The sequence below is a fragment of the Candidatus Deferrimicrobiaceae bacterium genome, from assembly GCA_036504035.1.
In the GTDB taxonomy this organism is placed as follows: Bacteria; Desulfobacterota; Deferrimicrobia; order Deferrimicrobiales; family Deferrimicrobiaceae; genus JANXPS01.
Genome location: DASXVV010000013.1, coordinates 1 through 230,686 on the forward strand (window position 1 = coordinate 1; position 230,686 = coordinate 230,686).

General features: G+C 59.7%; 233 protein-coding genes, 4 tRNA genes and 1 pseudogene (1 of these 238 cut by a window edge). 109 read left to right on the plus strand and 129 right to left on the minus strand.

Annotation, left to right across the window (positions count from 1 at the left end):
• The 93 genes and pseudogenes from tuf to VGK27_11465 all read left to right on the plus strand — a co-directional run.
• Positions 1 to 241, plus strand: a 241-nt coding sequence (tuf, locus tag VGK27_11005; protein ID HEY3490632.1) for an elongation factor Tu, incomplete at its 5' end; no start/stop codon positions are given.
• A gap of 30 nt (positions 242 to 271) precedes the next feature.
• The gene (gene rpsJ, locus VGK27_11010) at positions 272 to 580 is read left to right on the plus strand and encodes a 30S ribosomal protein S10 (protein ID HEY3490633.1); all 309 of its coding nucleotides are present in this window, start codon (positions 272 to 274) and stop codon (positions 578 to 580) included.
• 55 nt (positions 581 to 635) lie between these two features.
• Positions 636 to 1,268, plus strand: coding sequence for a 50S ribosomal protein L3 (gene rplC, locus VGK27_11015; protein HEY3490634.1), 633 nt, complete (start codon positions 636 to 638; stop codon positions 1,266 to 1,268).
• Between the two features lie 7 nt (positions 1,269 to 1,275).
• Positions 1,276 to 1,899, plus strand: a complete 624-nt coding sequence (rplD, locus tag VGK27_11020; protein HEY3490635.1) for a 50S ribosomal protein L4 — start codon at positions 1,276 to 1,278, stop codon at positions 1,897 to 1,899.
• Positions 1,899 to 2,186 carry a 50S ribosomal protein L23 gene (locus tag VGK27_11025; GenBank protein HEY3490636.1) on the plus strand — a complete coding sequence of 96 codons (288 nt, stop codon included), beginning with the start codon at positions 1,899 to 1,901 and terminating at the stop codon, positions 2,184 to 2,186. Before rplD ends, VGK27_11025 begins: the two co-directional genes overlap by 1 nt.
• Before the next feature lie 26 nt (positions 2,187 to 2,212).
• The gene (rplB, locus tag VGK27_11030) at positions 2,213 to 3,037 is read left to right on the plus strand and encodes a 50S ribosomal protein L2 (protein HEY3490637.1); all 825 of its coding nucleotides are present in this window, start codon (positions 2,213 to 2,215) and stop codon (positions 3,035 to 3,037) included.
• Positions 3,038 to 3,056: 19 nt separating this feature from the next.
• Positions 3,057 to 3,338, plus strand: coding sequence for a 30S ribosomal protein S19 (gene rpsS / locus VGK27_11035; protein HEY3490638.1), 282 nt, complete (start codon positions 3,057 to 3,059; stop codon positions 3,336 to 3,338).
• A 36-nt stretch (positions 3,339 to 3,374) separates the two neighbouring features.
• Positions 3,375 to 3,707 (plus strand): 50S ribosomal protein L22, encoded by a 333-nt coding sequence (gene rplV / locus VGK27_11040; GenBank protein ID HEY3490639.1) that lies wholly within the window; start codon positions 3,375 to 3,377, stop codon positions 3,705 to 3,707.
• Between the two features lie 30 nt (positions 3,708 to 3,737).
• Positions 3,738 to 4,397, plus strand: coding sequence for a 30S ribosomal protein S3 (rpsC, locus tag VGK27_11045; protein HEY3490640.1), 660 nt, complete (start codon positions 3,738 to 3,740; stop codon positions 4,395 to 4,397).
• Between the two features lie 10 nt (positions 4,398 to 4,407).
• A complete protein-coding gene (gene rplP / locus VGK27_11050; GenBank protein ID HEY3490641.1) occupies positions 4,408 to 4,818 on the plus strand; it encodes a 50S ribosomal protein L16 in 411 nt (136 codons plus the stop codon).
• 6 nt (positions 4,819 to 4,824) lie between these two features.
• Positions 4,825 to 5,025 carry a 50S ribosomal protein L29 gene (gene rpmC / locus VGK27_11055; GenBank protein ID HEY3490642.1) on the plus strand — a complete coding sequence of 67 codons (201 nt, stop codon included), beginning with the start codon at positions 4,825 to 4,827 and terminating at the stop codon, positions 5,023 to 5,025.
• 19 nt (positions 5,026 to 5,044) lie between these two features.
• Complete coding sequence (gene rpsQ / locus VGK27_11060; protein ID HEY3490643.1) at positions 5,045 to 5,308, plus strand: 30S ribosomal protein S17; 264 nt, start codon at positions 5,045 to 5,047, stop codon at positions 5,306 to 5,308.
• A gap of 28 nt (positions 5,309 to 5,336) precedes the next feature.
• Positions 5,337 to 5,705, plus strand: a complete 369-nt coding sequence (gene rplN / locus VGK27_11065) for a 50S ribosomal protein L14 (protein ID HEY3490644.1) — start codon at positions 5,337 to 5,339, stop codon at positions 5,703 to 5,705.
• Positions 5,706 to 5,728: 23 nt separating this feature from the next.
• Positions 5,729 to 6,070, plus strand: coding sequence for a 50S ribosomal protein L24 (gene rplX, locus VGK27_11070; protein HEY3490645.1), 342 nt, complete (start codon positions 5,729 to 5,731; stop codon positions 6,068 to 6,070).
• A 34-nt stretch (positions 6,071 to 6,104) separates the two neighbouring features.
• On the plus strand, positions 6,105 to 6,644 hold the full coding sequence (rplE, locus tag VGK27_11075; GenBank protein HEY3490646.1) for a 50S ribosomal protein L5: 540 nt from the start codon (positions 6,105 to 6,107) through the stop codon (positions 6,642 to 6,644).
• A 24-nt stretch (positions 6,645 to 6,668) separates the two neighbouring features.
• Entirely contained in the window at positions 6,669 to 6,854 is a 186-nt protein-coding gene (locus VGK27_11080) for a type Z 30S ribosomal protein S14 (GenBank protein ID HEY3490647.1), read from the plus strand.
• A gap of 9 nt (positions 6,855 to 6,863) precedes the next feature.
• Positions 6,864 to 7,262 (plus strand): 30S ribosomal protein S8, encoded by a 399-nt coding sequence (gene rpsH / locus VGK27_11085; protein ID HEY3490648.1) that lies wholly within the window; start codon positions 6,864 to 6,866, stop codon positions 7,260 to 7,262.
• 33 nt (positions 7,263 to 7,295) lie between these two features.
• Positions 7,296 to 7,829, plus strand: a complete 534-nt coding sequence (gene rplF / locus VGK27_11090) for a 50S ribosomal protein L6 (GenBank protein HEY3490649.1) — start codon at positions 7,296 to 7,298, stop codon at positions 7,827 to 7,829.
• A 45-nt stretch (positions 7,830 to 7,874) separates the two neighbouring features.
• Positions 7,875 to 8,243: a 50S ribosomal protein L18 gene (gene rplR / locus VGK27_11095; GenBank protein ID HEY3490650.1), complete on the plus strand. Its 369-nt coding sequence runs from the start codon at positions 7,875 to 7,877 to the stop codon at positions 8,241 to 8,243.
• A gap of 42 nt (positions 8,244 to 8,285) precedes the next feature.
• Positions 8,286 to 8,786, plus strand: a complete 501-nt coding sequence (gene rpsE / locus VGK27_11100; protein ID HEY3490651.1) for a 30S ribosomal protein S5 — start codon at positions 8,286 to 8,288, stop codon at positions 8,784 to 8,786.
• Entirely contained in the window at positions 8,783 to 8,977 is a 195-nt protein-coding gene (rpmD, locus tag VGK27_11105) for a 50S ribosomal protein L30 (GenBank protein HEY3490652.1), read from the plus strand. The genes rpsE and rpmD overlap by 4 nt, the downstream gene beginning before the upstream one ends.
• Positions 8,974 to 9,423 carry a 50S ribosomal protein L15 gene (gene rplO, locus VGK27_11110; protein HEY3490653.1) on the plus strand — a complete coding sequence of 150 codons (450 nt, stop codon included), beginning with the start codon at positions 8,974 to 8,976 and terminating at the stop codon, positions 9,421 to 9,423. The genes rpmD and rplO overlap by 4 nt, the downstream gene beginning before the upstream one ends.
• On the plus strand, positions 9,417 to 10,724 hold the full coding sequence (gene secY / locus VGK27_11115; GenBank protein ID HEY3490654.1) for a preprotein translocase subunit SecY: 1,308 nt from the start codon (positions 9,417 to 9,419) through the stop codon (positions 10,722 to 10,724). Before rplO ends, secY begins: the two co-directional genes overlap by 7 nt.
• A 7-nt stretch (positions 10,725 to 10,731) precedes the next feature.
• Positions 10,732 to 11,382: an adenylate kinase gene (locus tag VGK27_11120; GenBank protein ID HEY3490655.1), complete on the plus strand. Its 651-nt coding sequence runs from the start codon at positions 10,732 to 10,734 to the stop codon at positions 11,380 to 11,382.
• The gene (gene map / locus VGK27_11125; protein HEY3490656.1) at positions 11,379 to 12,128 is read left to right on the plus strand and encodes a type I methionyl aminopeptidase; all 750 of its coding nucleotides are present in this window, start codon (positions 11,379 to 11,381) and stop codon (positions 12,126 to 12,128) included. Before VGK27_11120 ends, map begins: the two co-directional genes overlap by 4 nt.
• Before the next feature lie 31 nt (positions 12,129 to 12,159).
• Positions 12,160 to 12,378, plus strand: a complete 219-nt coding sequence (gene infA / locus VGK27_11130; GenBank protein HEY3490657.1) for a translation initiation factor IF-1 — start codon at positions 12,160 to 12,162, stop codon at positions 12,376 to 12,378.
• 12 nt (positions 12,379 to 12,390) lie between these two features.
• Positions 12,391 to 12,504 (plus strand): 50S ribosomal protein L36, encoded by a 114-nt coding sequence (rpmJ, locus tag VGK27_11135; protein ID HEY3490658.1) that lies wholly within the window; start codon positions 12,391 to 12,393, stop codon positions 12,502 to 12,504.
• Between the two features lie 36 nt (positions 12,505 to 12,540).
• Positions 12,541 to 12,924: a 30S ribosomal protein S13 gene (gene rpsM / locus VGK27_11140; protein HEY3490659.1), complete on the plus strand. Its 384-nt coding sequence runs from the start codon at positions 12,541 to 12,543 to the stop codon at positions 12,922 to 12,924.
• Positions 12,925 to 12,969: 45 nt separating this feature from the next.
• Positions 12,970 to 13,359 carry a 30S ribosomal protein S11 gene (gene rpsK / locus VGK27_11145; GenBank protein HEY3490660.1) on the plus strand — a complete coding sequence of 130 codons (390 nt, stop codon included), beginning with the start codon at positions 12,970 to 12,972 and terminating at the stop codon, positions 13,357 to 13,359.
• Positions 13,360 to 13,394: 35 nt separating this feature from the next.
• Positions 13,395 to 14,021, plus strand: coding sequence for a 30S ribosomal protein S4 (gene rpsD / locus VGK27_11150; GenBank protein ID HEY3490661.1), 627 nt, complete (start codon positions 13,395 to 13,397; stop codon positions 14,019 to 14,021).
• Positions 14,022 to 14,048: 27 nt separating this feature from the next.
• The gene (locus VGK27_11155) at positions 14,049 to 15,056 is read left to right on the plus strand and encodes a DNA-directed RNA polymerase subunit alpha (protein HEY3490662.1); all 1,008 of its coding nucleotides are present in this window, start codon (positions 14,049 to 14,051) and stop codon (positions 15,054 to 15,056) included.
• A 28-nt stretch (positions 15,057 to 15,084) separates the two neighbouring features.
• Positions 15,085 to 15,432: pseudogene (gene rplQ / locus VGK27_11160) on the plus strand (50S ribosomal protein L17).
• A gap of 353 nt (positions 15,433 to 15,785) precedes the next feature.
• Entirely contained in the window at positions 15,786 to 16,238 is a 453-nt protein-coding gene (locus VGK27_11165; GenBank protein HEY3490663.1) for a transcriptional repressor, read from the plus strand.
• Positions 16,235 to 18,208, plus strand: a complete 1,974-nt coding sequence (gene feoB, locus VGK27_11170) for a ferrous iron transport protein B (protein ID HEY3490664.1) — start codon at positions 16,235 to 16,237, stop codon at positions 18,206 to 18,208. The genes VGK27_11165 and feoB overlap by 4 nt, the downstream gene beginning before the upstream one ends.
• 198 nt (positions 18,209 to 18,406) lie before the next feature.
• Positions 18,407 to 19,054 (plus strand): metal-dependent transcriptional regulator, encoded by a 648-nt coding sequence (locus VGK27_11175; GenBank protein HEY3490665.1) that lies wholly within the window; start codon positions 18,407 to 18,409, stop codon positions 19,052 to 19,054.
• Positions 19,029 to 20,279, plus strand: a complete 1,251-nt coding sequence (locus tag VGK27_11180; protein ID HEY3490666.1) for a PEGA domain-containing protein — start codon at positions 19,029 to 19,031, stop codon at positions 20,277 to 20,279. Before VGK27_11175 ends, VGK27_11180 begins: the two co-directional genes overlap by 26 nt.
• Before the next feature lie 29 nt (positions 20,280 to 20,308).
• A complete protein-coding gene (locus VGK27_11185) occupies positions 20,309 to 21,667 on the plus strand; it encodes a hypothetical protein (GenBank protein ID HEY3490667.1) in 1,359 nt (452 codons plus the stop codon).
• 33 nt (positions 21,668 to 21,700) lie between these two features.
• On the plus strand, positions 21,701 to 22,369 hold the full coding sequence (locus tag VGK27_11190) for a MotA/TolQ/ExbB proton channel family protein (protein ID HEY3490668.1): 669 nt from the start codon (positions 21,701 to 21,703) through the stop codon (positions 22,367 to 22,369).
• Complete coding sequence (locus VGK27_11195; protein ID HEY3490669.1) at positions 22,359 to 22,772, plus strand: biopolymer transporter ExbD; 414 nt, start codon at positions 22,359 to 22,361, stop codon at positions 22,770 to 22,772. The genes VGK27_11190 and VGK27_11195 overlap by 11 nt, the downstream gene beginning before the upstream one ends.
• A gap of 4 nt (positions 22,773 to 22,776) precedes the next feature.
• Positions 22,777 to 23,724 carry a hypothetical protein gene (locus VGK27_11200; protein ID HEY3490670.1) on the plus strand — a complete coding sequence of 316 codons (948 nt, stop codon included), beginning with the start codon at positions 22,777 to 22,779 and terminating at the stop codon, positions 23,722 to 23,724.
• A gap of 4 nt (positions 23,725 to 23,728) precedes the next feature.
• Positions 23,729 to 24,478 (plus strand): hypothetical protein, encoded by a 750-nt coding sequence (locus tag VGK27_11205; GenBank protein HEY3490671.1) that lies wholly within the window; start codon positions 23,729 to 23,731, stop codon positions 24,476 to 24,478.
• Positions 24,475 to 25,401 carry a tetratricopeptide repeat protein gene (locus tag VGK27_11210; protein ID HEY3490672.1) on the plus strand — a complete coding sequence of 309 codons (927 nt, stop codon included), beginning with the start codon at positions 24,475 to 24,477 and terminating at the stop codon, positions 25,399 to 25,401. The genes VGK27_11205 and VGK27_11210 overlap by 4 nt, the downstream gene beginning before the upstream one ends.
• Positions 25,398 to 25,931, plus strand: coding sequence for a hypothetical protein (locus tag VGK27_11215; protein HEY3490673.1), 534 nt, complete (start codon positions 25,398 to 25,400; stop codon positions 25,929 to 25,931). The genes VGK27_11210 and VGK27_11215 overlap by 4 nt, the downstream gene beginning before the upstream one ends.
• The gene (locus VGK27_11220; protein HEY3490674.1) at positions 25,919 to 26,821 is read left to right on the plus strand and encodes an NHL repeat-containing protein; all 903 of its coding nucleotides are present in this window, start codon (positions 25,919 to 25,921) and stop codon (positions 26,819 to 26,821) included. Before VGK27_11215 ends, VGK27_11220 begins: the two co-directional genes overlap by 13 nt.
• A gap of 24 nt (positions 26,822 to 26,845) precedes the next feature.
• On the plus strand, positions 26,846 to 27,052 hold the full coding sequence (locus VGK27_11225; protein ID HEY3490675.1) for a hypothetical protein: 207 nt from the start codon (positions 26,846 to 26,848) through the stop codon (positions 27,050 to 27,052).
• A 9-nt stretch (positions 27,053 to 27,061) separates the two neighbouring features.
• Positions 27,062 to 29,881: a cytochrome c3 family protein gene (locus VGK27_11230; protein HEY3490676.1), complete on the plus strand. Its 2,820-nt coding sequence runs from the start codon at positions 27,062 to 27,064 to the stop codon at positions 29,879 to 29,881.
• A gap of 43 nt (positions 29,882 to 29,924) precedes the next feature.
• Positions 29,925 to 30,248: a septum formation initiator family protein gene (locus VGK27_11235; GenBank protein ID HEY3490677.1), complete on the plus strand. Its 324-nt coding sequence runs from the start codon at positions 29,925 to 29,927 to the stop codon at positions 30,246 to 30,248.
• Positions 30,199 to 32,379, plus strand: a complete 2,181-nt coding sequence (locus VGK27_11240) for a GGDEF domain-containing protein (protein HEY3490678.1) — start codon at positions 30,199 to 30,201, stop codon at positions 32,377 to 32,379. Before VGK27_11235 ends, VGK27_11240 begins: the two co-directional genes overlap by 50 nt.
• A 41-nt stretch (positions 32,380 to 32,420) precedes the next feature.
• Positions 32,421 to 34,085, plus strand: coding sequence for an arginine--tRNA ligase (gene argS / locus VGK27_11245; protein ID HEY3490679.1), 1,665 nt, complete (start codon positions 32,421 to 32,423; stop codon positions 34,083 to 34,085).
• On the plus strand, positions 34,082 to 34,768 hold the full coding sequence (locus tag VGK27_11250; GenBank protein ID HEY3490680.1) for an SPOR domain-containing protein: 687 nt from the start codon (positions 34,082 to 34,084) through the stop codon (positions 34,766 to 34,768). The genes argS and VGK27_11250 overlap by 4 nt, the downstream gene beginning before the upstream one ends.
• Positions 34,749 to 36,269: an anthranilate synthase component I gene (trpE, locus tag VGK27_11255; protein ID HEY3490681.1), complete on the plus strand. Its 1,521-nt coding sequence runs from the start codon at positions 34,749 to 34,751 to the stop codon at positions 36,267 to 36,269. The genes VGK27_11250 and trpE overlap by 20 nt, the downstream gene beginning before the upstream one ends.
• Positions 36,266 to 37,888 (plus strand): bifunctional anthranilate synthase component II/anthranilate phosphoribosyltransferase, encoded by a 1,623-nt coding sequence (locus tag VGK27_11260; protein ID HEY3490682.1) that lies wholly within the window; start codon positions 36,266 to 36,268, stop codon positions 37,886 to 37,888. The genes trpE and VGK27_11260 overlap by 4 nt, the downstream gene beginning before the upstream one ends.
• A gap of 2 nt (positions 37,889 to 37,890) precedes the next feature.
• Positions 37,891 to 38,679 carry an indole-3-glycerol phosphate synthase TrpC gene (gene trpC / locus VGK27_11265; GenBank protein HEY3490683.1) on the plus strand — a complete coding sequence of 263 codons (789 nt, stop codon included), beginning with the start codon at positions 37,891 to 37,893 and terminating at the stop codon, positions 38,677 to 38,679.
• 41 nt (positions 38,680 to 38,720) lie between these two features.
• Positions 38,721 to 40,076 (plus strand): TrpB-like pyridoxal phosphate-dependent enzyme, encoded by a 1,356-nt coding sequence (locus VGK27_11270; protein ID HEY3490684.1) that lies wholly within the window; start codon positions 38,721 to 38,723, stop codon positions 40,074 to 40,076.
• 29 nt (positions 40,077 to 40,105) lie between these two features.
• The gene (locus VGK27_11275; GenBank protein HEY3490685.1) at positions 40,106 to 40,762 is read left to right on the plus strand and encodes a phosphoribosylanthranilate isomerase; all 657 of its coding nucleotides are present in this window, start codon (positions 40,106 to 40,108) and stop codon (positions 40,760 to 40,762) included.
• Positions 40,763 to 40,784: 22 nt separating this feature from the next.
• Positions 40,785 to 41,960 carry a tryptophan synthase subunit beta gene (gene trpB, locus VGK27_11280; protein ID HEY3490686.1) on the plus strand — a complete coding sequence of 392 codons (1,176 nt, stop codon included), beginning with the start codon at positions 40,785 to 40,787 and terminating at the stop codon, positions 41,958 to 41,960.
• The gene (gene trpA / locus VGK27_11285) at positions 41,957 to 42,754 is read left to right on the plus strand and encodes a tryptophan synthase subunit alpha (GenBank protein ID HEY3490687.1); all 798 of its coding nucleotides are present in this window, start codon (positions 41,957 to 41,959) and stop codon (positions 42,752 to 42,754) included. The genes trpB and trpA overlap by 4 nt, the downstream gene beginning before the upstream one ends.
• Before the next feature lie 5 nt (positions 42,755 to 42,759).
• Positions 42,760 to 43,626: an acetyl-CoA carboxylase, carboxyltransferase subunit beta gene (gene accD, locus VGK27_11290; protein HEY3490688.1), complete on the plus strand. Its 867-nt coding sequence runs from the start codon at positions 42,760 to 42,762 to the stop codon at positions 43,624 to 43,626.
• Complete coding sequence (locus tag VGK27_11295) at positions 43,626 to 44,924, plus strand: folylpolyglutamate synthase/dihydrofolate synthase family protein (GenBank protein HEY3490689.1); 1,299 nt, start codon at positions 43,626 to 43,628, stop codon at positions 44,922 to 44,924. The genes accD and VGK27_11295 overlap by 1 nt, the downstream gene beginning before the upstream one ends.
• Positions 44,924 to 47,113 carry an LPS assembly protein LptD gene (lptD, locus tag VGK27_11300; GenBank protein ID HEY3490690.1) on the plus strand — a complete coding sequence of 730 codons (2,190 nt, stop codon included), beginning with the start codon at positions 44,924 to 44,926 and terminating at the stop codon, positions 47,111 to 47,113. The genes VGK27_11295 and lptD overlap by 1 nt, the downstream gene beginning before the upstream one ends.
• Positions 47,110 to 47,970: a dTDP-4-dehydrorhamnose reductase gene (gene rfbD / locus VGK27_11305; GenBank protein ID HEY3490691.1), complete on the plus strand. Its 861-nt coding sequence runs from the start codon at positions 47,110 to 47,112 to the stop codon at positions 47,968 to 47,970. The genes lptD and rfbD overlap by 4 nt, the downstream gene beginning before the upstream one ends.
• Positions 47,971 to 47,996: 26 nt before the next feature.
• Complete coding sequence (locus VGK27_11310; GenBank protein ID HEY3490692.1) at positions 47,997 to 48,935, plus strand: NAD-dependent epimerase/dehydratase family protein; 939 nt, start codon at positions 47,997 to 47,999, stop codon at positions 48,933 to 48,935.
• Positions 48,936 to 48,937: 2 nt separating this feature from the next.
• Entirely contained in the window at positions 48,938 to 50,737 is a 1,800-nt protein-coding gene (gene lepA / locus VGK27_11315; GenBank protein HEY3490693.1) for a translation elongation factor 4, read from the plus strand.
• A gap of 7 nt (positions 50,738 to 50,744) precedes the next feature.
• A complete protein-coding gene (gene lepB, locus VGK27_11320) occupies positions 50,745 to 51,434 on the plus strand; it encodes a signal peptidase I (GenBank protein HEY3490694.1) in 690 nt (229 codons plus the stop codon).
• Positions 51,435 to 51,643: 209 nt separating this feature from the next.
• Positions 51,644 to 52,192, plus strand: a complete 549-nt coding sequence (pyrR, locus tag VGK27_11325; GenBank protein ID HEY3490695.1) for a bifunctional pyr operon transcriptional regulator/uracil phosphoribosyltransferase PyrR — start codon at positions 51,644 to 51,646, stop codon at positions 52,190 to 52,192.
• A 5-nt stretch (positions 52,193 to 52,197) separates the two neighbouring features.
• Entirely contained in the window at positions 52,198 to 53,130 is a 933-nt protein-coding gene (locus VGK27_11330) for an aspartate carbamoyltransferase catalytic subunit (GenBank protein ID HEY3490696.1), read from the plus strand.
• Positions 53,117 to 54,421: a dihydroorotase gene (locus tag VGK27_11335; protein ID HEY3490697.1), complete on the plus strand. Its 1,305-nt coding sequence runs from the start codon at positions 53,117 to 53,119 to the stop codon at positions 54,419 to 54,421. The genes VGK27_11330 and VGK27_11335 overlap by 14 nt, the downstream gene beginning before the upstream one ends.
• On the plus strand, positions 54,414 to 55,562 hold the full coding sequence (gene carA / locus VGK27_11340) for a glutamine-hydrolyzing carbamoyl-phosphate synthase small subunit (protein ID HEY3490698.1): 1,149 nt from the start codon (positions 54,414 to 54,416) through the stop codon (positions 55,560 to 55,562). Before VGK27_11335 ends, carA begins: the two co-directional genes overlap by 8 nt.
• A 16-nt stretch (positions 55,563 to 55,578) precedes the next feature.
• The gene (locus tag VGK27_11345; GenBank protein HEY3490699.1) at positions 55,579 to 56,469 is read left to right on the plus strand and encodes a radical SAM protein; all 891 of its coding nucleotides are present in this window, start codon (positions 55,579 to 55,581) and stop codon (positions 56,467 to 56,469) included.
• Complete coding sequence (gene carB, locus VGK27_11350) at positions 56,470 to 59,721, plus strand: carbamoyl-phosphate synthase large subunit (GenBank protein HEY3490700.1); 3,252 nt, start codon at positions 56,470 to 56,472, stop codon at positions 59,719 to 59,721.
• Between the two features lie 8 nt (positions 59,722 to 59,729).
• Entirely contained in the window at positions 59,730 to 61,814 is a 2,085-nt protein-coding gene (gene recG, locus VGK27_11355; protein HEY3490701.1) for an ATP-dependent DNA helicase RecG, read from the plus strand.
• 93 nt (positions 61,815 to 61,907) lie between these two features.
• On the plus strand, positions 61,908 to 63,251 hold the full coding sequence (locus tag VGK27_11360) for a homoserine dehydrogenase (GenBank protein HEY3490702.1): 1,344 nt from the start codon (positions 61,908 to 61,910) through the stop codon (positions 63,249 to 63,251).
• Positions 63,252 to 63,272: 21 nt separating this feature from the next.
• A complete protein-coding gene (thrC, locus tag VGK27_11365; GenBank protein HEY3490703.1) occupies positions 63,273 to 64,328 on the plus strand; it encodes a threonine synthase in 1,056 nt (351 codons plus the stop codon).
• Positions 64,329 to 64,346: 18 nt separating this feature from the next.
• Complete coding sequence (locus tag VGK27_11370) at positions 64,347 to 65,555, plus strand: cofactor-independent phosphoglycerate mutase (protein HEY3490704.1); 1,209 nt, start codon at positions 64,347 to 64,349, stop codon at positions 65,553 to 65,555.
• Positions 65,556 to 65,568: 13 nt separating this feature from the next.
• Complete coding sequence (locus tag VGK27_11375) at positions 65,569 to 66,018, plus strand: thioesterase family protein (protein HEY3490705.1); 450 nt, start codon at positions 65,569 to 65,571, stop codon at positions 66,016 to 66,018.
• Entirely contained in the window at positions 65,996 to 66,952 is a 957-nt protein-coding gene (glpX, locus tag VGK27_11380; GenBank protein HEY3490706.1) for a class II fructose-bisphosphatase, read from the plus strand. Before VGK27_11375 ends, glpX begins: the two co-directional genes overlap by 23 nt.
• A gap of 219 nt (positions 66,953 to 67,171) precedes the next feature.
• The gene (locus VGK27_11385; protein ID HEY3490707.1) at positions 67,172 to 68,251 is read left to right on the plus strand and encodes a 3-methyl-2-oxobutanoate dehydrogenase subunit VorB; all 1,080 of its coding nucleotides are present in this window, start codon (positions 67,172 to 67,174) and stop codon (positions 68,249 to 68,251) included.
• Positions 68,248 to 69,027, plus strand: a complete 780-nt coding sequence (locus tag VGK27_11390; GenBank protein ID HEY3490708.1) for a thiamine pyrophosphate-dependent enzyme — start codon at positions 68,248 to 68,250, stop codon at positions 69,025 to 69,027. The genes VGK27_11385 and VGK27_11390 overlap by 4 nt, the downstream gene beginning before the upstream one ends.
• A complete protein-coding gene (locus VGK27_11395) occupies positions 69,024 to 69,563 on the plus strand; it encodes a 2-oxoacid:acceptor oxidoreductase family protein (GenBank protein ID HEY3490709.1) in 540 nt (179 codons plus the stop codon). The genes VGK27_11390 and VGK27_11395 overlap by 4 nt, the downstream gene beginning before the upstream one ends.
• Entirely contained in the window at positions 69,556 to 70,212 is a 657-nt protein-coding gene (locus VGK27_11400; GenBank protein HEY3490710.1) for an XRE family transcriptional regulator, read from the plus strand. The genes VGK27_11395 and VGK27_11400 overlap by 8 nt, the downstream gene beginning before the upstream one ends.
• Positions 70,213 to 70,219: 7 nt before the next feature.
• Positions 70,220 to 70,759, plus strand: a complete 540-nt coding sequence (gene cobO / locus VGK27_11405) for a cob(I)yrinic acid a,c-diamide adenosyltransferase (protein HEY3490711.1) — start codon at positions 70,220 to 70,222, stop codon at positions 70,757 to 70,759.
• Positions 70,760 to 70,776: 17 nt separating this feature from the next.
• A complete protein-coding gene (locus VGK27_11410) occupies positions 70,777 to 71,226 on the plus strand; it encodes a cobalamin B12-binding domain-containing protein (GenBank protein ID HEY3490712.1) in 450 nt (149 codons plus the stop codon).
• Positions 71,219 to 72,202, plus strand: coding sequence for a methylmalonyl Co-A mutase-associated GTPase MeaB (meaB, locus tag VGK27_11415; protein ID HEY3490713.1), 984 nt, complete (start codon positions 71,219 to 71,221; stop codon positions 72,200 to 72,202). Before VGK27_11410 ends, meaB begins: the two co-directional genes overlap by 8 nt.
• A gap of 18 nt (positions 72,203 to 72,220) precedes the next feature.
• Positions 72,221 to 73,537 carry a tRNA (N6-isopentenyl adenosine(37)-C2)-methylthiotransferase MiaB gene (miaB, locus tag VGK27_11420; GenBank protein ID HEY3490714.1) on the plus strand — a complete coding sequence of 439 codons (1,317 nt, stop codon included), beginning with the start codon at positions 72,221 to 72,223 and terminating at the stop codon, positions 73,535 to 73,537.
• A gap of 7 nt (positions 73,538 to 73,544) precedes the next feature.
• On the plus strand, positions 73,545 to 75,374 hold the full coding sequence (locus tag VGK27_11425) for a diguanylate cyclase (protein ID HEY3490715.1): 1,830 nt from the start codon (positions 73,545 to 73,547) through the stop codon (positions 75,372 to 75,374).
• 2 nt (positions 75,375 to 75,376) lie between these two features.
• Positions 75,377 to 76,930, plus strand: a complete 1,554-nt coding sequence (locus VGK27_11430; protein HEY3490716.1) for a DUF4388 domain-containing protein — start codon at positions 75,377 to 75,379, stop codon at positions 76,928 to 76,930.
• The gene (locus VGK27_11435) at positions 76,927 to 77,589 is read left to right on the plus strand and encodes a histidinol phosphate phosphatase domain-containing protein (GenBank protein HEY3490717.1); all 663 of its coding nucleotides are present in this window, start codon (positions 76,927 to 76,929) and stop codon (positions 77,587 to 77,589) included. The genes VGK27_11430 and VGK27_11435 overlap by 4 nt, the downstream gene beginning before the upstream one ends.
• A gap of 11 nt (positions 77,590 to 77,600) precedes the next feature.
• Positions 77,601 to 78,299, plus strand: coding sequence for a tetratricopeptide repeat protein (locus VGK27_11440; GenBank protein ID HEY3490718.1), 699 nt, complete (start codon positions 77,601 to 77,603; stop codon positions 78,297 to 78,299).
• Between the two features lie 27 nt (positions 78,300 to 78,326).
• Entirely contained in the window at positions 78,327 to 80,579 is a 2,253-nt protein-coding gene (locus tag VGK27_11445; GenBank protein ID HEY3490719.1) for a glycoside hydrolase family 57 protein, read from the plus strand.
• A gap of 334 nt (positions 80,580 to 80,913) precedes the next feature.
• Entirely contained in the window at positions 80,914 to 81,516 is a 603-nt protein-coding gene (locus VGK27_11450) for a hypothetical protein (GenBank protein HEY3490720.1), read from the plus strand.
• Entirely contained in the window at positions 81,513 to 83,066 is a 1,554-nt protein-coding gene (locus tag VGK27_11455) for a multiheme c-type cytochrome (protein ID HEY3490721.1), read from the plus strand. The genes VGK27_11450 and VGK27_11455 overlap by 4 nt, the downstream gene beginning before the upstream one ends.
• An 8-nt stretch (positions 83,067 to 83,074) precedes the next feature.
• Positions 83,075 to 83,602, plus strand: a complete 528-nt coding sequence (locus VGK27_11460; protein ID HEY3490722.1) for a TlpA disulfide reductase family protein — start codon at positions 83,075 to 83,077, stop codon at positions 83,600 to 83,602.
• Between the two features lie 3 nt (positions 83,603 to 83,605).
• Positions 83,606 to 84,196, plus strand: a complete 591-nt coding sequence (locus VGK27_11465; GenBank protein HEY3490723.1) for a TlpA disulfide reductase family protein — start codon at positions 83,606 to 83,608, stop codon at positions 84,194 to 84,196.
• Here the strand turns inward: VGK27_11465 and VGK27_11470 are convergent.
• Complete coding sequence (locus VGK27_11470) at positions 84,164 to 84,832, minus strand: hypothetical protein (GenBank protein HEY3490724.1); 669 nt, start codon at positions 84,830 to 84,832, stop codon at positions 84,164 to 84,166. The two genes, VGK27_11465 and VGK27_11470, sit on opposite strands and share 33 nt — an antisense overlap.
• Before the next feature lie 77 nt (positions 84,833 to 84,909).
• Here VGK27_11470 and VGK27_11475 point away from each other — a divergent pair, with 77 nt between their 5' ends.
• The gene (locus VGK27_11475; GenBank protein HEY3490725.1) at positions 84,910 to 85,122 is read left to right on the plus strand and encodes a helix-turn-helix domain-containing protein; all 213 of its coding nucleotides are present in this window, start codon (positions 84,910 to 84,912) and stop codon (positions 85,120 to 85,122) included.
• A 361-nt stretch (positions 85,123 to 85,483) separates the two neighbouring features.
• Here VGK27_11475 and VGK27_11480 read toward each other — a convergent pair whose 3' ends face one another.
• The 46 genes from VGK27_11480 to VGK27_11705 all read right to left on the minus strand — a co-directional run bounded on the left by VGK27_11480 (position 85,484) and on the right by VGK27_11705 (position 130,842).
• Positions 85,484 to 85,798 carry a hypothetical protein gene (locus VGK27_11480; GenBank protein HEY3490726.1) on the minus strand — a complete coding sequence of 105 codons (315 nt, stop codon included), beginning with the start codon at positions 85,796 to 85,798 and terminating at the stop codon, positions 85,484 to 85,486.
• A gap of 12 nt (positions 85,799 to 85,810) precedes the next feature.
• Positions 85,811 to 86,188 (minus strand): hypothetical protein, encoded by a 378-nt coding sequence (locus tag VGK27_11485; GenBank protein HEY3490727.1) that lies wholly within the window; start codon positions 86,186 to 86,188, stop codon positions 85,811 to 85,813.
• Between the two features lie 507 nt (positions 86,189 to 86,695).
• Positions 86,696 to 86,771, minus strand: a tRNA-Arg gene (locus VGK27_11490).
• Between the two features lie 10 nt (positions 86,772 to 86,781).
• Positions 86,782 to 87,306, minus strand: a complete 525-nt coding sequence (locus tag VGK27_11495; protein HEY3490728.1) for an adenine phosphoribosyltransferase — start codon at positions 87,304 to 87,306, stop codon at positions 86,782 to 86,784.
• A 75-nt stretch (positions 87,307 to 87,381) separates the two neighbouring features.
• On the minus strand, positions 87,382 to 88,149 hold the full coding sequence (gene surE / locus VGK27_11500) for a 5'/3'-nucleotidase SurE (GenBank protein ID HEY3490729.1): 768 nt from the start codon (positions 88,147 to 88,149) through the stop codon (positions 87,382 to 87,384).
• 102 nt (positions 88,150 to 88,251) lie between these two features.
• Positions 88,252 to 88,328: transfer RNA gene (locus VGK27_11505), tRNA-Pro, on the minus strand.
• 51 nt (positions 88,329 to 88,379) lie between these two features.
• Complete coding sequence (locus VGK27_11510) at positions 88,380 to 88,772, minus strand: phosphomannose isomerase type II C-terminal cupin domain (GenBank protein HEY3490730.1); 393 nt, start codon at positions 88,770 to 88,772, stop codon at positions 88,380 to 88,382.
• An 8-nt stretch (positions 88,773 to 88,780) separates the two neighbouring features.
• On the minus strand, positions 88,781 to 89,164 hold the full coding sequence (locus VGK27_11515) for a MerR family transcriptional regulator (protein HEY3490731.1): 384 nt from the start codon (positions 89,162 to 89,164) through the stop codon (positions 88,781 to 88,783).
• The gene (locus VGK27_11520; GenBank protein ID HEY3490732.1) at positions 89,161 to 89,448 is read right to left on the minus strand and encodes an integration host factor subunit alpha; all 288 of its coding nucleotides are present in this window, start codon (positions 89,446 to 89,448) and stop codon (positions 89,161 to 89,163) included. The genes VGK27_11515 and VGK27_11520 overlap by 4 nt, the downstream gene beginning before the upstream one ends.
• A 28-nt stretch (positions 89,449 to 89,476) precedes the next feature.
• The gene (gene pheT / locus VGK27_11525) at positions 89,477 to 91,888 is read right to left on the minus strand and encodes a phenylalanine--tRNA ligase subunit beta (protein ID HEY3490733.1); all 2,412 of its coding nucleotides are present in this window, start codon (positions 91,886 to 91,888) and stop codon (positions 89,477 to 89,479) included.
• A 31-nt stretch (positions 91,889 to 91,919) separates the two neighbouring features.
• Entirely contained in the window at positions 91,920 to 92,933 is a 1,014-nt protein-coding gene (gene pheS, locus VGK27_11530; protein HEY3490734.1) for a phenylalanine--tRNA ligase subunit alpha, read from the minus strand.
• Positions 92,934 to 92,966: 33 nt separating this feature from the next.
• Positions 92,967 to 93,326, minus strand: coding sequence for a 50S ribosomal protein L20 (gene rplT / locus VGK27_11535; protein HEY3490735.1), 360 nt, complete (start codon positions 93,324 to 93,326; stop codon positions 92,967 to 92,969).
• Positions 93,327 to 93,462: 136 nt separating this feature from the next.
• The gene (gene rpmI / locus VGK27_11540; GenBank protein ID HEY3490736.1) at positions 93,463 to 93,660 is read right to left on the minus strand and encodes a 50S ribosomal protein L35; all 198 of its coding nucleotides are present in this window, start codon (positions 93,658 to 93,660) and stop codon (positions 93,463 to 93,465) included.
• 5 nt (positions 93,661 to 93,665) lie between these two features.
• Positions 93,666 to 94,298, minus strand: a complete 633-nt coding sequence (gene infC / locus VGK27_11545; protein ID HEY3490737.1) for a translation initiation factor IF-3 — start codon at positions 94,296 to 94,298, stop codon at positions 93,666 to 93,668.
• Between the two features lie 11 nt (positions 94,299 to 94,309).
• On the minus strand, positions 94,310 to 96,163 hold the full coding sequence (gene thrS, locus VGK27_11550) for a threonine--tRNA ligase (GenBank protein HEY3490738.1): 1,854 nt from the start codon (positions 96,161 to 96,163) through the stop codon (positions 94,310 to 94,312).
• Positions 96,164 to 96,255: 92 nt separating this feature from the next.
• A tRNA-Val gene (locus tag VGK27_11555) sits at positions 96,256 to 96,332 on the minus strand.
• 67 nt (positions 96,333 to 96,399) lie between these two features.
• Positions 96,400 to 97,716: a DUF512 domain-containing protein gene (locus tag VGK27_11560; GenBank protein ID HEY3490739.1), complete on the minus strand. Its 1,317-nt coding sequence runs from the start codon at positions 97,714 to 97,716 to the stop codon at positions 96,400 to 96,402.
• Positions 97,709 to 98,299: a CDP-alcohol phosphatidyltransferase family protein gene (locus VGK27_11565; GenBank protein HEY3490740.1), complete on the minus strand. Its 591-nt coding sequence runs from the start codon at positions 98,297 to 98,299 to the stop codon at positions 97,709 to 97,711. Before VGK27_11565 ends, VGK27_11560 begins: the two co-directional genes overlap by 8 nt.
• Positions 98,289 to 99,392 (minus strand): GTPase HflX, encoded by a 1,104-nt coding sequence (gene hflX, locus VGK27_11570; protein HEY3490741.1) that lies wholly within the window; start codon positions 99,390 to 99,392, stop codon positions 98,289 to 98,291. Before hflX ends, VGK27_11565 begins: the two co-directional genes overlap by 11 nt.
• Positions 99,392 to 102,877, minus strand: coding sequence for a DNA polymerase III subunit alpha (gene dnaE / locus VGK27_11575; protein ID HEY3490742.1), 3,486 nt, complete (start codon positions 102,875 to 102,877; stop codon positions 99,392 to 99,394). Before dnaE ends, hflX begins: the two co-directional genes overlap by 1 nt.
• 5 nt (positions 102,878 to 102,882) lie before the next feature.
• Complete coding sequence (guaA, locus tag VGK27_11580; GenBank protein HEY3490743.1) at positions 102,883 to 104,436, minus strand: glutamine-hydrolyzing GMP synthase; 1,554 nt, start codon at positions 104,434 to 104,436, stop codon at positions 102,883 to 102,885.
• 4 nt (positions 104,437 to 104,440) lie between these two features.
• Positions 104,441 to 105,922: an IMP dehydrogenase gene (gene guaB, locus VGK27_11585; GenBank protein HEY3490744.1), complete on the minus strand. Its 1,482-nt coding sequence runs from the start codon at positions 105,920 to 105,922 to the stop codon at positions 104,441 to 104,443.
• A 14-nt stretch (positions 105,923 to 105,936) separates the two neighbouring features.
• A complete protein-coding gene (locus VGK27_11590; protein HEY3490745.1) occupies positions 105,937 to 106,848 on the minus strand; it encodes a Ppx/GppA phosphatase family protein in 912 nt (303 codons plus the stop codon).
• Positions 106,849 to 106,857: 9 nt separating this feature from the next.
• On the minus strand, positions 106,858 to 107,688 hold the full coding sequence (locus VGK27_11595) for a YihY/virulence factor BrkB family protein (GenBank protein ID HEY3490746.1): 831 nt from the start codon (positions 107,686 to 107,688) through the stop codon (positions 106,858 to 106,860).
• Positions 107,685 to 109,004, minus strand: coding sequence for a ribosome biogenesis GTPase Der (gene der / locus VGK27_11600; protein HEY3490747.1), 1,320 nt, complete (start codon positions 109,002 to 109,004; stop codon positions 107,685 to 107,687). The genes VGK27_11595 and der overlap by 4 nt, the downstream gene beginning before the upstream one ends.
• Positions 108,997 to 109,893, minus strand: a complete 897-nt coding sequence (gene era, locus VGK27_11605; GenBank protein HEY3490748.1) for a GTPase Era — start codon at positions 109,891 to 109,893, stop codon at positions 108,997 to 108,999. The genes der and era overlap by 8 nt, the downstream gene beginning before the upstream one ends.
• A 3-nt stretch (positions 109,894 to 109,896) precedes the next feature.
• The gene (gene rnc, locus VGK27_11610; GenBank protein HEY3490749.1) at positions 109,897 to 110,577 is read right to left on the minus strand and encodes a ribonuclease III; all 681 of its coding nucleotides are present in this window, start codon (positions 110,575 to 110,577) and stop codon (positions 109,897 to 109,899) included.
• Positions 110,570 to 111,859 carry a MiaB/RimO family radical SAM methylthiotransferase gene (locus VGK27_11615; GenBank protein ID HEY3490750.1) on the minus strand — a complete coding sequence of 430 codons (1,290 nt, stop codon included), beginning with the start codon at positions 111,857 to 111,859 and terminating at the stop codon, positions 110,570 to 110,572. Before VGK27_11615 ends, rnc begins: the two co-directional genes overlap by 8 nt.
• Complete coding sequence (mnmA, locus tag VGK27_11620; protein HEY3490751.1) at positions 111,844 to 112,920, minus strand: tRNA 2-thiouridine(34) synthase MnmA; 1,077 nt, start codon at positions 112,918 to 112,920, stop codon at positions 111,844 to 111,846. The genes VGK27_11615 and mnmA overlap by 16 nt, the downstream gene beginning before the upstream one ends.
• Entirely contained in the window at positions 112,917 to 114,089 is a 1,173-nt protein-coding gene (locus tag VGK27_11625; GenBank protein ID HEY3490752.1) for a cysteine desulfurase family protein, read from the minus strand. Before VGK27_11625 ends, mnmA begins: the two co-directional genes overlap by 4 nt.
• Entirely contained in the window at positions 114,086 to 114,520 is a 435-nt protein-coding gene (locus tag VGK27_11630; GenBank protein HEY3490753.1) for an Rrf2 family transcriptional regulator, read from the minus strand. Before VGK27_11630 ends, VGK27_11625 begins: the two co-directional genes overlap by 4 nt.
• Positions 114,517 to 115,173: a serine O-acetyltransferase gene (gene cysE, locus VGK27_11635; GenBank protein HEY3490754.1), complete on the minus strand. Its 657-nt coding sequence runs from the start codon at positions 115,171 to 115,173 to the stop codon at positions 114,517 to 114,519. The genes VGK27_11630 and cysE overlap by 4 nt, the downstream gene beginning before the upstream one ends.
• A gap of 46 nt (positions 115,174 to 115,219) precedes the next feature.
• The gene (locus tag VGK27_11640; GenBank protein HEY3490755.1) at positions 115,220 to 115,453 is read right to left on the minus strand and encodes a helix-hairpin-helix domain-containing protein; all 234 of its coding nucleotides are present in this window, start codon (positions 115,451 to 115,453) and stop codon (positions 115,220 to 115,222) included.
• A 190-nt stretch (positions 115,454 to 115,643) separates the two neighbouring features.
• On the minus strand, positions 115,644 to 117,245 hold the full coding sequence (cimA, locus tag VGK27_11645) for a citramalate synthase (protein HEY3490756.1): 1,602 nt from the start codon (positions 117,243 to 117,245) through the stop codon (positions 115,644 to 115,646).
• A gap of 37 nt (positions 117,246 to 117,282) precedes the next feature.
• Positions 117,283 to 118,506: an aspartate kinase gene (locus tag VGK27_11650; GenBank protein ID HEY3490757.1), complete on the minus strand. Its 1,224-nt coding sequence runs from the start codon at positions 118,504 to 118,506 to the stop codon at positions 117,283 to 117,285.
• A gap of 7 nt (positions 118,507 to 118,513) precedes the next feature.
• A complete protein-coding gene (tsaE, locus tag VGK27_11655; protein ID HEY3490758.1) occupies positions 118,514 to 118,993 on the minus strand; it encodes a tRNA (adenosine(37)-N6)-threonylcarbamoyltransferase complex ATPase subunit type 1 TsaE in 480 nt (159 codons plus the stop codon).
• Positions 118,990 to 120,570, minus strand: a complete 1,581-nt coding sequence (locus VGK27_11660) for an NAD(P)H-hydrate dehydratase (GenBank protein HEY3490759.1) — start codon at positions 120,568 to 120,570, stop codon at positions 118,990 to 118,992. Before VGK27_11660 ends, tsaE begins: the two co-directional genes overlap by 4 nt.
• Positions 120,567 to 120,959: a holo-ACP synthase gene (locus VGK27_11665; protein HEY3490760.1), complete on the minus strand. Its 393-nt coding sequence runs from the start codon at positions 120,957 to 120,959 to the stop codon at positions 120,567 to 120,569. The genes VGK27_11660 and VGK27_11665 overlap by 4 nt, the downstream gene beginning before the upstream one ends.
• Positions 120,960 to 120,973: 14 nt before the next feature.
• A complete protein-coding gene (locus VGK27_11670; protein HEY3490761.1) occupies positions 120,974 to 121,720 on the minus strand; it encodes a pyridoxine 5'-phosphate synthase in 747 nt (248 codons plus the stop codon).
• Complete coding sequence (gene glmM, locus VGK27_11675) at positions 121,717 to 123,069, minus strand: phosphoglucosamine mutase (protein HEY3490762.1); 1,353 nt, start codon at positions 123,067 to 123,069, stop codon at positions 121,717 to 121,719. The genes VGK27_11670 and glmM overlap by 4 nt, the downstream gene beginning before the upstream one ends.
• Positions 123,070 to 123,078: 9 nt before the next feature.
• Positions 123,079 to 123,738: a CdaR family protein gene (locus tag VGK27_11680; GenBank protein ID HEY3490763.1), complete on the minus strand. Its 660-nt coding sequence runs from the start codon at positions 123,736 to 123,738 to the stop codon at positions 123,079 to 123,081.
• Complete coding sequence (gene cdaA, locus VGK27_11685; protein ID HEY3490764.1) at positions 123,738 to 124,505, minus strand: diadenylate cyclase CdaA; 768 nt, start codon at positions 124,503 to 124,505, stop codon at positions 123,738 to 123,740. Before cdaA ends, VGK27_11680 begins: the two co-directional genes overlap by 1 nt.
• Positions 124,499 to 125,287 (minus strand): dihydropteroate synthase, encoded by a 789-nt coding sequence (gene folP / locus VGK27_11690; GenBank protein HEY3490765.1) that lies wholly within the window; start codon positions 125,285 to 125,287, stop codon positions 124,499 to 124,501. The genes cdaA and folP overlap by 7 nt, the downstream gene beginning before the upstream one ends.
• Before the next feature lie 103 nt (positions 125,288 to 125,390).
• A complete protein-coding gene (gene ftsH, locus VGK27_11695) occupies positions 125,391 to 127,250 on the minus strand; it encodes an ATP-dependent zinc metalloprotease FtsH (GenBank protein HEY3490766.1) in 1,860 nt (619 codons plus the stop codon).
• Positions 127,251 to 127,295: 45 nt separating this feature from the next.
• Entirely contained in the window at positions 127,296 to 128,696 is a 1,401-nt protein-coding gene (tilS, locus tag VGK27_11700) for a tRNA lysidine(34) synthetase TilS (protein HEY3490767.1), read from the minus strand.
• A gap of 7 nt (positions 128,697 to 128,703) precedes the next feature.
• On the minus strand, positions 128,704 to 130,842 hold the full coding sequence (locus tag VGK27_11705) for a tetratricopeptide repeat protein (GenBank protein HEY3490768.1): 2,139 nt from the start codon (positions 130,840 to 130,842) through the stop codon (positions 128,704 to 128,706).
• 321 nt (positions 130,843 to 131,163) lie between these two features.
• On the opposite strand from VGK27_11705, the gene VGK27_11710 reads away from it, so the two are divergent.
• Positions 131,164 to 133,335 carry a diguanylate cyclase gene (locus tag VGK27_11710; GenBank protein ID HEY3490769.1) on the plus strand — a complete coding sequence of 724 codons (2,172 nt, stop codon included), beginning with the start codon at positions 131,164 to 131,166 and terminating at the stop codon, positions 133,333 to 133,335.
• A gap of 1 nt (position 133,336) precedes the next feature.
• Here the strand turns inward: VGK27_11710 and VGK27_11715 are convergent, their stop codons facing one another.
• From VGK27_11715 to VGK27_11740, 6 genes are all read right to left on the minus strand, one after another.
• Positions 133,337 to 134,710 (minus strand): sigma-54 dependent transcriptional regulator, encoded by a 1,374-nt coding sequence (locus VGK27_11715; protein HEY3490770.1) that lies wholly within the window; start codon positions 134,708 to 134,710, stop codon positions 133,337 to 133,339.
• Entirely contained in the window at positions 134,703 to 135,809 is a 1,107-nt protein-coding gene (locus VGK27_11720) for an ATP-binding protein (protein HEY3490771.1), read from the minus strand. Before VGK27_11720 ends, VGK27_11715 begins: the two co-directional genes overlap by 8 nt.
• Positions 135,809 to 136,216, minus strand: a complete 408-nt coding sequence (locus tag VGK27_11725) for a hypothetical protein (GenBank protein HEY3490772.1) — start codon at positions 136,214 to 136,216, stop codon at positions 135,809 to 135,811. Before VGK27_11725 ends, VGK27_11720 begins: the two co-directional genes overlap by 1 nt.
• A gap of 1 nt (position 136,217) precedes the next feature.
• Positions 136,218 to 137,408, minus strand: coding sequence for a hypothetical protein (locus VGK27_11730; protein ID HEY3490773.1), 1,191 nt, complete (start codon positions 137,406 to 137,408; stop codon positions 136,218 to 136,220).
• 29 nt (positions 137,409 to 137,437) lie between these two features.
• The gene (locus tag VGK27_11735; GenBank protein ID HEY3490774.1) at positions 137,438 to 138,565 is read right to left on the minus strand and encodes a hybrid sensor histidine kinase/response regulator; all 1,128 of its coding nucleotides are present in this window, start codon (positions 138,563 to 138,565) and stop codon (positions 137,438 to 137,440) included.
• Positions 138,566 to 138,803: 238 nt separating this feature from the next.
• A complete protein-coding gene (locus tag VGK27_11740; GenBank protein ID HEY3490775.1) occupies positions 138,804 to 139,973 on the minus strand; it encodes an ATP-binding protein in 1,170 nt (389 codons plus the stop codon).
• Positions 139,974 to 140,150: 177 nt separating this feature from the next.
• Between VGK27_11740 and VGK27_11745 the strand changes: the two genes are divergently transcribed.
• Together VGK27_11745 and VGK27_11750 are read left to right on the plus strand one after the other, a co-directional pair.
• A complete protein-coding gene (locus VGK27_11745; GenBank protein ID HEY3490776.1) occupies positions 140,151 to 140,411 on the plus strand; it encodes a hypothetical protein in 261 nt (86 codons plus the stop codon).
• Positions 140,408 to 140,791: a PIN domain-containing protein gene (locus VGK27_11750; protein ID HEY3490777.1), complete on the plus strand. Its 384-nt coding sequence runs from the start codon at positions 140,408 to 140,410 to the stop codon at positions 140,789 to 140,791. The genes VGK27_11745 and VGK27_11750 overlap by 4 nt, the downstream gene beginning before the upstream one ends.
• A gap of 38 nt (positions 140,792 to 140,829) precedes the next feature.
• On the opposite strand, the gene rfbA is transcribed toward VGK27_11750, so the two are convergent.
• The 3 genes from rfbA to VGK27_11765 all read right to left on the minus strand — a co-directional run bounded on the left by rfbA (position 140,830) and on the right by VGK27_11765 (position 143,300).
• A complete protein-coding gene (gene rfbA, locus VGK27_11755) occupies positions 140,830 to 141,741 on the minus strand; it encodes a glucose-1-phosphate thymidylyltransferase RfbA (GenBank protein HEY3490778.1) in 912 nt (303 codons plus the stop codon).
• A gap of 38 nt (positions 141,742 to 141,779) precedes the next feature.
• Positions 141,780 to 142,643 carry a caspase family protein gene (locus VGK27_11760; protein ID HEY3490779.1) on the minus strand — a complete coding sequence of 288 codons (864 nt, stop codon included), beginning with the start codon at positions 142,641 to 142,643 and terminating at the stop codon, positions 141,780 to 141,782.
• A 120-nt stretch (positions 142,644 to 142,763) separates the two neighbouring features.
• Entirely contained in the window at positions 142,764 to 143,300 is a 537-nt protein-coding gene (locus tag VGK27_11765; protein ID HEY3490780.1) for a PEP-CTERM sorting domain-containing protein, read from the minus strand.
• A 1,097-nt stretch (positions 143,301 to 144,397) separates the two neighbouring features.
• Here VGK27_11765 and VGK27_11770 point away from each other — a divergent pair.
• The gene (locus VGK27_11770; protein HEY3490781.1) at positions 144,398 to 145,012 is read left to right on the plus strand and encodes a PEP-CTERM sorting domain-containing protein; all 615 of its coding nucleotides are present in this window, start codon (positions 144,398 to 144,400) and stop codon (positions 145,010 to 145,012) included.
• Between the two features lie 115 nt (positions 145,013 to 145,127).
• On the opposite strand, the gene prsR is transcribed toward VGK27_11770, so the two are convergent.
• The 37 genes from prsR to VGK27_11955 form a co-directional block, all read right to left on the minus strand.
• Positions 145,128 to 146,492 (minus strand): PEP-CTERM-box response regulator transcription factor, encoded by a 1,365-nt coding sequence (prsR, locus tag VGK27_11775; protein HEY3490782.1) that lies wholly within the window; start codon positions 146,490 to 146,492, stop codon positions 145,128 to 145,130.
• Positions 146,493 to 146,495: 3 nt separating this feature from the next.
• Complete coding sequence (gene prsK, locus VGK27_11780) at positions 146,496 to 148,481, minus strand: XrtA/PEP-CTERM system histidine kinase PrsK (protein HEY3490783.1); 1,986 nt, start codon at positions 148,479 to 148,481, stop codon at positions 146,496 to 146,498.
• A gap of 40 nt (positions 148,482 to 148,521) precedes the next feature.
• A complete protein-coding gene (locus tag VGK27_11785; protein HEY3490784.1) occupies positions 148,522 to 148,794 on the minus strand; it encodes an archaeosortase/exosortase family protein in 273 nt (90 codons plus the stop codon).
• Positions 148,795 to 148,905: 111 nt separating this feature from the next.
• On the minus strand, positions 148,906 to 149,895 hold the full coding sequence (nadE, locus tag VGK27_11790; GenBank protein HEY3490785.1) for an NAD(+) synthase: 990 nt from the start codon (positions 149,893 to 149,895) through the stop codon (positions 148,906 to 148,908).
• 322 nt (positions 149,896 to 150,217) lie between these two features.
• On the minus strand, positions 150,218 to 150,508 hold the full coding sequence (locus tag VGK27_11795) for a transposase (protein ID HEY3490786.1): 291 nt from the start codon (positions 150,506 to 150,508) through the stop codon (positions 150,218 to 150,220).
• Between the two features lie 7 nt (positions 150,509 to 150,515).
• The gene (locus VGK27_11800) at positions 150,516 to 150,767 is read right to left on the minus strand and encodes a transposase (protein ID HEY3490787.1); all 252 of its coding nucleotides are present in this window, start codon (positions 150,765 to 150,767) and stop codon (positions 150,516 to 150,518) included.
• Positions 150,768 to 150,769: 2 nt separating this feature from the next.
• Positions 150,770 to 151,114, minus strand: coding sequence for a DUF4372 domain-containing protein (locus VGK27_11805; GenBank protein ID HEY3490788.1), 345 nt, complete (start codon positions 151,112 to 151,114; stop codon positions 150,770 to 150,772).
• Between the two features lie 266 nt (positions 151,115 to 151,380).
• On the minus strand, positions 151,381 to 152,949 hold the full coding sequence (locus VGK27_11810; protein HEY3490789.1) for an AMP-binding protein: 1,569 nt from the start codon (positions 152,947 to 152,949) through the stop codon (positions 151,381 to 151,383).
• Between the two features lie 294 nt (positions 152,950 to 153,243).
• Positions 153,244 to 153,498, minus strand: coding sequence for an acyl carrier protein (locus tag VGK27_11815; GenBank protein HEY3490790.1), 255 nt, complete (start codon positions 153,496 to 153,498; stop codon positions 153,244 to 153,246).
• Positions 153,488 to 154,210: a CatB-related O-acetyltransferase gene (locus tag VGK27_11820; GenBank protein ID HEY3490791.1), complete on the minus strand. Its 723-nt coding sequence runs from the start codon at positions 154,208 to 154,210 to the stop codon at positions 153,488 to 153,490. Before VGK27_11820 ends, VGK27_11815 begins: the two co-directional genes overlap by 11 nt.
• Positions 154,197 to 156,194 carry an asparagine synthase (glutamine-hydrolyzing) gene (asnB, locus tag VGK27_11825; GenBank protein ID HEY3490792.1) on the minus strand — a complete coding sequence of 666 codons (1,998 nt, stop codon included), beginning with the start codon at positions 156,192 to 156,194 and terminating at the stop codon, positions 154,197 to 154,199. The genes VGK27_11820 and asnB overlap by 14 nt, the downstream gene beginning before the upstream one ends.
• 4 nt (positions 156,195 to 156,198) lie before the next feature.
• On the minus strand, positions 156,199 to 156,849 hold the full coding sequence (locus VGK27_11830; protein HEY3490793.1) for a CatB-related O-acetyltransferase: 651 nt from the start codon (positions 156,847 to 156,849) through the stop codon (positions 156,199 to 156,201).
• A complete protein-coding gene (locus tag VGK27_11835) occupies positions 156,836 to 158,908 on the minus strand; it encodes a hypothetical protein (GenBank protein HEY3490794.1) in 2,073 nt (690 codons plus the stop codon). The genes VGK27_11830 and VGK27_11835 overlap by 14 nt, the downstream gene beginning before the upstream one ends.
• A 2-nt stretch (positions 158,909 to 158,910) precedes the next feature.
• Positions 158,911 to 160,221 (minus strand): hypothetical protein, encoded by a 1,311-nt coding sequence (locus VGK27_11840; protein ID HEY3490795.1) that lies wholly within the window; start codon positions 160,219 to 160,221, stop codon positions 158,911 to 158,913.
• Between the two features lie 109 nt (positions 160,222 to 160,330).
• Positions 160,331 to 161,725, minus strand: coding sequence for a hypothetical protein (locus VGK27_11845; protein HEY3490796.1), 1,395 nt, complete (start codon positions 161,723 to 161,725; stop codon positions 160,331 to 160,333).
• 167 nt (positions 161,726 to 161,892) lie between these two features.
• Complete coding sequence (locus VGK27_11850; GenBank protein HEY3490797.1) at positions 161,893 to 163,086, minus strand: glycosyltransferase family 4 protein; 1,194 nt, start codon at positions 163,084 to 163,086, stop codon at positions 161,893 to 161,895.
• On the minus strand, positions 163,083 to 163,988 hold the full coding sequence (locus VGK27_11855) for a glycosyltransferase (GenBank protein HEY3490798.1): 906 nt from the start codon (positions 163,986 to 163,988) through the stop codon (positions 163,083 to 163,085). The genes VGK27_11850 and VGK27_11855 overlap by 4 nt, the downstream gene beginning before the upstream one ends.
• Positions 163,985 to 164,539, minus strand: a complete 555-nt coding sequence (locus VGK27_11860; protein ID HEY3490799.1) for a hypothetical protein — start codon at positions 164,537 to 164,539, stop codon at positions 163,985 to 163,987. Before VGK27_11860 ends, VGK27_11855 begins: the two co-directional genes overlap by 4 nt.
• A gap of 116 nt (positions 164,540 to 164,655) precedes the next feature.
• The gene (locus VGK27_11865) at positions 164,656 to 165,621 is read right to left on the minus strand and encodes a glycosyltransferase family 2 protein (protein ID HEY3490800.1); all 966 of its coding nucleotides are present in this window, start codon (positions 165,619 to 165,621) and stop codon (positions 164,656 to 164,658) included.
• Positions 165,618 to 166,778 carry a GNAT family N-acetyltransferase gene (locus VGK27_11870; protein ID HEY3490801.1) on the minus strand — a complete coding sequence of 387 codons (1,161 nt, stop codon included), beginning with the start codon at positions 166,776 to 166,778 and terminating at the stop codon, positions 165,618 to 165,620. The genes VGK27_11865 and VGK27_11870 overlap by 4 nt, the downstream gene beginning before the upstream one ends.
• Positions 166,721 to 167,530, minus strand: a complete 810-nt coding sequence (locus VGK27_11875) for a polysaccharide deacetylase family protein (protein ID HEY3490802.1) — start codon at positions 167,528 to 167,530, stop codon at positions 166,721 to 166,723. Before VGK27_11875 ends, VGK27_11870 begins: the two co-directional genes overlap by 58 nt.
• 9 nt (positions 167,531 to 167,539) lie before the next feature.
• A complete protein-coding gene (locus tag VGK27_11880) occupies positions 167,540 to 168,502 on the minus strand; it encodes a Coenzyme F420 hydrogenase/dehydrogenase, beta subunit C-terminal domain (GenBank protein HEY3490803.1) in 963 nt (320 codons plus the stop codon).
• A gap of 280 nt (positions 168,503 to 168,782) precedes the next feature.
• Positions 168,783 to 170,120 (minus strand): polysaccharide pyruvyl transferase family protein, encoded by a 1,338-nt coding sequence (locus VGK27_11885; protein HEY3490804.1) that lies wholly within the window; start codon positions 170,118 to 170,120, stop codon positions 168,783 to 168,785.
• Positions 170,121 to 171,578 (minus strand): oligosaccharide flippase family protein, encoded by a 1,458-nt coding sequence (locus VGK27_11890; protein ID HEY3490805.1) that lies wholly within the window; start codon positions 171,576 to 171,578, stop codon positions 170,121 to 170,123.
• Complete coding sequence (xrt, locus tag VGK27_11895; GenBank protein ID HEY3490806.1) at positions 171,575 to 173,065, minus strand: exosortase; 1,491 nt, start codon at positions 173,063 to 173,065, stop codon at positions 171,575 to 171,577. The genes VGK27_11890 and xrt overlap by 4 nt, the downstream gene beginning before the upstream one ends.
• A gap of 7 nt (positions 173,066 to 173,072) precedes the next feature.
• Positions 173,073 to 174,194, minus strand: coding sequence for a DegT/DnrJ/EryC1/StrS family aminotransferase (locus VGK27_11900; GenBank protein HEY3490807.1), 1,122 nt, complete (start codon positions 174,192 to 174,194; stop codon positions 173,073 to 173,075).
• The gene (locus VGK27_11905) at positions 174,194 to 174,694 is read right to left on the minus strand and encodes an acyltransferase (GenBank protein HEY3490808.1); all 501 of its coding nucleotides are present in this window, start codon (positions 174,692 to 174,694) and stop codon (positions 174,194 to 174,196) included. Before VGK27_11905 ends, VGK27_11900 begins: the two co-directional genes overlap by 1 nt.
• Positions 174,695 to 174,725: 31 nt before the next feature.
• Positions 174,726 to 175,778: a Gfo/Idh/MocA family oxidoreductase gene (locus VGK27_11910; GenBank protein ID HEY3490809.1), complete on the minus strand. Its 1,053-nt coding sequence runs from the start codon at positions 175,776 to 175,778 to the stop codon at positions 174,726 to 174,728.
• 94 nt (positions 175,779 to 175,872) lie between these two features.
• A complete protein-coding gene (locus VGK27_11915; protein ID HEY3490810.1) occupies positions 175,873 to 177,066 on the minus strand; it encodes a sugar transferase in 1,194 nt (397 codons plus the stop codon).
• A 218-nt stretch (positions 177,067 to 177,284) separates the two neighbouring features.
• Positions 177,285 to 178,034 (minus strand): CpsD/CapB family tyrosine-protein kinase, encoded by a 750-nt coding sequence (locus VGK27_11920; GenBank protein ID HEY3490811.1) that lies wholly within the window; start codon positions 178,032 to 178,034, stop codon positions 177,285 to 177,287.
• Positions 178,034 to 179,758 (minus strand): hypothetical protein, encoded by a 1,725-nt coding sequence (locus VGK27_11925; protein HEY3490812.1) that lies wholly within the window; start codon positions 179,756 to 179,758, stop codon positions 178,034 to 178,036. The genes VGK27_11920 and VGK27_11925 overlap by 1 nt, the downstream gene beginning before the upstream one ends.
• 29 nt (positions 179,759 to 179,787) lie before the next feature.
• On the minus strand, positions 179,788 to 180,417 hold the full coding sequence (locus VGK27_11930; GenBank protein ID HEY3490813.1) for a polysaccharide biosynthesis/export family protein: 630 nt from the start codon (positions 180,415 to 180,417) through the stop codon (positions 179,788 to 179,790).
• A gap of 104 nt (positions 180,418 to 180,521) precedes the next feature.
• Positions 180,522 to 182,021 carry a sigma-54 dependent transcriptional regulator gene (locus VGK27_11935; protein ID HEY3490814.1) on the minus strand — a complete coding sequence of 500 codons (1,500 nt, stop codon included), beginning with the start codon at positions 182,019 to 182,021 and terminating at the stop codon, positions 180,522 to 180,524.
• Positions 182,022 to 182,172: 151 nt separating this feature from the next.
• Positions 182,173 to 182,249 (minus strand) — tRNA-Met (locus VGK27_11940).
• Positions 182,250 to 182,300: 51 nt separating this feature from the next.
• Complete coding sequence (locus tag VGK27_11945) at positions 182,301 to 183,818, minus strand: FG-GAP-like repeat-containing protein (GenBank protein HEY3490815.1); 1,518 nt, start codon at positions 183,816 to 183,818, stop codon at positions 182,301 to 182,303.
• Positions 183,815 to 184,375 (minus strand): isochorismatase family protein, encoded by a 561-nt coding sequence (locus VGK27_11950; GenBank protein ID HEY3490816.1) that lies wholly within the window; start codon positions 184,373 to 184,375, stop codon positions 183,815 to 183,817. The genes VGK27_11945 and VGK27_11950 overlap by 4 nt, the downstream gene beginning before the upstream one ends.
• Before the next feature lie 147 nt (positions 184,376 to 184,522).
• Positions 184,523 to 184,741: a hypothetical protein gene (locus VGK27_11955; GenBank protein HEY3490817.1), complete on the minus strand. Its 219-nt coding sequence runs from the start codon at positions 184,739 to 184,741 to the stop codon at positions 184,523 to 184,525.
• A gap of 126 nt (positions 184,742 to 184,867) precedes the next feature.
• Between VGK27_11955 and VGK27_11960 the strand changes: the two genes are divergently transcribed.
• Positions 184,868 to 185,383, plus strand: coding sequence for a DUF4124 domain-containing protein (locus VGK27_11960; GenBank protein HEY3490818.1), 516 nt, complete (start codon positions 184,868 to 184,870; stop codon positions 185,381 to 185,383).
• Here VGK27_11960 and VGK27_11965 read toward each other — a convergent pair.
• Positions 185,368 to 186,192 carry an RluA family pseudouridine synthase gene (locus tag VGK27_11965; protein HEY3490819.1) on the minus strand — a complete coding sequence of 275 codons (825 nt, stop codon included), beginning with the start codon at positions 186,190 to 186,192 and terminating at the stop codon, positions 185,368 to 185,370. The two genes, VGK27_11960 and VGK27_11965, sit on opposite strands and share 16 nt — an antisense overlap.
• A 179-nt stretch (positions 186,193 to 186,371) precedes the next feature.
• Between VGK27_11965 and VGK27_11970 the strand changes: the two genes are divergently transcribed.
• Positions 186,372 to 186,812, plus strand: coding sequence for a universal stress protein (locus tag VGK27_11970; GenBank protein ID HEY3490820.1), 441 nt, complete (start codon positions 186,372 to 186,374; stop codon positions 186,810 to 186,812).
• 34 nt (positions 186,813 to 186,846) lie between these two features.
• On the opposite strand, the gene VGK27_11975 is transcribed toward VGK27_11970, so the two are convergent.
• Positions 186,847 to 187,440, minus strand: a complete 594-nt coding sequence (locus VGK27_11975; protein ID HEY3490821.1) for a peptidylprolyl isomerase — start codon at positions 187,438 to 187,440, stop codon at positions 186,847 to 186,849.
• 181 nt (positions 187,441 to 187,621) lie between these two features.
• Between VGK27_11975 and VGK27_11980 the strand changes: the two genes are divergently transcribed.
• From VGK27_11980 to VGK27_11995, 4 genes are read left to right on the plus strand one after another with little or no spacing between them, the layout of a single operon-like run.
• The gene (locus VGK27_11980) at positions 187,622 to 189,106 is read left to right on the plus strand and encodes a TolC family protein (GenBank protein ID HEY3490822.1); all 1,485 of its coding nucleotides are present in this window, start codon (positions 187,622 to 187,624) and stop codon (positions 189,104 to 189,106) included.
• The gene (locus tag VGK27_11985) at positions 189,103 to 190,314 is read left to right on the plus strand and encodes an efflux RND transporter periplasmic adaptor subunit (protein ID HEY3490823.1); all 1,212 of its coding nucleotides are present in this window, start codon (positions 189,103 to 189,105) and stop codon (positions 190,312 to 190,314) included. The genes VGK27_11980 and VGK27_11985 overlap by 4 nt, the downstream gene beginning before the upstream one ends.
• Positions 190,315 to 190,326: 12 nt before the next feature.
• Positions 190,327 to 191,055 carry an ABC transporter ATP-binding protein gene (locus tag VGK27_11990; GenBank protein HEY3490824.1) on the plus strand — a complete coding sequence of 243 codons (729 nt, stop codon included), beginning with the start codon at positions 190,327 to 190,329 and terminating at the stop codon, positions 191,053 to 191,055.
• Positions 191,052 to 192,275: an ABC transporter permease gene (locus VGK27_11995; protein HEY3490825.1), complete on the plus strand. Its 1,224-nt coding sequence runs from the start codon at positions 191,052 to 191,054 to the stop codon at positions 192,273 to 192,275. The genes VGK27_11990 and VGK27_11995 overlap by 4 nt, the downstream gene beginning before the upstream one ends.
• Positions 192,276 to 192,299: 24 nt before the next feature.
• Here the strand turns inward: VGK27_11995 and VGK27_12000 are convergent, their stop codons facing one another.
• Positions 192,300 to 193,760, minus strand: a complete 1,461-nt coding sequence (locus VGK27_12000; GenBank protein ID HEY3490826.1) for a cytochrome c3 family protein — start codon at positions 193,758 to 193,760, stop codon at positions 192,300 to 192,302.
• Positions 193,761 to 193,875: 115 nt separating this feature from the next.
• Here VGK27_12000 and VGK27_12005 point away from each other — a divergent pair, with 115 nt between their 5' ends.
• A complete protein-coding gene (locus VGK27_12005) occupies positions 193,876 to 194,919 on the plus strand; it encodes a tetratricopeptide repeat protein (protein ID HEY3490827.1) in 1,044 nt (347 codons plus the stop codon).
• Positions 194,920 to 194,928: 9 nt separating this feature from the next.
• On the opposite strand, the gene VGK27_12010 is transcribed toward VGK27_12005, so the two are convergent.
• Complete coding sequence (locus VGK27_12010) at positions 194,929 to 195,630, minus strand: DUF3047 domain-containing protein (GenBank protein HEY3490828.1); 702 nt, start codon at positions 195,628 to 195,630, stop codon at positions 194,929 to 194,931.
• A complete protein-coding gene (locus VGK27_12015; GenBank protein ID HEY3490829.1) occupies positions 195,627 to 196,379 on the minus strand; it encodes a molybdopterin-binding protein in 753 nt (250 codons plus the stop codon). The genes VGK27_12010 and VGK27_12015 overlap by 4 nt, the downstream gene beginning before the upstream one ends.
• A gap of 138 nt (positions 196,380 to 196,517) precedes the next feature.
• Here VGK27_12015 and purM point away from each other — a divergent pair, with 138 nt between their 5' ends.
• Positions 196,518 to 197,573 (plus strand): phosphoribosylformylglycinamidine cyclo-ligase, encoded by a 1,056-nt coding sequence (gene purM / locus VGK27_12020; protein HEY3490830.1) that lies wholly within the window; start codon positions 196,518 to 196,520, stop codon positions 197,571 to 197,573.
• Entirely contained in the window at positions 197,570 to 198,226 is a 657-nt protein-coding gene (purN, locus tag VGK27_12025) for a phosphoribosylglycinamide formyltransferase (protein HEY3490831.1), read from the plus strand. The genes purM and purN overlap by 4 nt, the downstream gene beginning before the upstream one ends.
• A gap of 13 nt (positions 198,227 to 198,239) precedes the next feature.
• On the opposite strand, the gene VGK27_12030 is transcribed toward purN, so the two are convergent.
• On the minus strand, positions 198,240 to 198,788 hold the full coding sequence (locus VGK27_12030) for a YdcF family protein (protein ID HEY3490832.1): 549 nt from the start codon (positions 198,786 to 198,788) through the stop codon (positions 198,240 to 198,242).
• A gap of 103 nt (positions 198,789 to 198,891) precedes the next feature.
• Here VGK27_12030 and rpmB point away from each other — a divergent pair, with 103 nt between their 5' ends.
• Positions 198,892 to 199,083 (plus strand): 50S ribosomal protein L28, encoded by a 192-nt coding sequence (gene rpmB / locus VGK27_12035; GenBank protein ID HEY3490833.1) that lies wholly within the window; start codon positions 198,892 to 198,894, stop codon positions 199,081 to 199,083.
• Here rpmB and VGK27_12040 read toward each other — a convergent pair.
• The 30 genes from VGK27_12040 to VGK27_12185 are packed head-to-tail and all read right to left on the minus strand — an operon-like array spanning position 199,076 to position 229,968.
• Positions 199,076 to 199,462 carry a RidA family protein gene (locus tag VGK27_12040; GenBank protein ID HEY3490834.1) on the minus strand — a complete coding sequence of 129 codons (387 nt, stop codon included), beginning with the start codon at positions 199,460 to 199,462 and terminating at the stop codon, positions 199,076 to 199,078. The genes rpmB and VGK27_12040 overlap by 8 nt on opposite strands.
• Positions 199,463 to 199,465: 3 nt before the next feature.
• On the minus strand, positions 199,466 to 201,610 hold the full coding sequence (locus VGK27_12045) for a bifunctional (p)ppGpp synthetase/guanosine-3',5'-bis(diphosphate) 3'-pyrophosphohydrolase (protein ID HEY3490835.1): 2,145 nt from the start codon (positions 201,608 to 201,610) through the stop codon (positions 199,466 to 199,468).
• Positions 201,611 to 201,628: 18 nt separating this feature from the next.
• Entirely contained in the window at positions 201,629 to 201,823 is a 195-nt protein-coding gene (gene rpoZ / locus VGK27_12050) for a DNA-directed RNA polymerase subunit omega (GenBank protein ID HEY3490836.1), read from the minus strand.
• Positions 201,811 to 202,443 (minus strand): guanylate kinase, encoded by a 633-nt coding sequence (gene gmk / locus VGK27_12055; GenBank protein ID HEY3490837.1) that lies wholly within the window; start codon positions 202,441 to 202,443, stop codon positions 201,811 to 201,813. Before gmk ends, rpoZ begins: the two co-directional genes overlap by 13 nt.
• Positions 202,444 to 202,447: 4 nt before the next feature.
• On the minus strand, positions 202,448 to 203,335 hold the full coding sequence (locus tag VGK27_12060; protein HEY3490838.1) for a YicC/YloC family endoribonuclease: 888 nt from the start codon (positions 203,333 to 203,335) through the stop codon (positions 202,448 to 202,450).
• Positions 203,336 to 203,340: 5 nt separating this feature from the next.
• Positions 203,341 to 204,399 carry a D-glycero-beta-D-manno-heptose-7-phosphate kinase gene (rfaE1, locus tag VGK27_12065; GenBank protein ID HEY3490839.1) on the minus strand — a complete coding sequence of 353 codons (1,059 nt, stop codon included), beginning with the start codon at positions 204,397 to 204,399 and terminating at the stop codon, positions 203,341 to 203,343.
• A complete protein-coding gene (locus VGK27_12070) occupies positions 204,392 to 204,562 on the minus strand; it encodes a Trm112 family protein (protein ID HEY3490840.1) in 171 nt (56 codons plus the stop codon). Before VGK27_12070 ends, rfaE1 begins: the two co-directional genes overlap by 8 nt.
• A complete protein-coding gene (locus tag VGK27_12075; GenBank protein ID HEY3490841.1) occupies positions 204,559 to 205,416 on the minus strand; it encodes a DUF3108 domain-containing protein in 858 nt (285 codons plus the stop codon). Before VGK27_12075 ends, VGK27_12070 begins: the two co-directional genes overlap by 4 nt.
• Positions 205,413 to 205,991, minus strand: a complete 579-nt coding sequence (locus VGK27_12080; GenBank protein HEY3490842.1) for an HAD family hydrolase — start codon at positions 205,989 to 205,991, stop codon at positions 205,413 to 205,415. The genes VGK27_12075 and VGK27_12080 overlap by 4 nt, the downstream gene beginning before the upstream one ends.
• Positions 205,991 to 206,911, minus strand: coding sequence for a lysophospholipid acyltransferase family protein (locus VGK27_12085; GenBank protein ID HEY3490843.1), 921 nt, complete (start codon positions 206,909 to 206,911; stop codon positions 205,991 to 205,993). The genes VGK27_12080 and VGK27_12085 overlap by 1 nt, the downstream gene beginning before the upstream one ends.
• The gene (gene lpxK / locus VGK27_12090; protein ID HEY3490844.1) at positions 206,908 to 207,891 is read right to left on the minus strand and encodes a tetraacyldisaccharide 4'-kinase; all 984 of its coding nucleotides are present in this window, start codon (positions 207,889 to 207,891) and stop codon (positions 206,908 to 206,910) included. The genes VGK27_12085 and lpxK overlap by 4 nt, the downstream gene beginning before the upstream one ends.
• Complete coding sequence (locus tag VGK27_12095) at positions 207,888 to 209,213, minus strand: 3-deoxy-D-manno-octulosonic acid transferase (GenBank protein ID HEY3490845.1); 1,326 nt, start codon at positions 209,211 to 209,213, stop codon at positions 207,888 to 207,890. The genes lpxK and VGK27_12095 overlap by 4 nt, the downstream gene beginning before the upstream one ends.
• Positions 209,206 to 210,984, minus strand: coding sequence for a lipid A export permease/ATP-binding protein MsbA (msbA, locus tag VGK27_12100; protein ID HEY3490846.1), 1,779 nt, complete (start codon positions 210,982 to 210,984; stop codon positions 209,206 to 209,208). Before msbA ends, VGK27_12095 begins: the two co-directional genes overlap by 8 nt.
• A complete protein-coding gene (gene lpxB, locus VGK27_12105) occupies positions 210,975 to 212,129 on the minus strand; it encodes a lipid-A-disaccharide synthase (protein ID HEY3490847.1) in 1,155 nt (384 codons plus the stop codon). Before lpxB ends, msbA begins: the two co-directional genes overlap by 10 nt.
• A complete protein-coding gene (locus tag VGK27_12110) occupies positions 212,126 to 213,061 on the minus strand; it encodes a Gfo/Idh/MocA family oxidoreductase (protein HEY3490848.1) in 936 nt (311 codons plus the stop codon). Before VGK27_12110 ends, lpxB begins: the two co-directional genes overlap by 4 nt.
• A 4-nt stretch (positions 213,062 to 213,065) precedes the next feature.
• Positions 213,066 to 213,848 carry an acyl-ACP--UDP-N-acetylglucosamine O-acyltransferase gene (gene lpxA, locus VGK27_12115; GenBank protein ID HEY3490849.1) on the minus strand — a complete coding sequence of 261 codons (783 nt, stop codon included), beginning with the start codon at positions 213,846 to 213,848 and terminating at the stop codon, positions 213,066 to 213,068.
• Entirely contained in the window at positions 213,845 to 214,309 is a 465-nt protein-coding gene (gene fabZ, locus VGK27_12120; protein ID HEY3490850.1) for a 3-hydroxyacyl-ACP dehydratase FabZ, read from the minus strand. Before fabZ ends, lpxA begins: the two co-directional genes overlap by 4 nt.
• A gap of 1 nt (position 214,310) precedes the next feature.
• Entirely contained in the window at positions 214,311 to 215,345 is a 1,035-nt protein-coding gene (lpxD, locus tag VGK27_12125; GenBank protein ID HEY3490851.1) for a UDP-3-O-(3-hydroxymyristoyl)glucosamine N-acyltransferase, read from the minus strand.
• The gene (locus VGK27_12130) at positions 215,335 to 215,907 is read right to left on the minus strand and encodes an OmpH family outer membrane protein (protein HEY3490852.1); all 573 of its coding nucleotides are present in this window, start codon (positions 215,905 to 215,907) and stop codon (positions 215,335 to 215,337) included. The genes lpxD and VGK27_12130 overlap by 11 nt, the downstream gene beginning before the upstream one ends.
• 20 nt (positions 215,908 to 215,927) lie before the next feature.
• Positions 215,928 to 218,198 carry an outer membrane protein assembly factor BamA gene (gene bamA, locus VGK27_12135; protein ID HEY3490853.1) on the minus strand — a complete coding sequence of 757 codons (2,271 nt, stop codon included), beginning with the start codon at positions 218,196 to 218,198 and terminating at the stop codon, positions 215,928 to 215,930.
• The gene (locus VGK27_12140; protein HEY3490854.1) at positions 218,198 to 218,875 is read right to left on the minus strand and encodes an ABC transporter ATP-binding protein; all 678 of its coding nucleotides are present in this window, start codon (positions 218,873 to 218,875) and stop codon (positions 218,198 to 218,200) included. The genes bamA and VGK27_12140 overlap by 1 nt, the downstream gene beginning before the upstream one ends.
• Positions 218,868 to 220,103, minus strand: a complete 1,236-nt coding sequence (locus VGK27_12145; GenBank protein HEY3490855.1) for a lipoprotein-releasing ABC transporter permease subunit — start codon at positions 220,101 to 220,103, stop codon at positions 218,868 to 218,870. Before VGK27_12145 ends, VGK27_12140 begins: the two co-directional genes overlap by 8 nt.
• A gap of 7 nt (positions 220,104 to 220,110) precedes the next feature.
• Positions 220,111 to 221,598 (minus strand): lysine--tRNA ligase, encoded by a 1,488-nt coding sequence (lysS, locus tag VGK27_12150; protein HEY3490856.1) that lies wholly within the window; start codon positions 221,596 to 221,598, stop codon positions 220,111 to 220,113.
• On the minus strand, positions 221,591 to 222,685 hold the full coding sequence (prfB, locus tag VGK27_12155) for a peptide chain release factor 2 (GenBank protein HEY3490857.1): 1,095 nt from the start codon (positions 222,683 to 222,685) through the stop codon (positions 221,591 to 221,593). Before prfB ends, lysS begins: the two co-directional genes overlap by 8 nt.
• A gap of 17 nt (positions 222,686 to 222,702) precedes the next feature.
• On the minus strand, positions 222,703 to 224,244 hold the full coding sequence (gene lnt, locus VGK27_12160; GenBank protein ID HEY3490858.1) for an apolipoprotein N-acyltransferase: 1,542 nt from the start codon (positions 224,242 to 224,244) through the stop codon (positions 222,703 to 222,705).
• Complete coding sequence (gene ybeY, locus VGK27_12165) at positions 224,244 to 224,708, minus strand: rRNA maturation RNase YbeY (GenBank protein HEY3490859.1); 465 nt, start codon at positions 224,706 to 224,708, stop codon at positions 224,244 to 224,246. The genes lnt and ybeY overlap by 1 nt, the downstream gene beginning before the upstream one ends.
• On the minus strand, positions 224,705 to 226,135 hold the full coding sequence (locus VGK27_12170) for an HDIG domain-containing protein (protein HEY3490860.1): 1,431 nt from the start codon (positions 226,133 to 226,135) through the stop codon (positions 224,705 to 224,707). The genes ybeY and VGK27_12170 overlap by 4 nt, the downstream gene beginning before the upstream one ends.
• Positions 226,136 to 226,181: 46 nt before the next feature.
• Positions 226,182 to 227,156, minus strand: a complete 975-nt coding sequence (locus tag VGK27_12175) for a PhoH family protein (protein HEY3490861.1) — start codon at positions 227,154 to 227,156, stop codon at positions 226,182 to 226,184.
• A 25-nt stretch (positions 227,157 to 227,181) separates the two neighbouring features.
• Positions 227,182 to 228,069: a DUF4388 domain-containing protein gene (locus tag VGK27_12180; protein HEY3490862.1), complete on the minus strand. Its 888-nt coding sequence runs from the start codon at positions 228,067 to 228,069 to the stop codon at positions 227,182 to 227,184.
• 3 nt (positions 228,070 to 228,072) lie between these two features.
• Positions 228,073 to 229,968 carry a tetratricopeptide repeat protein gene (locus tag VGK27_12185; protein HEY3490863.1) on the minus strand — a complete coding sequence of 632 codons (1,896 nt, stop codon included), beginning with the start codon at positions 229,966 to 229,968 and terminating at the stop codon, positions 228,073 to 228,075.
• A gap of 37 nt (positions 229,969 to 230,005) precedes the next feature.
• On the opposite strand from VGK27_12185, the gene mazG reads away from it, so the two are divergent.
• Positions 230,006 to 230,686, plus strand: partial view of a nucleoside triphosphate pyrophosphohydrolase gene (gene mazG, locus VGK27_12190; protein HEY3490864.1) — the 5' portion only. Its footprint extends 93 nt past the window's final position; the window shows 681 of its 774 coding nt (coding positions 1-681); it begins with the start codon at positions 230,006 to 230,008; its stop codon lies off the right edge, out of view.

Sequence of the window (230,686 nt, forward strand, 5' to 3'; positions counted from 1 at the left end):
GGAGGGCGGTCGTCACACGCCTTTCTTCAACGGTTACCGTCCGCAGTTCTACTTCCGGACGACTGACGTGACGGGTGTTGCGTCGCTTCAGGACGGCGTCGAGATGGTGATGCCGGGCGACAACGTCCAGATGAGCGTCGAACTGATCGCGCCTGTCGCCATGGAAAAGGAACTTCGTTTCGCGATCCGCGAAGGCGGCCGCACCGTGGGCGCGGGCGTCGTCGCTGAAATCCTGGAATAGCGGAAACGACAAGGGGGAGATTCAGTGTCCATCGATCACCAGAAGATTCGGATCCGGCTCAAGGCCTTTGATTACAAGCTTCTCGACAAGGCCACCGGGGAAATAGTTGAAAAGGCAAAGCAGACAGGCGCGAAGGTAGCGGGGCCCATCCCGCTGCCGACCCAGATCGAGCGGTTTACGGTCAACCGTTCACCGCACGTTGACAAGAAAAGCCGCGAGCAGTTCGAGATTCGGACGCACAAGCGTCTCCTGGATATTCATGAGCCGCCGGCCGCGACGATCGATGCGCTGATGAAACTCGACCTGCCTGCCGGGGTCGAAGTCGAAATCAAGCTTTAACGATCGACAGGAATAACGTAAACAAACGAACGAACGAATCCATAAGGTGCTAACAATGACGACCGGTATTTTGGGTAAAAAACTGGGCATGACGCAGGTATTCGACACCGAGGGGAAGATGATTCCCGTCACAGTGATCGAAGCCGGACCTTGCACGGTCATCCAGAAGAAAACCGTCCAGAACGACGGGTATGAAGCCATTCAGATCGGTTTCCAGTCGAAGAAGGCCCAGAAGGTCAACAAGGCCGACCTGGGGCACTTCCGCACGGCGGGAAAGGGTGCTTTCGCCATTCTGCAGGAAGTAGAGATTCCTGATCCCTCCATTGAAGTTGGAGCCGAGATCAAGGTCGACATTTTCAAGGAAGGCGATTTCGTAGATGTTTCCGGGCAGAGCAAGGGGCGCGGTTTCACGGGCGTCATGAAGCGGTGGAATTTTCGCGGTGGTCGTGCGACGCACGGCTCGATGTTCCATCGCGCGCCTGGGTCGATCGGCGCCTCTGCCTATCCGTCGAGAGTCATCAAGAATATGAAGATGGCGGGGCATTACGGAAACGAAAAGACCACCACCCTCAACCTCAAAGTCGTCGCCGTCCAGCCTGAGAAGAACCTGCTGCTCGTTCGGGGCGCTGTTCCCGGCTCCAAGAACGGCATGGTTTTCGTCCGGCACGCAGTGAAGAAGGCAAACTAAGGAGCGCATGATGGCATCCCTGGAAATGGTCGATAAGGACCGGCAGGTGAAGGAGTCGGTAGAATTGCCGGAGGCGATCTTCGGAACCGAGGTAAAAAACCACCTTCTTCATCACGTCGTGATAGCCCAGCTGGCTGCACGCCGTGCCGGCACAGCTTCAACGAAGACCCGGAAAGATATCACAGGCGGCGGCAAGAAGCCGTTTCGACAGAAGGGAACCGGCCGCGCGCGTCAAGGCACGTCGCGGTCTCCCATTATGCGGGGAGGCGGTACCGTTTTCGGTCCTCACCCGCGCAGCTACGAGATCAAGGTCAACAAGAAAGAAATGAAGGCGGCACTGCGTTGCGCCCTGACCGACAAGCTTCGGGAAAACAAACTCTTCCTGGTCGACTCGCTCGAGATCGAGACGCCTCGCACCAAGGATTTCCTCAAGGTTGCGGCAGCGCTCGGTCTCAACGATGCGCTTCTAGTCACCGAGGGCTTTCCTGAAAACCTTTATCTCGGAGTTCGGAATCTTCATGATTACAAGGTACTTCCGGTAGATGGTCTCAACGTTTACGATATCCTTTCCTACGACCAGCTGGTCCTGACCAAGCCGGCGTACGATCAAATCATCGAGGTGTTGGGGTAATGAATCATACCGATGTCATCAAGCGGCCCCTGATCACCGAGAAGGCCACGTTCATGAAAGAAGTCGGCAACGCGGTTGCATTCGAAGTCGATCGCCGGGCCAACAAAAACGTGATCCAGGAAGCAGTCGAAAAGCTTTTCAATGTGAAAGTGGTTGAAGTCCGGACCATGGTTGTCCCCGGAAAGACGAAGCGTCGCGGCCGCGTCGAAGGCCGCCGCCCGAGCTGGAAGAAGGCTGTCGTGACCCTCAAAGAGGGCGACACGATCGAATTTTTCGAAGGCGTATGACGGAATAGAAGGCAAGGAGAGCGATCATGGGTATCCGCAAATATAAACCGACTTCCCCGGGCGTGCGCCAGAAGTCCGTCCTGACCAACGAAGAACTGACCAAGAAGGCGCCCGAAAAGGCGTTGACCGTCAGCCTCAACCAGACGGGTGGTCGCAACAACCACGGTCACACCACGTCCTGGCTGCAGGGCGGGGGGCACAAGCGCAAGTACCGGATCATCGATTTCAAGCGTACCAAAGCCGACGTCCCTGCCAAGGTGGCGGCGATCGAATACGATCCCAACCGCTCCGCGCGTATTGCCCTGCTGCATTACGCCGACGGGGAGAAACGGTACATCCTTTGGCCGGTCGGACTTGCGGTCGGAGACACGGTGGTGGCCGGAAGCACGGCAGACATCAAGCCTGGCAATGCGCTTCCGATCCGAAATATCCCTGTCGGCACCCTGGTTCACAACGTTGAGCTGAAAGTCGGAAAGGGCGGTCAGATCGCCCGGTCCGCCGGCTCCGTCGTCCAGATCCTGGCGAAGGAAGGTCAGTACGCGCACCTTCGCCTCGCTTCCGGTGAAGTTCGCCTCGTCTTCATCGACTGCATGGCGACCATTGGACAGGTCGGCAATCTCGATCACGAAAAGGTATCCCTCGGCAAGGCGGGCCGCAATCGCTGGCTGGGTGTCCGTCCCTCTGTTCGCGGCGTAGCGATGAACCCTGTCGATCATCCCTTGGGCGGCGGTGAGGGACGTTCTTCGGGTGGCCGTCACCCCTGCACACCCTGGGGAAAACCGACCAAGGGTCACAAGACCCGCAAGAACCCGTCCACCGACCGCTACATCGTCAAGCGTCGCAGCAAGTAACGGACTAAGGAGTATACAAGTGGGACGTTCGATTAAGAAGGGACCGTACATCGAAGAAGGCCTTCAGCGGAAGGTGACCAAGGCGATTGCGACGGGCGACAAAAAGGTGATCAAGACTTGGTCGCGTCGCTCCACCATCACGCCTGAAATGGTCGGTTACACTTTCGCCGTCCACAACGGCCGCAAGTTCATGCCGGTGTTCGTGACCGAGAACATGGTCGGTCACAAGATGGGCGAATTCTCCCCGACCAGGACCTTCCATGGCCACTCGGGCGATCGCAAAGCCAAGGTCAAGAAGTAAGGGTCTTACGCCCCGACATAAGGGAGACACATCGATATGGAAGCCAAGGCAACACTTAAATTCACGCGGATCGCGCCCAGGAAGGCACGCCTGGTCGTCGATCTGATTCGCGGCAAGAAGCTTTCCGAGGCGCAGGCCATCTTGAAACTCGCCAAGAAGGCGTCCGCCGTGACCATCAAAAAGGTTCTCGACTCGGCTGTGGCCAACGCCGGCCAGACTGGGGTCATCGACGTCGACACCCTGTTCATCAAGCAGGCTTTCGTCGACGGAGGCGCCTCCTTGAAGCGATTCCGTCCCGCACCCATGGGGCGGGCGCACAAGTACAAGCGGCGTACGAGTCACATCACCATCGTCGTGGACGAAGCCTGATATAAAGGCATACGTTAAGGGAGGCGGCTTTTGGGACAGAAGACACATCCGTTCGGCTTTCGTCTTGGGGTTATCAAGACGTGGCGTTCCCGCTGGTACTCCGAAAAGGAGTACGCGCAGTACCTGCATGAGGACCTTCGGATCCGGAAGTTCGTGAAGGATCGTCTCATCCATGCAGGCGTTTCTTCCGTAGAGATCGAACGGAAGGCGAGCCGGGTCCACGTCATCATCTATACCGCCCGTCCCGGGATCGTGATCGGGAAGAAGGGCGCAGAGATCGAAAATCTCAAGAAGGACCTGAAGAAGTATTCGTCCAAAGAGGTTTCGGTCACGATTCAAGAGATTCGCCGGCCGGAAACCGACGCCCAACTGACCGCTGAAAACGTGGCCATGCAGCTCGAGCGGCGAATCGCTTTCCGCAGGGCAATGAAGAAGACGGTGCTCTCCTCCATGAAGCTCGGGGCGAAAGGGATCAAGATCCAGGTCTCCGGCCGACTCGGCGGCGCCGAGATGTCCAGGACCGAATGGTATCGCGAGGGACGTGTTCCTCTTCATACGCTGCGGGCCGATATCGACTACGGCTTTGCCCAGGCGAAGACCACATACGGCATCATCGGTGTGAAGGTCTGGATCTACAAGGGTGAAGTGCTGCCGATGGCGGCCTCCGTCTCCGCCTCGAAATCCGAATAGGAGCAGATAGATGCTTTCGCCAAAGAGAGTCAAATATCGGAAGATGATGAAGGGGCGGCGGGCCGGCAACGCCAACTCAGGGAATGCGTTGAATTTCGGCGATTTCGGGGTCAAGGCGCTTGAAGCCGGCTGGCTGACTGCGCGTCAGATCGAGGCGGCCCGAATCGCGATGACGCGCTTCATCAAGCGTGGCGGAAAGATCTGGATCCGGGTGTTCCCCGACAAACCGATCACGCGGAAAGCTGCCGAAACCCGTATGGGCAAAGGCAAGGGCAACCCCGAAGAATGGGTCTGCGTCATCAAGCCCGGGCGCGTTCTTTACGAGATCGAAGGGGTTGATGAAGCCACGGCGCGCGAGGCACTTCGTCTGGCGTCCCACAAGCTCCCGATCCAGACGAAGTTCCTGTCGAGGGAGGAGTAGATAGACATGAAAGCGAAAGAACTTCGCGAGTTGGCGGTTGAAGAACTTCGCCAGAAAGAACAGCAGCTTAGAGATGAAATCTTCCGCTTGAAGATGAAGCGTTCGGCGAACGCCCTCGATAACCGGATGCTTATCCGGAACCGTCGGCGTGACCTGGCCAGGGTTGCCACATTCCTGGGTCAGAAGGCCGAAAAGAAGGCGGAATAATATGGGAACGGAGAACGCAATGGAACCGCGCGGGATCAGAAAATCGAAAGTCGGCCTGGTGGTGAGCGACAAGATGGACAAGACCGTCGTGGTCCGCGTCGAACGCCTGGTTCCCCACCCGGTTTACAAGAAGTATGTCAAGAAACGCACGACTTACAAGGCACACGACGAAAAGAACGAATACAGCATCGGCGATCGGGTCGAGATCATCGAGACCCGCCCGATCAGCAAAGGTAAACGCTGGCGGGTGGCGCGATTGATCGAACGTCCCGCCGTCCGGTAGTAAAAATCAACAGCGGAGCAATTTTGCCATGATTCAAATGCAGACAATGCTCGATGCGGCTGACAATTCAGGGGCCAAGCGCCTCTGTTGCATCAAGGTTCTGGGCGGCAGCAAGCGCCGTTATGCCTCGGTCGGAGATATCATCGTGGTCAGCGTCAAGGAGGCCATCCCCCACGGCAAGGTCAAGAAGGGGGATGTTTACAAGGCCGTCGTTGTGCGCACCACCAAGGAGACCGGCCGGAACGACGGAAGCTATCTTCGGTTCGACCAGAATTCCGCCGTGCTGATCAACCCTCAGGGAGAGCCTGTCGGGACCCGTATCTTCGGACCGGTTGCGCGCGAACTTCGCGGCAAGAAGTTCATGAAGATCATCTCGCTTGCCCCTGAAGTGCTGTAGCCCGGAAAAGGAAAGGGATACCGATGTCCGAAATGACGACGACACAGATCCACAAGAACGATATCGTGAAGATCACGGCCGGCAAGGAAAAAGGCAAGGTTGGCCGCGTTCTCAAGGTCGATCGCGAGAAGATGAAGGTCTTCATCGAGAAGATCAACATGGTCAAGCGCCACACGAAGGCAGGGAAGACCAATCCCCAGGGCGGGATCATCGAAAAGGAAGCTCCGCTAGCTTATTCGAACGTGCTGATCATGTGCGACAAGTGCAACAAGCCCACCCGGATCAAGATGGTGGTCGAACCGAACGGGGACAAGCACCGGGCCTGCAAGCGGTGCGGTGATCCGCTCGAGACGAAGAAAAAATAAATATCCGCTCGGTTGCGGATAGGGGTGACAGGAAATGCCGAGACTGCAAGATTATTACAAGTCCGATGTCGTGCCCAAGCTCAAGGACAAATTCGGCTACAAGAACCCGATGGAGGTTCCCAAAGTCGAGAAGGTCATCGTCAACATGGGGCTGGGCGAGGCGCTCGAGAACGTCAAGATCATCGATTCGGCTGTCCAGGAGATCGGCATCATTACCGGGCAGAAGCCGATCGTTACGAAGGCGCGCAAGGCCATCTCCAACTTCAAACTTCGTGAGGGCGTGCCCATCGGTGTCAAGGTAACGCTTCGGCGCGACCGGATGTTCTTCTTCCTCGACAAGCTGATGGGGATCGCACTTCCTCGTGTCCGGGACTTCAAGGGCGTTTCTCCCAACGGGTTCGATGGGCGCGGCAACTACACCCTCGGCGTCAAGGAACAGATCATCTTTCCCGAGATCGATTACGACAAGATCGACAAGATCAAGGGCATGAACATAACGATCGTTACCTCTGCTCGCACCGATGAAGAGGGCCTGGAACTTCTCCGGCTCCTCGGCATGCCTTTCAGGGCCTAGAAGGAACAAGGAGGAGGACAGGAGTTGGCTAAGAAATCTTTGATCGCCAAGTGCAATCGGACGCCCAAGTTTTCAGTCCGGAAATATAACCGCTGCGTGCGCTGCGGGAGGCCCCGGGCCTTTTACCGCAAGTTTCAGCTGTGCCGCATCTGTCTCAGGCAGTTGGCGCTGAATGGGGAACTTCCCGGCGTCATCAAGGCCAGCTGGTAGGAGGAATCGATGCCCATTAATGACCATATTTCGAATCTGATCGCGCGAGTACGCAACGCACAGGTTGCGCGCTTCGACCAACTTGAGCTTCCTTCGACCAAGGTCCTCGAGAATATCGCCCAGATCCTCAAAGAGGAAGGTTTTATCAAGAATTATCGGGTCGCCTCCGACGGGAAGCAGCCGGTGCTCCGGATCTTCCTGAAGATCGTCCCCGATAACGGGTACGCCATCAAGGGGTTCAAGCGGACGAGCAAGCTCAGCCGCCGGGTTTATGTCGGCAAGGACCACATCCCGGTCGTCAAGAGCGGCTTCGGCATCTCGATCATCACGACGTCTCGCGGAGTCATGACGGGCGAGAAGGCACGGAAGATGGCCATCGGCGGCGAGTTGCTCTGCGAAGTCTGGTAGGCCGGTCGTCAGGTTCATAACTGGAGGAAGAAGATGTCTAGAATCGGTAAGATGCCGATCGCGATCCCTGCCGGGGTCAAAGTGTCGGTCGCAGACGGAATCGTGACTGTCACCGGGAAGAACGAGACGCTTTCCTGCGCCGTCCCCGAGCAGATCCAGATCACGATCGCCGAAGGCAGCGCCGTCGTATCCATAGCCACTCCCGAAGCCGGCAACCTTTACGGCATGTTCCGTACGATTCTCGCGAACATGGTCAAAGGCGTGACCGAAGGGTTCACGAAAGTCCTCGAGATTGTCGGCGTCGGATACAAAGCCGAAGCCAAGCCGGGAGCGCTTCACCTTGCATTGGGGTACTCCCACCCCGTGGTGTTTCCGCTCCCCACCGGGATCAAGGCCGAAGTCGAGGCGAACACGGTCATCAAGGTCAGCGGCGTCAACAAGGAACTTGTCGGCGAAACTGCCGCCAGGATTCGCCGCCTCCGGGCGCCCGATGTTTACAAGAACAAGGGGATCCGTTACCGGGGCGAACGCCTCATCAAGAAGGTCGGCAAGGCGGGCGGGAAATAACAACCGGTCACACCCGTAATTCCAAACGACGGAGTTTTTCGAGCCATGAGCCAGAACAATAAGCGTGAAGAATCAAGACTCAAGAGGAAAGTCCGGATCCGAAAGAACATCTTCGGGACTGAGGAGCGTCCGCGCCTCTCCATCTTCCGGAGCGCCAAGCACATCTATGCCCAACTGGTCATCGACGCAACCGGATCGACTGTCGCGGCTGCTTCGACACTGAGCCCGGAGCTCAAGGATTCGATCGCCGACGTCGAGAAGAGCGAGGCGGCCAAGAAGGTCGGCGAGCTGATCGGCAAGAAGGCGCTCGCAGCGAACATCAAGAAAGTCGTATTCGACCGGAACGGCTTCCTTTACCACGGCCGCGTGAAAGCGCTCGCTGAAGGCGCGCGCGAATCCGGACTCGAATTTTAAAAGATCTCAATCCGCATTAGGAATCGGGACAGGGAGGACGGTTTGAAGATAGTCAATCCTGAAGGTCTGGATCTCAAGGACCGGGTAGTTCACATCAGTCGCGTTGCCAAGGTCGTCAAGGGCGGCAGGCGTTTTTCGTTCAGTGCGGTCGTCGTCATCGGCGACGGTCTCGGTCACGTGGGTACCGGGCTCGGGAAAGCCAATGAAGTTCCCGACGCCATCCGCAAGGCCGTCCAGAACGCACGTCGCGTCCTCATCAAGGTTCCCCTCGTCAACGGAACGCTTCCCTACGAGGTGATCGGAGAATTCGGGGCAAGCCGGGTGATCATGCGGCCCGCCTCGCCCGGTACCGGCGTCATCGCGGGGGGGGGTGTCCGTGCGGTCATCGAATCGGCGGGAATCTCCAACATCCTGACCAAGTCGTTGGGCAGCAACAATCCCCACAACCTGGTCAAGGCTGCGATCAACGGGCTTTCGCAACTTCAGACGCCCGAACAAGTTCTTGCGATCCGCGGACCTCGTGAAGAGGAGGCGACCGCATGAGCGAGTTTCTCAAGATCACGCTCGTTCGTGGGCTGAGCGGTCACACCGAGCATCAACGAAAGGTGGTCAAAGGCCTTGGGTTGACCAAAGTCAACCGTGCCGTTGTTCGCCAAAATACCCCTGAAATTCGGGGGATGGTCGAAAAAGTGAAATTCCTGCTTCACGTAGAGGAAACGGGAGACGCAAAATGAAACTTTCCGATCTGCGCCCCGCGGATGGGGCCAAGACTGCAAAGAAGCGCGTCGGGCGCGGCAAGGGGTCCGGGCTCGGGAAGACCGCGGGTAAAGGACACAAGGGCTTGAAGGCTCGGAGCGGCGGCGGAGTCAAGCCGGGCTACGAAGGCGGCCAGATGCCGATGCAGCGCCGGTTGCCCAAACGCGGCTTCACAAACATCTTCCGCAAGGAATACGCGATCATCCAGGTCAAGGACCTCAACGTTTTCGAGGCCGGCACCGTGGTCGATGCCGAGTTGATCTGCGCCTGTGGTCTCGTCAAGGACTTCAAGAACGGCATCAAGCTGCTTGCGAACGGCGAGTTGACCCGCCCGTTGACCGTCAAGGTCGATAAAGCCAGCAAGGCTGCCTCCGATAAGGTGACTGCCGCCGGCGGAACCCTGGAGGTCGTCACCCCTTGTTGAACGGTTTCCAGAACATTACCCGGGTGCCGGAGCTCAAGCGTCGGCTTATCGTCACCGGGCTTCTGCTGATCGTTTATCGGATCGGTATCCACGTGCCGACTCCAGGCATCGACACCGCTGCGCTTGCCTCCGTGTTCGCCAATCAGGCCGGCACGTTGTTCGGCATGATAGACATGTTCTCGGGCGGCGCTTTGAGCCGTTTTTCGATTTTCACGCTCGGGATCATGCCTTACATCAGCTCCTCGATCATCCTGCAGTTGCTGACCGTCGTCATCCCGCAACTTGAGAAGCTTTCCAAGGAAGGGGATCTCGGCCGCAAGAAGATCACGCAATATACCCGTTACGGCACCGTCGTTCTTTCGATCATCCAGGGATTCGGCATCGCCGTGGGACTCGAAAGCGTCGCCGCCGGGGCAGGATCGGTGGTTTTCAACCCTGGTTGGAGCTTTCGGATCATGACGGTTCTGACATTAACATCCGGGACGGCCTTCCTGATGTGGCTGGGCGAGCAGATTACCGAGCGGGGCATCGGCAACGGCATTTCGCTGATCATCTTCGCCGGTATCGTGGCGCGATTCCCGAGCGGCCTGATCCGGACAGTCACGCTGGTTCGCACGGGCGAGATGAACCTGTTCGCCGGCTTGTTCCTGCTGGCGCTGATGATCGTCGTCGTTGGCGCGATCATCTATTTCGAGCGGGCGCATCGCCGTATTCCCGTCCAGTACGCACGACGGATCGTCGGGCGGAAGGTTTACGGCGGTCAGAGCACCCATCTTCCCCTCAAGGTCAATACTGCCGGCGTCATCCCCCCGATCTTCGCATCCTCCATCCTGTTGTTTCCCGCGACGATCGCCAATTTCGCGAAGAACCCGGTGACCCAGAAGATCTCCCAACTGATGACGCCGGGGAATTTCGTCTACGAATTGCTATACGTCGCCTTCATCATCTTTTTCTGCTACTTCTACACGGCAGTCTCGTTCAACCCTGTTGACGTCGCTGACAACATGAAAAAGTACGGCGGATTCGTACCCGGAATTCGCCCGGGGAAGAAGACGGCCGAGTACATCGATCGCATCCTGACCCGGATAACCTTGGGCGGCGCCATCTACCTTTGCGTGATCTGCGTGCTCCCGAGCATCCTGATCGCCCGCTTCAACGTCCCGTTCTATTTCGGTGGAACCGGTTTGCTGATCGTCGTAGGCGTTGCGATGGACACGATACAGCAGATCGAATCGCACCTGATCACTCGGCATTATGAGGGCTTCCTGAAAAAGGGGCAAATGAAGGGACGAAGGGGGTAGTTTCCCGATGAAGGGAGTCATACTCTTAGGGCCTCCCGGTGCAGGGAAGGGGACCCAAGCCAAACGGATCTCGTCCGATTTCAGGATCCCGCAGGTTTCCACGGGGGACATGCTTCGCGAGGCCGTGAAAGTCGGGACTCCGATGGGACTGATGGCCAAGGGGTTCATGGACACCGGCGGACTGGTCCCCGATGAGGTCGTCGTCGGGATCGTCAAGGATCGCCTCTCGGCGGAGGATTGCCGGGAAGGGTTCATCCTGGACGGATTTCCCCGGACGATTCCGCAAGCCGAAGCGCTCCAGGCCGCCACGGCCGAACTCGGGAAATCGATCGACCTGGTTCTCTCGCTCGAGGTCGACGAAAACGATTTGATGACTCGTCTTTGCGGCAGAAGGACTTGCAATAAATGTGGATCGATGTATCATGTCACGTTTAACCCTTCACGGATCGAAGGTAAATGCGACCAGTGCGGCGGCGACCTGATCCAGCGCGATGACGATCGCGAGGAGACCATCAAGTCGCGGCTGGTCAATTACAAGCGGTCGACCCAACCGCTGATCAATTTTTATCAAGCCGGCGGTAAGCTTCGGAATGTCAAGGCCACGGGCGATATCGACGCGATCTATGCGGAAATTGCCGGATTGATCCGGTCTTTATGATTATTCTAAAGTCGCCACGAGAAATCGAGGCGCTTCGTCGTGCAGGCGGATTTGTTGGCAGGTTCTTTGAGGAAGTAAAGCCATTGATTCGGGCCGGAAGCACAACCATGGACCTTGAGGAGTGCGCTGCGGCCTATCTAGAGCGCCAAGGGGTCAAGGGAGCATTCAAGGGATACATGGGCTATCCTGCAAACTTGTGCACCTCCGTAAACGAGCGGGTCGTTCACGGTATTCCCTCCCGAAAGCAGGTATTGCATGAGGGAGACCTCATCAGTATCGATTTCGGCGTCATGGCCAATGGATTCTGCGGCGACTCCGCGAAGACCTTTCCGGTCGGAAAGATCGCGGAAGTCCATGCCCGGCTGATATCCGTCACCGAGGCCTCTCTCCACAAGGGGATCGAGGCATGCCGGGTCGGAAACAGGCTGGGGGACATGTCGCACGCGATCCAGGAATTCGTCGAGGCCGCCGGTTTTTCCGTGGTCAGGGACTTTGTAGGGCACGGAATCGGGCGGAAGATGCACGAGGAGCCGCAGGTCCCCAATTTCGGCACTCCCGGCACAGGGCCAAAGTTCGTCGCCGGCATGGTGTTGGCCATAGAGCCGATGGTCAATGAGGGAAGCTGGGGCGTCGAGGTCCTCGCGGACGGATGGACCGTCATGACCCGCGACCGGAAACGGTCGGCCCATTTCGAGCATGTGGTCGCCATCACACCGGAAGGCCCCGAAATACTGACCCTCCCCTGAAGGGGCGGCGGCAAGGGAGAGAGCTGGAAGAATGGCGAAGGAAGAAGCCATTGAGCTGGAAGGCACCGTCATCGAGCCCCTTCCCAACGCGATGTTTCGCGTTGAACTGGAAAACAAGATGAAGGTGCTTGCCCATATCTCCGGCAAGATGCGGATGCACTTTATCAAGATTCTTCCCGGGGACCGCGTTACGGTTCAGTTGACACCGTACGATTTGTCCAGGGGCCGGATCGTTTACAGATCGAAATAAAGGGGACTAGAGATGAAGGTCAGGCCATCGGTTCGCAAGGTCTGCGCGAAGTGCAAGGTCATCCGCAGAAAAGGTGTCGTTCGGGTTATTTGCGAAAATCCAAAACACAAGCAGCGCCAGGGATAGCCTGAAAAGGCGCCTTGGGAAAGCAAGGAGGCACGTTTGGCACGTATAGCCGGAGTCGACATACCGAAGGTGAAGAAAATATCGGTCGCGCTGACCTATATTTACGGGATCGGACCGACCTCAGCCACGAAGATTCTTGAGGAAGCGCGTGTCCCCGCCGATACCAGGACCAGCGCTCTGACCGAAGATCAGGTTGCTCGCATCCGCGATGTCATCGACGGCAACTACAGGGTCGAGGGTGACCTTCGCAAAGAAATCTCGATGAACATCAAGCGCCTGATGGACCTGGGCTCTTATCGCGGTCTTCGTCACCGCAAAGGCCTTCCCGCCCGGGGCCAGCGCACCCACACGAACGCACGCACGCGTAAGGGCCCCCGCAAGGGCGCCGTTGCCGGCAAGAAGAAGGAAACCAAGAAGTAACCCGATGATATTCGCCCTGCCGACCGGCGGGCACACGGAGGAGTAATGGCAACGCCGAAGAAGAAAGGCAAGAAAAAGATCAAAAAGCACGTCCCCGTGGGGGTCGCGCACATCCGGGCGACGTTCAACAACACGCTGATCACGATCACCGATCCCGACGGCAACACGCTGGCGTGGTGCAGCTCCGGCTCCAAGGGGTTCAAGGGGTCGCGAAAAAGCACCCCGTTTGCAGCCACCGTGGCCGCGGAGGAAGTTGCCAAGAAGGCGATGGAATGTGGCGTCAGCCAGGTGACGGTTCATATAAAAGGCCCCGGCTCCGGCCGGGAGGCTGCCCTGCGGACGCTTCAGGCCGCGGGTCTGAAAATCAATTACATCAGGGACGTGACACCGATTCCGCACAATGGCTGCCGCCCTCCCAAGCGGCGCCGGGTGTGAGAATAACGTCACCAAAGTAAACAGGAGGATAGTCTTTGGCCAGGTACATAGGACCGGTATGCAGACTCTGCCGCCGCGAAGGAATAGAACTGTTCCTCAAGGGCGATCGTTGTTTCACCGACAAGTGCGCCGTCAAACGACGTGGTTACCCGCCGGGGCAGCACGGACAGCGTCGTCCCAAACACAGCGATTACGGCACCCAGCTTCGCGAGAAACAGAAGGCAAAGCGTCTTTACGGGTTGCTTGAACGGCAGTTCCGAAACTATTTCGAGAAGGCCGAAAAGATGAAGGGGAAGACCGGCGAAAACCTGCTGATCCTCCTCGAGCGTCGGCTGGACAGCGTCGTTTACAAGCTCGGCTTCGCGCAAACCCGCAGGGAAAGCCGTCAGATGGTGCGTCACGGCCATTTCCTTGTTGCCGGGAAGAAGGTGAACATCCCGTCTTTCCTCGTCAAGCCCGGGGATGTGATCGAGCTGAAGGAGAAGAGCCGCAAAGTAGTGGGTATCAACGAAGCGCTCGATGCCGTGGTCCGCAAGGGGATTCCGGCCTGGGTCGAACTCGATCGAACGAATTTTCGGGGTGTCATCAAGACGTTCCCGACGCGCGTCGATGTCCGTGAGCCGATCCAGGAACAGCTGATCGTCGAACTCTACTCCAAGTAATTCTCCGGATCTAAAGAAGGGAGCAGCATGTTCCAGCGAAATTGGAAGCAACTTATCAAGCCCCGGCGCATCGAGATCCAGGCCGGCAGCGCAACCGCGGATTACGGCAAGTTCGTTGCCGAACCGCTTGAACGCGGGTTCGGCACGACTCTCGGTAATGCGCTTCGTCGGATCCTCCTTTCCTCGCTGCAGGGCGCCGCGATCACTTCGGTCCGCATCGAGGGCGTGCAGCATGAGTTTTCCGCAATCACCGGCGTCGTCGAAGACGTGACCGACATCGTCCTCAACCTCAAGGAAGTGCGCCTTCGCATGCATTCCCCGGAGCAGCGGACGATCGTCATCGAGGAAAAAGGCCCCAAAAAAATAAAGGCGTCCGACATCAAGATGGATGCCATGGTCGAAGTGCTCAACCGGGATCACTACATTGCCGAACTTTCCGACAACGCCAATCTCCGAATGGAGATGACCGTCCGGATGGGCAAGGGATACGTCTCCGCCGAACGCAACCTCGACGAAGGCGCCCCCATCGGGACGATTCCGATCGACGCGATCTTCTCTCCCATCAAGAAGGTCAATTTCACCGTCACCAACGCCCGCGTCGGGCAGCAGACCGACTACGACAAGCTGACGCTGGAAGTCTGGACCGACGGATCGATGCTGCCGGCCGATGCTGTTGCCTACGCCGCCAAGATCCTTAAGGAACAGCTTACCGTCTTCATCAATTTCGACGAAGAAGCCGACATGCCCGACGAGCCCGCCATCGCCGCAGAGGCGGACGGCAACGAAAATCTCTACAAGCCCGTCGAGGAACTCGAGCTGTCCGTCCGTGCCTACAATTGCCTTAAGAATGCCGAGATCAAGTATATCGGCGAGCTCGTCCAGCGTTCCGAATCCGAGATGCTCAAGACCAAGAATTTCGGGAAGAAGAGCCTGAACGAGATCAAGGACGTGCTGGTCAGCATGGGATTGTCGCTCGGCATGAAAGTCGACGGCTTCTCCCCCGACAAGTACAGCCCGCCGCACGAAGAAGAATAAACACACAAAAGACAAAGAGGATAGCATTATGCGTCATGCTGTCGACCACCGGAAACTAGGCCGTAACCCGTCCCATCGAAAGGCGCTTCTGAAGAATCTCATGAACGCGCTGGTCTTGTCCGAACGGATCGAGACCACCGTTCCGAAAGCCAAGGAACTGCGTCGCCTCGCCGATCGCTTGATCACGCTCGGCAAGAAGGACACTCTCCACGCCCGACGCATGGTCTTCACGCTCCTGAGCGACAAGACCACGACCGACAAGTTGTTTTCCGGTCTTGCCGGGCGCTTCGCTGAACGGGCAGGCGGTTATACCCGTATCATCCGGACCGGTTACCGGGTCGGGGACGGCGCCGAGATGGCCATCATCGAATATCTGCCTTCCGAAGAGAAGGAAGCCGCACCTGCGAAGGGCAAGAAGGCGCCCTCGAAGGGCGCCGCGAAGCCGGCAGTGAAGTCGGCAAAGGCCGCAACCAGGAAGCCGGCTTCCAAAGGGGCCGGCACCGCCAAGGAACCAGGCGCCCAGAAGGTCGCCCGCAAGAAGACCGTCTCTGCGCCCATCAAACGCGGGAGCTGAACCGGGATTCGCGAAAGCACAAGAAACTCTCATCAAAGGCGGCCCTTCGGGGTCGCCTTTTTTTATGCCCTGACGGCGGAAATCGCTTGACCGGAAGCGCTTCTCGTCCATATAATGAAAATGAAATTCATGATCATGTCAGGCGGTGAAGCCCATTGCAAAAGCTCCTGGAAAAGGTAGAAGAGCGGATACTTGCTTCCGGAGGAAAGCGGAGCAGAAGCCGCTCCGCGGTCATCGAGAGATTTTTTCGCTGCGGGAGGCACGTGTCGGCAGAGGAGTTGACGCGTCTCGTGAAGGATAGTTTTCCCGCCATAGGGTCCGTGACCGTCTACCGGACACTCAAGCTTCTCCTGAAGCTCGGATACGCCAACGAGGTCGGCTTCGGGGAAGGGGTCACGCGATACGAGAGCAACCTGTCTTCGCATCATGACCACTTGGTCTGCCGGGCCTGCGGTGTCGTGACCGAGTTTATCGATCCGAGGATCGAGGAATTGCAGACCGAGGTTGCGAAGGCGCATCGATTCAAGCCGACCATGCACCGGCTGGACATCTACGGATATTGCCGAAAATGCGAGCGCAAGCAGCGGACGGCCGGACCGGTGCTATGAGCAATACAAGCCTCGCACAGGCCCCCATCGCCGAGAAGGTCATCCTGGTCGGCAATCCGAACGTGGGGAAGAGCGTCGTTTTCGGTCGTTTGACCGGCAGATATGTGAATGTTTCGAACTATCCTGGTACCACAGTCGAGATTACAAGAGGAGAGATACGCGATCGGGGACGAGTCATCGAGATCATCGATACCCCCGGGGTCTACTCCCTCCACCCGATGTCCGAGGATGAACGCGTCACACGCGACATTCTCATGAATGAACCCGGGGCGAAGATCCTCCAGGTTTGCGATGCCAAAAATCTGAGACGTTCCCTCATGATCACGGCCCAACTCTCCGAGATGCGCGTGCCCATGGCGGTCGTGGTCAACATGGTCGACGAAGCGCGGGAGCGGGGTGTCATGCCGCGGATCGACAGCCTGGGAGAGGACGTCGGCGTCCCAGTGCTCGGGATCGTCGCCGTTAGAGGGAAAGGCACCGACCGGCTGACGGGACTCATAGCGGGGGCCAGCGTCTCACGGGTCCGGATCGATTACGGGGAAATCATCGAGGCCGCCATTTCGGAGATGGAGCCGTTGATCCCAGAAGATGCGCCGATCGGGCGGCGCGCCCTTTCCCTGATGCTGCTTTCGGGGGACGATTCGCTTGCGGCATGGCTTCGGGCTTCTGTCACCGAAGACCGGGTCCGCGCGATGAACGAGATCCGGAACCGGCTCGTCGCGCGGGTCGGGGACGACGTGGGCTACATCGTCAACCAGAGGCGCGCCCAATGGACGGATCGCCTGGTGGAGCGGCTGGGGATCGAGCCGTCCGAACGACCGGCTCACGGTTATGCCCAGCGGCTCGGCCAATGGGCCATGGATCCCGTCTACGGCATCCCGGTGCTGCTCGGAGTTCTTCTGGTCGCCTACGGATTCGTGGGGGCCTTCGGCGCCGGCACCTTGGTCGATCTCCTGCAGAACCGGCTGTTCGGGGAATTGGTGATTCCCGCGGTTACCCGGCTAGCCGATGCGGTCATCCCCTGGGAGATCCTTCGGTCATTCCTGGTCGGCCCATACGGGGTCATCTCGATGGCGCTATCGTATGCCGTCGCCATCGTGCTGCCGATCGTCGGGACCTTCTTCTTCTTCTTCGGAATCCTCGAGGATTCGGGCTATCTACCCCGTCTCGCGGTGATGGTCGATCGCTTGTTCAAACGGATCGGCTGCAACGGAAAGGCCGTTCTGCCGCTCGTGCTCGGCCTCGGGTGCGACACCATGGCCACGCTGACGGCCCGGATTCTCGAATCCCGGAAAGAGCGGCTGATCGTCACGCTTTTACTCGCGCTCGGCATTCCATGCTCGGCACAGCTCGGGGTGATCCTAGGGATGCTGGGCGGCGTCGGCCTGCACGCGGCGCTCATCTGGACCGCAATCGTCGTCGGCGTCATCATCCTGGTGGGCTGGCTTGCCGCGAAAGTCATCCCGGGCCACTCGTCGGATTTCATCATGGAGATTCCGCCGATCCGGATGCCGCAGCTGGGCAACCTGGCAGTCAAGACGATGGCCCGCATCGAGTGGTATTTGCGGGAGGCGGTCCCGCTATTCGTGGTGGGAACCGTGATCCTTTTCGTTGCGGACAGGACCGGGGCGCTGGCTTTCATCGAACGGGTTTCCCAGCCTCTGATCGTGCGACTGCTCGATCTGCCTCCCAGCACCGCGGGCGTGTTCCTGATCGGGTTCCTTCGCAGGGACTACGGAGCGGCCGGGCTCTACCGCATGGCGCAGGCCGGTTTGCTGGACCACGTTCAGGTGCTCGTGAGCCTGGTTACGATGACGCTTTTCATCCCTTGCCTCGCGAATTTCCTGGTCATCATCAAGGAGCACGGGATGAAGATCGCCGTAGGCATGGCGGTGTTCATCTTCCCGTTCGCGATCCTGGTCGGGGCCGCACTCAACTATGCGATCCGACATTTGGGAATTGTCCTGTAGGAGAATCGACGTGGAAAAGTTAAAGTGTCCACTTTGCCAGCATGAGATCGATCCGTCGTCGAGGGCATGCCGGACCGGTTGTCCGATGGGGAAGGATTGCTCGCTGGTCTGTTGCCCCAATTGCCACTATTCGTTTCCGATTCCTGAATCGCGCGTGATCAATTTCCTGAAGAAAATCTTTTCGAAAGGGAGCGGTCGATGACCGAATACGGACAGGACGAGATCCTTGAACTGATCTGGACGCTGAGGGAAAGCGGCCGACCGACGATGGAGACGCTGCTTCGCCATACGGAAGAAGAAAGCCCCGAAACGCTCCTCGACGACCTGGCGATGGGAGGATACATCGACGTCTCGCCGGAAGAGATCCGGATGACGAAATCGGGCGAGGAACGGGCACGCGGGATCATCCGGCGCCACCGGCTGGCCGAGGTCCTGCTCGCCAATCTATTCGACCTCGAGGACTCGCAGATCGAGAACAGTGCCTGCAAGTTCGAGCACGTCCTTTCCGAGGCCGTGACCGAGAGCGTGTGCACCTTCCTGGGACACCCGCCGGTCTGTCCCCACGGGAAGACGATCCCCCGGGGAGAATGCTGCGACCGGATCCGGACCGAGATCCTTCCGCTCGTCACGCGCCTGACGGACGCCGGCCTCGGGGATACCGTGCGGATCGTCTTCATCACCCCCAAGTCCCGAAAAAGGCTCGAAAAGCTCAGCTCCCTCGGCATCGTACCGGGAAGCCGGATCCGGCTCCTTCAGAGAAACCCGTCCTATGTCCTTCAAATCGGGGAAACGACCGTGGCGGTCGATCGGGACATCACCGATGAAATATTCGTCAAGCGCGCTTAGGGCGCTCTGCGCCTCCCTTGCGGCGGTTCTCTTCCTCGAATGGAGCGGGTTGGCCGTTCCTTGCCGCGCGGAGGGGCGGGAACCGGTGCTCCTGCTGAAATACTCCGCCGCCTCGATTTCCGACGAGGACGCCCGGAAACGCTTTTCCCCGGTTCTCGCCGAGATCGAGAAAAGGCTCGATGTCCACGCGGCCTTGACAGCCAGGGGACGGGGCGATCTCGGGCCCGTGCTGGCTGAAATCGATGATTCCACGCTGAAAGATATTTCGATCCGCGTTTCCGAGGCAAGCCGCAGGATGGATCGTCTCGAGAACAGGGAAGCGGAACGCGCGCTCTCGGGCATAGAGAAAGAGATGCGGAAGTATCGCTTCGGGGATGCGACCCGACCGATCCTTGCGGATGTTTGCCTGAAGTTGGGCACCTTGTCGATCTGGAACGGGAACAAGGAAGCGGCGCTCGCAAGTTTCCGGAAAGCCCGGTCCCTTGAGCCAGGCTTCGAACCGGACCCGGCCCTTCACTCCCCCCAGTTCCGCCAGCTTTGGGCCGAGACCGGAAAAGGCGCTGCGGCCGAAGCCGAAATCCTGTTCGAATCCGTTCCGCAAGGGGCGCGCGTCTTCATCGATAATGCCGACCAGGGCGTGACGCCACGACGCATCCGGGTCCCGGCCTCCCGGCCCGTGCGGGTTCGGCTCGAGCATCCGGGGTACCAGGCCTCCGTCGGGACGCGACAGTGGCTCGTGGGAGACACTGAGCGGGTCGAGGTTCTCCTTTCGGGCGATCGCGAATCGAGGCTCGCCGGATTTTTCGAAGCGAACGGTTCCGAAATCCGGGAGGCGGGTCCGATCGTTTCCGAAATGGCGAAGGAGGCGGGGGTCGAAAAGCTCGCGTTCCTGATGCTCGGCCGTAGAGACGGCGTGCCCGAACTACGAGTTCTTTCAGCCTCGGCATCCTCTCCGGAGCCTCGGCTCCTCGGAACGGTCCGCTTCCCGGAGGACGAGAAGGGGTATTCCTCGAATGCCTCCCGCATTACGGCCTTGCTGGCGGAAGCAGGGTGGCCATCGAAGACCGCCGGGAAGAAAGCCCAGGAAAGGCCATGGTATTATAGTTGGTGGTTGTTGACGGGGGTCGGATTGCTGGCGGCCGGTGCTGCCGCGGCCTTGAGTGGGGGGGGAGGCGGCGGTGGGGGCGGCGGGACGTCAACCAGCCCGACCAGCGTCAGCTTCTGATCATCCGCCGAAAGGACGTTCGAATCCAAGTGCATCCCCTCCTACTCGCGTTGCTGATCCTGATCCAGTCTTCCCTGGCCGTCGCTGCCGGTACGCCCGCGGGCGAGACCGTCATCAAGGATCTGAAGAACACGAAGATCATCCGTTCCAACGAACAACCGCACCAGATCCTCAACGAAGCGTGCCTCGCGTGCCACCCCAAGGACAAGTTCAATTTCTGGCTGCTCATCTACAAGGGCAAGCAACCGAGTGTCCTCGTCGAATCACAGGACGGAAAGCCGGGCCTCCAGGCGGACGGCACCGGTTCGAAACAGGCGCCGGTCAATAAGTACAATTCACATGAAACACTCGCCTGCAGCTTCTGCCATTTCGACAATCCGACCGCAACAACCGCAAAATTCATCATGGAAATCCCGGACCTGTGCCGGCTTTGCCACCCGGGGATGGAAACTCACAACATGCCCGAAGGAGAGCAGGCGAAGAGCGTCGCCGCGGGAATCGAAGCCGGCAAGCTGCCCGGACGCGAAGGGAAGATCCTTTGCACGACCTGCCACAAGCTCCATGATTCGATCTACGGCATGCGTGAGGCCTACGCCAGAATCGTGTATGAGGGGAAGATTCCGAATCCCCACGGAAATCGCTTCCTCTGTTTCGCCTGTCATCCAGGCAAGATCAAGGAAGGGACCGAAGTTCCGCTTGGCGAGGGGCGCGACATCGAAAAACTGTGCAACAGCTGCCACGGGCGCCCGGGCGTGCCCAAGGCCCCCCACGTGGTCGGGGTGACCTCCTCCTCCGAAAGCACATGGCGAATGGATTACCTGGGCTATCCGCTCGAACAGGGGAAGCTGATCTGCACGACCTGCCATGACGAGGTTTCGCATCGCAAGCCCGATCCGGCGAATCCACGGTTCCTCCGTGGCGGCCCTTACGCGGAGCAGGACCAGTTCTGCTACCGGTGCCATCTCGAGGACAAGGATCAACTGAGCAATCCCCACCGCCAGATCGATCCTTTCGGCCGGATACGCATCGAATCCTGCCGTTTCTGCCACAAGAAGGATCCCGATCTCGCGAAGCCGCGGAATCCCAAAAATCTCGAGATGGTGGGCGAAGAGGTCAGCATCTGCTCCAATTGCCACCCCGACCGGCCCCATCCCGACAGGGACCACAACGTCGCGATGAGCGGTGAGAAGCTTGCAAGAAAGGTCGCCTACGAACAGAGGCACCAGGTCACGTTGCCGCTCGGCGATGGCGACATGGTTCGGTGCAGCACGTGCCACAACCCCCACGCAAAGGGCGTGCTCAAGGGCGAGTCCGGCGTCGGGGCCGGGTCAAAATGGCGCGTCCCGGATTTCCGGGAAGTTTGTGCTCCCTGTCACGGTCGTTTCTAGACGGTCTGGACGTATCATCCCATGGAGGCTTGAATGATCGAAATATTCAGAGCGGGCGGATTTGTCATGTACCCGATGGTGCTGCTGTCGATTCTCACTGTAGCCATCGGGATCGAACGCGTTATCTACCTTCGCAGGGCGCGCATGGACGCAGATTCGTTCATGGGGGTGATCAACGGGTTCCTGGAGCGCAATTCGCTCGACGAAGCCAACAAGCATTGCGAGTCGACTTCGGGGCCAGTAGCCACGATCATCAAGGCGGGACTCAAGAACCAGCGTCGGGGGCGCGCCGAGGTCATCCGGTCGATCGAGGACGCGGGCGCACTGGAAGTCGCCCAACTCGAAAAGGGCATCCTGATCCTCCAGACCATCTCGAAGATCGCCCCGCTGATCGGCCTGTTCGGCACGGTCACCGGCATGATCGCCTCCTTCCGGGCGATCGGGGCCACCGCCGGCGGCGGGAATCCCGCCAGCGTCGCGACCGGCATCTCCGAAGCGTTGATCGCCACCGCTTCAGGCCTCGTCGTCGCCATCCCGGCCTACTTCCTGTCGTTCTATTTCCTCGACCGGGTCAACAGGTTCATGCTCGACATGCAGAAGAGCTCCATCCGCTTCCTGGATGCATTGGGCGACCTCGAGGAAAACGTCGCGGAGCGCTCGCAGCGCTTCGATACGATCGGGGGGGACTACCTTGAAGTTTAAGAGGACGGTGCCCAACGACGACGAAGGGATCCCGATCGTCAACCTGGTCGACGTCCTGTTCCTCCTGATCGTCTTCTTCATGGTGTCCACCGTCCTGAGCTACGACAAGGGGATGGGCGTGAAGCTGCCCGAGACCGCCGCCGGCGCCGGGCGAATCTCGAACAAGGGGGTTAGCGTGCTTATCGACCGCGATGGGCGCGTCTTCGTCGATGGCGCCAAGGTGACGATCGATCAGGTAGGCGCCAAGGTCAAGGAGCGCCAGAAGATCGGGGGGACGAACGTGATCCTCAAGTCCGATCGCGACACCCGCTACCAGTCGATTGCGTCGGTGATGGATCGACTCCTCGAAGTCGGTATCAGCGACCTTTCCCTTCCCGTGATCGAGAAGGGGGGAGGTCAGTAATATTTTGCCTGGCCGTCGGTTGCGCTCCATCCTGGAACCCGTCTTGTACGTCGGGATTGCAGCGCTGCTCCATTCAGCGCTGTTCCTGATCCCGGGCGTGGCGCCCGCCAAGAAAGAGGCAGTGACGACGCAGCGGGGAGTGCGCGTGCGCGCTTTCGTCGAGAGGCCTGTGCTTCCTCCGCCTCCCGCCGTCGTTCCGGCGTCGGCGTCGGTTCCAGCCAGGTTTGCGCCGCCACCCATCGCCACGGCAAACCTGCCTTATTCCATTCCCGGGGCCTCTAAGGCGGGGGTCGTGAACCCCGCCGGCGGGGGAGGGAATCCCGGGGGAGGCGCCCCGGCGACCGGCGTCACGACTTCCGGACCCGGAGGGCCGGCCCCTGCACCGTCGGTCGCAAGGCCGGGCCCGTCGGAACCATCGAAATTCGCCAATTTCCTGGCGGGTCTGCAATCCTCCGGGATTCGAGGCGCGGCCCGGGATGCAGCCGAAAAGAACCAGCGCGCCTACAAGGGGACCGGCAGCGGCACGGGAAACGAGGGCTGGGGCAGCGGATCAGGGGGGCGGGGCGGGGGGACCGGCGGCGGATCGGGGACGGGGTCGGGGACCGGGAGCGGAAGCGGGAGTGGGAGAGGCAGCGCCGGCTACATGGACCCTCGGGTCAAGATGGTCGTGACGAGCTACCCGTCGACAGACATCGAGCGGCACTACACCCAGGTTCCATACCCGAACCTCAAGATCAAGCAGAGCAAGTTTACGGCGGGATGGATGAACGTCTACTTGAAGCTGAGGACAAACTCCGAGGGGGCAATCGTATCGACCGAAGTCCTCAGGCCCGAAACAGAAGGTGTCCTGGAAAAGCAGTTCCTAGACCAGGTCAAGCGCGAAGTCTCCAAGTGGGACTTCGACCCGAAAGAGGCGGAAATCCACGTCGACGTGAGGTTCTATGTTGAGTAGGGGAATGGCTTTGGTGCCTATCCTGGCGTTGACGGCCTTGTTGTCTTCCGCCCATGCGGCAGACCAGGAAGGTTGCCTGTTCTGCCATCGGCTGGAACTTGCGCGCACAGGAGCGAGGGTTTCCGATCTTCGGGTCACCGAACCCCCCGGCAAGTTCCACGACGGGGTTTACTGCTCCGACTGCCACCCTGACGCGAAAATGGCCCCGCACACCGTCACGCCGGGCGCCGCCCGCTGCATCGACGAGTGTCATGCCAACGGCGCGGGGAACGTCCCTGAGAGCCACCGTCGTGCCGCATTCGGGGGAACGACCGAATCGCACAGGCACGCGGCGATGCCCTCGTCTCCGTGCCTGTTCTGTCACAGGGCAGATGACCCCCCTTCGGCCGCGTTTCCCGCCTCCGCCCGTTGCAAGGGGTGTCACGCGGGAGAAGCGCTGTCGGTTGCCGAAGGCGTTCACGGGGGCCTCGCGACCAACCGCCCCGGCGGCGCCTGCCCCGCTTGCCACGTCCCGCATCCATCGGGGATGGCCGGCAGTCGCACGGACAATGTTGCGACCTGCCGGGGAGCCGGCTGCCATGAACAAGTGACCGATCGGATGAAGGCGCTGGGAGGCCACGGGAAGGGGGCGCCCGGCGAACGCCCGAAACGCATCGGGGCGCTCCTGTTGTTCTTGGTTGCCTGCCTGGCCGGCCTTATCCCCGGTCGATGGCTTTGCGGGAACGGGCCGCTGCCCGAGGGGGATGAACGATGAACTGGATCAACCCGCCCCAAACCGTCAAAAGGTATTCGCTGCAGCAAATCCTTCAGCATGTCGCGGCGTTGCTGCTGGCGCTGCTCCTGATCCTTTCCGCACTGGCCCCGGGGTTCTGGCGCGGAATCCACGGTACCATCGGGCTGGCCTCGACCGTTTTGTTCCTCGCCCACCTCTTTTCGTTGCTCGTGATCGGAGTCCGCCACGACGTGGCGATCGACCATATCGCCTTTCTTCCGACCGGGACGCGCGAGACTACACCCGAGGCAAGGGCCGCTGCGGGGAAATTCACGCTTCCCGAAAAGCAAGATTACTGCCTGATCCTGTGCTGGAGCTTCCTCGCCATCACGAGCGGGATTGTACTCCACTGGCCCGGGCGTTTCGGCGTCCCGGGGCCGACGGAATACGCGTGGCTCCGAATAACCCACACAGCCATGGGAGCCGGCTGGGCTCTTCACATTATCGGATGCCATGTTCCATTCCGGTTCATCCACGCCCGGGCCGGATTCCGTTGGTCGATTTTCACGGGGAAAGTGCCGCTGGAATCGGCCGAATCCCGCGGAGGATGGGTCGCTTCTCTCGTGGAAACAGGGATTCTCGTCCCGGTCCCGACGGTGCAGCATGGGGCGGCTGAACGCGAAACCGTCCAGGTCAGGGAAATGCTCGACGAAGGAAACCGTCGGACCCGGGAAGGGCGTTATGAGGAGGCGGCGTCCATCTTCGAGGAAGCCTTGCGCCTTTACCCGGAATATTCGCAGGCGCGTTTCAACCTCGCCGTGTCCCGGATCCGGCAGGGGCGACCGGACCTGGCTTCCGAACAGCTAAGGGTCTTTCTTGAATCCGACCCGTTCAACCCGATGGCCGGGAAGGCACGGGAACTCCTCGACGGCATCTCCAGGCCGGATGAAGGAGGCACGCCATGAGACAGGTGGCCGACCTTCTTGCGGTGATCCTCGCCGTCGCCATCTTCGTCCTGATAGCCCGGGGTGCCGTCCCGGGGATTTCCTCGGCCCCGCTCGTTCCTGCGACCGACGACGGCTCGTATTACCATCCCGGGAAAAACCGCCGCACCCTCACGGACCAGAAGGCCTGCATCGCCGAAGGCTGCCACGGCGATGCCCCCCACAAGCGGGATAAGGCGCTGGCCCCGTTCCGGAACCTCCACGCGAACTACGTCGCCTGCCCGGTCTGCCATGCTCCCGACGGTTCGACGCGGTTTACCGGCAGCCGGGACGGGAACGGACGCGTGCACCTGCGATACACGGGGAGCGTGCCTGCGACCGGTCCCAAGGGCCACCCGCCTCTCGGCAACCCGGGGGGGTGCAGGCGCTGCCACTCCGAGCCGGGGATGCGCTCCCTGAAGGAGCACGGTCTCTCCACGCTACCGCCCGGATATGCCGATCCGATCGCTTTGCGCATGCACGAAGGAGGCGCCAGGCAGTGGAATCCTTGACGCTTCGCCGCATCGGCGCTGCGCTCATCGGCGGGCTATTGCTCCTAATCCATGTGGGGTCGGCTCCGGCCGCGGAGGCCATCCGGAAGCCGCACGCGCTGTCGCTGCGCAAAGCCGGTGGCAGGACGCTTTCCTTTCCATCAGACGTCGCGATCGATCGAAGGGGCGTCGTATTCCTTCTCGACAGCGGAAACCGGTCGATCGCGATCTACTCCCCCAAAGGCGAATTCATACGCGAGATTCAGGGGCGCGGGATCTGGAAAGACCCGTTGGGCGTAGGCGTCACTTCGGATGGCAACATCCTGATTGCCGACGGGGAAGGAGGCAGGGTGTTCGAGATCGACCTCGCCGGGCGTCTGAAAAAAGAGTATGTCGCTGGGAAAGGCGCGCGCCTGACGGGCGTCTGCGCCTACGGCGATTCGATCTACGTCGTCGATAACCGGAATCACAGGATCGTCATGTTCAAGCGAAAAGGGGGCGGACAGGAAAGCTGGGGGAGGAAGGGGGATCACGCCGGGGAATTCGACACGCCTTTCCGGATTGCGGCCGATGCGAGCGGGCGCATCTTCGTGACCGATGTCATGAATGCCAGGATCCAGTGGTTCTCGGCCTTCGGGCAGTACCTCGGAACCCTGAAGCGATTCGGCGCCGGGGCAGGCAGGATCTTCCGGCCGACCGGGCTGGCAATCGATAATCGCGGCCGGATCTGGGTCGGGGACAGCTATACCGGTCTCGTACAAGCCTTCGACGAAAAAGGCAATTTCGCACAGGCAGTCTCTGCCGATTCCAGGCCATCGATCTTCGGAGACCCGTCCGGTCTTGCCGATGGGGCCGAAGGGATCTGGATCGCGGACCAGCGTGACGGCGTGCTCGCATTGTCCAGGCAATAATCACCCATGGAAGAAGAGGTGTCGATGGAACCGAGAAAGTGGGAATACGGGCAGATCTTCGTCAAGCGGCCCGAGATCTTCGGCGGGCTTCCCAAGACGGGGCTTGAGATGGACAAGCTGAACCGGGCCGGTTCGGAGGGATGGGAGATGGTCGGAACGGTTCCCTTCACCCTCCCCACAGGCGAGGTCCGCGGGGCTTTCATCCTGTTTAAACGGGAAATCGCAGGGTAGCCGGACGCCGTGCCTGCCGCAAGGACCATCGCTATCCTGCTTCTGATGGGGGTGTTGGCGACCATGGCGCCAGGCGCCCGGGCCGCAGATGTTTACGACCAGGAAAAGTGCTCGCTTTGCCACATCCGGCAAAGCGTCTTTTTCGACGGCCGGTTCCTCTCCCCCGGACACGCGAAGGAGTTCGGCGAGGAACGGATCTGCTCCAGCTGCCACAACGGGGTCGTCTCCGACCAGCGGGGCATTCTCTGGCGGGGAGCCCAGCACCCCGCCCCGGGCGGAGGTGAGCAGAGGCGCTGCTCCCGCTGCCATTCCCCTCACACGAAGGGAGGCGGGTGGGGCGTTCTCGCAGGGACCTCCGCCTCGATCCGTCGCAATTCAGAAGCCCAGTGCGTCGGGTGCCACCAGGCGTATTCCACCCGGCAGGGCGCCATCCACATGAATCGCTTTCCCGAGGGTGGTTGCAAGGAATGCCACCGTGCCCATGGGGGAGTGGGGAAATCGCTGCTTCGGGAGGGCAGGGAAACGCTCTGCCTGAGATGCCACCCAACGAAGGATGCCGGCGGCAAGGGGGGACATCCGACCGCCTTGGCCGGGGAGGAATCCGGGCGAGGGCGCCCGTTTCCGGAATGCATATCCTGTCATCCCGTCCACCCCCGCCCCGGCGCCGTCGTGAAGGGGGGAGCGTCCTTGTGCGCTACCTGTCATCCTGCCCTGAAGGAGGGGGATGGCAAGCCGAATCATCCGGGTGTCGGGGATTGCCTATCGTGCCACGTGTTCCATTCCCGGACGGGGGAAGGCGGGCGCGCGTTCCGCGGACGCGAGATCCGTCCCGAGATCCTTTGCGCGCGATGTCACGCATCCTACAAGAGCGACACCCCGAAACAGGCGCGCGAGAAGGGGATGCACGTCACCAAGGTCGGCGAACGACAAGACCTCTGCTTCCGCTGCCACACGATCCACAAGGCTGCGGCCGGCACGGCGCTTTTGCTCTCGGCCAAGGGTTATTCCTGCTTCGAGTGCCACGATCAGCAGAACAGCATCAGCGAAACCCGCGGGATCGTGTTGTCGCACCCCGTCTTCGAGCGGGTCGAGAAGAACCGGTTCGAATCCGCCTTCGGAAAGGGAAAACGCCTTGTCCTGGGGCCCAAGGGGGAGATCGTCTGCCGGACCTGCCATTCCGTCCACAAGGCGGCGCCCGGAACGGCGTTGATCGTCGGGGGCGTGGGGGAGAGCGCCATCTGTTTCTCCTGCCATGAGGGAATGCGGGGGAAGGCGCACGTCGATCCCAAGATCGCCAAGGCCGGTGCGGGAAAGGATTTCGGCTGCGACATCTGCCACCCGGTGCACGGAAGGAACACGCTCGTGGATCCCGGCAAGGGGGAATCCCCGGATGATCCATGGAAAAAACTCTGCTCCGATTGCCACCCTCGCGTGTCGATGCACCTCGAAGGTGATGCCGACCGGTCCACGCGCCGCCCTGCCGACCTGCCGGCATTCGATACTCGCGGCCGTGCCGTCCGGATCGGGACGATATCGTGTCCGACCTGCCATCAGCCGCACGGGATGCTCGACAGCCCCCGTCGGCTCAGGAAGGACTATCGTCCATCCGGCTTCTTGTGCACATCCTGCCACCCTGACAGGGAAAAACTCGCGCTGACGCCCCACGACCTGCGAGGGATTGCAGGGGAAGGGTTCTGCGAACCCTGCCATGTCCCGCACGGCGGGACATCGCCCTGGATGCTCGGGATCACGCCGGATCCGGCAGCCAGCGGGCCGGGAGAGGCGATATGCAGATCGTGCCACAGGGAAAAAGGGTTGGCTTCGCCGGTGGCCAAGGCGGGGCACCCCATGAACATCATGGTTGGGCGACCGATTCCGACGGTCTATCCTCTTTCGAATGTCAAAGACGGGGGCGTGGCCGGGATGCTCGTCTGCTCCTCCTGCCATGACGTCCACGGAACGGGATTCGTCCCGGTCGGGACCGGGACAGGGAAGCTTCTCCGGATTCCCGCCGACCGACCCGAGGAGACATTGACGCGGAACGGCGAATGCGTCCCCTGCCATGTGAAGATCTCCTCGCATGCGAAAGCCGATTGCATCTCGTGTCATCCTCCGCACCAGGACACGAAACCGGATTCGGGATGCGCCGGATGCCACGAAAGGAAGGAGGCCGGGACGGCCGCCCGGCACATCGGCAAGGGAACGGGATGTGTCGCCTGCCACCGGGTACACCCAAAGGAAGGGGGAGGCGAAAAGAAGCCGGAGCGTGTCTGCATCGGATGTCACCCGAAGACCGAACGGATCGTCGGGACCCCGCATGGGGATATCGAAGGGGGGCCGTGCGGAAGCTGTCATCCCGCCCACAAGGACCTGCCCCCGCCCGAGGTCCGGCGAAAGCCTTCCGATGAACTGTTCCTTCCGAACCTGCCTTGCCTTCGCTGTCACCAGGAGGGAGGGATTGCGCCGTTGCCGCCTCTGTCCGAGCATCCCAGCCGCAAGAGGAAGGTTCCGACCAATTACGGGGGTTCCGTCATCCTCGAGACGTTAATCCCGATGGTCGGTCGTTTCCTGGAAGCGGGAAAACCAATGTTTCCGCTCTACGACGAAGGTCTAACGCCTGGGAACAACGGACGGATCGCTTGTCTGACCTGCCACGATCCCCACGCCGGCATCGGTATGTCCCCGGACGGCAAGGACCGGGCCGCGGGGGCTTATCTGCGCGACCCGTCCGACAATTTCATCGCTGAAATCTGCGAGGGATGCCACCGCGGGGAAGCCTCGGAGCATGTCCGAAAATTCCACACGCTCCCGCGCAAGGAGATCGATTAAACTGGCACCCATGGGAAACAACGAGATCAGGCCCCGATCCGGGATGCGCCGCTATTTCCGGATCGCGCTTTATATTGTCGGTATCGCCGTCGTCGTCATTACGCTGGTACGGGACCAGGGCGTCATCGGCACATGGCGGCTTTCCCGGACAGAGAAGCAGCTCCTGGCCGAAAACGAAAAGCTGCGACAGGAAACGGCGCGCCTGCAGAACGAGGTCCACAAACTGCGGACCAGCTGGGACATCATCGAAAAGCGGGCACGCGAGATGGGGCTCATCTATCCCGGTGAAGTCGTGATCGACACGCGCGGCGACAACAATGCGCTCTCCGGCCAACCCAGGGGCAAGGGAGGGCCGGGCCGTCCCTAGATACCTTCGGCAAGCCGGGGCGCTGGCGCACCTGCTGCTCTCGCTTACGCTCATCATCTCAAATCCATGGTCGACTGCTTACCGACACGCCGCTGCCTGGTGGGCACTGCTCGCGCTTGCGGTCGGCGCGATCCTTCTCCTGCATGGCGCCCAGGCCTCGCGGCGGGCATATTCCCTTCCGGACGTATCGGGGATTCTATGCTGGTTCGCCGCAGGCATCCTCGAATTGCACGGGGTCTTTCCTGTGATCTCGGGGGCTCGGGTGGTGGCCGCTCCGCTATTCCTCCTTTTCGCATGGTTCGCCCCCTCGACGGAACGGCTGATCGCGCTCGGCGTCATTGCAGCCTGGGGGATCGCCTTCAATGCCGGGGATCTATCCAATGCCCTGGTCGGAACCGTCATCGACGCTGCCGTCTTCTTTCCGGCCGGCCGTCTGCTCGGTCGATGGCTCCCCTGGCCGCAAGGCTTTCTCCAGATCGAGAACCGGCGGCGTTCGGCCGGGGAGACGAAGTTCGATCAGCTTCCCGAACCGATCGGCGGCCGGCCGCCCTCCCGCGGGAGCGAGGAGCCGTTTCCGACCGATCGCCTCGACCGGTTGCGGAAATTTGCGAATCCCCTGGAGGGAGTCCGGCGCGTGGTCGAGGGCGTCCTCCCGCTTTGCGGATCCGATGTCGTCTTCTTCGCGCAGGGAAATCCATTGCGCATCGTCTTTTCGCAGCCCCCCGGGCGAGGGTTCGCTCCCGGCGACGCGCTCCCCGATCCACTGAAGAACCTCGTGGCCGAGGCGCTCGAGACGCGCCGGACGATCCGGTACGACGGGCGGAAGGAGGCCCCGATGCTCCTGTCGCTTGTTTCTGGAAAAGTCCGGCCGACTGCCCTTGCCCTGGTCCCCGTACAGAACGAGACCGGGGTCGCCGGAATTCTCGGCGCGGTCCGGCTCTCGGACGAAGCATGGGAAGAGCCCGTCGTTCCGATGCTGGAACAGGGCGCCTTCTTCATCGGCCGGGAACTCGAGCTGAAGTCCAGGATCGAATCCGTCTATTGGGAGGTTGACCGGGCCGACGGCATCTATCACCTGGTGCGGCGGATCGCGGAAGCGGCCGACCTGTCCCGTGAGGGGATTGGCGAAGGGCCGGATCGCCGCACCGCGCTCTACCGGATCACCTGCGAATGCGTCGGGAACCACCTGGATGCCGGGCGCGTGATGCTGGTCCAGGTCGAAAGAGGTGGGAAGACGGGTTCCATCGCGTGGGAAACCGGTGACGGGAGTCACGTCGAACCCCGGCGGGAGAACGTCGACCTCGGCACGACTTACATCGAGTGGGTTGCCCGGAAGGGGGAGCGGCGCCTGGTCAAGTCGTCCACGCCCATCCCGGTTCTTCCCGAAGAATGGCGGGAGGCGGGCGACGGGAGCGCCATACTTCTTCCCGTATCGCTTCCCGACGGTTTTCAAGGCGTCATGGCCTGTTTTTCACGGGACGGCGAGGATGCCTTCGATTTGCGCGACATTCTCCGGGGGGAGCAGTTCCTGAACGTCATGCGGATGGGCATCTCCCACACGGAGGAAGTCGAGCGGCTTGCGAACGAAGCCCAGACCGACGGGTTGACCGGCCTTCTCAATCGGAAAACATTTTGCGCCCGGCTTGATAAAGTTCTTGAGCGACTGGACCGTCGCCGTCCCTGTGCCGTCATCATGCTCGACATCGACCATTTCAAGCGGATCAACGACGGATACGGCCACCCGGCCGGCGACGAGGTTATCCGCACGTTTGCCGGCGTCATCGAAAGGACGGTCCGGAAAGGCGATTTCGCCGGTCGCTATGGCGGCGAGGAGTTCGTCCTCTACATGGAGGACGTCGATGGGGCGAAGGCGATGCAGGCGGCGGAACGTCTTCGACTGCTGATCCGGAACATCAAATACAACTTTTCAGGCAAGGAGATCATCGTGACCGCCTCGATGGGACTGGCCTGCTACCCCGATCACGGGATCCTTGGGGAAGAATTGATCAAGAATGCCGACGAGGCGCTTTATCGGTCCAAGGCCGGGGGACGCGACCGCGTCACGGCTCACGGACCGAGCGAGTCGAACCCGGTCGATTTGGCGTTGACGCCCTCGGGGCACAAGGGATAAACTACCCACTTTATTAAATAAATTTGTATTCGGGGCCTGAATTGGACGTCCGCATGTTGACCGGGGCGCTTGTGCGCTCTGCGGTCAGGAAGAAGCTCGACGAATGGGGGGTGGAAGACGATATCCCCGTCCTCCTGGAACTCCCACGGCAGGAAGAGCACGGCGACTACGCAATCAATATCGCCATGCAGATTGCCCGCCAACTGAAACGGAATCCGCGCGAAGTCGCCGCCGACCTGCTTTCCGCCATTCGTGAACAAGATACCGGCGGCTGGATTCGCGACCTTTCCGTCGCGGGGCCCGGCTTCATCAATCTGTTCCTTTCCGACTCCGCGTGGCGCGCGGTGACGGCCGCCGTACTTGTCGAACGGGAGCACTTCGGTGCATCGAAGGCAGGGCAAGGCAAGAAGGTCCTGCTCGAGTTCGTCTCCGCGAACCCTACCGGCCCGCTCCACGTGGGGCACGGGCGCGGGGCGGCGGTCGGCGATGCGCTGGGGCGTCTGCTTGCGTTCGCCGGCTATGAGGTCTACCGGGAATACTACGTCAACGACGTGGGCAACCAGATGGACAACCTGGGGCGGTCGCTTTTCGCGCGCTATCTCCAGGCATCCGGCAAGGCGGCCGAGCTGCCCGAGGCGGGTTACAAAGGTCAGTACATGATGGAACTCGCCGAGGAATTCCGGGCCGAAGTCGGGGACCGATATGTCGGGGTGCCAGAAGAGGAGGCTCTTCCTGTTTTCAGGAGGGTCGCCAACGAGCGGATCCTGGCCGGGATCGCGTCCGATCTTGAACGGTTCCGGGTCCACTACGACAACTGGTTCAGCGAAGCCACGCTGCACGACAGCGGCGTCGTCGAGGATTCGATCCGGGAGCTTCGTCACCGCGGCGAGCTCTACGAGAACGAGGGCGCGCTCTATTTCAAAAGCCTGGCGCACGGAGACGAAAAAGACCGGGTCCTGGTTCGCGCCGACGGACGAACCACCTACTTCGCCGCCGATGTCGCCTATCACCTCGACAAGTACAGGCGCGGATTCGATACGATGCTCGACCTCTGGGGCGCCGATCATCACGGCTATGCTCCCCGGCTGCGCGCCTCGCTAGAAGGGCTCGGAGAAGATCCGTCCCGACTCGAGATCCTCCTGATCCAGTTCGTATCGTTGCTGCGGGACGGTGTCTCCGTCCAGATGTCGACCCGTTCCGGGGAGTTCACGACGCTTCGGGAAGTGCTCGACGAGGTCGGCGTCGATGCTGCTCGCTTCTTCTACCTGCTTCGCAGCCACCACACGCACCTCGAATTCGACCTGACGCTCGCGAAGACGCATTCGAGCGACAACCCGGTCTACTACATCCAGTACGTCCATGCCCGGATCTGCAGCATCTTCCGCGAGGCCGAAAGCCGGGGTATCCCTAAACCCGACGTGACGGCGCTCGACGCCCTGACGCTGCCGGCCGAGCTGGCCGTCATGAAGATGATCGCCCGGTTTCCCGACGTCATCTCCGAAACCATTCGACAGCGGGAGCCCCACCGGATCCCGTTCTACCTTCTCGATCTTTCGAAGGCGTTCCACGGGTTCTACAACCAGTACCGCTTCCTGGGCGAGGCGGCCGAGCGGACCGCCGGCCGGTTGGCGCTTGCGGACGCCGTACGCATCATCGTCTCGAACGGCCTTTCGCTGATCGGCGTCACGGCACCGGAGCAGATGTGAAGGCCCTCTACAACAAGAAAAGCTTCCGTTCCGAAGGGGGCCGACAATCCTTCGCGTTCTTTATCGTCGGCGCCGTGGTCGTCCTGGTCGCGGTTTTCCTCGTCGGGATCTATTTCGGCCGGGAGCTCGAAAAGGGGGGTGCTCCCTTCTCGGACAATCACGCATTCAAGACGGCCGGGGAAGGTCCTCGGGCCGAATGGGCGGTGCAGGGAGCGAATGGCCCCGTTCGCGCCGGCGACAATATCCAACGCGAGATGGGCAAATTTTCGGAGGAGGCAGTCCGGGTTCCCGTCGTCCCCCCCGGACGGCCGGATTACGTGCCGCCCGAACAGGATAACGCGCTGACCTTCCAGGACTCTCTCTCGAAGGAAGACCCCGAGCCAGTTCCCGTCGATAAGCCGCGTGAAAAATCGGGTCCGGCGAAGGGCGTCCCGCCTCCGGCTAAAAAGAGCACAGGAACGCTGATTCAGGCGGGGGCCTTCAAGGACAAGGAAAAAGCCGACGTTCGGCTCAAGAAGGTCGAGCAGGCGGGCTGCAAGGCGCACCTGGGCCGAAGCGGCAAGGACGGAAAGAGCGGCCTCTATGTCGTCCTCGCCGGACCCTACGCTGAAAAGGATGCCGCGCGCAAGGCCATCTCAAAACTCAAGGCGGAGCAAAAGATCGATGCGATCATCGCCAAGTGACGAACGTTCCCTGACCGTCACCCCGTCGAGGGCGCAATTCGCGGCGAACGCGAAGGGCGGAGGCATCATTCCCGTCTGGCACGAGTTCTACGCCGATCTCGAGACTCCGGTATCCGCTTACCTCAAGATTTCCCGCCGGTTCCCGACCGACCACTTCCTGCTCGAGAGCGTCGAGGGGGGAGAGAAATGGGCGCGATATTCTTTCATCGGATTCGACCCCCTGATTCGCTTCCGGGCCGAGGCCGATTCCCTGACCATCGAGCGTGGTTCCCGGACCGAACGCCTTCCCGCATCGGACGATCCGCTCGCCTCGCTGCAGCAGCTGCTCGGACGTCTCAATTACCGGCACGCCGAAGGACTCCCGCGTTTGTCGGGCGGCGCGGTCGGCTTCATCGGGTACGATTACGTACGTCGACTTGAACGGATCCCCGACCTGCATCCGGCGGCAGACATGCCCGAGGCCCTTTTCCTCTTCCCCTCGCGTCTGCTGGTGTTCGACAACGTCCGCCACAGCATTCTGATCGTCGTGCACGGCGAGGTGGCCGAAGGGGAGGATCCCGGCCCGGTCCACGACCGTTGCCTGCAGGGCATCGAGGAGGTCCGCACGCTGTTGCGCGATCCGCTCGTCTGGTCCGATATCCCGGTCGATTCCAAAGAAGCAGAGTTCCCGTTCGAGACGACGCGGGAGGAATTCGCAGAGTCGATCCGGAAGACCAAGGAATACATTCTCGAGGGCGACATCATCCAGGCGGTGCTTTCCAACCGGGCCGTCGTCCGGACCGATCGCACCCCCGAGGACGTCTATCGCGTATTGCGGGCGATGAATCCCTCCCCTTACATGTACCTGCTCAAGATGGGGGAAAACGCCGTGGTCGGATCCTCTCCCGAGGTTCTCGTCCGGCTGGAAGGTGATGTCATCCAGCTTCGCCCGATCGCCGGGACCCGTCCGCGAGGGACGACCCCCGACGAGGACCGCCTGCTCGAGACCGAGCTGCTGTCCGACCCGAAGGAGACCGCCGAGCACGTCATGCTGGTCGACCTGGGCAGGAACGACGTGGGCCGCGTCGCGGCCGCCGGGACAGTCAAGGTCGACGAACTCATGGTGATCGAGCGCTATTCCCACGTCATGCACATCGTTTCCAACGTGGTCGGTAAGCTCCGGGAGGGATTGACTGCGTTCGATGTCCTCCGGGCGGCGTTCCCGGCCGGGACCGTCAGCGGCGCCCCGAAAGTCCGCGCCATGCAGATCATCGAGGAGCTCGAGCCCTCGCGCCGGGGAATCTATGCGGGCGCCGTCGGCTATTTCGATTCCAAGGGAAGCATGGACTTCTGCATCGCGATCCGGACCATCGTGATGCGGCCGGGAGAGGCCATTATCCAGGCGGGGGCGGGCATCGTGGCCGATTCCGATCCCGACCGCGAATGGGAAGAGATCTGCAACAAGGCAAGCATCCTTTTCCGGGCGGTCGGCGTTCGCCGTCCGGAAGGGAGGCTTTCTTGATCGCGCTGATCGACAACTACGATTCCTTCACCTACAACCTGGTCCAATATTTCCTCGAGCTGGGCGCGGACGTTCGCGTCTTCCGCAACGACGACGTCACGGTCGGGGAGATCGAGGCGATGCGTCCCGATGGGTTGGTCATTTCGCCGGGGCCCTGCAATCCCGACCGCGCAGGCATCTCTGTTGCCGCGATCCGGGCCTTCGCCGACCGGATACCGATCCTGGGCGTCTGCCTCGGACACCAGTGCATCGGGCAGGCCTTCGGCGGCAAAATCGTCCACGCCCAGATGCTCATGCACGGGAAGACGTCGCGCATTCGCCACGATGGCAGCGGTATTTTCTCGATGGTCGAGAATCCCGTCACCGCGACCCGGTACCACTCCCTGGCGATCGAGCGGGCGACGCTTCCGGCAGAGCTCGAAGTCACGGCCCAATCCGAGGATGGCGAGATCATGGGGATACGCCACGTGTCCCGCCCGATCTACGGCGTCCAGTTTCACCCCGAGTCGGTGCTCACGCAGTTCGGCATGCGGATGCTCGAGAACTTCCTTGCCATCATCGACCCCCGGCAGCCGGTCCTCCACGTCTTCGGAAACATCCGGGAGGCCATCGCCTCCGTCGCAGCCGGCAAGAACCTGACCGCCGACGGGATGCGCGATGCGATGCGGATGATCATGGGAGGCGAGGCGACGCCGGCCCAGGTCGCGGCGTTCCTGTCCTGCCTGTCGATGAAGGGCGAGACGCCGACCGAGATCGCGGCAGCCGCCGAAGTCATGCGCCAGAAGGCGTCACGGATCACGGGCCCTCCCGGGGAGCCGCTTCTTGACACCTGCGGCACGGGAGGCGATCGGGCGGGTACCTTCAATATATCAACGACGGTCGCTTTCGTGGCGGCGGGCGCCGGCATCCGAGTGGCCAAGCACGGCAACCGGTCCGTAACCAGCAAGTCGGGAAGCGCCGACGTCCTCGAAGCACTCGGCATGGACCTCGGCTCCCCGATCGCGCAGGTCCAGCGGGCGCTCGACGAGGCGGGCATCTCGTTTCTCTTTGCCCCCAAGTTCCACTCCGCCATGAAATATTCGATCGGTCCTCGCAGGGAGATCGCCATCAGGACGATCTTCAATATGCTCGGCCCCCTGAGCAACCCGGCGGGCGCCGATTGCCAGGTGGTCGGGGTCTACAGCGAAGAGCTGGGTGAAACCTATGCGCGCGTCCTGGCCGAGACCGGCGTGCGGCGGGCGTTCGTCGTCCACGGGACCGACGGCCTCGACGAGGTCAGCCTCACGGGCACGTCGATCGTTTGGGACGTCAAGGGTTCCTCCTTCAAGCGATACCTGTTCGACCCCCGTTCCGTCGGGATCGAGTACGCACCGGCTCATTCGCTCAAGGGCGGGGACGCTCACGAGAACGCCAGAATCCTGCGCGACATACTCTCGGGAAACAAGGGCGCGGCGCGCGATGCGGTCCTCGTCAACGCCGCCTTCGCAATCGTCGCCGGCGGGAAGGCCGACGACCTCAAGGAAGGGCTGCGGGTTGCCGAGCGGTCGATCGACTCCGGCGCCGCCCTGGCCCGCCTCGAGGCGTTTCTCTCGATCCTCGGCCGGAAGGATCCGGCTTGAACGTGTCCACGCACCTCGACGCCATTGTCGCCGGTGTCCTCGAGGATCTCGAGGGTCGCAAGGCGGCCGTCTCGTTCGAGGCCGTATCGGCCAGGGCGATGGCCAGCACCCGGCGCAACCGGTTGCGCGAACGGCTTTCGGCCGGGCGCGCCGGAATCATCGCCGAGATCAAGCGCGCGTCGCCTTCCCGGGGCTGGATACGGCCGGATCTCGACGCGGTGGCCACCGGTCGCGCCTACGCGGAGGCGGGCGCCAGCGCGATCTCGGTCCTGACCGAGGGGCGGCGGTTCGGCGGCTCCCTTTCCGACCTCGAGACCGTGAGCGCGGCGGTACCGGATACCCCCGTGCTCCGGAAAGATTTCATGCTCGACGAGTACATGGTCGCCGAGGCGCGTGCCTATGGCGCCGATCTCGTGTTGCTGATGGTGAGCGTGCTTCGGGAGAGGACCCGCGAGTTGCTGGCGGCGGCATCCCGATACGGCCTCGACGCGCTGGTCGAGGTCCACGACGAGGACGAACTCTCGGTCGCCATCGCGGCGGGCGCCGGCATCATCGGGATCAACAACCGGAACCTCAAGACGCTGTCGGTCGATCTCGCGACTTCCGAACGAATGCTGCCTCTGATTCCGGAGGGCGTCGTCAAAATCGTCGAGAGCGGCATCGCAACGCCCGAGGAGGTTCGGCGCCTGTCCTCGCTCGGGGCGGATTGCTTCCTGGTCGGAGAGACGCTGGTGCGATCCGGCGACCCCCGGGAAGGAATCCGGCGGCTGCTGTCGTTGCAGACTCGCTGACCGATCGAAAACCAGCACGCATCCCGTCAAGGAGCCGCCCCATGCAGACGAAATTCCTACTGAGCGATTCCCAGATTCCGAAGGCGTGGTACAACGTCGTCGCCGACATGCCCAATCCGCCTGCGCCCGTCCTCCACCCGGGAACCGGGGCGCCGGTCGGCCCGCAGGACCTGGCCCCCATCTTCCCGATGTCGCTGATCGAGCAGGAAGTGGCCAGGCAAAGATTCATCCCGATTCCCGATGAAGTTCTGGAACTTTACGCGCTTCACCGTCCATCGCCTCTCTACCGGGCCTATCGTCTCGAAAAGGCGATCGGCACCCGGTCCCGCATCTTCTACAAGTACGAGGGGAACAACTCTTCCGGCTCCCACAAACTGAACACCGCTATCCCGCAGGCCTATTACAACAAGAAGGCGGGGCGCACCCGCATTGCGACCGAGACGGGAGCGGGGCAGTGGGGAAGCGCCATATCGATCGCGGGCGCCTTCTTCGGCCTCGAGGTCAAGGTCTACATGGTCAAGGTCAGCTACGGCCAGAAGCCCTACCGCCGGATGCTGATGGAAACCTACGGGGCCACCGTCGTTCCTTCTCCCTCCATGGATACGAATACGGGCCGGTCGATCCTCGCCGAGGATCCCGACTGCAACGGGTCGCTGGGCATCGCCATCTCCGAGGCGGTCGAGGATGCGGCCATGCGGGAAGATACGAGCTACGCTCTCGGCTCGGTGCTGAATCACGTCATCCTGCACCAGACCGTCATCGGTCTGGAGGCGAAAGAACAGATGGCGATGACCGGGTACTACCCCGACATTGTCATCGGGTGCCATGGCGGGGGCAGCAACTTCGGCGGGATCGCGTTCCCGTTCTATGCCGACAAGGCGTCCGGCAAGAATATCCGGCTCGTGGCTGCGGAACCGGCGTCCTGCCCCACGCTTTCCAAGGGGGTCTACGCGTTCGACTACGGGGATACGGCCAAGCTGACCCCGATCGTCAAGATGTACACCCTGGGCCACAATTTCATGCCGGCCGGTATCCACGCCGGCGGTCTCCGGTATCACGGCGCCTCCCCGCTGGTCAGCCAGCTTGTCCACGAAGGGGCGATCGAGGCGCAGGCCTACCTTCAGAATGCCGTCTTCGCAAGCGCGCTCACTTTCGCCCGATCCGAAGGGCTGCTTCCGGCACCCGAATCTTCCCACGCCATCCATGCCGCGGTCGTCGAGGCCAAACGCGCCGACGAGGAAGGGAAGGAAAAGACGATCCTGTTCAACTTGAGCGGGCACGGCTTTCTCGACCTCTCGGCTTATGACGACTACAACAACGGCCGACTGGTCGATCACGAGCATTCCGAGGAGAACATTCAGGCCGTGCTCGGGAACCTGCCCGTGGTCAATCTGTAGGCGGAAGCTGCTCATCGGTGGAGGGTCCCATGTTTCGCGTCAAGATCTGCGGCGTCATGACGCCGGAAGATGCGCGAATGGCCGTCGGTTTCGGGGCTGACGCGATCGGGATCAATTTCTGCCGGCAATCTCCCCGCTACCTCGATCCCTCCCGGGCCGGAGAGGTCGTCGATACCGTCGGGGACCAGGCGCTCGTGGTCGGGGTCTTCGCCGACGAGAAGCCCGAAACGGTCGGCAGCATCGCGAAGGCGTTGGGGCTGGGCGCCGTCCAGCTTTGCGGCGACGAGTCGCCCGAGGATGCGGCCCGGGTGCCGGTCCGGGTGCTGAAAGTCGCGCGCTTCGTGCCCGGGGTCGACCTGGCGGCTGCTTACGGCGGGTACCCGTGCGAGGCGTTGTTGTTCGATGCTCACCGGCCGGGGACCTTCGGGGGAACCGGGTTGACGCTCGACTGGCCTGCGCTGGGCATGCGTGTCGGGACGTTGCGCCGACCCGACGGAACGCCGATCTGCTGGATGCTGGCCGGTGGTCTGACGCCCGAGAACGTTCGTGAGGCGATCGTCGCGGCGCGCCCCTTCGGGGTCGACGTGGCCTCCGGCGTCGAGAGTGCCCCGGGGAAGAAAGACCCAGGCAAAGTCCGGGAATTCATCACGAGAGCCAAGGAAGGATTATTCATTGCCGGGACATGACACGAGCAAATGGCCGGACTCCATGGGCCACTTCGGGCCCTTCGGGGGCCGTTACGTCGCCGAGACGCTGATGACCGCGTTGGTCGAACTCGAAGCCGGTTACCGGAAGGCCATGCGCGACAAGGGGTTCAAGGCCGAACTGGCGCAACTCTCGCGCGATTACGCCGGGCGTCCCACGCCGCTCTATTTCGCCGGCCGCCTTTCCGAGAAGGGGAAGGGCGCCCGGATATTCCTCAAGCGGGAAGATCTCGCCCACACCGGCTCCCACAAGATCAACAACACGCTCGGGCAAGGCCTGCTCGCCGTACGGATGGGCAAGAAGCGCATCATTGCCGAGACTGGGGCTGGGCAGCACGGGGTCGCCACCGCCACGATCTGCGCCAAGCTCGGGCTGTCGTGCGTGGTCTACATGGGCGAGGAGGATGTCCGCCGCCAGGCGCTCAACGTCTTCCGGATGAAGCTCCTCGGGGCCGAGGTGGTTCCTGTATCCTCCGGAAGCCGGACGCTCAAGGATGCGATGAACGAGGCGCTGCGCGACTGGGTGACCAACGTCCGCAACACCTATTACATGATCGGGACCACGGCAGGGCCTCACCCCTACCCGGTGATGGTCCGGGAGTTCCAGTCGGTCATCGGCAAGGAGGCGATCGTCCAGTTCCGCAAGGCGTGCGGCGGACTCCCGTCCGCGATCGTGGCCTGCATCGGCGGCGGCAGCAATGCGATGGGCATCTTCCATGCCTTCGTTCCCTACGAAAAAGTCCGGCTCATCGGGGTCGAGGCGGGCGGGTTCGGACTGTCGACCGGTCGTCACGGCGCATCGCTTTGCAAAGGAAAGGTGGGCGTGCTCCACGGGACAAAGTCTTACCTCCTGCAGGACGAAGACGGACAGATAGCAGAGGCCCATTCCATCTCGGCCGGGCTCGATTACCCCGGGGTCGGACCGGAGCATGCCTTCCTGAAGAGCACGGGGCGCGCGGAATATCATGCGATCACCGACGCACAGGCGCTCGAAGGATTCGACCTGCTCACCCGGTACGAAGGGATCATCCCTGCGCTCGAATCCTCCCACGCGGTGGCCTACGGCTACGCGCTGGCCCGGAAGATGCGCAAGGACGAGACGGTCATCATCAACGTCTCGGGCCGCGGCGACAAGGACACCTCCACCATTCTCGAAGACCGGAAGGGGGTGGTCCGTTGAGCAGCCGGATTTCCGAAACGTTTGCTAGGCTCAAGGCGGGCGGGGAGAAGGGCCTTGTCGTCTACCTGACCGCGGGCGACCCGACGCCGGCGGCTTCCCTCGAATACCTGAAGGCCGCAGCGGACGCCGGCGCCGACATCCTCGAGGTGGGCGTCCCCTTCTCCGATCCGACCGCGGACGGGCCGACCATCCAGGCCGCCTCCCAGCGCGCTCTCGAGGGGGGAATGACCGTGCACAGGGTGCTGGATCTCGTCGCCGGCTTCCGGAAGACCCACAAGACGCCCATCGTGCTGTTCGGTTATTACAACCCGCTGTTCAGGTACGGTATCCCGGCCCTCTGCCGGGATGCACGGAAGGTCGGCGTCGACGGGATTCTGGTGGTCGACCTCCCGGTCGAGGAGTGGGGCGAGATGGCCCCGCAGGTCAGGGAAGCCGGGCTCGACTGGATCCCATTGGCGGCCCCGACGAGCGGAGCGGAGCGGATCCGCCGCATCGCGGAGGCCGGAAGCGGGTTCCTCTACCTCATCAGCGTCACCGGAATCACGGGAACGCGCACCGCGCTTCCGCCCGAAGTCGCCTCCTGGACCCGCCAGGTGCGCAGGACAATCCGTCTTCCGTTGGCGGTGGGTTTCGGGATATCCTCTCCCCAGATGGCGAAGGGCGCCGTCGCGCACGCCGACGCAGCCATCGTCGGCAGCGCGTGCGTGAAAATCGTCGAACGACACGGCGCCAAAGCCGAAGGGCCTCGGGAACTCCACCGCTTCGTCGCATCGATCAAGAAGGCATTGAGGTAACCGCCATGGGATTCCTGTTCGGGAAGAAGAAAGTTCAGAACGAAGAGACCACCGAAAAGCAGCGTCCCGGAATCCGGTTTCCCGAGGGAATCTGGATCAAGTGCCAGGCCTGCCTTGAAATCATCTATAAGCCAGAAGTCGAGCGCAACCTGAACGTCTGTCCCAAGTGCAATTACCATTTCCGCGTTCCCGTGATGGAGCGGATCAAGTCGGTGGCGGACCCCGGCACGTTTTCCGAGTTCGGGGACGATTTCGAGTCGGTCGACATGCTCGGGTTTTCAGACAGCAAGAAATACTCCGACCGGCTGAAAGACGCTCGCAAAAAGACCGGTCGCAAGGACGCCGCGGTTATCGGCACGGCTACCGTGGGCAGCGTCCCCGTGGTGCTGGCGGTCATGGATTTTGAATTCCTGGGCGGATCGATGGGGTCGGTGGTCGGCGAGAAGATCGCGGTGGCGGCCGAGAAGGCGCTCGAGCTCGCATGCCCCCTGATCATCTTCAGCGCATCCGGCGGCGCGCGCATGCAGGAAGGCACCCTGTCTCTCATGCAGATGGCCAAGTCCAGCGCCGCCTTGGCGCGTCTGGGTGACGCAGGACATCCCTTCATCAGCGTATTGACCGATCCCACGACCGGTGGCGTGGCCGCCAGCTTTTCCATGCTGGGCGACATCATTATCGCGGAGCCAGGCGCCCTGATCGGCTTCGCCGGGCCCCGGGTGATCGAGCAGACCATCAAGCAGAAGCTCCCCGAAGGATTCCAGCGGGCCGAGTTCCTGCTCGAGCACGGCATGGTCGACATGATCGTCGAACGGACGCGGCTCAACGGCGTCCTTGCCCAAATTCTCAAGACTCTGACGGCGCACGCCGGATAATGACCCGGCACCGGAGACCTCCGGCGCCCGTCGAACGGATTGTCCCGGGACTCGAACGGATTCGCGCCGCGCTGGCCGAGGCGGGAAATCCCGAACGGACGTTCCAGGCCATTCACGTGGCGGGTACCAACGGCAAGGGCTCCACATCCGTCGTGGCCGCTTCCATCCTCGGGCAGCTGCCCGGAGCCAGAGTCGGCCTCTATACATCGCCGCACCTTTTATCTCCTACGGAGCGTATCCGGATCGACGGCCACCCGATTCCCGGCCGTGAGCTTGATCGCCTGATTCGACGTGCGGGCGCGCTATCCGTCGAAACGGGTCCGGGGACAGGGGAGCCGCTTTCCTGGTTCGAACAGATGACCTACGCCGCATTCTGCTGGTTCGGAAAGAAAAAGGTCCCCCTGGCCGTCCTCGAGACGGGGCTGGGCGGCCGGTGGGATGCGACAACGGCGTGCCGGCCCGTCGTCACGGTCGTCACGACGATCGGGATCGACCACGTGGCCTGGCTGGGGCATACGATCAAGGCGATCGCCGCCGAAAAAGCGGGCATCTTCAAGCCGGGAGTCCCGGTCGTTCTGGGGCGGATCGGAAGAGCGGCCCGCGCGGTCCTTTCGGCCAGGGCGCAAGATACCGGCTCTCCCGTTTGGGAGCTTGGTCGCGATTTCGGCCACGAGCCCGCCGGGCATCGAAAGATTCGCATCCGTCTTCCCGGCCTGTCGATTCCTCCAATATGGCTCAAGCTCGCCGGCGCGTTCCAGTACGACAACGCCGCCGTCGGATGTGCGGCCGCATGGTGGTACGCCGTGATCGCCGGAATCTCCCCGGACCGGTTTTCGACAGCCGCAGTCAAGGGGCTATCCGAGGTCTCATGGCCAGGCCGCCTATCGCCGTTGCCCGGAAAAGGCAACCGCGGGACATGGGTCGACGGCGCGCACAACCCCGATGGCGCACGGATGCTCGCCAACGAAATCGTTTCGGGCGAGGCATTTGCCGGAAAGCGGCCGGTCGTCGCCCTTTGGAGCATGCTGTCCGACAAGGATATCGCCGGGTTCATCCGGCAGATGTCTCCTGCAGTCGACCACTGGGTCGCCTACCCGCTTCAGCATGACCGCGCTGCGCCACTGACGACGCTCACGGGCGCATGCAGGAGGGTGAGGGCTTCCTTCGAATCGGCTGTCGATTTCGGCGAGGCATGGCAACTCGCCCGGGCGCGGGCAGGGTCGGAAGGCGTCGTGATCGTATGCGGCTCGCTGGTCGCCGTCGCCGATGCTTATAGCGAAAGGGTCGGACACCTCTGATGCGTTCCGGATTCATCCTGCGAATCCTCGTTGCCTTCCTTTCCGCCTGGATTGCGATCGGCAGCCCTCTCGCGTTTGCTGCGGGGGGCGACGGAGCCGCGTCATCCGGGCTCTCCGGCTTGAAAGGGATGCTTCTTCCGGGCGCCTCTGGCACGAAGCTGCCGGTGCTGCTCGATGCCGACACGATGACGTTCGACGAGGATACGGGCGTCGCGATGGCCGAAGGGCACGTCGTCGTGACGATGGGAGACCGGACGATCCGGGCCGACCGGATCCGATACGACTCGCGGACCCAGGAGGCCGAGCTCCAGGGAAACGTCAATTTCAAGAGCGAAGGCGACGAATTCTCTTTCCAGCGAATCGTGATCGGCATCGATACCGAGCAGGGCATCCTGTACAACGGATCGATCCACCTTGCGACCAACAACTATCGCGTTTCGAGCGAACGCATCGAAAAGACGGGGCCGCGCACTTATTTCGTCCGGAAGGGATCGCTGACGACGTGCGATTGCGACCCGACGCCCGACTGGCGGTTCGAGATCGGGCGCTCGAGCGTGACCATCGACGGGTATGCGGTCGGGAAGGACGTCACATTCAAGATCCGGGACCTCCCCGTGCTCTGGCTTCCCTGGGCCGCGTTCCCGGTCAAGCTGACGCGCCAGACCGGATTCCTGATGCCCGGCTACGTCCACAGCCGGAAGATCGGCAACGGGATAACGATCCCCTGGTACCAGGTCATCAACCGGTGGAGTGACGCGACGCTCACGATCGACGCCATGGACCGCCGCGGGGTGAAGACCGACGGGGAATATCGCTTCGTCCTGAACAAGGCCTCGGAAGGCAAAATCAGGGGGGCGTTCCTCCACGACCGGGAAACGGGCAAGGACCTCACCCGGGCGTACGGCGAAAACATCTTCCGGGAAGGAAAATGGACCGCGAACGGGAAGTGGGACATCGCCTCTGATGCCGTCTACTATCGCGATTTCGTCGAGGAAGATCTGTTACGGACCGCGCGCCACGTTCCTTCGCGGGGGTTCGTGGGGCGGGACGGGGAATCCTCGAATATATCCTTGTCGTCGAGTTGGGGGAAGGATATCCAGGAAGTCCAGGGGATCGACAATACCGTCCAGCGGATCCCCGAGCTGTCGGCCACCCTTCTTCCCGAGCGATGGGGGGGGGCGCTCGCCCTCGACGGGTGGGGAAAAGGGGAGACCGCCTGGCTGTACCGGGCCGGGGGGGAGCGCGAGGGGCGCTTTCACGGATATGGCGAGATCTCGCGGACCTTCACGCTGCTCCCGTCCGTCTACCTGACCCCCTTCGCAGGGGTGGATACGCTCGAATCGCTTCGATCCGGAGGCGATCCGGGCCCCTCGGGAGGAAGCGGCGGTCGCGTGCTGCCCACGGCGGGCGCCCAGTTGTCCGTCACGGGCTGGCGTTATTTCGATCGCCCGTCCGGCGCCGCTTTCGTCCACTCGGTGAACCCTTCCGTGAGATACCGGTGGGTGCCGGCCATATCGCAGTCGGACATCCCGCTGACCGACCAGTGGTCGCGGATCGATGCTCGAAACCAGGCCACTTTTTCGATCTCTCAGGGTTTGCACCGTCTCGGGGAAGACGGGTCCCCGGCGGAAATTGCCACGCTCGACCTCGAATGGGCATACGATTTCGACTCGATGAAGAGTTCACAATCCCCTTATGTCGATCCCCTGGCTCCCTTCGTCCGGACGCTTCGCGACCAGATCGACCTTAATTCCGGTCGTTCGCGGGATACCAGCAACGCTTCCGATATCCTCGCGCGGCTTCGCATCACGCCCGACGTGCGCTGGAAGGCCACCGGGGAAGTCCTCTTCGATCCGAAAGACCGCCGCCTGACGTCCATGTCGCTGGGCGGCGAATGGCGGGTGGATGCGGCCAACCGGGCTTCTCTCAATTACCGGATCTCACGCGATCTGTCCGAGGATGTGCAGGGAGAATACGCTTGGCGGATGAGCCGCCTGCTGGGCCTTTCCGGGATGGCGAACTATTCCATCAGGAACAAGGAGATGACCGAGGGGGCAGCGACCATCAACGTGTACCCCCGCAGCGACTGCTGGAACATCGGACTCAGCGTCCATCGGACAACGCGTCCCGCCGATACCAGCATCCGCTTCGGCTTTGCGCTCAAGGGAATCGGAGGGATCGGAAAATGAAGACTCGCATCCTCGTGACGGGCGCTCACGGGCTTCTCGGTTCGGAGATCGTTCCCGTGTTCGCGAACGAATTCGACGTGGTCCCGATCGATCTCGCGCATTGCGACATCACAGTCGCGCCGGAGGTCGAAAAGGTCTTCCGGGATGTCCGGCCGGCCATTGCGATCCATTGCGCGGCCTACACGGCCGTCGATCGGGCAGAGCACGAACGCGAGAAGGCGTTCCTCGTCAACGAGCACGGCACCCGCAACGTGGCCGATGCGTGCGCACGCGCCGATTGCCTGCTCGTCACTTACAGCACGGATTACGTGTTCGACGGCCTCGCGGGGCGCGCTTATCGCGAGGACGATGCCACCCGGCCCCTGTCGGCCTACGGCGAGAGCAAGCTGGCGGCCGAGAAGGCCTGTGTCGAGTCGGGGGCGAATTTTCTCGCGATCCGCACGCAGTGGCTTTATGGCGCCCACGGGAAGAACTTCATCTTTGCCATCCTTGACCGTGCCGGGAAAGGGGAGCCGCTGCGGGTCGTGAACGACCAGACCGGCTGCCCGACCTGGGCGCGAGACCTGGCCGGGGCGACGCGCCACCTGATCGATGCCGGCGCCAGAGGCATCGTCCATTTCTCCAATGCGGGGCAGACCACCTGGTTCGATTTCGCGCGGCTGATCGTCGGGGAGGGGATTCCCGGACCGGTCGAGATCAGTTCCGTGACGACCGCGAGCCTCTCGCTGGCCGCCTCACGCCCGACATTCTCACCGCTCGACAAGGGCCACTATCACGCCCTGACCGGAAGAACGCCCCGTCCGTGGGACGTGGCAGCGCGCGAATTCATCCGCGGTTGTCGATCCAACAAATCTTGAGTTCGACCCACCCGAAGGAGGTCGTCATGCGGATTCTGGTCACCGGCGGCGCCGGATTCATCGGCTCGCACGTCGCGGATGCTTATCTTGCCGAAGGGCACGACGTCATGGTGCTCGACAACCTTTCGACAGGGAAGCAGGAGAACGTGCCCGCCGGGGCGAAATTCGTCCTCGGCGACATCTGTTCGGATGTCGCCGAGGAGGCGATCCGGACATTCCGCCCCGAGATCCTCAACCACCACGCCGCACAGATGGACGTCCGTCGTTCCGTCGCCGATCCCATATTCGATGCCCAGGTGAACCTTCTGGGATTGCTCCGCCTCCTCGAGGCGTCGCGCCGATCCGGGGTGCGGAAGGTCGTCTTCGCTTCCTCGGGAGGGGCGGGGTACGGGGAGCAGGATTATTTCCCGGCGGACGAGAAGCATCCGATCCGCCCGGTCAGCCCCTACGGCGTCGCCAAGATGGCGACCGAAATGTATTTGCATTATTACCGGGTGCAATACGGGCTCGATTACACGGCGCTCCGGTACGCAAATGTCTACGGCCCCCGGCAGAATTCCCACGGGGAGGCGGGCGTCGTCGCGATCTTTGCGTTGCGGCTTCTCCAGGGGCAGCTCGCCGTCATCAACGGCGATGGCACGCAGACGCGCGATTTCGTCTACGTGAGAGACATCGTCCGCGCAAACCTGATCGCGCTCGAGAAAGGCAGCGGGCTCGGGATCAACATCGGGACGGGGATCGAAACCGACATCAACGGGATCTTCCGGCAGCTTCGGGAACTGACCGGAAGCCGCCAGAAGGAGATCCACGGCGACGGCGCGGCTGGTGAGCAGCGGCGCTCGGTTCTCGAAAACAGGTTGGCGTTCGATGAGCTCGGATGGTATCCTGAAAAATCACTCGAAGAAGGGCTTGCAGAGACAGTGGCCTTCTTCCGCGACAAAAATCAAAACCCCGATCAGTGGTAGGCATGCGCATAGAGAACATCCGCAATTTTTCCATCATCGCCCATATCGACCACGGGAAATCCACGCTCGCCGACAGGCTGCTCGAGATCACGGGTACGCTGACCGATCGCGAAAAGGTCGACCAGTTCCTCGACAAAATGGACATCGAGCGCGAGCGGGGCATCACGATCAAGGCGCAGACCGTCCGCATGTCCTACAAGGCGAAGGACGGGAAGAGCTACATCCTCAACCTGATCGATACTCCCGGACACGTCGACTTCTCCTACGAAGTATCCCGCAGCCTTTCCGCGTGCGAAGGGGCGGTGCTCGTCGTCGACGCATCCCAGGGGGTCGAAGCGCAGACGCTGGCCAACGTCTACATGGCTCTCGATCTCAACCTCGAGATCATCCCGGTCCTCAACAAGATCGATCTGCCAAATGCCGAACCCGACCGCGTCAAGAAAGAGGTCGAGGATGTGATCGGCCTCGACACCAGCGAGATGATTGCGGCCAGCGCCAAGAAGGGCACGGGCGTTCCCGAGATTCTCGAGGAAATCGTCAAGAAGATCCCTCCGCCGATCGGTGATCCCGCGGCTCCCACGAAAGCGCTGATCATCGACTCGTGGTTCGATAACTACGCCGGCGTCGTCATCCTCGTCCGGATGATCGACGGCTCGCTGACGCCGGGTCAAAAAATCCTCTCGATGCAGACCGGCAACATCAACGAGGTCCAGAAAGTGGGCGTCTTCTGCCCGCATCCGGCCGAAGTCGCCTCGCTGGGCCCCGGCGAGGTCGGCTTCCTGATCGCCAACATCAAGGAACTTCGCGAGACGAAGGTCGGCGACACCATCACCGATGCCCGGCGTCCCGCGACTGTTGCCATGCACGGATTCAAGGAAGTCCGCCCGATGGTGTTCGCGGGCGTTTACCCCATCTCCTCCGAGAATTATCCGCAGCTCCGCACCGCGATCGAAAAGCTTCAGCTCAACGACGCATCGCTTACTGCCGAGCCCGAGACCTCGGTCGCGCTGGGCTTCGGCTTCCGCTGCGGTTTTCTCGGTCTGCTCCACATGGAGATCGTGCAGGAACGGCTCGAGCGCGAATATGGCGTCGAACTCATCACGACGGCGCCGACCGTCGGGTATCACGCAATCCTGCGGGACGGCTCGGTCCAGGAAGTCGACAGCCCGGCCCGGCTCCCCGACCCGATCGCCCTCGATCACATCGAAGAGCCGTTCATCCTCGCCACCATCCACATGCCCTCCGAATATCTCGGGAGCGTGCTCAAGCTTTGCGAAGATCGGCGCGGCATCCAGCGGCAGCTCAAGTTCGCTTCCCCGACGCGCGTCATCCTCGAGTACGAGCTGCCGCTCAACGAAGTCGTCCTCGATTTCTACGACCGCCTCAAGACCGCTTCGCGCGGCTATGCCTCGATGGACTACGAGCTGATCGATTTTCGCCGGTCCGATCTCGTCAGGCTCGACCTGCTCCTCAATAACGAGCAGGTCGACGCATTGTCGCTGATCGTCCATCGCGACGCGGCCTACGTCAAGGGGCGCGACGTCGCCGAGCGACTGCGCGCACTTATCCCGCGGCAGATGTTCGAGGTCATCATCCAGGCGACCATCGGTTCCAAGGTTATCGCCCGCGAGACCGTCAAGGCCATCCGGAAAAATGTCCTCGCCAAGTGCTACGGCGGCGACATCACGCGAAAGCGCAAGCTGCTCGAGAAGCAGAAAGAGGGGAAGAAGCGGATGAAGCAGGTCGGGTCCGTCGAAATACCGCAGGAAGCCTTCCTCTCCATCCTAAAGGTCAAGGACTGATAAGCCGATGAAAACGAGCTCCCCCGATAGCATCTTCCCCGGAACGATCCGCACGGGCTCCCCAAAAGGCAAGGTCCGCGAATACGTCGAAGCCTTTGCCGTCGCGCTCGTCATCGCGCTGATCGTCCGGACGCTCCTGTTGCAGGCGTTCCGGATCCCTTCGAGCTCGATGGAGAACACGCTCCTCATCGGCGACCACATCTTCGTCAACAAATTCCTCTACGGCTATCACATCCCCTTTACCAAGGGGCGCGTGATGGAGTTCAGCCATCCAAAGCGGGGAGACATCGTCGTGTTCGTCTTCCCCGAGGACAAGAGCAAGGACTTCATCAAGCGCGTCGTCGGGACGCCGGGCGACACGGTCGAAGTGCGAGACAAGAACGTCTACGTCAACGGGCAGGCGCAGGTCGAGCCCTACACCTGTTATGCCGACGGGAAATCGATCGACACCATCGCGCCCCAACGCGACAACATGGCTCTGATCACCGTTCCGCCGGGAAAATATTTCATGATGGGCGACAACCGCGATCGTTCTTACGACTCGCGCTTCTGGGGATTCGTCGAGGAGGACGCGCTCATCGGGAAGGCGCTTTTCATTTATTTCTCGATCGACCTGTCGGCACTGCCGCACTGGTACGAGGTGTGGAACTACCCTTCGGTCATCCGCTGGAACCGGATCGGACACCTTCTGCATTGACGATTTGAATCGCCCGGAATCACCGCTTGATTCTTCGGGGTGAAACGGGTATTCTCGACGCCAACCTTTTAAGCCGGTTCCGTGAGATCGGCAAAGGACGTGTACATGCACCCGCAACGATCAAAGATATCCCGCGACCTCTCCGACTAGACGCCGGCAGAGGTTTTTTTTTGGCCGAAAGGACCCTAATTGATATGAGAAAGAAGGACATGAAAGAGTTGCTTGACGGACAGGCGATGGACCGGGTTCTTTCGCGGTTGACGCACGAGATCCTCGAGCGCAACAAGGGGGCGGACGACCTGGTTCTGGTCGGCGTCTGTTCGGGCGGCGTCCCGCTGGCTCGCTGTCTCCGCGAGAAGATCCAGGCCATCGAGGGCGTCGACGTGCCGGTCGGCAGCGTCGACATCACGCTCTACCGGGACGATCTTTCGAAGACGATCTTCCAACCGCAGCTCAAGCGAACCGACATATCATTCTCGATCGATGGCCGAAAGGTCGTGCTGGTCGACGACGTCCTTTACACCGGGCGGACTATCCGCGCGGCAATGGATGCGCTGATCGATTTCGGCCGCCCGAGCTGCATCCAGCTTGCGGTGCTGATCGACCGGGGGCATCGGGAGCTTCCGATCCGGGCCGATTTCGTCGGGCGAAACCTGCCCACATCAAGCGAAGAGATGGTCGAAGTCGACGTCCTCGGGGAAAAGTCCGACTGGAAGGTGCTCCTCAAGCAACCGATTCCTCCCGGGAAAGGGGAATAGTCGCGATGGAATGGAAACGGAAGCACGTACTGGGGCTTTCCGATTTCAGCCCCGAAGAGATGGAATTCGTCGTCGACACCGCGAGATCCATGGAAGAGGTGCTGACCCGCGACATCAAGAAGGTACCCGCGCTTCGCGGCAAGACCGTGGTCAATCTGTTCTTCGAGGCAAGCACCCGCACCCGCACCTCTTTCGAGATCGCCGGAAAGCGTCTTTCCGCCGACGTGGTCAATTTTACCTCGTCGTCGTCCAGCACGACCAAAGGGGAGACGCTGCTCGATACTGCGCGGAACATCGAGGCGATGAAGCCCAGCGTTTTGGTCGTCCGCCACTCGGCCTCGGGCGCGGCGCAGTTCCTTTCGAGGAACGTCTCATGCTCGGTCGTCAACGCGGGGGACGGCGCCAACGAACATCCCTCACAAGGGCTGCTCGACCTCTACACGATCCTCAAGGCCAAGGGGAAGATCGCAGGGCTCAAGATCGCGATCGTGGGCGACATCCTCCACAGCCGCGTGGTGGGATCCGACCTCCACTCACTCGGGCGGATGGGAGCCGACCTGTGGCTCTGCGGTCCCGCGACCATGGTCCCCCGATCGCTCGAGAAAACGGGGGCGCACGTCACCTGGAACATGCGCGAGGCGGTCAAGGATGCCGACGTCGTCATCATGTTGCGCATCCAGCTCGAACGCCAGAAAAGTCCCTGGTTCCCGTCGTTGAGAGAATATTCCCGCAACTTCGGGCTCAACCGGGCCATCTTTTCCCTGGCGAAGGACGACGCGATCATCATGCATCCGGGGCCCATTAACCGCGGGGTCGAGTTGACCGATGAGCTGGCCGACTGCCCGCAGTCCTCGGTACTCGACCAGGTGGCTTCCGGCGTGGCCGTCCGGATGGCGCTTCTTTATCTTCTGGCCGGAGGAAGCCATGCTGCTCATTAAAGGGGGGCGGGTCATCGATCCCGCGAACGGCCGCGACGAGATCGGCAGCATCCTGGTCGACGGCGGATCCGTTTCCGCCTTCTATCCCGCGGGCACCGAGCCGTCGAAATTTGACGGGCGGGTTGTCGACGCCGCGGGGAAATGGATCGTCCCCGGCCTCGTCGACATGCACGTCCACCTGCGCGACCCGGGATTCGAGTGGAAAGAGGACATCCGCACCGGTACAGCCGCCGCGATCGCCGGAGGCTTCACTTCGGTCGCCTGCATGGCCAACACCAGCCCGGTCAACGACCACCCCGAGGTGACCCGGAGCATCCTCGATCGGGCGTGCGAAAGCGGGTCGGCCGATGTTTTCCCCGTTGCGGCGGTCACGCACGGCCTCGAAGGCAAGGAGATGGTCAATTTCTCCGAGCTGGCCGAGGCGGGTGCCGTGGCCTTTTCCGACGACGGCAGGCCGGTCGAGAATGCGCTCATGATGCGCCGCGCGCTCGAATACGCCAAGGGATTCGACTACCTGATCCTGTCCCACAGCGAAGACAAGTCGCTCTGCGAGAACGGCGCCGCCAACGAGGGCGACATGGCGCTGCGGCTCGGGCTGCCCGGCATTCCGGCCGAGGCCGAGGAGGTCGCCATCGCGCGCGACATCCTGCTGTCCAAGCTTACCGGGGCTCGGCTGCACATCCAGCACATCAGCACCAAGACCGGCGTCTGGCTCCTCCGGATGGCCAAGAATCAGGGGCTGCGCGTGACGGGTGAGAGCGCGCCGCACTACTTCACGTTGACCGACGCGGCCATCGACGGCTACAACACCGATGCCAAGATGAATCCCCCCCTTCGGGGCGAAGAAGACCGCCTGGCCATCGTCGAGGGGCTCGCCGACGGCACGATCGACGCCATCGCGACCGACCATGCCCCGCACGACGCATACGTCAAGCGGTGCCAGTTCATCGAAGCCGCCAACGGCATCATCGGGCTCCAGACGGCGCTCCCGCTCTCGCTGGCGCTGGTGCGCGACGGGAAGCTGTCGCCGTCGCAGCTTGTGGGGCTCCTGAGCGCCAATCCCGCCGCTATTCTTCGTCTCGACGGGAAGGGCACGCTTTCCGAGGGGGCCGACGCCGACGTGACGCTGGTCGATCCGGAGGCCGAGTGGGAATTTACGGCGGAAGAGATTCTTTCGAAGTCGAAGAACAGCCCGTTCCTGGGCTGGAGGCTCAAGGGGCGCGCGGCGCTGGTGGTCAGGGCCGGGCGCGTCGCATATTCGAACATGACGGGGGTTTCGGTTGATGTCTGAACGCAAGGCGATTCTGGCTCTGGCCGACGGCACGGTGTTCCGCGGCACGGGCTTCGGATATGAAGGCATGGCCGGGGGCGAGGTGGTCTTCAACACCGCGATGTCGGGCTACCAGGAAGTGCTGACCGATCCGTCCTATAAAGGGCAGATGGTCACGATGACCTATCCCGAGATCGGCAACACGGGGATCAATCCCGATGACGTCGAATCCACGCGGCCCTGGATCGAGGGATTCATCGTCCGGGAAGCGTGGGGGACTCCCTCCAGCTGGCGGCACGTCGAATCACTCGACGGCTACCTGCGCCGTTACCATGTCTGCGGGATCTCTGGGATCGACACGCGCATGCTGACGCGTTTGCTCCGCGACAAGGGATCGCAGATGGCGGTCATCTCGATGACCGATCTCGACGAGGCCCGGATGGTCGCGAAGGCGCAGTCGCTGCCCTCCATCGTGGGGCGCGACCTGGTGAGCGAAGTGTCCACCGATGTCGAGCACCACTGGCAGATCGGCGACTGGGAGCTCGACAAGGGATACCTGCCGGCCTCGGTCTATCACGCCCGATTCGGCCGCGTGCCCAAGATCGTCGCGATCGACTGCGGCATCAAGCAGAACATCCTCCGGATGCTCGTGACGCACGGGTTCGACGTCACCGTGGTTCCCGCCTCGACCTCCGCCGAATCGATCCTTTCCCGCAATTTCGATGGCGTTTTCCTGTCCAACGGGCCCGGCGATCCCGAAGGGGTGCCGGCCACGGTCGAGACCGTCCGCAGGCTGGTGGGCAAGCTGCCGATGTTCGGAATCTGCCTCGGCCACCAGATCATGGGACTCGCGCTCGGCGCCCGCACCTACAAACTCAAGTTCGGCCATCACGGCAGCAACCAGCCGGTCAAGGACCTGGCCACGGGCAAGGTCGAGATCACGAGCCAGAACCACAACTTCGCGGTAGACGCGGCCTCGCTGGGCGATCGCGCCAAGGTCACGCACCTCAACCTCAACGACCAGACGGTCGAAGGGTTCTCGGTCCCTTCGATGCGCTGCTTCTCGGTGCAGTATCATCCGGAAGCGTCTCCCGGGCCGCACGATTCGCGCTACCTGTTCGACCGCTTCTACCGGTTCCTGCTGGGCGAGGGAACGATCTGACGGAGCAGTGCTGCAAGTGTTGACGGCGATGGAACTTTGGGAACGGCACCGCCGCGCAAGGTTGTCGTATTCGGCGTGCGACCTTTGTCCCCGCGAATGCGGGGTCGACCGCACCCAAGGCGCGGAAGGTTTCTGCCGGCAGGGCGCGCTGGCGAAGGTCGCCGCGGTTTCGATCCATCACGGCGAGGAGCCTCCGATCTCCGGACGCGGCGGGTCGGGAACGGTCTTTTACAGCGGCTGCAACATGGGCTGCCTCTTTTGCCAGAACTTTCCGATCAGCCAACTCGGCGCCGGGCGGGAGACGACGGTGGGAGAGCTCGGCGACCGTCTTTTGGGACTTCAGCGGAAAGGGGCGCACAACGTCAACTTCGTGACCCCGACGCCCCATGTGCCGCACCTGATCGGCGCCGTGGCGCATGCGCGCGACAACGGATTCGGGCTGCCGGTGGTCTACAACACCAACGGCTACGATTCGCTCAGAGGGCTGGCGCTGCTCGACGGGGTAGTCGACATCTACCTGCCCGATGTCAAGTACCGGTCAGAAGCGCTGGCCGCAGAGGCGTCAGGCACCGGCGATTACGCGGTCCACAACGAGGCGGCCGTCCGTGAGATGGTTCGCCAGGTGGGGATGCTCGAAACCGGGCCCGAAGGCATCGCGACCCGCGGGGTGCTCATCCGTCACCTCGTCCTGCCGGGCCGGATCGAGGAAACCGAATCGGTGCTCGCGTTCATTCGCGAGGCGTTCGGTCCCGATATGCCGCTGTCGCTGATGGGACAATATTTCCCGGCCTGGAAGGCGCACGAGCGCGCCGGCTACAACCGGAAGCTGACCGAAGCGGAATACGAACAGGCCGTCGGCTTCGCCGAACGGCTCGAAATGATCAACGTCTTCATACAGGAGCTCTAGTTGCCAAAGCGTACCGACATCCAGAAGATCATGCTTATCGGCTCCGGCCCGATCATCATCGGGCAGGGTTGCGAGTTCGACTACTCGGGCACCCAGGCGTGCAAGGCGCTGAAAGAGGAGGGCTACACGGTCATCCTCGTCAACAGCAACCCGGCGACGATCATGACCGACACCGATTTCGCCGACCGGACCTACGTCGAGCCGATCACGCCCGAGATGGTCGCGAAGATCATCGAGCGCGAACGCCCCGATGCGCTGCTCCCCACGATCGGCGGGCAGACCGGCCTCAACATCGCCGTCGCTCTCTACGAGATGGGCGTCCTCCAAAAGTACGGCGTCGAGCTGATCGGCGCAAACTTCGAGGCCATCCAGAAGGCAGAGGATCGCAACCTGTTCCGCATCGCGATGGAGAAGCTCGGCCTCAAGGTCCCCCGGTCGTCCTACATCACGACGCTCGAAGAGGCGCTCGCCGCGATCGGACAGATCGGCTACCCGGCCATCATCCGGCCGTCGTTCACGCTGGGCGGCACCGGCGCCGGAATCGCCTATAACCGAGAAGAGTACGAAGAAGGCGTTCGTTGGGCGCTCGACGCCTCGCCCAAGCGCACCGTGCTCATCGAGCAGTCGGTCATCGGCTGGAAGGAATTCGAGCTCGAGGTGATGCGCGATCTCAAGGACAACGTCGTCATCATCTGCTCGATCGAGAACCTCGACCCGATGGGCGTGCACACGGGAGACTCGATCACCGTGGCGCCTGCGCAGACGCTGACCGACAAGGAATACCAGATCCTTCGAAACGCTTCGCTTCGGATCATCCGCGAGATCGGCGTCGACACGGGCGGCAGCAACATCCAGTTTGCGATCAATCCCGACAATGGCGAACTCGTCGTCATCGAGATGAACCCGCGCGTCTCGCGTTCCTCGGCGCTCGCCTCGAAAGCCACCGGCTTCCCGATCGCCAAGATCGCAGCCAAGCTGGCGGTCGGATACACGCTCGACGAGATCCCAAACGACATCACGCGCGTGACGCCGGCTTCCTTCGAGCCGACGATCGACTACGTCGTCACCAAGATCCCGCGCTTCACGTTCGAGAAATTTCCGCAGACCGAGGACGCGCTCGGCACCCAGATGAAGTCGGTCGGCGAAGTCATGGCCATCGGCCGCACGTTCAAGGAATCGGTCCAGAAGGCGCTCCGCTCGCTCGAGATCGGGATCAACGGCTTCGACGAGCTGCTCCCCGCCGGAACCCCCGAGGCCCGCAAAAAACTGCTCAACGAGAAGATCCGGAAGCCCAACTCCCAGCGGCTGCTTTACGTCGCGGAGGCGATGCGGGAAGGATGGACGATCGGCGACATATACCGAGCGTCGTGGATCGATCCCTGGTTCCTCGAGAACATCCGGCAGATCCTCGATGAGGAGACGTCGATCCGGGCGCTTGCGCCCGCTTTCAACGCCGAATCCGCTGCCGGCGCGCTTACCGGCGAGACGGCCGCGCGGCTTCGCCACGCCAAGGAATACGGGTTCGGCGACCGGCGGCTGGCGATATTGATGGGGACCGACGAGGATACGGTGCGCAAGTCACGGCTCGCCGCAGGGATCCGCCCGGCCTACAAGCGGGTCGACACCTGCGGGGCCGAGTTCGAGGCGCAGACCCCCTACATGTATTCGACCTACGATCAGGAAGACGAGTGCGCGCCGACCGACCGGAAGAAGATCATCATCCTGGGCGGCGGTCCCAACCGGATCGGGCAGGGGATCGAGTTCGACTACTGTTGCGTCCACGGCGTTTTCGCCCTTGAAGAGGAAGGGTTCGAGACGATCATGGTCAACTGCAACCCAGAGACGGTCTCGACCGACTATGACACCTCCGACCGGCTCTACTTCGAACCGCTCACCAAGGAGGATGTGCTGTCGATCATCGCGGCCGAAAACCCGGTGGGCGTCATCGTCCAGTTCGGCGGGCAGACCCCGCTCAAGCTGGCGGTGCCGCTTGAACAGGCCGGTGTGAACATCCTTGGCACCAGCCCGGACAGCATCGACCGTGCCGAGGACCGCGAGCGATTCACCGAATTGCTCGATAAGCTCGGTCTTCGCCAGCCTCCGAACGGAACGGCCCGGTCCATCGAGGAGGCCGTCGCCATCGCCAACCGGATCACATACCCGGTGCTGCTGCGCCCTTCCTACGTGCTCGGCGGTCGGGCGATGGAGATCGTCAACGACGAGGAGGGGCTCGTTCGCTACCTCACGAGTGCGGTGCAGGCCTCCGAGAAGCGCCCTGTCCTGGTCGACAAGTTCCTTGACGATGCGATCGAGATCGACGTCGACGCGATCTCCGACGGGAAAGACGTCGTGATCGGCGGCATCATGGAGCACATCGAGGAAGCGGGGGTCCATTCGGGCGATTCGGCCTGCTCGCTCCCGCCGCATTCGATCTCCGACGCGCTCGTCGCCGAGATCGCGCGGCAGACGAAGGCGATGGCGATGGAGCTTTCCGTCGTCGGTCTGATGAACGTCCAGTTCGCCATCCGGAAGGGCGAGATCTACATCCTCGAGGTCAACCCGCGCGCTTCCCGCACCGTGCCCTTCGTCAGCAAGGCGATCGGCGTTCCGCTCGCGAAGATCGCAGCGAAAGTCATGTCCGGCCGGAAATTGCGCGACCTCGGGTTCACCGAGACCGTGGTCCCGAGTCACATCAGCGTCAAGGAAGCCGTGTTCCCCTTCATTAAATTCCCGGGCGTGGACACGCTGCTGGGGCCCGAGATGAAGTCGACCGGCGAGGTCATGGGGATCGATCTGACCTTCGGGGCGGCGTTCGCCAAGGCGCAGATGGCAGCGGGCATGGTCCTCCCGACCGCAGGAACGGTTTTCGTCAGCGTCCGGGACGAAGACAAGGAAGGCGTGCTGTCCGCCGCCCGGACGCTGCACGACTCCGGGTTCCGCATCGTCGCCACGGGCGGGACGGCCGAGTTCCTTGATCGCAACGGGATTCCCGCGCAGACGGTGCTCAAGATCACCGAAGGCCGCCCCCACGTCGCCGACCTCATCAAGAACGGCGAAATCGCACTCGTGATCAACACACCCGTCGGTGCGCAGTCGAAGGCCGACTCCTACTACATTCGTCGGACGGCGCTGGTCTACGGCATCCCGTATTTCACGACGATGGCCGCGGCCAAGGCCGCATCGCAGGCGATTCTCGACCTGATCCGGGCGGATCTGACGGTCCGGAGCCTGCAGGAGTACCACGCGAAGTAGTCGCGGCCATGGACTCCCCTTCGATACAGTTCATCAAGGGGGTCGGGCCGAAGATCGCCGAGCGCCTGGCGGAACGGGGGATCGCCTCCGTCCGCGAGGCGCTCTTCTTTTTTCCGAGATCCTACGAGGATCGTCGCCGTGTCGTGCCCCTCTTTTCCCTGTCGGCCGGCATGTCCGCCTGTGTGAAGGGCCGCGTCGTCGACGTGCGGGGCGGCAAGGGCGGGTTCGGACGGAACCGTGTGCTCGACGTCATGATCGCCGACGGAACGGGTCGCCTGTCGCTCAAGTGGTTCCGCTACAATCCCGCGCTCGTCGACCGGTTTCCGATCGGCGCCGAGCTGCTCCTGTGCGGAACCGTTCGTGCATTCGCCGCGCACATCGAGATGCACCATCCCGAGATCCTGGGGCACGACGTCACGGCCGATCCGTTCGGGTTCGGCCGGATCGTTCCTGTATATCCAGAGATCGACGGGGTTCCCGTCCGGCTGCTCCGGAAAATCATGTGGGAAATCGTCCAGCATCACGCGAAGGATGTGCGGGAATTCTTCCCCCGGTGGATCCTCGACGAGGCCGGCGTGCCCTCCATCCAGGAATCGGTCGCCACGCTGCACTTTCCGCCCGCCGAAGCCGATATCGGTCAACTCCTGTCCTTTTCCTCCCCCGCTCAGCAGCGCCTCGTCTTTGGCGAACTCTTCTTCATCCAGTGGGTCATGGCGCGTCGCCGGTCCGGCCTGGCGCGCGAGAACGCCCCGCCGCTCCCGTGGGATCGCGAGATCGTCTCCGAGATCAAGCGTCGGCTTCCCTTCGAGCTGACCAACGCCCAGCGCCGCGTGGTCAACGAGATCCTGAAGGACATGACGCAAGCGCACCCGATGCATCGGCTGCTCCAGGGCGACGTCGGCAGCGGGAAAACGATCGTCGCGTGGATCGCCGCGATGGTCGCCTGGAAGAACGGGGCCCAAGCCGCGCTGATGGCCCCGACCGAGATCCTGGCCGAGCAGCATTACCAGCGCTTCGTCCAGCTCTGCGAGGGGCTGCCTCTCGAAATCGTGCTGCTGACCTCCTCGGTCTCGGGAAAGGCACGCGAACGTGCCAGGGCGGCGATCCGGGAAGGGCGGGCGAACATCGTGGTGGGGACGCACGCCATCATCCAGGAGGGCGTCGACTTCCAGAATCTCGCGCTGGGGATCATCGACGAGCAGCATCGATTCGGGGTGATGCAGCGGGCGGCGTTGCGCGGGAAGGCCGTCGCGTCCCCCCACCTTCTGGTGATGACGGCGACTCCGATTCCGCGAACGCTCGCGATGACGCTGTATGGGGACCTCGACGTTTCCGTCATCGACGAGATGCCGCCGGGACGTACGCCGATCCGGACTCGCGTGCTCGCCGAGTCCGAGCGGCGGATCGCGTGGGACGCCGTGCGGCGGGAGATCGATGAAGGAGGCCGCATTTACGTCGTCCTTCCGCTGGTGGAGGAATCCGAAAAAATGGCGTTGCGCGACGCGGTCAAGACCGCCGAGTCGGTTCGCGTCGCTTTTCCCGCGATCGGGGTCGGGCTTCTGCACGGACGAATGAAGCCGGACGAGAAAGAGGCCGTCATGCGGAGGTTCAAGCAGGGGGACGATCGCATCCTCGTCTCGACCACGGTGGTCGAGGTCGGCGTCGACGTCCCCGAGGCCACGATGATGATCGTCGAGCATGCCGACCGGTTCGGGCTGTCGCAGCTTCACCAGTTGCGCGGGCGCGTCGGCCGCGGACAAAAGGCGTCGTCTTGCTACCTGATGGTTTCCGAAGGAGGCGGTGGCGCCGACACCCGTGCGCGTCTTTCGGTGATGGAAAAGACGCAGGACGGCTTCCGGATCGCCGAGGAAGACCTCAAGATCCGAGGCCCCGGCGATTTCTCGGGGATCCGTCAGTCGGGCATCCCCGACCTCGTCTTCTCCGACATCGTGCGTGATGCCAGGATGCTGATCCGCTCCCGGGAGATCGCAGCGAAGGTCGCCGAACGCGATCCAGGGCTGGACGACCCGTCCCATTCCTCCCTACGGGCCTGGATCGCCGGGAAGGAAGCGGCGCAATCGCCGACGGATTGACGGGTCGTCGCATTCCCCTCTGAAATTGACGGATCAGCCGAGAGACATTAGGATAAATCTCTTACCCAATCGAAAAAACGAGAAGGAATCATCATGGCAGAAACTGCGCAGGGAAGCAGCACGCGCACAAGCGAAATAGGGGTCGGAATCGTCGGCTGCGGAACCGTCGGAACCGGGACGGCCAAGCTCCTGCTCGACAATGCCGAGCTCATCCGCCGGCGAATCGGCCTCCCTGTCCGCATCGTCCGGATCGCAGACGTCGACCTCGACCGGGACCGTGGGCTCGACCTTCCACCCGGCGTGTTCACCCGAGATGCGATGTCCGTCGTGCGCGACCCCGCCATCCAGATCGTCGTTGAGCTGATCGGCGGAACCGGCATCGCGAAGGAAGTCATCCTCGAAGCGGTTCGCAACGGTAAATCGGTCGTGACGGCCAACAAGGCGCTGCTTGCCCAGCACGGGCCCGAGATTTGCGCCGCCGTTTCAGCCGCCGGCGTCGACCTTGGTTTCGAGGCCAGCGTCGGAGGCGGAATCCCGATCATCCGCGCCATGCGCGAAGGGCTGGCCGCCAACAACATCCAGGGCATCTTCGGCATCATCAACGGCACCTGCAACTACATCCTCACGAGGATGAGCGAAGAGGGCAAGGAATTCGCCGATGTCCTCGCCGACGCACAGAAGATCGGGCTCGCAGAGGCGGACCCGTCCTTCGACGTCGACGGGATCGATTCCGCCCACAAGCTGGCCATCCTGGTCTGGCTCGCCACCGGGCGCACGGTTCCGCTCAAGGAGATCTATGTCGAAGGCATCCGCGACATCTCGGCGGTCGACATCGCGTTCGCAAAGGAATTCGGGTACACGATCAAGCTGCTCGCGATCGCCAAGGAGAACGGGAGCGGCATCGAGGTGCGCGTCCATCCGACGATGATCCCGTCGCACTATCTGCTGGCCACCGTCGGGGGCGCCAACAACGCCATCTACGTCAAGGGAGACTTCGTCGGGTCGTCCATGTTCTACGGGCAGGGCGCCGGCATGCTCCCCACGGCGTCGGCCGTGGTCAGCGACATCCTCGACATCGGCCGAAACCTGTGCAACGGCACGCTCGGCCGTATTCCCCCGAGCGGATTCCGGGAGCCAGACCCCTCCGCAGCGGTCGGGCTTGCGCCGTTTTCCGAGGTGAAGTCCGAGTACTATCTTCGGTTCCAGGTGGTCGACAAGCCCGGTGTCCTGTCCCGGATCGCCGGCATCCTCGGGGACCACGCGATCAGCATCTCCACCGTTCTCCAGAAGGGCCGCGAGGAAGAGAATTCGGTCCCGATCTTCATCGTGACGCATCACGCGAAAGAGAGCGATATGCGCGCCGCGCTCGACGAGACCGACCGCCTGCCGTTCGTACTCGATCGCACCCGCATGATCCGGATCGAAAACAACCTTTAATCCGAAAGAGGTAGCCATACGATGCATTGGGAAGGGGTCATCCGCCATTACCAGGAATTCCTGTCGCCGGTTCCCGACGACTGCGTGGTCACACTGCTCGAGGGCAACACGCCGCTCGTCCCCGCGCCTTCGCTGGCCAAGGCGATCGCACCCGGCACCGCGATCTTCCTGAAGTACGAGGGGCTCAACCCCACGGGGTCGTTCAAGGACCGCGGCATGACGATGGCCGTCTCGATGGCCAAGGCGTCCGGTTCCAACTCGGTCATCTGCGCTTCAACCGGCAACACGTCGGCCGCCGCCTCGGCCTACGCGGCGCGCGCCGGCATGAAGGCATTCGTGCTGATTCCCGAAGGCAAGATCGCGCTAGGGAAGCTCTCACAGGCGATGATCCACGGCGCCCAGGTGCTCCAGATCCTCGGCAACTTCGACGATGCGCTGACGTTGGTGCGGGAAGTCTCAGAGAAATATCCGGTCACGCTGGTCAACTCGGTCAACCCGTACAGGATCGAAGGACAGAAGAGCGGCGCCTTCGAAGTCTGCGACGCGCTGGGCGACGCCCCCACTTTCCATGTGTTGCCGGTCGGGAACGCCGGGAACATCACCGCCTACTGGGCCGGCTACAAGGCCTACCATGCCGCCGGGAAATCGGCGCATCTGCCGCGCATGCTCGGATGGCAGGCCGAGGGTTCCGCCCCGATCGTCCGCGGTCATGCGATCGCCAAGCCCGAGACCGTGGCCACCGCCATCCGGATCGGGAATCCGGCCTCCTGGAAGAGCGCCGAAGCCGCGCGCGACGAATCGGGCGGCTCGATCGGCATGGTCAGCGACGCCGAGATCCTCGAAGCCTACAAGATGGTGGCAGAGACCGAAGGCGTCTTCTGCGAGCCCGCTTCCGCCGCCTCGATCGCCGGCGTGATAAAATCGTCTAAACAGGGTGTTTTTTCGAAAGGCGACGTGATCGTCTGCACCCTGACCGGCCACGGCCTCAAGGATCCCGACAACGCGATCGCGCAGTCCGTTCCCCCGGTGACGCTGCCGCCCAACATGGCCGACGTCGTCCGCGTGCTCGGTTTCTAAACAGAGGAGAGGCCCATATTGACGCGAAAATATCTCATCCTGATCGGCGACGGCATGGCCGACTGGCCCATCGAGTCGCTCGGGGGCAAGACCCCGCTCGAGGCGGCCAGCAAGCCGAACATGGACTTCATGGCGCAGCAGGGAGCGCTCGGCATGGTCCAGGTGGTTCCGGTCGACATGTACCCGGGGAGCGACGTCTCCAACCTCAGCATCATCGGGTACGACCCTCGCGAGGTCTACACGGGCCGGTCGCCGCTCGAGGCCGCCTCCATCGGCGTCAAGCTGGCAGCCGACGACGTGGCGGTCCGTTGCAACATCGTCACGATCGAGGGCGAGGGGGCCGACTCCGAGATGTACGATTTCTCGGGGGGGCACATCAGCACGTCCGACGCCGCCGAGCTGCTGCTTGCGCTCAAGGAAGCCGCCAGGGAGAAGGGCGTTTCCTTTTACACGGGCGTCAGTTACCGACACCTGATGGTCTGGCCCGGCGGAAGCGATGCCATGACCACCACGCCGCCGCACGACATCCACGGGAAGAAGATCACCGAGTATCTTCCCACGGGGGAAGGCGCTGATCTTTTTCTCGAGCTGATGGCCATCTCGCGGGAAATCTTCCCGTCCCACCCGATCAATGTCCGGCGGCGCGCCGAAGGGAAAAAGGAAGCCAACGCCATCTGGCTCTGGGGGCAGGGCAAGGCGCCCCGCATGCCGACCTTCCAGGAAAAATTCGGGTTGACGGGCGCGGTGGTCGCGGCGGTCGACCTCATCAAGGGCATCGGCATCTACGCCGGTCTCGATGTCATCGAGGTCCCCGGCGCCACCGGCTATATAGACACGAATTTCCGCGGCAAGGCCGAATACGCCCTCAAGGCACTCGAGACGAAGGACTTCGTGCTGATCCACGTCGAGGCGCCCGACGAGGCCGGCCACAACGGAAGCGCTCCCGATAAGGTGCGTTCCATCGAGCGGATCGACGCCGAGATGCTCACGCCCATCCTCGAACGCGCCAAGGTGGGCGACCTTTGCGTGCTCGTCCTGCCCGATCACCCCACACCCGTCAAGATCCGCACGCACGCCCAGGAGCCCGTTCCCTTCGTGTATTACCCGGCGCCGCCGTCGATGCAGGAAGCCAGGGGCGCGCGTTACACCGAGGCCGAGGCGAAGGCGACCGGCTTGTTTGTCGAGACCGGCACGGGGCTGATCGGCCACCTGCTCTCGTCTCTCTAGGATCCTTGCGGCCATGGAAAAAGTCGCCACGGTCCGGGTCATCTTCGGAGATACCGATGCGATGGGAATCGTGTATTACGGTCATTATCTGCGCTGGTTCGAGGTCGGCCGCGCGGAGCTGATGCGCCGCAAAGGGTTCGCCTACCGGGAGATGACCGAAGCCGACGTGCATCTGCCCGTGATCGAATCCCATGCCGTCTATCGGTCTCCTGCCCGCTACGACGACATCCTCGACATTTATGCCGAGGTTCGGGAAGTGCGAGGGGTCCGTCTTTGTTTCGGCTACCGTATCGCCCGTGGCGATGACGGGAAGACGATGGTCGAAGGGTACACCGTCCACGCCTTCACGGATTCGAGTGGGAGGGTCGTGCGACCCTCCGAACGGTACCGATCGATGTTCATCGAAAACGATGTGACCCGTCATGGGGGAGGGGATACGCTTGGATCGCAATCTGGCGCTTGAGGTTGTCCGAGTGACCGAGGCTGCGGCACTTGCCGCGGCCCGCTGCATGGGGCGCGGCGACAACGTCGCGGCAGACCAGGCCGCCGTGACCGCGATGCGCAAGGCGCTGGGGGACGTCCAGTTCAAGGGGCGCGTCGTCATCGGGGAGGGCGAGCGCGACGAGGCGCCGATGCTCTACATCGGCGAAGAGGTTGGGGCCGCCGAGAACCCGCGCGTCGACATCGCCGTCGATCCGCTCGAAGGTACCTCAATCGTCGCGACCGGCGGAAACAACGCGCTGGCCGTCATCGCCATCGCCGAGGAGGGCGGGTTCCTGCACGCGCCCGACACCTACATGCAGAAGATCGCGGTGGGGCCCGATGCCAAGGGCGTGATCGACATCACGGCAACCCCCACCGAGAATCTTCGCCGGATCGCGAAGGCCAAGAACAAGTACGTCGAGGACCTTTGCGTCGTCATTCTCGATCGTCCCCGCCACAAGGATCTGATCGAGGAGGTTCGCGCGGCCGGCGCCCGCATCAAGCTGATCGGCGACGGGGATGTCGCCGGCGCCATCGCCACGTCGACGCCCGACACCGGCGTCGACGTCCTCATGGGACTCGGCGGGGCGCCCGAAGGCGTGCTCGCCGCGGCAGCCCTCAAGTGCCTGGGCGGCGACTTCCAGGGCATCCTCAAGTTCCGCAACCGGGAAGAGGCCGAGCGGGCCAAGGCGATGGGGATCGACGATCCCTCGAAGATCTACGCGCTCGACGACCTGGCCCGCAGCCACGTGATGTTTGCGGCGACCGGCGTCACCTTCGGCGACTTTCTGCGCGGGGTCCGATTTTCGAGCGGCGGCGCCAAGACGGAATCGATCGTCATGCGCTCCCGGTCCCGGACGGTCCGTTTCATCGAAACGGCCCACCATTTCGAATTCAAGCCTAATTACGACTAAGGGGGGTCGCGTCATCGCTACCGGCAGGATCGAGATCGACTTCGAGCGGTGCAAGGCGTGCGAACTTTGCGTTCCCGCCTGCCCGAAAAATTGCATCGAGACAGGCAAGTCATTCAACAAGCAGGGTTATCAGGTCGTCGTGTTCGCCCGTCCCGACGACTGCACGGGGTGCGCCGTCTGCGCCGAGACCTGCCCCGATGTCGCCATCCGGGTGTGGCGATGAGCGACATGGCCAACGTCGACGTCCAACGCGAATTCGTCAAGGGGAACGAGGCGATCTGTCACGGCGCGATTGCCGCGGGTTGCCGCCACTACTTCGGCTACCCGATCACCCCCCAGAACGACATCCCCGAATACATGGCCGCCCATATGGGCCCGCTCGGGGGCGTCTTCCTGCAGGCCGAGAGCGAAGTCGCGACCATCAACATGCTGCTCGGAACCGCGGCAACCGGCAAGCGTGTGATGACCTCCTCCTCCGGCCCGGGAATATCGCTGATGCAGGAAGGAATTTCCTACATGGCGGGCTCCGAGCTCCCCGCAGTCATCGTCAATATCTCTCGCTCCGGGCCCGGTCTCGGCGGGATCGCACCTTCCCAGGGAGACTATTTTCAGGCGGTCAAGGGGGGCGGACACGGCGGCTGTCGCATCCCGGTCCTCGCGCCCCATTCCGTCCAGGAGATGTATGAGCTGACGATGCTGGCCTTCGACATTGCAGACCGGTACCGGACGCCGGTCATGATCCTGGGCGATGCGATCATCGGTCAGATGAAGGAGCCCTACACACCCGCCCCGTCCAAATACCCGCCTCCGGCCCCAAAGAGCTGGGCTACCGTCGGGTGCGCGGGCCGTTCCCGGCAGCACGTCAAGTCGCTTTTCCTGAAGGACGACGACATCGAGCGCCACAATTGGAAACTCGACGAAAAGATCCATGCGATCGAGGCCGCCGAGACCCGCGCCGAATCTTATCGGCTCGACGATGCCCGGATCGTGCTCGTCGCGTTCGGCACCGCCGCCCGCGTCTGCAAGACTGTGATCCAGTGGGCCCGGAAGGAGGGGATTCCCGTCGGGATGATCCGTCCGATCACGCTGTTTCCCTTCCCGAAGCAGCTGGTCCACGAGGCGGCCGGAAAGGCCGATGTCGTCGTCGTCATCGAGATGAACACGGGGCAGATGGTCGAGGATGTGCGGATCGCCACCAGCCACCACGAAAAGATCCGGTTCATCGGGAAGCCGTGCGCCATGCCGACGCCCGACGACCTCCTGGCCGACATCCGCCGGATCGCGGGGGAATTGTCATGAGCGGCAACGAAAAGCGCGCGTTCGACAGGCCGGTGTTCGAGCGCCCCAAGAGCCTGGTCGACGTCAAGACGCACTTCTGCCCGGGATGTCACCACGGCATCGCGCACCGGATCGTCGCAGAAGCCATCGACCACTTCGACCTGCGGGAAAAGACCGTCGGAGTCGCCTGCGTCGGTTGCTCGGTGTTCCTCTATGACTATATCGACGTCGACGTCGTCGAGGCGCCGCACGGCCGGGCCCCGGCCGTCGCCACGGGCGTAAAAAGGGCGCTGCCCGACCGGTTCGTGTTCACCTACCAGGGCGACGGCGACCTTGCGGCCATCGGCACCTCCGAGATCATTCACGCTGCCAACCGCGGAGAGAACATCACCGTCATCTTCATCAACAACACAACCTACGGCATGACGGGGGGGCAGATGGCCCCGACGACCATGCTGGGCCAGCGGACCTCGACGACCCCGTACGGCCGGGAATTCAGCACCGCCGGCTACCCGATCAAGATGGCCGAGCTGCTCGCCCAGCTCGAAGGGGTCGCATTCTCCGCACGCGTTGCGACTTCCAGCCCGGCCCAGATCCGAAAGGCGAAGGAGGCCGTCCGGACCGCATTCGACATGCAGATAAGGCGCATGGGGCTGTCCGTGGTCGAGTTCCTCTCGACCTGCCCCACCAACTGGGGGATGAAGCCCAACGACGCGCGCAAGCGCGTCCTCGGCGAGATGATCGACTTCTTCCCGCTGGGCACCTTCAAGGAACGCAAACAGGCGGATTTCGTATGAGCCATACCGATGTGATCTTTTCCGGTTTCGGAGGGCAGGGCATCCTGATGGTGGGGAACCTGCTGTCGATCGCCGCCATGGAAGAGGGGCGGCAGGTCACCTACTTCCCCGCGTACGGCGTCGAGATGCGCGGCGGCACCGCCAACTGTACGGTGGTCATCTCCGATCACGAGATCGGCTCGCCCGTGGTCGGGCACCCGGCCTCGTGCGTCGTCATGAACGCGCCGTCGCTCGACAAGTACCAGGGGCTGATGGTCCCTGGGGGCGCGCTCGTCGTCAACAGTTCCCTCGTCGAAAAGAACGCCGTCACCAGAACCGACCTGTCGGTCCTGTTCGTCGACGCTAACGAGGTCGCACGCCAGGCGGGCAGTCTTCAGCTCGCCTCGATGGTCGCGCTGGGGGCCTACGCCGCGAAGACCGGCGTGGTCAAGATCGAGACGCTATGCGAATGCCTGCCGAAGGTCGTCTCCCGGAAATACGAGAAGTTCATTCCCCTCAACATCAAAGCGCTGAAAGAGGGTGCCTCCTTTGCGTGACATCACCGACGACGAATCGATCGACAGCGTTCTCGAACGGGTCGCAGGAGAGGCGGGCGAACCCGAGCCCTCCCCCGATGCGGGAAACCTTCCGGTGGGCGAGCACATCCACGCCCTCCGGGTCTCCCGGGGCGAGACGCTTCAGCAAGTCGCCGAAAAGACCGGCTTCTCGGCCGCGCTTCTTTCACAGATCGAAAACCGGATGACCTCGCCGCCGCTGGGCATGCTGGTCAAGATCGCCAATGCTTTCGATACCACCGTGTCGGCGCTGGTCGGTGGACGGGCAGAGACTGCTTTTTCGATCGTCCGGAAGGAGGATCGTAGCACCGTCTCCCGCGTCGGGCTCAAGGGGGGCGGCAAGACCGAGTACAATTACGAAGCGCTCGGAGGCGGGAAGGCGGGCCGTCGGATGGAGCCTTTCCTCGTCCGGCTTTCTCCCGACGCGGATCGTAATGCGCCTCGCAGCGTCCACGAAGGTGAAGAATTCCTTTACGTATTGTCGGGTCGGGTCGAGGTCGTTTTGGGCGCCTTTTCCGATGTCCTCGATGAGGGCGACTGCATCTATTACGACTCGACGACGCCGCATCACGTCCGTTCGCACGACGACAGGGAAGCCATCCTCCTTGCCGTGATCCATTCCGGAAAGTGAGCTTCACTTGAACGCTCCGGGGATCGGCAAGGGGTACATCCAGCTTTATACCGGGAACGGGAAGGGCAAGACCACGGCAGCCCTCGGGCTGTCGTTGCGGGCCGCCGGTCATGGACTCAAGGTCCAGATCGTCCAGTTCATGAAAGGCTGGATCGATTACGGAGAGCTCAACGGGGTCCGCATGCTGGGCGACAACGTCCGGATCTACCAAGCCGGCCGGGACACCTTCGTCAATCGGGAGTCACCCGACCCCGAAGATGTGCGGATGGCTCGGGATGGATGGGAACTGGCGAAGCGGATCATCCTTGACCGCCAGGCCGACGTCGTCGTGCTCGACGAGATCAATTGCGCAGTCGATTTCGGGTTGCTCCCGGAAAAAGAGGTGCTCGACGTGCTTCGCCGGAAGCCTGAAGGGATGGAGCTGATTTTGACGGGGCGGGGGGCGACCGCCGGACTGATCGAAATCGCCGACCTCGTCACCGAGATGCGCGAGATCAAGCACTACTATTCCAGGGGCGTCGATGCCCGCGTCGGCATCGAGCGATAAAAGAGGGGGGAGAGCACATGGCGACAGCGACGGCTACACGGAAAAAGCCCGCAGCTTCGAGGAAGATCGAACGGAAGGTCCGCATCCTGATCGGGAAGCCCGGGCTCGACGGCCACGACCGGGGCGCGAAGATTATCGCGCGCGCGCTGCGCGACGCCGGCTTCGAGGTGATTTACACAGGATTGCACCAGACGCCAGAGATGATCGTGACGGCTGCGCTCCAGGAAGATGTCGACGGCATCGGGCTTTCCATTCTTTCCGGGGCGCACAACCATCTGCTGCCCCGCATCGTCGAGCTGCTGAAAGAAAAAAAGCTCGACGATGTCGTCGTCTTCGGCGGAGGGATCATCCCCGACGACGATATCCCCAAGCTCAAGCGCAAGGGCGTCGATCGTGTTTTCACCCCGGGGACGACGCTCAAGGAAATCGTCGACTACGTTCGGGAAAACATCCACCCGCGTGCCTGAAAAGGGACGGTCGACACTGAAATCGGTCGTCGAATCGGTGCGCGCCGGCGATGTCCGCGCGGCCGCCCGGCTGATGCGCGACCTGGACGACGGGCTGCCGGCCGCCAAGCGTGTTCTGCGCGGTTTGTACAAGCATACCGGCCGCGCGTTCATCCTTGGGATCACGGGGGCGCCCGGCGCCGGGAAATCCACGCTCGTCGACGCCGTGACCAGCGAGCTGCGCAAGCAGGGCAAGACCGTCGGTGTTGTCGCGATCGATCCCACCAGCCCCTATTCCGGCGGCGCCATCCTGGGCGACCGCATCCGGATGCAAAAGCACTGCCTTGACGACGGAGTCTTTATCAAGAGCCTGGCGACGCGGGGGCACCTCGGAGGACTCTCGGGATCGACGCTCGATGTCGTCAACGTGATGGATGCGATGGGCAAGGACGTCGTCATCATCGAGACGGTCGGCGTCGGCCAGGACGAGGTCGAGATCGTCAAGGTGGCGCACACCAATCTTGTGGTCGTCGTGCCGGGCCTGGGCGACGACATCCAGGCGATCAAGGCCGGCATCCTCGAGATCGCCGATATCTTCGTCGTCAACAAGGCCGATCGCGAGGGGGCCGACCGCACGCGCCGCGATCTCGAGACGATGGTGTCGCTCAACGATTATGATGAAGGCGAATGGGTACCCCCGGTGCTTCCGACCCAGGCCAGCACGGGGGAGGGAGTCGTCGATCTTGTCGAATCGATTGCTTGCCATCGTGCCCACATCTTCGACGCAGAGAACATCGATCGATTCCGACGTGAAAAGGCCACTGTCGAGTTGCACGAGATGCTGAAGGTGCGCCTTCTCGAAAAAGCGATCGGGGACCTCGAACGTCACGGTCTGATGGATTCGCTGATCGACGACATCGCCAATCGCCGGAAGGATCCCTACGGGATCGTCGAGAAAATCGTCAATCACCGGTTCGAGACCCACTTGATCAGCTAGTGATATAATCGTCGGTCTATGGTTCGCCGCGTATTCATCGAGACCTTCGGTTGCCAGATGAACGAAGTCGATTCGGGTCGGATGCTTTCCCTTCTCGGCGAGCTTTCTTATCAGCCGACCTCTTCACGCGATGAGGCCGATCTTATCCTCCTCAACACCTGCAGCATTCGAGAGAAAGCGGCCCACAAGGTCTACAGCACGCTAGGCGCCTTGCGAGGCTGGAAATATGGCCGGAAGGGGCGTCTCCTGGCGGTCGGTGGCTGCCTCGCGCAACAGGCGGGGGAAGAAATCCGGAAACGCGCCCCGCACGTCGACATCGTCTTCGGAACCCACAACATCGCATCGCTACCCGAGATGGTCCGGAACGCCGAACTGCGTCGGAAAAAGACGGTGTCCGTCGAGATGACGGGAGAAACGGGGCACTGGGATATCTTGCCCTACGTCCCCGAAGGCGCCGTCAGCGCGATGGTCACGATCATGCAGGGGTGTGACAACTATTGCGCCTATTGCGTCGTCCCGTACGTTCGCGGACCCGAGATCAGCCGGCCGGCCGAAGAGATCGTCACCGAAATTCGCGGACTGGCCGAGCGGGGCGTCCACGAAGTGGTGCTGCTGGGCCAGAACGTCAACTCCTACGGCAAGAAAGAAGGGGAGATCGCATTTCCCCAGTTGCTTCTCCGGATCGCGGCGATCGACGGCATCGACCGGATCCGCTTCATCACCTCCCACCCGCGTGACCTGGATTCCCGCACCATCGGGATGTTCAACGAGATCGAGAAGCTTTGCCCGCACATTCACCTCCCCATGCAGTCCGGGTCCGACCGGATCCTCGAATCGATGGGGCGCGGGTACACGCGTGCCGACTATCTGTCGAAGGTCGATGCCTTGAAGCGGGCCCGCCCCGGGATCGCATTCTCGACGGATTTCATCGTCGGATTCCCTGGGGAAACGGAAGACGATTTCCTGCGGACCCTTGAGGTCATGGATGTGGTTCGATACGACTATTGCTTCTCCTTCAAATATTCTCCGAGGGCCGGGACCGCTGCCGCGTCGATGACCGGCATGGTGCCGACACCGGTAGCCGACGATCGCCTGCAACGCCTTCTGACGCTGCAGGCCACGCACACCGCCGCGCGCCTTCAGGATATGGTCGGGAAAACCGTCGACCTGCTCATCGAAAAGAGAAGCTCACGCGACGCCTCCCGCTTTTTCGGTCGAACCGGCTGCTACAAGGCGGTCAACTTTTCCTCGATCGACGGAAAGGGCGAAAGCCTTTTCGGGAGAATCCGGATCGAGAAGGCCGGCACCCATTCCCTTTCGGGCGTTGAGGTCTAGACCCGCCATGGTCAATATCGCCAGAATCCTCGTTCTCCAGGAAGAGGACGAGTCGTCGCGCGAATTCCAGATGATGGTCTACGATCGGCCGATAGAATTCGAATTTCGCCCGACGGGCCAGATGGGGCGTGGCGAGGGAATCGACATCTCCCGTTATTGCGCCGTGATCGCGCCCGTCGAATGCGCCGAAAGAAAAATTCTCGATGCCCTCGGAACCGATCCCAAGAACGGGCCGATGATCTTTCTCTATCGCGGCGAACCCCCCTTGCGCGAGGCGGCACGCTGGGTAGCCTGGACCAACCCGGCCGGCGAAGGGGAAAACCCGGCGCTGACCGATCGCCTGCTTTCGGAGAGCCTCGAGTACTATTCGCTGGCCTCGCTATACCAACAATGCCTCAAGATCATGACGTCGCAGGACGACGACAAGGTGCTGGCCCAGATCACCGATACGTTCGTCCACGAGCTCGGGGCGGAAAGCTGCGTCATCTGGATGGTCTCCCCGGCCGATCCCGACGAGATGATGATCGCCTCGGTACGCGGCGCCATCAATATCGACAAGGAAGGGTCGCGCTTTTTCCTGTCGCAGTCCGACATTTCCGACCCGGTCTTGAGCGGGAAGCCTTTCCTCCACGCGTCGTCCGTTTACGTCCCGCTGATCCACCAGGAAAAGCCGATCGGCCTCGTCAAGCTCGGAGAGCGCCTCGACCGGAAGCCTTTCGAGGATCGGGATCTCTACGTGGCCCGCATCATCTCCGACTACGCCGCCTCCGCGCTCAAGATGGTCGAACGGCTTTTCCGGATGGAAAAGATCTCCCTGCGCGATCCCGAAACCCGCGCTTATTCCGCCGCATTCCTCGAGGATTACCTGGAGAAGGAACGGTACAAGGCCGGCCGCTTCAGACGGCCGCTGTCCGTGATCTTCCTGGTGATCGACAATTTCCACTTCCTGATGGAAAAGACCCGCGAGAGTCTTCTGGTCGGGGCGCTGGGCGCCATCGTCGAGTCCATCCGAAAGGCGTTGCGCGATTCCGACCTGATCGCCCGCATCGAGCCCAACCGCTTCTGCATCGTGCTGCCGGAAACCGACGCCTTCGGGGCCGTCCTGACCGTTCGACGTCTTCGGAAAGCCGTTCGGGAACAAAGCCGGATCCAGTACCTGGGGACCGAATTCAGGCTCCAGACGCTATTCCTCTCGGCCACCTATCCCCAGGAAGGCCGGGATTTCCCGGAGCTTCTCCAGGTCGTCGATGAGAAATACGGCCGCCTCCAGAAAAGCCCCCTCCATCGCCTTCACCTCAGCGACAAATCTTTCTGGGACGCGTTCGACGTTCTTGTCGGAAAGCCCGAGTACTACGATCAGCTTCGCAGGGGGGAGGAAGTCCCCTACTTCTCGCGGATCCGCAAGGACCTTGGGCGAAGCAGCCATTTTTGCATGCCGAGGGAATCTTTCTTGCGGATGGTCGAAGCGGTCGCGCAGGATGTCGTTTCCGCCCCCGCCGAGCGCGGCCTCGTGATCGCCGCCGGTCCGACGCCCGAGATCTACAAGCAGATATTCCTTTCGTTCGGCCCCGATGCGCCTTCGGGACGCAATATCTACCTCGTCGGCCAGTCGGGGTCCACCCGGTTCGATGCCCGCAATCTTCTTTATGTCACCACCGATGACGACCACCTGCGCGACCGGGAGTTCCTGTTCTATCTCAAGGAAAACGGGGCGTATGGCTTGTTTGCATCGAATCGGAAAGACGAGGTTTGCGGTTTCAACACCGCCGACGAGTGGCTGGTCGAGGCCATGATGGAAAAGGTCCAGGACATGTATCTGTTGCAGGGGAATTTCTAGAGATGACCGGCCCGCAGGCATCCAAGCGTGTGTTGATTGCCGATCCCGTCGATGCGACCAGGCAGTCGCTGGCGCATTTCATGCGCGAGAAGGGTCTCGAAGTCTTCGAGTCGGCGGACGGCAGCAAGGCGCTGGCCGATACGTTGTTGCACCATCCCGACATCCTGATGCTCGACCTGTCCATCACCATCCTCGGGGCCGACCGCCTGGTCCAGATCCTGCGCAGCAACCCCAACACGAAGGGGATGCCCATCTTCTTTTTCAGCGACATGGAAAAGAGCGTCTCCGGCTTCCGGCCGGGGATAGACGAATTCATCCGTAAGCCGTATCACGAAGACGAGGTGCTGCTGAGGTTGCAGCGATCGCTGTTCCAGGACCCGCTGTCCGAGGCGCTGACAGGCGATTCCGAGATCAGCGGGAATCTTGCCCAGATATACCTGCCCGATCTATGGCAGATGCTTTCGATGAACGGGAAGAGCGGGGTCATCCAGGTGGAAGGAGACCCCACCTCCGGTTCGATCTACATCGAGAAGGGCGAGATCGTCTCGGCTTCCACCCAGAATATCGTCGGCGAGAAAGCGCTGTTCCGCCTGGTCCCGTTGCGGGTAGGCAAGTTCCGGTTCATCCCGGGAAACATCGGTATCCGTCGGACCATATTCACGCCCAGCCAGCATGCGGTCCTCGAGGGGATGCGGCAGTACGACGAGCTCCAGAAGCTCGACCGCCCGAAGCCCGGAGACACCGTCGTCGTCTCCAAGGAGGCTCGCGAGATAGCTTCCGCCGGGGGCGCGGTCCGGGAAATCCTGCTGTTGGCCGAATTCTGCAACCGCGTCGAGGATATCGTCAACAACTGCAACCTTCCCGATCTCGCCGTCTACGAGACGCTGCTCAATCTGAAGGCGCGGGGCGTACTCAAGATCGGTAATTTCCAGGCCAAGGCCAGCAAGAGCGAGTTCCTTCCCCCCGAAGACATGGCGCGCCTCCGCAACCGGCTCGAAGAGAAAGGGTCTTTCTCCGGTGGGGCCAACGGGCGCATCGTCCTGTTTCTCCCCGATCCCCAGATGCTTGAATCGGTCGTCATGGCCTTGGGGAAATACCAGGAATTCGAAATCGACAATGTGTTTTTCTCCCTTCGGCGCAAGGAAGGCGATCCGATCGGCATGTTCGGGAAGATCCGCCTCAGCGAGGAAAGCGCGATATTCCTTTACGTGTTCCCGTACCTCCGGGCGACTTCGCCGCTCTGGTATTCCCTGGCGCCCAACCCGATCGGCATCGTCGCCTTCCTCAAGGACGAAGTGAGCAGCTCGCTCGAGGGCCTCATGGCCGTTTCCGACTACACACGGGGGGCCAAGGCCCGCGTCGTCATGGCGGTGATGGGCAAGACCTTCACGAATTTCGGTCTCGGGGAAAACACCTTGCGCCTGTTCCAGAACCGGATCGAAAAACTCGGATGCGCGCTCAAGGTCCAGGAGATGAAGCAGCTTTCCTCCGAGGAGATCCGGGAATCGCTCTCCGTCGTCGTGCAGCAATATCTCGAGCGGGAGGGGAAAAAATGATCGATCTGCATATGCATTCCACGTTCAGCGATGGCGTGTTGATCCCGTCCGAGGTCGTTTCGCGGGCTCTTGCCGCCGGATATACGCATTTGGCGATCACCGACCATGCCGATCCGTCGAATATCGAGTTCCTGCTCGAGAGGATGTGCGATTTCTGCGCGCAGATCCGGGGAAAGGTGCGCGCCGAGGTCTATCCCGGCGTCGAAATTACCCATGTCCCGCCCGAGCAGATCGCCCCCCTGACCCTTCTCGCCCGACGAAAGGGAGCCCGCGTCGTCATCGTCCACGGCGAGACGATCGTCGAGCCGGTTCCGCCGGGGACCAACCTTGCGGCGATCAAGGCCGGTGTCGACATCCTGGCGCATCCGGGCCTGATCACCGAGCCCGAGGTCCGGCTTGCCGGGAAAAAGGGGGTTCTCCTCGAGATCACGGCGCGAAAAGGACACGCGCTCGCCAACGGGCACGTCGCGCGTTTGGCGATGAAAATGGGGGCCCCCCTGGTGTACAATACCGATTCCCACGCACCCGGAGACTTTACGCCGTGGGAAACCGCACTCCGGATCGTCCGCGGGGCAGGCCTGTCCGAGCGCGATGCGGTCCGCATGCAGAAAAATGCGCTCGACCTGTTGGCCCGAGCCGCCAAACACGATTCGAATTGAATGGAGCGATAATGACCGACAACAGCAGGCTGTCCAGAAAAGACCTCAGGGGCCCCGACGAATTCATCACCGCGTTCAACAAGGCCGTATTCTGGCTGCGGGCGAACCAGACGCAAGTGATTTCGGCGATCGGCGTGGTTATCGTCCTGGTCGCCGCGATCTCTGGAGGACGTGCCTACTTCGCCTGGCAGGAGGCCAAGGCCACCAAGGATCTCTGGCCGCATCTCAACCGCGCGCGCGAGATCCTGCAGACGCCGGGCAAGGCCGAAGACGGCAAGCTGGCCGAAATCGAACAGCTCCTGACCGCTTACGTCAACCTTCATCCCAAGTCGGACGCCTCCGTGTATGCCCACTATTATCTCGGCAGCATTGCCTTCACCCGGAAAAACTACGACGTCAGCGTCGCCCAGTTCAAGTCGGTTCTCGACCTTGGAAAAGCCCGCGGTATCATGCGCTTTCTCCCACGGCAGGGGCTCGCTCAGGCGCTTGAAGCCAAGGGCGATATCGCCGGCGCCTCCGCTGCCTATCGGGATGCTGCCTCCGTCGCTCCAGGTGCTCTCAGGTTTCAGGCAAAGCTTGGCGAGGCGCGCACGCTGTCGATGCTTGGGCGGGGGGCCGATGCCATCACCATCTACCGGGAAATCGTCGCATCGAATCCCGATTCCGGCACGAAGGAATTCGCCGAAATCAAACTGGCGCGGCTCCAGTAAGGGCTCAACCATTAGACGAGTTGCCGGATGAGATTAAAGGTCTGTTTTCTCTGGCACATGCACCAACCGTCCTATAAGGATCCTGAGTCCGGGAACTATATCCTGCCCTGGGTCCGGCTTCACGCCATCAAGGATTACGTCGCGCTGCCGCGGATATTCAGCAGGTTCCCGAAGGTCCGGCACACGTTCAACCTGGTGCCGTCCCTGCTGCTCCAGATCCGTGACTATGTCGAAAACGGGGCAGTGGATACTTTTCTGACCGTTTCCCGAAAAGACGCGCTCGACCTGTCTGGCGACGAAGAAGCGTTTATCCTCCGCAATTTTTTCTCGGCGTTTCCTCCGACGATGATCTTTCCCCAGCCGCGATACGAAGAACTCTACACCCGCCGGGAAGACGCGCTATCCGCAACCGGGAAGAACGGTGCGGTGGGCGGTTTCGGCGCATCCGATTTCATCGACCTCGTCACGCTGTTCAACCTGACCTGGTTCCACCCCCTTCATCGGGAAGAAGACGCAGAGCTGTCCCGCCTTTGGCAGAAAGGGAGAGATTACACCGAAAAGGAAAAGAACTACGTTCTCGATCGGCAACTGGATGTCATGGCGACGCTGATTCCCGAGTATCGAAAATACGCCGAAGAGTGCGGGGGAGAGCTGTCGACGACTCCAATGTACCATCCGATTCTCCCGCTGCTTATCGACAATCGATCCGCGCGCGATGCGGTCCCCAATGCCCCGCTGCCAACCCAACCCTTTTCCTATCCGATCGATGCGAGAATTCAGCTCGAAAAGGGGAGGGCGTTCTTCAAGGATTCGTTCGGTCGCATTCCGGACGGTCTCTGGCCTTCCGAAGGCTCGATAAGCCCGGCGATGGTCGATCTCGCTGTAAAAACCGGTTTCAAATGGGCGGCGACCGATGAGATGCTGTTATCCCGTTCGCTCGGCAGGTCGATCGTCCGCGATGCGGATGGCGTCCCCTCGGAACCCGATTGGCTCTACCGGCCCTATCAAGCCGAAACGCCCTCAGGCAGCATGGCTTTTTTCTTCCGCGATCACCACCTTTCCGATCTGATCGGTTTTGAGTACTCCCGATGGAATGCCGTAGATGCCGCAAACAATTTCATTCATAAATTGGAGATGATAAAGTCGAAATTGTCATCCGTTACATCAGATATTTCCGAATGCGTGGTCCCCGTCATCCTTGATGGCGAAAACGCTTGGGAATATTATTACGACTCCGGTCGTTTATTTTTAGAAACATTAATGAGTAAACTCAATGACATGTCTGACCAATTCGAATGCACAACATTCACTGAGGCGCTGACAAGCCATGGCGAGTTGAGAAAACTTCCATCGATTCCGACCGGTTCTTGGATAGACGGGACCTTTTATATCTGGATCGGGCACGACGAAGACCGGGCAGCGTGGGACATGCTGTCGCGCGCCAGGACTGCATGGCAGGCCAAGTCCGACGGGGGGAATCCTCAGGACCAGGCGCCTGCGATGGTCGAGGCGTTCGAGCATCTTCTGGTGGCCGAGGGATCGGATTGGTGCTGGTGGTATGGGGACGACCATTATACGCCGCACGGCCAGGAATTCGACGCCATCTTCCGGCATCATATTAAGGCTATGTATTATCTAATTGGTATTAAACCACCGGAAAACATAGATATCCCCATCCTAAAGGAATCGAAAATTCCGTCCGTAAAGAATTTTTTGGCCAGCCCCAGATCTTACATCAGCCCGCGGATCACGGGCTTTGCGGGTTCATATTTCGACTGGAACGGCGCCACGCGTTATATTCCGATGCCCGAGTTCGGCGCTATGCATCGCGCGGGGTTTGGGTTGCTTTCCGTCCTTTTCTACGGTTTCAGCAGGTCAGACCTGTTTCTGCGGGTTGACTTGCATGCATCCATGGTCGAACGGGACGATCATTTTTCTGTAGAGTATGTTTTTCCGGGCAAAAACCGGAAAATCGTCATCGAGGTGGATCCCGGGTCGAAGTCCGTCGTCGGACGGGTCGAAATTCTCAAGAATCGCGATGAAAGCGATATTGCCCTGGAGTCCGAATTGAATGCGCGCGGTGACCTGAAATTCGGTTTCGGGAGGGTTCTCGAGGCCGGAATCCCTTTTGCGGCGCTCGATTGCGAAGGCGAAGACCGGATCGAGTTCTTTGTGTCGATCCATGCGCAAGGAAATATCGGCGAGCGGTGGCCGATGTACGGAACCTTCACGGCCGATCTGCCGGGAGCCGACTTCGAAGAGCGCATGTGGCAGATTTAAACTGATTTTTCTCCCTGCACGAAATCCATCTAAAACCATAATCGTCGAAAGATTGATCCGGGCTGAAACGCCGCAGGGGGGTTGATGCGCGCTATATTGTCCACAGCTTTTGGCCAGATGTGCATAAACAACGTCTGATAATGTATATTATGTCAAATCACAATTGGAGCGAAAGTTGGGGCTGTGGACAACCCCCGCTCCCGTTCGATGATCGGCGCAGGACCGACCCCGCCATAAAAAAATACACAATCGATTTTTATCGCTGAATTTTTCCCGTGCTTTGTGCCGATTAAATACTGGTGTCCGAGACGAATCCGAAACGGAGCCCCAACCAATGAAGGGTCAGCCGAAGCGCCGATACCTGATCGATATCCGGACCCAGATCCCGTTCCTCCTGAAGATCGGGTCTGTCTGGGCCGGCGGCATTGTCCTGCTCTGCGGGTTGCTCTATTACCTGGCCGACGAGCAACTTGGACAAAGCTTTTACAGCATCCACCAGCGGCTCCGGAACACGTGGCAGATCCTGCTTCCGGCCGTCCTTGTCAGCGGAGGGCTTTCCTTCCTGGTGACGATCGGGACGACGGTCTTCCTGGCGCTCCGGGAATCGCACCGGCTGGGGGGGCCGATCTTCAAGTTCAACAAACTGTTCAAGGAACTTGAATCCGGAATATTGCACACCGATTTCCGGTTCAGGAACGGAGACCTCCTCTTCGACATGGGGGAAAATTATCGGGCTGCGCTGCAAGCGAACCGGGAACGGATGCGTGCGTTGCGGCACGCAACCGTTGATGCCGAGCGCGCCGTCAAGGAGATGGAACTTTCGATTCTGGCTCACAATCTTCCCGCTGAAGAAGCCGAGCTGGTCCGGGATGTCGCACGGAAGGTGCTCCTCGCCCGCGAAGAGGCTCAACGGTTCGACCTAGGCGCCGAATCTTGAGCAATCGGTTCAAAACCATCTCGATCGGCATCCTTATCCTGGTCTACGGATCGGTCTATGGAGGGCTGGCCCTATGGAGGCAGTATGCCGCGTACAGCAACCCGCACGCCTTCATGAAAGACCCGGCCCGATGTTCCGGATGCCACCTCGAATCGAAGCCCGAGAAGGGCCGGCCGTACCAAGTGATGAATTTCCGCCGAGACATCTATTCGCTTTGCGAACAATGCCACATGCTCAAAGTGACCCATCCGGTCGACGTGGCTCCGGGACGGATGACCGGGAACAAGCTGCCGCTCGACGCCGACGGCACGATGACCTGCGTGACATGCCACGCTCCCCACTCCGCCCCGTTTTCAAACCGGATGTTCACCGGGCGGACGACGTGGGAGAAAGTCCGCGACACGCTTTTTCCGATGCTTCCCGGCCGGTTCCGAACTCACTTCCTGCGGATGGCGACGCCCAGGGGAGAGCTGTGCGAACGCTGCCATGCGGGACGTTCGATCGCAACCCGGCGCGGAGAGATCAAGCCGACCGATCCCGCAACCTATGCCGGATCGAAAAGCTGCGAAAAGTGCCATCCTTCCGAATATGCGCAGTGGGGCAAAACGGCCCATGCCCGAATGCTGCGGAGCCCGCGCAAAGACCCGGGCGCACTCGTCGCGGTTTTCGGCGCCACTCCCCCCTTCCCTCCCTCGGAGATCGCCTACGTGTTGGGAAGTCGCAACGTCCAGCGCTTCATCAGCCGGCGGGGCGACTCCATGGTGGTGCGTACCCCGATCTGGCTGATCCGGGCCAAAAAATGGAATCTGTCTTATTGGCGCGAACTGGACTGGATCAGGCTTTGTTCGGGCTGTCACACTACAGGGATGGACCCGACGCAGGCTGCGTTCGCGGAGGAAGGGATCGGGTGCGAAGCGTGCCACGGACCCGGCAGGAAGCACGCGGCATCGACCGCCAAAAGCGACATCGTGAATCCGCGGAGGCTGCCCCCGGACCGGCGGGACATGATCTGCGAGGCGTGCCACACCGCCGGTCACGACAGCACGGGCGAATTCCGCTTTCCCGCCGGATTCGTACCCGGGGCCGACCTCACCCGGCATTTTTTCGGCCTGACGCCGAAGCCGGGGCAGGACGACCTCTCCTTCAAGGGAGACGGGAGCTACGAGGACCGGCACCGGCAATTCCTGTTCTGGCAGACGCAGATGCTGATCGTCGAGGGAGAGACCTGCGACCTGTGCAAGAATTTCAGGGAGGCGCGAAAGGAAACGACCGGTACCGGGCCGCAAAAGATGACCCCGGAGGAATACTGCGTTTCGTGCCACGACGGGACCATCGTGACGCTGGCCAGGTACCACGACCATCCCGAGGTCGCGTCACGCCGCTGCCAGGTTTGTCATCCACCGGTCCGGAATGCGGCCGGGGAAGTCTCGATCCATGATCACCGGTTCCTCCCAGATTCGGCGCTCCAGAAAAATGACTTTATTCCGTCCCCCGATTTCCGTAGCATCTGTTTTAGGTGTCACCCCGTTCCCCAATCGAAAGGAGTCTGATCCTTCCCATGAAAACTCGCCCTTCCGTTGCCCTTCTCGCGTTTGCGCTATTCCTGCTTGCCATCGTTCCCACCTCCTCCAGCGCCCTGTGCGTGAAGGTCGGAGAGGAGCTTCCGAACGTAACCCTTCCCACCCTCGAGGGGGAAAGCGTCTCCCTTCACAGCTTTCGCGGGAAGATCGTGATGCTCGCCTTCTGGGCCTCCTGGTGCCCCAGGTGCATGGACGAACTCACCTATCTCCAGGGAATTTCCAAGACGAGCCCCGACATCGTCGTCGTCGGCATCAACCAGGAAAGCCAGAACATCTCCCGGGCGCACAAGGAGCGGATCAAGCGGTCCCTCAAGGAAGGCAAGATCGATTTCACCGTTCTGGTCGACGAGAACCTTGACGCGTGGCGAACCTTCTGCATCAACGCCCTTCCTACCAGCATCATTCTCGACAAGAAAGGCGTCGTCCGCTTTGCCGAGCCCAATTACTACTGGGCGACCCAGGACAAGATCGCCGAGATCATCCAGGCCATCCGGCTCGGAAAATAGGCCATGTTTCGTTTCGAGGTCAACCGTTGGGCGACCGCGATCCTGCTCGCGGTCTGCGTGGGGATCAGCACGGCGGCGGTGCTTCCGGCCCGGGCCGAAAAGGATGTGCCCTCCCCTCTCCGCTCGATCGTCACCATCGGAGAGGCTGCTCCCGGATTCACGCTCAAGGATGTCAACGGCCGGAACGTCACCTTCAGGCCGGGATCGGGCAAGCCGACCCTCCTGGTCTTCTGGTCCGTCTTCTGCCCGCTGTGCAAGGAATTGACGCCGGCCACCAGCGCCATCGCGACTCGAAGCCGGAAATCGCTCGATGTCATCGGGGTCAACCTCGACGGGAAGCGCTTCACGAATGCGGTCAAGTCGTTCCTCAAGGACAACGGGATGAAGTTCCCCGTGGGGCTTGACGATATCCGGAACGACCTGTTCATCGCCTCCGATCCGTATGGCGTCGAGAAGACGCCCACGGCCGTGTTGGTCGAGGGATCAGGAAAGGTCTACAGGGTTTACGTGGCGGACAAGATGAGGGATCTTATCAAGAACTTCGATGCGGAGACCGCCGGCCTAAAAACGAAAGGCGCGAAAGGAAAGAAATAAATCGTTCCCTGTTTCCAGCGCCGCTTTCCCCCAGGCGAGATAGATGCTTTCGATACGTCCCCACCCTCCCGGGGTGCCGGGCGCAAAGACGAGCGGGATCCAGGCGGCCAGGAAAAGCAGGAAAAGCGCGAACGAGAATAGTCTTCCGCTCCGTAAAAGATCGGGTTGCCCCTGTCGGAATCCTTCCAGCGAAAATAACAAGTGCATGCCCAGCAGGAACCCGCCCCCAACGAGATAAGCGGTCGTCCCCCAGGGGGGAGCCGGCCTTAACAGGGTGCATGCGAGCATGAGCAGCAGGCCGTAGAACGGGAACAGGTACGGCGCCAGGTCGATCCAGACATTCGTCCCGTCGATCACGACGCGCCCCCCGTCCCGGGAGGTGATGTGGAAGCCGTGGACGGTCCGCAGGAACAGTTTCGCGATCACGAGGTGGGTCAGCTCGTGTCCCCACAGGTAGAGCCTTTCCGGCTTCCGGATGAAGACGTGGAATCCGAGATAGACGACCACCCCTCCACCCACTGAAAATAGCTCCTGGCAGGAATAAAACCGGGTCACCAGCCCAGGGGCCGCCCAGACCACCAGCATGTCTGCCAGCAGCAGCGGGATCGCGATCGCGCTGTAGATGAATAATCTCAATGATGCATTTCCTGATTTACAGAAATATAACAGAATGTTATTTTGTGTCTATCCGGGATTCGAAAGGTGGCGCCACAATGACTGCGAATCAACCCCTTCCCGAATTGCCAAACATTCTCAAGACGCATGACCTCGCCATCCTCCTCGACCTGAGCCCGGACGCCGTCAACGACATGGCCCGGAAAGGGCTGCTCAAGGGGTACAAGAGCGGAAACCAGTGGCGATTCCGGCGGAAGGATGTCGAGAGGTTCCTGACCGAACAAGGGAAGATGATGGTGCCCCCGGGGTGACTCGAACACCCGGCAAACGGTTTAGGTAAATCTTGCCACGTGACATGACAAGGCAAGTGGTCATTGTTTTCCAAGGTGTTGAAAAATATGCGCGGGTCCATGAAGAGGTTTTTTCTGTCACAGCAGATGGAGATATTATGTCACGAAAACCGCCGCAATTATCCGATGAGAAAATAGTTTTCCCGCCCGGAATCGAGATTAGGACGTCATCTTAAAACTCGTTGGACGACGACTGATTTTCAGATAAGTTCCACAAGCATCCCCGTTCTCGGGCCATTTTTCTTAGCAGCAAGCACGCCATTTTCGTTTGCGGGAAGTGGACCATCACAGATCGTTGTTTATTGGTTATAGATTCATCTCCTTATTTCCGCCTTCCGCCTCGGCGCTCGACAACATGGAATCCAAAACCGACAGCGCCTGGGTCTTCTCGACTGTACCGAGCAGCCTGCTCAACAGCCTCTTGTACGTCTGGATGGAGCGGTCTGCCAAGCATTTCTGTGTAGCTAACATCTCCACATATTTGTTTATGGAAGTCTGCACGCTCAACCTCCTCCTTCTTGTGCTTGTGCCACAATTCCCTGACGATAAAGATGAATCCTATTGCCATGAGATATCCCAACCAATCTACATGGCGATAGGGTGACACGTTGAATAGTTCTCTCAAGAAATCATCCATCTTTGCTCCTTTTTAGTAGAAAGATTTGCTTGTGTTGTGGACCCGACTTGGAAAGCCATACCGTCTTCCCCGTGCTGATTTTTCTGTGTCTGATACCCTGTTCTTTATTTCCATTTGCTTATCGTATTCCGCCTCTTTCTCCTTTTGTATTGCTTCTCGTTCTTTGTCGCGAGCTTCGGCCTCGGCTCTGACTCTGGCTTCATCCACACGTCTAACCATTTCCTCATGCTGCAACAGTGCGAAGCCCTTGTCCCCAGCCTTCGATATTCCCTCCGTGTCAAATCCATCCGAGACTACGAACCCCGCCCTGATAGATGCCGCTTGGGTTGTGGGGGTATATTCTATGTAGGCGGAATCGCTATAAACACTCTTCACAATGCCGCTTGCCACCGGCTTGCCTTCGTTATTAAACACTCTCACTTCTGCCCCAGTAGAAAATACACCCCCAACAGGCATAATAACGATTCTGCTAGTTGCGGGGATATTGCGGGAGACGACGCCGTAGGAGGGGGTAATTGCTTGGTCGAAAGCGAAACATATTGCGGAAGTGAATGTTAATAGCGATGCTAAAAATACAATTGTTTTACACGTTTGGTCATGTCTTCGCATGATTAGGTTATGAAGTTCTCCAAGAATACCAGTGAAAACATTTCAGATGATTTTCGTAATAATAATTGGATTACATATCAATAAAAAGTGTATCCATATTAGACCTGTGAATTTGCGATATGCAGTATACGCCAAATTTCTATCTGGATGTAAAAATATTTGTCACAAGTAGTAGCGGAAAAATAGGAAAAATTCGTAGTTGGTCACAAATTGGACACAACGGTAAATATCGAATCATTTTACATGACACGAAAATTTTAGAAGTTACTGATATTACAAAGGAAAAAGTGGTGCCCCCGCGTGGACTCGAACCACGGCACGCGGTTTAGGAAACCGCTGCTCTATCCACCTGAGCTACGGGGGCACGTGAGGAATTACTCGTCGAATTCGATCAGGGAAAATACCTTCCGGGGGGCAAGTTTCTGGCGGCCGCTCAGGAACCGCAACTCTGCCAGGAAGCAGCATTCGACGATCTCGGCTCCCATGTGTTCGAGCATGCCCGAAACGGCGGAGACGGTTCCTCCGGTTGCGAGAATGTCGTCGGCGATGATGACACGCATCCCGGGCGTGATGGAATCCGCGTGGATCTCTAGCTTGTCCTTGCCGTATTCGAGGTCATAGTCGGCGGAAACGGTTTTGTGCGGCAGTTTCCCCGCCTTGCGAACCAGGATGACCCCCGTTCCGAGCTTGTAGGCCAGTGCAGCGCCCATGACGAATCCGCGGGCCTCGATTCCGACCACCGCGTCGATCTTCTTGTCGAAATAACGATGGGAGATCAGGTCGATCGTTTCCTGGAACGAGGTCGGATCGGCCAGAAGGGTCGTGATGTCCTTGAACTGGATTCCCTTGATCGGGAAATCGGGAATATTCCGGATCTGATTCTTGAGGTCGCTTAACATCTGGTCGTCATCCTTCGTTCCAGAATGATTTTCGGGAAACTCGGATTGTACCCGAAAATGACGAGAAAGTCGTTATCACCATTTCCAGCGCCGTAGCGGCTTCAGCGAATCGTACCGGGTCAGATCGAGATGAAGGGGGGTCACCGAGATATAGCCCTCCTCGACGGCCTCAAGATCGGATCCGGGAACCTCTTCATGAGAAAGCGCATCGCCGCCGATCCAATAATAGAACCGTCCCCTTGGATCGCGTTTCCGGACGATCGCGTCCCCGTAGATCCGCCTTCCCATCCGGGTGACGCGGACGCCGCGAATCTCATTATCGGGAACGGCCGGAACGTTCACATTGAGGAGCGTATCGGGCGGCAATCCTTTTTCGAGCACGTTCAGGGCGACCCGCTTCGCGAACTCGGCCGCTTTCACGAAATCGAATCGCTCCCACGTCGCCAGCGAGAACGCGATCGACGGAAGCCTGAGGAGCGTTCCCTCCATGGCTGCCGCGACGGTCCCGGAATAGGTGATGTCGTCGCCCATGTTCGCTCCTTTGTTGATCCCGGAGACGACGAGGGCGATCTTCTTGCGGCGCAGGATGCCGTTGACCGCCAGGTTGACGCAATCGGTCGGCGTTCCGTCGACGGAATACCAGCCGGGGGACAGTTCGTCGACGCGCAGGGGGCGAGAGAGGGATAGCGAGTGGCCGGCGGCGCTGCGCTCGCGGTCGGGCGCCACGACCACGACGGTGCCGATCTCGGACATGGCGGCGGCAAGCGCGCGAATGCCGGCCGACCGGATACCGTCGTCGTTGGACACCACGATCAGCGGGGGCTTTGCGGAAGACTTGCGCAACGGAACTTTTCCCCTTTCACGGGCCCGACGGGAACCTGTCGTTCACCGGATGCAAAAAGAGGGCTACGGCAGTGCCCGTAACCCCCTTTGAATATTCAGAAATGGTCGGGACGACTGGATTTGAACCAGCGACCCCTTGCACCCCATGCAAGTGCGCTACCAAGCTGCGCTACGTCCCGACCCGCAAAAAATCAATTCTACACGAACCGCCGGGACCTTGTCACGTAAAATCAATGACGGTTGTAATCGTCCGCGAGGCGCTCGATGTCATCCTCGCCGACGTAGGCGCCGGTCTGGACTTCGATGATGACCAGGTCGTTATTCCCGACGTTCTGGACCCTGTGAACCGCACCCAGCGGGATGCTCACGTTATCGCCGGCCGAGAGCGGAAGTTCTTCGTCTCCACGCGTGACGATCGCATTTCCCTGGACGATGTGCCAGTGCTCGGCCCGCTTCTGATGACGCTGGAGGCTCAGGCGTTGCCCGGGATGGACCAGGAACCGTTTGACCTTGTAGCCCTCGTCGACGAAGAGCACCAGGTAATAGCCCCAGGGGCGATCGCCGCGTTTGCCGGCAAGTCTGTTGAAGAAGTTGGCGATGCGATCTTGAAGGTTCAGCGACATGGATGATCCTATCGGCGGTCCAGAATCGACTTGATGGCGACAAGCTCTTTCTTGACCAGGCGAAGGGCCGACTTGTGCGGATTTTCCTTCAGGTCGAGGGCAAGCTGTCGTTGCTTCTCTTTCATGCGGTCTTTCAGCTGCAAGCGTGCGCCTTCGATCGTGAATCGTTCTACGTGAAGCATCTGGCGAATTTCAAGCAGGATTTCGACTTCGTGCCTTTTGTAGATGCGATGGCTGGAGCGGTTTTTTGCTGTCGCGAGGTTGAACTCGGTTTCCCAGAAGCGAACGACATAGGGCTTGACGCCGAGAAGTTCGCTGACTTCCCCGATTTTGAAATAGAATTTATCGGGAATCGCGGGGGATGTCACGTCGAGTGTCGTCGATCGGTTCAACTCTTGGGCGGTTCGTTGATGAACGCCTTGAGGATCTGGCTCGGACGGAAAGTCAGGACCCTGCGGGCGGTGATTTCGATGTCATCGCCGGTTTGCGGGTTGCGCCCCTTCCGCGGGCGCTTGTCGCGCAAGACGAAGTTTCCGAAACCGGAGATTTTGATCTTGTCCCCCGACTTGAGGGTGTGCTTAAGCGTGTCGAAGATATCCTCGACGATTTCCTGTGCCTCTTTCTTGGAAAGGCCTACCTTCTCGTAAACGATGTCAACCAGGTCTGCTTTCGTCATCAGGCCCTCCCCGGGATTCGCATTCCTGTCACGAGGTGCGAATCTTTCCGCCGAAGCGATTGTCCAATAAATTTAATATCTTGGTATGTATACTATTAACCTCTGATTCGGTCAAGGTCCTGTCGGACGGTTGCAGTTTGACCCGGAAGGCGATGCTTTTCTTTCCCTCCCCGATCTTGTCGCTCGTAAAGACATCGAAAACCGATGCGGATGCGATCTCGGGCGAAAGCTCGCGCACCATGGCCAGGATGTCCCCCACCGCCGCCACCGAGGGGACGATGCAGGCGTAGTCCCTGAACACGGGGGGAAATTTCGGGATTTCCCGGTGGAGGGCCGGATGCGGCTCGTTAGAAAGCGCAACGGGGAGACGCAATTCAGCGTAGCAGACCGGTCGTTCTATATTGAATTCGGATAGAAGGTCGTGGGAAATTACGCCAACCCAGCCGACGATCTCCCCCTTCATGATGATGTCGGCCGCCTGTCCCTCTACGTAGAATGGCCGGGAGCCGGTCGGAACGAAGTGGACCGGGCCTGCCCCCAAAACGTTCAGAACGCCTTCGGATATCCCCTTGACGTCGAAAAAATCGACCCCCTCGTGGGCCCCCGACCAGGCGCCGGGAAGACGGTGGCCATACAGGGCGAAGGCGATCCGGGGTTCTTCGAAATGGAAGCGCTCGTACGATTTTCCGAATGCCTTGCCCGTTTCGAACAAGCGGATCTCGTCGATAAAGCGGCGGACATTCGACGAGACGTTGTGGAGCAGGCCTGCCAGGAGATCCGGGCGCATCACTGTCATGTCGTCCGAGAGCGGATTGGCAAGCCGCATCGCATCGGCGGCATCGAAGCCGATCCGGGCTCCCAGGCGCAACAGCTCTTTTTCGGAGACGAAGGAATAGTTGATGACCTGCGAGAAGCCCTGGGTCCGAAGGTATTCGCTCCCTCGCTCGACCGCGGCGGTGAAGCGGTCGTCCGCCGAGAATTCGGGCCCTGTCTCTGACCCGGGAAAGGTCGTCGGGATCGTGTCGTATCCGGTCAGCCGGGCGATTTCCTCGATCAGGTCGATCTCGCGCTCGATATCGAAGCGATTGGAAGAGACGCCGACCTGCCATGCCCCCGCCTCGGGTACGGAAACAGGGAACCCGAGCCGATCGAAAATCGAACGGCAGCTGTCGGCGCCATAGACGCGCCCGATGATGCGGTCGGCCTGTTCGGGTCGAAACGGGACCGTCCGCGTGAAGTCGCGGTCGCCTCCGATGTCGATGATCCCCGGGGCGACGGTCGCTTGTGTGATCTGCGACAGGAGCGAGGTCGCGCGTTGGACGGCATAGAGGGTTCCGGCGGGGTCGACACCGCGCTCGAACCGATAGGAGGATTCGCTGGAGATCCCCATGCGGCGGGCGGCGAACCGGATCGCCGAAGGTGCGAAGTGGGCGCTCTCGAAAAGCACGCGTTTGGTCTCTGCGAGCACCTCGGTGTTCTGACCGCCCATGACGCCGGCGACTGCGACGGGGCGCTCTCCGTCCCAGATGAGCAGCATCTCGGGCAATGCCTTTCGCTTGACGTTGTCGAGCGTGACGAACTCCCGCTCGATCCCGGAGCGCCGGACGTCGATACGGCCTCCCGCGAGACGATCGAGGTCGAAGGCATGCATCGGTTGCCCGACCTCGAGCAACAGGTAGTTGGTGATGTCGACGACGTTGTTGATCGGACGAATGCCGCAAAGCGACAGTCGTCTCTGCATCCAGGCCGGCGATGGCCCGATCGTCAGGCCGGTCATGACCCGGGCGGAATAGCGGGGGCAGAGATCGGGGTCGGTCACGGCAACCGAAGCCAGAGTCTTGGCCTCGGGTCCCATTTCATGAATCGGGGTGTCGGGGAGGACCACCTTTTCGCCGGTCAGGGCGGCAACCTCGCGAGCGACGCCGAGAACGCTCAGGCAATCGCCCCGGTTGGGGGTGATCTCGACCTCGAGCAGGTGGTCGGAAAGTCCGAGCGCCACGGCCAGGGGGGTGCCGGGAACCGAGTCGGCCGGCAGGATCATGATCCCCGCGGATTCCTCGGCAAGTCTCAACTCTGTCTCTGAGCAGAGCATCCCCTCGGATATCTCGCCGCGGATCTTGGCCTTTTTGATCTCGATCCCGTTGGGCAGCTTTGCGCCGATTTTCGAGAGGGCGACGTGATCGCCGGCAGCCATGTTCTTCGCACCACAGACGATCGGGTATTCGCGCTCCCCGTCGGTTACCCGGCAAAGGGAAAGCTTGTCCGCGTTGGGGTGAGGTTTTTTCTCGAGGATCTTCGCGACGACGACGTGATCGAGTCCGTCACCGAGAAACCGACAGGAGGAGACCTCGATGCCACCCATGGTCAGTGCCTCTTGCAACTGAAAGGGCGACAAGCGGGTGTCGATGAACTCTCGAAGCCAGGAATACAGGATCTTCAAAGCGAGACTCCCCCAGGAATGGCAAAGATGGCTAAAAGCGGGAAAGGAAACGGAGATCGTTTTCGAAAAAGAGGCGAATGTCTCCGATGCCGTGGCGAAGCATCGCGATCCGTTCGACGCCCATGCCGAACGCGAACCCGGAGTAGATTTCGGGGTCGTAGTCGACGAATCCGAAAACTGCGGGGTCGACCATGCCGGCCCCGAGGATCTCGAGCCAGCCGCTCTCCTTGCAAACCCTGCAACCTTTTCCACCGCAGATGACGCACTCGATGTCGACTTCGGCGGAGGGTTCCGTGAAGGGAAAGAAGCTGGGGCGGAAGCGCAACGGCTTGCGTTCGCCGAACATCATGGCACAAAACTCGGTCAGGATTCCCTTGAGGTCGGAAAAGGTGATGCCCTTGTCGACCGCAAGCCCTTCGACCTGGTGGAACATCGGGCTGTGGGTGATGTCGGAGTCGCAACGATAGACCGAACCGGGAGCCACGATGCGGACGGGCGGCCTGGAGGCCTCCATGGTGCGGATCTGGATCGGGGAGGTGTGGGTGCGAAGCAGCAGGTCTGGCGTAGGGCCCGCCATGAAGAAGGTGTCCTGCATCTCACGGGCCGGGTGGTCGGCCGGAAAGTTGAGCGCCTCGAAATTGTAGTAGTCTTTTTCGATCTCGGGACCGAGGTGGGTGGAGAAACCGAGCCGGTTGAAAGCGGAAACGATGTCGGCCATGGTCCGGGAGATCGGGTGGCGATGCCCCATGGGCGGCACGCGTCCCGGAAGGGTTACGTCGATCTGCCCGGCCGCGTCGCGCAACTTGCGCTCACGCTCACGGAATTCGTTCAGGCGGGTGTCGAATGCGGCCTCGAGTGCCTGCCGTGCGGCATTGGCGGCGGCGCCGACCTGCTTGCGCTCTTCAATGGGGAGGCCCGCAAGCCCCTTCATGATCTCGGAGAGGGTCCCCTTCTTTCCGAAGAAGATGCCCTTGACCGAGAGGAGGTCGCTTTCCGACTTCGCGTCGGAAAGCGCCTTCAACCCCTCTTCGGTGATGTCGGAAATATGGTGATCGGCAGAATGCAAGGATATGCCCGCTTATTTCGCGAGGGCCGCCTTCGACTGGTCGGCCAGCGCCTTGAATGCTCCGCTTTCGTTGAGCGCGAGATCGGCCAGCATCTTGCGATCGACCTCGATGCCGGCGATCTTGAGACCGTGCATGAACTGGCTGTAGGACAGCCCGTTTTCGCGGGTCGCGGCATTGATGCGGGTGATCCAGAGCGAACGGAATTCGCGTTTGCGGACACGGCGGTCGCGATAGGCATACTTCAGCGCCCGGTCGACGGCTTCCTTGGCGGAACGGAGCAGGCGTCCCCCGCCTCCACGGAAACCCTTGACGAGCTTGAATACTGTACGGCGTTTCTTCTTGGCGTGTACGGCTCTTTTTACGCGGGGCATCTTGTTTCCCTCTTCTTTCGCGTGTTGCCCCGCCGGTCACGATGACCGGCGAAGGAAATTGAGGAGTGCCGGGAAGGGGCCTGTCCCCTTCCGATGTCGACAACCTGAAGCCCGCTCAGGGCGGGCAAACGAGGATTTAAAGGTACGGAAGCAGGCTGCGGATCGACTTCTCGTTGGTCGAGTGCACGAGCCCGCTCTTGCGGAGCGAGCGCTTACGCTTGCGATTCTTCGAGGTGAGAATGTGGCGTCGCCCCATCTTGCCTCGCTTGATCCCGCCTGCGCCAGTGGCCTTGAAGCGCTTCTTCGCGCCACTGTTGGACTTCATCTTGGGCATGGTCGTCAAACCTCCTGATTATCGGACGCGGCCGGATCCGGCCCGTTGTCGTCTTTCGGCCCGTCAGCCGGCTTGGCTTTGGCTGACGCTGCGGGTTTCGCCGGAACAGCGACCGGTTTCTTCTTGGGTTGCGTGGGGGCGAGGACGGTCATCATGGTCTTGCCCTCCATCTTGGGGGGGCTTTCGACCTTGCAGATTTCGCTGACGGACTCGAGAACGTGCTTCAGGACCTCGAATCCGCTCTGCGATGCATAGGCCAGCTCGCGCCCGCGAAACCGGACGGTCACCTTGACCTTGTCGCCTTCACTGAGGAATCGGCGGATGTGCTTGACCTTGGTATCGAGGTCGTGATCATCCGTCTTGGGACGAACTTTGATCTCCTTGACCAGGATGACGGTCTGCTTCTTGCGCGCTTCTTGTTCGCGTTTGCTCTGGATGTACTTGAACTTCCCGTAATCCATGATGCGGCAGACCGGCGGTGCGGCCATCGGGGCCACCTCGACCAGGTCAAGATCCGCTACACGCGCCCTTTGAAGCGCCTCGGAAGTGGAGATGACTCCCAACTGCTCGCCTTCGGCACCGACAAGGCGTACCTCGGGACAGTTGATCTGTTCGTTGATTCTGGATTCCTTCGCGATGACCCCCTCCTTTAACTTGCGCGGTTGTTGCGTTCGTTCCGTGCGATCTCGATGAAGGCGTCGAGCGTCATGGACGTCAACTGCTCCCCACCGCGGCGGCGCGGCGTGACCTGCCGGTCGGTGACTTCACGGTCGCCGATGACCAGGGCATAGGGAACCTTTTTCAACTGCGACTCCCGTATCTTATACCCGAGTTTTTCGTTTCGGGCATCAACTTCCGTTCGGAACCCTTCGGACTTCAGGCGGTCGCGCAACTCGTAGGCGTAATCCGCGGCCTTGTCGGTGACGGGAAGGATGTCGATCTGGACCGGGGCAAGCCAAAGCGGGAAGGCGCCGGCATAGTGTTCGACCAGCACGCCGAAGAAGCGTTCGAGGGACCCCATCAGTGCGCGGTGGATCATGATGGCGCGGTGGCGGGAGCCGTCTTCTCCGACGAAAGTGCAGTCGAACCGCTCGGGCAGGTTGAAGTCGACCTGGATCGTGGAGCACTGCCAGGACCGGCCCAGCATGTCCTTGATCTTGATGTCGATCTTGGGGCCGTAGAAGACCCCCTCGCCCGGGTCGACTTGATATGGGATTCCCTTGCGATCAAGGGCGCTCTTGAGGGCGTTCTCGGCTGCAGCCCAGTTTTCGTCGGAGCCGACGGATTTCTCGGGGCGGGTCGACAGGTAGATGTCGTATTGCGAGAAACCGAAGCTGCCGAGGATGAACAGCGTGAAGTCGAGAAGCTTGTAGATCTCCTCGTCGAGCTGGTCGGGGCGCATGAAGATATGTGCGTCGTCTTGTGTGAAGCCGCGGACGCGGAGAAGACCGTGGAGCGTCCCCGAGGGCTCGTAACGGTAGACGGTGCCGAGTTCGGCGTAGCGAATCGGCAGATCGCGATAGGATCGCATGGAGGAATTGAAGATTTCGATGTGGAACGGGCAGTTCATGGGCTTGAGCTGGTAGGCCTGTCCTTCGACCTCGATGCCCGCGTACATGGCGGCCCGATAGAAATCGAGGTGCCCGCTCGTGCGCCAGAGGTCTTGGCGGGCGATGTGGGGAGAAAAGACCAGGTCGTAGCCGGAGGCCTCGTGCTGCGCGCGCCAGAAATCTTCGATGACCTTGCGGACCATGGCGCCCTTGGGGTGCCAAAGGATGAGCCCGGGGCCGACCTCGTCGTTGATGCTGAACAGATCGAGATCCTTGCCGATCTTGCGGTGGTCCCGCTTCTTGATCTCTTCGAGGAGACGGAGATGCTCGTCGAGATCCTTCTTGCCCGCGAAGGCGACGCCGTAGATGCGCGTAAGCATCTTGTTGGACGAGTCGCCGCGCCAGTAAGCGCCGGCGGTGGTCATGAGCTTGTAGGCGCCGATCTTTCCGCTGGAGGGAACGTGCGGTCCGCGGCAAAGGTCGAGGAATTCGCCGACCTTATAAATGGAGACCGTGGCATCGGGGATGTCGGCGATCAGCTCGAGTTTGTACGGCTCGCCCGGGAAGAGAGATCGGGCGGCATCTTTGCCGACGACGTCGCGGAGGAAGGGAAGATCGGCCTTGACCAGCTCGGCCATCTTTTCCTCGATGCGGGAAAGGTCTTCGGTTGTAAAGGGAGTCTCGACATCGAAATCGTAGTAGAAGCCGTTTTCAATGGCGGGGCCGATGGTGATGCGCGCTTCAGGGAAGAGCATCTTGACCGCCGCAGCCATGACGTGGGCGGTGCTGTGGCGGATGATCTCGATGCCTTCGGGAGAGGACGACGTGAGCCATTCGACGGCGGACGGGTCTTCGGGAGCCGGAGTCGAAAGGTCGACGGGGCTGCCGTTCACCTTGGCGGCGATGGCGACCTTGGCCTTGCCTTGCTGTTTCGCCAACTCGAATAACGTCATTTTGATCTACCTGTTCCAATAAAAAAAGTTCCCGGACACGTCTAACCCGAACCCCAAAAGCTGAAGGGATCAAGAGTGCCAGGGAAGGGAAATGGTGGGCGATACTGGATTTGAACCAGTGACCCCCTGCATGTCAAGCAGGTACTCTAACCAACTGAGCTAATCGCCCCCGAAACGCTCAAGAGGAAATAATATATCCGCTGGGATGATCGATGTCAACGGAAAGATGAACGAAATCAGGAAAAAACCGCCTCGTAAAACCCCGCAGGGGTCGGCTCGAAGAGGCGGACTTCGGTCCGGAGGGCACGGCCGAGATCGTCGGGCGTCATTCCGTCCAAAAAAACGTCGCCTGCATCGCGCAGCATGACGGAGGGGACATAAAGCCGGCGGGTTCGCCTTCCCTTGAAGGCGTGAAGGATATCGCCGCCGGAGACCAAACCCGTGACCGTGACGGATGGCCCCATGAGGCGATTGGGCACTGCGAGGGCGTCGAACCGACCGCCGGTCGAAAGGGAGAACCGCTCCAGGAAGGGCGCGACAAAGCCGATCGGCGACAGGCCGGTGACGACGACCCCTCCCCCATCGATCCGGCCGATTCGCTTTCGTCGGAAAAGCGCCGACGATGCGTCGAGAAACCGGCGGACGAGGCCGACTCCGTTTTCGATCTGGGCGAATCCGCCGTAGACCCGTCGAGCGGGGACCGGTCGGCCGGCAAGGAGATAATATTCGTCGGCGGCCATCACAAACGGCTCCCCGTCGTTATCTCCGGCTTCCCGTCGGAAGCGGTCGACCAGGGCGATCGTCGCCCTCGCCTCCTCGGGCGTGACCGGCCGCAGGTCGGGAAGGCCGTGGCGATGGGACGTCAAGCCCAAGGGTACAACGGAGACCGTGGACAGGCCCGGCCGAAAGGCCATGAGGTCGGAAAGCGATCGCTCCAGCACCGAGCCGTCGTTGATTCCGGGGCAGACGACGATCTGCCCGTGAAGCGTGATTCCGTTGCGCACCAGTCGCTTCATGACCTGGAGGATGTCGTGCGCGTGCGGATTGCCGAGCATCTTCCGGCGAAGAACGGGATCGGTCGCGTGGATCGACACGTAGAGCGGCGAGAGGCGGTAGCGGAGAATACGGGACATCTCCTCGTCGGTCACGTCGCTCATGGTGACGTATTGCCCGTGAAGGAACGAGAGGCGAACGTCTTCGTCCTTGACGTAAAGGGGTTTGCGCAATCCCTTCGGGAGCTGGTGGACGAAGCAGAAGATGCACCGGTTCCGGCATTTGCGGACGCGAACCGGTTCGGGGTAGATGCCGAGGGGGCCTTCGTCGGAGCGGAAGCGCGCGCTGTAAAGTTGCCCCGACCGGCTGGCCCATTCGAGCGAGAACCGTTCTTTCCCGGTCAGGAAAAAAAGATCGAGCAGGTCGGAGACGGGCTTGCGCGAAACGGAGATCAGGCGGTCGCCCGGGACGATTCCGGCCAGCGCAGCCAGGCTGTCGGGATCGACGCCCTCGACCCGCACATACTCCCGGCTTCGTAAAGGGTTCGCAGGCTTATCCATTGGCGAGCTTTCGCATTCCGATGGCGATGTACTGGGCGCCCGAGACCACGGTCGTCGCGGCGCATGCCGCCTCGACCCCGAGCGTCAGCCCTCCGGAGTCGCTTCCGGGCAAGCCGGCGAAAAAGTCGGGAAACCCGGTCAGCGCGAGGAAGTAGACCACGGTCAGGATCTGGACGAACGTATTGGCCTTGCTGATCCGTGTCGGATAGATCTCGGCGTCTTCCAGCAGCATGATGTAGAGGAAGCAGCCGATCAAAATAAAGATGTCGCGGCTGATGACGAGAACCGTGAGCCAGGTCGGGATGACGTGGACGATCGCAAGCACGATAAAAGCCGTGGCCATGAGCAGCTTGTCGGCGATCGGGTCGAGATAGGCGCCGATGAGCGTCCGTTGATGCAGCCACCGCGCAAGCAGCCCGTCGAGCCCGTCGCTCACCCCGCAGACCACGAAAACGATGATGGCTTCGTGCGGTTGTCCCGAAATGAGAAACCACGCGAAAAGCGGGAGCAGCAGGATTCGGACGGCGGTCAGGCCGTTCGCGATGTTGATCAGCCTCGCCTGATCGATCCGGTCATTCCGCATGGATTGCGGACAACTCCTTCTCGATGGCTTCAAGCAGCAGGTCGATACCGCCTCCGGTGACCGCAGAAACGGCATGCGCATCGGGCCAGTCGGAGTTTCCGGGGAAAACGGCCCCGAGGTCGCACTTGTTCAGGACGAGGAGCGACGGCTTGTCGTTATAGGCGAGCTCATTGAGGATGTTGACGACGGACTGGACGTTGGCTTCCGCCGCGTCGGAGCTTCCGTCGACCACGTGCAGCAACAGGTCGGCCTCGCCGATCCCCTCGAGGGTGGCGAGGAAGGCCTGTCGAAGTTCTTCCGGCAACTCGTGGATGAACCCAACCGTGTCGACCAGGATGGCGTTCTTCCCCGAGGGAAGTCGGAGCTTTCGCGCGGTCGGGTCGAGGGTGGCGAACAGCTGGTCGGCCACCAGGACGTCGGCCCCGGTCAGGCGGTTGAACAGCGTCGACTTCCCGGCGTTGGTGTATCCGACGATCGCGACGATCGGGAAGCCCACCTCTTTACGGCGTTCCTGGTGGAGCGTGCGGGTTCGGCGAACGGTCAAGAGCTCGGTCTGGATCTGCTTCATGACGGTCCGGATCTTCCGGCGATCTTCCTCGAGCTTTTTCTCGCCCGGGCCGCGCGTGCCGATGCCGCCCCCGAGGCGCGAAAGATCCTTCCGCGCCCCGATCAGCCTTCCGGCCCGGAAGGAAAGTTGTGCGAACTCGACCTGGAGCTTGCCTTCGCGCGTGCGTGCCCTCTGGGCGAAAATGTCGAGGATGACCTCGCGCCGGTCGAGAACCTTGACGCCGAGCTCTTTCTCGAGATTGAGCTGCTGCTTGGGGCGAAGCAGGTTCTGGAACACGACGACATCGACCCCGTGTTCCTCGACCGTGGCCTTCAGGCGTTCGAGCACGCCCGACCCGATGACGGTCGACGGATGCTCGACCTGGAGCATGTTGGTCTGCCCGCCCGCGACGTTTCCGCCGGCCGCCTCGACCAGCGCCTTGAGCTCCTTGAGCAGGTCAGGACGCAGGCGATGGGCGTTTTTCTGGCGACGCGGGGCCCAGACCAGCCAGGCTTTCTCGGACTTGCTGCGCGGAATCTCCTGCATCAGTGCAGCCGGAGGACGTCGTAGTTGAACAGTCCCCTCAGTTCCTTGGCGAGCTCGAGCGATGGGTTGACGCTGCAGCTGTCCGGGAGCTGCACGACGGCTTCGAATTCGCCGTTGCGGACCAGGTGGAGGTACCCCCTCTTTTCGCCGGCATGGCGGCGAAGGGTCTTGCGAAATGCCTGGACAAGCTCGGGTTGATAGGACTCGAGGTCGATCCGGTAGTGGACCGAACGTGCGAGGCGCTCCCGGATGTTTTCCATCCTGAAGATCTCGCGGGCGATGAGCTTGGTGGAGTTCTCCCCTTTTTCGACGCGGCCGATCAGGAAGATCGGTTCCTCGGAGGAGCACGCATCGATGCACTCCTTGTAGGTCTCGGCCCAGACGAGCACCTCGATGATGCCTTCGCGGTCCTCGATCGTCAGGATGGCGTACTTGTCGCCCTTCTTGGTGAGCTTCTCCTTGACCGAATTGATGACACCGCCGACCTTCACCTCGGCGCCGCTCCGAAGCTCGCCGATCTGAGCGGTCGACGTATTGGCGAAAAGCTCGATCTCGCCGGCGAAGGCGTCGAGGGGATGTCCCGTGATGTAGAAGCCGAGCGCTTCCTTTTCGTGGGCGAGACGCTCCTTTCGGGTCCAGAGCGGTTCGGGGGCCGGAGCGTCCTTCTCCTTTCCCGAGGAGGCCTTGTCGGAATCGGCAGGCGTGGAAACGCCGAACAGCGCGAACTGGCCGGATTCCTTGCGTTTCGCCTCGCGCTGGGCGGCGTCGATCATCGACGGGATCATGTCGACCAGGCGGCCGCGATCGGGATCGATCGAGTCGAAGGCCCCGGCCTTGGCGAGGCTCTCGAGAACGCTCTTGTTGACGCGGCGCAGGTCGACGCGGGCCATGAAATCGGACACCGTGGCGAAGGGCGACTCCTGCCGGGCCTCGGCGATGGCCTCGATGGCCGAGGAGCCCACGCCCTTGATTGCGGAGAGGCCGAAGCGGATGCCGTTTCCGGAAGGATGGAACGCAGCGCGCGACTCGTTGACGTCGGGCGGAAGGATCGGAATGTCGTGTTCGCGGGCGTCGTTGAAATAGCGGATGATCTTGGTGGTGTCGCCCGATTCCGAGGTCATCAGCGCGCAATAGAATTCGACCGGGTAGTGCGCCTTCAGATACGCGGTCTGGTACGCCACGAAACCGTAAGCCGCGCTGTGTGACTTGTTGAAGCCGTATTCGGCGAACTGGGCCATGAGGTCGAACAGCGCCTCGGCTTTCTTCGGCTCGAATTTCTTCGCGGCGGCGCCTTGAAGGAACATCTCCTTCTGTTTCGCCATCACGTCGACTTTTTTCTTTCCCATCGCTTTCCGGAGCACGTCGGCTTGTCCCATCGTGAAGCCGCCGATGGCCACGGCGATCTGCATGACCTGTTCCTGGTACACGATGACGCCATAGGTGTCCTTCAGGATCGGCTCGAGCTCGGGGAACATGTAAGAAGGCTTCTTGCGACCGTGACGGACCTCGATGTAGTCGGTGACCATCCCGCTGTTGAGCGGACCCGGGCGATAAAGGGCGACCATGTCGACCATGTGGGTGAAGCGTTCCGGCTTCAGGCTCCCGAGGAGCTCGGTGAACCCGCTGCTCTCGCACTGGAAAACGCCGGGGGTGTCCTTCCGCTGGAGCATCTCGTAGGTCGGTGCGTCGTCGATCGGGATGTGGTTGATGTCGATGTCGACGCCGCGCATCTCCTTGACCAGCTTGAGCGTATCGGCGATGGCCGTCAGCGTCCGCAGCCCCAGGAAGTCGAACTTGACCAGCCCGACCTTCTCGACGTCGGTCCCGGAAAGCTGGGTCGTGATTTCTTCCTTGGTGTTGCGGTAGAGCGCCGAGTATTCGGTGATGGGCTTGTCGGCGATGACGACGCCAGCCGCGTGGGTCCCGGCGTTGCGGGAAAGCCCCTCGATATCGCCGGCCAGGGCGAAAAGGTCGCGGATCTTGGGATCGGCCGCGATCATCTCGTTGAGCTTGGGCTCGACCTCGCGCGCTTTTTTGATCGTCATCTTGAGGTCGGCCGGGATCAGCTTGGCGATAATGTCGGCCTGCGCATAGGGAATTTCAAGGACACGGGCGACGTCGCGGATGGCCGCGCGCGCCTTCATCGTCCCGAAGGTGATGATCTGGGAGACGTGGTCGGCGCCGTACTTCTCCTTGACGTATTCGATGACGCGCTCCCGCTTGTCCTTGCAGAAGTCGCAGTCGATATCGGGGAGGCTCACCCGCTCGGGATTGAGGAACCGCTCGAAAAGGAGGTTGTAGGGGAGCGGGTCGATCTCGGTGATCCGCAGGCAGTAGGCGACCAGGCTGCCCGCCGCGCTACCGCGGCCGGGGCCGGTGGGCACCCCGTTGTCCCGGGCGTATTTCAGGAAATCGGCGACGATCAGGAAGTAGCCGGGGAAATCCATCCCTTCGATGACCGAGAGTTCGTATTCGAATCGTTCATGGTATCGGGCAAGTTCGCCTTCGGCGAGCGGAGGGCCATACGTTTCCCTTTCCTTGAGCCGCTGTTCGAGTCCCTTCGCGGCCTGCGCGCGCAATTCTTCTTTCGCGGTCCGGCCGGGGGGGAGCGGGAAATCGGGGATCTGGGGCTTCCCCAGCGTCAAGGTCACGTTGCACCGCTCCGCGATCCGGACGGTGTTGGCGAGCGCATCGGGGGCGATCTCGCCGAATGTTTTGGCGAATTCCTCGCCGCTCTTCACGTAGAAGTCGGTGGACTCGAATTTCATCCGCTTCGTGTCGCTGATCGTCTTGCCGGTCTGGAGGCAGAGCAGGATCTCGTGAAGCTTGTGGTCCTCGCGATGCAGGTAATGGGCGTCGTTGGTCGCGATGAGCGGCGTGTCGGTCTTGCGCGCCAGCGCGATCAGCTTCTCGTTGATCCGGTATTGTTCCTCGAGCCCGTTGTCCTGGATCTCGAGGAAGAAATTGCCGGGGCCGAAGATCTCCTTGTATTCGCCGAGCACGACCTCGGCCTTCGCCGGCCCGCCCTCGGCGAACGCCTTGGAGATCTCGCCCTGGAGGCAGGCCGACGCACCGATCAGTCCCTTGGAGTATCGGCGCAAAAGTTCCTTGTCGACTCGGGGCTTGTAGTAGTAGCCCTCGACGTGACCGAAGGAGACCAGCTTGAGGAGGTTGTGATACCCCTCGTCGGTCTCGGCCAGGACGATGAGGTGATAGGCCTTCTCGCCGCCGGGCTCGACGCTCTTCGTGAAACGGGAGCCGGGGGCAACGTACAGCTCGGAGCCGATGATCGGCTTGATACCGGCTTCACGAGCCTTTTCGTAGAACTCGATCGTGCCCATCATCGCGCCGTGGTCGGTGATGGCGACGGCGGGCATGCCGAGCTCCTTCACCCGCTTGATGAGCTGATCGATCTTGATCGTCCCATCCAGAAGGCTGTACTGCGAGTGCAGATGGAGATGAACGAATTCGTTGCCCTGAGGCATGTTCCCTATTCCCATTCGATGGTGGCCGGGGGCTTGGAGGAGATGTCATAGACGACCCGGTTGATCCCCTTGACCTCGTTGATGATGCGGCTGGACATCCGTTGCAGCAGGTCGTAGGGCAGCTGGACCCAGTCGGCCGTCATGCCGTCCTGGCTGTGGACGGCCCGGATCGCGGCCACGTTTTCGTAAGTGCGCTCGTCCCCCATGACCCCGACGGTCTTGATCGGGAGGAGCACCGCGAACGATTGCCAGATCGATTCGTAGAGGCCTGCCGCGCGGATCTCCTCGATGACGATGGCGTCGGCCTCGCGCAGGATGCGGCATCGTTCGGGAGTAACGGGCCCGATGATCCGGACCGCGAGACCGGGGCCGGGGAACGGCTGGCGGTCGATGATGTGGGCCGGGATGCCGAGCTCGCGCCCGAGCTCCCGGACCTCGTCCTTGAACAGCTCGCGGAGGGGCTCGACGAGCTTCAGCTTCATCCGGTCGGGAAGGCCGCCGACGTTGTGGTGAGACTTGATGACTGCCGACGGGCCTTTGAACGAAACGCTCTCGATCACGTCCGGGTAGAGCGTCCCCTGCGCGAGGAACGATACGTTGGGAATGTTGTGCTCGGCCTCCTCGAAGACGCGGACGAACAGCTCGCCGATGATCTTGCGCTTCTTCTCGGGATCTTCGACGCCGTCCAGACCGCCCAGGAACCGGTCGGTGGCGTCGATGTAATCGAGGTGGAGCCCGATGCCGTCGCGGAACGTCTCCACGACATCCTCGGCCTCCCCTTTCCGGATCAGGCCGTTGTTGACGAAGATGCAGGTCAGCTGGTCGCCGATGGCCTTATGGAGGAGAACGGCGGCCACGGAAGAGTCGACGCCGCCGGAAAGGCCGAGCACGACGCCATCTATTCCGACCGTCTCGCGGATCTTCCGGATGCTGGTCTCGACGAAGGAGTGCATCGTCCATGTGGGCGATACTCCGCAGACGCGGAACAGGAAATTCGCGAGGATCTCCTTGCCGCGAACGCTGTGGACCACCTCGGGGTGGAACTGGACGCCGTAGATGGTGCGGTCGAGGTTGGTCATCGCCGCGACGGGAGAGTTCTCGGAGCGGGCGATAATCGAGAAGCCCGGCGGCAGCGCGTCGATCCGGTCCCCGTGGCTCATCCAGACCTGGGTCGGGGCGTTGTTGTTGCGGAACTCGTCGATGCCGAGGAAGAGCGGGTCGCCCCACTCCCCCCGGATGTTGGCGAGGCCGTATTCGCGCTCTTCGGCCCTGGCGACCTTGCCGCCCAGGAGGTGCGTGATGAGCTGCATCCCGTAGCAGATGCCGAGGACAGGAACGCCGAGGGAAAAGATCTCCTTCGGGACGGTCGGGGCGCCTTCGGCGTAAACGCTCGCAGGGCCGCCCGACAGGATGATGCCCGAGGGGGCGAATGCCTTGATGAAATCGAGGCCCACCGTGCACAGGTGGATCTCGCTGTAGACCTTGAGCTCACGGATGCGCCGTGCGATCAGCATGGTGTACTGCGAGCCGAAGTCGAGGATGAGGATCTTCTGGTCCAATTGGCTACTCCATCCGGTAATTGGGGGCTTCCTTGGTGATGACCACGTCATGGACGTGCGATTCGCGAAGGCCTGCCGCCGTGATTTTCATGAATTGCGCGCGCTTGTGGAGTTCGTCGATGGTCGGGGCGCCGACGTAGCCCATGCCGGCCTTGAGGCCCCCGACAAGCTGGTAGACGACGCTGGCCAGCGGGCCGCGGTAAGGGACCCGGCCCTCGATCCCTTCGGGGACGAGCTTGCTGTCGGTATCGACATGCGACTGGAAGTAGCGGTCCTTGCTCCCCTTCTTCATGGCCTCGAGGGAGCCCATGCCGCGATAGACCTTGTAGCTGCGCCCCTGGTACAGGACGTGTTCTCCGGGGCTCTCGTCACAGCCCGCGAACAGCGAGCCGATCATGACGGCGGTGCCGCCCGCGGCCATCGCCTTGGTGACGTCGCCCGAATACTTGATGCCGCCGTCGGCGACGATCGATACGCCCTTCTTGCGGGCAACCTCGTAGCATTGCATGATCGCGGTCACCTGGGGGACGCCGATGCCGGCGACGACGCGGGTTGTGCAGATCGACCCCGGCCCGACGCCGACCTTGACGCAGTCGACGCCTGCCTTGATAAGCGCATCCGTGGCGTCCCCTGTGGCCACGTTGCCCGCGATCAGCGGGGTGCCCGGGTAGAGCTTGTGAAGCACCTTGACGGTGTCGACGACCATCTTGGAGTGACCGTGCGCCGTATCGACGCAGATGACGTCGGCCCCGGCCCGGACGAGCTTCTCGACGCGCTCTTCCCACCCGGCTCCGACGCTGATCGCCGCCCCGACGCGCAACCGCCCCTTCTCGTCCTTGCATGCATTCGGGTATTTCTTGATCTTGAGGATGTCCTTGATCGTGATGAGCCCGCGAAGGTTTTGCTTGCCGTCGACGACGAGCAGCTTCTCGATCCGGTTCCGGTGCAGGATGTCGCGCGCCTGCTCGAGCGTCGTGCCGACCGCCACGGTGACCAGCTTTTCCTTGGTCATGACGTTCCGGATGGGCTGCTCGAAATTGGTCTCGAACCGGAGGTCGCGATTGGTCAGGATGCCGACGAGCTTGCCGTCGCGCGTCACAGGGAGGCCGGAGATGCGGTATTTCTTCATGACCTCGAGCGCTTCGGTCACCTTCTGGTCGGGATCGACGGTGATCGGGTCGGAGATCATGCCGCTCTCGGACTTCTTGACCCGGTCGACCTCGTAGGCCTGCTCGTCGGAAGTGTTGTTGCGGTGGACGATGCCGAGGCCGCCTTCCCGCGCCATGGCGATGGCCGCCTCGGCTTCGGTCACGGTATCCATCGCGGAGCTGAGGACGGGGATGTTGAGCCGTAGTCCCGGCGCCAGCATGACGGACACGTCGACATCCTTCGGCAGGACGGACGATGCGGCAGGAAGAAGAAGGACGTCGTCGAACGTGAGCCCTTCCTCGATGAGGTGTGTGGTGGTGGTGCGTTTCGTAGGCATGCGGATTCTCCCTTTCATGATGCGGTCAGGTCTTCGATGATGCCTTCCAGCAATCCCTTGTCGCTGATCACCAGCTCGCGGATCCCGAAGCGCTCGATGGCGGCAACGACCTGGAGCAGCCCCGGGACCATGTAGTTTTCGCGGCCTTTCTCCATGCCGGGAAGCGCGAGGCGCTCCGCCTCGGTCAGGGAGCAAAGCCGTTCGGACCAGCGCCGGACGGATTCGGGGTTCATCGCGTAGCCGTCGACCCGCTCGGGGCGGTAGGTCTTGAGCCGCTGGTCGAGTGCGGCGAGCGTGGTGAAGCTGCCGGCCGTGCCGACCATGCGCCGGATGCCCCGGGTCGGGAGAGATGCGGTCCCTGAGGCGATCCGCTCGGTGAAGTAATGCTTCATGGCGGCGACCTGCCAGCGTTCGAGCGGATCGGAAGGGCGAAAGGCGCCCCATGTCACGACGACGCCGATGGGCAGGCTGACCGACCGGCCGGGCTCCGGCCCCATGGTGAACTCGGTGCTCCCGCCCCCGATGTCCATCAAAACGACGTCGCGGACCCGGTCCCCCATTCCGAGGAGCATGCCGGACCAAGCCAGGCGAGCTTCCTCGTCGGCGGAGATCACCTCGACGTTGATTCCGACGCCTGTGGCGGCTGCCAGGAACCGGTCGGCGTTCCCCGCGATGCGCAGGCCCGCGGTTCCGCAGGCGCGGTACCGCTCGACGCCCAGCCGATCCAGTTCGTCGCGAAAAGCGCGAAGCGCCGCGATGGATTCGTGAAATTCACTTTCGCCGATCTCGCCGGTCGACCGAAGCGCCTTGCCCATCGACGTGATGCGGCGAATCCTGGAGACCACCCGGAAATCGTCCCCATCGCGGGAGGCGACGAGCAACCGGATCGTGTTGGTCCCGATATCGATGGCTGCGACGTGTCCCAAGATAGACCTCTAGTCCTTTTCGAGAACCCCGATGATGCTGGCGCTGAGCAGGTAGGCGGCGGCAAAAAGGTATGCCACCATTATAAAACTGACGATGCTGAACAAGGAACCGTAAATAATGCTCATCTTGGAAAGCTTGGTCACGTAGTAGACGAATCCCCACTTGATCAGAACCGCAAGCACGGTGAACAGGACGCTTCCGACGACCGCATTCCGGATGCGGACGCCTTTGGGAGACAGGAACCGGTAGCTGAGAAAGCCCCCGCAGAAGATCAACACCGGCAGGATGAGCATGGAAAACAGCGTGTGGATCAGCAGGATGAGCGGGTCGAGCTGTTCGGGCAGCCGGCTCGTGAGGAACGCCACCCCGCGCCAGAGTGGCGGAATGACGATGGCCGCCCCTGCGAGCACGGTGAGCGTCAGCACGAGCCCGAGGTGAAACAGGGCGCTGCGGCCGAGGTGCTTGTCGTCTTGGGTGTCGAGCATGACCGAAAGCGACTTGTGGACGGCGTCGGTGGCCGAAAACGACGTAAAAAAGAGCAGCACGGTCCCCACGAACCCGAACGTGGCGCTCGACTGGAGCATCTGCCGCAGGTTTGGGATGAGCACCTGGGCGCCGTAGGGGAACGCATCGCGCAGAAGGGAGGTCAGCTGCTCGAAGGGAAGCTCGTTCTTGCCGATGACGACCGCCGTGGCCGCAAATACGAGGAACAGGATCGGGATCGCGGAGAGAAGAAGGTTGAACGCAATCGCGGCGCTGTAGACCATCCCGTTGCTGGAGAGGAAATGGCCGGTACCTTTCCATGTCGCCTTCAGGAGGCGCTTCGGGAGATCCTTCATCGTTCCTTGTAGACGATGCGGACCGGTGAGCCCTCGAAGCCGAACCGCTCGCGGATCTGGTTCAGGAGATACCGCGTGAACGATTCGGGGACTCCCTTCCGGTTCTTGACGAAGACCGCGAACGTCGGCGGCTTGGTGCTGACCTGCGTAATGTAGAAGGCGCGGTTCCGACCCTGCTTCGACGGGATCGGGACGGTATAGAGGAAGGTCTGCGCCATCCGGTTGAGCAGGCCGGTCGGGACCCGGCGGGAAAAGTTTTCGGCCCCGAGGGCGATCTGACGGAAAAGGTTTCCCATCCCCTTCTTGTTCTGCGCGGAAATGGGGACGATGGAAGCGAAGGTGGCGTATTCGAGCCCCTCCTGGATCTTCTTCATCCCTGCCTTGCGTGCTTCCTCGGTCGGCCACATGTCGCTCTTGTTGGCGGCGATCACGACGGCCCGGTCTTCGTCGAGCACGTAACGAAGCACCTGGCGGTCCTGATGAGACATGGCCTCCGGCCCGTCGATCATGAGAACCGCGAGGTCGCAGCGCTTGATCGACTCGAGGCTCTTGATGATCGAGAACTTCTCGAGGACGGAATCGGTCTTTCGCTTGGCCCGGATTCCGGCCGTGTCGATGAAGACGAACTTATTTCCCCCGAACTCGACCGAGACGTCGATGGCGTCCCGCGTGGTCCCGGGAATCTCGGACGCAATGACCTGTTCGGAACCTGCCAGTGCATTGATCAATGTGGACTTGCCGACGTTGGGACGGCCGACCACGGCGATGCGGGGGACGAGATCGTCGACATCACTGGCGGATGTCGAGTGCTCGGGGACCAGCGTCGCGATGGCGTCCAGCAGGTCGTCGACGCCGATGCCGTGCTCGGCCGAGACGGTGAACACCTTGTCGACGCCGATCTCGTGGAACTCGCGGAAACCCGCAGCCCCTACCTTGGTGTCGACCTTGTTGGCGACGAGGAAGAAGGACTTGCCCCGTTCGCGCAGCATCTTGGCGATCTCGCGGTCGAGCGGCTGGAGGCCGTCGCGCGCGTCGACCAAGAAGAGGACCATGTCGGATTCGAAGATCGCCCGGAGTACCTGCCCGCGAATCTTGGGAAGGAGATCTTCCTCATCGCCACCGATCATGAAGCCCCCGGTATCGACCAGGTCGAACTTCTTTCCGAAATATTCGACCGGGAGCGCGACCAGGTCGCGGGTGACGCCGGGCTCGTCGAAGGTGATCGCGCGCCGTTTGCCCGTGATCTTGTTGAACAGCGTGGACTTCCCGACGTTGGGGCGTCCGACCAGCGCGACCGTGAAATGGGTATCAGACATATCCGAGACGCTCCATGTGGGTTTCGCTGCGGGTCCAGTCCCTTTCGACCTTGACGAACAGCTCGAGGAAGACCTTCTCGCCGGTTTCCTGCTCGAGCTCGATGCGGGCTGCCGTCCCGATGTCTTTCAGCATGGCGCCCTTTTTCCCGATCACGATCCCCTTCTGGGATTCGCGCTCGACGCAGATCTCGGCACGGATCCGGATGATGCCGTTGGGCGTGTCTTCCTTGTATTCTTCGATGGTGACCGCGATGCTGTACGGCAGCTCGTTCGACAGCTTGTGGAACAGCTTTTCCCGGATGATCTCCTTGGCGATGAAACGCATCGGCAGGTCGGTCAGGTCGTCCTCCGAATAATAGGCCGGCCCCTCGGGAAGTCGGGTGAAGAGCGTGTCGAGGAGCTGCTTGACGCCCCGCCCCGACTTGGCGGAGACGGGAAACACCTCTTTGTAGATCCCGCTGTCCATGGCTTCCTGGAGTCGCCGGAGAATCATTTCCTCGGGCATCTTGTCGCACTTGTTGAGGATGAGCATCTTCGGAACGGTGACGTTTTCGATGATCCCGCGGACCATCGTCTCTTCCTCGCCTTCCCTCGGGGACCTTTCGTCGACGAGGTGGAGGACAATGTCGGACTCGACGGCGATCCGTTCGGCGGTGCGAACCATGTAGGCGTTGAGCGCCTTCTTCGGCTTGTGGATTCCCGGGCTGTCGAGAAAGATGATCTGCCCCCGGTCCTCGGTGTGGATACCGGCGACGCGGTCGCGCGTGGTTTGCGGCTTGGGGGTCACGATCGCGATCCGAGCCCCGAGGATTCGGTTCAGCAGTGTGGATTTTCCGACGTTGGGGCGCCCGAGCAGCGCCACGAACCCGGAGATTTTACCGGTGGTCATGTTCTATTTGCCCTCTTTCTTTTCGAGGCGGGCCAGCAGTTCGGCCGCCGCGTTCATCTCTGCTTCCTTCTTGGAAGATCCGTTGCTTTCGGCGCGCATGCCCCCTGCGGTGACCGCGATGCGGAATACCCGGGCGTGCGGTGGCCCGGATTCGCTGACCGGCATGTATTCGGGAAGCGGCAGCCGCTCCTTCTGGCACCATTCCTGGAGTCTGGTCTTGGCGTCGAAGCGCGCGGCCACGTCGATGATGGCGGTATCGGCCAGCAGGTGGTCCCGGACAAAAGTTCTTGCGGCAAGGAATCCGCCGTCAAGATAGATGGCACCCGTGATGGCTTCGACGACGTCGGCGACCATCTTCGGCGTGACCCCGCCCCCTTTGGAGCGGACCGAACGATCGATCTGCATGGTTTCGGGAAGGCCGATGCGCACGCCAAGCTCATACAGGTTCCGGTTGTTGATGAGCGAGGAGCGGGCGCGTGTCAATTCGCCCTCGCCTGCTTCCGGGAAAAGCGCGTAGACCTCTTCGGCGACGCAGAGGTTAAGCACGGAATCTCCGAGGAACTCGAGCCGTTGATAGGACATGGAGGCGGAATCGGGCGAGAGTGACGACGCATGCCGGAGCGCCTGCACGAGAAGCGGTCTCGACTTGAAAGAATACCCTATTTCCCCTTCAAGGTCACGCAATGGGAACTCCGGGCCGCCCAAGTAGCCATCCTCCGGCTGCGGATTCGATCAAAACAGGGACCATCCGGCAGAGCGAATCGTCCTCCCCGGGCAGCCGGACATCCACCCCGTATTCGCTGATGCCGGAGACCATGCCCGAGTCAGGATGGGTTCTTTGAACGAGCACGGTCAGCGTCCTGCCGATCTGCCGGGACAGGAATCGCTCCCTGATTTTTACGTCGATCCGGTTCAGTTGGGACACCCTGTCCTTTTTCGAGGCTTCGGAAACATCGTCCGGCCACCGGCTGCTCTCGGTTCCCGGACGCGCAGAATACGGGAAAACGTGCAGATAGTCGATGCCCGCACGCTCGACCAGGGAGGTGGTTTCCGCGAAATCTTCTTCGGTTTCGCCGGGGAACCCCGCCATGACGTCCGCACCGATCCGGGCAAGGGGTGCGGTCTCCCGGACTCTCGCGACGGCTTCGGCGAACTGCCCTGCGCTGTAAGGCCTTCGCATCCTTTCCAAAACCCGGTCGGAGCCGCTCTGCAGGGGGATGTGCAGATGCGGGCATAGCCGGTCGGTCGCCTGAAAAAGGGAAAGGAGCGCCGGCGAAATTTCGAGCGGTTCGATCGAGCCAAGGCGGATTCGGGGCCGAAAGGTCTTTTCCAGGAGGCGCCGGGTCAAGTCGGCAAGGCCATCCGGTTCGTTCCGATCGCTGCCGTATCGCCCGATATGGATCCCGGTGAGCAGGAACTCGGTCGCGCCGTCTTTTTCGGAAGCGATGGCCCCGTCGACGATCTCATCGGCGGGAAAGGACCTGTGTCCTCCACGGGCCAGCGGGACGACGCAGTAAGCGCACCGGCTGTCGCACCCGTCCTGGATCTTGAGGAAGGTTCGCTTGTGCCCGAGAATCCGGTCGGCCCGGTAATCGGAGATGGCTTCGCCGGGCTCGAAACCGGACGAAAGCAGGCGGAGCAGGGGAAGCGCCCCGTCGCCGCCCGTGGGCAGCCAGTGGTCGATCTCGGGAAGCCCTTCGCGCGTCTCACTTGACGCGGTTGCGGGGAAGCAGCCGGTCATGACGAGGACGGCATGGGGATTCTTCCGGCGCGCCCGACGGGCGAGCGCACGGTTGTCCCGGTCAGCCCGATGGGTCACGGTGCACCCGCTGATGAAGACGACGTCGGCCGGCTGGTCGTCCGGAACGACCTCGAACCCGGATTCGGACGCCTGCCGCAGGAGAGTCGCCGAGTCGGCAAAGCTGGACTTGCAGCCGACGGTCAGGACGGTCAGTCGCTTGCGCATGCGATCCACCCTCCTCCGACGACTTCGTCTCCGTCGTACAAAACGAGCGCCTGCCCGGGAGCGACGCCGCGTTGCGGTTCGTCGAACCGGACGGAAAGGCTGCGGCCTGCCTCCAGGACGCTAACCGTGGACAAAACGCCCGGGTGCCGGTACCGGATCCGGGCGAGAGCCCTGAATTCGGCTGCGGGCGGGTCACCGGCCACGAAGGACGCTGAATCGACGCGCGTCGTCGTCGAACTGCTTTCGGAAGCTTTCCCCAGGACGACCCGGTTGCGCAGCCCGTCGATTCGCACCACGAAAAGCGGTTCGGGGGCGGAAACGCCCAGCCCTTTTCGTTGTCCGACCGTGTAACGGGTCACGCCACGATGGCGGCCGAGAACTTTCCCGTGCGTGTCGACGAAGTCGCCCTCCGGCGCCTCGATGCCGTTCCGGGCCAGGAAAGCGCCGTAATCGCCGTCGGGAACGAAACAGATATCCTGGCTTTCGGCTTTTTCGGAAATTGGAAGCCCGGCTTCGGCCGCAAGCGCGCGAACCTGCGTCTTCGCGAGCTCCCCGACGGGAAAAAGTATTCGCGAAAGGCGCTGTTCGTCGAGGGAGAACAAAAAATAGGACTGGTCCTTCCGTGCGTCGGAAGAGGCCAGCAGCCGGCATCGCGGACCTGGGCCGCGGCGGATGATCGCGTAATGGCCGGTGGCGATCATTTCGGCGCCGAGCTCGTCGGCCTTCCGCATGAGCGCCCCGAACTTGAGCCGCTCGTTGCAGAGGGTGCACGGGTTCGGCGTTCGGCCGGAGGCATATTCCCGGATGAACGGATCGACGACCATCTCGCGGAAGGCATCCTTCATGTTCAGTACGTAGAAAGGAATCCCGAGGGCGTCGCATACCCGTCGCGCATCCTGCCGGTCGTCGTAGGAACAGCACTTTCCTTCCGGGGCTGTCCCTCCGCCGAACAGGTCCATCGTCACGCCGACGACGTCCCATCCCTCGCGCTTGAGCAACATGGCTGCGACCGAGGAATCGACCCCGCCGCTCATCGCCGCGAGGACGCGCCCCCGGGTCATGGTGTCGGGGGCTTCCAGATGGGCGACATCGCACGAAGCTTCTCGACCACGGAGACGAGCGATTCGACCGCGTAATCGACTTCCTCGGCCGTGTTGCCGTGGCCGAGGCTGAAGCGCAGGGCGCCTTGCGCATCGGTCGGATCGACGCCCATGGCTGCCAGGACGGGAGAGGCCTCGAGCGATCCAGAAGAGCAGGCCGATCCGGAAGAGCAGGCGATGCCCGCCATATCGAGGTTGAGCAGGAGCGCCTCGCCTTCGACGAAGCGGAACGAGATGTTGAGCGTGTTGGGAAGCCGGAGGGCGTGATCCGGCCCGTTGAGGACGATCTCGGGAATCCGGGCGAACAACGACTGCTCGAGACGATCGCGCAGCGCGCGAACCGAATCGATCTCGGTCTTCATCTCGTGGCGCAGGATCTCGAACGCCTTCCCGAGCGCGACGATGCCGACGACGTTCTCGGTTCCCCCTCGCCTCCCCTGTTCCTGATGGCCGCCGTGGATGAGCCGTTCGAATTCGATTCCCTTGCGGACGATAAGGCCCCCTGCCCCTTTCAGGGCGTTGATCTTGTGGCCCGAGAAGGTCAGCAGGTCGACGGGGAGGGTCGACAGGTCGATCGGGATCTTGCCGGTGGCCTGGACCGCGTCGGTGTGCATCAGGATTCCGGCTTCCCGCACGAAAGTCCCGATCTCGGGGATCGGGTTGATGGCGCCGGTCTCGTTGTTGGCGTACATGATGGAGACGAGAATCGTGTCGGGGGTGAGCGCGGACCGGACGGACTCGGCTTCGACGATGCCCTGCCGGTTGACCGGGACATATGTGACGCGATACCCCTGGCGCTCAAGGAACCGGCAGGTGTTCAGGATCGCGGGGTGCTCGACGGCGGAGGTCACGATATGCTTGCCCGCGTTTTCCGGTCGCCAGGCGATTCCCTTGATTGCGAGGTTGTCTCCCTCGGTTCCGGAGCTCGTGAAGATCACGTCCCGCGGCGGGCAGTTGAAGAATGCGGCCGTCGTTTCGCGGGCCTCCTCGACCGCCTTCCGCACTTCCCGGCCGGCCCAATGGATGCTCGACGGGTTCCCGAACAGCTCGCAAAGATAGGCGCTGACGGCCCTGGCGACCTCGGGATGCATCGGGGTCGTGGCGTTGTGATCGAAATAGACACGCTTCAAGTTGTGACCTCCCTGGCCTGCTCTCCCGCCTTGTCGGGGAAGAGATCGTTAACGGATATCGAGTCGAGGAACTCGCAGATGCGGTCCTCGAGCGCCTCCCACATTCCCTGTGTCTTGCATCTTCCGATCATGCCGCAGCTTCGGCCGGTCTTCCGGCAGCCGATCGCCTGTCCTTTCCCTTCGGCGGTCCGGATGACGTCGCCGATCGAGATCTCGGACGGGGGGCGTGCGAGGATGAAGCCGCCTCCGGGCCCGCGGACGCTCCGGACGAGATTGCGCTTCCGCAGCTTGACGAACAGCTGCTGGAGGTAAGCGATCGGAATCCCCTCCTGGTCGGCGATCTCCTTGAGCGGCACGGGATGTCCCTTGGAGGCGGCGGCGAGTCCGACCAGCGCCATGACCGCGTAGCGGCCCTTGGTCGTGATCTTCACGCCGACTTTCCCTCGCGCTCGGCTCCCATCGCGTCGACCCGTTTCTCGAGCGCCATGAGCTGCTCGGTCAGGCATTTCATCGCCTTGCCTTCGGGATCCGGCGTGCCGGCGACGCCGGTCGGGTCCTGATAGACGTTGCCTTCCCGCTGGACGACGCGGCCGGGGTTGCCGACCACGGTCGAGTTCGGGGGGACCGACCGGTTGACGATCGAGCCGGAACCGACCTTCGAGTTCTGGCCGATGCGGATATTCCCGAGGATGGCGGCGTTCGCCCCGACGATCACGTTGTCCTCGAGTGTGGGATGCCGCTTGCCCTTGTTCCAGCTCGTCCCGCCCAGCGTGACGCCATGGTAGAGGGTGACGTTGTTCCCGATCTCGGCGGTCTCGCCGATGACCACGCCCATGCCGTGGTCGATGAAGAATCCCTCCCCGATGGTGGCCCCGGGATGGATCTCGATCCCGGTAAACGCCCTCCCGAGGTGGGAGATGAAACGGGCGGAGAGACGGAATCCGTGGCCCCAGAACCAATGGGCGAGCCGGTGGAAGCGCAGGATGTGGAAGCCGGGATAACAGAATAAAATCTCGAGAAAGCTTTGCGCGGCAGGGTCCCGCTCGAATACGACCTTGATGTCGTTCCGGATCGTCTGGAACATGGTTTGCGCCCCTCCCGTGATCGGTCCTAATACATGATCATACTTGTCAATTATTATCGAATCCGGCCAGGAAGGGAAGGATTTTCTGAAGCCGTTTCTCCTTGATGCCCCGGACCGCCAGCAGATCGTCCGGCAAGTGGAAGCGCCCGACGCGGCTCCGCTCCTCGACGACGGCCTTGGCGACCTTGTCGGAAAGGCCCGGAAGCTCCGAAATCTGCTGCCATGAACCCTTGTTGATGTTGACGCGGATCCCGAGGAGAAATTTCTGGCGAATCGACAACGGGCCTTTCTTCGCACCCTGCGCTCCGGTTCCGACGCCCGCGTCCGATGCTCCCGATCTATCCGGGGCCGCCTGTGTGGTGGCGAAAGGGGCCGACCCTAAAAAAAAAAAATCTTGCCGCGCGAAGGCGGCAAGATTGTAGAGCAAAACGATCAGGGAAAGGAAAAGCACCGCCCTCGGGCGGGCGGCGTCACGGTTTGTTCGCAGCGCCCTCTCCCGCATGTCGCGACCTCCAGAGCTTGTAGCGGATGCTGTCGCCGAGCGCTTGCCAGGAAGCCTCGATGATGTTGTGCGACACGCCGACCGTCCCCCAGACCGCATCCTTGTCGCCGGACTGTATCAAGACGCGTACCGAGGAGCCGGTTCCGCCGACGCTGATGACGCGGACCTTGTAGTCGAGCAGCTTGACCTCGGACAGTTCGGGGTAGAACTTCTCGAGCGCCTTGCGAAGGGCATGATCCATGGCGTTGACGGGACCGTTGCCCATGGCGGCGGTGTGCTCTTCCTTGCCGTCGACGACGACCATGATGGTCGCCTCCGCGATCGGCGTCTCGCCCTCGGACCGTTTTTCGTCGATGACCCGGAAGGCCTTGAGTTCGAAATACGGCTCGTACTCGCCCATGGCCTTGCGCACGAGCAGCTCGAATGAAGCCTCGGCTGCCTCGAACTGGTAACCGGCATGCTCGAGTTCCTTGATCTGCTCGAGGACCTTTTCGGTCGCCGGATCGTTCGCCTTGAAGTGGAGCCCCTTTTCCTGGACCTTGGAAAGGATGTTGCTGCGGCCGGAAAGGTCGGAGATGAGCACGCGTCGGTGATTTCCGACGAGGGAGGGATCGATGTGTTCGTAGGTCCCGGGGTTGCGCTGCACCGCCGATACGTGCATTCCCCCCTTGTGCGCGAAGGAGGCTTCCCCGACGAACGGCTGCCGGATGGCGTGGCTGACGTTCGCGATCTCAGCGACGTAGTGGGAAAGGTCATAGAGCTTCTTCATCTGCTCGGGTTGCACGACCGCGTAACCCATCTTGATCTGGAGGCTGGGCAGGATGGAGCAGAGATTGGCGTTGCCGCACCGCTCGCCGTAGCCGTTCATCGTTCCCTGGACCTGGGTCACGCCGTTTTCGACCGCGATGAGGGAGTTGGCAACGGCGAGCTCGGAATCGTTGTGGGTGTGGATCCCCAGCGGGACGGAGACGGACTTCTTCACTTCCTTGACGATCTTCGCGATCTCGGACGGCATCGACCCGCCGTTCGTGTCGCAAAGGATCACCCATTCGGCGCCGCCGTCCACGGCGGCCTTCAGCGCCTTGATCGCATAGTCGGGGTTGCGCTTGTAGCCGTCGAAAAAGTGCTCGGCGTCGAAGAAGACCTGCTCGACGCGCTTCTTCATGAATTCGCAGGTTTCGCGGATGGCCGACAGGTTCTCGTCGAGCGTCGTCCGGAGCGCCTCGGTGACGTGGAAGTCCCAGGTCTTGCCGACCAGCGTGATGACCGGGGTCTCGGCGCCGAGAAGCGCCTTCATGTTGGCGTCCTCCTCGCATTTCTTGCCGACGCGGCGCGTCATGCCGAAGGAGCAGATCCGGGCGTTCTTCCAGGACATCTTGCGAGCCAGGGCAAAGAATTCCTTGTCCTTGGGGTTGGAACCGGGGTAGCCGCCTTCGATGTAGTGAATGCCGAACTCGTCGAGCCGCTCCGCGATATTCACCTTGTCTGCGACGGAAAGCGAGATTTCCTCGGACTGCGTTCCGTCGCGCAGGGTCGTGTCGTAGAGGTAAACCTTTTTCTGAGGCGCCATCCGAAATTCCCCCCGATTCTTCCCGAGATTTCCTGTTCTAGGCTTTCGCCGCACCCAACCCGAAGGCGGCGTGCAGGACACGGACCGCGAGCTCTGTGTATTTCTCTTCGATCAGGACCGAGATCTTGATCTCGGAGGTCGAGATGCCGAGAATGTTGATCCCCTCGGAAGAAAGCGTCTCGAAGAGCTTCATGGCCACGCCCGAGTGGGAACGCATCGCCATGCCGACGATCGACACCTTGGCGATCTTGTCGTCCCCCACGACCTCGGCGGCGCCGATCTCTTTTGCGACGCCCTCGATCACCTGCATCGCCTTCTTGTAGTCGGATCGGACGACCGTAAAGGTGATGTCGGTGAAGCCGGTGACGGAGACGTTCTGGAGGATTACGTCGACGACGATGTTGGCGTCGTTGAGCGGCTTGAAGATCTTCGCGGCGATTCCCGGCTTGTCGGGCACCCTGACGATGGTGATCTTCGCTTCGTTCTTGCTGAATGCAACCCCCGACACCACTGCCGTTTCCATGATCTCCTCCTCGTTGGTCACGATCGTACCCGGATTATCGTTGAACGAGGACCGGACGTGGATCCGGACCCCGTATTTCATCCCGAACTCGACCGACCGGATCTGGAGCACCTTGGCGCCGAGACTGGCCAGCTCGAGCATCTCTTCGAACGAGATCTTGTCGAGCTTGCGTGCATCCTCGCAGATGTTCGGGTCGGTCGTATAGACGCCATCGACGTCGGTGTAGATTTCGCAAACATCGGCCTTGAGTGCCGCGGCGACCGCGACCGCACTGGTATCGGAACCGCCCCGCCCAAGCGTCGTGATCGACCCGGTCTCGTCGATTCCCTGGAAGCCGGCGACGACGGCGATGCCGCCTTCCTTGAGCGTGTCCATGATGGCTTTGTGGCCGATTTTCTTGATGCGGGCCTTGACGTAGGCGGAGTCGGTCTCGATCGGGATCTGGGAGCCGGTGAACGACCTGGCCTTGTAGCCCATCTCGGTCAGGGCGATCGCGAGAAGGCCGATCGTCACCTGTTCGCCCGTGGATGCGACGACGTCGAGTTCCCGCTCGTTGGGGATCTCGGAAAGCTGGGCTGCCAGGCCCAGGAGCCGGTTGGTCTCCCCGGACATGGCGGAAACAACGACGACGACCTGGTTCCCTTCGTCGTGGGAGCGCGCCGCCCGCCTGGCGACGTTCTTGATCTTCTCGATCGTTCCGACCGACGTGCCGCCATACTTCTGGACTATCAGTGCCATCGCCTGGTCAACCTCCTGTGAGAAAGCGTTTGCATTGCTCAAAAAATGGCTGGAATCTGGGGGCATTCGGGAACGCGAGCGTCAGGATCCGGCCGGCGTCGCCCGAAGCCAGAAATGTAACCCGTAAACAGCCGTTTGGCAACAGCTTCGCCACATTATCGGGCCACTCGATGGCGGACACCCCCGCGGTCCCGATGATGTCCTCGAGCCCCGCGGAGATTCCCTCCTCGGGCGTGGACAGCCGATAGGCGTCGATATGGTGAAAAGCGAGGCGTCCTCGGTGCTCGGAGACGATCATGAATGTCGGGCTCGTGACGACCGCGGGATCGATGCCGAGGCCGCGCGCCATTCCCTTGCAGAATAAAGTCTTCCCGGCGCCAAGGTCGCCTTGCAGGAGGACGACATCCCCGGACGCCAGCGTCTCGCCCAGCAATCGCCCGATCTCGAAGGTATCTTCGGGCGACCCGGAATTCAGGACGACAGTCATTCCTCTTCTTGGGGATCACCCAGCGTGTGCTGTAGCGCTTCGAAAATGTTTTCGATGACGTCCGTGGCGGATACGGGCGAGATCGGATGGCGACGGACCAGGATATCGGCGGACATCCCGTGCAGGTAGACGCCCGCGCAAGCGGCGTCGTTCGGGGAAAGCCCCTGGGAAGCAAGCGCTGCGATCATGCCCGATAGCGTGTCGCCCATCCCCCCCGATGCCATGTAGGGGTTGCCGGTGGTATTGATGAACACGTCGCCCATCGGCGTGGCGATGACCGTGCGTGCCCCTTTGAGGATAACGGTGACGTTCTGTTCTTCGGCCAGATGACGGGCGGCGGCGAGACGGGAGGATTCGATGGCGTCGATGGATTCCCCGGTCAGGCGCGACATCTCGCCCGGGTGGGGCGTCAGGATGCAGGGCGCCTTCGCCGTCCGAAGAATGCCGAGGTCGCCCTCGAGCGCATTGAGCCCGTCCGCGTCGATGATGAAGGGGACGCGGATCAGCGGGATGAGGTCGGACATGAACGCCTTGGCGCCGGGGAACGTGCCCATCCCCGGGCCGATCACGGCGACGTCGGCGCGCGAGATCGCCTCGACGATCTGCGGAAGCGATTCGGAGGTGAAGAACCCCTTCCCCTGGTCGGCAACCCCGATGGACATGACTTCCATGAGCTTGGCTTCGACGATCGGGCGAAGCGATTCGGGGACGATCACGGTGATGAGCCCGGCGCCCATCCGCAACGCCGCGCGTCCGGCCAGGCAGGGCGCGCCGGTCATGCCGGGCGATCCGCCCAGGATATAGACACGGCCCGCATCCCCCTTGTGGAAATCCGGGGGGCGGATGGAAAGCATGCTCTTGACCGTGCGCTCGTCGAGCGCCTCGGTCTTGATATCGGCCTCGAATACGGCGCGCGAGGGGATCCCGATGTCGTAGACGTCCGTCTCGCCGCAATGGATCGAGCCAGGAAGCAGCATCTGGCCGACCTTGAGGAGGCCGAAGGTTCCGGTGTAGTCGGCGCGGATCGCCTCGCCCAGGATACGTCCGGTCGTGGCGTCGATTCCGGATGGGATGTCGACCGCGAAGACGGTGGCCATGGAGAGGTTGATCGTCTCGACGACCTCGCGGATCAGCCCCGTTAGCGGGTTCTTGAGCCCCGTTCCCAGGATCGCGTCGACGCAAAGATGGACTTCCTCGAGGTAGGAACGAAGGTCATCGACCCCTTCGGTATCGCGGACGATGTGGATCTCCACGTCCATCTTCTTGAGAATCTCGATCTGCAGGTGCGCGTCGGGCGACAGGCGGTCTTCCTCGTCGAGAAGAAAAACCTCGACGTAGGCCCCCCGGTTGTGCAGGTGGCGCGCGATGACGAACCCGTCCCCTCCGTTGTTGCCCCGGCCGCAGACAATGGCGACCGACGCCTCCTGGGGAGAGAGTCCCTTGTCCTCGAAAACCATCAGGATGCGGTCGGTGCAAGCCCGTCCGGCATTTTCCATCAACGCGACCGAGGGGATGCCGTATTCCTCGATCGAAACCCGGTCGAGCTCGGCCATCTGGTGTGCTGTGACGATTTTCATGAAAGGATTCCTTTTCGTTCGATGATGACGAATGCGACGGCCCGGCCGCCGTCGTGAGTGATCGACACGTGGATGGTGTCGGCGCCGATCTTTTCTAGCCACTTCAATGCCTGTCCGTGCAATCGCACCTCGGGCTTGCCGGAGGGCGTCCGGATCGTCTCGACGTCGCGCCAGAGGATGCCCTGCGATTTGCCGGTGCCGAAGGCCTTCATGACGGCTTCCTTGACGGCGAACCGTCCGGCGAGACGCTCGGAGGCGAGCACGCCGGAAAAGGCGTATTGCGCCTCGGCATCGGTGAAAACGCGCGAAACGAACCGCTCCGGATAGCGCCCGAGCAATTGCTCAATGCGGGAGATTTCGACGATGTCGATGCCGGTTCCGACGATCATGCGGGGCCGTGCCTTTACCGGCCGTGGATGAGATCGGCGATCTCGCGAACGGCTGGCCCGAGGCCGATGAAGATCGCCCGGGCCATGATGCTGTGCCCGATGTTGAACTCTTCGATCTCGGGGATGGCAAGCACCGGGACGATGCTTCGGACATCGAGCCCATGCCCGGCGAACACCTTGAGCCCCAGGTTGGCGGCGCTTTCCGCGGCCCGGGCCATGGTCGCGAGAGCGCGGTCGTAGTGCCTGCGGTTGAACGCTTCGCAGAACGGGCCCGTGTGGATCTCGATGGCGTCGGCGCCGATGTCGGATGAAGCTGCGATCTGCGCCGGGTCGGCGTCAATGAACAAACTGACGAGGATGCCCGAGGCCTTGAGACGGGCGACGCCGGCCCGGACCGATTCCTTTTGACGGGCGACGTCGAGGCCCCCTTCCGTGGTCAGCTCCTTGCGTTTCTCGGGGACCAAAGTGGCGGAATAGGGTTTGGCCGCGAGGGCGATCCCGATCATTTCCTCGGTGGCCGCCATCTCGAGGTTGATCCGGGTTTGCACCGTCTTGAGGAGAAGCTCGAGATCGCGATCCTGGATGTGCCGGCGGTCTTCGCGAAGGTGGATGGTGATGCCGTCGGCGCCGTGATGCTCGGCGATCCCCGCGGCAAACACCGGATCGGGAGACTGTCCTCCGCGGGCCTGGCGCAGCGTCGCGATGTGGTCGATGTTGACGCCGAGACGGCGGCGCCCGGCGATTTCGGGGGGCCGGGTCATTGGAACTCGTTCCCCGCTTTCTCGGCAAGGGCATAGACGATCGCATCGACCTGGCTCTGATCTTCGCCCTCGGCCATGATCCGGAGGAGCGGTTCGGTGCCGCTGTAGCGGACGACGATCCGGCCCCGGTTGCCCAGCTGTTTTTCGAATTCGGACATGGCGGCGACGAAGCCGGGAAACTCTTCGATCGGCACTCGGCGCTCGAGGCGGACATTCCGCAGCACCTGGGGAAACACCGCCAGCTCGGTTCCGAGATCTTCGAGGGGGCGCCCGGTCTCGACCATGACCGCGAGCAATTGCAACGCTGCGAGCACGCCGTCGCCGGTCGTTGCGTGGTCGAGGAAGACGAGATGGCCCGATTGCTCTCCGCCGAAGTTGAAGCCGCCTGCGCGCATGGCCTCGACCACGTAGCGGTCGCCAACCGCCGTGCGGACCAGCCGGATGCCGCGCTCTTTCAGGTAGAGCTCGAGCCCGATATTGCTCATCACGGTCGCCACGACGGTATCGTTCTTAAGACGGTTCGTCCGCTTCAGCTCGTTGGCGCAGATGGCCATGATCCGGTCACCGTTGATGACGTTCCCGTTCCGGTCGACCACGATCACCCGGTCGGCATCCCCGTCGAGGGAGATGCCCAGGTCGGCACGCACTTCTCGAACCTTCGACGAGACGATCTCGGGATGAAGCGAGCCGCAAAGCTCGTTGATGTTGGTGCCGTTGGGGCTGATTCCGATCGGGATCACTTCGGCCCCCAGCTCCTGGAACACCTGGGGGGCGATCTTGTAGGCTGCGCCGTTGCCGCAGTCGACCGCGATGCGCAATCCTTCGAGGGAAAGATGCGAAGGAAACGTGTTCTTGAGGAACACGATGTAGCGGCCGGTGGCGTCATCGATCCGTTGCGCCTTCCCGATCTGGGGAGACGGGGGACGCAGCGTCTTGAGTATCTCGCCCGTGGCCAGCTCTTCGATGCGTGCCTCAAGCTCATCGGGCAGCTTGAAGCCGTCCCGGCCGAAGAACTTGATGCCGTTGTCCTGGTAGGGGTTATGGGACGCCGAGATTACGACGCCGGCATCCGCCCGCATCGAGTGGGTCAGGAAGGCGATCCCCGGCGTCGGGAGCGGGCCGACGAGTAGGACGTCGCCGCCCATGGCGCAGATGCCGGCCGAGAGCGCCGTCTCGAACATGTAGCCGGACAGCCGCGTGTCTTTTCCGATGACCACCTTGTGGCGGCCCGTGTGATTACGGAACACATGTACGACGGCCTGGCCGAGCGCCAACGCGGTCTCGACGGTCATGGGATCGGTATTCGCGACGCCGCGGACGCCGTCGGTTCCGAACAGCTTTCTGCTCAATCCGGCCCCCTACCTGAAATGGATGCGAACCCGCACGACTGGATTACCGACGATTTTAGCATGCACGGTCCACAATTCGACACGGGCCATCGTCGTATAGAGCCCCTTGCCGTTTTCGGGGACGATCTCCTCGGTCGAGAGCGACCCGACCTGCGCAAACGCCCCAGGGGGAGCCTCGACCTCGACCGTCCGGGGGTCGACTTCGATGCGCGAGATCCTGGAACGGATCGACGGCGGGACGACGATGCGGGGGACGACGGGAAGCCGCCGCCGATCCAGTCGCTCAAGGACCACCTCGACGGCTGTCGGGTAAATCCGGGTCAACAGGAGGCCGGGCGGCACCCGGATGCTGCGTTCGTCCAGAGTTACGATGCGGCGACCGGGACGCATCGTCGACAGGTTGATCGAAGCCGAGATGTCGTCGGGCTTGAGGTTGCCGAGGACGGAAGGCGGTCCGGACAAGCGGACCTCGACCTGCCGCTCGACCTTGTTGGTGATCAGCGCCCCCGCCGGGAGGTTGCGGATCTCGAGCGGGACGACCAGCCCGACCTGGACCTGGTTCTCGCCGGCGATGAACCACCAGAGCACGATCGACAGGACGACCGCGATCAGCTTGAAGGCGAAGTTGCTCAGGAGCGATACCCGAAGGAAATGAGAGATACGGGACATCAGCGGGCGGATTCCTTCTTGCCGAAAAGCACCCGAAGGGTGTCGCGCAGCTCGACGGAAGAGTTCACCCGGGTCGCCGTTCGGTCGTGGAAGATGGACACATTGCCCGTCTCTTCGGAGACGACGACCGCGATCGTATCGGTCTCGGAGGCGATGCCCCAGGACGCCCGATGGCGCGTTCCCATCCCACGGGTATCGGAGGTGTCACCCGGGATCGGAAGAATGACGGCGGCAGCGGCGATCCGCTCGTTGCGAACCACGACCGCGCCGTCGTGGATGGGGGATGCCGTGGAAAATATGGCCGCGAGCAGCTCGTTGGAGTAGGTCGCGTCGATCGCCTTCCCGTTCTCGACGAATTCCTGCAGGCCGTTTTCGCGTTCGAACAATACGATGGCGCCGGTCCGGGTCGCGGCCAAAGAAAAGATGCCGTTGCCGAAGACTTCGAGAAAATCGATGGTGGGAATCGACACTCTCGGGCCGAAGAAGGAGGATTGCCCGACCTTGGCGAGGCCGCGCCGGATCTCGGTCTGAAAGATGACGACGAGGATGACCATCAGGCTCCCGAGGAAATTGCCGACGATCCATTGGAACGTGACCATGCCGATCTTCTTGGACAGGACGAAGAGCCCCATGACGAGCAGCAGGCCGGAAACCATCTGGACGGCGCGCGTCCCGCGGATGAAGACGAGGATCCAGTAGATGATGAAAGCGACAAGCAGGATGTCGAGGATGTCCGCAGGCCGGATTTGAGGGATGAGGCTCAGCATGCGCTGCCCTTCCGCACGGCGGCTACGAGGGCGACGGCCTCGCGGGTGGCGCTGACGTCGTGGACTCGAACCATGTGGGCGCCCTGCCATGCGGCGATGACGTTCGAGGCGATCGAGGCCGCGAGACGATCGGCGGGCGGGCCTCCGGAAACCACCCCGAGGAACGATTTTCTGGACGAGGCGAAGAGGATCGGTTTCGACAGGGAATGCAGGAGGTGAAGGGATCGATGGATCTCGAGGTTGTCCTCGAACCGTTTCCCGAACCCGACGCCCGGATCGATCACGATCTGGTCGGCAAGGATGCCCTTCCCCTCAGCCAGGGCGATTCGCCGGCGAAGACCGGTCAAGAGCTCGGGAAAGAACGCATCGTAATGCGGCGCCTGCTGCATGGTCGCGGGAATACCCTGGCGGTGCATCAGGACGATTGCGGCCCCCGAACGCGAGACGACTTCGGCCATCTCCTCGTCGTCGGCCAGTGCGCTGGTGTCGTTGACGATGTCGGCCCCGGCGGCGATCGCGGCGGCGGCGACGGCTGATCGGGTAGTGTCCACGGAGATGAAAACGTCGGATCGCTTCCGGATGGATTCGATGACGGGGCACACGCGGTCGATCTGCTTGGCCTCGGGGACGGGATTCGAGCCCGGGCGTGTGGTTTCTCCGCCGACATCGACGATGTCGGCACCCTGCGCGATCATCGACAGGGCGTGCGACAAGGCCTGTTCGGGGGCCTCATACCTGCCGCCGTCCGAGAAGGAATCGGGGGTCAAGTTCAGAATCCCCATGATCCGTGGGTTTCCGGGCTCGAGATCCAGGTAACGATCGCGGCATCGAAGCCGAAAAGGCATCCACCCGTTTTCGTCGGATGCAGCCGCCATCGACTGCTTCTCAGGTCGTCGGTTGGGCGTTTTCGTCCCCGGTCGGTGTCGGCACGGGAGCCGATGTCATTTCGTTGATGATGCTCAAGATGACTGCCCCGTCGACCACTTCCTTCTCGAGCAGCGTCCGAGCCACCTTGTGCAGCACGTCGATGTTGGTGCCGAGAATCTTGCGGGCCTTGTCGTAGGAGGCCGTGATGATATCGCGGATTTCGCGGTCGATATCTCTCGCCGTCGATTCGCTGTAGTCCTGGTGCCGGTTGATGTCGCGACCCAGGAAGATCGCTTCCTGCTGCTTCTGGCCGAAGGTCATCGGCCCCATCTTTTCGCTCATGCCCCATTCGCAGACCATTTTGCGGGCCAGGGTGGTGGCGCGCTCGATGTCGTTGCCGGCGCCGGTCGTCAATTCGTTCTCGACCAGCTCTTCGGCGACACGCCCCCCCATGAGGATGGTGATGTTGTTGGTGAGGTATTGCCGCGAATAGGTGTGCCGCTCGTCGATCGGAAGCTGCTGGGTGAGACCGAGCGCCATCCCGCGAGGAATGATGCTGACCTTGTGGATCGGGTCGGTGCCGGGAATCATCGAGGCGACGATCGCGTGACCGGCTTCGTGATAGGCGGTCGATTTCTTTTCTTCGTCGCTGATGATCATGGACCGCCGCTCGCGGCCCATCATGACCTTGTCCTTGGCCATCTCGAAGCAATCCATCGTGACCTTGGCCATTTCTTTCCCTGCCGCGTAGAGTGCGGCTTCGTTGCAGAGGTTGGCCAGGTCGGCCCCGGTGAAGCCGGGGGTTCCCTTCGCGAGCACGTTGAGGTTGACGTCGTCGCCCAGGGGGATCTTGCTGGTATGCACGCCGAGGATCTGCTCGCGCCCCTTGACGTCGGGCTTGGGAACGACGACCTGACGGTCGAAGCGGCCCGGGCGAAGGAGCGCGGGATCGAGGACGTCGGGCCGGTTGGTTGCCGCGATCAGGATCAGCCCTTCGGTGGATTCGAATCCGTCCATCTCGACCAGCAGCTGGTTGAGCGTCTGCTCGCGTTCGTCGTGCCCCCCGCCAAGACCGGATCCGCGATGGCGCCCGACGGCGTCGATTTCGTCGATGAAGATGATGCAGGGGGCGGATTTCTTGCCCTGGATGAACAGGTCGCGCACCCGCGCGGCGCCGACGCCTACGAACATCTCGACGAAGTCGGACCCGCTGATCGAGAAGAACGGAACACCGGCCTCACCGGCGATGGCCTTGGCCAGGAGCGTTTTACCCGTGCCGGGCGAGCCGACCAGCAGAACGCCCTTGGGAATACGGCCGCCGAGGCGGGTGAACTTCTTGGGGTCCCGCAGGAAGGCGATGATCTCCTGAAGCTCTTCCTTGGCTTCCTCGATTCCCGCCACGTCGGAGAAGGTCACCTTGTTGGTCGTTTCGGTCAGCAGCTTGGCGCGGCTTTTCCCGAACGACATCGCCTTGCCCCCGCCGGCCTGCATCTGGCGCATGAAGAAGATCCAGACGCCGATCAGCAACAGCATCGGCAGCCAGGAGACGATCAGCGTCATGTACCACGGGTTGTCGTCGAGCGGTTTGGCGGTGATCCGGACGTTTTTCTCGCGAAGGTTGCTGACCAGCTCGGGATCGTCGGGCGCATAGGTGCGGAACTGTTTCTTGTCCTTTCCCGAGGCGTCGGTGTACTTGCCCGTGATCTCCTGGCCGCGGATGACGACTTCCTTCACTTTCCCTGCATCGACAGAGGCGACGAATTCGGAAAAGGGCACTTCGACCTGCTCGACCTTCTGTGTCTTGAACGTATTGAACAAGAAGACCATGGCCAGCGCGATGACCAACCAGACGCCGAGATTCCTGTAGAACTGGTTCAATGTGAGGACTCCCCTGTAGACCGATCTATGAGGTAAGTAGCAAGTTTAACATAACGGGTGCGCGGACAGGCAGAGGAGCTTCCGTGTGCCCGGAATGACCGGAGCGGTTTCGGAGCGGCACAGGCCGGGGATCCAGAGAATATCGCCATTCGCATCCCGGACGACTCCCCTTCCCCACCGTTCGGCCCTCGGGACCTTCCGGTCGATCATGATCTCCTTCACTTTCCGCCTGCCTTTCCCGCCGAAAGGGGTGACAGCGTCTCCCTTGACGAGCGGGCCGATCGACAGCGGGAAAAGGATTTTACCGGGATCGAAGTAGACGGTCCAGGGCGATTGTTCGGCGAAGGCTTTCATCCGTTTTGCCGCGACGGCCGGTGAAACCTCGGTAATCCGGATTTCAAGAGGAACCGGGCCGCCCCAATGATATACCCCCGGGGAATTCGGCAACGCTTCCCGTGACTTGCCAAGATTTGATGCGTCGGGGAATGGATTCGATTCGCCGGGGACCAGCGACACGATCTCGTAGTTGTTCTGGAAGCGCAGCTTCCCCCCCGCCCGGATGGCGGCCGAGGGGCTTCCGTCCACGATGGTGCGGTCGAGCTGGCCCAGAAGCCGCTCGTTCGCCGCTTTCCCGGCATGGTCGAGGACAAGCCGATAGAGAACCGCAATCCGGACGGGGGACGGTAGCCTGGAATATGAGGGACGACGAAAAGAAGGCGGGTTTCCGCGGAGGTTCCGCCGGATCCAGCGGGTCGCGGTCGACCGGATAAAATCGTCGAGTTCGCGGAATCGCTCTCCCATCAGGTGGATGCGCGACGTGACCCCTGCGCCGTATCGCTGGACGAGCAGCGGAATCAGGATGTTCCGGAGCCAGTTGCGTTCGAACCGGATGTCTGCGTTGCTTTCGTCTAACCGCCAGGCGTGCCCTGCGGTTTCGAGGCCCTGGATGATCTCGGACCGCCACACGTCGAGGAGCGGCCGTTCGACCCCGCCTTCCCCGGAACGGGGGATCCCTTTTAGCCCCGTGATTCCGGAGCCCTCGAAAAATCGCATCAGGATCGTCTCGACCTGGTCGTCGGCCGTGTGCGCCACCAGCAGGCGGCGAATGCCACGGGCTTCGCAACTCTTTTTGAGGAAGGCGTATCGCTGTTCGCGCGCGCGTTCTTCGAGGCCCGGGGCTGCCCCGTTCCCTGCGGCCTCGACACGCTCGACGACGAGGGGGAAGCCGAGCGATTCTGCGAGCGTTTCGACGAACCGCTGATCCTCGTCTGACGCCAGCCCTCTGAGACGGTGATTCAAGTGAAGCGCCAACGGCGGCGGTTCGCCTTTTTCGGCGCACAACTCCAGCGTGCGATGGAGCAGGTATACGGAGTCGGGGCCGCCGGAAAGGGCGATGGCGACTTTCGGTTTCCGGGTACGGCTCCGCCGATTCGCAGCGGGAGACAAGGCTGCCTTATCGCAACCCGTTGAGTGTCTTTCGTGCGTCCTCGTTGCCCGGGAACTTCGCATCAATGCCCAATGCCGCCTTCAGTTCGGAAACCGCTTCCTTCCCCTTTCCCAACTTGGCGAGGATCATCCCGTAGTGATAACGAATCGAGGGGTTGCCGGCCGCCCGTTTCGCCGACTCGGAAATGATGGGGAGCGCGGAATCGTAGAGTCCCTTGCGATAGTAGATCCAGCCAAGGGTGTCGCCGACGTTGGGGTCTTCGGGGGCGGATTCGCGCGCGATCTGGGCGAATTTGAGCGCCTCGTCGAGGTTGCCGCCATGGTCGGCCAGGTTCGCCGCCAGGTTGTTCGCGGCCAGGGGGTTCTTCGGGGAGAGCGCCAGTGCGCGGCGATATTGCGTGTTGGCCTCGTCGATCTTGTTCCGGGAATTGAGAACGACGCCGAGGATCGTATGAGCGCCGACGCTCTTGTCATTCTTTTCGACCGCTTTCCGGAAGCGGGCCTCGGCCTCGGGAAGCTTGTTCTGGCTCATGTACAACATGCCGAGTTCGTAATACGGCGTGGCGAAATCGGGTGCGAGGTCGATCGCCTTCAGGAACGCGGCTTCGGCCTCGGGTGGCTTGCGGGCGGCCGCCTGGAACTTGCCTTCGAGCGTCCGGACCAGCGGATTCTTCGGGTCTTTAGACACGGCTTCCTGCAATACCTTTTCGGCCTTGTCGGTTTCTTTCGCAGCGCCCAACGCGAAGACGTACTCGGTGACCGCGCCCAGATCCTTGGGATTGAGCGCAACCGCCTGCGAGAAGTATCCGGCGGCCTCCTTCGGCTTGCCCTGCAGCTTGCGGGAAAACCCCATCTTCATGTAGCCGGTGGGCGATTTCGGGATTTGTTTGATGAGCGCGCCGTAGACCTGCTCAGCCTTTTTCCATTCCTTTCGCATCAGGAAGGAATCGCCGTAGATGATGGCGGCGGGGGCGCTGGCCTGGTTGAGCTTTAGGATCTCGACGGCTTCCTTTTCGGCGCCTTCGGGGTTGTTCGTTTTTAGGTAAAGGTCGCCAAGGACGAGATGCGCCCGGATGTCGCGCGGATCGGATTTGACGGCTTCCTCGACCTCCTTGCGGCCCGAGTCGACGCGTCCCTGCATGATGTCGACCATCCCGTTGTAAAGATGCGCCTTCGAATTCGTCGCGTCCTGCTTGATGACCTCGGTGAAGAGCGCCTTGGCGTCATCGGGTTTCTTCTCGAGAAGTGCGAGCCGCCCCTTGAGATACTTCCCCTCGAGGTCTTTGGCGTTTTCCTTGAGGATGGCCTCGATCACGGGCTTGGCTTCGGTTGCCTTGCCCATCTCGATCTTGATCCCGGCCAGCGCCTTGCGCGCCCTTTGGGAATTGCTTTCCTTGATCAGCGCGTTGAGTTCCTTCTCGGCGGCCGGAAGGTTGTCCTGGAAAAGAAAATGCTCGGAAAGCGCGAGGCGAACCGATTCCTTGTCTTTCGAGAGCGCGATGGCCTTCCGGTATTCCTTCTCTCCTTCGATCCCGTCGCCGGTCGCGAAATGAAGATTTCCCCGCGCGATGAGCGGTTCGGGGGAGGATGGCGCCGCGGCGGCGGCCTTGTCGTACCATTCGGTCGCGGATTTCGTGTCTTTCCGGACCAGCGCCAGGTTTCCGAGAGACAGCAGCGGCCGAATGTTCCGGGGGGCGAGCTCTGAGGCCTTCTTCATGTGTGCGGTGGCGACGTCGATCTTGCCCTCCTTGAGGGCGAGACCGGAGAGCAGGATGTACCCTTCCGGCGCAGCAGGTTGGCTCGCGACGATGTTGTCGGCGAGGAGGCGCGCCTCCTTGATCTGTCCGGAGGCGACATAGAGCTCGGCCAGCTTCCCCTTGGCCTCGAAGTTGGCGGGATCGAGCTCGACGGTCTTCTGAAGCTCGAGGTAGGCACCGCGGTAATCCTTGGTGGCCATCAGCGACTGGGCCAGCTTCCAGTGGACCTTCCCGTTGTTCGGATCGGCTTTTGCGGCATTCTTGAATTCGATCACGGCTTCCCGGAATTTTTCCTTGGCAACGTAATCGTCGCCCCGCTTCATATGCTTCGCCATGAGCTCCCGGGGGGAATTCGAGCAGGATGCGATGCACAGGACCGCGAAGGCCATAAACATCCAAAACGCCAATCTGTTCGACATCAGGACCCCCGACGAGATTTGTTTTCCCGAGCATACATCAAAGAACGTACCAAACAAAACAGGATAAGGAGAACCCGTTCCGATCAAGGGGAAACGGAAATTCTCTGCCGTTATTGGGCGGCCTTGGTGTGTAAATTGTTTCCTCTTATAGGAATTCAGGAAAACGATATGGATTCCACAATCAGAATCCTTGATTGCAACTAGCTGATAATCAATCATGGACCTGCGTCTTCAAATCTTGCTGCGCGTGGCAGGGGATTTGCTTTGGGTTGTAGACCAGAGGGGAAACGCATGCAAATCATCCAACCACCCGAAGCTTATTCCCGGTGCGTGATCGATTATCCGATCGATTTGGCGCCCGACGAGATCATCTCTTCCTCCCGGGCCGTGAACACCCTGCTCAAGAATCCATACCTGCTGGCCACGACCGGAGACACGTCGGACGCGTTCAACCTGCTCTTCGACCTCGCATCCGATATCGTTCCATATGATATCAGCGCCTTCGTGTCCGACAACCCCGACGGAGACCGATTCGAGTTGACCGTTTCACGGGGCGTCGCCACCCAACGCTTGAACGACCCTCTTTTGCGCCATGCGGTCGATATCTGCCGGTTTTTCGGGAAAGCCGTCGCCCTCTCCCCCGAGGCCGATCCGCGTCTCGCCCCCGCCTGCGCCGCCTGGGGCGCACGCCAACTGGTCGTCTTCCCGCTTCGCAAGAACCTCGAGTTCATGGGAGCCCTCGTGTTCGGCCGCAGCGAGCCCCCCTCTTTCAGCCGCGAACAGGTCAAGCTGCTCTGGTTCGCCTCCCTGCAGGCCGAAAATCACCTGCTCCAGGCCGAGTCGATCAAGGCGCTTTCCTTCTATTCGTTCCTCGACCCGCTCACCCGTCTTTACAACCGCCGTTACTTCGACAACCAGATCGAGCGCGAGGTGCTCCGGTCCCAACGCAACGGCCGGCCGCTTTCGCTGCTCATGATCGACCTCGACGGGTTCAAGAAATACAACGATCGCTACCATCATTCCCACGGCGACATCGCTCTGCAAGAATTCGCCACCGGCACGGTCGAATCCGTCCGGGACGTCGACACGGTTTCCCGTTTCGGGGGCGACGAATTCGCGGTCATCCTGGTCGAAAGCGAGGCCGAGGGCGCGCGAGAAAAGGCCCAGCAGATCATCGACCGATTCAAGAACCACATGCTCCCGGGTTTGGAGGGGCGGCGGACCGAGCGTCTCACCGCGAGCATCGGGGTGGCCTCATTCCCCCGCGACGCCTTCGACAAAGATATTCTTTTCGCCAAGGCCGACCGGGCATTGTTCGCAGCCAAGAACCGTGGCGGCGGAAAGGTTTGCGTCTATCGTGACGTCGACGACCTTCTTTCCCTGCCGACTTCCAACGAAGATCTCCCCATCCAGAAGGTCTACGAGGCGGCCCGGTCCGTCGTCGATATGGACAAGTTCCTCGAGATCCTCCTGTTCACCGCCATGCGGGGCATGGACTGCGAGCGCGGGTCGATCGTCGCCTACGAATCGCCAAACGTCTACACGCTTCAGGCGGCGATCGGGTTCAGCGAAGGGGAGGAGCGGATCTCCCCCGGCATGCTCTTGTCGCCCGGCGATGTCACCTCCTGGGTCGTCGAGCACCGCTCTCCGCTCGTGGTTCCCGGAGAATTCGATCCGCACTTGCAGACGCACGCCCGCAACAGCGTCTACCGATCCGACTCGTTCCTTTCGATCCCGCTCGAATTCGACGGCAAGCTCGTCGGCACCGTCCATCTCACCAACCGGCTGAACGAAAAGCCGTTCACGCAGGAAGATCTCGCCGGTTTCCGTCCCATCGCCGGAGAGCTTGCGCGCGTGCTGGTGCAGTCGTTCGACTTCCGCGGAAGCGTTCGTGCGCTTTCCGAGTCGCTCCTTATCTCCTTGAGCGGGGCGCTCGAATTCCGGTACCCCTTCCTCATCGGACACGGCGAACGCGTGGCTTCGCTCGCCCGACGCGTCGGCGAGACATTCCAACTCGACGACGGCCGATTGCGCGACCTCGAGACCGCCGCGCTTTTTCACGATATCGGCATCATCGGCATTCCCGGGTCGATCCTCACGAAAGACCGGTCCCTGACCCGGCAAGAGATCGAAGTGACGCGCAAGCATCCGTTCCTGGGGGCGACGCTGCTCGAAGGCATTCCGGGCATGAGCGCGCCTCGGCGCATCGTGCTCGAACACCACGAGATGTTCAACGGCAGCGGATACCCGGGCGGGTTGAGCGGCGACAGCATCTCGATGGAGGGGCGCATCCTTTCGGCGGTCGAATACTTCGATTCGATCACTTCCGAGAGGCCTCACCGGGGCGGGCTGACGCAGAATGAAGGATTGCAGATGGTGACGCGGGGCGCGGGCACGCTCTTCGACCCGCAGGTGGCCAAGGCGATGGGGCTGATTTTGGGCGAGTCGGCCGCTAACGCCTAGATCAGGCGAGGCTGTCCCGGAATCTCTTCCAGTCGATCCCGAGCGTCTGGATCTTGTAGTTCATCACGCGCGGGCTGATCCCGAGCATGTCGGCCGCTTCCTTCTGCACGCCGTGCGCAATCTTTAGCGCCCGGGTGATCGCGCCGCGCTCGAGCTCTTCCAGGTTCAACGTTTCCCCGAACGTCCCGGCATCGACCTCTCCCCCGCCTTCCATCGTCAGGTTCACGGCATCGACCAGGTCGTGGTCGCAAAGCAGCACGGCGCGTTCGATGGCATTCTGGAGCTCCCGGACATTTCCGGGCCAGCTGTAGTGGTGAAGCTTGTCGATCGCCGCCGGGGTGAACCCCGTCACCGTCTTCTTGAACTCGACCGAGTAGCGGTTCAGGAAATATCGCGCCAGCGTGAGGATATCGGCGCGCCGTTCCCGCAACGGGGGCAGTTGCAGGTTGACCACGTTCAGCCGGAAGAAAAGATCCTGCCGGAAACGCCCTTCCTTGACTTCGAGCCGCAGGTCCTTGTTGGTGGCGGCGATCACGCGCACGTCGACCTTGATGCTTTTGCCGCTGCTGCCGAGCCGTTCGAACTCCTGTTCTTGCAGCACCCGAAGCACCTTGGCCTGCGTGGTCGAGCTCATGTCGCCGATCTCGTCGAGAAAGACGGTGCCCTTGTCGGCCTGCTCGAAGCGCCCGATCCGCATCTTGTCGGCCCCGGTAAACGCCCCGCGTTCGTGGCCGAACAGCTCGCTCTCGAGGAGGTTTTCGTGGAGGGCCGCGCAGTTGACCTTGACGAACGGCCCTTGCGCCCGGGGGCTCGAAAAGTGGACCAGCGTCGCGAGCTTTTCCTTTCCCGTGCCGGTCTCGCCGGTGATCAGGACCGTCGCAGGCGTCGGGGCGACCTTGGCGACCACGCCCAGAATATCCTTCATCGCGCGGCTCTCGCTGACGACGGACTCTTCGCCGAGCGCGTTTGCGTATTCGGTCTTCCGGTAGAACGCCACGGTGTCGGTCAGTTTTCCCATGCGCATCGCCATCGAAACGCGGTGCTTGAGGTGTTCGATCTCGAAAGGTTTGGGAATGTAGTCGAAGGCCCCCAGGTGCAGCGCCTGGATCGCGGTCTCGAGCGTCCCGTAGGCGGTCATCAGGATGACCTCGATGCTCGAATCGACCTCCTTGGCTTTGCGCAGGATATCGACCCCGGTCAGGTCGCCCAGACGAATGTCGGTGACCACGACCTTGACCGACTCGGTTTCGAGCAGTCGGACGGCGTCTTCGCCCGTGGCCGCCTCGAGCACGTTGAAGCCCGCGTCCTCGAAGGCCAGGCGGATGCCGAGGCGAAGCGATTCGTTGTCTTCTGCGACCAGAATGCGGTCAGACATGTTTTTGCCTCACGGGAATCAGGATGATGAACTCGGTCCCTTTCCCCGGGGCGCTTTTCAGGTCGATCGTGCCCCCGTGGGATTGAATGATCTTCTGGGTCAGCGGGAGCCCGATGCCGGTCCCATGCTTCTTGGTCGTATAAAACGGGATGAAGATCCGGTCCTGGATATCGCGCGACATCCCGGGCCCGTCGTCGCGGATCCGGATGCGGACGAACTCCCTTTCCTTCCCGTCTTCCTGGCCCGGCAGGAGCGCTCCGCGGCATCGCTCGAAACGCACGACGTCGGTAAAGTGGTACGTCAAGGAAAGCTCGATCTCGATGTGCCCCGTCCCCTGGCCCGCCTCGGCTGCATTGGCCACGATGTTGGTCACGGCCCGGGTAAACAGGCCGGGGTCGAGCTCGGACGATATCGGGGCGTCCACCGGTTGCTTCCCCACGGTGAATCGGATGTCGGGGTACAGTACCCGGAACTTGGCGACGACCTCCTCGACCAGCTCGTCGACCCGGGTATCCCGGATGCCGAGCTCGTCGGGACGGACGAAGTTGAGGCATTCGGAGATGATGCTCTCGACCCGGGCGACCTCGGAGGCGATGCTTCGGACGGAGGCGGACAATTTATCGTTTCCGGCAAGATGAGGCCGCAGGATCCCGCAATGCACGCCGATGCTGGCGATCGGATTCCGGATCTCGTGGGCGAGCCCGGCCGCCATCTGACCGAGCATCTGGAGCCGATCCTTGAGGTTCTCGTTGCCCTGCGCCATCTCGACCCGGGTCAGGTCCTTGAAGAAGGCGCAGATGCCTTCATTGTCGCCATTGTGTTTCAGCTTCGCCAGGGTGAAGCCGAGGATCTGGCGGTCGCCATCTTTGCCCGGAAGCTCGGCCTCCATGCGCGCGGGGAGGTAGTTGAGCGAGAGCGCGTCGCTTAGCAGGCGATAGAAGGCGTTGTCCTCGGCCCGTTCGTGGATGTTCTCGCCGACTGCGATCGGGTTTCCCTCGAGGATCCGCGCCCCGATCGGATTGAGGTATTCGACGCGCCCATCGGCCCGGACCGCGAGGATGCCGGCGCGGAAGCAGGAAAGGATGGACGATTCGAGCATCAAAGGGTGTCCGGGAGTGAGAAAGACGCCGTTGGGGAGAATTCGGACATCAGCCCGTTCATGGCGATGGCGCGGACGGAGACATGGAACGTGCCGCCTGCAAGACCTTGGAGACGGCAGACAGGAACCAGGTCGAGAGAGGTCTGGCCCGGGGCGACGACGGCAATCTCGGCGTCCTGCTCGGAGAAGGGCGCCTCCTCGCTCTTGATGTAGATGTTGTAACCGGCGAGGTCATGTCCCGGGTCGAGCGGCGAATTATCTTGGTAGGCGGTGGGCGGCGACCAGGTCAGCGTCCGGCTGATCGACGGTCCGGATGTGGATGCGCCTCCTCCCCCACCGCAGCCGGCAACGGTCAGCGCGATCCATGCGGCGAGACAGGCGAACAGGATCCTGTGCGTAAAGGTCATGTCAGAACACCGGGAAATTCGATGCGATGTCGAATCCCAGGAGCGCCGATTCCCGATAGAGGTCGGTTCCGATGGCGCCGTTGTTCCATTGCCGGAACAGCTCGCCGGTCAGGTTGAGGCGGGCGTATTCCGCGACCTGGTAATGGAGGCCGGCGGACCACTGGACGCTCATCAGGTCTTCGCGGATCGGCACCGCCAAAGAGCGGTTGGTCTGCCAGGCCCCGGAAGTGTCCCAGGACCAGTCGGCCGCGAACCGGTCCGACAGACGGAGCGTGATGTCTTCCCGCTTGGTCTCGCTTCCGAAAGAGCCGGTGGCGTAATCGATCGAGCCGCGCAGGGAAGCCGTGAAGTCGCGAATCTTCTCGGAGTACTCGATGCGGCCGGAGGGCTTGCGGAGCCGGCTCGGCAGGTCGTCGGACCGGATGAACGTCATCCCGGCGCGCACCTCGAGCGTCGAGGATTCCGTAAATCGGTATCGTCCCGAAAGCCCGGTGGAGAAGACCCGGGTATCGACCTTGTTGTCGAATTCGTCGTAGTTGGCGGAGCCGTAGACGCCCGTCGAAAGGTTGGGGCTCAGCTTGTAACTCGCGGAACCGTCCGACGAATAGTTGTTGGATCCGATGAGGGAGGGCCCTCCGTCGAAATAGCTTTTGCGGGCGGCGGCGATGCCCAGCCCGAGATCGAAGTTCGCCGTCGCGGCATAAGTGCCGTTGAGCGAGCCCGAATAATCCCGGGTTCCGGTGCGTGCCGTCACCTGGGTCTCGGCGGGCGCAAGGCCGGGAACGACGGACTGCGTCAGCGCGTTCCTGCGGACGGCGTCGCGCGATTCGATATAGCGGGCCGTGGGCCGGAGTGAAAGCTGCGAGGTGACCCGAAGCGGCTCGGCTGACGACAGGTCGACGTTCTTGGTCATGCCCGACCGGTTCAGTTCGTTGTGATCGGAAAAATATTCGGCATCGAATCCGCCGGCGAGCGAGACCTTCGTGCCCAGGGTAAAGAGCGCTGCGGATAACTTCGGGGTGAGGCGTGTGACGAAGTCGGATTTTTCCTGGTGATGCGGGGCGTTCAACACGTTCGAATCGTAACGCTCGGAAAGTTCAAGGGAAGGTCGGACGGAAAGGGTTTCGGCGCACAGGACGGAGGGGATCACGCAAAGAAGCAGGCCGAGGGTAACGCGGGAGGCGAGACGCATGCGGCTTCTCCTGACGTGGGGTGGTCCGGTCATTCGGCGACAGGCAGGGAAATGCTCACGGTGGTCCCGACGCCGGGTTCGCTCATCAGGTCGAACAGACCGTTCTGGGCGGAAACGAGGCGTCGGCAGATGTGGAGGCCCATGCCGATCCGGGCATCCGAATCCTTCCGGACCGAGACCGGGGTGTCTCCCCGCAACTCCTTGACCATGCTCTTGGGAAGCCCGCTGCCGGTATCGCGGATCGTGGCGGTCACGTATTTCTTGTCCCTGCGGTCGCCTCCGATCCGGATGGTTCCGTTACCGGGCGTGTACTTGACCGCGTTGTAAAGGATGTTGTCGAAAATCTGGAGCACGCGTGCCGGGTCGCCCAGCGCCCGCATCGCGGGAAGAGGGACATCGACGTCGAGATCGACCCGTTTCTGGGCGGCATACGGGCGATAGAATTCGGCGCATTCCTTCAAGAGGGTATCGAAGTCGAACGGGACGGCGGATACCCGCAGCTCGCCCTTTTCGGCGGCTTCCACGTCGAACAGCGTGTTGGCCATCGACTGAAGCCGGAAAATGGTACGCCCGGTCTGCTCGAGCATCCGGACCGGCAATTCGTTCCGGCAGCTTTTGTCGCAGTTCTGGCGGATGATCTGCTGGTACCCGTCGAGTACCGTGAGCACCGATCGGAAATCGTGCGCCGCCATCGAGATCATGAACCCCTTGAATGCGCACTGGGATCTCAGGTTTTTGAGCTCGGCGCGCAGCGCTGCGGCCTCGGCCCGGGCCTCACGGTCCTGGCTCTCGCCTTCGAGCGAAACGTCGAGCCGGCGCGTTGCCCGCGCGACGGAATCGAGCAGCGCCTGGGAAGAAACCGGTTTGCGGAGGAAGTCGTGCGCCCCGCCCCGGAGGGCGGCGGACAGATCGTTGACGGAGGGTTTCGGGCTGAAGAGGATGACCGGCAGCGATGCGTGGAGCTTGAGCGTCTCTTCCATGAAGGCGAGTCCCGACCCGCTGTCGACCTGAAGTGGACAGAGAACGACAGCCCTCCCCTTGACCGCCTTGATCAGACGGGACGCCACCGGGAAGGCGTCGCAGCTGCTGACCTCGTAACGTGCGGAGGTGAGAATGGCGGTCAGCTTCGCCAGCGAAACGGGGTCATCGTCTATCAAGATAACGCGAATGCTTTTCATAGGGCTGCAATTTTACCACTACTTTGCGCGATTTTCGTCCAGCAGTTGAAGATTGCTCTCACGATCGCTCCCCCGCTTGCCCGATTCCCGACCCCGTGAAACTTGTCCGCGAGGATCGGGACCGATGATCGCGGTTCTCGACGCCAGCGCCGCCGTCGCGACGAGTCTCGCCCGGCGTGAAGTCGCCGTTCCGTGTCGGTCATGATTCCAGTTTCTCTCAAATGGAATCGGCGGCATCTCCGGCGCTTGTCCAGCCGAGGATCCGCATCCCTTTTTGTTCGTAGTTGCCAAGCCCACCGTAAACGAGCGCCGGTGCTGCAGCGATTTTACCTGCAAGCGACAGCCACTTTTCGATACCCGCACCGGCGTCGCGAGCCAGCGTCGTCCCGGACTTGATCTCGACCGGAACCAGCCGTGCCCCCTCGTCGATGATCAGGTCGACCTCGTTCCCGTTGCTGTCGCGCCAGAAATAGAGCGGCGGTTTCTCCCCGCGGTTATGGATCCGCTTGGCGATTTCGGAGACGGCGTACGTCTCGAACAACGCCCCGCGAAGCGGGTGCGTCTGCATCTGGAGAGAGGTCCTGATTCCCAGCAGCCAGGCGGCGAGACCGCAGTCGTAAAAATAAAGTTTCGGCGTCTTGACGAGCCGCTTCGAAAAGTTTGCGTGGTGAGGCCGGAGTAAAAATACGATGTAACTGGCCTCCAGCACCGAGATCCATGATCGGGCGGTATTGTGGGTTATGCCACATTCGGCTGCCAGCGAAGACAGATTGAGAAGTTGCCCGGTGCGCCCGGCGCAGAGACGGACAAACCGGTGAAACGTCTCCAATTCGTGGATCTTCAGCAGTTGGCGCACGTCCCGTTCGAGATAGGCGTTGACGTAGGCGGGGAACCAGTTTCGCGGAAGGATACGGCGATCGTGAAGCGGCGGATACCCCCCGGAAAGGAGCATCTCGTCCGGCGTTGCCGGAAGTTTCGCCGCCCGGCCCAGTTCTGTGGCCGAAAACGGGAGCAGATCAAGGAAGGCGGTCCTGCCCGCAAGCGACTGGGTAATGCCCGACATCAGTCCGAACTGCTGCGATCCTGTCAGGATGAAAAGCCCCATTCGCCCATCGGCGTCCACTCGCGTCTGCAGATAGGAAAACAGATCCGGGCAGCGTTGAACTTCATCGAGCACCCCGCCATCCGGATAGCGCGCCAGGAATCCGCGCGGATCATCCTGGGCTGCGACCCGGATATCGGGGTCTTCCAGCGAAACGTAGGGTCGGCCGGCAAAGACCAGCTTTGTAAGCGTCGTCTTCCCCGATTGCCTGGGGCCGGTGATCGTGAGAACGGGGAACACCTGGAGCAAATCCCGGATGGTGCTTTCGGCATCGCGAGGAATCATGGTTATATCTTGCAGCAGTCCATGCTATTTGTCAATTACATTACCAAATGGCATTCCCGGCACCCGACGTAATTGCCGATGAGGGTGTGATCGTGGTGTTTCCGTTCCAGCCGGGCATTGACAGGATAGGCAACACTCTATACGATTACCTATAGAGCGACTCGCAAGGAGACAATCATGGGTTCCGCTACAAAACAGGCCAATTTTCTACTCCCCGAGGAGTTGATCGAGGAATTGCGGGCCACGGTTTCCGTGCGACAGCAAAGTCGCTTTGTGACCGATGCTTTGCGACAGGCTCTTAAACGGGTCAGGTTGAGCAAGGCGCTCGAAACGAGCTTCGGAGCTTGGGGAGAAGAGAACCACCCCGAACTGGAACGCGGGACGGATGCCCATGTCAGGAATCTCCGCCGCTCCACCCGCGGGAAGCGGCACGAATGAAAAAGGTCCTCGTCGACACGGATGTCCTGATCGAATTCTTGCGTGGGAACCCAAAAGCGAAGGAATATCTGTCCGACCTGCTCGGAGATTCCGACATCTTCTGTTCCGCGATCACGGTGGCGGAAATCTGTTCGGGGATCAAAGCGGGTGAAGAAGAACGGACCCGTGAATTGCTGAACAATCTGGAAGTGCTCGATGTCACTCGGGCCGTCGCCGAAAAAGCCGGCCATTACAAACGTACCATCCGCAGTCACGCTCTTGAGTTAGACGACTGCCTGATCGCCGCGACGGCCTCCGCAACAGGAGCGGCCCTTGCCACCGGCAACGGAAAACATTACCCGATGCGGGATATCGACGTCAGACCATTCGTCCGGCGGTAACCTGGCTATTAGTGATTTGCTCGGCGCCGCATAGGCAATCAACGCTTCTCTTCGAGCAGTTGCACCATGTATTGCCCGTACCCGTTTTTCAGCATCGGCGACGCCAGCTCGCGCAGGCGCGCATCGTCGATGTAGCCCATGCGCCAGGCGACCTCTTCGATGCAGGCGATTTTCAGCCCCTGCCGCTTCTCGATCGTCTCGACGAACGTCGAGGCCTCGAGCAGCGAATCGTGTGTGCCCGTGTCGAGCCACGCGAATCCGCGGCCGAGCAGCTCGACCTGAAGCTCGCCCATCTCGAGATAGGCCTTGATGACGTCGGCAATCTCGAGCTCGCCCCGCGCCGACGGCTTGAGCCCCGCAGCGATTTCGACGACGCGGTTGTCGAAGAAATAGAGGCCGGGGACGGCGTAATGCGATCGTGGTTGCTCCGGCTTTTCCTCGACCGAAATCGCTTTCATCCGGCTGTCGAACTCGACGACGCCGTAGGCGCGGGGGTCCTTGACCCAGTACCCGAAGACCACCCCGCCCTTCTCGACCGCTGCCGCGTTGCGGAGCGTCTGCTGGAACCCCTGCCCATAGAAAATGTTGTCGCCGAGGATCAGGCAGACGTCATCCTCACCGATAAATTCGCGGCCGAGCGTGAACGCCTGCGCGAGCCCTTCGGGCCGGGGCTGTTCGACGTAAGAAAATCGGATGCCCCATTGCGTCCCATCGCCCAGGAGCGTCTTGAAGCGCGGAAGGTCCTCGGGCGTGGAGACGAGCAGGATGTCGGTGATTCCCGCCAGCATCAGCACCGACAGCGGGTAGTAGATCATCGGCTTGTCGTAGATCGGCAAGAGCTGCTTGCTGACCACTTTGGTGATCGGGTACAGGCGGGTGCCGGCCCCCCCGGCCAGGATGATGCCCTTTCGATTCCGCTGCGTCCCCGTCTTCGGATTCCCGTCGGTCATCCCCGCCCTCCCCGATCCAACTTGAGTGATTTTGCCGTTCATTTGCCGGGAATATTGAATACCGGCGCCGCCAGCAGCTTCGTCGGCCCTTCGAGCTGCGGGACCTGTTCGAAGTTGTGGCTGGACATCTCTTCGCCCGTGATCGTCAGCAGCTTCCGGTAGGTCGTCGCCCAGTTGGCGGCGCGCAGCGACCACCACAGATAATACGTCAGCGCCCCGTGATAGTCACCGTCGATCCAGGCGTCGGCAGAGGTCTGGTCGGACCGGCAGCCGGCGATAAGGACTGCGTTGGTCTTCGAGATGCTCAAGCCGAACTTCTTGACCCCAAGCCCTTTGTCGGGCCCGGTCATCGTCAAGGAGCGGTCGATGCCGCGATTCTCGATGCGGCTCTCGGACCGGTGACGGATCTCGACCGGCGCGGGAATAAACTTGTACCGGATCGGCAGGTCGGGGTTCAGGTATTCGCGAAGGCCCGTCCCCGAGTGACAGCAATCGAGGATGACGGTGAACAGCGCCACTTTCGGCACCCGCTTGCAGATCTCGGCCATGTCGTCATCGGTAAACGGGTTGTCCCAGTCGAGGTCGTACGGGCAGATGATCTCGTCGAGGTTGTCGGAAAGCTCGTCGCCGTGGACATCTCGAACTTGGGTTCCGTGGCCCGAATAATGGAATACGAGCGAGTCGCCCGGCTTCGCATCGGCCACCAATTGTTCTAACCCGGTCCGGATGGCGGACGTCGTCGCCCGCTGATCGGTCAGAAGCCGGACGTCCTGGTTCGCGAACCCGTACTGTTCCTTGAGCGTCTTGGCGATCAACAGGACGTCGTTGACGCAGCCTTTAAGCGTATTGCGTGGATCAGGATAGCGGTTGATGCCGACAAGAAAAGCTTTCTTGGATGACAATGGGAATCCTCCACGGAAAAGGTTTGATCACGATCCGCATAAAATGCGCCAACGGCGCAAAAAGCACGAAAAAAAGCCCCGACCATCGGCCGGGGCTTTTGAAATCCGATCGTGGACGAATTACTGGCGAAGCGTCCGTCGGCGGGTGACAAACGCGACTGCAACCAGGCCGAACCCGAGTAAGACAAACGTTCCGGGTTCTGGAACGGCCTTCGTATAATCGAGCGTGAACTTCGACTTATCGAGATAAATCAAGTCAAGGCAGGAATAGTTCAGGGCGATATCGAGCATGCCGCCGCCCCAAGTCGGCGAAAAAACCGGAGCGATATTAAAGTTGAATTCTTTGGCGGACCCAAAGATATTGATTTTCAGGAAATTGGGAACGTCACCGACCTTGACCCCCTCGACGTAGAGGGGGTCGGCCCCGACATTCCAGCCCTTGAGGAAAATATCGAGTGCGGCGCTGTTGACGGTATCGGGCGGGATCTTGAACCCGTCCGGGGTATTGTGCTGCCATTTCAACGTACCCGAGCCGATGAGACCGAAACCGATCTTGTCCAAATCCTTGATGTCGGTGAAAATGGTCGCTCTGGCTGTGCTTGCATTTATAATTGAAACATTTAGCACGAGCAGGAGAACCATCCAGATTTTGTTCATAAAAACTCCCTTTTGAATTCGACTATATTCAAGACATAGGCAGACAATCAATTATCATGCCAGATCATTCTGTCTATATATTCGTTAATAAACCAAGGTGTTAGCGGACCCGATAGCATTGGCGCGCCGCCTGGGAGCCATAAGTCCCTTTTGATGACCCAATATGGGCAATATCTTGCTTATATTGGGTTCCGGACCACAGAATGCGGCAGAAAAGGGACGGAAACGAAAAGCCCCGGTTTTCGGCCGGGGCTTTTCGTTTCTTCAGGTATTGTGGCTACTTCCGCAGACTTCTCCGACGGGCGATGAAAGCTGCCGCAGTCATGCCGAACCCCAGAATCCCCATTGTGGCAGGTTCATAAAAGTTGAGAAAGACTTCCTTGGGAACCATGCCGGCGCTAGCGGAAGTTATTATTGCAAGGAGGAAACCGAACGTCCCGAGCCAAACCACCCAGCCTTTTTCCATGTGCAGCCTCCATCGAAACCGACAGTTGAACGAATCCAACGGTTTCTTTAGGAGCAGTTTTTATGCCATGCCGATGTGATCATGTAACGTATTGATTCCGTGAACTATTTGTTTGCGAATAAACATCCCCGATGATTTCTGATTGTCTTTAGTGGGAAATAGATTACCTACTCTGGCGCTAGCCTCCCGCTTCGGAATCGCTCCATAGCCGTCTTGCCCTTTCGGCAAGTAGCCAAAAAGGCGGGTGGATCCGGAAAGGTGTCGGCGTGGGTGTAAGATTCCTCGTCTGTCCTCCATCGGGCCAATCTGAAAGCTAACTTATTGTATTTGCAGATCATTATGCCAATAGTCCACGCATTTCCGTATCGTTCGTCCTTGAATAGTCGGAATATTTTACAACGTCCGTCTCCTCCAAAAACAAACTGGATTCACGATCCCGGATCAAAACCTCAGGAACCATATATATCGTTAACGTTATCGCTACGTTACAAGATATACCAAGGATGCGTTTCTCGCTTCGCTGCGTTGGTATGTCAATTGCATTTATAAAACTCAAGCAATAATCCGTAAAACGTCCAACCGTTGAGCCGCACGATCCAGCAGTAAAAATACAAGTCAGGAGGAGAAAAAAATGAGAAAGTGCTTGTTGCTCGTGGGAGTCATGTTGATGTTGGCATCTGGTCCCGCATCGGCCGCCCTGATCGATTTCGAAGGTCTGCCGCTCGGCCCCAATGGAACCAATGGTGTATTTGGGGATCCGATGAACAATTTTTCGATCTTTGTGCCTGGCGAAAAGGTTGATTTTACAGGCGGGGTCTTGCTGAATCACACCACTAACCTGCCGGCCGACCAGACGGAAGTTTATGGTACTGCCGGCCCCAACACGTTCTACTTAAACCCGTTACTGATCAATTTTTCGGCCCCGGTCCACGACGTTTCCTTTTTGCTGCTCAATGGGATGACGGTCAACCAGTCCTATACGACGAGGGACGGGTTAGGCGACCTCGTCACTCTGACCTTGGCACCGAATTTGTCGAACGGATCCCAGACGGTTAGTTTCACCGGGAATATCGGTAATCTCGTGTTGGTCGCATCTGATTCTACCTCTTGGGACTTTTTCATCGACAATCTGCAATTTACGCCAAACCCCAAGCACTGCCCTGTTCCCGAGCCCGGCACCTTGATGCTCCTCGGTTCCGGAATGGTTGGTTTGGTGATTGCCGGACGCAAGAAGTTCCGCCGCTAGCAGAGTATGTTAGTTTTCGGGACATCATCTCGAAAACCCGTTGATACAAAAAAGCGGGGCTCTTTTGAGCCCCGCTTTTTTGTTGCCTTCAACAGGTCGCTTTATATCGAAAGGATCAATCAGCCCCTCGGACGAGTCGGTGTTTTTTAATGAAGTCATGCAAGGTGGGGCGGCTGATCTCGAGTTCCTGCGCCGCCTTCGAGATATTCCACTCGCATTTCCACAACGTTTTCAGGATGTGCTCTCGCTCTACCTGTCCCCGAACTTCTTTCAATGAATCCGTCGTCTCTTCGCCACCAGCCTGCGGCAACTCAAGATCTCCGGGGGTGAGAATTTTCTTTTCGCTCATGATTACGGCCCGCTTGATCCGGTTCTCAAGTTCCCGGATGTTGCCCGGCCATGCGTAGGATTTCATCGCAACCAGGGAGTCAGTGCGAAAACCGATGACTTTCCGTTGATACTGTTCCGAAAATTTCCCGACGAAATGATTGGCCAGCAGCACGATGTCTTCCCCGCGTTCCCGAAGCGGTGGCGCGACGATGTTCACCACGCCCAACCGGTAATACAAGTCTTCTCGGAACCGACCCTCCGATACCTCTTTTTTTAGCTCCCGGTTTGTTGCTGCGATCACCCGGACGTTGACGTCAACGGTTTCACGCCCCCCGACCCGCTCCAGCTTGAATTCCTGGAGGAACCGGAGAAGCTTGACCTGGAGCAGCAAGGGAAGTTCCCCGACCTCGTCAAGAAAAAGGGTTCCCCCTGCGGCGTACTCGATCCTTCCCTTGCGTTGCGAATCCGCCCCGGTGAAAGATCCCTTTTCGTGACCGAAAAGCTCGCTTTCCAGGAGATTATCCGGGATGGCGCCGCAGTTGATCGCGATGAACGGCCGATCCTTGAATCCATCCCCGGAGCGATGGATGGCGTTGGCGATCAACTCCTTGCCCGTCCCGCTCTCTCCCTCGATCAATACGGGTGCATCCGTTTTCGCCACCTTCTTTATGACGGCGAATATGCGTTTGATCGGGGGGCACTCTCCGATGAATTCGCCGAATTCGCCGGCGCGGTCTCCCATCTTGAGTGCAAGGTTCTCGCGTTCCATATCCGAGATCTTGAGCGCCCTTTTCAGCACGACCTTCACTTCCTGGAAATCAGCCGGCTTGAGAAAGAAATCAAACGCGCCCTGATCGATCGCTTTCAATGCGTTTTCCTTGGACTGATTACCCGTGATCACGATCACCTTCGTCTTGCCGTCGACCTCCAGCAATTCGCAAAGGCATTTCAGCCCTTCCTCGGCGGTTCGAGGAGATGGCGGCAAGCCGAGATCCATCAGAACCAGAGAGGGCCGCTCCTGGCGCATTTGCTCAAGCGCGCAGATCCGGTTCTCCGCCAAGATCACCTGGTAGTCGGGATTCAGCGCCCACTTCATCTGGCTGCGGATGGCTTCCTCGTCCTCGACGACCAGCAGTTTTGGTTTATCCATCGCTTATGCGGTCCCGACCGGCAGGGAAATCCGGAACGAGGTTCCTTTCCCCAGGATGCTTTCCACGTCGATCCTTCCCCCGTGGGCCTCGATGATGCCTTTCGTCTGGTAGAGCCCGATGCCGAACCCGTTGCTCTTGGTCGTCGAGAACGGCTTGAACAGCCGGTGATCGACGTAGTCCGGCGTCATGCCGCACCCGTCGTCCGATACCGTCAGGAGAAGTTTCCCGTCGACGAACGCGGTCGAGAGGTGAATTTCCCCGCCTTCGGCCATCGCGTCATTCGCGTTCAGGAGCAGGTTGGTGAGGACCCTCTTGATCTGACCACCGTCCAGCAGCGTCTCCGGCACCTTCCCCAGATCCTCCCGGATATCCGCCTTGAGGGAACCGCGAACCTCGGAAATCGCCTCGGCGGTCAGCCGGCTGAGATCCGTCCTCCTGAAATCCGGTTCGACATCCCGCGAAAGCCCGGCCAAGTGCTCCATCATCTTCTTCATCTTCTCGACCGTTTGCGCGATGCTGTGTATCGCATCCTTCCTGAACTCGGGATCGTCGAGGTTCCTTTCCGCGTTCTGCACGACCAGCGAGAGCATCGAAACGAAATTCTTCATGTCATGGAGCACGAACGCCGAAAAGGAATGGAAGTCTTCCATCTCCTTGGCGCGAAGCAGGTTCTCCGACCATTGCGCGATCAGGAAGCTGTTGGCGGCCTGACGCGCCACCGTATTCAACAGATCGAGGTCTTCGCGATCAAAGGGGTGACCGGAACGGCTCTTGCCGCAGCCGAGTACGCCGACGAGCCGATCGCCCGTTACCAGGGGAACCAGTACCGAGATCCCCTCCGACCGGCACGACTCGAGAGCTTTCGGTAACATCTCCGGTGTCAGGACCTCTTCCATATCGTCCACTTTGACGGGATATCCGTGCATCTTGATGCTGTTGAACACGGCCGTATTCAGTGCGGTGATCCGGTCGCTGGATGCCGTATCTGCAGTCGCGCCGATGCGGTGCAACTCCCCTTCCCGTTCGTCGCACAGCCATAGGGTCGTCTGCTCGATCCAGACCGTTTCCTGGAGCATTTCGGAGATTGCCGACAACAGGCTGCGGGGATCCAGCGTGGAGCTGAGTCGCGCCGTCAAGGCCAGCCATTCCTTGTGATAGTCGTACCGGTTGCGATAGAAGTGCCGATTGATAAAGCTCTTGAACTGCTTTTGGACGCGCGTGGACATGAAGACGGAAAGTAACCCCAAGACCGCGATGAAGGCGAACCAGATTCCGATATAGTTGCTGAAACTTCCTCCCAGGCTCCGGATCGCCTGTGCCGTCAACCCGACGACCAACAGGTAAGCTCCGATCGCCAGCACGGTAAAGGAGTTGTAGACAAAGTAGCGGGAAACGAAGACGTCGACTTCGAACAATCGGTGCCGGACGAGGGAGAAGCCGACGAAACCGATCCCGACCAGGTCGGTCAGGGCCGTCATCGTTCCCAGGTCGATCCGGCTGGATGGGTAAAGAATCTGCTGCGAGTTGGCGTAGATCCGGACCAGGAGCATGACACCGACGCCGAGCAGGAGAAACTTGATCCGCCAGCGTTGCGTATGCGCCGAAGCTCGCAACGTCGTCTCGAAAGCGGCGAGGACCAGCGTGAGACCGAGCACGATGAAGACGGAGGAATAGTATTCCCCCCGGGCGGGTGAAATCGGAAAGATCGATGCGATGTCGGGGACGAGCAGGCCGATAAAGTAGAAGGTGGTGACGACCAAGAAAGCCGTTCCTGCGCGCCAGCCCGGAGAAGATTTCAGCAGGTCGTCTCGTGAAAGCCCCAGGGCGAACATGAGCCAGGAAACAGGGAGAAGGCATTCCCCTGCCCGCATGACATCACGGGAAGCGATGAAAACGCCCAGTTCCGTCAGCGCCAGCGATGCCATGCCGATGGCGAACCAGCGGTTGACCGACCGGAGGAAGTTCCGGGAGAGGATGAAGACACCCATCCCCGCAAACGCCGCAGTGACGGTCAAAGTGATGACCCGGCTAATCAGGCGGTGCCTCGCTTCGGCGCAGCGCCGACAATACGCAACCCAGCAGCAACATAGCGACGAGGAAAAACACGACCCCGCCCCGGTGGTGCAGATTTCCGGTCATGAACCCAGGATCGACATGAATGCTCAACAGCGACAGCCCCACGATCCGGACGGCGTTCATGAAGATAGTGATCGGGAATACTACCACCGCCAGAGCAACCTTCTGCCATCCCGACTTGAGGAGAAGATGTTCGCTAGGACGCTCAGAAATAATTGGACCCATATGTCTTCCATTCAAGTAATTAGTTGTCCCTGATATACCCGTTTCATGCGGTTGCCAAAGCCGCCTCCGTTGTGCATGTTCCCCTTACCCACTTAAAACCCGGAAGAGACACTAGATGTTTTCTATTAGTATTGGGGATAAATGAATGGGAATAGAAGATTTCCTTTTAGCAATAATATCTTGGATTGCATATATTACTTGTTCTTTTGTTATATTTGAGGCAAAAGCTATTTCTTCTGCAGTTTTATTATTGTTTAGGCCCCATAGAATTATATCCAGCTTTTGATATGGAAGCACGAAATAAAATTCATCTTGACTTTGCTTCATACTGTATGTATCGGTAGTAGGTATGGTGTCACAGATTGTTTCTGGTAAACCGAGTGCTCGTCCGAGTAGATATACTTGGCTTTTGTATAAATGAGCAATGGGTTTGATGTCGGCAGATCCATCGCCGTTTTTTACGAAAAAGCCCTGATCGTATTCTAGGCGATTCGGAGTCCCGATTACCGCATAATTCATGCGGTCGGCGTAGTAATATTCATAGGTTTTTCTTACGCGTTGCTTGTAATTCGTTGCAGAAACCAGGTGCAAGTACTCTTTTATCGGGAGGCGTTTTTCCATCGTATCGCCCGTATTTGTTTCCACAACAATTATGAAGTGATTCAAGCGGTTTTCTTTGTACTCATTGCGATTTAGAACTATTTTATACTTCCATGACTTGTTGTAATCTGGAAATAAGCTCGCCACCACGTTGTCTCTCAGGTTGTAGCATCCAAATGCTTCTAAAACTGGTGTAATGTTTATTACTTCATAGTTTATATTAAGGTGTTTGCAAACAATTTCGCCTAATATCATGCTGTTTGGAGACGAATCTGACTCCGGCAGCAATAAACCATATACATTATCTCTCCCAAATGCTTCAACGGTTAGTGCTGCACATACGGAACTATCAATGCCGCCGGAAATTGCAACAACAGCACCTTTTTTCTTTAAAACTTTATGTACGGAATCTTTTAATATGGAGATAATTTGAGTTATGACTTCGTCTGGCTTAATATCCAGCCAAGGGTGAATGTGATTATTGGTAAAAATTGGGACCATTTATGTCCACCTCGATTTAATGCGGACTACGAAAAAGTTATTGAATACCACTGCTGTTCAAGTTAACCTGAACTCAACGATTCGCCCCGCGTATAAAAAGGGGTTTTAGACGAAAAATGGCCCATATCGAATCCAGGTTTACATCGTTTCACCCGATGCTGTCCAAATCAGCGCCCCAACAGCGCTGGCTGTTCCCCGCCCGGTTGCAGCGGTGGGGTTTCGAACGGATCGTCCAGCCAGGTCCACAAGTCCCTGTAGGTGAACAGGTTATACCGGAGCAACGCCAGAGGTTGGAGAGCAACTAGGCGATCCGCGACCGGAACTACAGGTACTTCAGCAGCAGGATCGCGATCAATGCTGTCCAAATCTGGATTTTGAGCGCGTTGGCGTTTGTCCCCACGAACTTCTTGACCTTCAGGTTCTGCTTGATCGTCTTGAAGAAGATCTCAATCTGCCAGCGATCCTTGTAGATCGCAGCGACCGTCACCGAGGCGAGTTTCATGTTGTTGGTAAGCAGGACGATCGTCCGCTTGTTTTCGGCATCCCACACCTCGACCCGGCGCAGCCGGTGAGGGCACTTCTTTTGAGCGGCTGCGCCATCCCGTTCGATGATCTGGTCTTCAAGAACAAGAACCGCGCACCTGAACGGCGTGCTCCTCGACGACGTGGCAGAGAGCGTTGTCTTTCAGGCGAGTAACGAAGAATACGCCTTGCTCCGCGAAGAAGCCGTAGTCGTTGTATCCGCGGTCCATGGCAACGATGGAACCTGACGGGAGCGACAAGTCCTTGGCCATCTTGACTTCGTGGACGTTTCCTTTCGTGATGTGGGCGAAGACCGGCAGGTACCCCTCGTGATCCAGGAGCAGGTGCAACCTCACCGCTCCCTTGGCCAGAGGCTTACAGATCGAAAGTATCTGGAAAAGAGCTTCTGGTAAAGCGTCCACGACCTGTGTTCATTGGCGTACGCCAGGGTCGAACGGTGCGGCGCTTCCGAAATATCCAGATGCTTGAGCTTGTCCAGGCAACTGGCCAACCCGCCGCAGATCTCCCGCAGCGATTTGGCCTGCCCCACCTGGCAAAAGAGCCTCGACACGAATTGACCACAGCAGGAATAGCCCTTGGCGTCCCGTTCGGCGCCCGTTTCTTTGACGATGGCGTAAAATTCGCTCTTCGGGACGACGTGTAAAATCTGGCCGAACATGCGGATAGACTTGTTCATCGCAGGGGGCCCCTTAGAGGGGCCGGAACCAATACTCTACCCAAAAGGGATTCCCTGCTCATGAACGTCGTAAACCTCACCTCAACCCCGAAAACCTATATTAGGCATGTCTGAGGGGACATACATTTTTATATTAATCCCTAACGGGTAGAATTCCCCGCGACTCGCTGCGCTTCCGGCGGTTTGCGGTCTTGGTTTAGATACCTCATGGCTTGCCCCGAGACAGTTCATTAGTTATTCGATTATACATTGAATATTAAAAAGTGCTAAGAAGTTAATTCTATTTCCCTTAATTGTCTCACTGATATTTTTCCGCTTTCAGTTTTAGGTAGAGACTTCATTATTTTTACATGTTTTGGTACACATATTGTTTCCAGATTATCTTTGCAGTAGTTGATGATGTCTATTTCATTTATATTGATCCCTTCCTCTAGGGAAACATACGCTTTTGCGATGGTACCCCAAATCGGGTCATCAACTCCGATTACTGCCGCTTCTAATATACCGTCAATACTATACAATACATTTTCTATCTCTTTTGGGCTAACCTTCTCTCCTTTAATCTTTAAGATGTTGTCACTTCTACCGAGAAAGTATAGATATCCATCGGTATCTATTTTGAAAATATCTCCTGTATGAAGTTGCATTTCCCACGGGTATGGTCCTGGTTTTAAGTATTTCTCGGTTTCTTCTGGATTATTCCAATACCCCTTCATGACATTGGCCCCTCGTACAACTAGTTCACCTACACCTTCTCTATTAGTGATCCGTTTGTTGTTATCATCAATTAAATAAACTTCCTCGTTTGGCATCCCTTTTCCGACAGAGTTTGGTTTTTTGTCGATGTCGTCCGGATGAAGAAAAGTGACGCGCTTGCATTCTGTGAGTCCGTACATAGAATAGATTTTTGCGTTCGGGCATAGAGTACGGAGGCGTTGGATATGAGCCGGGCTTAATGCCGCAGCGGTATTGGTGATGTATCGAATCGTTCTCAGTTTTTGGCTATCTGGAAATTTTAAGCTTAGAAGGATGGAAAATATTGTGGGTACCCCAGGGAAACCTGTGACGCCTTCGGTTTCGATCAAATCTAAAACCGAGGCGGGGTACCCAAATCTTTGTTCAAGTATTAGCCTGCCGCCTATTTTAAAGGACATGAGGAGTTGATATAGCCCGTAATCAAATGAAAGAGGTAAAAAGTTTATGATGATGTCATCCTGATTGTTTTCAAGATATTCGGTTATCGAATTTGCTGCAGTTATCATGTTTAAATGGGTCAGGATAACTCCTTTGGGAAACCCGGTTGATCCAGAGGTATACATAATAGAGGCCATATCAATATCTATATTATCCGGTTTGAGATAATTCGATCCATGTTTATTGATCAATTCATGGTAATTCAAATACGATCTGTTATTGTCAGGTGAATAGTCTAGATCAATGTCGCCAGTTACGATTGATAGATGTAAACTTGGAACACGTATAGATCTTTCGATATCCAAATTATCTGTATTGGTGATGAGAGCGGTAGCGCCGCAATCATTCAAGATAAATTCGAGTTTGTCCTTTTTTGTTACCCCATTAATTAATACAAATATAGCATCTGCCTTGAGTACTCCAAAGATGCTGATAGCGTTTTCGACTGAATTGTCGAGATATATTCCAACCCTGTCTCCTCTTTTGATGCCATTCGACTTCAAGCCACAGGCTAAATTCTCGGCGTATTGATTAATAGTTTTGTAAGATAACCTTTGTTGTCCACAAACAAGTCCGATTTTATCAGGGGTATGAATTGCACTTCTTTCTAAAAATTCCTGAATCAGAATTTCTCGTTTCATCCCTAAATCTCCTGTTGTGGAATGGCTTAGAGATCACATGCCCGTCGAATTTTACCAGTTATCGTTTTTGGAATATGATCAGTATAGCGTATTTGATTGATCAATTTCTTTTAAGGGAATTCGCCCTCCGGTCTTGGTGACATAGCGGAGGTAATGAAAAGGATAATTCCTTAAGTTCGAATTATGCGCACAATTGGAAACATAAAAGTATTTTAAATAAATAATCCGAATATAATTCGATATCTTCAATGACTCTGTTTATTATATTTGTTTCATTTGCGATAATTCGAAATATCAAAACCGTGGCTTTGTCTTACTGGATATAAATCGTTCGATATTGGCGATTGAATCAAGGTTTTCTGGGATTAGTTCTGTATCTTCAATGGAAATATCGAAACGTTCCTCAATAAATGCCACAACTTCTAAAATTCCTGTTGAGTCTAGAATCCCGTTTTCCAATAAGGAACATTTCTCATTGATAGTATGTTCTATGTTGCCAAAGAGAATATTATTGTAAATAAAATTAGATATTTCGTCTTTAATGTTCACAATATTTACCTTTTAATTTGATTTCGTGTAATAGCGGATGGCTCGTCGTACCATTTCTTATAGACTTGACCATATGATTCATATGCATTGCAATCTCATCGATCGATAATTCCCACCATCGACTTTCCAGCACCAATTTACGTATTTCCTCAGGAAAACGATATCGTATGATGCGTGCCGGATTTCCAGCAACAATAGCAAAATCTGGAACATCCTTTGTAACGACGGATGATGCTCCAATCACGGCTCCGATTCCGACATGAGTACAACCTGAAGTGATCACAGCTCGCTCACCAATCCAAGCATCGTGTCCGATCTCCATATTCCCGGTTCCAATCGTGTCCTCCTTTACAAAACCAAGATATTTATTGTAGAAAAAGGGATGCATCGAAAGACGATCCATCGGGTGGTTACGAAGAAAAATGCGAACGCCGCCTCCAATTGAAACATACCTTCCAACCGTTACTCCGTTCGGGAAAGAGCCTGGGTTCAGACACTCTCCGTAACTATAGGCGCCGACCTGAATTCCATGATATTTTTTTAATATCATCCGTAAGGACCGGGAATGGAAACGACCTCCCTCAAGCCGGAAGGCAATTGAAAGGGAGAGTTTCCGTAAGCGTCGATACTTGTAAATCCAGAGCAAAAGCGGCCCACATGTCGAACTTCGAAGACCATAATGTTGTTTGTCAGTAAAATCAGTTTTTGACATTTGATCTGTCCTTGCCATGTGATTGGTAGCGAATCGTCTTGGTCCGTTCGGATGGAATTTCGTCGTTTGACTGAAAATGGTTGATGAATCGATCGATCAGTATTTGAGTTGACAATATTCCTATTAAAGATGAATTATCCTTGAATCCAAGAACTTTTGATGTTCGGCATTTGTCTACGAGCTTGCTCACCATATCCGGATTGAAAATGCCTCCCTTTGCAATGGCGAATTTCGAGAGAAATTCATCAATTATCCCGTTCCCGGGATCTTCGAAAAAGGATTTCGCGTCCGGAGCCCGGTAGGGCTGCTTGATCAGGTTCCTGGTGGTCGCGGGAAGAATGTCGGCCATCGCGCGGCGCAGGATATATTTTTCCCGTAACCCTCGCATTCGCAAATTCGGGGGAACCCTGAAACCGAATTCGACTATTCGATGGTCCAAGAACGGGAAGCGGCCTTCAACGGAATTGGCCATCAACATTCGATCTCCTTGGGAAGAGAGAAGATAACTAGGAAGGAAAGTCTGTAATTCGATCCTTTGTGACACAGAGAGGGGGTCGGATGGAATGGTTTTCCCGAGTAGAATCTCGATTCGCTTTTCGGGGAATGGTTCTCGGATGCATCGTCGAAATTCCGGCATGAAGAAGTTCTTCGAAAGAGCGGTCAGATTCCAGCGATTTGCATGGGAATCAAATGTTGCCCCGAAAGGATCAGGTTGGGCATTAAAGAAATATTGCGCAATGGACAGGTGGCGCGTCGGAGAATTCCGCAAATACGGATACAGTCTGCGAATCAAGCTTGATCTGGATTTTGATTGCGGTGATTTCCTTATGAACCTTCTGATCTTTGCTTCCTTGAAAAGGTCGTAGCCTGCAAGCACTTCATCCGCCCCCTCCCCTGTCAGCGCCACTTTATAATTGTTCTTACGCAATAATTTCGCCAGAAGAAATATTGGTGCAGGGGCAGTTCTCAAAATCGGAACTTCGGTGTGCCATACTATTTCACGAAATATGTCGGAGATGCTCCCCAATTTGCAGTTTACTTCGGCGTGTATAGATCGTAAATACTCGGTCATCTGTCGTTGTTTATCTGTTTCGTCAAACTCCGGGTCCTGAAACGAAATGGAAAATGTATGAATGTCATTGGGTGTATAGTGACTGACTATGCTAGCAATAACAGAAGAATCAAGTCCACCGCTTAAAAATACTCCGACGGGGACATCCGCTTGAAGCTGAAGACGGACCGAATCCACCATTAAATCGCGCAATTGTTCAGCGTAGTCATCGACAGAAAAAGCTCCGGGCAAGTCGGTTTCCTCGGGGAGATTCCAATATTTTACCAGGCGAGTTCCTGCTGAGGTTACCGTCATGTAGTGCGCAGGAGGGATCTCCAGAACATCTTGAAAAGCACTATTCGGAGAGAGTGGAAACCAAAAAGTGAATATATCGTCGATTGCTATTGGATTGATCTTCCTATTTGTAGCAGGATGAGCAAATATTGCTTTTATTTCTGAACCGAATACAAATGATGTGCCGAAATTCATATAATATAGCGGCCTGATCCCAAATCGGTCGCGAGCAAGAAACAGTTCCTTCTTTAATTGATCCCATATTGCGAATGCAAATTGGCCATTGAGATCGGTTACGGTCGCCGCGCCTTTATCTTCATAAAGATGCAGTATTACTTCCGTGTCGGATTTAGTTCGAAAATGATGTCCGTTTTCGACCAGTTTATTTCGAAGATCCAGATAATTAAAGATCTCGCCATTGAACACGATCCAGAACCTTCCATCCAAAGTACACATCGGTTGCTGCCCCGTCTCGAGATCGATGATGCTGAGACGGGCATGCGCCAATCCGATTTCCGGGGCTACGAACGTACCGAATTCGTCAGGTCCACGATGTCGAATCTGAAACAGCATACGACGAAGGATGCCTTCGTCGGGAAGCTCTTTGTTTGGAGCGTAAATTCCAGCGATTCCACACATCGATCTAACGGTCTCCCGGGATGGACGGGGAGGATGATCCTCGTATGAAATTCTGAAACTCCTTCATTTCCGATTTCAGTTCGTCAATGTCTTTATCCCACCAGCAACCGGACAGAAGTTCCTCGATCACCTCAGGAGAAAATCGGTATCGAACGATGCGTGCCGGGTTCCCGACCACGACTGCGTATGGAGGAATATCCTTGTTAATCACAGCTCCAGCGCCGATCACGGCACCATGACCGATCGACTTCACATTCGGGTGAATAATGGCGGAGTGTCCAATCCAGACATCGCTTCCAATGACGAGCGGGGTATAGGAAATTTCGTCAAGTTCGCAGTATTTCAATTTTGGGTTGAAAAAAAAAGCGTGGGTCGATTTGTATCCGAGAGGGTGGTTCCGGTTCATCGCAGTGGCGGTCATAGCGATTGAACAATATCGCCCGATCGTGGTGAACCGGTCAAATTTGCCGGGGACAAAACATCCTCCATGGGTGTACATCCCGATCTTGACCTGATGATAGGAAGAATATATATCACGGAGAGTCTGTGAGTAATACTCACCACCTTCTATTCGACAAATCAAGTTTTTTATCCATCCCCGACGACGCATGTTATTTTTACTATACAAGTAAAAAAGAAGTTTATTTAGCTTCATAGGCTTTTGCCTTATGTTTTATAATTGTCAGAAACACAACAATGACAATAATGGAAAGGGCCGATATTATCAGGGCGATCGATAACTTGAAGTGAGAGGGTTTGTAAATTAATCGAATGAAAAATGCGCCGACTAGATTTCTGGAGACTACAAGATCGCGGAAGTCGGAAGCGTATCGAAGAATCGCGATCCGTATGCCCTGCCTCGAGGTGGGAAAAACATCAGTCACGAAATCGTTTGCGAATTCCAATCGGACCTGTCGTTGTTGGTGTGGTAATATTTCGACAATCAATTCAATACATCCTTTCGTGATGCAGAAGGGATAATTGACATTATCGACAGTCATCCGATATATTCCCGTTGAATCGTCATGGATCTTTATAATGTGGTAACGATGCAGAGAATTATCTGTGTTATTTAATGTAATATCGGGTGATAACGCGGCAATATCATAGTCGCCATCAGCTCTCATCCGTTGGATGTAAAGATATCTTGAAATTTCCCCGAGACTTGACCACCGGATTTCAGGTGCCAACTTGTTAACGAAGTTCGCTGTGTGATTGAACCTGCCGATTCCATTTTCGAAATAATCTTGGTGGCTGTAAAATATCAATGGGTTTTCTAAAAATAATTCAATCGCGACAATTCTCGGGTCGGTCCAACCCACCGAAAAAGGGCCCTCCTGGTCAGCCAAATTCGCAGAAATATCCTCGATCGGGGGATGCCTCCGGATAGAGGGGAAAGATCCCGCTGTGGGAATCCATGCACGCAAGATGTCGGACGTGCTGGAGGAACGATCGTGTCCCAGAGGCTGGTTGTAGACATTAAATGTCGACAGTAAATTGTATTTTTGAAGGAGGCCGAGGGTTTCTCTGGATGCGATCCCGTGGGGGAAAACCATGACGCGATCATATGAAATCCCGATCCGTTTTCGCATTGATTCCATCCGGGCAATCGCCTGCTGGATATTGAACTCCTCTCGCGCAAGTCGTACCGATTTTTCTGAATTCGACTCATCCCCTTTCATGCCGAATTCGCGATGATCATGATTGTTGCCGTGGATGCAAAGGGAAAACCGATCCGATCTTTGCTTGAAAATAGAAATAACATCTTCTTGGTTTCGTTCGTAATTCCAAGGGACAAAAGCAATCGTGGTGTGAAATCCAGCACTGTCCATCTCGCGGAGGAGTCGATGATAATTAAGATGACCATACGGTTCGATCAACCATGGATCGTCGATGGTAAAGTTTGCTAATTTCCGCGGAGCACACCAGACACGTTCTGGAAGCGATGATTTGATAAAGAGGAGAAACGGGGCAAGTTCGATAAATCGTTGTACGAAAAGCTCCTGACGTCCTTTTGGGGGCAGGGTTGGTTTTAATCTGGAGTCAACAAGAGCGAATAGATCAAGATTTCCAATGCGTGTAAACCCCATGAATAAGGAGGGAGGCGTTGTCCTTCCTTCGGTGGAGATTCCCAAGATCATCTCTAGATTCCTGGAAATTCCGGGAACCAACCGAATGGCTGCATCGGATAAAACCGGGATTGAGCAGCCCGAAAGTGGTCCGACTCGTTTACCTTGAAACACAAGTATTTCACTTTTAGGCGTCTTTTTAATCGACCGGTTGAACTCGGAGGCGAAGATTGTATTTCCGGATGCCAACTGAAGCACGTCGTTATCGCCGGCTGGGGATATTCGAGCAATCATCAAAGAGGACAGTCGTTTCTGTAGGCGGCGAAATATCGCCTTTGAATCGGCGGTATCCTGATTGGGAAGTAATGATTGGGTAATAATGGCAACCGATATCCTGGAAGAAACGATCTCGCATTCGATTGATCGATAGTTATTGCAAGTCTCCGCGCGTGGCCATTCCACCGTTACTCCTAAATAATCAGAGGCGTCTTTTATCGTCAGAAATAATTTATTATCACCTTGGTCGTTATGGTTTCCGATGAAGATGATATCGGAAGCGTGGCTGGATACAACCGGCAAAAAGATAAGCAGAAACAAAAGAAACCGGAATATTTTCAGCAAAATACGGTCATGGGCGATCGGCATGTTTATGCCGTCGCGTTTATGCTTAAATTGAGATCGCTGACCCGAGACAGAACTCCGAGAAATACATACCAGACAATCAACATTTGCCCAAAATAGGAAACTCCCATGAACGACACCGTATGGGCAAAAAGAGAGGCTCCAAGGGCCCAATAAAATCGCTTAGTGTTCTCTTCCAATTGGACGGACCGGATGGAATTCCCGATCGTCCGAAAACATCTTGAGAGCAGGATAACGAAAAAGATCAGGGGGAGAAGCCCGCCGGTCACAGCGACAAGGACAAATTGGTTGGTGATGTCCTGGAGCCCCCATCCCCAATACGCCATATTACTGGAACCGCAAAACCACCATTCGCCAATTCTTCGGATGGTCTGGTCGAGCAACATGAAGCGATGGTAGCCAGTTGAGCCTCCTACAATCGTCAAGCGCCAAATGATTGCCCAAACCGGATCCTTCATGACCAACTGAAGTCCGATGAGGGCAATGATCATGGCCCAGCGGATCGTTCGCATCCTGGACCGCATTTCCCACAGCATCAACCCGCCTCCGGCAGCCAGCAACGTCAGAAGTGGGCCGCTGGAAGATGATGTGAAAGTAATTACGATACTGGAAATCACGCCGAACATCACATAGGGGGTATAACGGGCCCCTTTATGTCGCAAAGCAAAAAACAAGGGGAATAGCGAGGCGCCGAATGTGCCGGCAAGAATTGCGTGAGAAAAAGCAGCTTGCGAACGAAGTCTCCCCTCTCGAATCTCGCTAAACTCAGGTACTCCTCCCAATACGGAGAAGAAATTTCGTCCGGTAATTTGTTCAACAGTCATAAATATAGCCATAGGGATAATAATGATTGCAACGGATGAAATCAAATCAGCGATATCCTGTTCACTTTCAATGAATATTTTAGTGAGAAAATATATTCCAAAAGCGTCAAACGCAAATCCCGATCTATTGATAAAAGAACCTAAAGTCTTTAATTGGATTGTATACATTACCACGGTGGACAATATATAGTATATAAATACCCGGTCAATAGAATTCAAGTGAACGGAACGAGTTTCGCTGCGTAACAAAACTCTTAAAAAGCCAAATATAATCATTAGTCGATACATGTCGAAATCAAGACCGGCAATCATGATTCGTTGGTTGGAGGTGATATAGCAAGCCACCAGCAGAATGGGAATCAATGCCTTGCGACGTGGAAGCACAAGAAGGAATAACCCGGCAATGAGCGTCAGACTGAAGGCGCCTGCGTCGATGACCGTTTCCTTGGATCTCTTGAAATCGAGATATCGGACGCTGGTGTCAGTCTTCATTGGGGTCCAAGACGATGGGGAGGAGGGGGAAAACGGCGGTCGTCCTTATTTCTCGAAGCCTAATCCCGGAGCAGGACGGATTTTCCGCCCCGCTCCGGTAGAATAACGATTAAGGGGTAATCGCGATTGCAAAGGGACTCAGGGGGCGTTTCGTGATCAATTCGTAGGCCCCTCGTTGCCAAACTCCGTACCCTCCCCGAATTTTGCCGAACATGTCCTCATTAAACGGTGAGGGAAGCGGGATCCCTGTTTTCGTAGATTTCTTTAGAGTAAATATTTTAGCGGATAGATTTTCAAATACATCCGGGGTGCCAATCTCGATGTTAGGTTCGGATTGGGTACCAGTTGGCGGATTCGAATTGTAGTACCAGTTAAATCCACGAAGTTGCCCGGAACCGATCGTAAAGTTAGCGTTGTTGTAAAAGAGATTGTTATATACAATGCTTGTATTGTCTACGCCCTCACCATAAATGTTGGCCCAACTAACCCCGCACTGGTTGCTGGTCCCGATATTTTGATTTACAATAGTATTATTATAAACATGCATACTATGTACTGATGTATTGTCATTACTAGTAGACCCGATGGTTCGTGGGCTCGTGCTGTATCGGTCCGAGTTGTCAGTATAGATCAAATTCCCATAGATATCGAAGTTGTAAAAATCGTTGTTCAGCGCTTGGATAACACCCGTACCCATGATTTCATGGAATACATTGTAGCGAACCGTGACGTCGTGAACAAGGGAGCGGGGAGTGTAAAGGGAACCAAACTGGATCCCCTGCATATGAGGGCGCCCCACCCCGACATTATGGTTGTGGTGGATCGCATTTCGTTCGATGGTGCAGTTGCTTGCGCCTGCGATAAGGATCAGCATTCGGCTCGCGTTGTGAATGTTGCAATTCGATATCGTGATATTGTCGTTGGTCCCGTCGCCATTCAGGTAAAAAGCATCCTGCGAAAGCGTAACATCATACTGCCCGATATCCTCGCCGCAATGTTCCATTTCGACGTGTGTAATCGTGATGTTGCTGGCACCTGCCGCGACTTGCAGCAATTTCGAACTTATGCCGCACGCTGTAGTCGTGATTTTGATTCCATGACCGGTCTCCTCTGAACCGGTTTGACCATCAATGATCCAATTAGAGGTCGTAATGTACACCATCGCACCGGTCGTTGTTCCTTCGAAGCTTGCCACTCCGGTTCCGTACGTATCAATCCAGCCGTTATCGATCCCGTGGTCGGCCGGGATGGCTTTTTTGATTGTGATCGAAAGAGAGCCGGAAACCGGCGTAGTGAAACGAGTTTCAGGATAAGTGCCGTCCGCAAGGTAATAAGTGTCCCCTCGAATCAGCAACGTCGGAATCGACGGATAGGCATTCACCCAATCGTTTCCATTATTGTTTCCGGTCGCCCCGGGACGGATATAGTGGTACGCGGCCCAACCGCTCCCTGAACCGGAAAGAAGCAACAGAGCCAACAAGCATGAAATCAGAATTTTGCGCACAAATCTCCCTCCAAATGCATGTATCGTATCCCAAGTAACACACAGCAAAACTCATTCCCGTTGCCCGAAACGGCCAAGTCATCGATATATTGTGAGTTTTTGTGGGTCGGATCCTAACGGATTACAAAAACATCAAGAATGTGAATCTCTGTTGCTGTCGGATTACACTATTGTGTCTCAAGATGGGTAGGCCCGACTAATTGCTTTACTAGATCTATATACACCTTTTTTTGATTTTTCCATTGGCAAGAATAATATATTTCTTGGCTATTCATCTGAACCTGATCCCGATATGAACGATTTGAGTATATATTCAATATTGTTTTAGCCAGATTTTCTGGATTGCCTGGATCAAAATAAAATATTTCGTTTTCCTTGAAGTAATCCTGTATACCTCTAGTCCTTGGGACGACAACAGGTTTGCCCTTGCTTAAGTATTCAAATATTCGTGTTGGAAAATTCAGGTCCGTAAATACATTTTTGTTGTTTGGAATAATCCCAATATCAACCTCTTCAATTGCAGAAGCAATCTTTTCTAACGACACACGCCCGTGCACTTGGACGATCTTCTGGAGGCCCAACTCATTGATTCGTTCCATAAACTTTTGGTAATATGAATCCCCGTCCCCGAAGACGTGGAACCGTATATTGGGGATCGCTTTCTGCAACTGTTTTATCGCATCCAGCGCCACTCCTAGCCCATGTCGTTCGACAATTGTCCCATGGTACATTAAAACAAAGTGTTGGCCCTCTTTTTTTTTCCCCGTGGAAGAGTATTGCGAATCAAAAATAGATTCTTGCGGGGAATTCATTACGATCTGTATTTTTGCTTCAGGGCAACCACGATTTAGAAAAAGATTCTTGAACGCAATATTTGGAGTCAATATGCGATCCGCAAATGAGATACTCTTTTTCTCAAGATACTTCAAGAATCTAATGAAATAATCCTCTCGTTTCATCCCGTATTTTGCCATGTATACCTCGGGCATGGGATCATGAAGATCGAGAATTATTTTTGATCCTGTCAGCTTCGGAACAAGAGCGGTAAACACCAAGATATCGGGCATATTATGCACATGAACCAGGCGATATCGATATTTAATGTGGAGAGCAGCAAGCTTGACGGAAGACATCAGAATAAAGCGAACATATTCCGATATATAACTGAGTTTTCTCCCACGCTTGCGCTGAATGTCAAGTCGATGGACGATGATATTCCGGAACGACTCGACAGGGGATTCCCCCTCCCCTCTCAAGCAGATGACATGGACTTCCCCGCCCTCGTCGGCTAGCGCTTCGGCTTCCCTGCGCACCCGCGGGTCGGAGGGATAATGCGAGAAGACCACCATGGCCGTCTTCATTTCTGGGCCTCCTCTCTACGGGTGAAACTCCGGAGAGCTTCCGACAAGATCCTGCCTTGCTCTTGCCGCAGCATCCTGATGAAATCAGAATCGACGACTGCGCGATCCCGTTTGATCTTTGAGAGCAGGTATCCGGAAAGGATCGCGATCGCTCCGAACAGAACCGGTTTTTCCTGAATCCGTCGGAAACATTTGGCCAAAAGGAAAAGGGGGGCTGTGCCCATGATGCTCTCCTTGACCCCAGACAGAAATCGTCCCCGGAGTGCGCTTCCCTTATGTAGACCGACACGGCGATGGTGATAGATTTCAAGCTCCTTGAAAGTCTGGACTTCCCACCCTTGGTGACGTGCGATCACTTGAGCGACCCACTCCTCTCCCCCGAGCTTGTAAGGATTCAATCCTCCCACATCCTCGAAGCATCGCCTGCGAAACAATTGTACAGCCCCGGCCACAGCATGCTCGGCGTTGATGCGTCGCTGGAATCGATCCCCATGCATCTCGAGAATGTCCCCGCCGGCGATTCCAAGCCGATCGTTGGATCCGAACTTCTCGAGAATCCTTTCAAGATAATCCGGGCCAAAGGTCACATCCGCATCCAGGTTCCCGATGAAATCAAAATGCATTTCATGGACTCTTTTTACCCCCACTTGAAAGGCCCGAACTTTTGCACCGAAATTTCGGGCGTCATGAGAATCGTTCCTCATGAGTTCGATGAACGCGTGTCTTGCGGAATATTTCCGTACGATGTCTTCGGTGGAATCGGTAGAGCCGTCACTCACGATGATCCATTTGACCGGGAGTACGGCCTGGGAAAGCACACTCAAGATCGTTCTCTCGATATAGCCCCCTTCGTTTCGGGCCGGCGTGATGAGAACGACGGAAGGTTGCGTCACGGAAGTCATCGGGCAGGAAGGTTCGAGTCGATCCCTTTCAGGGATTCGGGATCAAACCAGGTGACCACCACCCTGTTGGAACGTTCGGTTTTTTTGGCTACGCCCAGGACGACATTGTTTAGTTTGGACGTGGAGCGTTGCATCGCAATGTTCCATTTTTTTACAACGTAGTAAGCTCTTTCGACTCCCTGGGTCGATACATTGGAAAACACGAAATTCATGAAAATCGGAAATAACCCTTTCCCCCGGAACAGTTCATTGGTCCCACCATCAAACACATACAAGTCTTTCCCTGTTAGCGGAAAATAAAAAGGCTCAACTGTTTTTTGACGCGTCGTCCAAAGAAATGAAACCATTTGTCCCTCGAATCGCATGACCCATAAGAGGGCACCGATGTTGAACCGTTCCGCTGCCTGACCAAGAAACTCGGACTTGCCGATGTTCTCATAAAATTGGTTCAATTCGTCCGTTCGGAGTCCTTCGAGGTCTATTACGGATCGAATCTCGATCGAATCAGGAATCTTTTGCTCCGCCAAGGAACAACTGGACAGGTCGAACATATATATGATCCCTTGATTCTGAAAAAGAAACCGAAGTAAAATTTCTTTAAGTTTCCGGGACGTATCCACGATCCCGTGCTTCCGGCAATACCGCCGGATTCTTCTGAACCAGGACATCATTTGCTCCCCGTAGTTCCGTAGCACCAAAGCCATGAGAGAACATCAATGCATCCCCTGATCTGGTCTGAAGTCCTGGTTCTCTGTCCTGGATAAATCAGATAAAAGAGGGAAGCCTTGGACAGCTTGATGAATTGTCGAAGATAAGTGATGTAGACAAAGATTTTACGGCAATATTTCCCGTGGTGTTTTTCCCAATACGTCATCTTGGATTTGTACCATTCCTTGTAGAACCGAGACGGTTCCTGGTTGGAACTGGAGCGACCATAATGAATTGCCTCGGATTCCGAAAAGAACGCGACTAGGTAGCCCGCCTTATGAAAACGTCGGGCCCAGTCAATTTCTTCGCTGTAGATGAAGTAATCCTCGTCCAACAGGCCGACCCGATCCAGTGCTTCGCGTTGTACCATCATAAAGGCTCCGGTTAACGCGTCTACCATCTTTACTTCGTCATGTTTGAAGTAGCTCATGTGTTCGCCGTTGAACCAAGAAATTTCCGGGAATATTTTCCATAAGTTTAATGTCATGCACAAGTAATTCCATAAAGAGGGAAACCGGCGACAAGACATTTGATATGTTCGATCCTTGTTCAGCAATTTCGGTCCGGCCAGACCAACTTGCGGATTTTGGTCCATGAAGGCGATCATTTTTTTCAGGCAATTTTTTTGTGCCACGATATCCGAATTTACCAACGCGACGTATCGACCTTTACTTCGCCGAATCCCCACATTGTTCCCGCGCGCGAAACCGAGATTCTCCTGTTGGCGAAGGAGAATGCAACCCTGAATCCCCGCCGATACGGCATCCGCCGATCCGTCAGAAGAACCGTTGTCGACGACGATCACTTCGCAGATGCCCTGTTCCATGTCCTCTTGAAAGGATTCGAGGCATTCCATAAGCAAATTGCGCGTATTCCAGTTGACGATGATGACGGAGACGTCAGGCGTATTGTGAGTATCTTTCATGTGGATTGCCGATTTGCCGATCTTGACCGGATTGATTTCAGGATTCGCATCATGTTCCGAAACCGATCCGCCCCCCGAACGACCATCAGGCTAAGGGGATCCAGACAGTGCTCGAATTGGCCCACGAACCGAATATCCAAGCCGGCTTTGCCTGCCAATCCTTTCTTGTACATATAAGTGCCAGGGTTCCGGTCCGGGTCGATGCCGCCAAGATCAAGATATTGAATTCCGCTTTCCTTCAGCCGGGCCATCATTTGCCAGCTAAGCATAAAAGCGGCATAAGTTTCCATCCCCTGTTTCCCCGTCGCCCTGAGAAGGGTCAGGCCGGTGTCGCCAACCGCCGACCAGATGATCGAAGCCACCGGCTGCCCGCACACTTCAGCAACGATGATCCGGAGCTTGCTTTGTTCATCGAGATCGTTTTGAATCCTTCGAAATTCGTTGACATCCACAAATTCGGTGAATTGTTTCCGTTCGTGCATTTCCTGATACACTTGCATGAATTTTACGAACATCTCGTCTGAAGTGCCTTCCATTATATGAAGATCTTGTTTTTCCGCTCGATTCAGCTTGTTTTTCCAGTCTTTCCGTAAGCCCTGTCGTAATTCTTCAAGAGATGGGGACAGATCCAGCAACAGAGTCCGATACGGATTTACTGAAATATTGCCTTTTAATCCTTCCGCTTCAAGCATCGAAATGGCGCCGGACGTAAGCTCCTCGGACAAACATGGAACCAATCTCAAGAACAAAGACCGATTCCCGGAATATTCTCTAATTATGGCCTTGATCGCGGCGCGCAATGCTGCCAACTGATACGGATATCCCTGCTTTTTCCAAAGCGGTCCCCGAAACGCATAAGCAATCCCTCGTTCGAGGCCTGGGATCTTGACAATCCGCAACTGAACCGCTGCAACAGTTTCCTCGTTTGATTTGACAAGCAGGTGGCTAAAATTTCGTTCACCCCATCGAATGGACCCGTATGACCAAGACTGGTATATGTTGTTGTCGGAGAATCCCCGGACGAGCCGGGACCAATCCGATTTTCCGATTCGATCAATTTCGATCGCGTATTCTGCGCGATCCAATGTCGTATTCCTGGTCAGGATCTGCCCAAATTCCGGATCGTTTTTTTTATGGAAAAAACCGCCGGGAGCCACCGGTAAGCTCCGGATGCCTTCATGCGAAACTCGAAGGGCCAATCCGTGGGCTCCACGGCAACACGACCCAAGGGAACACCGAGACGATTCTTCGTTTCCAAGGTGGGATCTATCCCGAACATGATCTTGTAACCCGCCGAAACAGCCGTTGATAGATGCTCGCTCGAATAGGCACCATGCGGAAAGCTGATCGTGTCGACCGGCGCTTCCAGTATCTTTTCGAGTACTTGCTTGGACTCGATGATTTCAGATGTGGCGCCTTCCAGGGAAAGAGTCAACAGGTTGGAGTGAGAAACGCAATGTGAGCCGATCTCCACAAGTCCATCTTGGGAGATCTTACGGATCTCCTGCGGAGTCATGACCGATTCTCCGGCTTCGGCCCGACTGCTCCCCTTTAGCCAGCCGGCCGCTTTCCCGATGTGCCCGGTGGGGACGAACAGAGCGATCGGGATATTTCTAGCTCTTGTCTCTGGCAGGACATTCCGGCTGACCGAGGTAAAACCATCGTCGAAAGTCACTAGGACGTGGTGCTTTCCTGGCTCTGGACGATTCAGATTCTGGATGGAAATCGGATGGAATGAACGGGCCAGAGATTCCATTTGTCGCGAAAACATGGAGCGTTGTGCGTCTGGAACGGAATGATAATATAAAATCACGATACTAAAGGAATGGTTTCGTCTTCCGATGATCTTTACGAGTCGATCATACAAATAAACTAAAACGCTGATATTATATTTAATGAGCCGTTTCATTTGTTACCATCAACTGGATACACTATGCAAATATCCCTTTTTTAAAATCCTTTTTATAGTGCCAGCAACCGTCTTAATATTTTTTAATGTCGTATTTTTTTTCCAGAGTTGAGATAAATGAAAGCCTGGGTAAACCGGATGCGGAAGGCCGAGCAGTCGAAGCGCAAGAATTCGACCATGGATTTCTTTTCTCCGATTCACCAAACCTTGCGCCTGAATCATTTCTTCCGAATTCGCCGGGGAAAGTTCAAGGTAGTTACAAGCCATGGCCTTTTTCAAGATTTCCTCCCCCCGTTCGGTCCGAACCATTGCAAAGGAAAGGCCTGGATTTTCGTCCTGACCGTGTCGGTGCCAAGCATCTCCGCACGAAATGTCTGCCAACTCGCCCAAGCCGTCGGGACACAGGTGACAACGGAATGGTCTGTATTTTTGAATGAAGCCCCAGGACTCCTGGTAAGAGACGGAACGATGCCTGGAACCGTTTTCGTACCGGATGGTGAAATTACCCGGCCATCCTTCTCCGCGGTATCGAAGTTGATCGACCTGATCGCAGGAAATACCCAGTGATCGAATGAGATCCAGCGTGCCTCTTTCGCTGGGCGTCCCGGCGCAAAAAAAAGTCAGGGTAAGCACGTTTCTCGCAGCCAGTTCTGGGCGAATCTCCTTGAGTTGTTTGAAGGCGGCGACATCACAAGGCTTTCCGATAAATACAAATTTCCCGGTTCCCATCTCAGGGTCTGAAAATGCCGCACAAGGCGAGGAAGGGACGTAGCGGGATCCGGCAGCGGATAGCAGTTCTTCCCGGGTTCTGCTGAAGACAGTCCTATTTTTCCATGGCACTATCGGGTCGGTCGCGGTTTGCAGCACGAAGTCTACGTTTTCGTTTTCCAGGCAATATAGCGCCAATGCAGAGAGCAATCCCCCCGAAGAACCCCTGTATCGGATATCGGGTGCCGAGGCGTGACCGATCATGATCTTGCGTGATGGCCCCAAGAGTAACTCTACCCCTGGATCCGGTTGATAGCCCAGTTCTGATTCGACGCGGACTCCGGGACATACTTTCAGGCACTGACCGCACCGAATGCAGGCGGAAGAGATCGTCACGGGCCGATAGCCCGAAGTCTCGAAACTAGTCATGGAAATGGATCGCTTGTCGCAAGCAGGAACGCACGCTCCGCAACCTATGCACAAATTCCAGGAGACAACGTCGTTAACGGAAATAAATTGTTTCCTCAAGAACATGACAAAGGGTTCAACGAATCGCACACGAAATCATGGTTTTAAAAGACTTATAGATTTGATTTCTAGCAATTTCAATTTCCCCGGTTTTATCGATACTTGTCTGTTTGCAGCTCGACAGTTTCGATAGAATCATGTCAACGGCTTCAGTCTCTTCGACATTTCTGGCATCGATAACCATGTTTCCTTTCCCAACCGAATCGAAGACTCCGAAAAATTTTTTACTATAGGAGACCCCAACGGTCGGAATCCCTTGGGACAAGGCGGCGATACAGGCATGCATTCTGGATCCGACGAAAAAATCGCAAAGATTTACAATCCCCTTTATTTGAAATTGATCGTAATAGTAGTCAACCATGTGAACCCGGTCGGCATCGGATTGCGGAACGGAGTCCCGAATCTTCCGACATGCATCCGGATCACTTTCGACGTGTCCCTCTCCGCCATACGTATGAGGGATCAACAGAATTCTCCACTCTGTTGATTTCAAAATCCGATCCACAAGCTTTTGGACGAATTCATGGTAATTGAATAGTAGTCCGAACATGTTGGCCCGTGTGTAGCCTCCATTGAATAATAATCCGTTAACATTTAGCCCGAGAAGGGGTTCGTCCTTTTTGCGATCGGGTAGCGGGGGGGTAATTCTCAAATCTTGCGGTAATCTTGCGCCCAACGTAAACGCAACATCAGGGCAAAGAATGACCGGAATGGCCACCTTTCGATTTCCGAGCAATTGATTGACAACACAGATACCTTCTGCGTCGCGGGAGAGGATAAACACGGATGACCTCATGATTCGGGACGCGATCATTCGAGCTAATTTTGATTGATACGGTCCGTAGGTCTGCGGCATAAGCACAAGCGGTCGATCCATAAGAATTGCGATGAAGGCTGGAATGCTGCCCAGTATCATCCGCTTCAACCCGTATATGTCGCTAAAGCTATCCCCACCACGGATTTCGCCAACCAGATCGGTTTTTTCAAACATGGCAATCGCTTTGTTATTTCTTACAATCGCTTTTCTTAATAATCCGATCGGGATCATGCGATAGAATATAGCAAGAAACATAATCGTGATAATGTGTTCATGGAACCTTGACGAAGGTGATCGTCGATAATTGACAATGTCAACTGTAATATCTTTTTTAGGCGTCTTCATTATCAAAGATTTTCCTTGCTTCATCCCAAGAAACATGAAGATTTTTGCGCCGGGAATCAAGGAGTCAATAATAGAAACCAGAGAGGCCGAAAGCGCGGAAACTCCAAGATTGCCGGTTTCGGGTGAGGCACCCATCAGGCATATTTGGAGGTTGCTTGAGGTTACGGTTTCATTTTTAATATTTTTCGTCATTTATGCTTTGTTGCCAAAAAAGATAATTGATTTACTTTCTGCCCAATGTTGTTTAACCACATATATATAGAGCGCAATAGAAACAATGGCCCCAGAAAAAACATCTAATCTTGGAAGAGCATTCAGAATGTTTCTACTAGCAAACCATAAACCTCCAAACACAAATGTTGGTATCAAAGCATTAAGAAATATCGCGTAATAATTTTTTAAGTTTAGTTGGTTAATTGTGTGTATCTGATTTATTTGAATCATATTCCCGAAGATAGTTGCAACAAAACCCGCAAGTGCGGCGCCTGTAATCCCGTAGAGTCGAGTTGCCGGATAAATCAGAATCAGGATGATCAAGACTCGAACAATTGTGAAGTTTCTATGAAGGTGTGGGCGACCACTGGCAAAATAATAAGTAACTACTGGAAGGACGCTTACTCGTAGAAATTCAGTGATTAATATGATCCCGAACGCGACCCGCGCCCCAGAGTACCGTTTCCCGTAGACCACACCCAACAGGTAATCCGCATAGAAAATGACGAACAATATTCCTGGGACCATGAACAAAAAGATATTTTTTGTTATATTATGAATGTATTTATTGACTGTTAGTGTGTCATTCTGAATTTTCGAAAAAATCGGCATCATAATTCGATTGATCATAGATGTCACTAATTGGAATGGCATTCTTGCTAGAGATGCAACTAAGGTATAAAGTCCAAGTTCTGAAATTGTGCAAATCTTACCGACAAAAAAAACGTCGCTTCTCATAAATATAAATGTCATAACTGGTAGGCCGATCATGCCCTTTGAATACGACAAGAGTGAACGGATGTAATCTTTATCGAAATATAGATTAGGACAAAAGGGGGCAATAATGTAGGACAAAATCATTCTAGAAAAGGCTTCCAAGGAAAATCCGATTACAAGAGCCCATGTGCTTTTCAATACGAACGAAAGAATGATCGAAACAAGGATCCCTATTACGCTACCCCCATGGTAAATCAAGATCCAACGCTTAAATTTCATATCCTTTTGTGACACATAAGCATTTGGACTCATAAAACCATTAAAAAGAACAACAAGAAAAGCAACCCGTGTCATTCCGGTCAAATTCGGCGTATTGTAAAACTCCATCACGAACGGAGATGCAATATATGCTGCCAAATAAAGAAATATCGATCTTCCAGCGGAAATCCACCATGCGCCATTCAGGTAACCCTGCTCCTTCCCCTTGGGATTCTGAATGATCCCTTCTTTAATTCCAATTTCAGTAAAAGATTCAAATGCGCTGCTGATTGCCAGGATAATCGCCATTGCTCCGAAGGATTCGGGGGAAAGAATACGTGTGAGAATGATATTTCGTATAAATCGAAGACCTTGTTCGGAGCTGCTCCCAATCGCTACCCAGAGCCCTCCACTGATTGCTGAGTGCCGAAGAGACCCCTTTTCCCCCATGACCTTTTTCACAATTGGGCGTTTCTTGCGATTTCACTAAGTAGGCGGACGACGATATGTGGAGCTGTCCCCGTTGAAATTGGCTCTGTTTTCAGATATTGCATCGGAATCGTCACCGCGTAAAACATTCCGCTATTTTTGTTATGAAGCACACGGTTCAGGATCAGAAGATACTTTGCGTAAAAGCGATTGGAAGTGATGGTGCCTCCAATCAAATAGCCAAAATACACCGTTTTGTTTGAGTCTTTTGTCCCCTTAATTGCCATCCGCGTTTGAAAGGGGCCAATATTTTCATTGACCGAACCAATGTTAAGTTCGTCAAAGTAATAGTTGAATAGTTTTTTCCCTTTCTGTTGGGTTGCGAAATAAGCAACGAAAAGTTTTATTTTGTTCCCGGAAGGGTCTGTGTAAATTCTTTTGATTTTAGAATCAGAATTTTGATCTTCGTAAGGTTCTTCAAGAATAAAAACCTCCTTGCCTGCCCATGAATCAAGCAGTAAAGGGATGTTCATTGTTGGCATATAATCAGGAAATGGGCTCTGCTGAGCATTAAATGCAAATAAACCAGTTATTGACAAAATGATAAAAGCCAGCACGGAAGCATTCCTATTCGAAACCTGCCCCAGGTTGATTTCATGTTTTGGCGGGTCTTCGAAACATGTCTCAACCCGATTCGACGGAAAAATCTTATTTATCAAAATAAATACGATCAATAGCAGAAAAGACCCTACTCCCATAATAAAAGTTGAAACAATAAGAGTATTGAATGGGCCATGAATCGAAGCATCTGGTTGGAACTTCATCCAAATGCCAATCATTCCGATACGTACGCCATTTGAAAACAATCCTACGAAGAAGGATAAGAGAACCAATAATATTTTACCAATAAACGAAAGCCTTGAAATCAATGCTAACGGAATTGATAAAGCTACCAATGTCAAGATATGGTTGATTCCACTACACTCCTTTACCACGTCAAGTGTTGTGTGCGGAAGAATTATAAATTTACCCTCTTGTATTGCGGGCATGCCTGTCAATGCAAGTAAATTTGTTGCGATATTTGCTGACAATACCTGGAAATAAATACTGTATTTCCCCAATAGAACAGAAAAAAACGGAAACATGAACAACAAATAAAGGACCGGGAGCAAAAGGGCTAAAAACAGTTTGTATCCTGCAAACAAAAGTATTAACCCGAGCAGAGTTAAAACAATCGATCCTTCTTGAACTAAAGCCATATCACCAAATCGCCCGATCAGGTAAACAAAGCAACCCGTGATCAACAAAATAGACCCTGGAAGAATTAATGGAATTAACGGGATTTTGGTCAACTGTTTATGTTTTATCCAAACCAGATAACCGCTAATAGCAATTATCAAAAAACCGTGCGATAGCTCACCAGTCATCATGCCGTACGCTGCCTCCCTAAAGGGGAACCAATACGACACAATGAACAAAATGCCAACTACCGCTGTGTAGATGTGATTCTGTCTGCTCATATCCGGGTTATCGATTGATCATGGGTTCCGAAATAATGAGCTTAAAGTGGTCGACGGCATTTTGGATCTGTTCGATATTCAGCTCGGCGTACATCGGCAGCGACACGTATTCTGATGCGCCCTTCTCGGCCACAGGGAAGCTCCCCTGCCCTTTTCCGAGGAAGGCGTAGGCCTCTTGCAGGTGGAGGGGCACCGGGTAGTGGATGCCGCAGTGGACGTCCTTTTCGGCCAGCTTCGCGATGACGGCGTCGCGATCCTTCACGCAGATCGCGTAGATGTGGTAGACGGCCTTTCCGTAATCGGCTTCGGACGGCGTCACGACGCCGGGGATGCCCGCCAGCAGTTCGTCGTACAGCTTCGCGTTGCGGTGACGGGCTTCGTTCCACTGCTTGATGTGCTTGAGCTTCACGCTGAGGATGGCGCCCTGGATGCCGTCCATCCGCATGTTCCAGCCGATCATCGAGTGGTAGTATTTTTTCGCCTGGCCGTGATCGCGCAGCATGCGGGCTTTGGCGGCGACTTCGTCGTTATTCGTGACCATGCCGCCGGCCTCGCCGTAGGCGCCCAGGTTCTTGCCGGGATAGAAGCTGAACGCGGCGGCGTCGCCGATCGAGCCGGCCATTCGGCCCTTGTAGGTGGCGCCGTGCGCCTGGCAGGCATCCTCGACCACGAAAAGATTGTGCTTCTTGGCGATCGCCATGATCGGGTCCATGTCGCACATCTGGCCGAACAAGTGCACCGGGAGGATCGCCTTGGTCTTGGGCGTGATGGCGGATTCAAGTTTGGCCGGATCCATCAGCCAGGTTTTGGGATCGACGTCGACGAAGACCGGCGTGGCGCCGCGATAGCTGATGGCTTCGGTCGTGGCGATGAAGGTGTTGGGGACCGTGATGACTTCGTCGCCCGCCCCCACGCCGAGACCGGCGAGGGCGAGCCAGAGCGCATCGGTTCCGCTGCCCACGCCGAGCGCGTGTTTCGTGCCGCAGAACGTCGCGAATTCTTCCTCGAATTTTGCGACAAAGGGGCCGCCGGCGAAAGCGGTCTTGTCGAGAACGCTCTGGATGGCGACGGCGATCTCTTCCTTGATGGTGTCGTACTGGGCCTTGAGGTCGAGAAAGGGAACCTTCATTATTTCTTCTCCTCGGTGATCTTGCGAAGGATGCGGGCCGGGTTTCCGGCCACGATGGTGTCGGGAGGGACGTCTTTCGTGACGACGCTGCCGGCGCCCACGATGGCGCGCTCGCCGATCGTGACGCCGCAGAGGATCGTGGAGCTGGAACCGACGGAGGCGCCCCGCTTGATGAGCGTGGGGACGCAGACCCAGTCAGCCTCGGTCTGGAGCCCGCCGCCTTCGTTGGTCGAACGCGGGAAGGCGTCGTTGATGAAGGTGACGTTGTGGCCGATGAAGATGTCGTCCTCGATCGTCACGCCTTCGCAGATGAAGGTGTGGCTGGAGATCTTGCAGTTGCGACCGATCTTGGCGCCCTTCTGGATCTCGACGAAAGTTCCGACTTTAGAGTGGTCGCCGATCTCGCAGCCGTAGAGGTTGACAAAATCGTAGATCTTGACGCCTTCACCGAGCTTGACGTCCGGGGCGATCTTTTTCATCACGGGTGCATCGACGCACATCGACGAACTCCTTTGGGCGGTTTTTAGATGATCAGGCCATCGCGGGGACATCAGTCCCGAGCGTTGTGTCGATCTCGACGCTGCCGCCGCCGTCCTTGAGCGACCGGGAAGACGCCTCGAGGATCTGGATGACGCGAAGCCCTTCGAGGCCGCCGGACTCGGGCTTCGACCCTTTGCGGATCGAATCGAGGAAGTGCTGGGCCTCGACCTTGAGCGGTTCGGTCTGCTTGATGTAAGGGATGTGGATGTCGCCGTAGTGATACGAATAGGTGAACTCGGCGAAGGTGTCGTAGTGCGGCGGCGTCTCGACGCGCTTGTCGTAGATCTTGATCTTTTCGAGCGGCTCGTTGTCGTCGTAGACGATCATCCGCTTGCTGCCGACGATGACCATCTCGCGAATCTTGTTGGGGTCGAGCCAACTGCTGTGGATGGTGGCGAAGCCGCCGTTCGGGAAATCGATCGACATGTTGGTGACGTCCTCGATGTCCTTGTTGACGTGCGCCTTGCCTTGGCAGTTGACGGAGACGGGCGGCCTTCCGAGCAGGTAGAGGATGATCGAGATGTCGTGCGGCGCCAGATCCCAGGCGACGTTGATGTCTTTCTGGAAAAGTCCGAGGTTGAGCCGGCGGGAGCTGACGTACTGCACCTCGCCGATGTCTCCTGTATCGATGATCTCCTTGATGCGACGCACGGGGGCCGAATAGATGAACGTGTGGCCGACCATGAGCGTCAGCTTCTTCTTCTCGGCGATCGCGATCAGCTCGGCGCACTGCGCGGAGGACTGCGCCATCGGCTTTTCGATGAACGTGTGCTTCCCCGCCTCCAGGCTTTTTTTCGCCAGCTCGTAGTGCAGATGGACCGGGGTGGCGACGACGATGGCGTCGATCTCCTTGTCGGAGACCAGGCTGTCAAAATCGGAGGTGACCTCAACTGTGGGATAAAGCTCTTTCATGTGCTTCAGGCGGGCGGGTGCGGGATCGCAGATCGACTTGACCCGGCAGTCGGGAAGCGCCGAGAAATTCCGGATCAGGTTCGGTCCCCAGTATCCGCAACCGGCTACGGCGACGTTCAAAACCTTTTTCATACCCGTCTCCTCTTGTGATGGTGAAATATCGCGCTTGGGCTGCAAGCCGGGAATTGAATCGGAAATCGGTACGGCAGAAGGGATTTTGCGGCTCCTACGAGACTTTCTTCGCGGACGCGAGCGCCTTCGATTCGACGGAGGCCGTGCGGCGCGCGGCAAGCTGCTCACGGACCATGACGATGATGGCCGGGATCGTCTTGAAAATGATCTTGAGGTCGGTCCAGAAACTGTCTTGCCGGGCGTAGGAGATGTCGTAACGCATCATCTGCTTGAAGGTGGTCTTGTTCTTTCCGTTGACCTGCCACAGCCCGGTCATACCGGGAATAGTGTCGAATCGACGCGTGTGCCAGAGGTTGAAATCTTCGGCCTCGTTGGGCAGGCAGGGCCTGGGCCCGACGAGACTCATGTCGCCGAGCAGGACGTTGATCAGCTGGGGCAGCTCGTCGATGCAAGACTGCCGGAACAGCTTGCCGAACGGGATGATTCTCGGATCACGCTCGGCATCGAGCTTGGTCATCGGTTGGTCGCCGCTGCTGATCAGGGTGCTCAGATATTTTTGATGCTGTGACGCATCGTTGTCGACGTGCATGGTGCGGAACTTCCAGAAAGTGAACGGCCGTCCACGGTAGCCGATGCGGGTCTGCTTGAAGAAGACGGGCCCCGGGGAGACGATCTTGATGAAGAGGGCCACCAACAGGAACAGCGGGGAAAGAACGACAAGCGCCAGCAGCGCGCCGACGACATCGAGCGTGTCTTTCCAGAAGGGAAAGCGCCGCCTGAAGATCGGTTCGAGCTGCTGGGCGGCGAGTTCCGGCTCCGGAGCCACAAGCGAGCAGGCGATCCCGCCCGGCGCGGCGACCTCATCGGACGCTTTGCAGGCGGTGCCCTTCTGCTCGATCCAATTGGTCGGATAGGAATAGATGGTTGTATGGAGCACCGTGATGCGGGGTGCGGCGGACTGCCGGACCGCCTCGGCGAATTTCAAGGCGCCGTCGGGAGAGGTGCCGGGCAGGATGGCGGCAAGCGCATGGTCGTCGAACCAGCCGATGGCGTCGCTGTTGCGCGCGCGTTTGCGGATGGCCGTCTCGAGGTAGCGGGTGGTCATCTGGATGCTGCCGGTCGCGGACCCGATGCCGAAGACCACCAGGGAAAATTCGTGTCCGGTGCGATCGGTGCGGGCACGTTCGCGTTCGAGGATCAACAGGAAGTCTTCCCGGACGTGGATGCCGCTCGAGGACCGCATCCGGCTGAAGGTATCTTTCAGATTCAGGAAATCGAAGAAACTCATGAACGCCCCCTGCGGCCCTTCCCCACGTACGGCAAATCTATTCTGCCAAAATCAGTTACAAGATGCATGCCGGTTTCCTCCGGGAATACAAGAGAGGCAACCTGGCGCAATGATTGATAATTGTTGTTCTGACACATCATCATGAGGATGAGAGGCGAAACGGTGTGGGAAATAACTTTCCCTGATTAAGCAATTAAGCGGAGCTGTTTTCTTTGCCTTCAGGAAACATGATCGGAGGCCGAGGGCCTCTGATAATAGCTTCCGTAATATCGCTCGTAATATCGCTGCCTTTCGGGTTCGACCCCATTGATCACGACCCCGAGGATGCCCTTCTCCCCGATTTCTTCGGCGGCCCGGGAAAACATCTTGTGGGGGGTGAAGCCGGCACGGTAGACGAAGATGAAGCCGTCGACCAGGTCACGCAGACTAAGCGTGTCGGCGACCGGCAGCACCGGTGGGGTGTCGAGCAGGACCACGTCGAAACCGTCCTTTACCGACCCCAGGAAATCGCGGAAGACATTGCCGGAAAGCAGGTCGGCCGGTTCGGAGACGCGCAATCCGGCGGGGATGACGGTCAATCCGGGAGCGACCGTGTTGCAGACGATATCGCTAAGCGGCGCTCCGCCCGTGATGAAATCGGAAAGTCCCGGCTTGCCCGGAAGCCCCAGCCCGCGGGCCAGGTCGGCTTTGCGCATGTCGGTGTCGATCAGGAGCACCTTCTTGCGTCCGGACGATGCCAGGTTGGCCGCCAGCTTGACGCAAAGCGTCGTCTTTCCCTCCCCGGACACCGCGCTCGTCACCGCGAAGGTCTTGGCCTGGATCTGGTCGATCCTGTACTCGACCTTTGCCCGCAACGCCTTGATCTGCTCGGTGTAGATGGAGTCTTCGGCGCCGATGTTCAAGGTGGATACCGCTCCCGATGTCTTGCGGGGAATCGAAGTCTTGGAGTTCATGAACGGGAATCGCATCAGGCGCCTCGCGACAGGTTGAGGATGGTCCGGATCTTGTCGCCATACAGGAGAATGAATCCGGTGACGGCGAAGATGAAAATGGCGCCGACGCCGAAGACGACGGCCTGCCGGATTTTCCGATTTCGGATGTAGGCGCTGTCCTGGATCTGGGGGATGGAAGCCAAAATCGGGTAGGGATAGAAGTGGCGGAAATCGTGGGCGCTGCGCAACGCGGGGTTCAAGATCTCGATCCCGAACGCGCCACCCAGGCCGGCACCCAATGCGGCCAGGAGCGCGATGCCGAGAATCTTTATCCGGTTGGGCGTGAACGGCTCCTCGGGGAGGTTGGCCGGGTCGAGAATCTGAAATTGTTCCCCTTTTTGCCGCTTCTCGAGGTTTTGCGAGACGTCGGCGTCGAGCTTCTTTTTCAACAGGTCGTCGTAGGACGCCTTGAGGTTGTCGTAGTCGCGGGAGAGCGCGATCATCTCCTGTTCGCGTCGCGGAGACTGCGCCACCTTGGCTTCGACCCCCGCAATCCCGTTGAGGAGCTCTTGGCGCTCCTTCTTGATTCGGGGGATGTCGGCTTCGATCGAGGCAAGCTGCGCCTTGACGTGCCGAAGCTCGTCCCGCTCTTTGGTCGCTCTGGGCGGGACCGGCGCGATCGGCCCGTACTTGACGGAAACGGGGTTCCTTCGCTCGTTTTTTTGCGGAGGGGACGCGCTCGCGGGAACCGGGTTCTGGCGAGCCGAGACGATCCTTTTTTCGAGCTGCTCGATCTCCCCCTTCAGGCGCACGATTTCGGGGTACTTGTCGGTGTAGCGCGCGGACAGCTCCGTCAGCCGGTTTTGCTTGGCCTCCAATTCGACCACGAGCGCTTGGGCGGGGTCGACGGTCGACATCTGCTGGACGGGTTCGACCGTGCCGGTCCCTTCGCCGCCCGGCGTCGCAGGCGCCGGGGAAGCCTTTTCGATCTCGCGGATCTGGCTTTCGAGCATGCCGGACTGAGATTCCAGAAAAACCCTGCGATCCTCCGAGCTCCGGATGGAATCGGCGTTGGCGCGCAGTTGTTCCTGAAACCGGGACATGATCGAAATATTGGCCTGCATCTGCTGGGGCAATTCGCCCATGAACTGCATCTTGTACTGCCGGACTTTGGCTTCGGCGGATTCGAGTTTCGCCTTCGTGTCCTGGAGCTGCGAATCGAGAAACTCGGACGTGCCGACCGCCTGCGCCTCGCGGTTCTTCAGGTTTTCGTCGATGAAGAACGAAGCCAGCCGGGAAGCAGTCAACATGGCGGTTTGAGGATTTTCGTGGGTGAAGGAAAGGGTGAAGCTGTCGCTTTCCGTGTCGCGTTTTTTCTGCTTTTCAGTGGTTCCGACCTGGATCTCGATCCGCTTCCGCATCTCGTCGACGACGGCCTCGATCGGCTGCTTCTTGCGCATCTCCTTGAAAAGACCGAGCTCGTCCATGACCGCAACGAGTCGGGTGCGGCTCATGACCTGCTGCTGGATGGTCGCAAGCCGTTCTTCGATCTTGATGCTGACCGTCGATTTGACGTACCCCTCGGGGACCCGCTGCGGCACGACGAGGATCGTGGTGCTCGACTTGAATTTTTCTGGCGCGACCACGCAAAAGACGCTGGCGAGGAAAAGGATGGTAAGGATGGTAAACAGGACCGACCACTTGCGGCGCAAAATGATGGCCAGGTATTCCTGAGGTTCCATGTCGGGGCGAAGCGGCATCGATTAAGTTCCTTGGATGATCTGTTGGTTTAAGGAATGACGATCGTATCGCCGGGCTTGAGGAGGTAGTTGCCCTCTCCGCCTTCGTCGATGATCTTGTAGTAGTTGATCTTGCGGACTTCCTGCTTGAGGCCCGAGCCGCGGATAAGCTTGATGCTGCGCGGGGAGGCGAATTGCGTGAAGCCGCCGGCGGCGGACAGCGCCTGGAGCACGCTCGTTTCGCCCCGCAACGGGTAGGGGCCGGGCTTGGCGACGCTGCCGATGACGTAAAGCTTGGGCGCGTTGACCTGAAGGACGATGATGGAGACCTGGGGATCCTTCAGGAAGCTTTCGAGCCGCTTGTGCACGATTTCGGCGAGCTCGCCGGCCGTCAGCCCTTCGGCCTGGACGTCCTGGACCAGGGGAAGCGATATCTTCCCGTCCGGGCGAACCACGACGTCGAGCGTCAGTTCCTTGTTTTCCCAGACGGATACGCGAAGGATGTCTTCGGGACCCATCCGGTAGGAGGCGTCTGCGCCATGAAGCATCGCGCCGTTATCCTTGGCTGGTTTCGGGCTGATCGTAGCGACCGTGTTGTCCGCCCTGCCGGTTCCGGACAACACCGAAATCAGCAGAACGGCAAGCAGCGGACAGGCTACCGCCCATATGGCCTTGGCCATCGATCCTCCGTTGTCTTTTATATTCCTCTTCATAAATAGCCACTTAAGGGTTATGCCCTTAAGTTTTCCGCAAAACGGGTACGGATTTGCTCCTTGCCTTGAATCTAGGCTTCGTCGAGCCCGCACTCCTTGATCTTGTAGAGGAGCGCCTTGTAACTGATGTCGAGGATCGTGGCCGCCTTGCGCCGGTTCCAGCGCGTCTGCCCGAGGACGCGTTCGATCAGCACCCGCTCGGCGTTCCGTTGAGCGAGCTTGGCCACTTCCTTGAGCGTCGCGTTTTCGGGAGGCGGGGACGCGTGTCCCGCGTTGGGCGTCGGGGCGTAGCTGGTGAACGCGGTGGACCTTCCGCCCTCCGTCGAATAGGCCTCGTCGCGGAAATCGCGGAGCCCCGCAGGGGCGACGGCATCCATCTCGGTCGGGGTCGCATATCCGCCGTTGTCGCGCTTGCGAGTGAACTCGGAGATCAGCTGGGATTCGTTTCCCAGGATGATGTACCGCTTGATGTTGTTTTCGAGCTCGCGCACGTTGCCGGGCCAGGTATAGGAGAGAAACATCTCCATCAACCGGGGAGAGATGGGAACCGGTTCGCGATTGTACATCTCGGAATAGCGGTGCAGAAAATAATCGGACAGCAAGGCGATGTCGTCCTTGCGCTCCCGCAGGGGCGGAATCACGATGTTGACGACGTTGATCCGATAAAAGAGGTCGCGTCGGAACCGCCCCTCGTCGACCATGCGCTCGAGGTTCTTGTTGGTGGCGGTGAGGATGCGGCAGTTGGCCTTGACTTCTTTCTCGCCCCCGATCCGGTAGTACTGCTTTTCCTGCAGCACGTGAAGCAGCTTGCTCTGCAGGTCGAGATGCATCTCGGTAATCTCGTCGAGGAAGATGGTGCCGTTCTGCGCCATCTCGAACCGGCCGTATTTCCGGCGGTGCGCGCCCGTGAAAGCCCCCTTTTCGAAGCCGAACAGCTCGCTTTCGAGCAGCTCGCGGGGGAGTGCCGCGCAATTGACCTTGATGAAGGGCTCACCGCTCCGGTCGGACTCCTTGTGGAGGGCGCGCGCCATCAGCTCCTTGCCGGTGCCGGATTCGCCGGAGATGAGGACGGTGATGTCGGTGTTGGCCACCTGGTCGACGGTCGCCTGGAGCTTGGTCATCTGCTCGCCCAGGGAAAACAGCAGCTGATATTCCTCGTCGACCCGCACCTTGGTCTTGAGCTCCTGGAGCTCCCACTTGGCCTGGCTGTTCTCGAGCGCCATCTGGATCTTGAGCGCCAGCTCTTCTCCGTGGAACGGTTTCTTGATGTAGTCGCTGGCGCCATCCTTCATGGCCCGGACGACTTCCTCGACGTCGGACTGCCCGGAAACCATGATGATGGGGGTGGTCGGGGAATGGCCCTTGAAGGGCTTGATCAGGTCGACGCCGCTGCCGTCGGGCAGAAAGATGTCGAGAACGACGCAGGAGAACGGATGCAGAAGGAAGGCGCTTTCGGCCTCGGCCTTGTTGAAGGCCGTAATGACCTTATGGCCCTTCTCTTCCAGCAGATTTTTGGTGAATTGGGTGAATACAGGGTCGTCGTCAACAAGCAGCACGAGATGGGGCGTCATCTGGCTTGCCTCCGGCAACGACTATAATGCAAAACCTGATTGCTGCCGAATATACCATGAAAGGAAATATTTTTCCCAAGAAAAGAATGCGATTGCTGCCGGGGGCGGCATTTTAATCGATAAGCGAGATTTTGGGGAAAAATGGGAAAATTGGTGGCGGTGCAGGGACTTGAACCCCGGACACTGCGGATATGAACCGCATGCTCTAACCAACTGAGCTACACCGCCACGCAAAAGGAAAAGAGATTATAACGATTCAGGCGTCGTTGTCAATCGGCTTCACCGCATCCAGACGATTCGCCATTCGGACAGGTTTTCGAGCAATTTGCCCTTTTCCCGAACGAGCAGGCCGATGCGTCGAGCCGGGCCCTTCTCTGCGTCGACGAGGAAGGCGTCGGTCACGCCGAAGCCGATTTGCGGGGTTCGCCAGGCAAGGCGCAGCGTGCCGGCATCCTGCACAAAGGCAACCAGTTCGGCCCCCGACTGCACCTTGACGTTTTCGAAGAATACTCCGGGCGTGACAAGATTATTGAGGGCGACCAGTTCTTCGATCCCGTCGTCGTTCAGGTCGACCGCCATGAACCTTGGCGGAATGTTGATCGGCCCCTCGCGCAACGAATCGGCCGAGACGGCCGCCGGCGTGAAATCGGTCCCCCGGATCGATTCGGGCGCGGTGCCCAACGCCTTTCCCTCCGGGTCGTATAAGGAGATCGACCCTCCTTTTCCGAACACGACGATCCGCTTGGCCTGCCCCGAGTTCAGGGTGCCCACGCTATATAGCCCTGTGCCGGGCGGCAATGGGAGCACACCCCCTTTGTCGGGGATCTCGCCTTCACCGTAACGATCGAATGCCAGGCGGAAGATGTCCCCCTTGAAAAAGGTGACCGGATCCGATTCCTGGCCCAGGATATTCGACCCGCCCTTGTCGAGGGCGACCGGGCTCAGGAGCCATGGGATCCCGGCGACCTTTTTCCGATAATCTTTCCCGTCGAAGGCCCATATATCGCTGATGGCCTGCCCGCCGGCAAAACGGACCGCGATGATCTCGGCAAAGCCGTTGTGGTCGAGGTCGGCGGTCTCGACCCGGAAGATGCCGGTCCCGGCTTCCTTGATCCGGTATTTCTCGACCAGCTCGTCGCCGTCGATCCGGAAGATGGCGATCTCGGATGGGAATGCCACGATCAGCTCGGGCTTTCCGTCCCGGTCCGAATCGGCAAGCCTGGCCGAGACCGGATTGCCGGGGAAGGCGGCGCTTCGGGTCAGGTTCCCGGAAAACCCGGGAATTCGCCCCTTGCCGCCCGCCCGGTCGTCCCCGAAAAAGCGGAGTTTGAGGTTGGCCGTGGCTTCGGTGATCAATCGACGATAGATCGGGGAAAGTCCGACGGACGGGGGTGGCTGCCCCTCGGCATCGTCAAGCGCGGATGCGACGACGGTCTTCCCGACCGCGCCCGGCTCGCTCGGCACGATCCGGAGCTCGATCGAGACGGAGTGGCCGATGCGGACCAGGGAGCCCTCGAACAGGTAAGGCGTCCCGAGCGATCTCGCTTTGTTGGCCAGCGCGCCGGGGTCGGATTTGCCGTCTTGCGACAGGATCCGGATGTCGAAGCGGTCGGAAAGCTTGTCGACGATGGCGCGGTCGAGCGTCCCGTTCCGGAGGGACGCATCGTTGTCGCCGGAGATCGCAAGCGGGACGAGCGCGGCGCTCTGCCGGGAAGCGGAGGCGACCGATCCGGTCAAGGAAATAGAAGCCGCGATCAGGAGCATTGCAAGGATGCCGGGAAAATTGAATCGCATCATTTGAGCAGCGACGAGATCTTCTTGAATTCGGGCGTCCCGGCACGTTTCAGGAGGGAAAACAGCGCGGTCTCGGTGCTGAAGACCACCGCCCCGGCGTGGATCATCGACCGGAGTCCGCTCTCGTAATTGTGGCGGAAACGGGAGGACACCGCGTCGTCGATGACGAATACGGAATACCCGGCCCGCATCAGGTCGATCGCGGTCTGGTAAACGCACACGTGGGTTTCCATCCCGACCAGGATCGCATGCTTCCTCCCCAGGGAACCGAGATGGGACAGGAACCCCTCGTCACGAGCGCAGCTGAAGGTGCTTTTCTCGTATCGGGAGATCGGCTTGCCCTCGAGCGCTTGCTCGACCTCGGCCACGGTGCGCCCGAGACCCTTCGGGTATTGTTCGGTCACGACGATCGGGACGGAAAGGGTTCCTGCCGCCTCGATCAAGATTTGCGTGTTTTTCAACGCGATGCGATACAGTTCGGGATCGATGGCGCCGACAAGCCGTTCCTGGATGTCGACGACCACCAGGACGGATTTTTCCATGTCCATGAAATCAACCATACACTGCCCCCTCCACGCTCGATGAACGTTCTTTATGGCTTCATTCTAAATCGAATCGGGGAAGCGAGGCGGCGAAAAAGGAAACGGGGAGAGCACGTATCCTGCGCGGTCTCCCCGGCATGATGCCTGCGGGTACGGGGGTCGAGATCAGGCGAAGGTGTCGACCTTCCCGTCGCGAACGACCGGCTCCTTGACTTCGACCGCCTGGTTGACCGGGGAAGCAGCCTGCTGGATCAGGTTGACCGCCGCCTGGCCTTCGGCTTTCTGGGCGTCGAGCGCCTTCTTGACGACCAAAGTGGATACGTCGGTGACTTTTTGGGCTGCGGGTTCGTTGTTGAGAGCGGACATGACGGGTGTGATCTGCATGGTGACCTCCTCTTGTTCGGTAGGAAAGTTCCCTGTACAACTTATCGGCAGCCTGCCGAAATAACTTCAGAACTATTTCGGTTTGGCGATAAAATCGAATCAGAAAATATTCGAGGGAGCGCAGTCTTGCCGAAAACCGTCAGGCACGGACATATCGGAATCGCCGGATTCGCAGCAGTGGCGGTGCTGTTTGCCGGATGCCCCGCGTTCGCCGACATCTACAAGTGGGTCGACGACCAGGGAACCATGCATTTCACCGACGACCCCGTCTCGATCCCCGCGTCGAAACGGGATCAATCGGTCCCGCTCATCAAGGAGCCGCCGAAGGATGCGGATAACGTCGCGCCCGAGACGCCCCCTCCCGCCACGGTCCAGGCGACACCTGAGCCGATCCCGACCGATGCCGGCGAGACCAGGGACGAGGCGCTCGCCCGCGAGATCGAGCAGCTCAAGGCAAAGATCGCGGCCAAGGAAGCCCTCATCAAGGCAGTCGACGACAAACGCTCCCAGTTCCCCAACCCGATGCGGAACCGGATCGTGAATACGGCCGACATGGATCTCTATAAAAAATACACGGTAGAGCTCCCGGGCGATCGCGAGCATCTGCAACAGCTCGAGACGCAGCTTCAGGGGAGCCGCTGAATTCCGAACACCCCGGGAATCGGTGCGGATACCGTCATCGGCTCCCCGGTTGCCGGGTGGTTGAAGGTCACCTCCGCGGCATGCAGCATCAGCCGGATTGAGTCTCCCGTCTCACGATTGCCGTAGAGCCCATCGCCGCGGATCGGGAAGCCGGCGGCCGCGAGATGCGCGCGAATCTGGTGACGCCGCCCCTTGACGATCCGGGCGCACACGATGGTGCAGCCATCCTCCTCCTGCAACGGGACGACATGGGTCCAGTAGATCGATTGCGGATCCGGCGTATCGTGCCGAACGCGAACCCGCTCCCCTCCCTGCGTCTCGATGACGCCCTTCAGGATGGCCGGCCCCGGGAATATTCCTTCTACCGTGCAAAGGTACCGCTTCATGAGACGTCCGCTCTCCCTCTCCGCGAGAAGAAATCGATAGGCCTCAAGCGTCAAGGCCCCGAGGACGACCCCGCTGGTATCCCGGTCGAGCCTTGAAAGCAGTGGCCCGCCCGCGGATTCGCACCACCCGAATCGCCCCGGAAAACGCCAGAGGAGATAGCCGGAAAGCGTCCCGGCTTCCCGGACCTTGACCGGTTCGGTCTGGACCCCGGCCGGCTTGTCGAGGATCGCGACGGATTCGTCGCTATAGACGACCGATGCGCCCGGGATATCCCCGGGGACGGGTTCCCAGTCTGTATTCTCGGCCAGGCTCCGGACCGAAACGACCTGCCCCGCGCGAACGAAGTCGCCCTTGTTCCCCTTTCGACCGTCGATCGACACTTCGCCCCGTTCCAGCGCCAGGCGGATGGACCTGCCCTGCACCCCGGGAAATGCCTCCCGGAGGACGCGATCGAGACGGTGATCGGCATTCGCTTGAGACACGATGATCTCGAGGTGGGTCAGCAGGGGAAAGTCTCCAGGATTCGACTCCGGATCGTAGAGCGTATAATTGACGCAGGAATGGGCATGGTTTCTATCAAACGCTGTAAAGGGGGCCCGGGATGTATTCAAAACTGCTGGTGCCGCTCGACGGTTCTACCCTTGCCGAGAAGGCGGTCTCGCACGCCGGGATGCTCGCAAAGATTGCCGGTTCCGAGATCATTCTTGTCCGGGCCGTCGTGAATCCGTTGACCCGGTTGCCCGAAAGCGGCATTCCGGACGAAGCCGCTTTCCTGGAATCGCTGCTCGAAGAGGCGCGTCGATACCTGTCCGTCGTCGCGGACGGGTTGATCGCGGAAGGATTGCATGCCCGGACCGTGGTGCGCGAAGGCGAGCCCGAAGACATCATCATCGATGTGGCCCAGGATGAAGACGTCGACATGATCGTCATGGGCACGCACGGCCGAAGCGGTATTTCCCTCCTCGTCATGGGCAGCGTCGCCATGAAGGTGATCCATGCGACCAGCCGCCCGGTATTGCTGATCAAGCCGGACCGCGGATAGTCCCCCCGTCCTGTTGCCGCCAGAAGGCCGAGGCTTACTTCTCGAGAACCTTCGCCTTGAGGATGACGACGGGCTGAACGGGGACGTCATCGAACATGCTGCGGGTCGTGGTCGGGACCGCACGGATCTTGTCGACGACCTCCATGCCCGAGATCACCTTTCCGAAAACGGCATAACCGAAGCCACGCGCGGATTCGTCGGAATGATTCAGGAAATCGTTGTTGACGGTATTGATGAAGAATTGGGCCGTCGCCGAATCGACGACATTGGTCCGCGCCATGGCGACCGTACCGCGCAGGTTCTTGAGCCCGTTCCCTGCCTCGTTCTTGATGGGGGGGTGGGCCGTCTTCTTCTCTTTCATCGCGTCCGTGAATCCCCCGCCCTGGATCATGAAGTCCTTGATGACCCGGTGGAAGATGGTGCCGTTGTAGTGCCCTTCCTTCACGTAGGCCAGGAAGTTCGCGACGCTGACCGGTGCTTTTTCGGAATCGAGTTCGATCTTGATCTCTCCGAGGGACGTTTCGAGCAGGACCAATTTCTTGCCTCCTTTAGGGGCTGCGTTGACGGATCCGGCCAAGCCGGCAGCCAGAAGGCCGACGACGACCGCCATAGAGAATATCTTGCGCACGGGAACCTCCGGGATGCGTTTGGTTTTCAGGTGTAACATTTTACGCATCGCGATCCGCCATGGGAAGTGCAATCAAATTTCTCTGTTTCGCGCGCTCCGGAAACTTTTAGGGATAAAATGGGGTCACTTTCTGACAAATGGACAAACTACCCACATGAAAAATTCGATTATTTTACGACGTTTGAAATCTATCCCGTTGGGCGTGGCCTTCCTGTCCATCGCTTCCTCGTTCGGCCATTCAGCCGACATCCCGCTCTCGATGCGCGAGATCGGCCGGGCCGCCGTTCTGAACAATCCCAGTCTTTCGACCGCCCGCTTCACGCCGGCGTTGGCAGGGAGCTCCGTGTCGAAGGCCAAGGCCATCTACGATCCGGTGCTTTCCGCCCTGATCGAATTCAAGGCCAGCGATTCGAAACTCGCGCCTGACTCTTTTTTCACCAACCGGTCGCGTTCCTGGGATTCCAATCTCTCGCTCGACGCCTTGATGCAGACCGGCGCCACCGCCTCGGCCGGGGTTTCGAGCACTTGGTCCCGGGACGATACCGGCCTGGCGGCCACCGATTCCGTCTCCCCCGCCATCTCGGTTTCCATCGTGCAGCCGATCCTGCGGAATGCAGGGAAAGCGATGACCGAACGCGGGATCACCAGCGCCGACTACGCTTTGAAGATCGCCGAATCCGACTGGTATTCCCAGATGCTTTCGACCACAGCCCAGGCATGCACGCAACTCCTGACGGTCCTGAAGGTCAGGGAAAGCCTCGATTCCCGCAGGGCGTCCGTCGAAACGGCCAAGCGCCTTCATGTTGAAAACCAGGCGCGCGTGAAGGCCGGCGTCCTCGCCCCGATCGACCTGCTCGATTCCGAACTCGGCGTCGCGACGCGAGAGGTCGACCTGCTCCAGGCCGAAAAGGCCGTCCACGATGCCGAAGACACGCTCCGTTTCCTGCTGCACGCCTCCGACAACGACGCATTCGTTTCCAGAGATCCCATTGCCGACCCCGAGTCGCCATTCGTCGCGGACAACGCGATCGGCAAAGCATTCGACAAGCGCCCCGAGATGGTCAAGGCCCGACTCTCCATCCGGAACGAGGAGTTCAACATCTCCGTCGCGAAAAACCAGATGTTGCCCGATCTCTCCCTGAAGGGATCGGCCGGTCTTGCCGGGTTGGGCAGCGATACGGGCCGCGGCATCAGCGACGTGGCCCAGGCGCGCTACCCGTTCGGAGTCGTCGGTGTAGGGCTGACTTTCCCGATCCGGAACGGGTCGGCCCGCGCCGATTACCAATCGAGCCGGCTGAGAGCCGCTCAATCGCGCAGCGGCCTGGCAGGGCTCGAATCCTCCATCGTCCTCGAAGTCAATAACGCGATCCGCTCGATCGACACGCGTTTCCGCCAGATCGGGGTGGCGCGCAAGGGGGTGCAGGTGGGCGAAACCCGCCTCGCTTCCTTCATCAAGAGAAATGCGCTCGGGATGGCGACGACCCGCAACGTGCTTGATGCCGAGGCCGACCTGACTGCGGCGCGCGAGGCACTCACGCTCGCCAAGGCCGACTACCAGGCAGCGCTGGTCGAGCTCTGGCGTGCAACCGGCGAACTCCCGGAGCGTGAAGGAATCGAGGTTTCAGTTAAGAACATTTCCGAGTCCGCTTGGCAGGAGATCCGATGAAAAAGGGGTTGATCGCCCTCCTGGTCGCGTGCGCGTTGGCCGGGGGCGGCTACTATTATTACAGGGTCCAGCAGAACAAACCGGTTCCTTATCGCACGTCATCCGTCGAACGCGGCGACGTGTCCGAGACGGTGACGGCGACCGGGACGATCAACGCCGTCACGACGGTCCAGGTGGGCAGCCAGGTCTCCGGCACCGTCACCCGTCTTTTTGCCGACTTCAATTCCCACGTCCGCAAAGGCCAGATCATCGCCCAGATCGACCCTTCCAAATACAAGGCCGACCTCGACCAGTCCCGAGGCAACCTCGCCAATGCCACCGCCCAGGTCGAGAAGGCCAGGATCGTTTTGGCCGACGCCGAGCGGACGCTCAAGCGCAACGAGCAGCTCTCCGCCGCCGGATTCCTGGCGCAATCCGATGTCGATGTTTCCATGACTGCCCGTGACAGCGCTCTGGCGATGCTGAAGAGCGCCGAAGGGACGGTCGCCCAGTCCAAGGGTGCCCTCTCCTCGTCCGAGACCAACCTGAAATACACACAGATCTATTCCCCGGTCGACGGGATCGTCATCTCCCGGAATGTCGATGTCGGGCAGACCGTCGCCGCGAGCTTCCAGACCCCCACGCTTTTCACGATCGCCCAGGATCTGACCCGGATGGAAGTCGACGTGAATGTCGACGAGGCCGACATCGGCAAGACGAAAAACGGGCAGGACGTCACTTTCACGGTCGATGCGTGGCAGGGAAAGACCTTCAACGGAAAGGTCTCGCAGGTCCGTTATTCGCCGACCGTCACGCAAAACGTCGTGACCTACAACGTGGTCGTGCTGGTCGACAACCGCGAACTGCTGCTTCGACCGGGGATGACGGCCAACGTCTCGGTCCTGATCCGGACCGCCTCCGACGTGTTGAAGATTCCCAATGCCGCCCTCCGCTATCGCCCCGCCGAGAAGAAGGCCGATACCACCGCCCAGGCAGGACCGGGCCGGAAACGGAAAGATGATCGGGACGGTTCCCGAGTCTACGTCGTCGACGACCGCGGCAACCCCAAGGCTGTTCGCATCGAGCCGGGGATCAGCGACGGCGCCTTCACCCAACTCGTGAAAGGCGACCTCCATGAAAAGGATAAGCTCATCACGGGCGAAGCCAAGGCGAACGGCGCCAAGGCTTCCGGCGGTCCCCCGGGAATGGGCATGGGCGGCTTCCGGTAGGAGCCGATCTTGATGCCCACACCCGTCATCGAGATCCAGGGACTCAGCAAGACCTATCGCATCGGCGATGTCAGCGTCGATGCGCTCCGGTCCGTCGACCTTTCGATCGGCACATCCGATTTCCTCGCGATCATGGGCGCCTCCGGGTCCGGCAAGTCGACGCTGATGAACATCCTGGGTTGCCTCGATCGGCCGACGGAAGGCAGCTACCGGCTCGACGGGCATGATGTCGGAAGTCTCGATCGGGATGCATTGGCGCGAATCCGGGGCAAGAAGATCGGGTTCGTCTTCCAGGGATTCAACCTTCTTTCGCGCATGACCGCCATCGAGAATGTCGAGCTGCCCATGCTCTACGACCAGGTTCCGACGCACCAAAGACGGGAACGCGCGATCGAGGCGCTCCGTTCGGTCGGGTTGGCCGATCGGAGCCACCACCTTCCGAGCCAGATGTCCGGGGGGCAGCAGCAACGCGTCGCGATTGCCCGGGCGATCGTCAACAATCCTTCCCTGCTTTTGGCCGACGAGCCGACCGGAAACCTCGACACGTCCACCAGCGAAGAGGTGATGGGAATCGTCCAGCGCTTGAACGACGAGCGAGGGATCACGATCGTCCTGGTCACGCACGAAACCGACATCTCCGAATTCGCCCGGCGCGTCGTAACGGTTCGCGACGGGAAGATCGTTTCCGACCACCCGATCGAACACCGGCGCATCGCAGCGAGCCCTGGACCCGCGTCGTGAACATTCTGTCGGCTCTCAAGGTTTCCCTCCGATCGCTCCGCGCCAACAAGATGCGATCCGGCTTGACCATGCTGGGCATGATCATCGGCGTTTCCGCCGTGATCGCGATGGTCGCCGTCGGATCCGGGGCCAACGAGCGGATCTCCAGCCAGATCGCGTCGATCGGATCGAACCTGATCATGGTCATCCCGGGCAGCGTCACCTCGGGTGGCATGCGGATGGGATCCGGCGGAACGCAGACGCTCACCTACTCGGATGCACGCGCCATCTCCGAGCTTTCCACCGTCCGAGCGACCGCTCCCTCCGTCCGCGCGTCGGGGCCGATCGTCTTCGGGAACCAGAACTGGAGCACGATGATCCAGGGCACCTCTCCGGGGTATCTCGACGTGCGAGACTGGCCCCTGTCCTCCGGCCGGAATTTCACGGACGCCGAGGTCGATGCTTCATCCAAGGTGGCGTTGATCGGACAGACCGTCTCCGAAAACCTGTTCGGGGATGAAGACCCGGTCGGGAAGGTCGTCCGGATCAAGCGGATTCCCTTCACGATCGTCGGGCTCCTCGAGCCCAAGGGGCAATCCCCCCAAGGCCAGGACCAGGACGATGTCGTCATCGCCCCGTTCACCACGGTGCAGAGGAAGGTGTCGGGAAGCTCGCACATCGGCACCGTTGGTGTCGTGCTCGTGCAGGCGACCGGCCCCGAGACCATCGATGAGGCGCAGAAGCAAATTATGGCGCTCCTGCGTCAGCGTCATCGCATCGCGAACGGCGAGGCCGACGATTTCTCGGTCCGCAATCTTTCCGAGATGCTGTCCGTGGCGGAATCGGCGACGCGCATCATGAGCCTGCTGCTTGGCGCCATCGCGTCCGTCTCTCTGGTCGTCGGAGGCATCGGCATCATGAACATCATGCTGGTTTCGGTGACGGAACGGACCCGGGAGATCGGGATCCGCATGGCGGTCGGCGCGCGGCAGCGCGACATCCTGGCCCAATTCCTGATCGAAGCGGTCGTGCTGGCGGTCGTCGGGGGAACGATCGGCATCCTGGTGGGAGCCGCCGGTTCCGTGGCGATCTCGTATTTCGCCGGATGGTCGACGCTGATCTCGCCTATCGCCATCTCGGTGGCCTTCGGCTTCTCGGCCGCCGTAGGCGTCTTCTTCGGATATTACCCCGCCCGCAAGGCGTCCCTCATGGACCCGATCGAGGCGCTTCGTTACGAGTGACTGCTCTCCCTTTCGCCGGCTCCTTCAGCGACGGTGGCAGGCGATGCACATCTCGGAAGCGCTGACATCGATCACGTAGCGATGCCCCTTCTTCTCTCCGGATGCCACCCGCGTATCGATATGCGGGTTGTGGCACGTCGTGCATGTGAGCTTCCCCTTGGCGTCCAGTTTGAACACCTCGGGGATTTTCATGCGCGGCACGACCATGTGGTTGGCATTGGTCGGATGCCTGTCCTGCGGATGGCACCGGAGGCAGATCAGGCGCGTGTTCGAGATGAAGGAGATCCTCGCGGCCTCTTCGTTTTTCGGGTCCGTCATCGTGTCGTGGCAAAACCTGCACGAATTGCGATCCGACATCGAGCTGTGCGGGTTCCTGCCGCCCAGGTCGGCCTTGTCGTGGCACTGGAAACAAAGATCGTTACCGGCCTCACCGCTTGAGCGACCGCGCATGCGCATGCCCTTTCCGTTGCACGGGGTCGGGTCATGGCAGGTGAGGCAGGTGATCTTGCCGTCGGGAGTCAGGGGGAGATCCTTCCCCGGTTTCATGTCGGGCCCGAGTTTGACCATGACCGGGTGGTCCGGTTCCATCGTCCCGTGACACGACAGGCAAAGCTGCAGGTCATCCCCTCCGTATCGACGATTTTTCCGCATGACGGCGGGGTCCTTCGAGACTGCCCCGTGGCATGCCGTGCATCCACGGTAGTCGGCGACGATATGGGGATTGAAGTAACGGCCCGACTCGAGAAAGTCGACATAGCTGCGGCGGAGGAAATGCAGCGTGTCCGGCGTGCCGTGCGGGTCGTGGCACGTTCCGCAGATCAGCTCGCCCTTCCGGTTGCGGGGAAGATCGGCCGGAAGCGACTTGAGCGTATCGACGTTCAGAGGGTGGGACTTTCCTCGGACGTTATGGCAGAAATCGCAGGTCTGGTTCAGCTTGTCCCGGGTGGCGACACTCTCGGAATTGTCACCCGCCTTGGGTTTCGTGACATGGCACGTGTAGCACTTTTCGCTTTCGGCCCCTCCTAGATGGGGGTTGAGCGTGTGGAAATCCTTCCCGTGGCAGTCAAGGCACATATCCATCCGGACCGAGTACCGCCCCGTGTCGAATCCGCGCAACAAGGCATTTCCGCCGATTTCCTGGTGGAAATTGTGGCAGGTCGAGCATATGACGTTGCCGGTTCCACTGAGCGGGAGGCCCTCGGTCAGCGCGCGCCCGCTCCCCTTGTTGACAGGATGATGGGTCGTCTCGACCGCCGGATGGCATTCGTAGCAGAGCGTGACCGGATCCTTCTTGAAGGTGGCCAGGATCTCCTTCCAGGACGTCGCACCCTTGATCGGCGTTTTCGTATGGCACGACGCACAAGGGATATCGAGATGAGGATTGGCCAGTAAATGTGATTTCTGCTCGCCCAGACTTTCGCCATGCGCCGACAGCGACACGATCGCGATAGCGATCGCGAAAAACGATGTACTGATAATTTTCATGCGTCCCCTGCCAAACCCCGTATTGCGATCGATATTTCCCACCCCCGATCGCCCGTAAAATACTATCATCTGAATCATCTTTTATGGATTTTCTTGTGTGTCGGGAGGGAATTGGATGCTGTTGCCGAAAACCGTAATCACTATTGCCATCATCGCCGCCTCGATCTTTCTCCCCTGGCAGGCGCATGCCGGTCGCTCCGAGAGCGAGATGGCGTACACGCAAGGCCGCGAGGCGCTGAAAAGGAACGCAAACGCTGAGGCACTCTCCCTGTTCAAGAAGTCGGTCGAGGAGGACCCTTCGAACTGCGACGCCCGTTTTTATCTCGGTGATCTCTACGGACAGAACATCGCCACTTACGACCTGGCCGAAGAGATTCTTCTGGATCTGCCCACGAAAGCGATGTCCCGGGGGACCGGAAACCGGGACGACATCATTTTCAGGGCAGGCGTGTCGCTGGGAAAGATCTACGCCAAGAGCGGCCGCAACGGCCAGTCGATCCGCCTTATCCGGAACGTGATCGCCGCGGCCCCTCCGTCGGTGCATCTGGATGAAGCTTACACGGTGCTGGGCGTCGCCCTTTATTATGAACGTCTCTACGATGATGCCCTTTTCGAGCTTCGGCGCGCGTACAAGATCAATCCCGCCAACACCGCGGCGACATTCAATCTCAAGACGATCCGGACGCGGCTCGAGCACTTCAACGCCGCCCGGATCTATTCCCGGATGGGAGACCACCTCGGTGCCATCGGAGAATATCGGACCGCGATCGCGCTGGATCCGCGGTTCATCGATGCCCGTTACCGGCTGGGGATCGAACTGCTCCAGAACGGGGACAAGGCGGAAGCGATCAAGGAATTGCGTCGAGCCGCTTCCGTTTCCGAACAATACAGCAAGATCGGCGATATCCGGTTCGGGATCGGCTTGGCGTTGCGGGACCTCGGACAGGCACAGGAGGCGGAGAAAGCGTTCGATCAAGTCGTCGTATCGAAACCAAGGTTCGCCCCGGTCCGAAATGAAATCGGGAAGCTGCACATGCTCCGGAAAGATTACAAGGGGGCTATCCGGCAATTCTCCGAAGCGATCCAGCTGGACCCGAACGAGGAGTATGCGTTGAACATGCAGAAGGCGTTACTGAAGGAAATGACGTCCGTCAAATGACCGGGCCTGTCAGGGGGAGGTATTCAGGTCGAATGCCACCCGGAGGTTCCCCTTCTCGTTTGATGGGCGGTCGAACCGGACCCGGATCTCGGTTGCCGTTCCCTTCGACGCCCTTCCGTATGCGGCCTTGAAATCGGCATCGATGACCCGCCGGGCCTCGATCCGTTTCCCGATCTCGTCCTGGCCGGCCACGACGAAGACGGTTTCTTCATCCGACAACCTGAACATCGATCCGACCGGCGTCCCGCAACCCCAGACATACGTCAGACGCAATCCTCGAGACGGGAAGCCGTTCCAGAGACGAGCGAAGAACCGCCCGACCTGTTTCGCGAATGGGTATTCCGGACGATCCTGTCCCATGACGACCGTCACGGAAATCGGGAACCGGGCATCGCCCTCGTGGTAATCGTTCGACTTCAAATTGCAGCCGTCGGCCTGAACGGAAAGATCGAACCCCGTGATCGTGCCGGCCGACGCTAGGGGCCGTTCGAAGAAGACCCCGGTGCCGGCTGCCAGATCGGCCTCTCCCGAAAAACGGACGTTGTCGGGGGTGAACCTGATCGGGGGACGGGATGCGAACAGGCCCGCCGAGCGTTCGCGCCAGCCATGCGGCGCAGAAGAGATGGCCACCGACGACTCGCCGAACGAGGGACAAGAAGAACAGGCAAGAAGAACCGCGAGGGCGATCACGATTCCGGGAAAAGTTTTCAATACGGCTCCTCCGTGCGGGATTCGATCGAATAGCCGATCGTGCCGAGCTTCGCGGTGAATACCTCTGCGCAGGATCGGGCGCGCGCAAGCTCATCGGATCGGAAGACGACCCGGACCCGATAGGTTCCCTCCATCATGGGGTAGGACCCGATGCCGACGTCGGTGAAGGCCGACATCAGTTCCTCCATGAAGCCGGCATAAAGCGACTCGGGAGCATTGCTGAACAAGGTGACGCTCGCCTGCCGCTTTCCCGTGATCCGGGGACGCACCCAATCGAACATCCCGTGGAGGATGGCCGGCACGCCCGGGAACGCGGCCATGTGGTCGATGAAAAAGCCGGGGGCGGCACTGATCGGGTTCGGGATCAGTTCGGCGCCCTGGGGAACATGCGCCATGAGCATCCGGTAGGGATTGGGCTCGCCCTTCGTCGGATACCTCGCCTCGAGCATGGCCTTCGCCTCCGGGTCCAGGACGACCGGGACGCCGGCTGCCTGGGCGACCGCCTCCCGCGTAATATCGTCGGGGGTCGGGCCGATGCCGCCGGTCAGGATCAGCAGGTCGGTCTCTTGCTTGTAGATCTTGAGATAGCGGACGACAGTCTGGATATCGTCGGGAAGAATGGCGCAAAGGACGACCTTGGCGCCCCACGCGTTCAGGAGGGGCAACATGTATCCGATGTTGGCCTCGCGGATCTCGGCCTTGAGCACCTCGTCGCCGAGGATGACGATTCCCACGCGCGTGGATCCCATATCTTCTCCTTCTGACGCCAAGCCGATTATCTTACCGGATGGAGAGGGAAAAATCATTGACAGATCGGCAACCCGATGCCTAGATTCTAATCATCTCACAAATGGGTCATCCGGCCCGTCCGCAGGGAGACTTTCCGAATGAAAAAGCCTGTTACGTATGCATCCGCCGGGGTCGACATCGACGAAGGTGAACGGATGGTTTCGCTCATAAAGCCGCTGGTCAGGTCGACGCACCGCCCCGAGGTTCTCGGGGAGATCGGTTCCTTTGCCGGGTTCTTCCGCTTTCCCGCCCGCAGGTTCAAGGACCCGGTCCTCGTATCGGGGACCGATGGCGTCGGCACCAAAGTCAAGATCGCGGCCATGGCCGGCGGACTGGGGACGGTCGGGATCGACCTGGTCGCCATGTGCGTCAACGACATCCTGGTCCACGGTGCCGAGCCGCTTTTTTTCCTCGATTATTACGCAACCGGAAAGCTATCGGCCGACGAAGGGGCGCGGATCGTCTCGGGTGTCGTCGAAGGATGCCGGCAGGCGGGCTGCGCGCTCCTGGGCGGCGAGACCGCGGAAATGCCCTCGGTCTACCAGCGCGGCGAATTCGACCTGGCCGGTTTCGCGGTGGGCGCCGTCGATCGCAAGGCGATCATCTCCGGCAAGTCGGTACGTAAAGGGGATATCCTCGTCGGGCTTGGATCGAACGGTTTCCACAGCAACGGATATTCCCTGGTCCGGAAGGTCGTTTTCGAGATCATGAAGAAGAAGGTTTCCGATCGGGTGCCGGGTTGGGAAGGCACCGTGGCGGAGGAGCTCCTTCGCCCGACCCGGATCTACGTGAAGCCGGTTCTTTCCCTGCTGAAGAAATGCGATATCCAGGGGATGGCCCACATCACGGGGGGAGGGCTTCCCGGAAACATCCCGCGATCCCTTCCCCCGGGCACGCGGGCCGTCATCGAACGCGGAAGCTGGGAGATCCCCGCCGTGATGAAAAGCGTGGTCGAGGCCGCGCGCATCGAGGAATCCGAGGCCTACCGGACCTTCAACATGGGCATCGGGATGGTGCTGATGATGCGTCCGGGGGATGTCGACGTCGCCCTCCGCCACTTCCGCCGTCTCCGCGTCCCGGCGTCGGTCATCGGCGAGATCGCCTCGGGGAAAAAAGGAAGCGAGCGCGTCGAACTGAGAGGAGAACGCCGTTGAGCGAATTGCCGGCGATCGCAGTCCTCGTCTCGGGCAGCGGGTCCAATCTCCAGGCGATCATCGATGCGACCGTCCGAGGCGAGATTCCCGGCCGCATCGGCCTGGTGCTGAGCAATACGCCCGACGCCTACGGGCTTGAACGCGCACGAAGGCATGGCATCCCGACGGTCGTCGTCGAACACAAGGCATTCGCGACCCGGGAAGAATTCGACGCGCGGCTGGTCGAGGTCCTCAAGGAAAACCGGGTCGAACTGGTCTGCCTGGCCGGATTCATGCGAGTTCTCACCGGCCTGTTCATTCGGTCATTTCCTCACCGGATCCTGAACATCCACCCCGCCCTGCTTCCCGCATTTCCCGGGACGCACGCCCCCCGTCAGGCATTGAACTACGGCGCCCGCTTCTCGGGATGCACGGTGCATTTCATCGATGAGGGGATCGACACCGGTCCTGTCATCGCACAGGCCGCCGTGCCGGTCTTCGACGACGACACGGAAGAGACCCTCGCGGCGAGAATCCTCGTTCAGGAACACAAGATCTATCCGATGGCGATCAGGCTGTTCCTTGAGGGGCGGCTTTCGATCGAGGGACGTCGGGTTCGCGTGCTCGGGTGCGGCAATATCCAGGAATTCGGCTTCTCGAACCCTGAAGCGTGACCGCGCCCCTGCGCTACTCCCACTGCAGAAGAAGCCGGTAACCCCAGTACTTCCAGGATTCGACGAAGAACAGCCGGATCTTTCGCCAGCGGGCATCGCTTCCGGTCCAGCGTGAGTTTACCGTCAGCACTTCGATCCGGACCGTTTCGGGGATGGCGCTTCGCACCGCGAGGTAGGCGCGCGGCAAGTGATAATCGGAGGTCACCAGGACAACACTCCGGTATTGCCGCTCGCCGACGATGGTTTTCGCCGATACGGCATTTTCAAGCGTCGTCTCGGACCATCCCTCGAGGTGGATTCGCCGGCGCTCGTCTTCACTGAGCCCGGCATATCCGGGGATGACCGTTTCGGGAACGGCGGAATGCCCCGTTCCCAGGATGTAGAGCTCGCGTCCGATGCCGTCTTTAAGCGCCTTGACCCCGACGACGATCCTCTTGTCCCCCCCGGCAAGCACGAAGATGGCCTCGGCGATCGCCCCGGAATGCCTTGGCAGCCGGGATGCCGAATACTGGGGGTAAAGCGAGCCGAACAGCAGGAACGCGACGACGAGAAGCAGAAGCAACCTGTATTTTCGTCGCTTCGGAGGCCCGCTCAATATTTGCTCTTGCCTAAACAGGTCCATATCGTTCTATAATGCTAGGTTCAATTTACGGAGGTTCAGACCGATGGCAAAATGTTCTCTTTGCGGCAAGGGGCCCAATTTCGGCAACAACGTTTCCCACGCGAACAACCGCACCAAGAAGATGTGGAAGCCCAATATCCAGCGCGTGAAGACCATCACCGGGGGCACCGTGCGCCACATCAAGATCTGCACTGCCTGCATCAAATCGGGCAAGATAGTCAAGTCGGTCAGTTGATCCCGATCGACGCCACGGCGTCGATCTCGACTTTCGCCCCCATCGGCAGTCCCGCTACCTGCACCGTCGCCCTCGCCGGCGACGATGCGGGGAAGCTTTTCCCGTAGATCGCGTTCATCTTCGGAAATTCCGACAGGTCGGTCATGTAGACCGTGGTTTTCAGAACGGTCGCAAACGACGCCCCCGCCGCGGTCAAAACTGCCTCGAGATTCTTGAGCACCCGTTCGGTCTGGGCTTCGATGCCTCCCTCGACGATCTTTCCGGTTGCGGGATCCAGCGGAATCTGCCCCGAGCAATAGACAACCCCTTCATTCTTCACGGCCTGCGAATACGGCCCGATCGCTCCCGGTGCATTTTCGGTCGCCACGATTTCTTTCATTGTCTACCCCTTCCCCCTTTCGACGCTCTCGACGTTCTTGACCTTCTCGATCGACCGGATCAAGGTCGCCAACTGATCGGCATCGAGGATCGCAACCTCGAATGTGCAGATCGCCTTGTGATCCCGGGTCGTCATGACGGCAGCCCGCCGGATGTCGACATCGTGCGCCGTGATCGTTTTGGTCAGCTCGGCCAGCAGGCCGGGACGATCGGAGCAGACGACCCGCAGCTTCACCGGATAGGCGACCTTGGTTCCGGATTCCCAGGTCACTTCGACCGAACGCGCCGCGTCGAGTTCGAGCACCTTCGGGCAATCGCCGGCATGGATCGTCACGCCCCGTCCACGCGTGATGAACCCTACGATCGGTTCGCCCGGCACCGGATGGCAACAATTGGCTAGCCGTACGAACACGTCGTCGACGCCCTTGACGACGATCGCACTCGGATTCCTGCTGGCCACGTGCCGGATCAGAGCCCCCAGGCGACTGCCCTTGGGCTTTTCCTGAAGCTGATCGGGCGGGACCAGGCGACGAAGCAGCGGCAAAAGCGAAGTCTTTCCGTAGCCGATCGACACGAAATATTCGTCGGCGCTCTTCATCTTGTGATCCTGGAGCAATTCGGCGAATTCGGGCGTTTTGGTGACCTTCGAAATCGAGAGGGAATATTTCTTGAGCTCGCGTTCGAGAACCTGCCGGCCGAGCGCCAGGCTCTGGACCTGTTGTTCCTGGCGGACGAATGCCCTGATCTTGTTGAGCGCTCGGTTGGTCTTGGCGACCTTCAACCAGTCCCGGCTCGGTTTGTGGGACGGTTGCGTGATGATCTCGACGACGTCGCCGTTCTTCAGCGGCGTCTTGAGGGGAACCATCCGTCCGTTGACCTTGGCGCCGACGCAGTGATGACCGACCTCGGTGTGGATGGCGTAGGCGAAATCGATCGGCGTGGCGGCCCTCGGAAGCTCCTTGACGTCCCCGCGTGGCGTAAACACATAGACCTCTTCCGGGAACAGCTCGGCGGTCACGGTGTTCATGAAGTCCCGGGGGTCTTTCATCTCTTTCTGGAGTTCGAGGATCTGCCGAAGCCAGAGAAAACGCTGATCGTCCTTGGAGACGGCCTGCTTGCCCTCCTTGTATTTCCAGTGAGCCGCGACGCCGTGCTCGGCGATGGCGTGCATCTCTTCCGTGCGGATCTGGATCTCCATCATTTCGGCATTGGGCCCGAAGACGGTCGTATGGAGCGACTGGTAGAGATTCCCCTTGGGCATCGCGATGTAGTCCTTGAACCGCCCAGGCACCGGTTTCCAGAGGCTGTGGACGATCCCGAGCGCCTCGTAGCATTCGCGGATCGTCTTGCACATGATCCGGAAAGCGATGAAGTCGTAGACGTGATCGAAATCGATCCCCTGCCGTTGCATCTTGGCGTATACGCCCGCGAGATGCTTCGAGCGTCCGGTCACGGTCGCCTTGATCCCCAGTTCGGCGGTCTTCCGTTCGAGGATAGCGATGACGTCGCGGATGTGTCCCTCGCGGTCGCGTCTCCGGGCATCGGCCTTGTTCAACAGGTCGTTATAAACGTCGGGGTTGAGGACCTTGAAGCAGAGGTCCTCGAGCTCGACCTTGACGCGGCTCATCCCGAGCCGGCTGGCGATGGGGAGGTAGATCTCGCGTGTCTCGGTGGCGATGGCCATCTGTTTTTCGGGGGCGAGGTGCTGGAGCGTCCGCATGTTGTGGGTCCGGTCTGCCAGCTTGACGAGGATGACGCGGATGTCCTTGCCCATCGCAAGGATCATTTTTCGAAGGGATTCGGCTTTCTGGTCGGCCGCGTTAGCCAGGACGACCCGGCTGATCTTGGTCACGCCATCGACGAGGAGCGCGATCGAATCGCCGAAAAGCTCGGCGATCTCGGGAACGGTGGCGACAGTGTCTTCGACCGTATCGTGAAGCAGGCCGGTGGCGACCGTTTCCTCGTCGAGGTTCCAGTCGGCCAGAAGCCAGGCGACGTTGATCGGGTGGATCAGGTAGGGTTCGCCCGATTTGCGAAGCTGACCGTGGTGGACTTTCGCCGTGAAGACGTAAGCCTTCTCGATGAGCTCGATGTTGGCGGTCGGGCGGGCCGCCTGCAGCCGCTCGACGATGTCGTTAAGACGGAGCATGAAGCGCCGTCCCTTGGTTTATAGACGGACCCGGACTTTCCCCTGGGCAATCTCGCGAAGCGCGATGACGGTCGGCTTTTCCTTGCGTTCGGAGGTATCGATCGTGGCTCCGGCCCCGCCCAGCAACTGCTTGGCGCGCTTGGCGGCCAGGACGGTCAGTTCGAAATGGCTGTTGACGTTTTCGAGACAATCTTCGACGGTTACTCTTGCCATGTTGTTTCCTCTCCGGCTTCGAAAAGAATCGATATGATCCTTGTTTTTGCCCGCTCGCGGCGAAGCCGATGGGCATGGATGATCCTTGAGACGTTTTCGACGGCGACATCGAGGTCGTCGTTCACGACCAGGTAGTCGTAGGAAAGCAGGACCTCCATCTCTTGGCGCGCGGCCCCGATCCGGGCGCCGATCTCGTCGTCGCTATCGCGTCCGCGTCCGAAGAGCCGGTCCTGCAATGCCTTCCACGAAGGCGGGAAGACCCCGACCATGACGGCTTCGGGCATCGCCTTCTTGATATTGCATCCGCCCTGCACATCAATCTCGAGCAGGGCGTCGCTGCCCTTTTCGACTATTGACTGAACGGTCTTTCGAGCGGTCCCGTAGCAATTCCCGTAGACGGTGGCGGATTCGAGAAATCCGCCGGAATCTTTCATATTATCAAATTCGTTTCGATCGACAAAGACATAATCTCGACCGTCCGTCTCGCCCTGCTTGATGCGACGGGTCGTATAGGAGATCGAAAGTTCGAGGTCGTCGACTTCCTCAAGGAGCCGCCGGCAGATCGTGGTCTTACCCGAGCCCGAAGGGGCCGAAACGACGAATACGTCACCCTTGCCCATCGGGTCACTCCACGTTCTGGATTTGTTCTCGTATTTTTTCAAGCTCGGTCTTCGCGGTGACGGCCGTTGCCGAAATGAGCGGGTGCGCCGATTTGTTGGCGGACGTCGTCAGCTCTCGGAATACTTCCTGGACCAGAAAATCGAATCGTTTCCCGAGCGCCTCCCCTCCCTTTTCGACCAGGATCGAAAGGGAGGAAAGGTGCGATTTCAGCCGGTCGATCTCTTCGGTGATGTCGAGACGATCGAGCTGGAGCGCAATCTCCTGGTGGAGACGCCCCGGGTCGATCGACGTGCCGAACTCGCCGCAGGCGGCGTTAATGCGTTCACGAAATCTCGAGGCGGAAAGCTGCTTGTTTTCGGACGTCAACGCGGAGATCTGGGCAACATATCCGGCCAGCACCCCCAGCGCCTCCCGTATGACCTGCCGGAGGTTTTCCCCCTCGGCGGCGCGAGACTGCTGAAGCATCTCGAGTGCCTTGCGCAGCGCCTTTTCTGCGAACGGCCATCGCGATTCGGACGGATCGTCTTCGCCCTCCGCGTCGGGGACGAACAGCTCGGGAATGCGGACCAGCTCACCGAAAGAGATCTCGGTCGAGATCCCGAATTCCTTTCCGATCGATTCGGCTTCGGCCATGTAAGCGGCGAGGAGCGGACGATTGACCCGGAGGGTGGCCCCACCGCTTCCCCATTCCCGGACGTTGACGAAGATGTCGACCTTGCCACGCCTCAGCGTCTCGCGGGCTACGGCGCGTATCCGCGATTCCCACGACACGAATTTCCCGGGGGCCTTGACGTGCACATCGAGGTATCGATGATTGACAGACCGGATGTCTGCGGTGACCGAGATGTCGTCGCCGTGGGATTCACCCCGTCCAAAGCCGGTCATGCTCATCCAGGTCAAGAATGTCCTCCCCGCCCCGATTCGGTCTTGTCGTCGGAATCGATATCGTGGTCACGAAGCCGTTGCTTCAAGGCGTGACGCAGCTTGTCGATCGTAATCGGGGAAGTGCCGACTTCACCGACCACGACCCCGGCCGCTATGTTGGCGAGCAAGGCGGCGTCGCGAATCGGGACCCCTGCCCCCATGGCGACGGCGAGCATCGCGATCACGGTGTCGCCCGCCCCGGTGACGTCGAAGACCTGGCGCGCAAGGGCGGGGACGTGGAACGACGCGTTGCGTCCGCGCTCGATCAGGCTCATCCCCTCTTCTCCCCGGGTGATCAGGATGGAGGTTGCGTGCGTCTTCCGTAGTAGCGCTCTGCCTGCTTCCGCGATTTCGACGTCGCCGTTGATCTCCCGCCCACCCATGGCAGCTTCGGCCTCTGACTTGTTGGGGGTGATGATCGTGCAGCCCGAGTAGAATGCGAAATCGGACTGCTTGGGGTCGACCGCGACAAACGCCCCGTGCCGTTTTGCGAGGTCGACGACCTCGGCGACAAGCTCCCGCGTCAGCACACCCTTCCGATAATCGGACAGGACGACTCCGTCGACCGAGGGGATGAGCGAAGCGATGCCGGCGAGAAGCGCGGCTTGCGCCTTCTCGCCGGGGGGATCCCTTTTTTCCCGATCGACGCGAACGACCTGCTGGTTATGGGCGATGACGCGCGTTTTTCGGGTGGTCGGACGCCCGGACTCGGTCACGATGCCCGAAACCCCGATCCCTTTTTTCCGGAGCAGGCGGAGGACGTCCTTTCCGGAGGAGTCGTTGCCGATAAGTCCGATCAGATGGGCCGTTGACTGGAGGCCGGCCACGTTGACGGCCACGTTCGCGGCCCCGCCGAGGACGTGGGAATCGTCCCGGACTGCGACGATGGGCACCGGCGCTTCGGGAGAGATCCGCCGCACCGAGCCCCATACGTACTCGTCGAGCATGATGTCGCCGATGACGAGCACACGGCTGGAAGGCAGGAGCGACAAGTAGTGCATCACGCGATCGTCGAAAGAACTTTCATTCATACGATTTAGCTTGGTCTAGAAGGAGGATGGGAATATCGTCCTCGATCGGGAAACGCAGGCGGCAGTGTTCGCACTGAAGCGTCTTCGAATCGGGAGACTGGATCAGCGGTCCCTTGCAACCGGGACAGGCGAGGATATCGAGGAGTTCCTGATCGAGAGTCATCCGCCCTCCTGCGGGGGAATCAATTGGCCGACCAAAGTGCCGATCTTGATGCTCGCGTAGATGCGGATCGGAATATGGCGTTCGTCATTCGTGAGCCACATCTTGATGTCGCCCTTGCTTTCGATCTTCCCGTCACGACGGATGATCGGTCTGATGATGGTGGTCTCGACCGGTTGGCCGAATTCGTCCGGAATCGTTTCGGTCCCGTTCCTGCTGGACGCGATCTGCCACATCTTGCGGCCCGCGTAGACATTGCGGCTTCGGTCGGGATTGCCCGTATCCTTGGCCCGGAAATAGTAGACTGCCGTCACCGGATCGTGGACGTTCGGGGTGACGTCGACCTTTTTTTCCATCTTGGTCAGCGTCTTGTCCCAGTAGGAAATCTGTCCCTTGTCCTGGTCGTACAGGACCACCTCGTCCGTGAATTTCTTCTTTTCGTTTTTTGTGACGTCGATGCGGACCGGCGCGAGCGTCTTCACGTCGAGGTAGTAATCCATGATGTTGTTGACCGGATAAAAAACGGAAAGGAACTGCGATGTCCATCCCCGGACATGGAGATGCCAGACCTGCCGGCCGTCGACGATCGTCTTTCCCATGATGCTGAATCGCGCGTATCCGGCGGTCACGCCCAGGAATGTCAGGCGGTAGTACAGCTCTTCGTGTCCCTTGCCCCAGCCTGGCGCATTGGTCTTTCCGAGATCATGCTGCCTTGCCTTTGGTTCTTCGGGTTGCGACTTTTCGGCCTGGTTGTCGGGCGACGACGCAGGGGGCTGCGATCCGTTTTCGGCGGCCGCCCCAGCGAAGAGGGAAGAAGCCAGCGCGACGGCGAGAAGCAGCCGGCATATACCGTTCATTTTTTTACCGATTCCGCAACGATCCAACTGGCTGCCTCTTTGATGTCTGAAAGATATGCATTCGGGAGGATGCCGCAAGTGGCGCACCGTTCGGCTTCCTCGACGCCGTATCCCGTCGAGACGAGAACCGTTCGGGCCCCGAGCCGCCTCCCCATCTCGATGTCGATCATTTTATCACCGACCACCCATCGACTCCATGACGGGGGCACGGAAAAGCGGGAAAGAATGCGCTCGGCCATCCCTGTGGCAGGTTTTCGGCAACCGCATTCTTGCCGGTAACGATCGATCGAGCCCTCCGGGTGATGAGGGCAATATTCGATCGCGTCGAAGGTAACACCCTGCTCCGCGAATAGCGAGACGAAACGGTCGTGGACCGCCTCGAGTTGAGACTCGGTGATCTTCCCACGCGCAATCCCGGCCTGGTTGGATACGACGCAAAGAATAAGTCTCTGTTCGGCCAGGAGACGCAATCCCTCAGCCGCGCCCGGGATCAGGATCACGCGATCGGGATCGCTCAGGTAATCCTGCTCCTGGATCAGCGTCCCGTCCCGGTCGAGGAACACGATGCCGGGCATCAGCAAGCCTCGTACGGGTTCGGCTCTCCCGGGGGACGCGTCTTCCAGCGCCGGTGGAACCACAACCACTGGTCGGGCGCCATCCGGATCGCCTTTTCGAGCTCCAGGTTGCATGCACGAGTGAGGCGCTCGACCTCTTCCTCTCGTGGCGCTTCCGGGTCCATCGGGAGCGGCGGCCCGAAACGAAGGATGTGGTGGAATTTCCGCTCAGGGTCCCGAAAGATGAACGCGGAATGGACCGTCGTCCGGGTCGCCAGCGCAAGCCGTGCCAGCCCGAAGGTCGTATAGGCCTTCTTGCTGAAGAAATCGACGAGAACGCCGTTCATCGTATCGACGTTCTGGTCGATCAGGATGCCAACGAGTACGCCGCGTCGAATCTCTTTCAGTACGGCCTTGGCGGAATCGAATTTCCGGATGACATGGCTGCCGGAGAATTCCCGCCGGTCCTGGACGATCCGGTCGAGCGAAGCGTTCGCGAGCGGGCGGACGATGAACGCCAGCGGCTCCACGAGGACGGCATAGGCATGCGACAGCAATTCCCAGTTCCCGAAATGACCGGTCAGCCCGAGCGGGCCCAGGCCGGTCTTTGCCTTGGCTTCGACGAAATGATGCGCTCCCTCGATCCGGAAATGTTTCTCGACGTAAGATTTATCCATTTTCGGAAGGTGGATGAACTCCGCGGCAGATGTGCCCATCTGGACGTAGCAGCGACGGATGATGCGGGAAGCCGTTCGATCGTCCATCTCGGGAAAGGCGATCCGGAGATTCACGCGCGCGATGCGCCGATGCTTTCCGTCGGCGGCCCACACAAGCATCATCAGCCCTTCGAAGATGAACGCCCGGAGCGCAAGCGGAATCATCTCGAAAAATCGGAGCGCCAACCGATAACCGGTTCCTACAGGATTGTCATTCGTCATCATGGATGCTTTCCGAGGATGGTCTCGATCGCCGTTGCAAGCCCCCCCCATCCTTCCAGCCACTCGATATCGACGGAGAGCGCCTCGACTTCGAACGGGAGTCCCGGCGGGAGACGGACGAGATCCTTCTCTGTGGTCATGATCGGGAGACCTTTGGCCGAAGCGAGGATCTTCCCGATATCGGACTCGGTGAACCGGTGGTGGTCCCCGAAGCCCGTAAAGCTGCGGACATCGTAACCTGCCGCCTTCAATGTTCCGGCAAATTGATCATTTCGCGCAAGGGAGGAAAATGCGGAAACCGGTTTCCCGGGCGGATCGAGAGGGCGTTCCGAACCGTCCCGTTTGACGATCACGCACGGCTTGAGACCGGACATCGCAACCGGGCGTCCGAGAGGGAATGGGACTTTTCGGGAGGTCTCTTCGCCCTGGCGACGATCCCGGCATTTCGACACGACGAGCGCATCGGCGTATCGCGCATGGGATGGGGGTTCCCGAAGAGGGCCGAAAGGAAGGGTCAACCGGTTCCCGAGCCCGCGGCCGGCATCGACGAGCAGGATATCGAGATCCCGCTTCAGGGCAAGGTGCTGGAATCCGTCATCGAGCAGGAAGAGGTCGACGTCCATTTTTTCGAGGCATGCCCTTCCCGCCGCGGCACGGGATTCTCCGACCAGTACCGGGACGCCTTTCAGCCGGGAGGCCAGCAGAAATGGCTCGTCCCCCGATTGATCGCAGGTCGACAGGATCCTTTCCCCGTCGGAAACCCAGACGACCCCATGCGAAGTCCGTCCGTATCCCCGACTCAAGATCGCGACACGAAGCCCTCGGCCCTTGAGCCAACCGGCGATCCACCGGACATGCGGCGTCTTCCCGGTTCCGCCGACGGACAGGTTCCCGATGCTGATCACGGGTCGCGGAAGCCGTTCGGACGCGATCAGGCCCCAGGAATAAAGCCGTCGACGCAACCGGTTCGCGATTCCGATCACGGGGTTGCGCTCCCCGCCATCTCGATAATCTTCCGGATGTTCCGCTCCGTGCCGCCCCGGGAGGCGGCCAGCAGATCCTGCCCCCGCTTTCCCATCCCGGTCGCCCGCTCCTTGTCTATCAAGAGTCCGCGAAGCACTTCCCCGAACGCCCCGGCGGATTCGACGACGTCGACCGCTTCGAGCCTTGTGAACTGCCGGGCCATCTCGCGAAAATTGTCCATGTGGGGTCCGACCATAACTGGGACGCCGAAGCAGGCGGGTTCGAGAATGTTGTGCCCGCCGACGGGAACGAGGCTTCCGCCCACGAATGCGACATCCGCCAGTGCATAAGCGCCGGAAAGCTCGCCGACCGTATCGAGAATCAGGACGCGGGCGGTTTCCGGGAACGCGCCATCCATGCAAGCCGTTTTACGAACATACGGCATGCCGATCGATTCGCAAAGCCGCTCGACCCGGTCAAACCGCTCGGGGTGCCGAGGGGCGAGCAACAGGCGCAAGTCGGGGAATTCGCGGCCAAGATCACGGACGGCGTTCAGGATCGGCGCTTCCTCGCCTTCGTGCGTCGAACCGGCCACGAGCCATTTGCCTCCGCCCTGCCTGACCGCGGACATGATACGAAAAAGGGCCGGCGAAATCTCGGGGACGGCCATGTCGTATTTCATGTTGCCGGTGGCCGCGACGCCGTCGGACCGCCCCCGAAGCTCCGAATAGCGGCTGGCGTCCTCGGGAGTCTGGGCCCCGATGAAGGAAATATTGGAAAGAACCCGGCGGAACAGCCAGCCTGCTTTCTTGTAGCCGGCATACGATCGTTCCGAGATCCGGCCGTTCAGGATAGCGACCGGGATCCCGCGCGATGCGCATTCTGCCAGGAAGTTGGGCCAGATCTCGGTCTCGAGGATGATGACGGCATCGGGACGGACGCGCTCGAGGAAACGACCGCAGACAAATGGCAGGTCGAACGGAAAATAGATGATGGCCGAAGCCGACTCCCCGACGGTTTTCCGCGCGGTCTCCTGCCCGGTGAGCGTGACCGTGGAAATCGTGATCCCGGCGTCGGGCAACGTATTCTTGATGGACCGGATGAATGGCGCGGCCGCGAGCGTCTCGCCGACCGAGACGGAGTGGATCCAGAAAGTGCGAGCCCCTTCCGGGTGCGGCACCGGGGGAATACCGAATCCCAATCGGGCCAGGAAGTTGGCCCGGCGCTTCCTGGCCGCCAGCATCCATGGAAGCCAGAGCACGAAGCCGCCAAGCAACGCGATGACGAGCGCCAGGTTATAGGCGAACCAGGCCGGCGTCCAACGAAGAAAGCGTTCAGCCAACCGAGATCGGCTCTCCGGCCGATTCCTGTCCGCCGGATTTTCTTTCTTCGAATTGTTTCAGGTGGAACAGACGGTATCGGGTATCGCCTGCGAGCAGTTGCTGGTGGGTGCCCCGCTCGACGATCTTCCCGTCCTCGACGACCAGGATGACGTCGGCATTGCGGACGGTGGACAGCCGATGAGCGATGACGAAGGTCGTCCGTCCCTGCATGAGGGTGTCGAGCGCTTCCTGGACGATGGCCTCGGATTCGCTGTCGAGCGCGGAGGTTGCCTCATCCAGGATGAGGATCGGGGCATTTTTCAGCAGGGCACGGGCGATGGCGACCCGTTGCCTTTCGCCCCCGGACAGTTTCATCCCCTGCTCGCCGACGGCCGTATCGTACCCTTCGGTGAAGCGGGAGATAAACGTGTGCGCGTTGGCCTTGCGGGCAGCATCTTCGATGGCGTCGATCGGAGCATCCTTCATGCCGTAGGCGATGTTGTAGCGGATCGAGTCGTTGAAGAGGATCGTATGCTGGCTGACGATGCCGACCTGATCCCGAAGCGACGAAAGGGAGAAGTCGCGGATGTCCCGTCCGTCGATCCGGATCGATCCCCGGTCGGGGTCGTAGAAACGCGGGATCAGGTCGACCAGCGTGCTTTTGCCCGCGCCGCTGGAGCCCACGATGGCGACCATCGTGCCGACCGGGACGTCGATGCAGATATCGTTGAGGGTGTAGTCGCCGCTGTCGAGGTATCTGAAATCGACGTGGTCGAACTCGATATTACGGGCGATGGGAGGGAGCGCGGGGGCACCCTCCGCGTCGGCGACATCCGGCTGCGTATCGAGCACCTCGAAGACCCGTGTGGCGGCCGCGATCCCCTGCTGGATCACGTTGTTGATTCGGGAGAGCCGCTTGACCGGTTCGTAAAGCATGAAGAGCGCAGTCATGAACGAGAAGAAGTTGCCCGGGCTGCTGTGCCCCTTGACCACGCTATACCCGCCATAGAAGATAACGGCCGCGGCCCCCATTCCGGCAAAGACTTCGGAGAGCGGCGCAGTCATCGCCTGGACCTTGACCACTTTCATGCTGAGCTTGTAGAGATCGGCGTTGCGGATCGTGAAGCGCTCGACCTCGTAGTCTTCGGCGCCGAAGGCCTTGACCAGCTTGGCGCCGCTGATGGTCTCATGCAGGTGTGAGGTCAAGCCGCCGGTGATCTCCTGTGTCTTCGTGCTGGTCCGGCGCAACTTGCGCCCGAAGCGTGCGATCGGCCAGAAGGCCAGCGGGAAGAACACCAGCGCGACGAAAGCAAGCCGCCAGTCGCGATAGAAGACGACGCAGATGAGCGCCAGCGCTGAAAAGACGTCCTTCACGAGCCCGGTAGCGGCGTCGGTGATGGCGCCCTGCATGAGTCCGACGTCGTTGGTGACGCGCGACATCAAAACACCGGTGGGATTTCGCATGTAAAACGAGAGGGAGAGCGACTGCATGTGGCGGTAGAGATGGTCGCGGATGTCCCGGATGACCCGCTGGCCGACGCCGCTCATCATGTAGTTCTGGGCGAAATCGCAGAACCCTTTGAGCAGGTAGACGATCATGACGATCAGGGGAATCCAGGTGAGCTGGGTCGTATCTTTTTTGATGAAGATGTCGTCGAGGGCAGGCTTGACGAGAAAGGCGATAGCCCCCTGGAGCCCCGAAACCCCAATCATGAACAGAACCGCGAGGATCATCTTCGGGACGTACGGTTTCACGTATTCGAGCATCCTGCGGTAAATCGTTACGCCCATGCGCCCTCCGAAACTTTGACCAGCGTGTCCACGACGGCCGCAGTGGGGCCGCTGCCCCGGAGCCGTTCGCGCAGTGCGATGCATTGCGCGGAAAGCCGGGCCCGCCTGGAGTCGTCGGCCAGGATGGAAAGCATCTCGGACGCCATGCGTCCGGGGTTGCATTCCCCCTGGATCAATTCCGGAAGAAAAGGCGTTCCCGCGATGAGGTTCGGCAGACCGATGCTCTTGACCGATACCAGCATCCGGCCTACCAGGTAGGTCAACGGTGAAATTCGGTAAACGATAACGTGCGGGACGCCGAGCAACGCCAGCTCGAGCGTCGCGGTTCCGGATGCCGAGATCGCCGCGGACATGGAACGAAACAAAAGGTGCCGCTCCTTGTCGACGATCACCGCCTTGAGGCCGCTGCCGGCCAGGCCGTCCTCGATCTGCGACCGGAACCGGGAAGATGCGACCGGAATCGCAAATAAACAGTCAGGACGCACTTCGGCGATCCTTCGGGCCGCATCGACCATCAAGGGGAAGTGCCTGCGGATCTCCCCCGAACGGCTCCCCGGGAGCAGGCCCACGACGGTGCTTCCTTCCGGGATTCCGAATCGGCCGGGGCAGGGCGGGGCGTCGAAGAAGGGAGAGAGTTCGTCGATGAGCGGATGCCCGGCGAAACGGGCGGCGACGCCGGCGTTACAAAGCGTCTCCTCCTCGAACGGGAATGCCACGACCACGCCTTTCGTGAATTCGGCGAGCTGCCGGGCCCTTCCCTTTCGCCATGCCCACAATTGCGGAGGGATGAAGTAGACCACCGGCTTCCCGGCGCGCGCCGCATGTTTCCCGACCCGGAAGTTGAAATCGGGGAAGTCTACGAGCAGGACGGCACCGACCTCGAGCCTCGAGGATTCGTGCATGGCGAGACGAAGCGTCCGACGGATCTCGGGAAGGTGCCGGATCACCTCGGTGATGCCAACGACGGAGATACCGGAATAATCGGCCACAAGCTCGACGCCTTCGGCCCGAAGACGGTCGCTCCCGATCCCCCGGACGGGCGCCTGCGGGAACCGGCGCCTGAACTCGCGAACGGCGTTGACGGCGTATGTCTCCCCGGAGGGTTCGCCGCAGACGACGAAGAGGGATTTGGAAACTGTGTTCAACGACTTCTCATCTTGCCCAGGATGCGGAATGCCACTTCGAGCGCAGCGAGCCCGTCGGCGCCAGTGACGCGCGGCGATCCATTCCCCGATGCGCATTCGACGAACGCGTGGATCTCGTCGCGCAGGTGGTCGCTCTTCCCCGTCTCGACGATCTCTCCTGACAGCTCGGGAAGCCCTTCCTTGCCGTCAGGCCAGGTGCGGCGAAAGATCTGGATCGTGTTTTCGACGAAGTCCATCGACAGGTAGGCGTCGGACTGGAAGATCCGGATCTTCCGTTGCTTCCGGGCCGAAACCCGGCTGGCGGTGACGTTCGCCACGCATCCGTTCGCAAATAGAAGGCGGGCGTTGGCGATGTCGATGTTCGGCGAAATGACGGGCACCCCGACCGCATGGATGCGGGTGACCGGCGACCGCACGAACGAAAGGATGAGGTCGATGTCGTGGATCATGAGGTCGAGCACGACGTCGACGTCGGTCCCCCGGCCGCCGAAGGGTCCCAGCCGGTGACATTCGATGAAGCGGGGCTCGGTCAGGATGGAAGCGGCCGAGACGACGGCCGGGTTGAACCGCTCGAGGTGGCCGATCTGGAACACGAGCTTGCGTTTCTGAGCCTCGCGGACCAGCGCCCTGCCCTCGCGGACGGTGGCGGCGATCGGTTTTTCGAGCAGCACGTGGACGCCCGCCTTCATCGCGTCCATGGCAATGCGGTAATGCGCGGTCGTCGGGACCGCGATCGAGACCGCGTCGACGAGTTTCAGCAGCGCGCGATGGTCCGGGAAAAAGGGGACGGAATATTCTTTCGAGACCGCTTCTCCGTGCGCGACGCTGGTATCCGAGATGCCGACGAAATCGACGTCGTCGAACGACGCCATCTTCTGGGCGTGAAGCCTGCCGAGGTACCCGACTCCGATGACACCGATGCGTGTTTTCATCGCTCTACCTCAGCACGCCGCGCTTGCTGGACCGGATGAACCCGATCAGCCGGCGCACTTCGGCGGATTGCTCGATTTCGGCCTCGGCTTTCATGAGGGCATCCTTCAGGGGGAGCTCGGACCGGAAGATGACGCGATAGGCCTTCTTGAGCAGGTCGATCGCCTCTGCGGACATCCCGGCCCTCTGGAGCCCGATGACGTTCAGCCCGAAGAGCGACCGGTTGCGCCCTTGACGGGCTGCTACCGCCTTGACGTACGGCGGGACATCCTGGGAGATCCCGGACATCCCCCCGACGATCGCGAGGGTGCCGATGCTGACGAACTGGTGCACGGCGCTGAGGCCGCCGATGAAGGCGCCGTCCTCGATGTGGACATGCCCCGCGAGAGTTGCGGCATTGGCCATGATGACCCGGCTCCCGACCTGGCAATCGTGCGCGATGTGGACATAGGCCATGATCATGGAGTTGCTTCCGACCCTCGTGATGCCCTCGCCGGTCACTGTCCCCCGGTTGATCGTGGCATATTCCCGGACGATGACGTCATCCCCGATCTCGACCCAGGTCTCTTCACCACGGTACTTGAGGTCCTGGGGAGGGGCGCCGATCGATGCGAAGGAGGAGACCTTGACGTTACGCCCCAGCCGGGCATGCGACTCGACGACGGCGTGGGAGCCGATCGAGCATCCGTCCCCGATCGTGACGTTGGGACCGATGACGACATAGGGACCGACGGAGACCTCCTTGCCCACCTCCGCTCCCGGATCGATAATGGCGGTCGGATGGATCATTTGCTGCCTCCCTCCCCTTTCGATTCGTCGTCCGGCGCTGCGACCAGGGTCGCGGTGACATCGGCCTTGGCGACGATCACGCCCTCGACCTTGACCTCGCCATGCATCTTCCAGACGGGCCCCTTGTGGGCGGTCACGTCGATCTCGATCCTTAACTGATCGCCCGGGACGACCGGCTTCCGGAATTTGCAGTTGTCGATCGACGCGAAATAGGCGAGCCGTTTCTCGCCGCCCAGCGCCTTGAGCGCAAGAATGCCGCCAACCTGGGCCATCGCCTCGACGATGAGCACGCCCGGCATGATCGGGTGACCGGGAAAATGGCCCTGGAAGAAGGGCTCGTTGATCGTCACGTTCTTCAGGCCGACGATCCGCTTCTCGGGATCATGCTCGACGATGCGGTCGACGAGCAGGAACGGAAACCGGTGCGGCAGCAGCGCCATGATTTCATTGACCGACATCATCCTAGGATTCCCCCTGCGCAGGATTGGGCTTTTCAAGCCTCGAGACGCGGCGGAACAGTTCGGGGAGCTTCGGCAGGAGCGTTGCCATCCGGAGCCAGGTCCCGTGGGGCATCGCCGGGATTCCCGACCAGACCCGCGAGGTAGACGCCTTCAGGGTGTCGGGAACGCCGGACTTCGCGCCGAGCATGATGCCGTCCTCGATCTCGAGGTGTCCGGCAAGGCCGGCCTGCCCGCCGATCATGACCCTGTTCCCGATCTTGCAGCTTCCGGATATCCCAGCCTGCGACGCGATCACCGTGTCGGTTCCGATGACGACGTTGTGCCCGACCTGGACCAGGTTGTCGAGCTTCGTGCCACGCCCGATGCGCGTGACGCCCAATGCCGCGCGATCGACCGTGGTGTTGGCTCCGATCTCGACATCGTCGGCGATCTCGACCGTGCCGACCTGCGGGATTTTCTTGTACCCGGAACGGGAAGGTGCGAACCCGAAGCCGTCGCTGCCGATAACGCTTCCGGAGTGCAGGATCACCCGGTTCCCGATGACAACATCGTCGTAAAGGACGACGTTCGGATAGATCCGGCATCCTGCGCCGATCTTGACGTTTCGGCCGACGACGACGCCCTGGAAGAGGATGGTGCCTTCTCCGACGGTTGCCCCATCGGCAATCGAAACAAAGGCGGAAACGGCCACGCCCGAGCCGATCGATGCATCGGGATGGATGTCGGCCTTCGGCGAAACCCCGGCAGGCGGCATGTACGGCGGGTGGAACAGTTCGACCGCGCCGGCGAAAGCGTAGTAAGGGTTATCCGAGATCAGAAACGTCGCGGAGGAACCCGGGATCGGCTCTTTCGTGATGATTGCGGAAGCCTTCGAATGGGCAGCCATCGAAACATATTTCCCCTGTGCGATGAAGGAAACCTGCCCCGGACCGGCCTCGTCGAGAGGAGCGACGCCCGTGACGACCATCTCGGACGGGCCTTCGATCCGGGCGGAGATTTTCGAGGCCAGCTCGGCCAGCGTCATGCTATTTGGCAACGGGGGCCTCCTTTGCGGGCTGTTCGACCTTGTTGACCAGCGCAAGAACCTTGCTCGTGATATCGAGGGACGGAGAAGCGTGAAGGACGACGTTCCCCTGGCCGCTGTCGAGGAGCAGGTCGATCTTCTCCTCGGTCACGACCGACATCACCTTTCCCTCGATATCCTTCAGGATGTCGCGCGTCATGTCGGCCTGGCGCCCCTGCATTTCCTTTTCGGCTTCCTGCCGCAGCTTTTCGAATTCGGCGACTTTCGCCGCGAACTTGTCTTCCTTGTCCTTGAGTTTGCCCTTGCCCTTGTCCTTGTCGAGGAGGACTTTCATCTTGTCGAGCTCCTCCTTGAGCTTCTGGGCCTCTTCCTTCCGGGCGTCGATCCCCTTCCGAAGTTCGTCGAACCGGGCCTCGAGCTTTTTCTTGGCGACCTTGCCGGCCTCGGATTCGTTGAGGATCCGGGCGACGTCGATCACCGCCACCTTGAGCCCGTCGGCGTGGGCCGCGATGTCGGTGAACGAGAGGACCGCCGTCATGCATGCGGCCGCGAATGCCAGCTTGTGGATACGCATCAAACTGTACCTCCTGATTGTCAGAATGCGGTTCCGATCGTGAATTCGGCGACCTTCCTGGACTCGCCGGGCTTGGGAGAAAGGTTCCACCCCCACTCGAACCGGAGCGGCCCCATCGGTGAGTACCAGCGGACGCCGAAGCCCGTCGAATAGCGCAACCCCTCATCTTTTCCGGGCCACTCGCCCTGTCGCCACGTATTGCCCGCGTCGAAGAAGAAGACGCCCTTGAAACCGATGTCGTTCATCAGCGGGAATACATATTCGACGTTCAGCACCAGCTCCTTGTTGCCGCCATAGAGCTCTCCGGTGTTGGGATCGGCCGGCGAAAGGCTCCGGGACTTGAAGCCGCGAATGCTGTAGGGCCCCCCGAGGAAGAAGCGTTCGAAGATCGGCACTCGCCCGCCGCCCTCCGTGCTCACGACGTGGCCCCACGTCAGGTTGCCGGAAAGCACCGAGGATTCGGTGACCGGGAAAAATACCTTCTCGGTCAGGAAATATTTTGCGAACTGGCTCGTGCCGCCCATCGGTCCGCCGGCGTATTCGACGACCGCAGACTGGACGGACCCTTTCGAAGGGTCTACGAACCGGTCGGTGCTGTTCCGGGTCAGATTCGCCGACAGGGAATGGGTCTGCTGGGTCCCCTTGTTGAATTCGTCGAGAAGGATGGAGGAGACGGTTGTGGGGTTGGTGGCGGTGATCCGGCTGGTGTCATGCCGGTAGCTCAGGCTGCCGCTGACCAGTCGGGAAAAATTGTAGCCGAGCCCGAGCTTCCCTCCGCGCGCCTTCCGCTTGAAATCGGTATATTCGGTATCGCTGTTGTAGGCGTTCAGGAGCAGGCTGTAATCGGTGTCGAACAGGTTCGGATCCCGGAAGTCGAGGCTGAACACGGTCTTTCGCGCGCCGAACTGGGAATTGAGGGAACTTTTCCAGCCGCGCCCGAACAGGTTGTTCTCGCTGACCTGGACCACGCCGAAAAGCTTGTCGACGGAGCTGAACCCGAGTCCTCCGGAAAGCGTTCCGGTAGGGCCTTCCTGCAACTCGACCTTTACGTCTTTCTCGTCGGGCACGGTCGACTGGGAGGTCGTGATCTTGACGTCCTTGAAGTAAGAAGTCCGGACCAGATTTTCCTTGCTCTCCTTGAGCGCGGATTCGGAGTAAAGCTTTCCGTCAACGGCCTCGAGCTGCCTTCGTGCGATCCGGTCGAACGTCTTGGTGTTGCCTGCGATCTCGACGCGCCCGAAACGGAACAGCGTCCCCTGCTCCAGGACGTACTTGACGTCCGCCAGCGGATAATCCTTGTGCTTCTCGACGACGGGGCGAACGTTGGCTTCTGCGTATCCCTTGTCCTTGAGCATCGTGGAAAGGTTCTGCAGATCCTGGATGAGCAGTTCCCGGTCGAAGATCTCCCCCTTCTTGAGACGGACGCTCTCGCGCAGACGCTCGGTCGGGACGGAACTTTCGCCGCCGACGGAAATATCCCCGACACGGTATTGTTTTCCTTCGAAGATCCGGATGGAAACGACCAGCCCGTCGGCCCCGCGGGATATCTTTGGATCGGTGACTTTCGAATCGAGAAACCCGTTGTTGCTGTAGAGCGCCTCGATACGCAAGATGTCGTTCTGGAGGACGTCCTGCTTGAAGGTTCCGGAATCGGTGATGAAAGAAAAGAAGCCCCTCTCTTTCGTCTCGAGAACCTTCCGGATCTCGCTGTCTGAAAGGTAAAGATTTCCGTCGAACCGGATCTTTGCGATCTTGATCTTTTCGCCTTCGCGGACCCGGAACATCGCCTTCATCGACCCGTCGATATCTTCCGTCACCGAGGAATCGATCGCCGCGTCGTAATAACCCTTGTTGTGGTAAAGCTCCGTCATCTTGCGAACCGATTCGCGAACCTTATCTTCGTTGTAGAGGTCGCGCTCCTTCAAGGAGATCGCCGCCTTGAGCTCCGCGTTGTCGAGTTCCTTGTTTCCCTCGAGCGTCACCCGGGAGACGACCGGCTTCTCGGCCACGATGATGGTCAGCTTGTAACCGTCGGCGACCTCCTCTGAGTCGAAACGGACATCGGTGTAGAACCCCATCTTCCAGATCGTCTTGACGTCGTCCCGAATATCCTGAAGGTCGAAATCGCGGCCGACTCGGGTCTTCAAGTTCTGGAGAATCGACGAGGGCTTGATCCGGTTGGCGCCGACCACCTCGATATCGACGACCTTGAACCCTTCGGGCATGGCGACCCCTGCCGTGACTGCAAGGAGGAGGATCGAAACGATGACGGACAGCAGAACCTTTTTCATCAGGCGATCATCCCGTCGTCGATCCGGATGACGCGGTGCATCCTGGAGGCGAGGTCCATGTTGTGGGTCACCATCATGACCGTCAGCTTGCGGGTACGGTTCAGATCGCGGAGAAGGTCGAAGACGCCGTTGGCGGTTTCCTTGTCCAGGTTCCCGGTGGGTTCGTCGGCCAGCAGCACACTCGGGTTCATCACGAGCGCCCGGCAGATCGCCACGCGCTGCTGCTCTCCCCCGGAAAGCTCTCCGATCCGGTGATCCTTGCGATCGGTCAGGCCGACTTCGTCGAGCAACGCATCCGCCCGACTGCGTGCCTCGGACCGCGACGCCCCCTGGATCAGGCAGGGAAGCATGACGTTTTCGGTCGCGTCGAACTCGGGCAACAGGTGGTGAAACTGAAAGACGAAGCCGATCGTCCGATTGCGGAAAGATGCCAGCGCTTCCTCGGAGAGCGCCGATATGTCGTTCCCTTCGAAGGATACCGAGCCGGAGGTGGGCCGATCGAGCGTCCCGACGATCTGCAGGAGCGTCGTTTTTCCCGCGCCGGAAACGCCGACGACGCCGAGCAGCTCCCCGCGCGCGATATCCATCGTGATCCCCTTGAGGATCTCGAGCTTCCCGCCGTTCCGGAGGTAGGTCTTCCGGAGCGATTCTACGTGGATCAGGGTATCGCTATTCATAGCGTATCGCCTCGGCGGGATCGATCCGGCTGGCTTGCCGGGCGGGATAGAGCGTCGCAAGGAAGCAGATCAGGATGGAGCTGCCGCCGACCAGCATAAGGATCGCGGGATCGAACAGCACGGGAAGCGTGGTGATGTAATAGACGTCGTTGGGAAGATGGATGAACTGGTATTTTTTCAATAGCCAGCAAAGCCCCCCGCCCAGGATCGTCCCGGCCAGCGTCCCCACGATCCCGATGAAAAGGCCCTCGAGCGCGAAGATGCGGCGGATCGTGCGCCGAGTGGCGCCCATGGTCATCAGGATCCCGATGTCCTTGTTCTTTTCCATGACGATCATGATGAGCGTGCTGATGATATTGAACGCCGCCACCATCACGATGAGCACGAGGATGATGAACATGACCACCTTTTCGAGCTTGAGCGCCGAGAACAGGTTGCGGTTGCTCTGCATCCAGTCCTTGGCGTAATAGGGCAGCCCCAGATCGGTCCGGATGCGCGCGGCGATAGCCGAGGCCTGATAAATGTCGTTGACCTTGAGCTCGATCCCGCTGGCGCGCCCGCCGGTGCCGAGCATGCGGGACGCCTCGTCGAAGGAGACATAAGCAAAGGTGGCGTCGTACTCGTACATGCCGGATTCGAAGATGCCTGCGACCTTGAACCGCTCGGATCTGGGGAAAGCCCCGAGAGGGGTCACGTTGCCGCCGGGCACGAGCACTTCGACCAGGTCGCCCATCCCCACCCCCAGGTTGCCGGCCAGCTCTTTCCCGAGGATCACCCCGGGCAGGTCGTCCGCGGATCTCCGGATGATGTTTTCGATCTTGCCGACCCGGACGTCCTTGACCAGCCGGGTTACCTTTCCGACAGAGGCCGGGTCGACCCCCCGCAGCACGCCCCCGGTAGCGCCGCCCCCGGAAGTAATCATCATCTGGGAAAAGACGTAGGGAGATGCGGCGGCGATGCCTTCCATCGCGCCCAGCCGGGCGGCGAGCCGGTAGGGTTCCGGGATCGTCCCGTCGAGGCTGGTCACGTGGACGTGGGCGGTCGCTCCGAGGATCCGGTCCTTCAGCTCTTGCTCGAATCCGTTCATGACCGCAAGCACGATGATGAGCGCGGTCACGCCGATCGTCACCCCCAGCACGGAAATGAAGGTGATGATCGAGATGAACGTCTGCTTCCGCTTGGCCAGAAGATACTTCTGGGCAATGTAATATTCGACCGGGAATCGCAAGCCCGGGTCACCCTTCCTTGCGAAGTTGCGGGAACAGGATCACGTCGCGGATGGAGGGGGAATCGGTGAACAGCATGACCAGGCGATCGATCCCGATCCCCTCGCCCGCGGCTGGCGGCATGCCGAATTCGAGCGCCCGGATGTAGTCGTCGTCCATCGCCATCGCCTCCTCGTCGCCGCGCGCTTTCTCTTCGAGCTGTGCCTCGAACCGCTTGCGCTGATCGACCGGGTCGTTGAGCTCGGAGAAGGCATTGGCAATTTCGCGGCCGTTGACGATGAGCTCGAAACGGTCGACGATCTCGGGACGCTGGTCGTTCTTGCGGGAAAGCGGCGACACCTCGATCGGATACTCGGTGACGAACGTGGGCCCGATGATTGCGCGCTCGCCCACCGCCTCGTAGAGTTCGACCAGCAGCTTTCCGTCGGGGGTGCCTTCCTTGACGTAAAGACCCAGGCCCGCCGCCATCTCGCGCAGGAACGCCGGGTCGGACAAACGCTCCTCGGGAACCTTCCCGTAGAGGGCGACTGCCTGGCGGACGGTCAACCGCTGCCAGGGCGTGGCGAAGTCGATCTCTTTCCCCTGAAGGGGAACCTTGGTGGACCCGAACAAATGTATCGCCAACCCGGAAAATAAATCTTCGGTGAGGGTCATCAGCTCGTCGACGGTGGCGTAGGCCTGGTAAAACTCGACCATCGTGAACTCTGGATTGTGCTGGGTGGAAATCCCCTCGTTCCGGAAATTGCGGTTGATCTCGAAAACACGCTCGAAACCGCCTACCAGGAGCCGCTTGAGATAAAGTTCGGGGGCGATCCGGAGGAACAGATCCATGTCGAGGCTGTTGTGATGCGTCATGAAGGGACGCGCTGTTGCGCCGCCCGCGATCGGTTGCATCATCGGCGTCTCGACTTCGAGGTAGTCGCGCGCGACGAGGAAGTTGCGGACGAAAGAGATGATGCGCGAACGTTTCCGAAAGATCTCGCGGACGTCCTCGTTGACGATGAGATCGACGTATCGCTGCCGGTAGCGCGTCTCGACGTCGGAGAGGCCATGCCACTTTTCGGGAAGCGGCCGGAGCGCTTTCGTCAACAGGCGGAAAGAGGAGACCTTGATCGTCAGCTCGCCGGTCTGGGTCACGAACAGCGTGCCTTCGGCCCATACGATATCGCCGATGTCGATGCGCTTCTTGAACTTCTCGTATTCGGCCTCGCCGACGCTGTCCTGGGTCAGGTGGAACTGGATCTTCCCGGCACGATCGAGGATGCTCAGGAACGCCGCCTTGCCCATCCGGCGCTTGGCGAGAATTCTTCCTGCGACGTCGACCTTGATGGCGCGGCCCGGAAGCTCCGCGGCCGGGATTCCGTCGGCAGCCCTACGAACCGCATCCGATGTCCAGCCTACATGCTGCCCGTTGGGATAAGCGATCTCGCCTGCTTCCCGTATCTCTTCGACCTTCCGGTAACGGTCCCGGATCAGGTCGTTCCATTCTTCATTCAATGTCGCCTCCGGAATCCTGCACGTCGGCGCCGCCCGAGAGCAGGTACTTATGGATGAAGTCCATGATGTCGCCGTCGAGCACGGCATCGACGTTCCCGGTCTCGTGCCCGGTCCGATGATCCTTGACCATTCTGTAAGGCGCCAGCACGTAGGACCGGATCTGCGAGCCCCAGGCGATGTCTTTTTTCGCCTTATGGCTGTCCTGCACCTTCTCGGCGCGTTGCCGCATCTCGAGCGCGTACATCTTGGACCGCAGGATCTTGTAGGCCAGCGCCTTGTTCTTGTGCTGGGAACGCTCCTGCTGGCAAAGAACGACGAGTCCGGTCGGCAGGTGGGTCAGCCGGACGGCGGATTCCGTCTTGTTGACGTGCTGCCCCCCCGCGCCGCCGGAGCGGAGCGTGTCGATCCTGAGGTCGTTATCGTCGATGGTGATCTCGACGGTATCGTCGATCTCGGGAGACACGAAAACCGAGGCGAACGACGTGTGCCGGCGCTTGTTCGCGTCGAAGGGCGAGATCCGGACCAGCCGGTGGACGCCGCCTTCGGCCTTCATGTACCCGAATGCATGGTCGCCTTTCATGAGGAAGGTGACGCTCTTGATGCCGGCTTCCTCGCCGTCCTGCCGCTCGGCCAGCTCCATTTCATACCCGTTGCGGTCGCAGAACCGTGTGTACATCCGGAGCAGCATCTCGGCCCAGTCCTGGGATTCGGTGCCGCCGGCGCCGGCATGGATCGTCACGATCGCGTTGAGGTCATCCCCTTCGCCGCTGAGCATCCGCGCCATCTCCAGGTCGTCGAGACGCTCCGAAATCGTGCGCAGAATCGACCCGATCTCTGATTCCAGCCCGGGATCGGCCTGCTCGTCGACCAGGTCGAGGCAGGCGTGCAGGTCGCCGAAAGAGGCATCGAGGGAGCCCCATTTCTCGAGGAAAGTGTCGATCGACTTGCGTTCCTTGAGAATGGGCTCAGCTTTTTCGGGAGACTCCCAGAAGCCGTCCCGTGCCGCGATCGACTCGAGTTCGGCGTGGCGTGCGAGTTTTCGATCTACGTCAAAGATAACCTCGAAGCGCGCGCGCGCGTGCTTCAAGGGCGATTGCTTGCTCCTCAAGAATTCCGGCTGCCATGGGGTCCTTTCAAGGCGAAAAGAAAAATGAGAAAACCAATTATAATACACGAATATCCGAACAGTTCACCCGTTTTTGCGTAGAACGTGGTTCCTGTACCGGGTGTAATCTCGGCGACCACGATCCCCTTGCGGAAAAGACCGAGCGAGCGGTCGATCGCGCCATCCGGACGAATTATGGCGCTGATCCCGGAATTGGCCGCCCGGACCATGGGACGGCGCTCTTCGATGGCGCGCATCCTCGCCATAGCCAGGTGCTGCCATGGAGCGACGGTGTCCCCGAACCAGGCGTCGTTCGTGACGTTGATCAGCCATCCGGCTCCCGCCAGCACGCTTTCGCGAACGAGCTCGGGGAAGACCGCCTCATAGCAGATCGAAGCGGCGGCGGCAGTATTGTCGATCATGAAGAGCGTGGGCGCCTTCCCGCGGGAGAAATCCTCCTCCCCCGCCGTGAGCTTGCTGATGAACGGCAACAGCCTGCGAAGCGGGACGTATTCTCCGAAGGGGACCAGATGGCGCTTGTCGTAACGGCCTATCGGCATCCCTCTTGAATCGACATGGAAGACGCTGTTGAAATATTTCACGCCGTCTTCGGGGCTGAACCACGGGGCCCCGAATACGATCGGGACCGAAAGGCTTCGCGCCACGTTGTCGACCCGCTGCGTTAGATCGGCCTCCCACCCGTAGAAAAACGGCGCCGCCGTCTCTGGCCAGACGACCACGCTCGCCCCGTTGGCCACGGCCTCGGACGTCAGTTGGCGATAGATGTCGATCGTCGCTTCCTGGTTGGCGGGATCCCATTTGCGGTTCTGGTCGATTCCTCCCTGGGCGATGCCGACCCGAATCGCGGGGCCGGCCGGAGCGACCGGCTGCCCCAGGCGAAAGCTCCCGTAGCAGGCCATGAAGGCCACCACGGCCATTCCGGCAAGGCCGGGCAGCACCGCTTTTCGCCACGCGCGTTCCGCCAGGCTCCTTGTTGCGACGAAGATCGCCACGTTCACGCAGACCACGAGAAAACCCAGGCCGTAGACTCCGGCCAGGTCGGCGGCCTGGCGAAGCCATGGACTGTCGGCGAGCGAGTACCCGAACAGCATCCAGGGGAAGCCGGTGAACAAATGCATCCTTGCGGTTTCGATGGCGACCCAGAAGAAGGGAAATGCCCAGAACGCCGCGGGCCCCAGCATTCGAAAACAAAAATGGTTCAGGGCGCAGACTGCCGAGATGAAACAGGCCACGAAAGCGGAGACGGCAAGCGCGCATGCCGCGCCGATCAACCACCCGAGATTCCCGGGAACGGCTACGGTCCAGGCGATCCAGTAGTAGATCGGGAGATCGGCAAGCGTGCCCAAGGCGAAGCCGAGCCTGGCGGCCGACCGGGTCGACGAGGCGGATGCCGATAGCGCCAGCAGTGGAACGAGGGCGACGAAGGGGAGAAACGGGATGCCGTAGCCGGGCATCCCGAGCGGATAGCAGAGCACGAACGCTGCCCCCAGCAGCGCATCACGACAGGCGATCCGAGCCATCAGACGACGTGCCCCGGAACGACCGCGCGATAGATCTTGAGCTCCCTGGCCCGCATCCGACGCGCCTGCTTCCTGTCTCCGACATGATCGTACCCCAGCAGGTGAAGCATGCCGTGGAGGACGAAGAAGAAGACGCGCTCTTCCTCTGTGCCTTCCCATCCGGAAGTCTGCGCCAGGCAGGTCGGGGCCGAGATCACGATATCCCCCAGGATGCGGGAAGTCTCGCCCTCGACCGGCTCTTCCTCTGGGAAGGAGATGACGTTGGTCGTTCCGGCATGCCCCATGAACCGTCCGTTCCAGCGCGCCATCTCGGGATCGCCGACGACCAGGAGTCGAAGATCGCACGCCTCCGCCTGCAGGACCTCGAGGGCGTGCAGGATCAACCGGCGCAACGCCTTCCCCGAAAAAAGGGCGGGACGAACATTTTGACGGATGCTGACCTGCATGGGCACGGTTGCGCTCATCGCGCGGGCCTCAGGATTCCTTTGCCGCTTTCGGGATAATCGACCCGGGTGTGCGAAATCGCGATCAGGACCTTGATGAATATCTGGCTGACGGCGTGGAAATCGCGCAGCGTCATGTCGCAGTCGTTCAGCTGTCCGTCGAGGTGGATCCGGTTCACCAGCCCCATCACCGTCGCTTCGATATCGGCGGCCGTCGGATTAACGAGGCTGCGCGTAGCGGCTTCCGCCGAATCTGCGAGCATGATGATGGCCGCTTCGCGGGATCGGGGCCTGGGCCCGGGGTAGCGGAAGGTCTCCTCGCTGGCGTCGGGCCCGGCCACTTGCCTTTGGGCCTTGTCGTAGAAGCAGTAGAGAACGCTCGTCCCGTGGTGCTGCTGGATGATCTCGACGATCCGTTCCCCGAGCCGATACGACTCGGCCAACCGGACCCCTTCAGAGACATGGGACAGGATGACCAGTCGACTGGCCGCCGGCGTCAGAAAATCGTGGACGTTTCCCATCCCGGCCTGGTTCTCGGAGAAATAGCCCGGCTTGCCGAGTTTGCCGACATCGTGAAAGAGGGCGGCCACCCGGCAAAGATTCGGATTGGCGCCGATGGCGGTCGCCCCCGCCTCGGCCAGCGTTCCGACGATGACGCTGTGGTGGAACGTCCCGGGCGCTTCGACCATCAGGCGCTTGAGCAGAGGATGCGCCGTGCTCGAAAGCTCGACCAGGCGGATATCGCTGGCGTACCCGAAGACGTATTCGGCGACGGGAAGGATCGCGATAGCCATCGGCCCCGAAACGATTCCGTTGATGGCGCCGAAGAAGCCCGCCCACAAGATGTCGGAGGGGCCGTGAAAGGCAAGCTCGAGCGCGACGGCGCCGAGCGCGCAGACGGGCGCCGTGAGGATGCCCGCGAGCAGCGCCCGGTAACGGTCCTGGATGCGCCCCGCCCGTGCGGCGCCGGCCGTCCCGCAAAGAAGGAGGAACAAAAGCGTCGGCCAGCGCCCGGAGGCGGCGGCGGCGGAAAGAACCGATGCGGCCACGGTGAACAGGATCGCCACTTCCGAATTGAGCAGCATCCGGACGACCATCGCGAATGCGGTCACGGGAATCAGGTAGACGTAGGCGCGGGCGGGAACATGGCGATTCCAGGCCCGGACGTCGGGGAGGACATCCATGACCGTCTTCGCGAGAAAAAAGAGAACAAGGACCAGCGAAAACAGGAGCAGGAAATCGCGCGCGGCCAGGCGGACCTTGCGAACCTCCCGCCCGGCGAAGCCGAACCATTCGGACAGGAACAGGGCGACGGCCAGCGTCAGGGAGACCGCCCCGACGAACGGGAAAAGGTGGCCGGACCGCCCCGCCGCCCGCGGCATCAGCTCCTCCCCCCAAAGGTAGAAGATCGCCGCGAACGCGGCTGCGGACAGAATGCCGATGGCCATCTCGCGGAAAAGACGCTTCCTGCGAGGTTTAGGCGATTTTTCGATTTCAGTCGGCTGAACGATTTTCATACCGCTCGTAGGCCTTGATGATTTCCTGGACGATCGGGTGGCGCACGACATCGATCTCGGTGAACCGGCAGAAACGGATTCCGGGCAGTCCCCCGAGAATTTCCAGCGCCTCGTTCAGTCCGCTGACCCGCCCGGACGGCAGGTCTGTCTGAGTGATATCGCCCGTAACAACTGCCTTCGACCCGAAACCGATCCGCGTGAGAAACATCTTCATCTGCTCCGAGGTGGTGTTCTGGGCCTCGTCCAGAATGACGAAAGCATCGTTCAGCGTGCGACCGCGCATGAACGCCAACGGGGCGACCTCGATGGTCCCGCGCTCCATCAGCTTGGAAGCCTGATCGAATTCGAGCATGGTATAGAGAGCGTCGTGGAGCGGCCGGAGATAGGGATTGACCTTTTCCGCCATATCGCCCGGCAGGAAGCCTAGCTTCTCCCCGGCTTCGACCGCAGGACGCGCGAGGACGATTCGCTTCACTTCCTTCCGCATCAGGGAACTCACGGCCATCGCCATGGCCAGGAAGGTCTTGCCTGTCCCGGCGGGGCCGACGCCGAATACGATATCTTCCGTCCGGATCGCATCGAGGTAGATCTTCTGGGCTATGCTTTTGGGGGCGATGACCACGTTCCGGGACGAACGAAAGACGACATCCTGGAACACTTCGTAGACATCGGCATTCTTGTCGTAATTGACGATCCGGATCGCCGAAGCCACGTCGTTCGACGTGACCGGGATCCCCTTCCGAAGAATCCGATAGAGCCCTTCGAGTACCTTGGTTCCCAGCTCGACCTGCAGCGGATCGCCGTGCAACGTCACCTGGTTCCCGCGCGGGACGATGACGACTCCCATAACCCGCTCGACGATCTTGAGGTGTTCGTCATGCCCCCCAAACAGGTTGGGAAGGAGCGCAGTGTCCTCGAACGTCAGGGTCGCTTCGCTTTTCTGCGTGGTCATCTTGTTCAAAAATCCCGCCTCGATTCTAGAAGAACCCGGACCAGGAGGAGAAGATCCAGGCCGAATCCGGCGAAAGAAGCGCCTGGAACAGCCAGAAGGCTGTCGCGATGCCTCCTGCGGCCCAGAGCGTCGCGCGAATCATCGCAATGCGCCGCCGGCGCCCGAGCTCCTCGCGGATGATCCCCCGCTTGTCGCCCGCTTGTGACGTATCGGGTAACGAAACTTCGATCACACCCCGGTCCAGGAGGGAATGCAGCCCCTTGATGCCTTCGAAAGCCGTGAGATACGCCCGCCTGAAGACGCGGACGGGCTCGTCCGAAAAATCGAGCGCCTTCCAGACGATCCGCTCCTCGGGTGCGAGTGCGGATGGGTCGATCTTGATCCCCTTCTTTCGGGTTACGCGAAAATCGCCCTTGGGGAACTTGTCGCGATAACGGGGGTACTCATCGAGATATTGCATCCCCTCCATCATCAGCACGTCGGGACGAACGGGGTCTCCCATGACTCCCGACGGATGGAAGGCATATCCCTCGAATCGATATTCGCCATCCTTGAGTCGAAGGACGTCGAAGACCGTTTCCTTCAGTTGAAGATTCAGGAAGCGAACCAGTGATTCCCGGGAGATCTTTTCTTTTTCGAGGAGATGCTCCCCGAGCTTCTTCCCCGACTTGAGCTGATCACCCAGTCCGCGCCGCAGCTCTTCGACCGTGATGATCCCGGCATCGGTCAGCATGCGTCCCAGCATGGCCGCAGGTTCCCGCCGGTCAGGCTGGACGTCGACAATCATTCCGTCGGAGAAATAGAACAGGGCGTCGCGTCCGTCCCCCCGGATCGCCAGAGAGCCGCTTTTGCCTTGGGAAGAGACGAGTTGGAAGATGTCGGGTATGCCGAAATCGACGATTTTCCCCTGCATCGGCTACCGCCCTCCCACGATGTTGAATCGACGCTGAAGGGAGGAAAACGACTGGAGACTCCACGCCGCTCCGAAAATCCAAAGCAGCGCCGTGATCAAGAGAAAGAAGACAAGGACCGATCTCTGAAGGGAATAGACGAGAGGATTCCCTTCGGCGCCGATCCCGAGAGAGGTCGTTACTCCGGCGAGGGAACCCGCCAGGAACAGGCCGTAAACGAACGCGCGAATTTCCTTTCCGGCCCATAGCATGCCGGCCCCGGGAACTGCCATCGAAGATAGCCGGACGAAGCGCTGGTGAAACAGGATGACCTGGACGCGCCGATCGCGCTCCTCCCCGCCCCGGATACCGCTGCCGATCTGTGCCCGGCACGGCGTGCAGATGTCCGATTCCTCCACGTTACCGATGATCATGGAGCGGGCGCCGCAGGCCCTGCAGGTGCAATTGACCCATAGCTTCATGGATGCGGCTTTCCAGACCATCGACCAAACATAGGCCATCCCGAGGAAGAACAGCGCGCCGGAGGGCGACATCGGGTGAAAGAATTTGTTGAAGACCTCGCTCTTGCCGGCATCCCGGATCAGTCCCTGGCCGCCACGGAAAAGCGCCATCCAGATCTCGCCGACGGGGAGACCGGAGGCGATCCATTCCCCTTGCTCGAATTCAGACGGGCGAAAACCGAAAGGACGCAAGTTCTGGACCCCGGACCACGCGTCGGCCTGGATCGTCCCTGCCATCTCGAGGTTGAAAGTCTGCAGATATATCTGGTAGGCGTTCCAAAGCGCGGGGGCGTAACCAGGGCGCTTGCCCCGGGCAGCCTCGAAATCTGCGAGCGCATCCTGCATCCTGCCCTGCATGGCGCGCGATATCCCCCGATTGTTGAGCACCTCCGCGGTCGCCTTGCCTGTTTCGAAGATTTCATCGAATCGGCGTTCGGCCGAAGCGGCCTTACCGGACTGCATGTCTAAACGCGCACGGGCGAAATCGAGCATCCAGGCGACATCGGCCGAAACGACCGGTGCTCCCTCGTCGGGCATGTTCAAGGGGATGTACCCTTCTCCGCCGAGCCAACCGCCTTTGTGAGTATTCCCGCCCATCCGGTCGAACGAGTAGAGAATGCCGCCCCCAAGCACGAGACTCGCCAGCATCAGAACGGAGACCGTCATGACGACCAGTTCCATCCGTCGGAGATAGACGGTCGAGAAGGCAAGCCAGATGCCCGCGGCGATGGCGAGACCGAATCCCAAGGCTACAGGCAGGATGAAAATCAGGAACGTAACGATCGGCGCAACGTACTCGCGATATGGCATTTTGAGGAGACGTTTGAGGTCGGCTTCCAGGGATGGGCGCCCACGAAGGAAAAGATTGACGGCCGCCCATGCGGAAAACCAGCAGGCCATTGCGACGAGATAGGTGACCAGCCACGCTCCATAGCCCATGAGTGCAGGGCCGAACTGGCGCACCGCGCCGGTGATTCCCGAGAAATCGAGGATCGCTTCGGGAATCCTGAAATGGAGGATATCCTCTTTGAACAGCCAGGCCCATAGCGGAACGGAAAGAGGCGCAACCTCGCCGAGGATGCGCATCGTGTCCGCGGATTGCGAATTCCATCCTTCATTCAGCGACTTCTTGAAGACGGTATCCGGGATCGTATTGATCGAAAGGATGGCTCGAGCGTGCATTCGCTTCCCGAGGATGCGGACCTCGGACTTGAGCTGCGCTTCCTGCCCCGGTTTCGCGGCCGCGACGACTTTTTCCGCGTTTTGACGGATATCGGGGGGATAGCCCTTGAAATTGCCGCCTTCCTGCCCCGCCTCGGCTATCCCGGATGCAAGACACGTCGACATGATCGACACGAACAGGACAAACCGTATGGCGGATTGGAACGAACGGGTTATCATCGGTTAGATGTTACCACCATTTCAAGGAAAACGACTCATGCAGGAATTCGACGATCTCGTAGCCATCATGGCCCGCCTTCGATCCGATAACGGATGCGAATGGGACCGGATCCAGACCCACGATTCTTTGCGCCAATATCTTCTCGAAGAGACACACGAAGTCGTCGAGGCCATCACGCACGGAAGTCCGGAACATCTGTGTGAAGAGCTCGGCGATCTGGTTCTTCAGGTCCTTTTCCATGCCAGGATCGCCGAAGAGGCGGGGCAGTTCGATATTTCCGACGTCCTTCGCGCTATCTCCGAAAAAATGATCCGGCGTCATCCGCACGTTTTCGGCACCGCCGTGGCCGACACCCCCGAGGCCGTCGCCCGCCAATGGGAACATATCAAGAAGACGGTCGAGAACCGGACCCACGATTCCCTGATCGACGGAATTCCCCGGGGCTTTCCGGCATTGCTTCGGGCGGCCAAGGTCTCCCGGAAGGTCGCACGGGCCGGGTTCGACTGGTCCAGCACCGAACATGTCATGGAAAAAGTCGACGAAGAGCTTAACGAGCTGAAAACGGCGATTTCCGAGGGGGATCCCACCGCTATCGAGCACGAGCTGGGCGATGTGTTCCTCGCGCTGGTCAATCTCGGTCGATTTATCGATGTCCAGCCGGAAACTGCCGTCATGAAAGCCAACAGCAGGTTCGAGAAACGGTTTCGCACTTTGGAG

Coding starts and splice junctions, on each gene's coding strand:
- VGK27_11520 (HEY3490732.1), bottom strand. CDS start 89,448: ATGACGAAAGCAGACCTGGTTGACATCGTTTACGAGAAGGTAGGCCTT.
- infA (HEY3490657.1), top strand. CDS start 12,160: ATGGCGAAGGAAGAAGCCATTGAGCTGGAAGGCACCGTCATCGAGCCC.
- VGK27_11925 (HEY3490812.1), bottom strand. CDS start 179,758: ATGCCGCTTCGCCCCGACATGGAACCTCAGGAATACCTGGCCATCATT.
- VGK27_11430 (HEY3490716.1), top strand. CDS start 75,377: ATGACCGGCCCGCAGGCATCCAAGCGTGTGTTGATTGCCGATCCCGTC.
- VGK27_12170 (HEY3490860.1), bottom strand. CDS start 226,135: ATGGCCATCGGCATTCTGTCCGCAGCCGCGTTCGCGGCGATCTTCTAC.
- VGK27_11190 (HEY3490668.1), top strand. CDS start 21,701: ATGATCGAAATATTCAGAGCGGGCGGATTTGTCATGTACCCGATGGTG.
- rplR (HEY3490650.1), top strand. CDS start 7,875: ATGAGCCAGAACAATAAGCGTGAAGAATCAAGACTCAAGAGGAAAGTC.
- lpxA (HEY3490849.1), bottom strand. CDS start 213,848: ATGATCCATCCGACCGCCATTATCGATCCGGGAGCGGAGGTGGGCAAG.
- feoB (HEY3490664.1), top strand. CDS start 16,235: ATGAGCAATACAAGCCTCGCACAGGCCCCCATCGCCGAGAAGGTCATC.
- pyrR (HEY3490695.1), top strand. CDS start 51,644: ATGAAAGAGTTGCTTGACGGACAGGCGATGGACCGGGTTCTTTCGCGG.
- gmk (HEY3490837.1), bottom strand. CDS start 202,443: ATGGGCAAGGGTGACGTATTCGTCGTTTCGGCCCCTTCGGGCTCGGGT.
- VGK27_11435 (HEY3490717.1), top strand. CDS start 76,927: ATGATCGATCTGCATATGCATTCCACGTTCAGCGATGGCGTGTTGATC.
- VGK27_11915 (HEY3490810.1), bottom strand. CDS start 177,066: ATGAGTTTCTTCGATTTCCTGAATCTGAAAGATACCTTCAGCCGGATG.
- thrC (HEY3490703.1), top strand. CDS start 63,273: ATGCATTGGGAAGGGGTCATCCGCCATTACCAGGAATTCCTGTCGCCG.
- xrt (HEY3490806.1), bottom strand. CDS start 173,065: ATGAGCAGACAGAATCACATCTACACAGCGGTAGTTGGCATTTTGTTC.
- VGK27_12180 (HEY3490862.1), bottom strand. CDS start 228,069: ATGCAGGGGAAAATCGTCGATTTCGGCATACCCGACATCTTCCAACTC.
- VGK27_11390 (HEY3490708.1), top strand. CDS start 68,248: ATGAGCGGCAACGAAAAGCGCGCGTTCGACAGGCCGGTGTTCGAGCGC.
- VGK27_11450 (HEY3490720.1), top strand. CDS start 80,914: ATGAAGGGTCAGCCGAAGCGCCGATACCTGATCGATATCCGGACCCAG.
- VGK27_11440 (HEY3490718.1), top strand. CDS start 77,601: ATGACCGACAACAGCAGGCTGTCCAGAAAAGACCTCAGGGGCCCCGAC.
- VGK27_11465 (HEY3490723.1), top strand. CDS start 83,606: ATGTTTCGTTTCGAGGTCAACCGTTGGGCGACCGCGATCCTGCTCGCG.
- rplT (HEY3490735.1), bottom strand. CDS start 93,326: ATGCCCCGCGTAAAAAGAGCCGTACACGCCAAGAAGAAACGCCGTACA.
- ybeY (HEY3490859.1), bottom strand. CDS start 224,708: ATGAGCGCAACCGTGCCCATGCAGGTCAGCATCCGTCAAAATGTTCGT.
- VGK27_11615 (HEY3490750.1), bottom strand. CDS start 111,859: ATGCGCAAGCGACTGACCGTCCTGACCGTCGGCTGCAAGTCCAGCTTT.
- rpmC (HEY3490642.1), top strand. CDS start 4,825: ATGAAAGCGAAAGAACTTCGCGAGTTGGCGGTTGAAGAACTTCGCCAG.
- VGK27_11215 (HEY3490673.1), top strand. CDS start 25,398: ATGAGACAGGTGGCCGACCTTCTTGCGGTGATCCTCGCCGTCGCCATC.
- VGK27_11740 (HEY3490775.1), bottom strand. CDS start 139,973: ATGATTCCTCGCGATGCCGAAAGCACCATCCGGGATTTGCTCCAGGTG.
- VGK27_11310 (HEY3490692.1), top strand. CDS start 47,997: ATGCGGATTCTGGTCACCGGCGGCGCCGGATTCATCGGCTCGCACGTC.
- bamA (HEY3490853.1), bottom strand. CDS start 218,198: ATGAAAAAGGTTCTGCTGTCCGTCATCGTTTCGATCCTCCTCCTTGCA.
- map (HEY3490656.1), top strand. CDS start 11,379: ATGATTATTCTAAAGTCGCCACGAGAAATCGAGGCGCTTCGTCGTGCA.
- VGK27_12000 (HEY3490826.1), bottom strand. CDS start 193,760: ATGAAAATTATCAGTACATCGTTTTTCGCGATCGCTATCGCGATCGTG.
- VGK27_12085 (HEY3490843.1), bottom strand. CDS start 206,911: ATGATGACGAATGACAATCCTGTAGGAACCGGTTATCGGTTGGCGCTC.
- VGK27_11830 (HEY3490793.1), bottom strand. CDS start 156,849: ATGAAGCTAAATAAACTTCTTTTTTACTTGTATAGTAAAAATAACATG.
- cdaA (HEY3490764.1), bottom strand. CDS start 124,505: ATGCTGAGCCTCATCCCTCAAATCCGGCCTGCGGACATCCTCGACATC.
- rpoZ (HEY3490836.1), bottom strand. CDS start 201,823: ATGGCAAGAGTAACCGTCGAAGATTGTCTCGAAAACGTCAACAGCCAT.
- recG (HEY3490701.1), top strand. CDS start 59,730: ATGGACTCCCCTTCGATACAGTTCATCAAGGGGGTCGGGCCGAAGATC.
- VGK27_12130 (HEY3490852.1), bottom strand. CDS start 215,907: ATGCGTATCCACAAGCTGGCATTCGCGGCCGCATGCATGACGGCGGTC.
- VGK27_12185 (HEY3490863.1), bottom strand. CDS start 229,968: ATGATAACCCGTTCGTTCCAATCCGCCATACGGTTTGTCCTGTTCGTG.
- VGK27_11210 (HEY3490672.1), top strand. CDS start 24,475: ATGAACTGGATCAACCCGCCCCAAACCGTCAAAAGGTATTCGCTGCAG.
- VGK27_11745 (HEY3490776.1), top strand. CDS start 140,151: ATGGGTTCCGCTACAAAACAGGCCAATTTTCTACTCCCCGAGGAGTTG.
- VGK27_11650 (HEY3490757.1), bottom strand. CDS start 118,506: ATGGCACTGATAGTCCAGAAGTATGGCGGCACGTCGGTCGGAACGATC.
- VGK27_11510 (HEY3490730.1), bottom strand. CDS start 88,772: ATGTCGCTGAACCTTCAAGATCGCATCGCCAACTTCTTCAACAGACTT.
- VGK27_11880 (HEY3490803.1), bottom strand. CDS start 168,502: ATGATCGGTCACGCCTCGGCACCCGATATCCGATACAGGGGTTCTTCG.
- VGK27_12070 (HEY3490840.1), bottom strand. CDS start 204,562: ATGACTCTCGATCAGGAACTCCTCGATATCCTCGCCTGTCCCGGTTGC.
- lptD (HEY3490690.1), top strand. CDS start 44,924: ATGCGTTCCGGATTCATCCTGCGAATCCTCGTTGCCTTCCTTTCCGCC.
- folP (HEY3490765.1), bottom strand. CDS start 125,287: ATGGGGATTCTGAACTTGACCCCCGATTCCTTCTCGGACGGCGGCAGG.
- rplF (HEY3490649.1), top strand. CDS start 7,296: ATGTCTAGAATCGGTAAGATGCCGATCGCGATCCCTGCCGGGGTCAAA.
- rplB (HEY3490637.1), top strand. CDS start 2,213: ATGGGTATCCGCAAATATAAACCGACTTCCCCGGGCGTGCGCCAGAAG.
- VGK27_11270 (HEY3490684.1), top strand. CDS start 38,721: ATGCAGACGAAATTCCTACTGAGCGATTCCCAGATTCCGAAGGCGTGG.
- VGK27_11720 (HEY3490771.1), bottom strand. CDS start 135,809: ATGCTCGAATCGTCCATCCTTTCCTGCTTCCGCGCCGGCATCCTCGCG.
- VGK27_11885 (HEY3490804.1), bottom strand. CDS start 170,120: ATGACGAAAAATATTAAAAATGAAACCGTAACCTCAAGCAACCTCCAA.
- era (HEY3490748.1), bottom strand. CDS start 109,893: ATGACCACCGGTAAAATCTCCGGGTTCGTGGCGCTGCTCGGGCGCCCC.
- rplO (HEY3490653.1), top strand. CDS start 8,974: ATGAAACTTTCCGATCTGCGCCCCGCGGATGGGGCCAAGACTGCAAAG.
- rfaE1 (HEY3490839.1), bottom strand. CDS start 204,399: ATGAATGAAAGTTCTTTCGACGATCGCGTGATGCACTACTTGTCGCTC.
- VGK27_11850 (HEY3490797.1), bottom strand. CDS start 163,086: ATGAAGACGGCCATGGTGGTCTTCTCGCATTATCCCTCCGACCCGCGG.
- VGK27_11810 (HEY3490789.1), bottom strand. CDS start 152,949: ATGAAACGAGAAATTCTGATTCAGGAATTTTTAGAAAGAAGTGCAATT.
- rplX (HEY3490645.1), top strand. CDS start 5,729: ATGTCCGAAATGACGACGACACAGATCCACAAGAACGATATCGTGAAG.
- trpE (HEY3490681.1), top strand. CDS start 34,749: ATGCGATCATCGCCAAGTGACGAACGTTCCCTGACCGTCACCCCGTCG.
- VGK27_11480 (HEY3490726.1), bottom strand. CDS start 85,798: ATGGATGATTTCTTGAGAGAACTATTCAACGTGTCACCCTATCGCCAT.
- VGK27_11910 (HEY3490809.1), bottom strand. CDS start 175,778: ATGAAAAAGGTTTTGAACGTCGCCGTAGCCGGTTGCGGATACTGGGGA.
- VGK27_11970 (HEY3490820.1), top strand. CDS start 186,372: ATGTATTCAAAACTGCTGGTGCCGCTCGACGGTTCTACCCTTGCCGAG.
- VGK27_11565 (HEY3490740.1), bottom strand. CDS start 98,299: ATGCGGAATGACCGGATCGATCAGGCGAGGCTGATCAACATCGCGAAC.
- rfbA (HEY3490778.1), bottom strand. CDS start 141,741: ATGACCGACGGGAATCCGAAGACGGGGACGCAGCGGAATCGAAAGGGC.
- VGK27_12060 (HEY3490838.1), bottom strand. CDS start 203,335: ATGAGCATGACCGGCTTTGGACGGGGTGAATCCCACGGCGACGACATC.
- der (HEY3490747.1), bottom strand. CDS start 109,004: ATGTCTGATACCCATTTCACGGTCGCGCTGGTCGGACGCCCCAACGTC.
- VGK27_12080 (HEY3490842.1), bottom strand. CDS start 205,991: ATGCCCGGCATCGTGTTCCTCGACCGGGACGGGACGCTGATCCAGGAG.
- thrS (HEY3490738.1), bottom strand. CDS start 96,163: ATGACGTTATTCGAGTTGGCGAAACAGCAAGGCAAGGCCAAGGTCGCC.
- VGK27_11705 (HEY3490768.1), bottom strand. CDS start 130,842: ATGGCCTTCGCGGTCCTGTGCATCGCATCCTGCTCGAATTCCCCCCGG.
- VGK27_11425 (HEY3490715.1), top strand. CDS start 73,545: ATGGTCAATATCGCCAGAATCCTCGTTCTCCAGGAAGAGGACGAGTCG.
- lnt (HEY3490858.1), bottom strand. CDS start 224,244: ATGGCTCGGATCGCCTGTCGTGATGCGCTGCTGGGGGCAGCGTTCGTG.
- VGK27_12005 (HEY3490827.1), top strand. CDS start 193,876: ATGCTGTTGCCGAAAACCGTAATCACTATTGCCATCATCGCCGCCTCG.
- VGK27_11835 (HEY3490794.1), bottom strand. CDS start 158,908: ATGCCGATCGCCCATGACCGTATTTTGCTGAAAATATTCCGGTTTCTT.
- rplP (HEY3490641.1), top strand. CDS start 4,408: ATGCTTTCGCCAAAGAGAGTCAAATATCGGAAGATGATGAAGGGGCGG.
- rpsK (HEY3490660.1), top strand. CDS start 12,970: ATGGCAACGCCGAAGAAGAAAGGCAAGAAAAAGATCAAAAAGCACGTC.
- VGK27_11715 (HEY3490770.1), bottom strand. CDS start 134,710: ATGTCTGACCGCATTCTGGTCGCAGAAGACAACGAATCGCTTCGCCTC.
- VGK27_11595 (HEY3490746.1), bottom strand. CDS start 107,688: ATGAAGGATCTCCCGAAGCGCCTCCTGAAGGCGACATGGAAAGGTACC.
- VGK27_11950 (HEY3490816.1), bottom strand. CDS start 184,375: ATGGTTGATTTCATGGACATGGAAAAATCCGTCCTGGTGGTCGTCGAC.
- VGK27_12040 (HEY3490834.1), bottom strand. CDS start 199,462: ATGAAAGAAATCGTGGCGACCGAAAATGCACCGGGAGCGATCGGGCCG.
- VGK27_12015 (HEY3490829.1), bottom strand. CDS start 196,379: ATGGGATCCACGCGCGTGGGAATCGTCATCCTCGGCGACGAGGTGCTC.
- hflX (HEY3490741.1), bottom strand. CDS start 99,392: ATGCAGGAGATTCCGCGCAGCAAGTCCGAGAAAGCCTGGCTGGTCTGG.
- VGK27_11945 (HEY3490815.1), bottom strand. CDS start 183,818: ATGATGCGATTCAATTTTCCCGGCATCCTTGCAATGCTCCTGATCGCG.
- rfbD (HEY3490691.1), top strand. CDS start 47,110: ATGAAGACTCGCATCCTCGTGACGGGCGCTCACGGGCTTCTCGGTTCG.
- VGK27_11905 (HEY3490808.1), bottom strand. CDS start 174,694: ATGTGCGTCGATGCACCCGTGATGAAAAAGATCGCCCCGGACGTCAAG.
- cysE (HEY3490754.1), bottom strand. CDS start 115,173: ATGTTCCAGACGATCCGGAACGACATCAAGGTCGTATTCGAGCGGGAC.
- VGK27_11820 (HEY3490791.1), bottom strand. CDS start 154,210: ATGTCAAAAACTGATTTTACTGACAAACAACATTATGGTCTTCGAAGT.
- VGK27_11560 (HEY3490739.1), bottom strand. CDS start 97,716: ATGGATAAGCCTGCGAACCCTTTACGAAGCCGGGAGTATGTGCGGGTC.
- VGK27_11375 (HEY3490705.1), top strand. CDS start 65,569: ATGGAAAAAGTCGCCACGGTCCGGGTCATCTTCGGAGATACCGATGCG.
- rplN (HEY3490644.1), top strand. CDS start 5,337: ATGATTCAAATGCAGACAATGCTCGATGCGGCTGACAATTCAGGGGCC.
- rplE (HEY3490646.1), top strand. CDS start 6,105: ATGCCGAGACTGCAAGATTATTACAAGTCCGATGTCGTGCCCAAGCTC.
- VGK27_11670 (HEY3490761.1), bottom strand. CDS start 121,720: ATGACCCGGCCCCCCGAAATCGCCGGGCGCCGCCGTCTCGGCGTCAAC.
- VGK27_11275 (HEY3490685.1), top strand. CDS start 40,106: ATGTTTCGCGTCAAGATCTGCGGCGTCATGACGCCGGAAGATGCGCGA.
- rpmB (HEY3490833.1), top strand. CDS start 198,892: ATGGCAAAATGTTCTCTTTGCGGCAAGGGGCCCAATTTCGGCAACAAC.
- VGK27_12045 (HEY3490835.1), bottom strand. CDS start 201,610: ATGCTCCGTCTTAACGACATCGTCGAGCGGCTGCAGGCGGCCCGCCCG.
- VGK27_11295 (HEY3490689.1), top strand. CDS start 43,626: ATGACCCGGCACCGGAGACCTCCGGCGCCCGTCGAACGGATTGTCCCG.
- purM (HEY3490830.1), top strand. CDS start 196,518: ATGAAAAAGCCTGTTACGTATGCATCCGCCGGGGTCGACATCGACGAA.
- fabZ (HEY3490850.1), bottom strand. CDS start 214,309: ATGATGTCGGTCAATGAAATCATGGCGCTGCTGCCGCACCGGTTTCCG.
- VGK27_11330 (HEY3490696.1), top strand. CDS start 52,198: ATGGAATGGAAACGGAAGCACGTACTGGGGCTTTCCGATTTCAGCCCC.
- VGK27_11935 (HEY3490814.1), bottom strand. CDS start 182,021: ATGACGCCCCATCTCGTGCTGCTTGTTGACGACGACCCTGTATTCACC.
- VGK27_11840 (HEY3490795.1), bottom strand. CDS start 160,221: ATGAAGACTGACACCAGCGTCCGATATCTCGATTTCAAGAGATCCAAG.
- VGK27_11855 (HEY3490798.1), bottom strand. CDS start 163,988: ATGACTTCCGTGACGCAACCTTCCGTCGTTCTCATCACGCCGGCCCGA.
- VGK27_12075 (HEY3490841.1), bottom strand. CDS start 205,416: ATGAACGGTATATGCCGGCTGCTTCTCGCCGTCGCGCTGGCTTCTTCC.
- rpmD (HEY3490652.1), top strand. CDS start 8,783: ATGAGCGAGTTTCTCAAGATCACGCTCGTTCGTGGGCTGAGCGGTCAC.
- lepA (HEY3490693.1), top strand. CDS start 48,938: ATGCGCATAGAGAACATCCGCAATTTTTCCATCATCGCCCATATCGAC.
- VGK27_11495 (HEY3490728.1), bottom strand. CDS start 87,306: ATGTTAAGCGACCTCAAGAATCAGATCCGGAATATTCCCGATTTCCCG.
- rpmI (HEY3490736.1), bottom strand. CDS start 93,660: ATGCCCAAGATGAAGTCCAACAGTGGCGCGAAGAAGCGCTTCAAGGCC.
- carA (HEY3490698.1), top strand. CDS start 54,414: ATGTCTGAACGCAAGGCGATTCTGGCTCTGGCCGACGGCACGGTGTTC.
- VGK27_11460 (HEY3490722.1), top strand. CDS start 83,075: ATGAAAACTCGCCCTTCCGTTGCCCTTCTCGCGTTTGCGCTATTCCTG.
- VGK27_11155 (HEY3490662.1), top strand. CDS start 14,049: ATGTTCCAGCGAAATTGGAAGCAACTTATCAAGCCCCGGCGCATCGAG.
- prsK (HEY3490783.1), bottom strand. CDS start 148,481: ATGGGTGTCTTCATCCTCTCCCGGAACTTCCTCCGGTCGGTCAACCGC.
- VGK27_11665 (HEY3490760.1), bottom strand. CDS start 120,959: ATGATCGTCGGAACCGGCATCGACATCGTCGAAATCTCCCGCATTGAG.
- VGK27_11025 (HEY3490636.1), top strand. CDS start 1,899: ATGAATCATACCGATGTCATCAAGCGGCCCCTGATCACCGAGAAGGCC.
- msbA (HEY3490846.1), bottom strand. CDS start 210,984: ATGGGCGTAACGATTTACCGCAGGATGCTCGAATACGTGAAACCGTAC.
- VGK27_11235 (HEY3490677.1), top strand. CDS start 29,925: ATGCGCCGCTATTTCCGGATCGCGCTTTATATTGTCGGTATCGCCGTC.
- VGK27_12175 (HEY3490861.1), bottom strand. CDS start 227,156: ATGACCACGCAGAAAAGCGAAGCGACCCTGACGTTCGAGGACACTGCG.
- VGK27_11725 (HEY3490772.1), bottom strand. CDS start 136,216: ATGACCTTTACGCACAGGATCCTGTTCGCCTGTCTCGCCGCATGGATC.
- VGK27_11920 (HEY3490811.1), bottom strand. CDS start 178,034: ATGCGATTCCCGTTCATGAACTCCAAGACTTCGATTCCCCGCAAGACA.
- guaB (HEY3490744.1), bottom strand. CDS start 105,922: ATGCCTACGAAACGCACCACCACCACACACCTCATCGAGGAAGGGCTC.
- VGK27_11875 (HEY3490802.1), bottom strand. CDS start 167,530: ATGAAACGGCTCATTAAATATAATATCAGCGTTTTAGTTTATTTGTAT.
- VGK27_11335 (HEY3490697.1), top strand. CDS start 53,117: ATGCTGCTCATTAAAGGGGGGCGGGTCATCGATCCCGCGAACGGCCGC.
- rpsH (HEY3490648.1), top strand. CDS start 6,864: ATGCCCATTAATGACCATATTTCGAATCTGATCGCGCGAGTACGCAAC.
- VGK27_11990 (HEY3490824.1), top strand. CDS start 190,327: ATGCCCACACCCGTCATCGAGATCCAGGGACTCAGCAAGACCTATCGC.
- accD (HEY3490688.1), top strand. CDS start 42,760: ATGGGATTCCTGTTCGGGAAGAAGAAAGTTCAGAACGAAGAGACCACC.
- VGK27_12110 (HEY3490848.1), bottom strand. CDS start 213,061: ATGAAAACACGCATCGGTGTCATCGGAGTCGGGTACCTCGGCAGGCTT.
- rplV (HEY3490639.1), top strand. CDS start 3,375: ATGGAAGCCAAGGCAACACTTAAATTCACGCGGATCGCGCCCAGGAAG.
- VGK27_11710 (HEY3490769.1), top strand. CDS start 131,164: ATGCAAATCATCCAACCACCCGAAGCTTATTCCCGGTGCGTGATCGAT.
- cimA (HEY3490756.1), bottom strand. CDS start 117,245: ATGGCGCCTCAGAAAAAGGTTTACCTCTACGACACGACCCTGCGCGAC.
- VGK27_11475 (HEY3490725.1), top strand. CDS start 84,910: ATGACTGCGAATCAACCCCTTCCCGAATTGCCAAACATTCTCAAGACG.
- rpsQ (HEY3490643.1), top strand. CDS start 5,045: ATGGAACCGCGCGGGATCAGAAAATCGAAAGTCGGCCTGGTGGTGAGC.
- VGK27_11770 (HEY3490781.1), top strand. CDS start 144,398: ATGAGAAAGTGCTTGTTGCTCGTGGGAGTCATGTTGATGTTGGCATCT.
- VGK27_11445 (HEY3490719.1), top strand. CDS start 78,327: ATGAGATTAAAGGTCTGTTTTCTCTGGCACATGCACCAACCGTCCTAT.
- lepB (HEY3490694.1), top strand. CDS start 50,745: ATGAAAACGAGCTCCCCCGATAGCATCTTCCCCGGAACGATCCGCACG.
- nadE (HEY3490785.1), bottom strand. CDS start 149,895: ATGGTCCCAATTTTTACCAATAATCACATTCACCCTTGGCTGGATATT.
- VGK27_11360 (HEY3490702.1), top strand. CDS start 61,908: ATGGCAGAAACTGCGCAGGGAAGCAGCACGCGCACAAGCGAAATAGGG.
- asnB (HEY3490792.1), bottom strand. CDS start 156,194: ATGTGTGGAATCGCTGGAATTTACGCTCCAAACAAAGAGCTTCCCGAC.
- VGK27_11395 (HEY3490709.1), top strand. CDS start 69,024: ATGAGCCATACCGATGTGATCTTTTCCGGTTTCGGAGGGCAGGGCATC.
- VGK27_11730 (HEY3490773.1), bottom strand. CDS start 137,408: ATGCGTCTCGCCTCCCGCGTTACCCTCGGCCTGCTTCTTTGCGTGATC.
- VGK27_11240 (HEY3490678.1), top strand. CDS start 30,199: ATGCGCTCTCCGGCCAACCCAGGGGCAAGGGAGGGCCGGGCCGTCCCT.
- tsaE (HEY3490758.1), bottom strand. CDS start 118,993: ATGACTGTCGTCCTGAATTCCGGGTCGCCCGAAGATACCTTCGAGATC.
- VGK27_12140 (HEY3490854.1), bottom strand. CDS start 218,875: ATGAATAGCGATACCCTGATCCACGTAGAATCGCTCCGGAAGACCTAC.
- VGK27_11205 (HEY3490671.1), top strand. CDS start 23,729: ATGGCTTTGGTGCCTATCCTGGCGTTGACGGCCTTGTTGTCTTCCGCC.
- rplC (HEY3490634.1), top strand. CDS start 636: ATGACGACCGGTATTTTGGGTAAAAAACTGGGCATGACGCAGGTATTC.
- VGK27_11410 (HEY3490712.1), top strand. CDS start 70,777: ATGGCGACAGCGACGGCTACACGGAAAAAGCCCGCAGCTTCGAGGAAG.
- trpB (HEY3490686.1), top strand. CDS start 40,785: ATGGGCCACTTCGGGCCCTTCGGGGGCCGTTACGTCGCCGAGACGCTG.
- dnaE (HEY3490742.1), bottom strand. CDS start 102,877: ATGCCTCAGGGCAACGAATTCGTTCATCTCCATCTGCACTCGCAGTAC.
- VGK27_11900 (HEY3490807.1), bottom strand. CDS start 174,194: ATGAAGGTTCCCTTTCTCGACCTCAAGGCCCAGTACGACACCATCAAG.
- rpmJ (HEY3490658.1), top strand. CDS start 12,391: ATGAAGGTCAGGCCATCGGTTCGCAAGGTCTGCGCGAAGTGCAAGGTC.
- VGK27_11985 (HEY3490823.1), top strand. CDS start 189,103: ATGAAAAAGGGGTTGATCGCCCTCCTGGTCGCGTGCGCGTTGGCCGGG.
- VGK27_11860 (HEY3490799.1), bottom strand. CDS start 164,539: ATGTTCGACCTGTCCAGTTGTTCCTTGGCGGAGCAAAAGATTCCTGAT.
- VGK27_11955 (HEY3490817.1), bottom strand. CDS start 184,741: ATGCAGATCACACCCGTCATGTCCGCTCTCAACAACGAACCCGCAGCC.
- rplD (HEY3490635.1), top strand. CDS start 1,276: ATGATGGCATCCCTGGAAATGGTCGATAAGGACCGGCAGGTGAAGGAG.
- VGK27_11225 (HEY3490675.1), top strand. CDS start 26,846: ATGGAACCGAGAAAGTGGGAATACGGGCAGATCTTCGTCAAGCGGCCC.
- miaB (HEY3490714.1), top strand. CDS start 72,221: ATGGTTCGCCGCGTATTCATCGAGACCTTCGGTTGCCAGATGAACGAA.
- VGK27_11180 (HEY3490666.1), top strand. CDS start 19,029: ATGAAATATTCGTCAAGCGCGCTTAGGGCGCTCTGCGCCTCCCTTGCG.
- prsR (HEY3490782.1), bottom strand. CDS start 146,492: ATGGATAAACCAAAACTGCTGGTCGTCGAGGACGAGGAAGCCATCCGC.
- VGK27_11930 (HEY3490813.1), bottom strand. CDS start 180,417: ATGGCCAAGGCCATATGGGCGGTAGCCTGTCCGCTGCTTGCCGTTCTG.
- VGK27_11175 (HEY3490665.1), top strand. CDS start 18,407: ATGACCGAATACGGACAGGACGAGATCCTTGAACTGATCTGGACGCTG.
- VGK27_11750 (HEY3490777.1), top strand. CDS start 140,408: ATGAAAAAGGTCCTCGTCGACACGGATGTCCTGATCGAATTCTTGCGT.
- VGK27_11765 (HEY3490780.1), bottom strand. CDS start 143,300: ATGAACAAAATCTGGATGGTTCTCCTGCTCGTGCTAAATGTTTCAATT.
- VGK27_11660 (HEY3490759.1), bottom strand. CDS start 120,570: ATGAAAATCGTCACAGCACACCAGATGGCCGAGCTCGACCGGGTTTCG.
- VGK27_11865 (HEY3490800.1), bottom strand. CDS start 165,621: ATGAAAGATACTCACAATACGCCTGACGTCTCCGTCATCATCGTCAAC.
- VGK27_11805 (HEY3490788.1), bottom strand. CDS start 151,114: ATGAACAAGTCTATCCGCATGTTCGGCCAGATTTTACACGTCGTCCCG.
- VGK27_11385 (HEY3490707.1), top strand. CDS start 67,172: ATGAGCGACATGGCCAACGTCGACGTCCAACGCGAATTCGTCAAGGGG.
- mnmA (HEY3490751.1), bottom strand. CDS start 112,920: ATGACCCGGGGGCGCGTCCTCGCGGCGATGAGCGGCGGGGTCGATTCC.
- VGK27_11680 (HEY3490763.1), bottom strand. CDS start 123,738: ATGTCCCGTATCTCTCATTTCCTTCGGGTATCGCTCCTGAGCAACTTC.
- VGK27_11785 (HEY3490784.1), bottom strand. CDS start 148,794: ATGGGTCCAATTATTTCTGAGCGTCCTAGCGAACATCTTCTCCTCAAG.
- VGK27_11120 (HEY3490655.1), top strand. CDS start 10,732: ATGAAGGGAGTCATACTCTTAGGGCCTCCCGGTGCAGGGAAGGGGACC.